We start from the raw sequence: 221,627 nt of genomic DNA on the forward strand, positions 1-221,627 counted from the left end.
GTTGTGCGCTTTCGAACCAGCAAGCCCAGAAAGATGATGCACACCGATGTCGTGATCGTCGGCGCGGGGCCGGCGGGCTTGTGTCTGGCGAACGCGCTGGGCGGCGCGGGGCTGTCGATCGCGCTCGTCGAGCAGCAAAGCCGCGAGGCGCTGTGTGAGCCTGCTTTCGATGGACGCGAGATCGCGCTCACGCAGAAGTCCGTCGCGTTTCTGAAGACGCTCGGCGTGTGGGCGCGCATCGATGCGCACGCGAAGTCGCAGCTCGCCGATGCGCGCATCTTCAACGGAACCTCGCCGTTCGCGCTGAAGATCGGTCATGCGCTTTCCGGTCATGCCGAGCTCGGCTGGCTCGCGTCGAATCATCTGATCCGGCGCGCGGCGTTCGAAGCGGTCGAGCATCTTCGCGCGTCGGGCGCGGATATTCGCGTGATGGCGTCGGAGCGCGTGATCGACGTCGATACCGACGCCACCGGCGCGCGCGTGCGCCTCGAAAGCGGCGAGACGCTCATGGCGCAACTCGTCGTGGCGGCGGACAGCCGTTACTCCGCGACGCGCCGCATGATGGGCATCGCCGCCGCGATGCACGACTTCGGCAAGTCGATGCTGGTGTGCTGCATGACGCACGACGGTCCGCACGATCACGCGGCGTGGGAATGGTTCGGGCATCGGCAGACGCTCGCGCTCCTGCCGATGAATCCGGATCCGGAGAGCGGCGCGTATCGGTCGTCGGTCGTCGTGACGCTTGCGGCGCGCGACATCGAGCGCCTGAGCCGGCTCGATGCCGATGCGTTCAATCGCGAGATCGAACGCCGCTTCGAGCAGCGGCTCGGCGGGATGGCGCTGCGCTCCACTCGGCATGTGTATCCGCTAGTGTCGGTTTATCCGAAGCGATTTGTCGCGAAGCGGTTCGCGACCGTGGGCGATGCGGCGGTCGGCATGCATCCGGTGACGGCGCATGGGTTCAACTTCGGATTGGACGGAATCGAGACGCTCGCGCGGGCGATTCTCGATGCACATGCGGCGCGGCTCGATATCGCAGGCGATGCGCTGCTGGCGCGCTATGAGCAGAAGCATCGGCAGGCAACGCGGCCGCTTTATATGATCACGCGGCTGATCACCGAGATTTATACGCGCGATTCGTTGCCGGCGCTGATCGTTCGCGATGCGATGTTGCGCATCGGCGAGCGGTTGACGCCGTTCAAGCGTGCGGTGGCGATGTCGTTGGCGGGGCGGTGATGCTTTCGTCCGAAACTGCCGGACTATGTCGTCTGGATGACTAGTTAGGGATGCTGACTCAGGTACAGTCGAGCTATTCGCAATTTCGACTCGGAGTGAGCATGTTGAAAATCATTCGATCCCCGTTGCCGCCAAACATCGACCCGGAATGGCTTCGGCAGGTTCAAGAGCGTGCCGCGCGGCGGCGCAAGATCGAGGCCGAAGTCCGCCGGCAGATGGGAGAGCCAGAAGATGATCCGAGAGGGTTCATCGAGCACGTCCTGAATTTTCCTGTCGACATCGACCTCGAGGCTTTGCTTCGCGAGGTAGGCAGAGGAGATTCAGATGTTTCTGGCTGACACGAACGTCATCAGCGAGATTTACAGGCGCGACCGGGGGAATCAGGGTGTCCGCAAGTTTTTTCGTCAGGCAGAGGATGACGAAAACGATGTTCACCTTTCCGTGGTAACGGTCGGAGAACTTCGGCACGGCGTAGAAAACCTTCGTCGTCGAGGCGACACGCCGCAAGCAGCGGGACTCGAAAGCTGGTTGGACGGTGTGCTCCGTCAATACGTGAGCCGAATTCTGCCTGTGGATAAGGAGATAAGCGAATTGTGGGGGCGGCTTCGCGCGACGAATTCGAAACCAGCCCTGGACACGCTTATCGCTGCGACGGCGTTGGTCTACGGCCTGACGGTCGTTACACGCAACGTCAAGGACTTCCATGGAGCAGGCGTCGACTTGTTCAATCCCTTCGAGTAGCAGCGAGACAGGCCCGGCGCGCTGACGCCCCGGGCCGATCCAACGCTCAAACCAGTTCCACCCCCATCGCCGTCGCTTCCCCTCCACCAATACACAAGCTCGCCACCCCGCGCTTCAACCCGCGCGACTTCAGCGCCCCGATCAACGTCACCAGAATCCGCGCCCCCGACGCCCCGATCGGATGCCCGAGCGCACACGCGCCGCCATTCACATTGACCTTGTCGTGCGGCAGATCGTGCTCGCGCATCGCGGCCATCGTCACCACGGCGAACGCTTCGTTGATCTCGTACAGATCGACATCGCCCGCGCGCCAGCCGTTCTTCTCGAAGAGCTTGCTGATCGCGCCGACAGGCGCCGTCGTGAAGAGCGCGGGCTGCTGCGCGAACGTGCTATGCCCGACGACCCGCGCAACCGGCTTCACGCCGAGCCGCTTGGCTGTCGATTCGCGCATCATCACGAGCGCCGCGGCGCCATCCGAAATCGATGACGAGTTCGCCGCCGTCACCGTTCCGTCCTTGGCAAAGGCCGGCTTGAGCGACGGAATCTTCTCGATGTTGGCCTTGAACGGCTGCTCGTCGCGCTCGACGACGGTATCGCCCTTCCTGCCCTGCACCGTCACCGGCGCGATCTCCCACTTGAACGAGCCGTCATCGTTCGCGCGTTGCGCGCGCCGCAGCGATTCGACCGCGAACGCATCCTGCGACTCGCGCGAAAACGCATACGACGAAGCGCATTGCTCCGCGAACGTGCCCATCAGGCGGCCCTTTTCGTACGCGTCCTCGAGTCCGTCGAGGAACATGTGATCGAGCACCTGACCGTGGCCCATGCGCATGCCGCCGCGCGCTTTCGGCAGCAGATACGGCGCGTTCGTCATGCTCTCCATGCCGCCCGCGACGATCACATCGGCCGAGCCCGCGAGCAGCATGTCGTGCGCGAACATCGCGGCGCGCATGCCGGAGCCGCACATCTTGTTGATCGTCGTGCAGCCGGTGGAAAGCGGCAAGCCGGCACCGAGCGCGGCCTGGCGCGCGGGCGCCTGGCCTTGTCCCGCGGGCAGCACACAGCCCATGATGGCTTCGTCGACCTGTTCCGGCGCGAGTCCCGCGCGCTCGACCGCCGCGCGAACCGCCGCCGCGCCGAGTTGTGGCGCCGTCAACGCGGCGAAATCGCCCTGGAACGCCGCCATCGGCGTGCGCGCCGCCGCAACGATGACGACCGGATCGTTCTGTGTCTCACTCATGTTTCAGCTCCTTGATGACGCCTTTGATGACTTCGGGAACATCGCCCATGCGAGCGGCAAGCGCCGCATCGGAGGCGAGGACATCGTTTTCGGCGGAATGGGCGCCGCTGCGGCTCATCGCGGCGATGCACGACTGATACACCGGATCGATCTCGTCCGATGCGCCGATCATCATGCCCATGTTGCGCAAGCGGCCGTCGTGCACGCCGTAGGTCCAGCCGTGCACGGTGAGTTCCTGTCCGCGCGCCCATGCGTCGTTGACGATGGTCGTGCGGCATACGTTGATCGTCTGCTCGATCGTGTTCAGTTCCACGAGCCGGCGATGCCGCGCGTCGCCGATCGGCCAGTCTTCGAGCAGCGCGGCGTGCTTCTCGCGCACGTCTTCGACATGGCGCAGCCAGTTATCGGCGAGGCCGACACGCCGCCCGACGAGCGCCGCGCCCACGCCCGAGCAGCCGTAATGGCCGACGACCATGATGTGCTTCACCTTCAACAGATCGACGGCGAACTGGATCACGGACAAACAGTTGAGATCCGAGTGCACGACCACGTTGGCGATGTTTCTGTGCACGAACACTTCGCCCGGCGGCAAGCCGATGATCTGGTTCGCCGGCACGCGCGAATCCGAGCAGCCAATCCACAGATATTCGGGCGCCTGCTGATGCGCGAGGCGCTGGAAGAACTCGGCGTCTTCGGCCAGCTTGCGCTCGACCCAGCTCTGGTTGTTCGCGAAGAGATGGGCGAGGGGATTGGCGGTTTCGTTGTTGTCGTCAGTGTGATTCATGATCGATGGTCAAAGCAGGACGCGCGCGCGTCAGGCGGCACGCGCATCCGGTCGGCCGGGCTTCGCGAACCGCTCCGGATAGCGGATGCAGAATCGGACGTCCCGGTCATAGGGAAAGAAATCGGCGAGTTCGCCGCGCAGCAGTTGTTCCTTGTGATGCTGCCAGAGCGCGGGATCGAAGAAGTCCGCGTGATGGCGCATGAACGCCTCGCGCACGCGCGGATCGCCGAGCAGAAATGTGCCGTACGTTTCAGGAAAGATATCGTGCGGCCCGACGGTATACCACGGTTCGCCCGACAACTCGTCTTCTTCGTAGCGCGGCGGCGGCACGCGGCGCACGTTGCAATCGGTCAGATACTCGATTTCATCGTAGTCGTAGAACACAACGCGACCGTGCCGCGTCACGCCGAAGTTCTTGTACAGCATGTCGCCGGGGAAGATGTTGGCCTGGATCAATTGTTTGATCGCATCGCCATATTCCTTGATGCCGCGATCGATTTCGTCGGCGCTCGCGTTCTGCAAGAAGAGATTGAGCGGCACCATGCGGCGCTCGATATACACGTGCTTGATGACGAGATTGTCGCCTTCGTACTCGATCATGGAAGGCGCTTCCTTTTCCAGCTCGCGGATGAGCGCGTCGTCGAGGCGCCCGACGGGCAGCGCGACGCTCGAATATTCGAGCGTATCGGCCATGCGGCCGAGCCGGTCGTGACGCTTCACGAGCAGATACTTGTCCTGGATCTTCTGCCGCGTGGTTTCCTTCGGCGGCGGGAACGCGTCCTTGATGAGCTTGAACACGTACGGAAACGAAGGCAGCGTGAAGACGATCATCACGAGCCCCTTGATTCCCGGCGCGACGATGAACTTGTCGCTCGAATGCGACAAATGGTGCAGCAGGTCGCGATAGAAATCGTTCTTGCCCTGCTTCTGCAGGCCGACCGACGTATAGATTTCCGCCTTCGGCTTGCGCGGCATGATGGTGCGAAGAAATTGCACGTACGCCGACGGCACTTCCATGTCGACCAGAAAATACGAGTGCGAGAAGCTGAAGATGATGAGCACTTGCTCGCGCGAGAGCAGCACGGTGTCGAGCGCGAGCAGGCGCGGCAACGTGTGCCGCACCGCGATGGCGAAGGGCAGCAGCGCGTCGCCGTTGATGATGCGCCCGACGATATACGCCGCCTTGTTCCGGAAGAACAGCGAAGAAAGCACGTGAATCTGGAAGTTCGGCGCGGGCGTGAGATCGCCGAAGGCATCGCGCAGCGACTCCATCACGCATTGCACGTCGCGCGGCAGGTCCTCGAACGGCGGCTCCAACTGAAAGTTCGTGACGATGCGCTCGAGCGTCGCGGCGAGACCGTCTCTCTCCGGGTAATACGCGCGATACGTGGGCTTCGCGGCGGGCTCGTCGTTCTCGATGTACTCGGTCGAGATGGCCGGCCGCACGAAGATGAAATCGTTGTTGAAGTACGAGCGATGCAGGATCTTGCAGCACACCGAGTTGAAGAACGTTTCGGCGCATTCCGGCTGCCGGTGCGTCGTCAGCAGGCCGATGTAATGCAGCTTGATCTGCTGCCACACGTCGTCGTCGATATTCTCGGCGTCGTATTCGTCTTCGAGCTGCGCCACGCATTCCGAGACGCGATCGTCATACGAAGCGATGCGGTCGCGCGCGAGCTGCTGCTGCGCGAGCCATTCGCCGCGCTCGAACAGATCCTTCGCCCTGATCGCGGCCTCGCGAAACACACGGTAATGATGCTCGAAGCCTTCGAGTATCGTCTTGGCGACGTCGAAGCCGATTTGCGACGAGAGCAGCTTGGGGAAATGATTCATGTCGGCCCTGCGCTTCGTGTGTGGACGTCACGTCATGCCGCTTTGGGTTTGCGCGCGCGCTTTTCCATTCCCGCCGAGAGCAGCGCCCGGCCCTGTTCCTCATACGCGGCGAGTTCGGCGAGCGTCGTGTCCAGATCTTCCCGTTGACGCTCGAGCACTTCGCGATGCGCGGCGATCGTATCGATGAAAGCCTGCAGTTGCGTGGCCGTGCCGGTGGGCGAATCATAGAGATCGAGCAGCGTGCGGATTTCCGACAGCGTAAAGCCGAGCCGCTTGCCGCGCAGCGTGAGCTTCAGCCGCGTGCGGTCGCGCGGCGAATACACGCGCCGCAGGCCGTTCGCGCCTTCGCGCTTCGGCGCGAGCAGGCCCTGGTCTTCGTAGAAGCGAATGGCGCGCGGCGTGATGTCGAACTCGCGCGCCAGTTCGGTGATCGTGTAATGCGTCGGTTGAGTCATCGCGGGCCGGCAGCGCAAATGCGCGCGCAACGTTAGAATGGACGTTTACGTTATCGTCAACTTCGCCAAATTGCAACGCGGCGCAAACCCGGAGGCAGGGACCGAATGAACGCACTCGAACACCAGCTCGACTATGTTTTCGCGGATGCATTGCCGGAATCGGGCGGCGTCAAGGAAGTGGCGCCGGGCGTCTTCTGGCTGCGCATGCCGTTGCCGTTTGCGCTCGATCACATCAATCTCTGGCTGCTGCGCGACGAAATCGACGGCGTGAAGGGCTGGAGCATCGTCGATTGCGGCATTTCGAGCGACACGATCCGCGCGAACTGGGAGCGCGTGTTCGATACCATGCTCGACGGCCTGCCGGTGCTGCGCGTGATCGTCACGCATTGCCACCCGGATCATCTGGGCCTGGCCGACTGGCTCTGCAAGGGCGGCGACAAGCACCGCTGGAACGTGCGCCTGTGGATTTCGCTCGGCGAATACGCGATGGGCCGCGTGATGGCCGCCGGCGACGGCTCCAATGCGGGCGGCGAGCGCGCGGCGGCGCATTTCGCGGCGCACGGCCTGACCGACGAAGCCTCGCTCGACGCGCTGCGCAAGCGCGACAGCTATTACCCGACGCTCGTGCCTTCGATTCCCGCCGAATATCGCCGTATCCGCAATGGGGATGTCGTCCGTATTGGCGGACGCGATTGGGAAGTGGTGTCGGGCTATGGCCATTCGCCGGAACATAGCGCGCTTTTCTGCGCCGCCGACAAGCTGCTCATCTCCGGCGACATGGTGTTGCCGCGCATCTCGACGAACGTATCCGTGTTCGCGGTCGAGCCGGAGGGCAATCCGCTCGCGTTGTATCTGGAATCGCTCGGCCGCTATGAGTCGATGCCCGCCGATACCCTCGCGTTCCCTTCGCACGGCAAGCCTTTTCGCGGCGTGCAGACGCGCATCGGGCAATTGCGGGAGCATCATCGCGCGCGGCTGGCGGAAGTGCGCGACGCATGCGCGCAAAAGCCATGCAGCGCCGCCGATATCGTGCCGATCATGTTCAAGCGCAAGCTCGACATCCATCAGATGACGTTCGCGCTCGGCGAAGCGCTCGCGCACCTGAATCTGCTTTGGCTCGATGGCACGTTGAAGCGTCAGACCGGCGATGACGGCGTGATCCGCTTCACGCCAGCCTGACTTGACTCACTGAACGGAAACAGCGCCGAAGTTCACGCGCCCGAACGGGCTCACGTTGTAACCGCTGACGTTCGCGCGCGTCAGCGCGGCGGCCGTCGGATACACGAGCGGAATCCACAGCGCCTGATCGTGGATGATCTTCTGCGCATCGACATACGCCTTCGTGCGTTTCGCGACATCGGCGGTCGATTTGCCATCGGCGATGAGCTTGTCGAGCTGGCTGTCGCAGTAGCGCGCGAAGTTGATGCCCGACTTCACCGCATTGCAGCTGAAGAGCGGCGACATGTAGTTGTCCGGGTCGCCGTTATCGCCGGCCCAGCCCATGAACAGCATGTCGTGCTGGCCTTGCTTGGCTGACCGGATCAGCTCGCCCCATTCGATCACTTTCACCTGCGCCTTCACGCCGATCTTCGCGAGGTCGGCCTGCAGCAACTCGGCGCCGGCCTTCGGATTGGGATTCAGCACACTGCCGTTCGGACGCACCCAGATCGTCGTGTCGAAGCCATTCGGGAAGCCCGCATCGGCGAGCAGCTTCTTCGCATCCGCCGATGAGTACTTGTAAGCCGCGATGTTCCTGTCATAGCTCCACGTATTCGGCGGATACGGATTCACGGCGGGCGTGCCGGTGTTGTCGAACACGGTCTTCATGTACGTCGTGCGATCGAACGCCATGTTGATCGCCTGACGCACCTTCGGATTGTCGAGCGGCTTCTTCTGCGTGTTGAGCGCGACGAACGCGGTCATGAACGCGGGCGCTTCGCTCACTTTCAGCGACTTGTCCTTCTTCGCGTCGAGCACGTCCTGCGGCTTCGGCGACAGCGCGATCTGGCATTCGCCCGCCTTGATCTTCTGCGCGCGCACGGAGGCGTCCGGCGTGATCGCATAAATCAGGCGATCGATTTTCGGCTTCGCGCCCCAGTACGACGGATTGACGTCGTAGCGGATCACCGAATCCTTCGTGTAGCTCTTCAGCACGAACGGACCGGTGCCAACCGGCTTGCTGTTCAGATCGGTTTGCTGGTTGGCTTTCAGCAGCTTGTCCGCGTATTCCGACGAATAGATAGACGCGAAGCCCATCGTGAGAATCGGCACGAAGGTCGCGTTCGGCTCGTTGAGCTCGAATTTCACGGTATGGTCATCGACTTTCGAGACGGCTTTGATGAGCTTCACGAGGCCCATCGACTGCGCGTGCGGAAAGCCGCTCGCGCCCGCGACCTTGTGCCACGGATTGCTGTCGTCGAGCATGCGCGAGAACGTGAACACGACGTCGTCGGCATTGAGCGGGCGCGTCGGCTTGAAGTAGTCGGTCGTCTGGAACTGAACGTTCGGACGCAGACGGAACGTGTAGGTGAGGCCATCGCCGCTCACGTCCCACTTTTCCGCGAGCGAGGGTGCGACCTTCTTCGCGGCCTCGTCGTAGGAGACGAGCGTGTTGAAGATCACGTCCGCGGACGCGTTCGTCGTCACGAGCGAATTGAACTGGACGACATCGAAGCCGTCCGGGCTCGATTCGGTGCAGACTGTGAGCGGCTTGGACATCGCGAGCGTCGGCGCGGCGAGCATTGCAGCTGCCGCAGCGGCGGCGAAGAATTTCAGGCGCATGAGATCTCCCGTGACCTTGCGGTCACACAGCGTTTGGTTCTTGTTTCGGTCTCGTCGGATCGCTTGGGCACGCGAAGCAAGCGGCGCGCCCGGCGCGGCTAGATTAGCGAATGCCTCTATCGCCGACAACGATTCGATCGGCATACGCTTATTCGCGGCTTGCTGAAACGGTGTGCATCAGGCTAAACTTGCGCCGTCTTTGGGGAGTAGCCTTCCTTCGCGTGCGAAGGAGAACGCGTCAACATCCTCGGCCCTGCTGCCGTGGCGCGTTCGACCGGAACGGTTTGGCGAGACCATCGATGCGTTATGTCGTTCTTGGTCGGACGGCGCGTGGCGCATCGTGGTTCGCTCGACGTCCGGCCGTGGAATCATCGTGTCCCCACAATCACAATATCCCCGTCGTTCGTGCACGCCTGCGCGCCTGCCGCATTCTTCGATGCGAGGTGCCGCATGACGATGCTCTTTGTCGAACTCGCGCTGATGCTCGCGATCATTCTGATCGCGTCGGAGCTATTCACGAACGCGCTCGAACACCTCGGCGAGCGGCTCGGCATCTCCGAGGGCGTGACCGGTTCGCTGTTCGCGGCGGTCGGCACCGCGTTGCCGGAAACGACGGTGCCGATCATCGCGTTGCTCGGCGGCACGTCTAGCCGTGCGGTCAACGAGGAGATCGGCGTCGGCGCGATTCTCGGCGCGCCGCTGATGCTCGCGACGCTGTCGACTTGCCTGATGACGGTCGCGATTCTCAAGTCGCGCGGCTTGCGCGGCCGGATCATGCCGGAGCACAGCGGGTTCGTGCGCGATCTCAACTTCTTTCTGTTCGCGTTCCTGATCGCGTGCGCGGCCATGTTCGTGCCGCATCATGCGTGGCCGGTGCGGGCCGTGTTCGCGGTGGGGCTCGTCGGACTCTATGTCGTCTATGTGATTTCGACGTTCAGGGCTTCGGCGGAGCTCGTCGAGAGCGGGCACGGGACGGAAGCGCCCGAGCCGTTGTTTGCTTCGCGTGTCGGTTTGCGGACTTCGCTCGGCTCCATCATGTTGCAGTTTCTCGTCGGCATCGTGCTGCTCGTCGGCGGGGCGAAGGGCTTCATTCACGGCGTCGAGGGCGTGTCGCATGCGCTCGGGATTTCTGCGTTGCTGCTGTCGCTCATCATCATCCCGATCGCGACTGAACTGCCCGAGAAGGTGAACAGCATTCTTTGGGCACGCCGGGGGAAGGACACGCTGGCGTTCGGCAATATCACTGGAGCGATGGTGTTTCAGGGGACGTTACTGCCGGCGATCGGCATCATGCTGACGCCCTGGGAACCGCGGATCGAGGTGCTGACCGGCGTGCTGATCACGCTCGCGGCGGCGGCGTGGTTGCGCTTGAATGCGAAGGCGAATGGCATCGTGCTTTGGGCGTTGCTCGGGAATGGCGTGTTGTACGTGACTTATCTCGTGCTGACGCTTGGACGGTGAGGCGGGCGCTGCAAATAAAAATGCCCGCCGGAAGGCGGGCATCGAAGAGCGAAGCAGCGCGCCGGCGAACCGGCGCGTCGTTCTTGTTGTTCTTGAGATTGTTATCGGCGTGAGAAGAAAAAACTTTAGAGCTGCGCCGCCTGATGATATCGGCTGACGGCCCTGGCGCCGTCCATCGAGCGGCGATAGGCCGCAGCAAGCGATGCCTGCGCGGCCGCCGAGCGTGCGGCCACGGCATCGATGCTCGCCTGAATCTTGCGGATGAGCGCGAGCGCATCGGCGGGCTGTTCCGCCTGCAACGCCATCACGAGCGGCGCGCGCGCTTCCGTGAGCTCGGCCGCACGCACCCAGTCTTCCTTGCCGACCGCTTCTTCGATTGCCTCGGTCAATGTCCAGGCGTTCTGAATCAGTTCAATCTGGTTCATGATGCGTCGATCCTTCGGCGATTACTTCTTGGCGTCAGACATCGCACCAGCGCTGTTCGAACCGCCGAAGAGCGCCGTCAGATAGCTGGATTGCTGCGTCATCGACGACATCAGCGTGTTCAGCGCCGTGAACTGCTGGTTATATGACGTCGTCAATTGCTGCGTATAAGCGGTGAGCTGCGTCTGCTGATCGGCGATGTTCTTCAGATCAGTGTTCAGCGCGGTGGTGCGCGTGTCGATGATGCCGCCTGTCTGCAGGAACGAAGTCAGACTCTTGTTCAACTGCGCGGCGACGCCGTTGGTCGAGTTGAAGAGCGATGCAATCGTGCCGCTCTTGTTCGTGAGCGCATCGGTGAGCGCGTCCTCGTCGGTCTTGAGCGAGCCGTCGGGCTGCAGCGCGATGCCGATGGAAGCGAGATTGACCTGATCCTTGCCCGTCCCGATCGCGCGGCTGATCGTGCTCGAGATGGTGTTCTTGATCGAGTTCATCATCGAGTCGCCGAGCAGCGCGCCGCCTTGCGAACCGGCTGCCTGAGTCGAGTCGAACGACGTCAGCGATGACGCCGTGCTGATGAAGTTGTTGTACGCGGTGACGAACGCTTCGATCGTCGTTTTCTGGCCGCTGACATCCTGGCCGATCGTGAGCGTCTGCGTCGTGCCGACCGAGTCCGACGCGAGCGTCATCGAGACGCCCGTGATCGCGTCCTTGATCGTATTGCTCGAGCTCGATACGGCCGTGCCCGCGACCGTCAGATTCGCGTCCTGGCCGGCCGTATTCTGGTTCCAGCCGCCCGTGCTGTCGATCGACGTGTGCGCGGGCGTCGTGATGGTCTTGGTCGGATCGTTGGGATCGGGGGCCGTGCTCGCGGCGACAGTCGTCGTCTTGACCGCGAGCTTGTTGAGCGGCGACGTGCTGTCGTCCGCATCGACCGTGATATTGATGCCGTTGGACAGGCCCGTCGACGAGGAGCGCAACACGAGGTGCGCGCCGTCCGTGCCGTTGACGATGGTCGCCGTGACGCCCGGATTGTCGGACGCCGAATTGATCGCCGAAGCGATGCCCGAGAGCGTGTTGTTGCTGCTGTCGATCTTGATCGTGCTGGACTTGCCGTTGACGTTGATCGTCATCGAGCCGGTGCCGAGCGTGTCGGTCGACTTGAACGCGCCCGATGTGATCGACTGCGACGTCGCGATGTTCTGCACGTTCACCGAATAGCTGCCCGCGACCGCGCCGCTGCCCGCGGTGGCCGTGAGACCCTTGCCGTCAGCGGCGGCGGTGAAGGCGGAAAGCGTGGTGCCGTTCGCGAGGTTGGTGATCGAGCTCTGCAGCAGCGAGAGCACCGACTTCAGCGTGCCGATCGCGGTGAGCTGCGTGTTGTCGGCCGTCTTCTTGTTGTTGAGCGCGTCGGTCTGTCCCGCGACCTTCGCGTTGACGATCGCGCTGACGAGCGAATTCACGTCCATCGTGGAGTTCGTGGAACCGCTGATGATCGACTGTGCGGCCTGCTGTACGGCGCTTGTCGGATCGACAGTGGAACCCGTTGTCGTGGAAACGGTGGTCATGAGTGCTCCGGTCGTATTGCTTCGCGATCGCTTGAAATTGAGCGGGAGTCGTCATCTCCCGAAAACGCGCACAGGGAGACGAGCTCCCGGTGCGCTGACTGCTTCGATGCTTTGTTACATCCGGCGCGCATTGTACTTGCCGATGCGCGCCGGCTACAGCTTAGGCGTTGTTGCTTAGCCGAGGAGCTTCAGAACTTGCTGCGGCATCGAGTTCGCTTGAGCCAGCACCGAGATGCCAGCTTGTTGCAGCACTTGAGCTTTCGACAGGTTCGCGGTTTCCTGCGCGAAGTTCGCGTCGGTGATTTGCGACTGTGCCGACGACAGGTTGGTCGACTGTTGCGTCTGCGTCGAAGCGATCGACGTGAAGCGGTTTTGCGCAGCGCCGAGGTTTGCTTGCAGCGAGTTGACCGTGTTCAGCGCGTTGTCGATCGAAAGGATCGCGGCGTTGGCGCCACCCGTCGAGCTGATGTCGATGTTCGCGAGGCTCGGAGCAGCGTTCAGCGTGCTGGCCGCGTCGACTGCGGTGTTGGCCGATACGTTCGCGGCCGACGTGAGCGAGAAAGTCGTCGGAGTCGTCGTTGCGCCTGCGGTCACCGTCAGGAACGACTTCGCAACCGAGCCGGCGGCAATGCCGTCACCGAGGCTCTTGCCGTCTTGGTCGAAGAACGTGACACCGCCTGCGCCGTCGGCCTTCGCCGTCACGGAGGTGATGAACGACGTCGTGGAAGAGGTTGCGTCCTTGCCCGTTGCCGCGTCGATGTTCAGGTTCGACACCGTGCCGATGACCGTGCCTGACTGCGCAGGAGCGCTCGGCGTATTCGCGGCGTTCGCCGTGCTCAGCGCTGCGAACTGGCTGCTCGGCGCGAGCGCGCCGCCGGCCTTGGCCGTGATCGTGCTCGGTGCGCCGGCCACGCTCGAAGTGACCGTGAACAGCGCGTCGCTGGCGGTCTTGTCGATGGCCTGGTTGTTCTGGTCCGTGAACGTGTAGCCGCCCTTGCCGTCAGCAAGGATGTTGATCGACGTGATGGCGGGCGTGGTGCCCGATCCCGCCACGGTGCCGTCGCTCTTCAGGCTGAGGCCGCTGACCGTGCCGAGCACCGAGCCCTTGCTTGCCGAGCCGCCGCCGAGCGAAGCCGCCGACACGCCCTGCGAGAAATCGACCGAGATCGATTGGCCGACGTTCGCGCCGATCTGGAAGCTCACCTTGCCGGCGGTGCCGTCGAGCACGTTCGAGCCGTTGTACGTGGTTTGCGAAGCGATACGGTTCACTTCAGCGATACGCTGGGCCACTTCCTTTTGCAGAGCAGCCTGGTCGGTCGAGGAGAGCGAGCCCGTCGCCGATTGCACCGCGAGCTGGCGGATACGCTGCAGGTTGTCGGAGATCTGGCTCAAACCGCTCGATGCGGTTTGCGTCATCGAGACCGCGTCGTTCGAGTTCGACACGCCTTGGTTCAAACCGTTGATCTGCGACGTCATGCGCGACGCGATTGCCTGACCAGCAGCATCGTCAGCAGCGCTGTTGATGCGCTTGCCCGACGACAGGCGGGTGATGGCCGAAGACAGCGCGCTCTGGGTGCTGTTGAGGTTCTGCTGTGCAACCAGCGAGTTGATGTTGCTATTGATACCGATCATTTGTTCTCTCCTGGGAGACTGTATCTGGCTTTGGCTTTGGCACCGAGTGTTGCCTTGGCGGTCCTGCGCTCGGTGATAGCCGGCCGCCTACTTGTGGTTATCGGGCCCCTCGAAAAAAACTTAAGCCCCGCGCAAACGATTTGCGTAACGAATTCCTTCGTAAGCCTCCAACGCGTCTCCCGGCAAGGCTCCCGTTTCGCGCGTATGCTTTTTCGTCCGTTCCCCCTCGCATCCGGAGCACTCAATGCAACAACGCATCGGCACATCGGACCTGCAAGTCGCACCGCTCGTCTTCGGCGGCAACGTCTTCGGCTGGACCGCCGACGAGCGCACGTCGTTCTCGATCCTCGACGCGTTCATCGATCACGGCCTGAATTTCATCGACACTGCCGACGTCTATTCCGCCTGGGCCGACGGACACCAGGGCGGCGAATCGGAGACGATCATCGGCAAGTGGTTCAGGGAAAGCGGCAAGCGTCATCAGGTGGTGCTCGCGACGAAAGTCGGCAAGCTAAGCACGCGCGCCGGCCTGAGCGCGGCGAACATCGCGGCGGCCGTGGACGACTCCCTGCGGCGGCTCAAGACCGATTACATCGACGTCTACTTCTCCCATTTCGACGATGACGAAACGCCGCTCGGCGAAACGCTCGACGCGTATCAGAAGCTCATCAAGGCGGGGAAGGTCCGAGTGATCGGCGCGTCGAACTACACGGGCGAGCGGCTCGAAGAGGCGTTGAAAGTCGCGAAGGATTCCGGCCTGCCCGCCTATCAGATCCTTCAGCCCGAATACAACCTCTACGACCGCGAAGGCTACGAAACCGGTCTCGAACCGGTGGCCGAACGGCACAAGATCGCGGTCGTGCCTTACTACGGGCTCGCGAGCGGGTTTCTGTCGGGGAAGTACCGGTCGAAGGCAGACACGCAGCACAAGGCGCGCGGCGCGCGCGTCGAAAAGTATCTGAATCCGCGCGGCTTCAGGATTCTCGACGCACTCGACGAAGTGGCGAAGCGCAACGAAACCACGCCCGCGACGGTCGCGCTCGCGTGGATGATCGCGCGGCCGAGCGTAACCGCGCCGATCGCGAGCGCGACATCGGTGAAGCAACTGGAAAGCCTCGCCGCCGCGACGCGTCTTAAGCTCGCCGGCGAAGACATCGCGCTGCTCGACGAAGCCGGTGCCTGGGAGAAGTGAAGGCAGAAATAAATCTGTTGCATCAATGGGTTGGGCCGCTCGAGGTGGTTGGCAGGGGCGCGGCGTTCTGGTAACATCGCGCCCGAATCGAGAAATGTGCCCGATTTCCTGCCTTCGCCGCTGAAAAAAGCAACGTCAATACAACGTTAATGAGCAGCGGCGAACGGCTCCGAAACGCGCCTTCGTGTGGTTCTTTCGAAAGCGCATGCCGCTTCCGCGGTTGAATCTCAACTCTCTCTTTTCCGGCCTCCGTGGCCGCTTTGCTCGTGTCCGCCGCCCATTTTCATGTCGGCGGACGATCGGAGTGCCGGGGCGCGGCGGCTTTTATCGTCGCGCGCTTAGAAATACGTTTAGCAAAACAGGATTTACATGACCACTATCGTCCTCAAAGAAAACGAGCCGTTCGATGTCGCGATTCGGCGTTTCCGCCGCACCATCGAGCGCAATGGCCTGATCGCCGAACTGCGCGAGCGCCAGTCGTACGAAAAGCCGACCACCGAGCGCAAGCGCAAGAAGGCAGCTGCCGTCGCGCGTCTGCGCAAGCGCCTGCGCAGCCAGATGCTGCCGAAGAAGATGCACTGAGCATCCTGTTCGGGCGAGGATCGAATCCTTGCCCTGAACGGCAAAACGGCGGTGCGACCCGTAAGGGCGCACCGCCGTTTCGTTTGCGGCTCCGGCTTAGAGCCTGCGCGCTCAGACGAACGCGTGACGCTTGCCGAGCGCCGCGAGCAGTTGCGGCCACTCTTCGACATCGGCGTAGTCGTGAACTTCCTCGAGCTCGATCAGCAGATCGACGATGCTCGGGTCGTACGCGTTCACGTTCGACGCGTAGAGCGCCTGCAATAGCTTGCCGTCCTGCGCATGCCGATAGTAGGAAATGCCGACGCCTTCGAGGTCCGGGTCGTACAGTTCGTCGCTCACGAGCGAGCCGATCGCGCACTTGCGGCCTTCGGGACTTCGCAGCCGGCACGAACCGTTGTCGTCTTCCGAGACCGCGCGCTGCGCCAGTAAATGCGTGCTGACGCGCTCGTAGATCTCTTTCGCGTTCAACATCGTGATAGGGCTCAACATCACAGCACCCGCAATATCAAGCAGCCGTTTTCAGAAGCTCGGCGGACAGCCCGAACTGACGCGCGATCGACGTGAGCCGCTCGCGCCATTCCCATTTGCCGAAGACGTCATGCACGTTCTGCAGACACGAGAGCAATTCGACGGTATTGGGATCGAACACGTTGATGCGCGAACGCAGAAGCGCGCGCCTGAGCGCCGCGACGCCGACATCCATGTAGGTTGGAATCTGCTCGGGCGGCTTCGCGATGTAGCGGATGGGCACGCCTTCCATCGCGCTGACATAGTCGCGCGGCTTGATGAAGCTGCCGACGGGGCAGCCGCCGCAGTATCCGCGATAGGCGCCGCCGCCGTGAGGCAGCAACGCCGCTTGCCCTTGCACGAAGAGATGCTGTACTGCGCTGTTGAAAATCTCCTGATGGGTCAGGAAGTTCAAGCTTTTCATGATCTTCTCCCCTGCGCCCCTGCGCAGCGGCCATGCGTTGGATATTCGAGAACCTGCACCTGCTGCACCGGAGCTGCGGCATCGTTGCGAATATGGCGCAACCTGAATCGACGCTTAGCCGCCCGGACACTGCTTCGAGCACGACGGATTTCCCGGCCTGGGCGTGCGGTTTCACAGCGCCCTGTATTGTGCTCGCGTCGGATTTCTACACTCAGTGAACGATCCGTACCCCGTCAGTTATAACGGTTCGGCCCGGTAAAAAGGTGCGCCAGCGCACGCGAAAACGCCATTTTTACACGGACCGCACGCTCGTGCAGTGCGGAAAACCCGGCCGAGAGCCTTGTCATACGCGGCTCCGGACGTGCTTCACTGCAAAAAAAGTGGCTTCTATCGGGATTTACCCTAGGTTTCCGGATTTGCGCTCAAGGATGTTGCCAAAAAGCAAAAATTCCCCCCATTTGGATGGCTTCAATGTGAGGATTTGGCCACGGTTTTGCGTTTTGTCTTAGCTTTTCCTCGCGACAGGCACGTGGCGGCGTGATCGTTGACCATGCCCGTCGCCTGCATGAAGGCGTAGCAAATGGTTGTGCCGACGAACTTGCAGCCGTACTTTTTGAGCGCCTTGCTCAGTGCGTCGGATTCGGGCGTGGACGCGGGCGTGGGATTTTTCGCGTCGCGTGGCGTATCGATGGGCGCATCGCCGACGAACGACCAGACGAAGTTCGCAAACGAGCCGTGCTCCTGCTGGATCTGCTGCACGGCGCGCGCATTGAGCACGGCGGACGCGACCTTCGCCCGGTTGCGGACGATTCGCGCGTCCAGCACGATCCGCTCGATATCCTTTTCGGTGAAGCGCGCCACTTTGCCGATGTCGAAGTCCGCGAAGAGTGCGCGATAGCCCTCGCGCTTGTTCAGGATCGTCGACCATGAGAGGCCGGCCTGCGCGCCCTCCAGCACGAGCATCTCGAACAGATGCTGGTCGTCGCGCGACGGCACGCCCCATTCATCGTCGTGGTACTGGATCATCGCTTCGGTGGTGGCCCACGCGCAGCGGGTTTGTTCGGTGTCTGCCATTGCGAGTCCTCATTATTCTGAATCGCGTCAGCATAGCGGAACGCCCGCGCCGTGCCATCTATGCCATTCGGCCAATTGGCGGGCGCCTCGGCCACCGGTAAGCTTGCGCCCATGAATACATTCTCCAACTCGGCATCTCAAGGCTTTCTGCTCGGCGTAGACGGCGGCGGAAGCGGCACGCGCGTGATTCTCGCGGACGCGCAGGGCATCGAACTCGCGCGCGCGAGCGGCGGACCATCGGGGCTCGGGCTCGGTGTCGAGCGCGCGTGGCAATCGATCGGCGACGCATGCCGGCGCGCATTCGAAGCCGCCGCGCTGCCTTTCGACTGGCGCAACTGCTCGCTCGGCTGCGGGCTCGCGGGCGTCAACAACGCAGGCTGGCTCTCGGCTTTTCTCTCGACGGCGCCTGAAGTGCGCGCGCTGAGCGTCGAGAGCGATGCCTACACAACGGTGCTCGGCGCGCACGGCGGCGAACCCGGCGTGATCGTCGCGCTGGGTACGGGCAGCATCGCGGCGTCGCTGGACGAGGCGGGCGTTTGCCGCATCGCGGGCGGCTACGGTTTCCCGAGCGGCGATGAAGCAAGCGGCGCGTGGCTCGGCTTGCGCGCCGTCGTTCATCTGCAGCGCGTGCTGGACGGCCGCGCGCCGGAAGATGGCTGGTCGCGGGCGCTGCTCGCGCAAACCGGCGCGACGGATCGCGACAGTCTCGTTGTGTGGCTCTGCGCCGCGAATCAGACTGCGTACGCGACGCTCGCGCCCACTGTGTTCGCGTTCCACGACCATCCGGTCGCCTCGCGCCTGCTCAAGCGCGCCGGGCTCGAAATAGAGCGGCTGGTCGCAGCGCTCGACTCCGCGGGCGCGTTGCCCATTGCGCTGTGCGGCGGCCTGGCGGCGTCTTACGAGCCGTTCGTACCGGCCGCGTTGCGCGAGCGCGTGCGGGCGCCGCGTGCCGATTCTGCAGCGGGCGCGCTGGAACTGGCGCGTCGCGCAGCGTGCGCGTCGAAGGCCAGCGGCGGCGCGGCGCGATAAAATACCGACCTTCGCGGCACCACAAAGGCAGTCATGTACTCGGTCATCGCCACTGATCTCGACGGTACGCTCCTCAACAGCGACCACCAGCTCGATCCCTTCACCGCCGAAACCGTGCGCACGCTGGCCGCGCGCGGCGTACCCATCATCATCGCGACGGGCCGGCATTATTGCGACGTCGCCGGCATCCGCGATCTGCTCGGCGTCGACGCCTATCTGATCACGTCGAACGGCGCGCGCGTCCATGCGCCCGGCGACGAGCGCATCTATTCGCGCGACCTCGATCCCGCCGCCGTGCGCCGCCTGGTGCAGCCGGATCTCGCGGGCAGCGAGCGCGTCATCGTCAATCTTTTCGCCGACGACGCCTGGCTCATCGATCGTCACGCGCCCGAACTGCTGGTCTTCCACCAGGATTCGGGCTTCAAGTACGAGGTGATGGATCTGCGCGAGCATGACGGCGAGAACATCGCAAAAGTGCTGTATATCGGTGAGCCGGCCGATCTGAAGGAAACCGCCGCGAATCTCGAGCGCGAGTTCGGCGACTCGCTTTACGTCACGTATTCGCTGCCGGACTGTCTGGAAGTGATGACGTCGGACGTCTCGAAGGGGCGGGCGCTGCGCTTCGTGCTGGAGCGGCTCGAGCTCGAAACCGCGCAATGCGTCGCGTTCGGCGACAACATGAACGACATCGACCTGCTTGAAACCGCCGGGCATCCGTTCATGATGAACAACGCCAATCCCGATCTCATCAAGCGTCTGCCGAATGTGCCGCATGTCGGGAACAACTTCGAGGCGGGCGTCGCACACCAGTTGCGCAAGCTGTTCGGCATTCGCGACGAACTGGCGTCGCCGGGACAGACGCCCGACTGAGCGTCCGTCGCGGCGTGCCGCCGGTGTTCGCTGGCGGCACGCGTCGCTTAGCCGCGATGCCCCCAGTTGTTGCCATAGCCGCCGTGGTTCCAGCCCGCGCGGTTCCAGCGGCCGTTGTCGTGGCCGTAGCCGCCGTGCCAGCGCGGCGCTTCGTGGCGATAGTACGGCGCGCCGTAGGCCGGCATCGCCGGGCGCACATACACCGGAGCCGGGGCCACGTAAGCAGGCGCGCCGACAGAAACGCCGATGTGCAGATCGCTGTGAGCCTGAGCCGCTCCCACGGCACCGATCACGAGGCCGGTCGCGACGAGCATTTGGGTGACGATGCGCTTCATTGTGTTTCTCCTTTAAGGCGACGTGTGTCGCATGAGTCCAATGTAAGCGGCCGCCGTCTTACACGCTTCGACGACTTGTTACGGTATGCAAGGGCGGCGTAAGGCATGGAGACAGCCCGTGCCGATTGGCGCGATCGCCGGAAGCCTTATCCGGCGGGCCTCACGCGCGATGCCGGTGTTCCGTCGAATCCGTCTCGCAACAATTCATAAGCATGCTGCGTAATTCGGCATTACATTTGTCGCGCCCTTTTAATCATTCGGATGCGAGGCGTTGCCCAAAAACAAAAACGGGCGCATGGCGCGCCCGTTTTGCTTACCGCTGATGCGTCCGCCGACGCTTACTTCTGACGCGTCAACGACGGATAAAGCAGGCCCGCGATAATCGCGCCGACGATCGGCGCAATCCAGAACAGCCACAGTTGATCGAGCGCCCAGCCGCCTACGAAGAACGCCTGGCTCGTCGAGCGCGCCGGATTCACCGACGTATTGGTGACCGGAATCGAGATCAGGTGGATGAGTGTCAGGCACAGGCCGATCGCGAGCGGGGCGAAGCCCTTCGGCGCGCGGTCATCGGTGGCGCCGAGAATCACGAACAGGAAGAAGAAGGTCATCGCGACTTCGCAGACCAGGCCCGCGATCATCGAGAAGTGACCCGGCGAATGTTCGCCGAAGCCGTTCGCGGCGAAACTGCTCGACGCGAAATCGAAGTTGGGGTTGCCCGTCGCGATCAGATAGATGATCCATGCGCCGAGCGTCGCGCCGATCACCTGAGCGGCGATATACGGCACGAGATCGCGGACCGGGAAGCGGCCAGCGGTCGCGAGACCGATGCTCACGGCCGGGTTGAGGTGGCAGCCGGAAACGTGACCGATGGCATAGGCCATGGTCAGCACGGTGAGACCGAACGCCAGCGACACACCGGCGAAGCCGATGCCGAGTTGAGGGAAGGCCGCGGCGAGCACGGCGCTTCCGCAGCCGCCCAGCACGAGCCAGAAAGTACCGAAAAGTTCAGCGCCGAGACGCTTCGACAAATGCATGATTCTGCCTTCGTGAAAGAGAGATAAACCGTTGATTCGAGACAAGAACGCGTGACGCGCTTGCGCAGCGGAGTTTAAGCGCGGTCCGTTCTGCGAACTGTCAAAAATGGTTGATCTGCTCTTGATTCACGGGCATCGGACTGAAGTTCGGATTGTCCTCAAACAAAAGCCTTAGCGTGCGGACAAAAAAAATGCCGCCCGATATTCGGGCGGCATCCGTACAGCTTGAATCCGGCGTTCGTGAGCGCGCTTTAGCCCACCGCGACTTGACGCAGCACCGGGCGCTTCGCGGCCTGGAGCATGGCGGCGTAGCTCTCGACGTAGTTCTGGGCCATCGTCCGCGAGCTGAAGCGGCGCTCGAACTGCGCGCGGATTTCCGTGCGCGACAGTTCATCCAGACGATGCAGCGCGCCCACCGCACCCTGCACGTCCTCGCAGATGAAGCCCGTCACGCCGTGGTCGATCACTTCCGGCACCGAGCCGCGGTTGAACGCGATCACCGGCGTGCCGCAGGCCATCGCTTCGATCATCACGAGGCCGAACGGCTCGTTCCAGTCGATCGGAAAGAGCAGCGCCTTCGCGCCCGACAGAAACTCGGGCTTCTGTGCCTCGTTGATCTCGCCGATGAATTCGACATGCGCCTGCGAGAGCAGAGGCTCGATCGTCGACTTGAAGTATTCCTGGTCGACCTTGTCCACCTTGGCGGCGATCTTCAGCGGCAGACCGCTTTGCGCAGCGATCTTGATGGCGAGATCGGCGCGCTTTTCCGGACAGATGCGGCCGAGGAAAGCCAGGTATTCCGGCTTCTTGTGCGGTTGCGGCGCGAGCAGCTCGTTCGGCAGGCCGTGATACACGGTGTTCAGCCAGTTCGCCTGCGGCAGCGGCCCGCGCTGGTTGTCCGAGATCGAGATGACGTTCGCCTTCGTGAACGTGTCGAAGATCGGCTGCAGTTCCGGCAGGTCGAGACGGCCGTGCAGCGTCGTCACGAACGGCGTGTCCATCTGCGTGAACAGCGGGAACGGCATGTAGTCGAGGTGGAAGTGCAGCACGTCGAACTCGTGCGCGCGCTGGCGGACGGTTTCGAGCAGCAGCATGTGCGGCGCGAGCGCATCGCGCACGGTGGGGTCGAGACGCAACGCGCGCGGCCACACCGCTTCGAGCGTCGCCTTGGTTTGCGAATCGCCGCTTGCGAACAAGGTTACATCGTGGCCGAGGTCGACGAGCGCGTCGGTGAGATACGACACCACGCGTTCAGTGCCGCCGTAAAACTTCGGAGGAACTGCTTCGTGCAACGGTGCAATTTGTGCGATTCGCATAACGTGACTCTCCTATGTCGATCGAAGCTGGCGCTTTCGCTCCTTGCTCGATCCCATGCCTGTCGAGGCGGAAGGTTGAGGCAGTGCAGTCACGCTCCGGTCGAGCGTTCAACATGCCATTCGGGCGGGCCGCGTAGTCGTGAGACGCCGCCCGAGATCGGCCCGGAGATGAAAAAACATCGCGACCGGGTTATCCCTTAATGCCCATTATCGGGATCGGTGGCGGCATTTCACTTCATTTTTCAATCGCTTATCGTTGTTACAGCGCGAAACATGTGCTGTTACGAAGTCAGAAATTGCACCGAAGAGGATGATGTAGACGGATTTAACGTATGGCAGCGGACCGCGAGACCCTCACAGCAATTTACGGACCCACGGCCGGATGCGGCGCTCACACCCGCAGCCGGGCGACGAAGGCCGAAAATATTCAGTAAGCCATTAAGTCAGATCAATAGCTGCCGATATCCAAGATTGCCGACCGGCAATCGAAGCGTGCCGGCGTGTAAGAAATATTCCTACATGAAGATTCGCGAAACTCCGTCGCTGCGTCGGAAGCTTTGTCCGACAGGCGCGGCCGCGGGCATCGGCGACAATCGAATCGAAACCAGACAACACGGGCGGGGCCGGATTCGCTGTCCTTTGCGAATTCGAGCAAACGTTCCCGCCGGGCCTGACCAGCCACGTATCGATTCGGGGAAACAGATGACGGCCAGCAATCCGAGCGCGCTCGCGGAAATCCGCGAGGTGAATCTTTCGTACTTGCTCCTCGCGCAGCGGCTCCTGCAGGAAGACCGCGTTTCGGCGATGTACCGCCTCGGACTTTCCGAGCAGGTTGCACAGGTGTTGGCCTCGCTGACGCTCGCGCAGGTGGTGAAAGTGGCGTCGTCGAGCCACTTGCTGTGCCGCTTTCGTTTCGACGACCACGCGATCCTTTCGTCGCTCGCCGACAAGGACAAGAGCGCAGCGCTCGCGCACGCCCACGCGGCGATCCTGCTGGCGGACAGTCCCGTCGAGCAGATCGGCTAAGGCACGTCCGTCACGCCAATGGCGACGAAAAGCGTAGTCGCGGAAGTCCGCGAGATCACCCTGGCGATCGAGCTGATCGAGCTCGGCGCACGCCTGCAACTGCTCGAAGCGGAGACGAGCCTGTCGCGCGACCGGCTCATCAAGCTCTACAAGGAGCTGAAGGGCGCGTCGCCGCCCAAGGGCATGTTGCCGTTCTCGACCGACTGGTTCATGACGTGGCAGCCGAACATCCATTCGTCGCTGTTTCACGGCATCTACCGTTTCATCGACGAGCACGGCGGCGCCCACGGCGCGCAAAGCACGATCCAGGCGATCGTGAAAAGCTACCGCCTCTATCTCGAGCACGCGGCGCTCCACGGCGACGAACCCGTGCTTTCCCTCACGCGCGCGTGGACGCTCGTGCGCTACTTCGAATCCGGCATGTTGCAGACGAACACGTGCACGCGCTGCGGCGGGCGCTTCGTCGCGCATGCGTATGACCTGCGCGCAGGCTACGTCTGCGGCTTGTGCCAGCCGCCGTCGCGCGCGGGCAAGACGCGCAAGGCGGCGCCTCGAAGCGCAACGGAGCGCGCCCCGCGCATCGCGGCCTGATGCCGCACCCCCGTCGCCACGCGGGGTTTACCGTTTGCCGCCCCGCGGAATCAACCTCAAAGTTTTTCAGCCGGTTGCCGTAAACCACTTAACGGCGGTCTTACCGCATTGAAACGTGAGGACTCGACTGTGCTGATTTTCGTTGGAACGCTCGTGACATTGCTGTCCGTCTTCGGCGGTTATGCGCTCGAAGGCGGCCATCTTGGCGCGCTCGTGCAGCCGGTCGAAATTCTGATGATCGCGGGTGCGGGCGTCGGTGCATTCATCCTCGGCAATAACGTCAAGACCATCAAGGCGACCGTTCTCGTCATTCCGACGCTCTTCAAGGGCGCGAAATACGACAAGGGCATGTACATGGAGCTGATGGGCCTGCTCTACGTGCTGCTCGCGAAGGCGCGCAAGGAAGGCACGCTCGCGCTCGAAGCGGATATCGAAGATCCCTCGAAGAGCCCGGTCTTCAGCCAGTATCCGAAGATTCTCGCGGACCACCATATCGTGGAATTCCTGACGGATTATCTGCGGCTCATGGTCAGCGGCAACATGAACGCGTTCGAGATCGAAAGCCTCATGGACGAGGAGATCGAGACGCATCACGTCGAAGGCGAGGCGCCCGCGCACGCGCTGTCGAAGGTCGGCGACGCGATGCCCGCGTTCGGCATCGTCGCGGCGGTGATGGGCGTCGTGCATACGATGGCTTCCGCCGATCAGCCGCCCGCGATTCTCGGCGAGATGATCGCGCAGGCGCTCGTCGGCACCTTCCTCGGCATTCTCCTTTCCTATGGCTTCATCGGGCCGCTCGCGAACGTCGCGGAGCAGCGCGTCGCGGAGCAGACCAAGATGTTCCAGTGCATCAAGGTGACGATCCTCGCGAGCCTGAACGGCTACGCGCCCGCGATCGCGGTGGAGTTCGGCCGCAAGGTGCTGTTCTCGACGGAGCGCCCGTCGTTCTCCGAACTGGAAGAACACGTGCGCCGGGTCAAGGCGAAGTGATTTCCGCACTGATCGAGACACAGCCATGAGCAACGAAAGCGGGCGCCCGATATTCATCAAGCGCGTCGTCGGGAAGGGCGCGAAGGGGCATCACGGCGGCGCGTGGAAGCTCGCCTACGCGGACTTCATGACCGCGATGATGGCGTTCTTCCTGCTGATGTGGCTGCTTTCGTCGACGTCGCCGGTGCAGCGGCGCGGCATCGCCGAGTACTTCAACATGCCGCTCAAGGCCGCGATGGTCGGCGGCAAGACCGTCGGCATGGACAACAGCATCATCACCGGCGGCGGGCGCGATATTTCCAGCAGCGAGGCGGGCGCCGCGCGCAGGACCAACGGCAGCACGCAGCTCGCGCAGCGCGCATCGTCGGACACCGACGAGGAGCTGCTCAAGTCCGCGCAAGGCGAGCTCGAGCGGCGCGAGCAGGTGCGCCTGCACGATCTTCAAGTCAAGCTGATGGCCGCGATCGAAGCCAATCCGACGCTGCGCCAGTTCAGGCAGCAGATTCGTATCGAATCGACGCAGCAGGGCTTGCGCATCGAGATCGTCGATACGCAGAAGCGCCCGATGTTCGCGCTGTCCAGCAACACCGTGCAGCCATACATGCGCGACATCCTGCGCGAGATCGGCAAGAGCCTGAACGACGTGCCGAACCGCATCGTCGTGCAGGGACACACCGACGCCGTGAAGTACGCGGGCGGCGAGAAGGGCTATAGCAACTGGGAACTGTCGGCGGACCGCGCGAACGCGTCACGGCGCGAGCTCGTCGCGGGTGGCATGGACGAAGCGAAGGTGCTGCGCGTGCTCGGCCTCGCGTCGACGCAAAACCTGAACAGGCAGGACCCGCTCGATCCGGAGAACCGGCGCATCAGCGTCATCGTGCTGAACCGGAAAGCGGAAATGTCGATGCTGCGCGACGATGGCTCGCCGGGCGCCACGCTCGACAACGGCACGGACGCGAACGGCGCGCCATCGGCGGCGCTCGGCCAGCTGATTCCCGGCATCGCGCCCAGGTCCGCCGCGCACTGAGCAGATTCCCCAAAAAACACGCTCAAGACCCGACACGTTTCGACCGTCATCACGGCAAGAGACAAACATGATCAAACACATTCTGGCAATCGACGATTCCGCCGCCATGCGGCAAATCCTCTCGGCGACGCTCACGACGGCGGGTTACGAAGTGACCGTCGCGTCGGACGGCGACGAAGGCCTGGAGTGGGCGCTCGCCGAGCGCTTCGATCTCGTTCTGACCGATCAGCACATGCCGGGCAGAAGCGGGCTCGATCTGATCGTGGCGCTGCGCGGGAACCCCGCATACAGGGCGACGCCGATTCTCGTGCTGACGACCGAAGACGGCGAGCCGTTCAAGGACGCGGCGCGCTCGGCGGGCGCGACGGGCTGGATCGAGAAGCCGCTCGATCCGGACCTGCTGACCGAGCTGGTCGCCGCGCTCTCGGAAGACACGCAGCACTGAAGCCACAAGCAAAAGACAACCCGCGCACGCACGCGCCGATGGTGACTCAAGCATGACACTCGACATTACCCAGTTCTATCAAACCTTCTTCGACGAAGCGGATGAACTGCTCGCGCAGATGGAGCAACTGCTGCTCGTTCTGGACATCGCGAATCCGGATCCGGAAGACCTCGCGGCGATCTTCCGCGCGGCGCACTCGATCAAGGGCGGCGCGGCGACGTTCGGCTTCACGGCGCTGACCGAAACGACGCACATCCTCGAATCGCTGCTGGATCGCGCGCGCAATAACGAGCTCGTCCTGCGCCGCGACATGATCGACACCTTCCTCGCGACGAAGGACGTGCTCTCCGACCAGCTCGCCGCGTATCGCGCGAGCACGGAGCCGGATTCGGCCGCCGCTAGCGCGATCTGCGCGAAGCTGGAGCGCCTGAAGAACGAGAACGCCGATGGCGCCGCTTCCGGCCAGATCGAGCCGCCCGCGCTGCCGGGCACGCAACACGATGCGGCGAACGTGAATGTCGCGCCGGCGTACGCAGGCCCGAACTCGCCGCCCGCGCACGTGCTCGCGCAGGCGATGGACGCCATCGAGGACGACGGCAACTGGGACGGCGCATTCGAACTCGCCGATGGAACGCATGCAGGAACCGCCGCCGATGCAACGCCGGGACACACCGGCGCGCCGGCGGCGGAAGTTGGACCCCACCTGAAAATTACGCTACGGGGGGTGGGCGAGAAGGACCTGGCGACTCTGATCGAGGAGCTGGGAAATCTGGGAAGCATCGTCGGAGAAAAGAAGACGGACGCCGAGTACGTGGTTTGGCTCGACTCGGACGTCCCGGCCGACGATATCGTCGCCGTGTGCTGCTTCGTGATCGATGAAACGCAGATCACGATCGGCCGTGGCGATGCAGCGGCGCAATCGGCGCAATCGGCGCAATCCATGCAGGCGCAGCCGGCGTTGGCGGTGCAACCCACGCTACACCAAGAGCCGAAGCAATCGCGGGCGAATGAAGCGCCCGCATCCGCGGCAGGCAACGACGCAGTAAAACAAGAAGCGGTGCCGGCGGCGGCGAGTTTACAAAACGCGCCCGCCGCCCAGCCGTCCAAAGCCGCATCGAGCGACGCCGACAAGAAAGCGCGCCCGCAGGCGGCGGCATCGGCGGAAGGCAGTTCGATTCGCGTCGGCGTGGAAAAGGTCGATCAGCTCATCAACCTGGTGGGCGAGCTCGTCATCACGCAGGCGATGCTCGCGGAAACCACGAGCACGTTCGATCCCGCATTGCACGACCGTCTTTTCAACGGCATGGCGCAGCTCGAGCGCAACGCGCGCGACCTGCAGGAAGCCGTCATGTCCATCCGCATGATGCCGATGGATTACGTATTCAGCCGCTTCCCGCGCCTCGTGCGCGACATTGCCGGCAAGCTCGGCAAGGACGTGGAGCTCGTCACGTTCGGTCAGGCGACCGAGCTCGACAAGAGCCTGATCGAGCGCATCATCGATCCGCTCACGCACCTCGTGCGCAACTCGCTCGATCACGGCATCGAAACCGTGGAAGCACGCCGCGCCGCGGGCAAGCCGACGACCGGCCAGCTCGTGCTGTCGGCGGCGCATCACGGCGGCAACATCGTGATCGAAGTGAGCGACGACGGCGCTGGCCTGCGCCGCGACAAGATTCTCGCCAAGGCGCAGAAGCAGGGCATGCAGGTTTCCGAATCGATGAGCGATGAAGAAGTCTGGCAGCTCATCTTCATGCCGGGCTTCTCGACCGCCGAGCAGGTCACCGATATCTCCGGCCGCGGCGTGGGCATGGACGTGGTGAAGCGCAACATCCAGTCGATGGGCGGCCACGTCGAAATCATGTCGCGTCAGGGCGCGGGCACGACGACGAAGATCGTGCTGCCGCTCACGCTCGCGATCCTCGACGGCATGTCGGTCAAGGTCGGCAACGAGATCTTCATTCTGCCGCTGAACTTCGTGATGGAGTCGCTGCAGCCGGTGGCCGAAGACATCTACACGGTCGCGAACGGCGAGCGCGTCGTGCGCGTGCGCGGCGAATATCTGCCGCTCGTCGCGCTGCACGGCGTGTTCGATGTCGAAGGCGCGCGCACCGATCCGACGCAGGGCATCGTCACGATCATGCAGACGGAAGGACGCCGCTTCGCCATGTTGATCGACGAGCTCGTCGGCCAGCAGCAGGTGGTCGTGAAGAACCTCGAAACGAATTACCGCAAGGTGCACGGCATTTCCGCCGCGACCATCCTGGGCGACGGCAGTGTCGCGCTGATCGTCGACGTGGCCGCGCTCAACCGCGAATCGCGCGCACAGCACGGCGCGCACTCTCACTGATACCGAAGGAGCCTTCATGGCAGACGTTCAATCGATTCATACCGCTGCGCCTTCGCGACGTGACGCGCAGCACGCGGAAGCTGCCGGACAGGAGTTTCTGGTGTTCACGCTCGGCGCCGAGGAGTACGGCATCGACATTCTGAAGGTGCAGGAAATTCGCGGCTACGACAACGTTACACGCATCGCGAACGCGCCTCTGTTCATCAAGGGCGTGATCAATCTGCGCGGCATCATCGTGCCGATCGTCGATATGCGCATCAAGTTCAATCTCGGCCGCGTCGAGTACGACAACCAGACGGTCGTGATCATCCTGAACGTCGCGCATCGCGTGGTCGGCATGGTGGTGGATGGCGTGTCGGACGTGCTCACGCTCACGCAGGAACAGGTGATGCCCGCGCCCGAATTTGGCGGCACGCTCGCGACCGAGTATCTGACGGGCCTCGGCACCGTGGACGGCCGCATGCTGATCCTGATGGACATCGAAAAGCTCATGACGAGCCGCGAGATGGAGTTGATCGACTCCGTCGCCGCATAAAGCAAACAAGCACTTGGAAATACACGCAGGAACGAAGCCATGCTGAAGAAGTTGTCGATCCGCACGACGCTCACGCTCGTCGGCCTGTTGTTCACCGGATGCGCGGCGCTGATCGGCGCGCTCGCGCTCGTCGGGCTCAACTCCGCCGGTGCGTCGCTTACCTCCCTCGCGCAGGAAGACATGGTCGCGATGCGCGCGCTTTCCGAAACGTCGTCGTATCTGCTGCGCGCGCGCGTGACGCTGGACAAGGTGCGCTCGCTCGCCGAATCGGGCAGCGAGGAGGACGCGAAGAAGGCGCTCGATCGCGGCCAGTATCTGCTCGACAAGAGCAACGAGAACTGGAAGGTCTATCTCGACACGCCGAAGCCGACGCTGCCGAAGGAAACGCTCGACGCGCTCGTCGCGCAACGCGAGTCGCTCCTGAAGACAGGCGTGGAGCCGGAGTTCGCCGCGATCCGCGCGAGCGACATGGCCGCGTATCACGCGATCGCCGACACGAAGATCAGCCCGATGTTCGTTTCGTTCGATCAGGCCGTGACCGCCGCTGTCGCGTCGCACCAGGAGCACGCGGAGAAATCGCGCGTGAATACGTCCTCGCATATCGCCGCGCTCAACATGACGATCGGCGCGGTGCTCGTGTTCGCGGTGCTGATGCTCATCGGCACGCGCATGGCGCTCGCGAGCCTGATCGTGAAGCCGATCAACGATGCCGTCGATCACTTCGACCGCATCTCGCGCGGCGATCTCACGCAGCGCGCGCACACCGACAAGTCCAACGAGATCGGCCGCCTTTTCGCGGGCATCGAGCGCATGCGCGGCAATCTGACCGCGATGGTCGGCGCGGTGCATCGCGGCGCGGAATCGATCGATGTCGGCGCGCATGAAATCGCGAGCGGCAACACGGATCTGTCGCAGCGCACGGAAGAGCAGGCGGCGTCGCTGCAGGAAACCGCGTCGAGCATGGAAGAGCTGACGAGCACGGTGAAGCAGAACGCCGACAACGCGCGCCAGGCGAGCCAGCTCGCGGTGAATGCGTCGGATATCGCGTCGCGCGGCGGTGAAGTCGTCGAGCAGGTCGTCGAGACGATGCACGCGATCGCGTCGAGCTCGAACAAGGTCGTCGACATCATCGGCGTGATCGAGGGCATCGCGTTTCAGACCAACATTCTCGCGTTGAACGCAGCCGTCGAAGCGGCGCGCGCCGGCGAGGAAGGCCGCGGTTTCGCGGTGGTCGCGGGCGAAGTGCGCTCGCTCGCGCAGCGCAGCGCGGCGGCGGCGAAGGAAATCAAGGCGCTGATCGGCGATTCGGCCGCGAAGGTCGACAGCGGCACGGAGCTCGTCGCGCGCGCCGGCCAGACGATGGGCGAGATCGTGCAGGCCGTGCGCCGCGTGACCGACATCATGGGCGAGATCAGCGCGGCGTCGGAAGAGCAGTCGGACGGCATCGAGCAGGTCAATCGCGCCGTCACGCAGATGGACAGCGTGACGCAGCAGAACGCCGCGCTCGTCGAGCAGGCGGCGGCCGCCGCGGCATCGCTCGAAGAGCAGACGCGTCAGCTGAAGGACGTGGTCGGGCAATGGTGCGTGGAAAGCGCGGCGGCGCCGGTGCGCACGAGCGCATCGGCGGCGGCGGCGCGTCTCGCTCCGGCGGCGCGCGTCGAGCCTTCGGCACCTGTCGTTGCGTCGAAAGCGAAGTCCGTCGAGACGCCAAAAGTTGCGCCGGAAGCGGCCGTTATCAAGGAAGCAGGCAACGAAGCGGTGAAGCCCGCAAGCAAGCCGGCGGCCAAGCCGGCGAGCGCCGCGAAGCCCGCGCCGCGCGCCAAGGCGACGACCGCCGACGACGGCGACTGGGAAACCTTTTAACCGGGTCTGAGACGAGACGGCCATGCAGGCATCGCGCTACACGATCGATAGCCGGCGTTTCATCGAAACGCACGGGACACGCGAGTCCGCATGGTCGAGCGCGAGGCATACGCCACATCGGGCGCCGACGAGCGCGCCAAGGAAGCACGAAACATCATGATGGCAACGCGCAACGCGCGCGTCGACTTGCCGGCCAATGTGCGCGGCCCGGAAGTCGAGCGCGATTTCGAATTCACGGCGGCGGACTTCGCCCGCATTCGCGAGCTGATTCATCGGCGCGCGGGCATCTCGCTGTCGGACCATAAACGCGACATGGCGTATAGCCGTCTCGCGCGGCGTCTGCGCGCCTGCGGCATCGATACGTTCAGGCAGTATCTCGACCGCCTCGAAACCAACGATGACAACGCCGAGTGGGAAGCGTTCGTCAACGCGCTCACCACGAATCTCACGGCGTTCTTCCGCGAGTCGCATCACTTTCCGATTCTCGCGGAGTTCGTGAAGCGCAGGCAGCAGCCGTTCTCGGTGTGGTGCTCGGCGGCTTCGACCGGCGAGGAGCCGTATTCCATCGCGATGACGCTCGTCGAGGCTTTGGGCGATCACGCGGCGCGCCAGTGCACCGTGTTCGCGAGCGACATCGACAGCCAGGTGCTCGCGAAGGCCGAAGCGGGCGTGTACTCGATCGATCAGGTGAAGGCGTTGCCGGTCGAGCGCCTGAAGCGCTTCTTCCTGAAGGGCACGGGCTCGCACGCGGGTCTCGTCAAAGTGCGCCCGGAACTGCGCGCGATGGTGAACTTCGGCCGCGTGAATCTCACCGATGCCCGCTACGACGTAAAAGGCCCGTTCGACGCGATCTTCTGCCGCAACGTGATGATCTACTTCGACAAGCCGACGCAGGCGCAAGTCCTCACGCGCTTCGAGCCGCTGATGAAGCCGGGCGCGCTCTTGTTCGCGGGGCATTCGGAGAACTTCACGTATGTGTCGCAGGCGTTCAGGCTGCGTGGGCAGACCGTGTATGAACTGAGTCGCGACACGAAGCCGGCGGCCACGCCGAAAGCGCCGCGCGCGCTCGCGGGAGAGACGGCATGAGCGGACTCCCGATGGCGTCGAACCTCTACTTCGACAACCATTTCCAGAAGCCGGGCGTGAAGCTCCTGCCGAACGAGTTCTACATGACAAGCGACGACATGGTGCTCGTCACCGTGCTCGGCTCGTGCGTCGCGGCGTGCATCCACGACCGCACGGCGGGCATCGGCGGGATGAATCATTTCATGCTGCCCGATGACGGCTCCGACGCATCGCACGCAACGTCCGATTCGATGCGCTACGGCGCGTACGCGATGGAAGTGCTCATCAACGAGCTCATCAAGCGCGGCGGACGGCGCGAGCGTTTCGAAGCAAAGGTGTTCGGCGGCGGCGCGGTGCTCGCGGGCATGACGACCATCAACATCGGCGACCGGAACTCGGAGTTCGTGCGGCGCTATCTCGCGCTGGAAAAGATTCGCATCGTCGCCGAGGACTTGCAGGGCATGCATCCGCGCAAGGTCGCGTTCATGCCGCGCTCGGGCCAGGCAATGGTCAAAAAGCTCAAGACGCAGCACGATCCGGTCGTGGTCGAGCGCGAGCAGGCGCTCGTGCAGCGCACGCCGGAAGAGCGCGCGGAGCGGCTCGCGAAGGCGCGTGCGCGCGTCGAGCTGTTCCAGTCGAACGCGGCGGGCGCCAAGCCGCGCGCCGAACTGTTCACCACGCAGGCGAAACCGCGCGTCGAGTTGTTCAGCAACGTGGCACGCACGTTGCGCGGCGCCAGAGCGGCGGAGGAAGCATGACACTCACTCACACGATCAACACGAAGGCGCAGGCCGCGTCGAAGATCAAGGTGCTGTGCGTCGACGATTCGGCGCTCGTGCGCAGCCTGATGACCGAGATCATCAACTCGCAGCCCGACATGCACGTGTGCGCGACCGCGCCCGATCCGCTTGTCGCGCGCGAACTGATCAAGCTGCATAACCCCGATGTGCTGACGCTCGACGTCGAAATGCCGCGCATGGACGGCCTCGACTTCCTCGAAAAGCTGATGCGCCTGCGGCCGATGCCGGTCGTGATGGTCTCGTCGCTGACGGAGCGCGGCAACGAAATCACGCTGCGGGCGCTGGAGCTCGGCGCGGTCGATTTCGTCACGAAGCCGAAGGTGGGCATTCGCGACGGCATGCTCGACTATGCGGAAAAGCTCGCCGACAAGGTGCGCGCCGCATCGCGGGCACGCGTGAAGCAAACGCCGCATGCAGCGAGCGCGGCCGTGAGCGCAGCGGCGCACAAGCCCGCGCCGCACTTCAACAACCCGCTGGTTTCGACGGAGAAGCTCGTGATCGTCGGCGCATCGACGGGCGGCACCGAAGCGATTCGCGAAGTGCTCACGCCGCTGCCGCCCGATGCGCCCGCGGTGCTGATCGCGCAGCACATGCCGCCGGGTTTCACGAAGTCGTTCGCGCAGCGCCTGAACGGGCTGTGCCGCATCACGGTGAAGGAAGCGGAGCACGGCGAACGCGTGTTGCCGGGTCATGCGTATATCGCGCCGGGCCACGCGCATCTGGTGCTCGCGAGGAGCGGCGCGAACTACGTCGCGCATCTGTCGGATGCGCCGCCGGTGAACCGGCACCGGCCTTCGGTCGACGTGCTGTTCCGCTCGGCGGCGCAGCACGCGGGCAAGAACGCGATCGGCGTGATCCTGACCGGCATGGGCCGCGACGGCGCCGCCGGTCTGCTGGAAATGCAGCAGGCGGGCGCGTACACGCTCGCGCAGGACGAAGCGAGTTGCGTGGTGTTCGGCATGCCGCGCGAAGCGATTGCAATGGGCGGTGCGAGCGAGATCGCGCCGCTCTCTGAAATGAGCCGGCGCGTGATGGCGCGGCTTGCCTCGATGGGCGAACGCGTGCAGCGCGTCTGAATCATCTGGATTGAATACGCGGCGCCGCCGCATTGAGAACTCAAGGGAGTAGTGATGGACAAGAACATGAAGATCCTCGTCGTCGACGATTTTCCGACGATGCGCCGTATCGTGCGTAACCTGCTCAAGGAACTGGGCTATGGCAACGTCGACGAAGCCGAAGACGGCGCGGCGGGTCTTGCGCGTCTGCGCGGCGGCGGTTTCGACTTCGTGATCACCGACTGGAACATGCCGAACCTCGACGGCCTCTCGATGCTGCAGCAGATCCGCGCGGACGCGGCGCTCTCGCATCTGCCGGTGCTGATGGTGACGGCGGAGTCGAAGAAGGAGAACATCATCGCGGCGGCGCAGGCGGGCGCGAACGGTTACGTGGTGAAGCCCTTCACGGCCGCCACGCTCGACGAGAAGCTCACCAAGATTCTCGAGAAGATGGCCAAAGCCGGGAGCTGATCGTGAACGATCTGACCACTGAATTCGCAGCCGCGGTTGCCGAGAGTGAAAGCAGCGAGGGCGGGCTGTCGAGCGACCGCATTCTCGCGCGCATCGGCCAGCTGACGCGCACGCTGCGCGACTCGATGCGCGAACTCGGCCTCGACAAGCAGCTCGAAGCCGCGGCGCAAGCCGTGCCTGATGCGCGCGACCGCCTGAAATATGTCGCGACGATGACCGAGCAGGCCGCCGAGCGCGCGCTCAACGCGATCGAGCTCGCGAAGCCCATGCAGGAAGCGATGCAGACCGAAGCGCAGGCGCTCGACGCGCGCTGGGCCAAATGGTACGACGCGCCGCTCGCTCAGGGCGAAGCGGGCGCGCTGCTAGGCGAAACGCGCACGTTTCTGAAAAGCGTGCCGGAACGGACTCAGGCGACCAACGCGCAACTGCTGGAAATCATGCTCGCGCAGGACTTCCAGGATCTGACCGGCCAGGTGATCAAGAAGATCACGGACGTCGTGTATCTGATCGAACAGCAATTGCTGGGCGTGCTGCTCGAAAACATCGCGCCCGAACGGCGCGAGCAGTTCGCGGCATCGGCGGCGGCGCTGATGTCATCGGCGAGCGGCAGTCCGGAGGGCTTGCTCAACGGGCCGCAGATCAATCCCGAAGGCCGCAGCGACGTCGTGCAGGATCAGTCGCAGGTGGACGATCTGCTCGCCAGCCTCGGCTTCTGAGGGAGCCCGAAGTAGTCGCCGATTCGACATATTCAGCGGTTAAAAACAACGCGAAGCGCATACCATTGCGCTTCGCGTTTTTTCTTGTGTGCGCTTGCGAACGTTAGGGCTATTCCTCGTGACTGGCATACTGATGGTATTCGCACTGAAGAAAAGGGCGCGAAGAGCGGTGGCGCATCTGTCACTCAATCGTCAAGGGCCGGCCGTGAGCAGAGGGCGCGCGGACGGCCGATAACCGATAGGAGGCCCAGTGAAGGCACCGAAGCAATCCCCTCATGGGCATCTCATAAGCGTGCTGGCGTTCGTCGCCGGCGCGCTCGGCGTGTGCGCGGCTGCGCCCGCCTACGCAGTGCTCGGCGGCGAGCCGATGACCGCGCCGCAAGGCGCCACGTCCGCGAAGGCCGTCGCGCGCTCGGCTGTCGCAAGCGGCGCGTCGGGCGCATCGGCGGCATCGGCATCGAATTACACCGTTCGCTCGACCACGCTCGCGAGCGGCACCGTCGTCAATGAATATCTTTCCGATGCGGGCGTCGTATTCGGGATCGCATGGCATGGCCCGCGCGTGCCCGATCTCGCAGGCCTGCTCGGCACCTACTTTCCGCAGTATCAGCAGGGCCTGAAGGCGCAGCGCGCCGCACGCGGCGGCCGTGGGCCGGTGAGCGTGCAGGATTCCGGGCTCGTCGTGGAATCGGGCGGCCACATGGGCGCGTTCGGGGGCAGCGCATATCTGCCGCAATCGTTGCCGGCCGGCGTGTCCGCCAGCGATATCCAGTAAGCGAGGGGAGAATCCAGTATGCATAGAACCACACACGGCCTTCCCGCCATCTCCTCCCTTCGACGCGGCGGCCTGGTCCGCTGGCTCGGCGTGCTTTGTCTTTCCGTCATGCTCGCTGCTTGCGGCGGCGGCGGCGACGACAGCTCCAGTTCCAGCGGCGGTTCGTCGGGCGGCGGCTCCGGCGGAGGCGGCTCGGGCGGCAGCTCGAACACCAGCACCGCGACCGCGCAGCCGATCGCGCCCAACGGCACGAACGCGGTGCCCATCAACGTGAACTCCGGCGTCGCGGGCTTCGTCAACATTCCGAACGTGTCGGTGACGGTGTGCGCGCCGGGCTCGTCGGCGTGTCAGACCATCGACAATATTCAGGTCGATACCGCTTCGTTCGGTCTGCGCATTCTCGGCTCGGCGGCGCAATCCGTGCTCGGCAGCCTGCCCGGCACGCGCGCGTCGAACGGCGGCCAGCTCGCCGAGTGCGCGGGCTTCGCCGACGGCTACACGTGGGGCACCGTGCGCACGGCCGACGTGAAGATGGGCACCCAGGTGGCGTCGGGCGTGCCGGTCCAGATCATCGGCGACCTGGACGCATCGGCGGCGCCGACCGGCTCCAACGGCTGCCCGTCCGGCAACGATGAGAACACGGTCGGCGACATCGGCGCGAACGGCATCCTCGGCATCGGCCCGCAGACGTACGACTGCGGCAGCGGATGCGTGAGCACGTCGCTCAACGCGATGTACTTCTCGTGCGTCAACGGCGCGAATTGCACGGGCGTCGCCGTGCCGCTCGCACAGCAGGTCGCCAATCCCGTCGCGAAGTTCGCGGCCAACAACAACGGCGTGATCGTGCAGTTGCCGCCGGTTCCCGACAACGGTGCGGCGAGCGCGACCGGCGTGCTGATATTCGGCATCGGCACGCAGAGCAATAACGGGCTTTCCGGCGTCACGAAATACGGCACGGACCCATACGGCGATCTGAGCGGCACCTACAAGGGCAAGAGCTACCAGACGTTCTTCGATTCCGGATCGAATGGCAACTTCTTCCAGGACAACTTCCCGTTGTGTTCGAGCACGAGCGCGTTCTATTGCCCGAGCTCGGAGCAGTCGTTGTCGGCGACGATCCGCGGCAGCGAAGGCAACAGCGCCGCCGTGCCGTTCCAGCTCGTCAGCGCGCGCACCCTGACGCAGGGCGGCGGCAAGTTCGCGTTCAACAGCCTGGGCGGCCAGTTGGGCATGACCAACTTCTTCGACTTCGGCTTGCCGTTCTTCTTCGGGCGGCACGTGTATGTCGGATTCGAGTTGCCGAACAGCCCGGCTTACGTGGCGTTCTGATATTCGCGTGACCGGGCACGTCCCGGTCACGCGGTTGCCAGATAAAAAAACCGGCTGCGCTTTCGCGCAGCCGGTTTTTTTTGTGTCACTCGCTTGCGCGTGGCTTGCGCGGCGCGCGTTCGAAGATCGCGTCGTAGAGCCAGCGCGGCAGCGCATGCATCAGCATGCCCGCGATGCGCATCTGCCATGGAAAGGTCGCATAGCGCACCTTGCGTTCGATGGCATCGGCGGTTTTCGCGGCGAAGCGGTCGGCGTCCATGAGGAACGGCATCCGATAGGGATTGTGCGCGGTCATCTCCGAGCGCACATAGCCCGGCGCGATCGTAACGACGGCCACGCCGAGCGGCCGCATCTCGACGCGCAACGCTTCCAGATACTTCGCCACCGCCGATTTCGACGCGCTGTACGCGCCGCCGCCCGGCAGCCCGCGCACGCCCGCGACGCTCGCGATGCCGACGAGCGTGCCGCGCCGCGCGGACGTCATCGACTGGACGAATGGTTCGAAGGTCGCAACCATGCCGAAGTAGTTGGTGTCCATCACGGCGCGGAAGGTGTCGAGATCGCCGTGGCCCGTCAGCGCGCCACGGCTGATGCCCGCATTGGCGATGACGATATCCGCCGCGCCGTGCTCCGCGATGAAGCGGCGCGCGGCATCGGCGAGCGCGTCGGCGTCGCGCACGTCGGCGGGATAGATCGAAACGGAGCTTTGGGGATGGCGGGCCGCGAAGGCCACGAGGGAATCGACACGGCGGGCGACGAGGCCGAGGACGGCCCCGCGCTTCACGTATTCCTCGGCGAGTGCGAGGCCGATGCCGCTCGATGCGCCGGTGATGAAGACCTTCAGGCGAACTGCTTCCATGCCGGCGCGGGAGGTCTTACAGCTTCTTGTCGCGGACTTGCTGGACGAGGAAGTCCATCACCTGCGTCGTACCCGGCAGGCTGTTGGTCATCGCCGGGCCGGTTTCGTACTTGCCCTGCACGATGACAGTCGGCACGCCGTCGATCTTGTAGTCCTGCAGGAGCTTGGTGTCGCGCTGCACGGCGCTTTGCGTCGAGAACGAGTTATAGGCGTCCATGTACTTCTTCGGATCGACGCCCTGCGTCTTGAGGAAGTCCGCCTGCGCCTGCGGCGTCAGCAGATAGTTCTTCTTCACGTGGATCTCGTTGAAGACGGCCGGCGTGACCTTCTCGGCGACGCCGAGCGCGTCGAGCGCGTGGTACATCTTCGAGTGCGGAATGAAGTCGTCGCGGAACGCCACCGGCACGCGTTTGAACACGACGTCCGGCCCCTGCTTCTTCGCCCATGCCTCGAGGTACGGCTCGAACTCGTTGCAGTGCGGGCAGCCATACCAGAAAAATTCGATGACTTCGACTTTGCCAGCGGGCGCGGCGACCGGCTGCGCCGCCTGCAGCACGGTGTAGTCTTTGCCGGCGGTGGGCGCGGCCGTCGCCGAACCGGCGACGCTCAACGAAGCGGCTGCGATGCCAACGGAAAGAGCCAACGCGCTAAACAGTTTTTTCATGATTGGAGAGAGTACGCAATGGGTACGCAAGAACGACATAAGCAGGCCCGTTAGTGGGACATACGACGCTTAAGCCACGCTTAAATGCCTGGGCGTTTGCGCCTGCGCCGCCGTCTTGCGCAAGCGCGGGCGCGTCGACTTCGATTGCTGCCTTATTGCTTCGAGAAGCGGATCACGGCGGTATCGACGCCGGCGTCGGACAGACGCTGACGCGCGGTGTTCATCTCCTCGAACTTCGCGAACGGACCGATGCGCACGCGATAGTACGTCACGCCACCCGCATCGCGCTGCGTGACCCTCGACTCGAAGCCCTGGAAGCCGAGGCGCGCGCGCTGCTGTTCGGCATCCGCCTGCGTCTTGTACGCGCCCACTTGCAGGAAGTAGCCGGTGTTGGGCTCGCCCGGCGCGGGCGGCGTGGTCTTGGCGGTCGCGGGCGCCGAGCCGCCCTTCGGCGGCGTGGCGTTGGCGTTGCTCGTCGCGTTCGGTGCGGCCGGCGCGGTCTCGGGCTTCTTCGCGATGGACGGGCTGGCGGTCTTCGGCGCGGAAGCGGTCGCGCCCGAGGGCGGCACTTCGACGATCTGCGGTTCGTCGAGCATGCCCGACGACTGCGTCTGATTGTTGCTCTGACCCGGCGCGGTGTTCGGCGGCGTGGGCTGCGCGGCCTGCGGCACCGGCTGGCCCGGCGTCTTGCCTTGCAGCGGACGATTCGGATCGTAGGGTTGCGCGGCGGACGGCGCGGAGTTGGCTTCGGAAGGCGGCGGCGCGACCTTCGCCACGAACGGCGTGGGCGCGCGCGTGATGTATAGCGCGACGATCACGGCGATCGCGAGGCCGACGATCAGCCCCAGCACGATGCCGAGAAAGGTTCCCCCGGTTTGCTTCGACTGCTTCGATGTGCGGCGTGGTTTTGCCATCGTATGGATCACCTGCGAGAAAGTCTTCTGATTGGGCGACGATTATAGCCGTGGACCAAGACACACCTGCGCCACGCTCCCGTCCGCACGCGCCGGAATAATCCGATTTCGGTGCGCGTGCGGCGAGGGGCCGCCGACGATTACATCTTTTGGGGAGCGGATACGCCGATGGTCGCGAGACCGTTTGCGAGGACCTGACGTGTCGCGGCGAGCAGTGCGATGCGCGCGGTGCGCACTTTCTCTTCGTCCACGAGCACGCGCTCCGCATTGTAGAACGAGTGAAATTCGCCAGCGAGATCGCGCAGATAGAACGCGACCGCGTGCGGCGCGAGTTCCTCGGCGGCGTGCGCGAGCATCTCGGGGAACTCGGCGAGCTTGTTGAGCAGCGCCATCGCGCGGTCGCTCGACAAGGGCGAGAGATCGGCCTTCGCGGCTTGCGCGAGATCGCCGGCGTGGCGCTCCTTCCAGTCGCCCAAGATCGTGCAGATGCGTGCGTGAGCGTATTGCACGTAGTAGACCGGGTTCTCGTCGTTCTGCTTGAGCGCGAGGTCGATGTCGAACACGAACTCCGTATCGGCCTTGCGCGAGATGAGGAAGAAGCGCACGGCGTCGCGGCCGCGGCGGATGGTGTCTGGGTCGATCTGATCGGGCGCGGTCTCGTGGCCCGGCGCGAGGCCGCCCGACCATTCGATGAGATCGCGCACCGTCACGTAGCTGCCCGCGCGCTTGGAGATTTTCACTTCCTGGCCGTCGCGCATGACGGTCACCATCTTGTGCAGCACGTAGTCGGGATAGCCTTTCGGAATGCCGATGCCGAGTCCTTGCAGACCGGCGCGCACGCGCGCGATCGTGCCGTGATGGTCCGAGCCCTGGATGTTGATGACCTTGGTGAAGCCGCGCTCCCACTTCGTCACGTGATACGCGACGTCCGGCACGAAGTACGTGTACGTGCCGTCGGACTTCTTCATGACGCGGTCCTTGTCGTCGCCGTCGTCGGTGGTGCGCAGCCACAGCGCGCCGTCCTGCTCGTAAGTCTTGCCCGCATCGACGAGTTCAGCGACCGTCTTCTCGACGCGCCCTTCCTTGTACAGCGACGACTCCAGATAGAACTGGTCGAACTTCACGCCGAACGCGGTCAGGTCCATGTCCTGCTCGTGGCGCAGATAGGCGACGGCGAAATGACGGATGGCTTCGAGATCGTCGACGTCGCCCTTGCCCTTCACGGGCTCGCCATCTTTCGCCGCGACGGTTTCGCCCGCCATGTAGTCATGCGCGATATCGGCGATGTACTCGCCGTTGTACGCGGCTTCCGGCCATTGCGCATCGCCCGGCTTGAAGCCGCGCGCGCGAGCCTGAGTGGAGATCGCGAGGTTGTTGATCTGCACGCCCGCGTCGTTGTAGTAGAACTCGCGATGCACGTCGTAGCCCTGCGTTTCGAGCAGGTTCGAGAGCGCATCGCCGAGCGCGGCCTGACGGCCGTGGCCGACGTGCAGCGGACCCGTGGGATTCGCCGACACGAATTCGACGAGCACGTGCCTGCCCGCGTCGCGCGTCGAGCGGCCGAACGCGGCGCCTTCGCCCAGCACGGCCGGGATCACGTCTTGCTTCGCGGTGGCGGCAAGACGCAGATTGATGAAGCCGGGACCGGCCACTTCCGCGCTTTCGACGAGACCCTTCGCCGCCGGGAGAGCGAGCAGCGCATCGACGATTTGCTGCGCGAGCTGGCGCGGATTCGCGCGCAGCGGCTTGGCGAGTTGCATGGCGACATTCGATGCCACGTCGCCGTGCGCCGCCACCTTCGGCCGTTCGAGGACGATCGCGGGCGTGACGAAGGCGGCTTCGCTGGCGCCTTGAGTGGCTTGCGCGACCTGCTTGACCGCGTCGGTGAGGAGCGTTTCGAGAGTGTGTTTATGTGCGGGCAGCATGCTGAATGTGATCCAGTGGAGCGAGTCCGGAGCGTTGATGCCGGTATGGCGATGGATTGCGCTTGGCGCGCTTGCGGCGCGAAGGAAACGCCGCTCGCCATATCTGCGAGGCCTCGCAGATATATAACGGACTGAGGCCCGGTTATATACCTACAAAGTGGGGATTTTAGCAGGTGCTAATATGTCGAATCAGGGTGTCGTCATGTTGTCAGGGAGACCGGCTCGTCTGCGTGTTTCGCTTGCGTACCGCCAATAACCCAACATAAGCAAAAGGACCATGCCATGCTGATCACATTCAAAAGCCCCGCCGCGCCGGACGTCATCATGATGGAGGATCTCGCGGAGTACCTGCTCGGGATCGTCGGCAAACCGCTCACCGCGCGGGGCGTCATCACGCACGAAGACATCCCTTCGGCCATCCAGAAACTCGAAACCGCCGTCGCCACCGACAAGAAAGAGCGCGCCGAGCACGAGGGCCATTTTCACGAAGGCGAGGAAGGCCACCATCCGCATGAGCATGCAGTCGGACTCGCGCAGCGCGCCTTTCCGTTCATCGACATGCTGCGGCTCGCGCAAAAGCACAACGCGGATATTCTCTGGGGCGTCTGATTCGCCCGCCGTCCATGGCGTCGACAAAGAAAAACCCGCATCCGTGACGATGCGGGTTTTTTTCTTCCGATGAAACGTCTGACGGCTTCGGTCGCGCCTTTGGGCGTTACTTCGACTGGCCGCTTTCCGCACCTGCCGGTTGCGCGGGCGTGGGCGGTTTCTTCGGCTTCTTCGGTTTCTTCTTATGCTCCGACTGCGGCGGCGAATACGAGGACGCCTGAGTGCTGCTCGCCTGCGCGAACGCAGCGGAACTCGAAGCTGCGAGCAAAGCCGCGGCGATTGCTACGGTTACGGCGGACGTCATCTTCTTCATGCGACTTTCTCCGTTGACGAAAAGAGTGCGATGGCCGTCGTTGCCGGCGGCTCGTCGCGCTGACAAGTCTACGGAAACCAAAAACTTTCCGCCGGCTTCCTGCGCATTCCCGCTATACCGCGCGCGATATGTCGTGCTTTCGGGCCTTCAACGCTGCGGCGCGAGCGCGCGCTCCGCGTCCGACGTGGACATCGCCATGCGTTCGGCATAGCTCGCCAGTTGGTCGTCGCCGATCTTGCCCACCGAGAAGTACGTGCTGTCCGGATGCGCGATATAAAAGCCCGAGACGCTCGCGGCGGGCAGCATCGCGAGCGATTCGGTCACGCTCATGCCGATTTCATCCGCCTGAAGCACTTCGAACATGTCGCGCTTGACCAGATGATCCGGGCACGCCGGATAGCCCGGCGCCGGACGAATGCCGGCGTACTTCTCCGCGATCAGCGCGTCGTTGTCGAGTGTTTCGTTCGGCGCGTAGCCCCACAGCTCGCGACGCACGCGCGCGTGCAGCGCTTCGGCGAAGGCTTCGGCGAAGCGGTCGGCCAGGGCCTTGAGCATGATCGCGCTGTAGTCGTCGTTATCGGCCTCGAACTGTCGTTCCTTTTTATCGACGCCGAGACCCGCCGTCACCGCGAAGATGCCGATGTAGTCCTTCACGCCCGACTCCTTCGGCGCGATGAAATCCGCGAGCGAGCGGTTCGGGCGCATCACGCCGTCGACGACGGGACGCACGCTCTGCTGACGCAGATTGCGCCATGTCATCGCGACCTGCGAGCGCGATTCGTCCGTGTAGATCTCGATGTCGTCGTCGTTCACGGTGTTCGCGGGCAAGAGCATGATGACGCCGTTCGCCGTCAGCCAGCGGCCCTGAATGACGCGCGAGAGCATCGACTTGCCGTCGGAGAACACGCGCCGCGCCGATTCGCCGACGATCTCGTCATTGAGAATCGCGGGATAGGGACCGGCGAGATCCCACGTCTGGAAGAACGGACCCCAGTCGATGTAATTCGCCAGTTCCGCGAGATCGTAATTCTTGAACACGCGACGCCCGATGAAGCTCGGCTTCTTCGGCGTGTACGCGTTCCAGTCGATCTTCGTCTTGTTGGCGCGCGCCTCGCCGTAGGTGACCATCGGCAGCGCCTTCTTGTTGGCGTGCTGCGTGCGGATGCGGTCGTACTCGCTCTTGAGTTCGCCGAGATACTTCGCCGCGCCTTCGTCCGACAACAGGCTCGACGCCACCGACACCGAGCGCGACGCATCCGGCACATACACGACCGGCCCTTCGTAATGCGGCGCGATCTTCACGGCCGTGTGCACGCGCGAAGTCGTCGCGCCGCCAATCAGCAGCGGCGTCTGCTTGCCGCGGAAGTATTCGTCGCGCTGCATTTCGGAGGCGACGTAAGCCATTTCTTCGAGGCTCGGCGTAATCAGCCCCGACAAGCCGATGATGTCCGCGCCTTCTTCCTTCGCCTTTTGCAGAATGGTCGCGCAGGGCACCATCACGCCCATGTTGACCACTTCGAAGTTGTTGCACTGAAGCACGACCGACACGATGTTCTTGCCGATGTCGTGCACATCGCCCTTCACGGTCGCGATGACGATCTTGCCCTTCGGCCGCACGTCGGCGCCCGCATCGGCGAGACGCTTCTTCTCTTCCTCGATGAACGGGATCAGATGCGCGACCGCCTGCTTCATCACGCGCGCCGATTTCACCACTTGCGGCAGGAACATCTTGCCCGCGCCGAACAGGTCGCCGACGATGTTCATGCCGTCCATCAGCGGCCCTTCGATCACGTTGATCGGGCGGCCGCCGGCCTTTTCGATCTTCTGACGAACTTCCTCGGTATCCTCGACGATGAAGTTCGTGATGCCATGCACGAGCGCATGCGACAACCGCGCCTCGACCGGCTGGTTGCGCCACTCGAGGTTCTCTTCCTTCTTCGCGGCGCCGGTCTTGAACTTGTCGGCGATTTCGAGCAGGCGGTCCGTGGCGTCGTCGCGGCGATTGAGCACGACGTCTTCCACGTTGTCACGCAGCGCGGCGTCGAGATCGGCATACACGCCGAGCTGACCCGCGTTGACGATGCCCATGTCCATGCCCGCCTGAATCGCGTGATACAGGAACACGGTGTGAATGGCTTCGCGCACCGGGTCATTGCCGCGGAACGAGAACGACACGTTCGACACGCCGCCGCTCACCTTCGCGTGCGGCAGGTTCTGCTTGATCCAGCGCGTCGCTTCGATGAAATCGACCGCGTAATTGTTGTGCTCCTCGATGCCCGTCGCGATTGCGAAGATGTTCGGATCGAAGATGATGTCTTCCGGCTCGAAGCCCACTTCGTTCACGAGAATGTCGTAGGAGCGCTTGCAGATTTCCGTCTTGCGCTGGAAGGTATCGGCCTGGCCTTGCTCGTCGAACGCCATCACGACCGATGCCGCGCCGTAGCGGCGGATCAGCTTCGCGTGGTGTTTGAACGCGTCCTCGCCTTCCTTGAGCGAGATCGAGTTGACGATCGCCTTGCCCTGCACGCACTTCAGGCCGGCCTCGATCACCTCCCACTTCGACGAGTCGATCATGATCGGCACGCGCGCGATATCCGGCTCCGATGCGATCAGATTCAGAAAGCGCACCATCGCGGCTTTCGAATCCAGCATGGCTTCGTCCATGTTGATGTCGATGACCTGCGCGCCGTTCTCGACCTGCTGGCGCGCGACGGCGAGGGCTTCGTCGAACTGGCCGTTCAGGATCATGCGCGCGAAGGCCTTCGAGCCGGTCACGTTCGTGCGCTCGCCGACGTTGATGAAGAGCGAGCCGTCGGTGACGTTGAACGGCTCGAGGCCGGAGAGGCGCATCGTGTGATCGGTCATTTCTGTTATCTCTTTCTGATGTCAGGCTGCGTCGCGGTACTGCGACGGGAACGCGCGCGGCTTCACTTCGGCGAGCGCCTTCGCAATCTCCGCGATGTGCTCCGGCGTCGTGCCGCAGCACCCGCCCGCGAGGTTCACGAGACCCGCCGTCGCGAATTCCTTCAGCAATCCAGACGTTACATCCGGCGTCTCGTCGAAGCCGGTATCGCTCATCGGATTCGGCAGGCCCGCGTTCGGATAGCAGGACACGTAGGTGTCGCACAGCTTCGCCAGCTCGGCGATGTACGGACGCATCAGCGCCGCGCCCAGCGCGCAGTTCAGGCCGAAAGTCAGCGGCTTCGCGTGACGAAGCGAGTTCCAGAACGCCTCGACCGTTTGCCCCGACAGAATGCGGCCCGATGCATCGGTGACGGTGCCCGAGATCATGATCGGCACGAGCTCGCCGGTGTCGTCGAACAGTTGATCGAGCGCGAAGAGCGCCGCTTTCGCGTTCAGCGTGTCGAAGATCGTTTCGACGAGAAACAGATCGCAGCCCGCGTCGAGCAGCGCCTTCGCCTGCTCGTAGTACGCATCGCGAAGTTCGTCGAAGGTCACGTTGCGCGCGCCCGGATCGTTCACGTCCGGCGAGATGCTCGCGGTCTTCGGCGTCGGCCCGATCGCGCCCGCGACGAAGCGCGGCTTGCCCGGTGTCGAGTATTTGTCGCAGGCTTCGCGGGCGAGCTTCGCCGACTCGATGTTCATCTCGGCCGCGAGGTCTTCCATGCCGTAGTCGGCCTGCGCGACGCGCGTCGCACCGAACGTATTCGTCTCGATGATGTCCGCGCCCGCCGCCAGATATTGCTCGTGAATCTCGCGGATGACCTGCGGCTGCGTGATCGACAGCAGTTCGTTGTTGCCCTTGATGTCGCGGCCATAGTCCTTGAAGCGCTCGCCGCGATACGCGGCTTCGTCGAGCTTGTAGCGCTGGATCATCGTGCCCATCGCGCCATCGAGGATCAGGATGCGCTTTTGCAATAGCGCGGGCAACGCGGCGCCGCGCGTGTAGGCACGCGCGGAGGCTTTCGGAATGGCGTTCTGGGTCATGACGGACGAGGCCTGCACCAAATGTGAAATAGCCTGACATTGTAGCCGTAGCGCGGAGCGGTCGCTTCCGGCTGAAGAGGCGTGAAGCAGGGGCGTTCAGCGCAAAAAAGAACCCCGCCGGTTGCCGGGCGGGGTCTTTGGGAAAGTGGCGAGTGTCGCCTGGGCCGCGGATCCGTGCGGCGGCGGGCGCTGGACGGCGGCAGGCCGCCAGCGCAGTGGGCGCGTCAGTGAAGCACGACCGGCTGATTCATCAAGATATCGAACTGGCCGAGGAATTCATCGACATCCTCGAGCGACGGCTCTTCCGCGATCAGTTGCTGCACGTGCTCGCGAAACTTCGCGGCCAGTGCGCCGTCGATGAAGATCTCCCGTTGCGTGTTCTTGTCGACGATCTCGTAGCCGCCCGCCTTCATGGCGAGATGGTTGTCTTGCGGCGGAAATTCGACGACGCAATAGTTGGGGCTGTTGTAGATCATTTGCATGGCGACACTCCTTATTCCTTGTTTGCTCCTGGCAATCCTGAACCGTAGTTGGAGCGATTGGGTTGGAATTCAAGGGGTGGCCTCGAAGTGATGCCGGTAGTATCGAGGCTTTCTTTTTCAGCAAAAAACAGGACGAATCAAGCGGAATCGCGTAAGAAGTCCCCAAGTAACGCGCTGAAGCGCTGCGATTCCTCGACCGGTGACAGGTGCGCCGCGTTGAGTAGTTCGAATCTCGCGCCCGGAACCGTGTCCGCGATCACCTTTGAAGCAGCATGCGGTGTGCCAACGTCGTGCTCGCCCGCCACCACGAGTGTGCGTTTGTTCACAGAGGCGAGTTTGTCCCGCGCATCGAAACGGCTGACCGCTTCCGCCGCGCGCGCAAACCCCTCGGCGGGCGTGCGTGCGATCGTTTCCCCGATCTGCTCGACAACTTCGGGATGCGCCTTGCGAAAGTCAGGCGTGAGCCAGCGCTCGAGCGTTGGTTCCACGATACTCGCAGTCCCGTTTTCGCGCACGGCCGCTGCTCGTTGCGCGAAGGTCGGGCGTGCATCCTCGGGGATGAAGGCCGGCGCGCCGACGACAGTCAGCGATTCCACCTTGTCCGAATGGTTGATGGCGAACTTCTGCGCGACCATGCCGCCGATCGACAGCCCCACCACATGCGCGGAGGGCGCGCCGAGCTGGTCGAGCAACTGCGCGAGATCGTCGGCGAGATCGTCGATGGTGAAACTGGCCGGCGATACGGTCGTGTCGCCGTGTCCGCGCAGGTCGTAGCGCAGCACGGTGAAATCGTCGCGGAAATAGCCGGCCATCTGGTCCCAGACCGACAGATCACCCGCCAGCTGGTGAATGAAGACGAGCCAGGGTCCGCCGCCTTCGTTGTCGAGAACGTAACGTGTATCGATGCGATTGATCGTCAACTGCATATCGGCTCCGTGAAGAGTGCGGTTTGCGATGCTGTTTCCGATTGACTGCTCGCGATGCCATACGCTTCCCGCAATGCGAATGCCACGCAGTGTGACGGGTGCGTTACGGCCTGTCCGGCTCTGGCGCGGCCGGTGCGCTTTCATCAGACACATCCGGCGTGCCTGCGGTTCCGCTGGCGGTCGCCGCGGCGGACGGCGCGAGCTTGCCCGCCCAGAGCAGTTCGATTTGCATTCCGTTCGGCTCGGTTTGCAAAATCCGCACGGGCAGCCAGCCGATCGACGGCGCGAGCCAGATGTCGAGCCTGCGGCGGTCGCCTTCCTTGCGCGGCAGGCGGGTGAAGTGCCGCGCGGTCGTGAAGCCGCCGCGCGCCTGCACGTTTTCATCGCCGACGGTTTCGATCGGCCAGATTTCGTTGCTGTCGTTGTCCGCGACGCTGAATTGCCGCGTCACGCCCGGCTTGTACTTGTCCGGCGCGCCGCGCACGAGGCTCGCGAGCTGCATCACGACGCTGAAGCGGTCCTGCGCGCCGTCCGCGAGCGGCTGGGCTTGCGGCGTCTTCGTATAGACGATCTGTTTCGTTTCGCGATTGAAGATGGCGATATCGGCGGCGCGGCGGCCGCGCTGCTCGGAATATTGTTCCGGCGCGATGCCGAATCCGTCGATATGACCCTTGCTCGAATACACATACGGACCGACGAAAGGCAGCGGAATCGAGACGACCATTTCGTAATGCTGGCCGTCGTTGACCCAGTGAATCGTGCCGGTCTGGTTCATCATGCCGTTCACGAGCGTGTCATAACGTAGCTCGCCCGTGGGCGGAACGTCGAATTTGTCGCCCGATGCGGCCGCGGGTTGAGATGCGGGCGAAGGCGCTGCGGCTTGCGCGGAACCGGACGCGGGTCCGGCGGATGCCGCCGCCGGCGCGGATGCCGCCTCGCCCGATGCCGCGGCGGGCGCGTCCGGTTGCGGCGTCGCTGCGCTCAGTACGGGCGCGGCTGCCGGCTTCGGCGCGGGCGCGGCGGGCTTCGGCGGCGCGGGCGGCGTCGGCGCGGCCGGCTTGGGGGGCGCGATCGGCTTGGGCGTCAGCAATTGCACTTCGACGGGCGGATTTTCCGGCGGCGCGTTCGCCGGCAGCCTACTGCGCTCGATCCACCGCATCGCGCTCCAGTGCAAGCCGGCGACGATCAACGCGGCCATTACCCAGCGCACCCAGCGTCGCGGCGTGGGGGAGGCTGAGGCGGCATGGAGCGGCTCGCCCGACGCGGGGCGATGATGGCGAGATTCGAACAGTGACATCGTGCAGGAGGTAAAGACGGGTGTCGCAGGTAAGGCGAAACGCATAAGACACGCGCGGTGGAAACGATGTTCCTGACGCTTGCGCCAATCGCTGCGAGCCGTCGAGTCAGCGCTCGTCCGCCTTGTACCCCAGTTCGTACGACAATCCGCGCGCGCATTCGCGCAACGCGGAGTCGATTTCGCCGCCCCAGCGCGTGTCGAACGTGCCTTCGTGCCCGAGCGCGATCAGCCCCAGCGCGAGTTCGCCGGTGGAGTCGAAGACCGGCGTGCAGAACGCGTGAATCGTCGGCAGGAGCATGCCTTCGACGCGCGCCGCGCCGTGCTCGCGCACTTCGGCGAGATGCGGCTCGACATCGGCCATGGTCTGCTGCATCGCGGCGAGTTCGCGGTCGAGCATCGGCTGCGTCTTGCTACGCGGCAGATACGCCGCGAACAGCAGCCCGGTCGCGGACGTGAGCAGCGGCATCACATCGCCCAGCTTGAGCGATGCCTTCGCCGGATGACTCGACTCCATCCAGTGCACGACGGTCGGCCCCTGATTGCCCCACACCGCGATGCCGACAGTCTGGTCCAGCCGGTCGCGCAGTTCGGCGAGCGCGATGCGCGCAAGCCTCACGCCATCGACGCGCGCGAGCCGCGCGAGACCCATCTGCAATGCGAAGCCGCCGAGCTCATAGCGCCCGGAAACCGGATCCTGCGACGCAACGCCGAGCCGTAAAAAGCTCACGAGATAACGATGTGCCTTCGCCGGGCTCATGCCCGCGCGCTGCGCGAGGTCGCGCAGCATCATCGCGCGCGGCTCGTTGGTGAGCACGTCGAGCAGGCGGAAGCCAACTTCGATCGATTGAATGCCGGAGCGCGTTTTCTCTTCGGCGGCGTCGACGATGTCTTCGTCGTCGGTGAGGGAGGTGGATTGCATGTGCGAAAAGGCCTATGCCGTTCGGCCGAGTGCCGGCGAGGGATTCACCATCGTAAAATAGATTTCCCTTAACGTCACCTCAAGTCACCGGCACCCGCTCCATGAAACTCGCAACATTGAAGGACGGCACGCGCGACGGCCAGCTCGTGGTCGTATCGCGCGATCTGCGCACGGCCGCGATTGCCGATGGAATCGTGTCGACGCTGCAACGCGCGCTCGACGACTGGACCTTCTACGCGCCGCAACTCATGGAAGTCTATGAAGCGCTGAATCGCGGCCGCGCGCGCAACACGTTCGCGTTCGATCCGAAGGCCTGCATGGCGCCGCTGCCGCGCGCGTTCCAGTGGGCGGACGGCTCGTCATACGTGAATCACGTCGAGCTCGTGCGGCGTGCGCGCGGCGCCGAAATGCCGCCCGAATTCTGGACCGATCCGCTGATGTACCAGGGCGGCAGCGACGACTTCATCGGCCCGACGGACGACATCGTGTGCGCGACGGAATCGTATGGCATCGACTTCGAGGCCGAAGTCGCCGTCATCACGTCCGATGTCCACATGGCCGCGATGCCCGACGAAGCGCTGCGCGGCGTGCGCCTTCTGATGCTCGTGAACGATGTCTCGCTGCGCAATCTCATTCCCGCCGAGCTCGCGAAGGGCTTCGGCTTCTTCCAGAGCAAGCCCGCCACCGCATTCTCGCCGGTCGCCGTCACGCCCGACGAACTCGGCGGCGCATGGCGCGAAGGCCGCGTGCATCGTCCGATGATCGTGCACTGGAACGGCAAGAAGGTCGGGCAGCCGGATTGCGGCACGGACATGGTGTTCCACTTCGGCCAGCTGATCTCCCACGCCGCGAAGACGCGCAACCTGCGTGCGGGTTCCATCGTCGGCTCGGGCACGATCTCGAACAAGGACGCGAAGCGCGGTTACTGCTGCATCGCCGAGAAGCGGTGTCTCGAAACGATCGAGCACGGCGCGCCGCAAACGAGCTTCATGAAGTTCGGCGACAGCGTGAAGATCGAGATGTTCGACGAAGAGGGCAAGTCGATCTTCGGCGCGATCGATCAGGCGGTGGTGCAGCCGGAACACTGAAGCCGCGCCGGGTCTTCCGCTGCGCAACGGGTTTAGCCCGATGCGGTGCGCGTGAGGCACGCCTTACACTTTGCCGGGCTGCTTTCGTGCAGCAAAAACTATCAAAATAAGGAGACTTTCGATGGCGGCAGGCAAGTGGAAATTCCTGGCGGGCGCGGCGTTCGCGCTCGCCGCGACGACAGCGGCACTCGCGCAGCAGGCGCAGCACGTGAAGATCGGCCTCGTGCTCTCGCTCACGGGGCCGGCCGCGTCGCTCGGCATTCCGGCGCGCGATACCGTCGCGCTGTTGCCGAAGGAAATGGGCGGCAAGCCCGTCGATTACATCGTGCTCGACGACGCTTCCGACACCACGCAAGCCGTGCAGACGACGAAGAAGCTCATCAGCGAGGATCAGGTGGATGCGATCATCGGCTCGTCGATCACGCCGAACTCGCTCGCGATGATCGACGTCGTCGCGCAAGGGCAAACGCCGATGATCTCGCTGGCGTCGTCGTCGAAGATCATCGAGCCTGTCGACGACAAGCGCCGCTGGGTCTTCAAGACGCCTCAAACCGACGCGATGATGGCCTCCGCCATTGCCGAGCACGCGAGCAATCACGGCGTGAAGACGCTGGCGTACATCGGTCAGGCAGACGCGCTCGGCGAAACCTTCTATGCCGAAGTCGCGAAGTTCGCGCAGCTTCACAAGATCGAAGTGGTCGCCAATGAGCGCTTCAACCGCACCGATCCGAGCGTGACCGGGCAGATCCTGAAGATTCTCGCGGCGAAGCCGGATGCCGTGGTCGTCGGCGCGGCCGGCACGCCCGCCGCCTTGCCGCCGAAGACGCTCGCGCAGCGCGGCTACAAAGGCAAGGTCTATCACAATCATGGCGTGGGCAACCGCGACTTCCTGCGCGTGTGCGGCGCGGATTGCAATGGCACCTTCCTGCCCGCGAGCCCGGTGCTCGTCGCGGCGCAATTGCCCGACGATCATCCGGCCAAGCGGCTCGCGCTCGAATACATCAAACTGTATGAGGCGAAGCAGGGCGCGGGCACCGTGTCGGCGTTCGGCTCGTATGCGTGGGACGCGGGCATGCTGCTCAACCGCGCGGTGCCCATCGCGATGAAGGCGGGCGCGCCCGGCACGCCCGCGTTCCGCGCCGCGCTGCGCGATGCGCTCGAAGGCACGAAGAATTTCGCCGACACCAACGGGCAGGTGAACATGACGCCCAACGATCACATCGGCCTCGACCAGCGCGCGCGCGTGATGGTCGAGATCCGCGACGGCAAGTGGATCTATCAGCCGCGCTAACACTGAGTCTGAAGACATGAGCGATCTTTCCTTCTACGCGAACTACAAGTCGCTCGAGCTGCGCCGCCATCCGCACGGCGTGCTCGAAGTGGTGATGCCCGGCGCGGGCGCGAACAAAAGCGGCTTGGCCACCGCCGACGCCGGCATGCACCGCGAGCTCGCGGAGATCTGGCGCGACATCGATCGCGATCCGGAAACGCGCGTCGCGCTCATTCGCGGCGAAGGCAAGGGCTTTTCGGCGGGCGGCGATCTCGGCCTCGTTGAGGAGATGGCCAACGACTTCGACGTGCGCGCGCGCGTCTGGCGCGAGGCGCGCGATCTCGTCTATAACGTGATCAACTGCGGCAAGCCGATCGTCTCCGCGATGCACGGCCCGGCGGTCGGTGCGGGGCTCGTCGCGGGCCTGCTCGCCGATATCTCGATCGCGTCGAAGTCGGCGCGCATCATCGACGGGCACACGCGGCTCGGCGTCGCGGCGGGCGATCACGCGGCGATCGTCTGGCCGCTGCTGTGCGGCATGGCGAAGGCCAAGTACTATCTGCTGCTGTGCGAGCCGGTGAGCGGCGAGGAAGCGGAGCGCATCGGGCTGGTGTCGCTCGCGGTCGACGAGAACGAACTGATGCCGAAGGCGATCGAAATCGCGAACCGTCTCGCGCAGGGCTCGCAGACCGCGATCCGCTGGACGAAGTACGCGCTCAACAACTGGCTGCGCTCGGCGGGGCCGGCCTTCGATACGTCGCTCGCGCTGGAATTCATGGGCTTCGCGGGGCCGGACGTGCATGAAGGCGTGCGGTCTCTGCGCGAGCGGCGCGCGCCGGATTTTCCGGGCGGCGCGCCGTTCTGAGCGAAGCGAATCAACCCCAGAAAACAAGGAGAGTCGAATGACCGATAACGCTGGCGGTACGCCGCCCTACACGATTCCCGGTTTTTCCGGATTCGGCCAGGCCGACATGATGGGCAAGATGTGGGAGCTGATGCGCCTGAATCCGTTCGCCGCCGCGATGCCGGGCGGCGGGCAGGGCGTGGGTCCCTCTCTCTCGATGATGTCGGACATGCTTGCGCCGCTCACCAACATCGAAGAACTCGACAAGCGCGTGACGGACATGCGCGCCGTCGAGCAGTGGCTGAAGCTCAATCTCAACATGCTGCAATCGGCGATTCAGGCGCTCGAAGTGCAGCGCGCGACGCTGGCGACGCTGCGCTCGTTCGGCGCGTTCGCGCAGTCGTCGGTGGAAAGTGCGCAGAACGCGGCGGCGGAGAAGGCGAAGTCCGCGGCCTCCGGCTGGCCGATGGGCGGCGCGGCGAAGCAGGAGGCGAGCGCCCAGGCAAAGCCTGCTGAGGAACCCGCGGAAGGCGACGAAGCCGGCGCCAAAGCGTCCGCGCCGCCGCCGGGTTTCGATCCGACAGGCTGGTGGAACGTGCTGCAATCGCAATTCAACCAGCTTGCGCATCTCGCGATGCTCCAGCCCGGCATGACCGGCCCGCTCAACGCGATGGGCGGGGCGGGCGAGCAGCCGGCCGCCGGCGCTGGCGAAACGAACGCCGGGCAGCCCGCACACGGCGCCGAGGAAAAAACCGACGCCGCCGCGGCCGCGAAGAAGGCTGCCGCGCGCAAGACCGCGCCGCGCAAGAAGACTGTCTGAGTTTCCCGTCGTCGGGCTGCTTGCGCTGAACTCAGCGCACGGCGGGGCGCAACGCTCCGCCGTGCACGCCGAACCCTTCGATGCGAAATCGCATCGCACCGCGTCCCCGTCTTCGGCATTCGCTTGTCGCGCCATCATGTATGAACAAGCGCGCGGAAACGAATCTCACCAGCGTCGTATGTTTCGATTTTGTCTATGATGAAACATCGACGGCACGGAAATTTGTCCAGCACGAAAGTCGGGCATGCAACCTGCGTCGTAGTGACAGTCAACGTTTCCATCGATTTGTCCATGACAAACTCATCAGAACAAGACTTCGATTCGGAACCGGCCTCGGATGGCGGCGAACTTCCGGAGCCCGCGCCACGGCGCAATGCGGCATCGGGCGTGACGGGAATCGGCATTGGCGCGATCGCTCAGGAGATTGGTCTGACGAAGGACACGCTGCGCGTGTGGGAGCGCCGCTATGGCTTTCCGCAGCCGATGCGCTCGCCCGGCGGCGAAAGGCTGTACCCGCAGGAGCAGGTGACGAAGCTGAGGCTCGTCAAGCGCTTGCTCGACGCGGGGCATCGTCCGAGCAAGGTGCTCGCGCAACCGATCGACGTGTTGCAGCAACTCGCCGAGAGTTCCGGCGTCGGACAGGACGCGCCGGACGCCGAGCTCGACAACCTGATTTCTCTGCTGCGCGCGAGCGCCTTCGAGGAGTTCCGCTTCGGCCTGCTGAAACGGGCGACGCGCGACGGGCTCGAGCGCTTCGTGATTGACGTCGCGGCACCGTTGTCGGCGCGCGTCGGCAATGCCTGGGCGGCGGGCACGCTGCAGGTCTATCACGAGCATCTGTTCAGCGAGGCGATCCAGACGACGATGCGCTCGCTGATGCGTCCGCTCTCTGACGCGGTGCGCGGGCGCGGCGGCCGTCCGCGCTTGCTGCTCACGACGCTTTCGGGCGAAGGCCACGGCCTCGGGATTCTGATGGCCGAGGCGATGTTCACGCTCTCCGACTGCGAATGCATCCAGCTGGGGCTGCAGACGCCGCTGCACGATATCGTCGATGCGGTGACGGCGCATAAGGTCGATATCGTCGCGCTGTCGTTCACGGCGGTACTGCCCGCGCAGGCCATCGCGAACGGCCTCGCCGATCTGCGCAACCTGCTGCCGCCGCACGTGCTCATCTGGGTCGGCGGAAGCAGTCCGGCGCTGCGCCGCAAATTTCAGGACGGCGTGCATCACATCGCGGGACTGACTCCGATCGACGAAACTGTCGCGGATTGGCGTCAATCGGCCGTGCTATGATCAAAGACGCTCGCCGCGGCGAGCATGGGCGCTGAAGCGCGTGACTTGCGCATCGCAAGGCTGTCACACGAACACGCCATACTGCGCGCCGGCGCGGTTTCAGCGGCAGGCACGGCGCCACTTGAACATACCTCAGGCACAGGTTTCGCTCCTCACCCACGGTAGAACAAGACGCACAACACGTAACATCTGCACGGGAAGTGCAGTGTTTTTGCGGGACGCGAGGCGTTGCCGCAGCGCCATATTTGCGCGCTCGTTGTCGCTTTTCGTCTTTGGCCGACCGAATCCCGCGTAAAATTGAAAGCTTGGCTGCTCGCGCGCAAGCATTTCGGCGCGCGCGTGGGCCGAAAGTCTATAGATATAACGTCGCATAAGTGGCATCAGGGGTGGACTATGAACACCATGCTTTATCCGGAACTTTATAAATCGCTGGAATCCGTCCGATGGGATATGGAGAAGGACATTCCCTGGGACAAGTTCGATGCTTCCCTGCTCACCGACGAGCAGGCCAAGACCATCAAGATGAACGCGATCACCGAATGGTCCGCTCTTCCCGCAACCGAAATGTTCCTGCGTGACAACCACCATGACAGCGATTTCTCCGCTTTCATGAGCGTGTGGTTTTTCGAGGAGCAGAAGCATTCGCTCGTGCTGATGGAATACCTGCGGCGCTTCAAGCCCGACATGGTGCCGACCGAAGAGGAACTGCACGCGGTGCGCTTCGAGTTCGATCCGGCGCCGCCGCTCGAAACGCTGATGCTGCACTTCTGCGGCGAGATCCGCCTCAATCACTGGTATCGCCGCGCGGCCGAATGGCACACGGAGCCGGTCATCAAGCACATCTACGAAACCATCTCCCGCGACGAAGCCCGTCATGGCGGCGCGTATCTGCGCTACATGAAGAAGGCGCTCGCGACCGCGGGCGACACCGCGCGCGCCGCGTTCGCGAAGATCGGCGTGTTGATGGCATCTGCGCGCCGCACGGAAAAACCGCTGCATCCGACGAATCTGCACGTGAATCAGGCGCTCTTCCCGCGCGACACTGTGCAGTCGCGCCTGCCGGATCCGGAATGGCTCGAGCGCTGGCTGGACGATCAAATCCGCTTCGACGACAGCTGGGAGAAGAAGGTCGTCGAGCGCATCTTGCATAACCTGTCGATTCTGTTCGAGCGTTCGTTCGTGACCGCGCAGGAATTGAACCGCTATCGCAAGGAAGTGACGCAGCGTCTGCAAGCCGCGCCGGGCGGAGCGGCCGAGCAGCCGGCCTGAGCGCCCGCTCCTTGAGCCTTTGAAGACCAGACGGCCCGCCGGGTAGAACCGGCGGGCCGTTTTGCTTTTCGGTCCACATTGAAACGGGTTCGCGCCGGGCGGCGTGGCACAATGCGCGCTTTCAGACATTGGAGCGAGCGCCGCCATGCCCGCCATTTTCGAACGCAAGATGATTACGCGCGAAGCGCTCGCCGCGCGCCGTCCCACGCTCGCCGGTCCTGTGGTCTTCACGAACGGCGTCTTCGACATTCTGCATCGCGGCCACGTCACCTATCTCGCCGATGCGAAGGCGCTGGGCGCGACGCTCATCGTCGGCGTGAACAGCGATGCCTCCGTGCGCACGCTCGGCAAGGGCGACGATCGCCCGATCAATCGCGAGGACGATCGCATGGCGCTGCTCGCGGCGCTGGAAAGCGTCGATTGGGTCGTGAAATTCGAGGAATCGACGCCGCTTGAGCTGATCGAGGCCGTGCGCCCCGACGTGCTCGTGAAGGGCGGCGACTACGACATGGACAAGCTCGCCGAATCGGCGCTCGTGCGCGGATGGGGCGGCAAGGCGCTCGCGATCGCGTTCGAACACGACCGATCGACCACCGCGCTCCTCAAGAAGGTCCGCGCGCAGTCCTGAGCCCGCGTAGCCGCATCATTGGCCGAGCGGCACGGTCTGCACGTTGGCCGCGGGCGCCGGTCCGCCGACACGCGGCTGATCGAACGCTTCCTCGGGATGCAGCGGGCGCGTCGCGAGCGCCTCGGGATGAACCTGCTGCAACAGATGATGCGGCTCGCGCGCGCCGGCCGCGGGAAGCGGACCGAACAGGCCGCGCATGACCGCGAACATCAGCAGGTTGGCGAGAATCAGAAGGGCGATCAGCCAGCGCAGCATTCTTGGGCTCCGTCCGTCAATCAAATCAGCAAATCAGGATGAATGGCGCGCCGTCGCGTCGCGCGCGATGAGCGCGAGGCCGGACAGCACGAGGGAATCGTGTCGGGTATGCGGGACGTTGAGCGCGCCCGCGATTTCATTTGCCGCGCCGCCGCCGAGCACGAGGCGGACGTCGGCTTGCCAGTCCGCTTTCAGGTCGTGCCACGCGCGCTCGATCAGGCTCGCCTGCGCGAGCAGGCATCCGGCCGAAAGCGCGGCGGCGGTGTCGGTGGCGAAGAGGCTGCGCGTCTGATTCAGCGCCTCGCGTGCCGAGGAGGCATCGAGCGTCGGCAGTTGCGCGGTGTGGCTGCCGAGCGATTCCATCATCAGCGACCATCCCGGCGCGATCAGGCCGCCCGTGAAAACGCCGTCGGCGCGCAATGCTTCGAGCGTCGTCGCGGTGCCGAAGGTCGCGACGAGCAGATGCTCGCCGGGATAGGCCGCGCGCGCCGCGATCATGCCGGCCCAACGGTCGCTGCCAAGACGCGTCGGATCGGCATAACTATTGACGACGCCGCACTGCGCCGCACGGGCGCGCACGACGGTGCGTGGCAGCGTCGGCCAGCGCGCGTCGATCAGACGCTGGATGCGGTTCTGCACCGGCATCCCGGCAACATTCGAAATCCATGCGCTCTCCGGCGCGGGCAGGTCGACCCAGGTGTCGAGCGCGGCGTCGTCGGCGATCGTCGAGTGATGCGCGTGTTCGAACGCGCCGTTCACGAGCGACGCGCCGTCCTGATCGACGAGCGACCACTTGATGCGGCTGTTGCCCGCGTCGATGAGCAGATACGGCGCCTCGCTCGCGGATGCGTTCACGGACGCTCCTTCGTGAGGCGTAGCGTGAGTTCGCCGGTCGTGACCGCGCGCGGACCTTCGGGTGTGTCGATCAGCAACTGGCCGCTGTCATCGACGCCCGACGCGATGCCGCGCGTGACTTCCATGCCTTGATCGATCAGGGCGACTTCGCGCCCGGCCCACGCGTGCACGTCGAGCCAGCGTTGGCGGAACGGCCGGAAGCCTTCTGCTTCGAAGCGCGGCAGTGCCGTGTCGAGCGCGTTGAGGAGCGCGGCGAGGGTATCGGTGAGATTGGCGTCGGGCCATGCGCGCGCGAGCGCGGCGGGCGCGGTGCCCAGCACGGACGACGCGGCGAGGCGGCTCGCATCGTCGACTTGCGCGGCGAGCTGCTCCGCGCCGTGCAGGTTCATGCCGACGCCGATCACGACCGCCGTCGCATCCGGCGTACTCCAAGCGGTCTCGATGAGAATGCCGGCGAGCTTGCCGTCGTCGAGCAGGACATCGTTCGGCCATTTCAGCGCGGGGCGCGCGGATGGCGTGAGCGGCAGGCGCGCGAGCGCATCGAGCACGGCGGTGCCGATGGCGAGACTCAGGCCCGACAGCCCTTCGATCGGACGCTCGATCACGCAGCCGACCGACATCAGGAGCGCATTGCCCGGTTCCGCGAGCCACGCGCGGCCGCGCCGCCCGCGCCCGGCGGTTTGCGAATACGCGATGCGGACGATCGGCGCGGGCGCGCTGTCATGCCGCGAGGCGCGCATCTGCTCCATCAGGTCGGCGTTCGTGGAGCCCGTCTCGTCGACGATGTCGATGGTCCAGTCGCGAGCGGGCCGCTCGGCGAGCGCCGCGAGCCGGGTGCGGTCGATGCGCCAGGGCGCGTCGGGGGCGAAGGGGGGTGGGTTCATGGCGGGTATTGTAGCGGCGCGAGGGGGGATTTTTCGCGTCAAATGGCGGCGTCACCTACGTCCGCAAGGCGCTCAGACCAACGAAATCCGCAGGGTCTTACCGCACGCCGCCACATATTTGCGCAGTGTCGCCAGGGACGGCGAGTGTTTTTCACTAATGAGCGATGCCTCGAGTCGCGCAACCGCCGAAGCCGTCGTGCCCATGCGCTCCGCGATCTGCCTTTGCGTAAGACCTCCGTCCTTGCGGGCCCGAAGCAGCGCTTCCAGTTCCGCGTACCGGGGTTCGAGCGCGTCGTATGCCGCCTTCACTTTGGGATTGGAGAGCAGCCGGGCGGTGTCTTCCCTGGTATGGGGTACCGGGTCGTAGTGCCTTTCCATTTCTCGCTGCATCCGGGTCTTAGCCATTTTGTTGAACTTCCTTCAGGCGTTTGCGCGCAACGCGCAGGTCTTTGAGTGGTGTCCGCTGCGTCTTCTTGATGAACGCATGCAGCACGACGATTCGCTTTCCCTTGAGCGTGCAGTAAAGCACGCGGCCAGCGCCTTCCTTACCGCTTAGCCGCAACTCGAAGAGCTTATGGCTCATGGCTCTCGAATGCGGCATTCCCAAGTTCGCACCAAAGACTTCCATCATGTCGACCAGGCGCAGATAGTCGGAAAGAATGTCTTCAGGAAAGCGCTCGATGTCTCGGCGCAGAAGGTCGTCGTAGTAAGCAATGGTCCAGCCGCTGGATTGGGAGATTAGCATATTTGCTAAGTTGACAAAGTGATGTGCTGATCTCCAGTGTTCGCTGCGCGAGAGCCGCGGTGAATTCATCCGTTCGGCATAAGCTGCACCATCCCCCGCCCCCACCACGCACTTCGCTACAATGTCCTCTCCCCTTTAACCGCGTCTCATCGCGCCATCCATCCTTGGACTTCGACACGCCGCCACGCCTGAGAGTGGAAGCCGGTCAGCAGGGCAAGGTGGTCCGGCTCTCGGGCCAGTGGACCGCGCTGGCGCTCGCCCGCGATCGCGCGAAGAGCGGCGTCACGCGGCGGCTGCGCGCCATCGGGCGCGAGGCGATCGGCCAGTGGGATCTGCTTTCTGTGGAGCGGCTCGATCACGTGGGCGGGCAGGCGCTCTGGCGCGTCTGGGGCCGCAAGATGCCCGCGACCATCGCGCTTTCGGATACGCAGCGCGAAATCTTCGAGCGCGTCGCGCTGCTCGACGCCGAGCGCGAGGAGCCCGAACCCGTCGATCGCGTCGATCCCGTCACGCGGCTCGGCCAGCTCATCTTCGCTTTCTTCGATCACCTCCACGGCGGCCTTACGATGTTCGGCGGCTTCGTGCTCGATCTCGTCGGGCTCGTTCGGCGTCCGCAGCGAATTCCGTGGACCGAGATTTCCGCCAATATCTACAGCGCCGGCGCGCAGGCGCTCGCGATCACCGCGCTCGTCGCGTTCCTGATCGGCATCGTGCTGAGCTATCTGTCCGCGCAGCAATTGCAGGCGTTCGGCGCGAACCAGTACATCGTGAACATCCTCGGGCTTTCGGTGATCCGCGAGCTCGGGCCGGTGCTCTCGGCGATTCTCGTCGCCGGGCGCTCGGGCTCCGCGATCACCGCGCAGATCGGCGTGATGCGCGTCACCGAGGAGCTCGACGCGATGCAGGTCATGGGCATCCCGCACGGACTGCGGCTCGTGCTGCCGCGCGTGATCGCGCTCGGCATCGCGATGCCGCTGCTCGTCATGTGGACCAACATCATCGCGTTGACGGGCGGCGCGCTCGCGGCCAAGCTCGTGCTGTCCATCGACATCAACTTCTTCATCCGCTCGCTGCCGTCCGTCGTGCCGATCGCGAATCTGTGGATCGGGCTCGGCAAGGGCGTCGTGTTCGGCATGCTGATCGCGCTCGCCGCGTGTCACTTCGGCTTTCGCATCAAGGCGAATTCGCAGAGCCTCGGCGAAGGCACGACGACATCCGTGGTGACGTCGATCACCATCGTGATTCTCGCGGACGCCGTGTTCGCGATCCTGTTCCAGAACGTAGGACTGTAATGTCGACCACGCTCGCCACCGCCGTTCGCCATCAGCCGCCGCCCGTCATCGCGGAGCCGGTGATCGAAGTGCGCGACGTGACGAAGCGCTACGGACGCACGGTGATTCACGAGCATCTGAATCTCGACGTGCGGCGCGGCGAGATCGTCGCGTTGCTGGGCGGCTCCGGCTCGGGCAAGACCACGCTCGTGCGGCAGATTCTCGGGCTCGAATCGCCGACTTCGGGCACCATTCGCGTGCTCGGCGAGGAATGGGCGCGCATGGACGACGAAACCGCGAAGATGCTGCGCACGCGCTCCGGGATGATGTTCCAGCAGGGCGCGCTGTTCTCGTCGCTGACCGTGTATGACAACATCGCGCAGCCGTTTCGCGAGCTCGGCAAGATTCCCGAGGATCTGATCCGCGAGTTCGTGATGCTGAAGCTCGAAATGGTCGGCCTGTCGTGCAAGCACGCGAGCAAGATGCCGTCGGCGCTGTCGGGCGGGATGGTGAAGCGCGTGGGCATCGCGCGGGCGATCGCGCTCGAACCCGAGCTGCTCTTTCTCGACGAACCCACGGCCGGCCTCGATCCGAAGGCATCGGACGAGTTCGTCGATCTGATCGCCACGCTGCACCGCGCGCTCGGGCTGACTGTCGTGATGGTCACGCACGATCTCGATACGATGGTCGCGCTCTCCACGCGCGTCGCCGTGCTCGCGGACCGGCGCGTGCTCGTCGCGGCGCCGGTGGAAGAAGCGTGCGCGGTGGATCATCCGTTCATCCGCGAGTATTTTCTGGGGCGGCGCGGGCGCCGCGCGCTGCAGGCCTTGCCGCCCGAGCGCCGCGCGAAGCTGCCCCCGGCCGCGCTCGAGGACGCCCCGATTGCCGTCAACAAGTAGCCGCATGACGCGTCCGGAACAGGCCGACGCCGCCGGGAAGCCAAAGGAACCTGCCGATGGAAAACAAATCACATGCGTTCTGGACCGGGCTCTTCACGATCGTTCTCGTGCTGGCCATCGCGTTCGCCGTGTTCTTCTTCAATGTGGATCGCACGGTGCGCGTGCCGTACGACCTGATCGCGCGCACCAATGTCACCGGGCTTTTCACGGACGCGGCCGTGCGTTATCGCGGTCTCGGCGTCGGCAAGGTTCAATCGATCCGCTTCGACCGCGCGCATCCGGGGCAGATCCGCATCCGCATTCTCGTCGACAAGAACGCGCCGATGACACACTCCACGTTTGCGACGCTCGGATTTCAGGGCGTGACCGGCATCGCGTTCGTGCAGCTCGATGACACCGGCACCGATCCGACCGCGCTGGCTTCATCACCGCAGCACGTCGCCGAAGTGCCGATGCGCCCGGGCCTGTTCGAGCAGTTGCAGCAGCGCGGCGACGTGATCCTGAAGAAGTTCGAGCGCCTCGCGGATGACGCCGACAAGTTCCTCTCCGACGACGTGCGCAACCAGCTCATGGCCACGACGAAGAGCCTGCAAGGCGCGGCCGACGGCATCGCGACGCTCGCGAGCCAGGTCCAGCCCGCGACGGCGCAGTTGCCGCAAACCCTGAAGCAGGTCAACACCACGCTCGCCTCGACCAATCAGTTCGTGCAGAACCTGAATCGCCCGGATGGCCCATTCGTCACGAATCTGAACAAGGCGGGCAAGGCCGCGGAGGATGCGAGTGCGGCGCTCGCGGACATGAACGAGTCGCTGCGCTTCGTGACGGCGCGCGTCGGCTTCGAGGCGCTGCCGCGCCTTTACTCCTTCAGCGACGACGTGAGCGCGGCCGCACGCTCGGTCGATCGAGCCGCCGACGCGTTCAGCACCAATCCGCGCAGCGTGCTGTTCGGCGCGCCGCGGCAGGCGCCGGGGCCGGGCGAGCCCGGTTTCACGTGGCCTGCGCAGCCGGCTCATTGATCGACGAATAGATCGACGAATTGATCGAGACACGACATGTCAGATATCGACCTCAAAAGAGCGGCTGCGGCCTTTGCCCTTGCCTGCGTCGCGATGCTCGCGGGCTGCGGATCGACGTCGACCGCGATGCCCGAAGCGCGCTACGACCTCGGCGCGATAGCCACCGCGAACGCGGCGGCGAAGGCCGCGCCTATGCCGCCGGTGAAGGTGCTCGCCGTCAGCGCGCCGCGCAATCTGGAAACCGACGCGTTCGCGTATCGCCTGAGCTACGTCGATGCCCAGCGCACTGGCAACTATTCCACGAGCCACTGGACGATGCCGCCCGCGCAGCTTTTGACGCAGCGTCTGCGCGAGGCGCTCGCGGCGCGCGGCCCGATCCTGACGGGCGCCGATCCGGTGCGCGCCGTGCCGCTGCTCGAAGTCGAACTGACGGGCTTCGAGCAGGTCTTCGACGCGCCCGAGCAAAGCCGCGGCCTCGTCTCCGTGCGCGCGACGCTCACGCAGCAGGGCCGCGTGGTCAGCCAGCGCAGCTTCGCCGCGAGCGCGCCCGCATCGAGCGCCGATGCATCGGGCGGCGCGCGCGCGCTCGCGGCCGCATCGGACGATGTGATCGCCCAGATTTCCGCGTGGCTCGCCGCGCAACCCCTTTCCGCCTCACGATGACATTCGGCAGTTTCACCATCCGCCCAGCACGGAGGCGTCCGGGCGGCTCATGACCATCAAGCAATGGCAGCGCCGCCCGTCGGCGTTTTCCCGGCAGGCGCTCGCCGCATACGCGGCGCTCGTCGTCTATGGCTCGCTCTATCCGTTCTCCGGCTGGCGCTCGCTCGGTCTCGGGCCGCTCGCGTATCTCGCCGATCCGCTGCCGCAATATCTGACGGCCTTCGATGTCGTCACCAACGTGCTCGGCTACATGCCGCTCGGCGCGCTGATCGTGCTCGCGCTCTATCCGCGTGTTCGCGGCACGCTCGCCGTGGGCGCCGCGCTTCTCGGCGGCGCGTTCCTGTCCGGCACGATGGAGGCGATCCAGACGTACCTGCCAACGCGCGTCGCCTCGAATCTCGATCTCGCCGCGAATGCGTTCGGCGCGCTCGTCGGCGGCGTGCTGATCGCGCCCGCGACGAGCGCGCTGCTCGATCGCGGATTGCTCCGGCGCATCCGCTTCACGTGGTTCGAGCGCGACGCGGCGTACGTGATCGGCCTCACGGCATTGTGGCCGTTCGCGGCGATGTTCCCCGCGCCGTATCTCTTCGGCGGCGGCGACCTGCCGCGCGTGCTGTGGGACGAGCTCGACCCGGCGATGCAGGACGCCGTCCTCGCGTGGACGCCCGCCGCGTGGGACGTCGAAAGCTGGCCGGACCGGCTCGGCGCGCTTCTGCCCGACGATCTGTGGGAAGCGCTGATCACGTCGACGAGCCTGTTCGCCGCGCTCGTGCTCGCGACGCTGCTCACGCGCAAGCGCGCGCCGCGTATCCGGCTGATGCTCTTCCTGATCGCGATGACGCTCTTCGCGAAAGCCGGCGCGGCATTCCTGCAATCGCGCGCGGGCCTGACCTTCGACTGGGCGACGGACGGCGCGCTCGAAGGCATCGCCGTCGCGGCGATGGCGGGCGTGCTGTCGGTGTCGCTGCCGCGCGGCTTCAGGGCGGCGCTTGCGGGCGCCGCGCTCGTCGTCTCGCTCGCGCTCGTCAATCTGCTGCCGGTGAATCCGTACTTCGACATCGTGCTCGCGGACTGGCGGCAGGGGCGCTATCTGCATTTCAACGGGCTCGCGCACTGGCTCGCGTGGGTGTGGCCGTATGCGGCGCTCGGCTGGCTCGCATCGGCGGCGGAGCGCGCATGGCTCGCGCGGCGGCGCGCGCGGCGCGCCGCTTGAGAAGAGGGCGAGCGCCCGTGCGTCAGCTCCGGCCGACAGGGCGGGCATGAACATCGCTCGCTATAATCGACCGACACTCTCACCGCACCACGCTCATGGATTCCTTCTACAAGTACCACGTGTTCTTCTGCCTGAATCAGCGCGACGCCGACGCGCCGCGCCCGAGCTGCGCGAACTGCAACGCGCAGGCCATGCAGGAGCACGCGAAAAAACGCGTGAAGCAACTGGGCCTCGCGGGCGAAGGCAAGGTGCGCATCAACAAGGCGGGATGTCTCGACCGCTGCGAGCTCGGGCCGGTCGTCGTCGTGTATCCGGAAGGCACGTGGTACACGTATGTCGATGAAACCGATATCGATGAAATCGTGGATTCGCATCTCGTCAACGGCAAAATCGTCGAACGTCTTCTCATCGATCAACCGGCATGAACGCGCAAACAGAAAAATTCCTCATCGACGGGCCCGTCGGCAAGATCGAATGCGCGCTCGATAAAACCGATGCCGCGCCGCGCGGCATTGCGCTCGTCGCGCATCCGCATCCGCTATTCGGCGGGACGATGGACAACAAGGTTGCGCAGACGCTCGCGCGCACCATGGTCCAGCTCGGTTACGTGACTTACCGCTCGAACTTCCGCGGCGTCGGGCAGACGGGCGGCGAGCACGACAACGGCATTGGCGAGCAGGACGACTTGCTCGCGGTAATAGACCACATGCGCGCGCAGCCGGGCCAGGCCGACGTGCCGATCGTGCTCGCGGGCTTTTCGTTCGGCACCTTCGTGCTGTCGCATGTCGCGAAGCGCATGCTGGAAGCGGGCAAGGATATCGAGCGCATGGTGTTCGTCGGCACGGCGGCGAGCCGCTGGGAGGTCGCGCCCGTGCCCGACACGACGCTCGTGATCCACGGCGAAGTGGACGACACCGTGCCTATTCAATCCGTCTACGACTGGGCGCGGCCGCAGGAGCTGCCGGTCGTCGTGATTCCCGGCGGCGAGCACTTCTTCCACCGCAAGCTGCACATTCTCAAGCGCGTGATCGTCGACGCATGGCGTTGAGCGGTCACGTATGCGCGAACCGCGCAAGCTCTTTGAAGGGCTTCGCGCGCGCATCGTATCTTGATCGGTAAAAGCGGCTAAGCGCAGCCTGAAAAACGTTAAAACGAGCGGCAACCGCGCAGATTCGAAGGAAACCGGCTGCGGCCCGCGCGTATAATGGCGCAGAATTTTTTCGCTGTTTCCGGCCGCTTCTTTCGAAACCCCGGCTTCCGAGAACCGTTTTCGCGTCCGTCTGTCGAACGAGCGCTTCTTCGCCGCGGCGCCGCGCGCGCCGCTGTCATGGCGAGAAGCCCGACGGCAGCGACGGTCTGCCTGTTCAACCCGTGCTTCGCCGATCCTCCGATCCCCGATCGCCATCGTCGTAGCGTGTTTTTTCCGCCGATCGATCCTATGCGCTTTGTCCCTTCCGGCCTGTCTGTTTCTTCTGTTTCCATTTCCGTCAAAACCGCTTTCGTGTTGCCCGCCGTGCTGGCGGCAGCAAGCGCTTTCGCACAAGTTCCGCCGCCCGATGTGACCGCGCGCTCGTGGGTGCTCGTCGATGCCACCAGCAATCAGGTGCTCGCATCGGGCAATCCGGATGAACGCGTCGAGCCGGCGTCGCTCACGAAGCTGATGACCGCGTATCTCGTCTTCGACGCGCTGAAGTCGAAGAAGATCAACATGGATCAGACCGTCATGCCGAGCGAGGCCGTGCGCCGCGTGCGGACCGACGAGTCGCGCATGTTCATCGAGGCGAACAAGCCTGTCACCGTGCACGATCTCGTGTACGGCATGATCGTCCAGTCGGGCAACGACGCGGCCATCGCGCTCGCGGAGCTCGTCGGCGGCAGCGAAGGCAACTTCGTGACGCTGATGAACGCGGCGGCGAAGCGCATCGGCATGACGCACACGAATTTCGCCGATGTGAACGGCATGCCCGATCCGCAGCACTACACCACCGCGGGCGACCTCGCCGTGCTGTCCACGCGCCTGATCCGCGACTTCCCCGAGTACTACAGCATCTTCTCGGTGCGGGACTTCACGTACAACAAGATCAAGCAGCCGAACCGCAACCGCCTGCTGTGGCTCGATCCGACCGTCGATGGCCTCAAGACCGGCCACACGAAGGCCGCGGGCTATTGCCTGATCGCGACCTCGAAGCGTTCGCTGGTGGGCGTGCCCGACGCGAGCCGCCGGCTCGTCGCCGTCATGATGGGCGAGCCGAAAGAGCACAACCGCGTGCAGGACAGCCTGAAGATGCTGAACTACGGCTATACCGCGTACGACGCGCTGCGCCTCTACAAGGCGAATCAGGTGATCGAATCGCCGCGCGTGTACAAGGGCGCGACGGACAACGTGCAGGCCGGCGTCACGACCGACCAGTACATCACCGTGCCGAAGGGGCTGGGCGACAAGGTCAAGCCGGCGGTCTCGCGCAACGATCTGATCGTCGCGCCGATCAAGAAGGGCCAGCAGATCGGCACCGTCAAGATGATGGCGGACGGCAAGGAAGTCGCGCAGTTCCCGCTCGTCGCGCTGCAGGACGTGCCGGAGGCAGGCATCTTCGGCCGCCTGTGGGATTCGGCCCTGCTGTGGTGGCAAAGGCGTAAATAATCGATAGTCGAAAGAGGAGCGGTCCCGATGAGCCAGCCTGAAGTGTTCGATCCGACGGTCTATCTGAACGGCGAGTGGGGGCCGCTTTCCGAAGCGCGCATTCCCGTGCTCGACCGCGGGTTCATCTTCGGCGACGGCGTGTATGAAGTCGTGCCGCTCTACGCGCAAGCCGATGGCGCGCGTCTGCCTTTCCGGCTGAAGCAGCATCTCGCGCGGCTGAATCGCAGTCTCGGCAAGATCCGCATCGACAATCCGTTCGATGACGCCGGCTGGCGCGCGCTCATCGACCGCGTGATTCAGGAGAACGCCGGCAACGGCGATGCGCTCGTCTATATTCAGGTGACGCGCGGCGTCGCGAAGCGTCGCGGGCATGCGTTTCCGGCGGGCATCACGCCGACCGTGTTCATCATGCTCGGCCAGCTCGTTTTCCCGAGCATGGAGGATCGCGCGCGCGGCGCCGTGGCCGTGACCGCCGAAGACAAGCGCTGGCTGCATTGCGACATCAAGTCGATCTCGCTGCTCGGCAATGTGCTGATGGCGCAGCACGCCGCCGAAAACGACGCGCTCGAAACCATCCAGTTGCGCGATGGCTTGCTTACCGAAGGTTCGTCCTCAAATGTGTGGATCGTGAAGGGCGGCACGCTGCTGGGCGCGCCGCGCGGACCGCGCATACTCGAAGGCATCCGTTATGGGCTCATCGAGGAACTGGCGCGCGAGGCGGGCATCCCGTTCGAGGAGCGCGACATCACCGAAGCGGAATTGCGCTCGGCCGATGAAATCATGATCAGCTCCGCGACCAAGGAAGTCATGCCGATCACCACGCTCGACGAAAAGAGCGTCGGCGAGGGCCGCCCCGGTCCGGTCTATGCTGCACTCTACGATGCCTACCAGCGGGCCAAAGCGCGCGAATTCGCGGAAGAGGTGAAACGCGCGAAGTGAAGGAGAAAACCATGTCCGATTCCAAACCCGACTCGAAGCCCCAATCCGCCGATCCGACCGATTCCGCCGCGCACAGCGCCGACGAACTGTTCGACTTTCCCTGCGATTTCCCGATCAAAGTGATGGGCAAGACGCATCCGGAATTCCACGACACGATCGTCAATGTGCTCAAGGCGTTCGACAGCGAGTTCGATGCATCGCGCGTCGAGGCGCGGCCGTCTTCCGGCGGCAATTACACGGGCCTCACCTGCACCGTGCGCGCGCAGAATCGCGCCCATCTCGACGATATCTATCGCGCGCTCACCGGGCATCCGATGGTCAAGGTAGTGCTCTGATCTTGCCCGCGGGCGCATCGCACACCGCCGGCGTGCGCTCGTAGAGCAGCCTGAACTGCTCGGCTTCATCGAAAATCCATTCCCTGAATGCCTGCACGCGCTTCGTCTGAAGGAGCGCGGCCGGGCACACGAAGTAGTACTTCCACGGGCTCGGGCCGTCGACGTTGAAAAGCCGGACGAGCCGCCCCGCGATGATTTCCTGCATCGCCAGCGAGCGGCGCACGAGCGCGATTCCCTGCCCGTCGATGGCCGCCTGCAGCAGATTCGACGAATCTTCATATAAAACACCGCGTTTGGGCTCCGGAAGATCCGCGAGTCCGGCGGCGTCGAACCATGGACGCCACAGTTCCTCGTCCGAGCGCAGGAGCGTCATGGTCGCCAGATCGCGCGGCACGCGCGGCAACTCGCCGCCCCGGAAATTCGGCGAGCAGGCCGGAAAGAACACTTCGTCGAGCAATTCTTCGGTGTGCAGGCCCGCGTACTTGCCGTAGCCGAAGCGGATCGCGACGTCCACGTCGTCGCGATTGAAGTCGGTGAGCGCGTTCGTCGACAGCAATTCGAGGTCGACTTCCGGATGCTTCTCGATGAACCGCCCGACGCGCGGCGTCAGCCATCGCGCCGAGAACGACGACAGCATGGACACGATCAGCCGACGGTCCCGATCGCCCGAACGGATGCGGCGCGTGGCTTCCGCCAGCGAGACGAGCGCCGCGCGCACCTCGGCGGCGTACTGCCGGCCGCGATCGGTCAGGCGCACGCGCTTGCCGTCCCGCGCGAACAGCGACACGCCCAACTCCGCTTCCAGCGCGCGAATCTGATGACTGACCGCGCCGTGCGTGACGAAAAGTTCGTCGGCGGCGCGGGAGAAACTTTCGTGACGGGCGGCGGCCTCGAAGGCGCGCAACGCGTTCAGGGCGGGAAGCTGGCGGAGGTCCATGTGGATTGTCGGCGTTGTCGTTGTCAATACGGCTCACATAGCGGTGAAAATTGATCGTTTTGTCTGAGGCCTTGCCACGCCTAGGATTGTAGTCATCGAAACGTTCCCTTGGCGGAGTGGATCATGCGAGAAATATCAACAAGCGTCACCTTCGAAATCAAGCCCGGCGAAACCGTGCCGATGCGCATTGCGCGCGGCACGCGCCTCACGGTGCAGGGCAATCCCGTCTGGGCGACGCGCAGCAACGACATCGAGGATTACTGGCTCGCGCCCGGCGACAACCTCAAGCTGCGCGAACGTGAGCGGCTCTGGCTGTCCGTCGAGGGCGACCGTCCGGCGCATGTCGTCTTCACGATCCTGCCGCGTTGCGACGAACGCGCGATGCACTGGCTCTCGACCAGCATCGAGCGTCTTGCGCAGCGGTTCCGTTCGGGCTGGCGCACTGTCTGACATCAACTATTCAAAAATGCCATCGAAGGCATGCGAATTCACCATCGGCGGGCATGGGTCGATTTCGGTAAACTACCGGCACCATGTCCGCCACACCGCTCGCACTTCCACAAGAATTTCCCGACGCGTCCGACACCGTGCTCAGTTCCGGTGACTATTCGGCCGCGTTGCGCTGGCGTGGCGTCGAGCCGTACCAGCAAAGCTTCGATGCGATGCGCGCGTTCACCGACGCCCGCACGCCGGAAACCCAGGACGAAATCTGGCTCGTCGAGCATCCGCCGGTCTTCACGCTCGGCCTCGCGGGCGATCCGGCGCATCTTCTCCTCGCCGGGAGCGGCATTCCGCTCGTCAAGGTGGATCGCGGTGGACAGATCACGTATCACGGGCCGGGCCAGATCGTCGCTTATCTGCTGATCGATTTGCGCCGCCGCAAGCTGATGGTGCGCGAGCTGGTGCGGCGCATCGAAGAGGCCGTGATCGAAACCCTCGCGACGTATAATCTCGCCACAGACCGCAAGGCCGGCGCGCCAGGCATTTATGTCGCCGCGCCCTCCGTGGCGCAGGCGGATCGAGGTGCGAACGTTCGTTTGCATCGACTGCATGAAGGCGCGAAGATCGCCGCGCTCGGACTCAAGATTCGCAACGGCTGCAGCTATCACGGCGTGAGCCTGAATGTGCAGATGGACCTGCAGCCGTTCCTCGCCATCAACCCGTGCGGCTACGCGGGGCTCGAAACAGTCGACATGGCGACGCTCGGCGTCGCTGCCGGCTGGCGCGACGTAGCCTTCGTGCTCGCCGAACGGCTGGCACATCAAATCGGCGGCCACCCCGCAATTGCCGCTGCAACAACCGGATCGACCGAATGACTGACGCAACCGCAAACCTGGCTGGCGATACCGCCGCTTCTGCTTCGTCGCCCACCGCTTACGACGCCACTGCCAAGCAGAAGGCACAAGCGAAGACGTCGCGCATTCCGATCAAGGTCATCCCGATCGAAAAGCTGAAGAAGCCGGAGTGGATCCGCGTGCGTACCGCGACGGGCAATTCGCGCTTCAACGAGATCAAGAAGATTCTGCGCGAGCACAGCCTGCATACGGTGTGCGAAGAGGCGAGCTGCCCGAACATCGGCGAATGCTTCGGCAAGGGCACCGCGACCTTCATGATCATGGGCGACAAGTGCACGCGCCGTTGCCCGTTCTGCGACGTCGGCCATGGCCGTCCCGATCCGCTCGATCAGGACGAGCCGCTGAATCTCGCGCGCACGATCGGCGCGCTGAAGCTGAAATACGTGGTGATCACCTCCGTGGATCGCGACGATCTGCGCGATGGCGGCGCGGCGCACTTCGTCGAGTGCATCCGGCAGGTGCGCGAGCATTCGCCGGAAACGCGCATCGAGATTTTGACGCCGGACTTCCGCGGCCGGCTGGATCGCGCGATCAACATCCTGACCGCTGCTCCGCCCGATGTGATGAACCACAATCTCGAAACGGTGCCGCGTCTCTACAAGGAAGCGCGTCCGGGTTCGGACTATCACCATTCGCTGAAGCTGCTGAAGGACTTCAAGGCGCTGCATCCGGAAGTCGCGACGAAGTCGGGTCTGATGGTCGGCCTCGGCGAGACGGAAGAGGAGATTCTCCAGGTGATGCGCGATCTGCGCGCGCACGACGTGGACATGCTGACGATCGGTCAGTATTTGCAACCGTCGGAGCATCATTTGCCGGTGCGGGCTTACGTGCATCCGGATACGTTCAAGATGTACGAGGAAGAGGCGTACAAGATGGGCTTCACGCACGCGGCCGTCGGCGCGATGGTGCGGTCGAGCTATCACGCGGACGTGCAGGCGCACGGCGCGGGTGTGGTTTGAGGGCCCGCGGCTTGCGCTGCGAATGAGAAAACCCACGGGCGACCGTGGGTTTTTTTTCGAGCGTGCGTCGGTAATTTGAAGCGTCAGGGCGCCGGCGTCTTCCAGAACCCCGGACGCCCGGTTTTCGGATTTCCGGAAACTCGGATTCCGTTGAAATGATGCCGAACAAAAAACAATAAAAATCAAAGACTTAAAAAGATAAAAAACTGGCATCACCCTTGCAATATAAGCGCCACGGCCTTTGAGCCGCCCATAAAAGTCAAGGAGACAAGCCGATGACCCCTCTCGCATCCAAACGTCCCTGAATCCGTCGACGAAGCGGCTATCGCTTACGCGACTCGATTCGGCGTGCGCATCCCACAGATTCACCGTGCACGACAGAAACGCTTCCGCGCGTCACGCTCGCCGCTGGCTGACCTTTCCGCCAACTGCTTGTTATTGCCTGGAACCATCGTGAAAAAACCCATTTATAAAGTCCTGTACGTGCAGGTGATCGTTGCCATCATCATCGGCATCGCGCTCGGGCACTTCTATCCCACTCTCGCCACGGACATGAAGCCGCTCGGCGACGGGTTCATCAAACTCATCAAGATGGTGATCGGGCCGATCATCTTCTGTACCGTCGTGACCGGCATTGCCGGCATGGAGGACATGAAGAAGGTCGGGCGCGTCGGCGGCAAGGCGCTCCTGTACTTCGAAATCGTGTCGACGTTCGCGCTGATCCTCGGCCTCGCGGCGACGCACATCCTGAAGCCGGGCGTCGGCTTCAACGTCGATCCGGCCACGCTCGACCACAAGGCCGTCGACTCCTTCGCGACGAAGGCGCACGGCCAGAGCACGGTCGACTTCTTCATGCACCTGATCCCGGACACGCTGGTGTCGGCGTTCGCGCAGGGTGAAATCCTGCAGATCCTGCTGATCGCGCTCCTGTTCGGCGCGGTGCTGACGCACGTCGGCGAGCGCGGCAAGGTCGTGACGAACTTCATCGAAGGCCTGTCGAGCATCCTGTTCGGCATGGTTGGCATCATCACGAAGCTCGCGCCGATCGGTGCGTTCGGCGCGATGGCGTTCACTATCGGCAAGTACGGCATCGGCTCGCTCGTGCCGATGCTGAAGCTCATCGGCACGTTCTATCTGACGTCGATCATCTTCGTCGTCGTCGTGCTCGGCGCGATCGCGCGCATGGTCGGCTTCTCGGTGCTGAAGTTCGTCGCGTACATCAAGGAAGAAATGCTGATCGTGCTCGGCACGAGCTCGTCGGAAGCCGCGCTGCCGCAACTGATGCTCAAGCTCGAAAAGCTCGGCTGCTCGCGCTCGGTCGTGGGTCTCGTCGTGCCGACCGGCTACTCGTTCAACCTCGACGGCACCAACATCTACATGACGATGGCCGTGCTGTTCATCGCGCAGGCGACCAACACGGATCTCACGTGGGGCCAGCAATTGACGCTGCTCGCGGTGACGATGCTCACGTCGAAGGGCGCGAGCGGCGTGACCGGCGCGGGCTTCATCACACTGGCTGCGACGCTCGCCGTCGTGCCGACGATTCCGCTCGCGGGCATGGTGCTGATTCTCGGTATCGACCGCTTCATGTCGGAATGCCGCGCGCTGACGAACATCGTCGGTAACGGCGTGGCGACGGTCGTCGTGTCGGCATGGGAGAAAGAGCTCGACCGCAGCAAGCTGAAGGCGGCCCTGTCACGCGATGTTGACGTGACCGACACCGAAGAAGTGAAGTCCGTCTAAGCACGTTCGGCAACAACCTCGGACGACGCGATCATGCAAGCGGCGAAGCCTCAATCTGCGAGCGCTTCGCCGCAGTCGCATCCGGCGTCCGCCGGGCCTTATCCCGAAGGCGCGTATGCCACAATGACAGATCCTCAACCGCGAGAATCTGCTCACGTGACGCGCCGCATCCTCGTGTTCCTAGCGCTCTTCGCCGCGCTCGTGGCGTGTTGCGCGCTCACGTGGCATCTCGCGTGGCAAAGCGGTATCGACGAGCTCCGGCTCAACGCCGCCGCGCGTGTCGATCGCACGACGAACACGCTCAAGAGCACGCTCGATCGCTACGAATATCTGCCGTATCTGCTGTCGCGGCATCCGGTTGTGCAAAACGCGCTCGATCATCCGGATCAAGCGAACGTCGAACGCGCGAACCGCTATCTCGAAGATCTCAACGCGCGTGCGCACGCCACCGTCACCTATCTGATCCGCGCGAACGGCACCTGCGTCGCGGCGAGCAACTGGAACGGCGCGGATAGCTTCGTCGGCGTGGACTACAGCTTCCGGCCATATTTCATCGATGCCGTGAAAAGCGGCGTCGGCCGGTTCTTCGGCATCGGCACCATTTCGATCGAACCGGGGTATTACATCTCGCAGCCCGTCTACCGCGAGGGCACGAAAGAGATCATCGGCGTCGCGGTCGTGAAGCTCAATCTCGAATGGCTGCAAGGCGCCGACGCATCCGAGCCGCTCATCGTCACCGACGATCACGGCGTGATCTTTCTTTCGTCGGTGCCGGCGTGGAAATATCACACGGTGCGGCCGCTGCCGCAGAACATCGAAGCGTCCGTCTACGCGACGCGCCAGTACGCGCAGCAAGCCATCACGCCGCTGCCGATGACCATCGTGAAGACGCTCGAAGGCGGTGCGCAGATCGTGCGCGTCGGCGGCGGGATGAACGGACGCCGTGCGCCGGCGTATCTCGCGACGCATCGCTCGATCGGTGAGCCGGACTGGCAACTGATCACGATGGCGGCGCTCGATCCCGTCGAAAGCGCCGCGCAGACCGCGGTCGTCGTCACGGCGCTCGTGTTCGTGTCGCTCTGTTCGCTCGCGTTCTACTGGCGCATGCGGCGCGCGCGCGTGCGCGAGATGATCCGCAGCCGCGAGCTTCTGCAGACCGCCTATGCCGAACTGAATCAGCGCGTCGCGGAGCGCACGGCTGATCTCTCAGAAGCCAACGAGCAGCTCATGCGGGAAGTGAACGAGCGCACGCGCGCCGAACAGGATTTGCGCGCCGCGCATGACGAGCTCATTCAGGCGAGCAAGCTCGCCGCGCTCGGCCAGATGGCGGCCGGTATCACCCACGAACTGAATCAGCCGCTCGCCGCGTTGCGCAGCTTCTCCGACAACACGCGCGTTTTGATCGACCGCGGCGATCAGGCGGCGGCGCGCGAGAATCTCGAAGCGATCGCGTCGCTGACCGAGCGCATGGGCAACATCACGAACCAGCTGAAGCTCTTCGTCACGAAGGCGCGGCCGAAGAACGCGCGCGCGGACGTGGCGCGGGCGCTGCGCAATGTCTTCTCGATGCTCCGTCCGCGCATGAAGAACGTGGTCATCGATGTCGCGCCGGCGCTCGCGGAGGGTGCCGCGTCGGTCTTCGTGCGCTGCGAGGACTTGCGGCTGGAGCAGGTGTTCATCAACCTGATCGGCAATGCGCTCGATGCGGTCGCGTCGTGCGACAGGCCGCGCATCGTCGTCGAGCTGGACGCGCGCGAGGACGCGATCGAGATCATCGTGCGCGACAACGGGCCGGGCATTCCCGCCGACGCGCTGCCGCGTCTTTTCGAGCCGTTCTTCACGACGAAGGAAATGGGGCAGGGCTTAGGCCTCGGGCTCGCGATTTCATCGGCGATCGCGCGCGATTACGGCGGCACGCTCACCGCGCGAAATCGCGTCGCGCCGATCGTCGCGGACGGTCCCGAAGGCGGCACGCAGGCCGACGCGGACGGCTCCTACGGCGCAGAATTCGTACTGACGCTGCGACGCGCGTAACACTTTGCAGAGGCAAGACATGAGCACCGGTTTGCAGGTGATCTTCATCGAAGACGACGAACTCGTGCGGCGCGCGAGCGTCCAGAGCCTTCAGCTCGCGGGCTTCGACGTAACGGGCCACGGCAGCGTCGAATCGGCCGCGCGCGCCATCGACGCGAGTTTTCCGGGCGTGATCGTCAGCGATATTCGTTTGCCCGGCGCGAGCGGCCTCGATCTGCTCGCGCAATGCCGCGAGCGCGCGCCCGAAGTGCCGGTGATTCTCGTTACCGGCCACGGCGATATCTCGATGGCCGTGCAGGCCATGCGCGACGGCGCCTACGACTTCATCGAGAAGCCGTTCGCGTCCGAACGCCTGATCGAAGCGGTGCGCCGCGCGCTCGAGCGCAGGTCGCTGGTCCTCGAAAACCAGGCGCTGCGGCGCGAACTCGCGGGGGCGGGGCAGAGCCGCATCATCGGGCGCAGTCCGGCGATCGAGCAGGTGCGGCGGCTGATCTCGAACGTCGCGCCGACGGATGCCTCCGTGCTCATCAACGGCGATACCGGCGCCGGCAAGGAACTGATCGCGCGCAGCCTGCACGAGATGTCGCCGCGCCGCGACAAGCCGTTCATCGCGGTGAATTGCGGCGGGCTGCCGGAGCAGATGTTCGAATCGGAGATGTTCGGCTACGAGGCGGGCGCGTTCACCGGCGCGCAGAAGCGGCGCGTCGGCAAGCTGGAGCATGCGTCGGGCGGCACGCTCTTTCTCGATGAAATCGAGAGCATGCCGCTTTCGTTGCAGGTGAAGCTGCTGCGCGTCTTGCAGGACGGCGTGCTGGAGCGGCTCGGCTCGAATCAGCCGGTGCGCGCGAATCTGCGCGTTGTCGCGGCGGCGAAGGGCGACATGAACGAGCACGTCGCCGATGGCACGTTCCGGCGCGACCTGCTGTACAGGCTGAACGTGGTCACGATCACGCTGCCGCCGCTCAACGAGCGCCGCGAGGATATCGTGCCGCTCTTCGAGCACTTTCTGCTCGACGCCGCCGTGCGCTACGAGCGGCCCGCGCCGCTCATCACGGACCGTCAGCGCGCGGAGCTGATGCAGCGCGACTGGCCCGGCAACGTGCGCGAGCTGCGCAACGCGGCGGATCGCATGGTGCTCGGCATTCTCGACGATGGCGCCGCGGCATCGCTCGATACCTCGACGCAATCGCTCAAGGAGCGCACCGAGCAGTTCGAGCGGGCGGTGATCGCAGAAGCGCTGGAGCAGTGCGGCGGCGCGGTCGCGGTGGCGGCGGACCGGCTGCAGTTGGGCAAGGCGACGCTGTACGAGAAGATCAAGCGCTACGGCATCGTCGTGAAGGGCGATTCGTCGGAGCGATAAAAAAAAACCCGCTGGTTGTCGCCAGCGGGCTTTTCGTTTTTCGCTTGGTCGTTCGACAGCGCGTCAGGCCGCGCCGAGCGCCTTGTCGAGCAGTTGATCGAGCTCTGCGAACGTCGGCTCGCCGACATAGCGCTTCAGGATCTTGCCGTTCTTGTCGATGACGAAGGTCGTCGGCGTCAACTGCACGTTGCCGAACTGCTTCGCCGCGCTGCCGTCGTCCATCGCGACCTTGAACGGCAGGTTGCGCGTCTGCGCGTAGTTGCTCACGTACATTGGCGCGTCGTAGTTCATCGCGACCGCGACGAACTCCAGGCCGCGGCCCTTGAACTTGTTGTACGTGTCGATCATCTGCGGCATTTCCTTCATGCAGGTCTCGCAGCTCGTCGCCCAGAAGTTGACGAGATAGACCTTGCCCTTGAGATCGCCCGACGTCGAAATTTTCTGTCCCGAGAGCAGCGTGAACGTCGCGTCCGGCACCTTCTGCTGGCCGCCGAAGGCGAAATACCCGGTGCAGGCGATCACGCCCGCGACGAGCGCCATCACGATATAGCGCAGCGGGCTCTTGGCGCGCGTGGGTGTGTCTTGCGTGGCTTGGGACATGAGAAACCTCGAATTCCTCTCCGGCGAACGGGCGGACGCGGCCGCCATGGAGACTGCCGCATATTTTAGCGCCAATTTCGAGATGGGTTCGTGACGCGCCGATAAGCCCGGCATTGCAGCGTGATAATGATGGTTTTCACGCATCCACTCATCATGAAACGAGTTGTGTCTCTGAATTCTTCCCGTTTTCAGCGAGCTGTAGAACGCTTTCTTCCGAACATTTCCTCCGTGAACCGGCTGGTGTGCGCATCGATCGCATGCGGCGCGCTGCTCGCCTGTTCGCCCGCGTACGACTGGCGCACGGTCACCAACAACGACGACGGCTACGAAGTGACGCTGCCGGCGAAGCCGCGCGCGGATGAGCGCAAGATCGAGATCGCCGGCCAGCCGCTGACGATGCGCATGCAGACCGCCGAAGCGGGCGACGCGGTGTTCGCCGTCGGAACGGTCGTGCTGCCCAGCGACGACCCGGCCCTGCAGCGCGCGACGCTCGACTTCCTCCAGCAAGGCCTGGCGCGCAATGTGAACGCGAAGCCGGAGGCGCGCACGACGCAGATCGATCTGGCGGCGGGCGGCCGCGTGGCGGGCAGCGAGATCGAAGTGAAAGGGGAAAGCGGAGAGAAAAGAGAGTCGCGGACGATTCGCGCGCGGTTCGTCGCGCGCGGCGCGCATGTTTATCAACTTGCGATTGTGTCAGACAAATCGCCGCCCACGGAGCAGGCCGACCAGTTCTTTATGTCCTTCAAACTCTTTTAGAGGAACCCTTCGAATTCTGCGACTACTGACTTAAGAAGCGTCTTAGGCTCCCTCAGACAGCCAAAGTTCCTTCGTAAGTTTACGCGCTAATTCACGGATTTGTATGGACTTTTTCCGCTATCCACAATGTCTGTGGATAACTTTGTGGAAAACAATGTGCGGTAACGCGCAAAAGCCCAGTTCATGCGGTTTACGTTACTTTGCCTCCGTTCGCGGCAAGTTAAATAATTCAATAAAATCAAAGGTCTGCGAAATTGGTGTGAATCGGGGGTTTGATCGGATGAAACAATGGCCAGGATCGCTACAGTGTGCATAAGTCAAGTCTTGACAAGCATCTTTCCACTTAGCAGAGCTTGGGCCAACCCCTTCCGGCACTGGTTTCAGGCGACGGATAGCACCCGCCGATACTGCACCGCCTCCGCGACATGGGATGAGTCGGGCATTTCAGCGCCGGCGAGATCGGCGATCGTCCGCACGACCTTCAGCACCCGGTAGTGCGCGCGCGCCGACCAGCCGAAGCGCTCGCCCGCTGCGCGCAGCAGTGCCTCGCCGGCGGAATCGGGGCGGCAGACATCGTCGGCTTCGCGGCCGTCGAGTTCGCGATTGGTCTTGCCCTGACGACGCGACTGTATGACGCGGGCCGCCGCGACGCGTGCCGCGACCACTAAGCTCGATTCGCCGCGCTCGGAACCGCGCACCGACAGCTCCGCCGGCGAGAGCGCCGGCAGCTCGATCTGAATGTCGATGCGATCCATCAGCGGGCCCGACAACTTGCGCAGATAGCGCGTGGCGACATCGGGCGAGCAGCGGCATCGCCCGCTCGGGTCGCCGCGCCAGCCGCACGGGCACGGATTCATCGCGGCGACGAGCTGGCACGCGGCCGGAAAGTCCGCTTGCTGCGCGGCGCGCGATATCGTGATTTGCCCGACTTCGAGCGGCTCGCGCAGGGTTTCGAGCACTTTTCGGTCGAATTCGGGGAGCTCGTCGAGAAACAGGACGCCGAGATGCGCGAGCGTGATCTCGCCCGGCTGCGGCGGATTGCGCCCGCCGACCAGCGCCGCCGAACTCGAAGAATGATGCGGCGCGCGAAACGGCCGGCGGCGCCAATGCTCGGGCGCGAAACCGATCGAACTCGCCGAAAGGATCGCGGCGGAAGTGAGCGCTTCGTCGTCGCTCATCGGCGGCAGCAGGCCCGGCAGACGCGCGGCCAGCATCGATTTGCCCGCGCCTGGCGGCCCGACCATCAGCAGATGATGCCCGCCCGCCGCCGCCACTTCGAGCGCGCGGCGCGCGGCGGGATGGCCGATCACGTCGGCGAGATCGGCGCGAGGCGCGGTTGTCGGGGCAAGCGTGACGGCTTGCACCGGCCGCAGGCGTGCATCGGGCACGCCATTGAGGTGCGCGCAGAGCGTCGGCAGATCGGCGGCGCCGAAAACTTCGATGCCCGGCACGAGCGCCGCCTCCGCCGCGCTGGCCAGCGGCACATAGATCTCGGGGATGCGCGCACCGGCATCGCGCATGGATGTGTAATGGCGCGCCGCGCCGCAGACCATCGCGAAGGCGCCGCGCATCGGACGCAGCGCGCCGGTCAGCGACAACTCACCCGCGAACTCGCGATGCTCGAGCGATTCGGCCGGAATCTGCCCGCTCGCGGCGAGAATGCCGAGCGCGATGGGCAGATCGAAGCGGCCGGACTCTTTCGGGAGATCGGCGGGCGCAAGATTGACGGTGATGCGGCGAACGGGAAAGTCGAAGCCGCAGTTCTGGAGTGCGGCGCGCACGCGCTCGCGGCTTTCGCGGACTTCGAGATCGGGCAGGCCGACGATGGAAAACGACGGCAACCCGTTGGCGAGATGAACTTCGACGACGACTTCGGGCGCGCGCCCAGGGGCGGGCGCGCGGCTGCGTACCACGGCAAGCGACATGATTTCACCTGAAACGGCGCTTCGATCGCGCCGGCAACAAAACTAGAAACTCACGGCTCGCTAGCCGAGGTATGCGAACAAACGCTTCGGGCGCTTAGTCCTGTGCGCTGGTGCTGCCTCCCGCGAGGCGCTGCTCCAGTTGCGCGACGCGCTTTTCGAGTTCTTCCAGACGGGCGCGCGTGCGTACGAGCACCTGGGTCTGCGTGTCGAATTCCTCGCGCGTGACGAGATCGAGCTTCGAAAAGCCCTGCGACAACATCGCCTTCATGTTCCGTTCGACGTCTTTCGCGGGCGAGTTCTTGAAGAGGTCGCTCATCTTCTGCTGTAGATCGTTGAAAACGTCGTTGGGCTGCTTCATCGTTTCTCCCTTCTTGCACAAAAAAAGTGCATTCATTGTTAGGTCAGTGCCCCGATTTATCGAATGTTCGAAGTTGGTGCGCGCAGCCATGAATGCCTGCCCACCTCGAAGCACCTTTGAGGCGCCGCGATTTTAGCGCTGCCGCGCCCTCGCGTTTTCCGCCCATGCCCCTTTTTGCGGGACCTCGAGACCACTCTAGCAACGAACCCACCCCGGCGCCAGCACGCCCGGCGCACGTTGGCCGTTTGGCCGACCCCTCGGACGCGGGTTTCCCTAAATCGCGCAAACCCGCATGAATACTCGCATGGCACACGAGTTGCATAACTGGCGCGACCTTTTCTGCACGCGTCTCTGAGCGGCCCGGCAGGGCGGACGTGGCGGTAACACCCAGCGCATCCCGCTTCAGAAGGCATCGAAGGATCAGCACACCACAGTGAGGGATACATGAAGCTCATTACCGCAATCATCAAGCCGTTCAAGCTGGACGAAGCGCGCGAAGCGCTGTCGGCCATCGGCGTCTCGGGCATCACCGTGACCGAGGTGAAAGGCTTCGGCCGACAGAAGGGGCACACCGAGCTTTATCGGGGCGCGGAGTATGTCGTCGATTTCCTGCCGAAAGTGAAGATCGAGGCGGCCGTCTCGGACGACATCGTCGATCAGGCGATCGAAGCCGTCGAACGCGCCGCGCGCACGGGAAAGATCGGCGACGGAAAGATCTTCGTCACCGCGATCGAGCAGGTCATTCGCATCCGCACCGGCGAGACCGGCGCCGACGCGCTCTAACAAGAAACAGGCGATAAGAGGAACCAGAAGAATGCGTAACTTTTTGATGTCACTGTTGGTGGCGGGCGCGCTGATCGGCGCCAATGTCGGCACCGCTCTCGCCCAGGATGCGTCCGCGCCGGCCGCTGCCTCGGCACCCGCGTCGTCCGACACCGCCGCAAGTGCACCGGCTTCCGCCAACACGGCGACGGCGTCGTCGGCTGAAGCCGCGGCGGCGGCATCGGGCGCATCGGAGGCCGCGCCCGCCGCGCCGACCGAGCCGTTCATGGTCGATTCGTCGAAGATCGCCGCTGGCGACACCGCGTGGATGCTCACCTCCGTCGCGCTCGTGCTGTTCATGACGGTTCCCGGCCTCGCGCTTTTCTACGCGGGCATGGTTCGCAAGAAGAACGTGCTCGCCACGGCGATGCAGAGTTTCGCGATCTGCTGTCTCGTGACGATCCTGTGGACGGTGGTCGGCTACAGCATCTCGTTCACGCCGGGCAACTCGTTCATCGGCGGCTTCTCGCGCGTGTTCCTGCACGGCATGGCCTACATCAAGGGCGACAAGGCGACGACGCTCACCGTGAGCCACCTCGCCTCGACGATTCCGGAATCGGTCTACTTCGCGTTCCAGCTGACTTTCGCGATCATCACGCCGGCGCTCATTACCGGCGCGTTCGCGGACCGCATGAAGTTCTCGGCGATGCTCGTGTTCATGACGCTGTGGTCGCTGATCGTCTACTCGCCGGTCGCGCACATGGTCTGGGAACCGACCGGCTGGCTGGCATCGGCGGGCGTGCTCGACTTCGCGGGCGGCACGGTGGTTCACATCAACGCCGGTATCGCGGGCCTGATGTGCTGTCTCGTGCTCGGCAAGCGCGTCGGCTATGGCCGCGAAGTGATGGCGCCGCACAACCTCGTGCTCTCGCTGATCGGCGCCTCGATGCTGTGGGTGGGCTGGTTCGGCTTCAACGCGGGTTCGGCGGTGGCGGCTGACGGCCGCGCCGGCTTCGCGATGCTCACGACGCAGATCGCCACCGCGTTCGCCGCGTTCGGCTGGATGTTCGCGGAGTGGATCACGAAGGGCAAGCCGTCGGTCCTCGGCATCATTTCGGGCGCAGTGGCCGGTCTGGTGGCGGTGACGCCGGCTTCGGGCTTCGTCGGCGTGACGGGCGCGATCGTGATCGGCATCGTCGCGGGCGTGGTCTGCTTCTGGTCGGCGACGTGGCTCAAGCACAAGTTCAACTACGACGACTCGCTCGACGCGTTCGGCGTGCACGGCGTGGGCGGGATCATCGGCGCGCTCTTGACGGGCGTGTTCGCGGTGAAGGATATCGGCGGCTTCGACGGCAGCCTGCTCGTGCAGGCGAAAGGCGTGGCCGTCACGCTGATCTACAGCGGCGTGGTGAGCTTCATCCTGCTCAAGATCATCGACATGACCATGGGCCTGCGCGTCACGGAAGAACAGGAGCGCGAAGGTCTCGACGTCACGCTGCACGGCGAGCACGTCGAATAAGTTTCACGCCGCAGCCGGGGCGCCGCGAGAGGCGCTCCGGTTCGCGCGCGACAGAACGAGCGCAGCGACTTTGCCCGCCTTCGAGGCGGGCATTTTTTTGGCTGATGGATTGCCGTAGCGGTTTCGTTCAGCGCGGCGCGACATTTATCGGACCGATAGGGAGAAACTCGCGGAAAGGCCGTGCCGCAAGGCCGGGAAACCTTGTCAATTGGCGGTTCATACCCAATTAGGCAAAGCAATTGCTCTACAATCTTTCCTCTCCTGTTCGCGAGTAATACATGGTTCCGCACCTTGTTACGGCGTTAAGTGGCCCGCTGCTCGACCTCGAGCGGAAAATTCTCGAGGCCATGCCGTCCATCGAGCGGTGGTTCCGGCTTGAATGGCAAGAGCACACGCCACCGTTTTACTGTTCCGTCGATCTGCGCAACGCAGGGTTCAAGCTTGCGCCTGTCGATACCAATCTCTTCCCCGGCGGCTTCAACAATCTGCCGCAGGAAGTGCTGCCGCTCGCGGTGCAGGCCGCGATGGCGTCCATCGAGAAAATCTGTCCGGACGCGAAGAATCTGCTCGTCATTCCGGAGCGCCATACGCGCAACGCGTTCTATCTCGAGAACGTCGCGCGGCTCGCGCTGATCATGCGCCAGGCGGGGCTGAACATCCGCTTCGGCACGCTCGACGAGAACATCCACGGGCCGGTGACCATCGCGCTCGCGGATGGACAAAAGATCGTGCTGGAACCGCTCGAGCGCACGCCGCGGCGTCTCGGACTCAAGAATTTCGATCCCTGCTCGATCCTGCTCAACAACGATCTTTCCGCCGGCATTCCGCCCGTGCTGGAAAATCTGCACGAGCAGTATCTGCTGCCGCCGCTGCACGCGGGCTGGGCGGTGCGCCGCAAGTCGACGCACTTCTCCTGCTACGACGATGTCGCGAAGAAATTCTCGAAGCTCGTCGAGATCGATCCGTGGATGGTGAATCCGTACTTCGCGCATGTCGAAGGCGTCGACTATGAAGCCCGCACCGGCGAGGAAGCGCTCGCAGAAGCCATCGACGGCGTGCTCAAGAAGATCGCGAAGAAATATCGCGAGTACGGCATCAGCGAGCGCCCGTATGTCGTCATCAAGGCGGACGCCGGCACCTACGGCAAGGGCGTGATGACCGTGCACGACGCGAGCGAGGTCGCCGCGCTGACCAAGCGCGAGCGCACGAAGATGAACGACGCGAAGGAAGGCCTGCAAGTCCACGATGTCATCGTGCAGGAAGGCGTGCATACCTTCGAGCGCGTCGAGAATGCGGTCGCGGAGCCGGTGGTGTATATGATCGACCGGTACGTGGTCGGCGGTTTCTATCGCGTGCACGAGTCGCGCGAGCGCGATCAGAACCTCAACGCGCCCGGCATGCATTTCGTGCCGCTCGGCTTCGAGCACACCGCGCTGCCGGACACGCATGCGAAACCCGGCGCGGCGCCGCCGAACCGCTTCTACATGTATGGCGTGGTCGCGCGGCTCGGGCTGCTGGCCGCATCGGTCGAACTCGAAAAGACCGATCCGGAAGCCATTCAGGTGTGAACACGGTGAGAAGCAGCGGGTTGCGGTAAGCTCGCAGGCCGCGCACCGAACTAGCGAATTCTCATGAACATCCTCTTTATCGCCGACCCGCTCGATCGCTTCAAGATCTACAAGGACACGACCTACGCGATGATGGCGGAAGCCGCGCGGCGCGGTCACGTGCTCTACGCGAGCGAGCCGCATCATCTCGCGTGGACGGGCAGCAACGTCGAGGCGGGCGTGAGGCGCATCGCGATCGTCGGCGACGAGGCGAACAGCGATCGCTGGCCGTGGTACGCGGCCGAGCAGGCGGAGCATCTGCCGCTCACGCATTTCGATGCCGTGCTGATGCGCAAGGACCCGCCGTTCGATCTGGAGTATGTGAACGCCACCTGGCTGCTGGAGATCGCCGAGCGCAACGGCGCGCGCGTCTTCAACAAGCCGCAGGCGATTCGCGATCATTCGGAGAAGCTCGCCATCGCGGAATGGCCGCAGTTCGTCACGCCAACGCTCGTCACGCGCGACGCCGCGCGCCTGCGCGCGTTCCACGCCGAGCACGGCGACGTCATCCTCAAGCCGCTCGACGGCATGGGCGGCATGGGCGTGTTCCGCGTGAAGGAGGACGGCATGAACCTCGGCTCCATCGTCGAGATGCTTTCGGAAGACGGCGCGCGCACGGTGATGGCGCAGAAGTTCATCCCCGAGATCAAGGATGGCGACAAGCGCATTCTCGTGATCGGCGGCCAGCCCGTGCCGTATTCGCTCGCGCGCATTCCGCAGGGCAGCGAAGTGCGCGGCAACCTCGCGGCGGGCGGCCTCGGCCGCGCGCAGCCGCTGTCGGCGCGCGATCGTGAAATCGCCGAGACGCTCGGGCCGGTGCTGCAGGCGCGCGGTCTGTTGCTCGCCGGGCTGGATGCGATCGGCGACTATCTCACCGAAGTCAACGTCACGAGCCCCACCTGTTTCCGCGAAATCATGGATCAGACCGGCTTCGACGTCGCGGGCATGTTCATCGACGCCCTCGAGCGCGCGGTCCACTGAGTCTGCCGACGAACGGGGCGCGGCCGCGCATCCCGCCAAACTCACCTCGGCGGGACTGATAGAATTGATTTCCCAATGCCTGCGCATTTGGGGCGCAATCGCGTCTTAAAGCAGGGTTAAGCATCGGAGCGCAGGCTAGGGGTAATGGAGTTGGAAGGCGGTTGATTTCCGCCTGTCCGGCGCCCACCTTAGAGTGGGTTCCGCGCCGCTCGCGCGCTTTCGAGCGAACTCTAACGTTTTCGTCTGATTTTTGTCGCTAGGACAATATCCTGACATGGCTGGCATCCTGATCATCGCGCACGCACCTTTCGCCACCGCGCTACGCGAGTGCGTGGCTCATATCTACGGCGGTCTGCCGGCGCGCATCGGCGTCATCGACGTAATGCCCGACTGCGATCCGGTCGAAGTCCGCGCGTTCGCGCGCTCGGAAATCGATCGTCTGAAGGAAGAGAACGGCGCGATCGTTTTGACCGACGTGTTCGGCGCCACGCCCGCGAATATCGCGGCGAGCCTGCATGACACCGATGTGCGCGTGCTCGCGGGCTGCAATCTGCCGATGCTGGTGCGCGCCGTCTGTTACCGCGCGACGCCGCTCGACACGCTCACCGAAAAAATTCTGCAAGGCGGCTCGAAGGGCATCCAGGAACTGGATTCGTCCACGCCGCTCAACCCGTGCGCGCTCGCGACAAAAGCCGCCGGCTCGCCCGATCCGGCATGCTCGGCGAGCGCCGATCTCGTCAGCGCCAAGGCCGCGAGTCACTGACGCCGCTATCTCATTCAACTTGCGCTTCGGAGCATCATGCTGCAACAAGAAACAACAATCGTGAACAAGCTGGGGCTCCACGCACGCGCTTCGGCCAAGCTCACACAACTGGCGGGCAACTTTCAATGCGAGATCTGGATGAGCCGCAACGGCCGCCGGATCAACGCGAAAAGCATCATGGGGGTGATGATGCTGGCGGCGGGCATCGGCAGCACGGTGACGATCGAAACCGAAGGCGCCGACGAAACCGAAGCGATGCAGGCAATTCTCGCCCTGATCGCCGACAAATTCGGGGAAGGGCAGTAAGCGCTTCGCCGTTTCGGATTCACTGAAAAGCCGCGCATCGACGCGGCTTTTTCATATCCGCGCGGTGAAATGGCTTGATTCGGCGCAACCGTGCCGGCCCTTATGCCTCCGTGTGTTCAGGGACTTACCACGACATTCGAATTTATAATGGACGCGCGGTTTGCGCCCGCCGAGGGGGCTTGAGCGGCCGCGACAATCAAAATTAGAGGAGGTGCGCGTGTCTTTCACGCTGCATGGAATTCCCGTCTCACGCGGCATCGCCATTGGGCGCGCTTACCTGATCGCGCCGGCAGCGCTCGACGTAGACCATTATCTGATCGAACCCGATCAGATCGACGCGGAAATCGCCCGGTTTCACGCGGCGCAGGCGGGCGTCCTCGCCGAACTCGAAGCACTGCGGGACGACCTCGCCGCCGACGCGCCCAGCGAAATGGGCGCGTTCATCAATGTCCATACGATGATCCTGAACGATGCCATGCTCGTGCAGGAAACCATCGATCTCATCCGCACGCGCCGCTATAACGTCGAGTGGGCGCTTACCGAACAGCTGGAAATCCTCGGTGGCTATTTCGACGAGATCGAGGACGAATACCTGCGCGAGCGCAAGGCGGACGTCGAGCAGGTCGTCGAGCGTCTGCTGAAGGCGCTCGCGGGCGCGCCCACCGCCGCGTCGCTCGTCGTGCACACGGCCGCGAGCAACGGCCACAACGAGATGATCGTCGTGGCGCACGATATCGCGCCCGCCGACATGCTGCAGTTCAAGACGCAGGCCTTCAAGGGCTTCGTCACCGATCTCGGCGGGCGCACGTCGCACACGGCGATCGTCGCGCGCAGTCTCGGCATTCCGGCCTCGGTCGGCGTGCAGCAGGCGAGCGTGCTGATTCGCCAGAACGATCTCATCATCGTCGACGGCGATCATGGCATCGTGATCGTGGATCCGGCGCCGATCGTGCTCGAAGAGTATTCGTACCGGCAAAGCGAGAAAGTGCTGGAACAGCGCAAGCTCCAGCGCCTCAAGTTTTCGCCGACGCAAACGCTCTGCGGCACGAAGATCGAGCTGTGCGCGAACATCGAGCTGCCGGAAGACGCGCAAGTCGCGGTCGAAGCGGGCGCGATGGGCGTCGGCCTGTTCCGCACCGAATTCCTCTTCATGAATCACAAGGACCAGTTGCCGGAGGAAGAGGAGCAGTTCGAGGCGTACAAGCGCGCCGTCGAGCTGATGAACGGCAAGCCTGTGACGATCCGCACAATCGACGTAGGCGCCGACAAGCCGCTCGATTCGATGGGCGGCGGCGACGGCTACGAGACCGCGCCGAATCCCGCGCTCGGTCTGCGCGCGATCCGCTGGAGCCTGTCCGAGCCGCAGATGTTCATCACGCAGTTGCGCGCGATCCTGCGCGCGTCCGCGTTCGGCCCGACCAAGATCCTGATTCCGATGCTCGCGCATGCGCAGGAAATCGATCAGACGCTCGATCTGATCCGCGAGGCGAAGCGTCAGCTGGACGAGGAAGGCGTGGCGTACGACCGCCAGATTCAGGTCGGCGCGATGATCGAGATTCCCGCCGCGGCTATCGCAGTGCGGCTGTTCCTGAGCCGGCTCGACTTTCTCTCGATCGGCACGAACGACCTGATCCAGTACACGCTCGCGATCGATCGCGCGGATAACGCCGTCGCGCATCTGTACGATCCGCTGCATCCGGCGGTGCTGAACCTGATCGCGTTCACGCTGCGTGAGGCAAAGCGCGCGGGCGTGCCGGTTTCGGTGTGCGGGGAAATGGCGGGCGATCCTGCCGTCACGCGCCTGTTGCTCGGGCTCGGGCTCACCGAGTTCTCGATGCATCCGAGCCAGTTGCTCGTCGTGAAGCAGGAAATCCTGCGCTCGAATTTGAAGGCTTTCGAAAAGCCCGTCGCCGACGTGCTCGCCGCTTACGAGCCCGCCGAGTTGCAGGCCGCGCTCACGGCCTTGCAGAAGATCTGAGTCAGCTCACATGACGCGCGCCGCAGACCGGGCAATCCGGCTGCCGCGCGATCTTCATCGTGTTCCATTCCATGCGCAGCGAGTCGAGCATCATCAGGCGGCCCGCGAGCGTCTCGCCGAAGCCGCCGATCACGCGTAGCGCCTCCGCCGCCTGCATCGCCCCGATGATGCCGACGGTCGGCGCGAACACGCCCATCGTCGCGCACGCGACTTCCTCGAAGGGCTGATCCGGCGGAAACACGCACGCATAGCAGGGCGAGTCCGGCGCGCGGAAATCGAACGTGCTGATCTGGCCGTCGAAGCGCAAGGCCGCGCCGGACACGAGCGGCACACCATGCGCAACGCACGCCGCGTTGATCGCGTGGCGGGTCGCGAAGTTGTCGCTGCAATCGAGCACGACGGATTTTCCGGGCACGTTGGTGTCGAGCCATCCGGCATCGGCGCGCGTGTTCACGGCGATGATTTCGATATCCGGATTCAGCGCGTTCAACGTCTCACGCGCCGATTCCACCTTGAGCGCGCCGACCGATCTCGTCATGTGCACGATCTGCCGCTGGAGGTTCGTGAGATCGACGGTATCGGCGTCGACCAGCGTGATCTTTCCGACGCCCGCCGCCGCGAGATACATGGCGGCGGGCGCGCCGAGACCGCCCGCGCCGACGATGATCGCGTGGGCATCGAGAAAGCGCTGCTGCGCCTCGATGCCGATTTCATCGACGAGGATATGGCGGGAATAGCGAAGGAGTTGATCGTCGTTCATCGCGGAAAGAATCGGCTTGCTCGAACGAAGCATTCTAAGCGCGCAAAAGAGAAAAGGCTTCGCAGCGTTATGCTGCGAAGCCTTTGCAGGACTACATGGCGATTATTTGGATTGCTGCTGCGCGGTCGGCGACGAAGCCGGCTGCGCGCCCGACGCCGGCGACGAGCCCGGCGTGGCCGGCAGCGCCGGAGGTGCGACGACCGGAGCCGATGCCGAGCGCGGCGGCTTGTTCTGCGCGAGCTTGCGCTCGCTGTAGGACTTCGACTCGACGACCTGCTTGCCTTCGAGCTTGTTCAGACCCTGCTGGAGCATGAAGTCTTCCGAGCTGCCGAATTCGACAGGCTTGCGCTCGCGGTCCTTGCGGCGCTGCTCGGGCGTCTTCTTGTCGTTCTGCTCTTCCAGAATGCGCAGTTGCTCGAGGCGGTCCTGCTCGCGCTGCTCCTGTTCCTTCTTCTCGTTCGGATCCTGCGTGTTCGCGAGGTGGTTCGAGTAGTCCACTTCGCGCGTGACGAGCGCGTCGTCCGGATCGCCGTCCGCGTATTGATCGACCGGCACGTCCGGGCGCACGCCCTGGTTCTGGATCGATTTGCCGCTCGGCGTGTAGTAGTAGGCCGTCGTCAGGCGCAGCGCGGTGTCGGCGGTCATCGGGCGGACAGTTTGCACCGAGCCCTTGCCGAACGTGGTCTTGCCGACGATCAGCGCGCGATGATGATCCTGCAGCGCGCCCGCGACGATCTCCGAGGCGGAGGCCGAGTACGCGTTGGTCAGCACGACCATCGGCACCTTCTTGAAGATCTCCGGCACGCTCTTCAGCGGATCGGAATCGAAGGACGGCAGGCGGTAGTTGTCGTAGGTGTCGCGGAAAGTCTGCTTCGCGTCCGCGATCTGTCCGTTGGTCGACACGACGACCGCGTTATCCGGCAGGAACGCGCCCGCGACGCCGACCGCGCTCTGCAAGAGGCCGCCGCCGTTGTTGCGCAGGTCGAGCACGAGGCCCTTCAGGTTCGGCTGCTGGCGCGCGAGATCCTGAAGCTTCGCGGCGAGATCCGGCACCGTGCGCTCCTGGAAGCTCGTGATGCGGATGTAGCCGTAACCCGGCTCCGGCACTTTCATCTTCACCGACTGCACACGGATCACGGCGCGCGTGACGGTGAGCGGGAAGGTGCGGTCGTCGCTCTTGCGGAAGATCGTGAGCGTGACCTTCGTGCCCGGCTCGCCGCGCATCTGCTTCACGGCTTTATCGAGCGTCATGCCGCGCACCGGCTTGTCGTTGATGCGCGTGATGAGGTCGCCCGGACGAATGCCGGCGCGGAACGCGGGCGTGTCTTCGATCGGCGAGATGACCTTGATGAGCCCGTCTTCCGATGAAATTTCGATGCCGAGGCCCGCGAAACGGCCCTTGGTCTGTTCCTGCAGTTCTTCGTAATCGGTCTTGTCGAGGTAGGACGAGTGCGGATCGAGGCTCGACACCATGCCCTTGATGGCGGCGGTGAGGAGCTTTTTATCGTCGACCGGTTCGACGTATTCGTGCTTGATTTGCCCGAAGACTTCGGCGAACAGCCGCAATTGTTCCAGCGGCAGAGGCGTTGATGCGGCTTGCTGTGCGGATGCGGAAATCTGCAAGGTTGCCAGAGCGCCGGCAGTAACGCCGACGGCGATCAGGCCGAAGTTTTTCAGGTTCTTTCGCATAGAGGAGTGCGGTCGGAATCGAATGGGCTGCATCGTAGGTGACGGGCCAGTATACCTTCTCACCTTGATTGACGACTTAAACGCAACTTAAATGCCTGAGGTTTCAATCCCTCTGAGCGTAGGCTTGCGCACGTTTCAATGCGTTTCTGTCGATGCTGCCGGAGGGCCGTCAGCCGCGCGTCACATGCGGCGAGGGCGCCTCGTCCGGCGCCCTCGTCAGGCAAATCAACGCTTCGCGGACCGGATACCGCCCGGCCCGCGCGGGGACATCAGCCCGCCTTGCCCTGCTTGGCGACAGCGGCCTGAGCCGCCGCGATGGCTTCCGGATCGCCCAGATAGTAGTGCTTGATGGGCTTCAGGTTTTCATCGAGCTCGTACACGAGCGGCACGCCGTTCGGGATGTTCAGCCCGACGATGTCTTCATCGGAAATATTGTCCAGGTACTTCACGAGCGCGCGGATCGAATTGCCATGCGCGGAGATCACGACCTGCTTGCCCGACTTGATGGCCGGCGCGATCGATTCGTTCCAGACGGGCAGCACGCGCGCGACGGTGTCTTTCAGGCACTCGGTGAGCGGCAACTGCTCACGCGGCACCTTCGCGTAGCGCGGATCGTTGTACGACGCGCGCTCGTCGCCCGGCTCGAGCGCGGGCGGCGGCGTGTCGTAGCTGCGGCGCCAGACGAGCACCTGGTCGTCGCCGTACTTTTTCGCGGTCTCGGCCTTGTTCAGGCCCGCGAGCGCGCCGTAGTGACGCTCGTTCAGGCGCCACGAATGCACGACCGGGATATACATCTGGTCCATTTCGTCCTGCACGTGCCACAGCGTGCGGATCGCGCGCTTCAGCACCGACGTGTAGGCGATATCGAACTTGTAGCCGGCTTCCTTCAGCAACACGCCGGCCTGGCGCGCCTCGCGGTTGCCCTGTTCGGTCAGGTCGACATCGACCCAGCCGGTGAAGCGGTTTTCCTTGTTCCACGTCGATTCGCCGTGGCGGATGAGCACTAGCTTGTACATGATTTCGGTCGGTCAGTTGAAAAAGCGGGTGCGCCGATCGCGTCCCCGTCATCCTGCCTGCGCGCGCGGGGCGCCGCCATCGGCCGGACGGCGGAGGCCATCGCGGGAAACGGTTATTTTATAATGCCCCGATTGCCCTCATTTCCCTTTCTTCCTTTCCTTCTACATTTCGGCGGCCCTCGACGTGAAGTTTTTCACTGAATACCAGAACATCGCACTCATCGTCATCGCGCTCGTTTCCGGCGCGCTGCTCCTGTGGCCCGCCATCACGCGGCGCGGGCGCGGCGGAATTTCCGCTGCCGAGGCCACCACGCTCATCAACCGCCGCAACGCCGTGGTCGTGGATCTGCGGCCTGCCGCGGAATTCGCGAAGGGACATCTGCCGTCGGCGCGCAATGTCGAACTGACGGAGCTCCAAGCAAAAATTGGCCAGATCGCGAAGAATAAGAGCAATCCAGTCGTGCTGGTTTGCCAAACTGGTCAAGAATCGCAGCGTGCTAGCCGCACCGTGTCCGAGGCGGGTTATGCCGAGGTCCACGTTTTGCAAGGCGGAGTGGACGCCTGGCAAAAAGCCGGCATGCCGGTGGTGAAACAAGGAGCAGTCAAGTGAAGAAAGTCGTGATGTACAGCACCGTCGTGTGCCCGTATTGCCAGATGGCCGAACGTCTTTTAAAGTCCCGCGGGGTCGAAGCGATCGAGAAGATCCTGATCGACCGTGAACCGGGCCGGCGCGAGGAAATGATGACGCGCACGGGCCGGCGCACCGTGCCGCAGGTGTATATCGGCGATACGCATGTCGGCGGCTACGACGATCTGTCCGCACTCGACCGCAAGGGCGGCCTCGTGCCGCTGCTCGAAACCGCCTGAAGGCACACGCGCGGCGCGCGATTCAATCCGAATACGCGCGGCGCATATCGATTTACCTAGGGAATTACCATGTCCGACGAAAACAACCAGCCATTCTTCAACATCCAGCGCATCTACCTGAAGGACATGTCGCTCGAGCAGCCGAATTCGCCCGCCATCTTCCTCGAGCAGGACATGCCGTCGGTGGAAGTCGAAGTCGACGTGAAGGCCGACCGCCTCGCCGAAAGCGTCTTCGAAGTGCTGGTCACGGGCACCGTCACGGCGAAGGTCGCAAGCAAGGTCGCGTTCCTGATCGAAGCGAAGCAGGCTGGCATTTTCGATATCCGCAACATTCCGGCTGAGCAGATCGATCCGCTCGTCGGCATCGCGTGCCCGACCATCCTGTTCCCGTATCTGCGCTCGAACATCGCCGACGCGATCACGCGCGCCGGTTTCCCGCCGATCCACCTCGCGGAAATCAACTTCCAGGCGCTGTACGAGCAACGTGTGTCCCAGCTCGCGGGCGCGCAGGAAGGCGCGGGCAACGGCGCGACGCACTAACCTCTCTGACTCTGCCGACCGGAGCCGAGCATGAAAGCAGCCGTTCTCGGCGCCGGCGCGTGGGGCACCGCACTTGCGGGCCACCTCGCGACCCGGCACGACACGAAGCTCTGGGCGCGCGACGCCGCGCTCATCGAATCTCTTTCCCGCACGCACGAAAACACGCGCTATCTCGAAGGCGTGACCTTGCCGCATGCGCTTCAATTCGAGGCGGATTTCGACGCGGCGCTCGCGCACGCGGCGGCGGACGACGCGCTGTGTGTCGTGGCTACGCCCGTCGCCGGCTTGCGCGCGCTGTGCCGTTCGATGCGGCAGTCCGGCATCGTGCCGGCGCATATCGTCTGGCTTTGCAAGGGCTTCGAGGCCGACACGCAATGCCTGCCCAATGAAGTCGTCGCGGCCGAACTGCCCGAGCATCGCAGCAACGGCACGCTGTCCGGCCCGAGCTTCGCGCGCGAAGTGGGGCAGGGCTTGCCGGTCGCGCTGACGGTGGCGAGCGCGTCGGCGGAACTGGCCGCGCGCACGGTCGCCGCGTTCCATCACGGCGCGATGCGCATCTATACCGGCGACGACGTGATCGGCGTCGAAGTGGGCGGTGCGGTGAAAAACGTGCTCGCCATCGCGACAGGCATCTCCGACGGCCTCGGCCTCGGCCTGAACGCGCGTGCGGCGCTGATCACGCGGGGGCTCGCGGAGATGTCGCGTCTGGGCGTCGCGCTCGGCGGCCGCGCCGAGACGTTCACCGGCCTCACCGGTCTGGGCGACCTCATCCTTACCGCAACGGGCGATCTGTCGCGCAACCGCACCGTCGGCAAGCAGCTCGCGACGGGGCGCACGCTCGACGAGATTCTCGCGGCGCTCGGGCATGTCGCGGAGGGGGTGCGTTGCGCGCGCGCCGTGCTCGGCATCGCGCAAACGCACGGCATCGAGATGCCGATCACGCAGGCGGTATGCCGCGTGCTCTTCGATAACGTGGCGCCGCGCGATGCCGTGCACGCGCTGCTCAGCCGCGACTCGAAGGCCGAGTAGCCGCATCGTCGAATCCGCGTGGCCGAATCGGAGGTGTGCGATGGTTCAGCTCGAAGCTCAGGTCGTCGACATCACCACGCTGAACGTCGACGCTGTCGTCAATGCGGCGAACAAATCGCTGCTCGGCGGCGGTGGCGTCGACGGCGCGATCCATCGCAAGGCGGGCAAAGCACTGCTGCGCGAGTGCGAGGCGCTCGGCGGCTGCGAAACCGGCGATGCGAAGATCACCGGCGGCTACGGCCTTCCGGCGAAGCACGTGATTCACGCGGTCGGTCCGCGCTGGAGCGGCGGCACGAAGAACGAGCCTGAATTGCTCGCGAGTTGTTATCGGCGCTCGCTCGAACTCGCCGACGAAGCGCGCTGCGAGTCGATCGCGTTCCCCGCGATCAGTTGCGGCATCTATCACTTTCCGCCCGAGCAGGCCGTGCAGATCGCCGTGCGCACGGTCATCGAAACCTTGCCTTCCACGCCGGCCCTGAAGCACGTCATCTTTGCGTGCTTTCAGGACGACATGCTCGCGCTCTATCGCTCCGAGCTCGACGCGATCAAACCTTAAGCGCCGCCTTCGAAGCCGGTCTGCCGCCACGCCTCGAACGTCACGATCGCCACCGTATTGGACAGATTCAGGCTGCGATTGCCCGGCCGCATCGGCAGGCGCACGCGCTGTTCGGTCGGAAAGCGCTCCAGCAGTTCGGGCGCGAGGCCGCGCGTCTCGGCGCCGAACACGAACCAGTCGCCGGGTTTGAACGCGTGATCGAAGAAAGGCGTCGAGCCGCGCGTCGTGAAGGCGAACATCCGCGTGGTATCCGGCGCTTCCTTCGCGATGAAGGCATTCCAGTTCGCATGCACGTTCATTTCGGCGTACTCGTGATAGTCGAGGCCGGCGCGGCGCATCTTCGCATCGTCGAGCGGAAAGCCGAGCGGCTCGATCAGATGCAGCCGCGCGCCCGTGTTCGCGCAAAGGCGGATCACGTTGCCTGTGTTCGGCGGAATTTCGGGTTCGACGAGTACGACGTTGAACATGGATTGCTTGTAAAAAAGGGGATTAATCTTTCGGCGTACGCAGCGCCACGAAGTTGGTGACGCGGCGCGCGCCGGCAAGCTTGAGCGTGCGGGCGAGGGCGTCGAGGGTCGCGCCAGAGGTCATCACGTCATCGACGACGCCGATATGCCTGCCGCGCACATCGCCCGATACGGCGAAAGCGCTCGCGACGTTGCGGCGGCGCGTTTCCTGATCGAGCCGCGATTGCGCCGACGTATGCCGCACCCGCGCGACGATCGATGCATCGCTGCGCACACGCATCAGCCGCGCGAGCGGGCGCGCGATGACCCACGCCTGGTTGTAGCCGCGCGCGATAAGCCGCGCGCGAGAAAGCGGCACCGGCACGATCAGGTCGGGCGCGGGCAGATCGCTGTCCTCGAACAGCGCATGCAAATGCCGCGCGAATGCTTCGCCCGCCGCGAGCCGCGCGCGAAACTTCAGCTCGACGGCGAGCGCATCGAGCGGCGCGCGATAGTCGGCGAGCGCGAGTGTATCGTTGAAAGCGGGCGGCGATTCGAGGCAGCCGGCGCAGTGGGCGCGCGTGTCGTCGCGATCGCGTCTCAGGTACGACGCGGCCAGCGGCAGCGCGCACGTGGCGCAGCGCAGGCGCGGTTCGTTCCAGTACTGCGCATCGCAGCCGTCGCACAGCAGTCCTTGCGACAAATTGCCGCATAACGCGCACTGGCCCGGCAGCGCGGACGCGGCGAGGTGTTTTGCCGCCGCCGCGAATCCGCGAACGCGCGCGGCCACGGGTGTTCGGAACGGAAAACGAATGCTGTCGGCTTTCATGACGGCGGGATCGGGAAACTGACGGCTCGAAGCGCTAAACATACGCACTTGTTGCGCCTCACGACGCGTTTATGCCTCGTATCAGCACTTCGCATGGGTTGTTTTCAAGACGACCGAGTATACTTCGCACTCTTCGCAAAAAGATCGCCATGTCGCCGACATCCCCTAAAACTAGCCGTCCGGCCTATGATCCGCGCCGTTTGCGCGAGATCTTCGACGAACGCGCCGCCGCCTTCGACGAAGTCGCGTTCCTCCCGCGCGAAATCGCCGGGCGCATGCGCGAGCGGCTCGAATACATCAAGGTCGCGCCGGTGCGCGTCCTCGATGCGGCGTGCGGCGCCGGGGCCGACTTGGGCGGTCTGCGGGAGCGCTTTGCCGAGGCGTCGGTGACCGGCGTCGATATCTCGTCCGCGATGCTCGCGCGCGCCCGCGCCGCCGAATCCGCGGACGCTGACGGCGTGGGCTGGCGCCGTTTTCTTCCGTCGACGCTCGCGAAGGCGTTCGGCGCACGCGGCCCGCAACTCGCGCAGGCGGATTTTTCCGCGCTGCCGTTCGCATCGGGCGCGTTCGAATTGCTGTGGTCGAACCTCGCGTTGCACTGGCATGCGCGTCCCGACCTCGTTTTCCCTGAATGGCAGCGCGTGCTGAAAGGTAAACGGGCTTCTGATGTTCAGCACGTTCGGCCCCGATACCTTGCGCGAGCTCAGAGCCGCGTACCGCGAAGCCGAGCGCACGCTCGGGCTCGCGCCCGCGCCGCACGCGATCGATTTCGTCGACATGCACGATCTCGGCGACATGCTGGTGGAAAGCGGCTTCGAAATTCCGGTGATGGATCAGGAAGTTCTCACCATCACATACAAATCGCCCGAATCGCTGTTCGCCGACGTGACGCGCTGGGGCGCGTATCCGTTCGGGCGCGCGTTCGAGGCGGGCCGCGCGGACCAGAAAGCCTTGCGCAGCGCGGTGCACGGCGCGCTCGAAGCCTTGCGCCGCGAGGACGGCACGATTCCGCTGACGTTCGAAGTGATCTACGGCCACGCATGGAAGGCGGTGCCGCGCACCACGGCCGAAGGGCACGGCATCGTGCGGCTGGAAGATATCGGACGAGGCTCCAAACCGAAACGATGACGCGGTAAAGAGGGCGCCCGTTATGTCTGAAATTTGCGTGGAAAAAGCGCGCAAAAAGGTGCGTCAAAAAGGCGCAGAAGCTTGTGGCGCTTGGCTTTGCGAGGTTACGACCCTTGCTTGTGGATGCCGTTTAAGACGCCTATAATGCGTCAGTTTGTCGCCCGGACTGACACAAATTTGGGCGAAATCCGAGCAAATGTATGTGATTGCGTGCGGATTGATGGAGGCAGCGATGCAGGCCAGCCATACGCTGACGGAGTCCGAGCCGGTCATCAAGGACTGGCTGATGAAGCGAAACTGTTCGGTCTCGCCGCGTCAGTTCATGGGCTTCTATCTGTCGCTTGCGCTGTTTTCGCTGGCAATCGCAACGCCGCTGTTTCTGAACGGCGCCTGGCTGGTGCTGCCGTTCACCGGAGTCGAGTTGGCGGTCGTGGGCATCGCGTTCGTGATTTATGCGCGCCATGCCGTCGACTACGAACGAATCCGGCTGTATCAAAACCGGTTGTTGATCGAACAGATGAACGCCGAAGTGCTGACGCAGTTCGAATTCAACCCGCGCTGGGTGCGGGTCGAAGCGGGCGCGACGCCGAGAGAGCCGCTCACGATCGTATCGCGCGGTCAATCGGTGAAAATCGGACAACACCTTGCACAGCATCGCCGGGAGCAATTCGCAGCCGAGTTACAGGCGTCGCTGAGACGTCTTTGAGAGGAGCCGGCAGCCGCGCGATGTAACGGGGGGTCGAGGGTTTGAATGGAAAATTTGGGTAAGGATGCTATGAAAACAATCAAGCGAGCCCTCTCGGGCGTGCTGGCGGCAGGCGCACTGCTCAACGCCGGCGTAGCCCTGGCGGTCACCGACAGTCCTGGCGGTCCTCGTGTGAACGAGATCAACTTCCAGCAGCCTGTGACGAAGATCGCCGAGGAGCTCTACGGCCTCCATATCTTCATGCTCATCATCTGTACCGTCATTTTCATCGGCGTGTTCGGGGTGATGTTCTATTCGCTCTTCAAGCATCGCAAGTCGAAGGGCTTCAAGCCGGCCAACTTCCACGAAAGCACCACGGTCGAAATCATCTGGACGATCGTGCCGTTCATCATCGTCATTCTGATGGCGCTGCCGGCCACCAAGGCCGTCGTCGCGATGAAGGACACGTCCAACGCCGACCTCACCGTCAAGGTCACCGGCTATCAGTGGAAGTGGGGCTACGACTACGTGAAGGGGCCGGGCGAAGGCATCAGCTTCCTGTCGACGCTCTCCACGCCGCGTAGCGAAGTGAACGGCCAGAAGCCGATCTCCAACCTGTATCTCCAGGAAGTCGACAACCCGCTCGTCGTGCCCGTCGACAAGAAGATCCGCGTCATCACCACGGCGAACGACGTCGTGCACTCGTGGTACATCCCGGCGTTCGGCGTGAAGCAGGACGCGATTCCGGGCTTCGTGCGCGATACCTGGTTCAAGGCGGAGAAGGTCGGCACGTATCGCGGCTTCTGTACGGAACTGTGCGGCAAGGAGCACGCGTACATGCCGGTGGTCGTCGAAGTGCTGTCGGCTGACGACTACGCGAAGTGGGTCGACGCGCAAAAGAAGAAGATGGCCGCAGGCGCCGACGATCCCCTCAAGACATACACGAAGGACGAACTGATGGCGCGTGGCCAGCAGGTCTACACGTCGAACTGCGCGGTCTGCCACCAGCCGACCGGCAAGGGCGCGGGCCAGTTCCCGGCCATCGACGGCTCGAAGATCGCGAACGGCTCGATCGCCGAGCATCTGAACATCGTGCTGCACGGCAAGGGCGCGATGCCGCCGTGGCAGGGCGTGCTGAACGATGTCGAGGTCGCATCGGTCGTCACGTTCGAACGTAACAACTGGAGCAACCACACCGGCGACCTGCTGCAACCGAAGCAGGTGATCGACGCCAAAGCGGGCAAGATGCCCGAAGGCGGCGGCCAGAAGGCGGCGGCATCGGCGCCCGAGGCAGCGAGCGCCGCGCCCGGCGCAGCGGAAGCGAGCGCGCCGCAAGCGGCCGGCCTGCCCGCCAGCATCTATTTCGAGACGGGCAAGGACACGCTGCCCGCCGACGCGAAAACCGCGGTGGACGCAGCAGCGGCCTACGCGAAGGCGCATCCGGACGCGAAGCTCGCGCTGTCAGGCTTCACGGATGCGACCGGCGGCGCCGACCTGAACGCCGAGCTCGCCAAGAAGCGCGCGCAAGCGGTTCGCGACGCGTTGAAGGCCGCGGGCGTGTCGGAAGACCGCATCGTGTTGAAGAAACCGGAATCCATCACGGGCGGCGCCGACAACAAGGAAGCCCGCCGCGTTGAAATCAGTCCGGCTGCTTGACGTGCCTGGCGTGCGCTTTCCTTCGCCTCGATAGCAACGGAAAGCCACGCGTCATTGCCAAGTGCCCCGAGTATTCGCTTTAGGAGATGATTGTCATGTCTAGCATCGGACACGATGTAGGCGCAGGTCACGACCACGCGCACGACCATGCGCACGAGACGCCGCATGGCTGGCGCCGGTGGCTCTTCGCCACCAACCACAAGGACATCGGTACGCTGTACCTGTTGTTCTCCTTCATCATGTTCCTCTCCGGAGGCGTGATGGCGCTCGGCATCCGTGCCGAGCTGTTCGAGCCGGGCCTGCAGATCATGCGCCCCGAGTTCTTCAATCAGCTGACCACCATGCACGGCCTCATCATGGTGTTCGGCGCGATCATGCCGGCCTTCGTCGGTTTCGCGAACTGGATGGTGCCGCTGCAGATCGGCGCATCGGACATGGCGTTCGCGCGGATGAACAACTTCAGCTTCTGGCTACTGCCGGTCGCAGCTGTGCTGCTCGTCGGCTCGTTCTTCGTGCCGGGCGGCGCAACCGCCGCGGGCTGGACGCTCTACGCGCCGCTTTCCACGCAGATGGGCCCGGGCATGGACTTCGCGATCTTCGCGGTCCACATCATGGGTGCGTCGTCGATCATGGGCGGCATCAACATCGTCGTGACGATTCTGAACATGCGCGCGCCTGGCATGACGCTCATGAAGATGCCGATGTTCGCATGGACGTGGCTCATTACCGCGTACCTGCTGATCGCCGTGATGCCGGTTCTGGCGGGCGCGATCACGATGGTGCTGTTCGACCGTCACTTCGGCACGTCGTTCTTCAACGCGGCGGGCGGCGGCGATCCGGTCATGTACCAGCACATCTTCTGGTTCTTCGGTCACCCCGAGGTGTACATCATGATCTTGCCGGCGTTCGGGATCGTGTCGCAGGTGATTCCGGCGTTCTCGCGCAAGCCGCTGTTCGGCTATAGCTCGATGGTGTACGCAACCGCATCGATCGCGATTCTGTCCTTCATGGTGTGGGCGCACCACATGTTCGCGACCGGCATGCCGGTGACGGGCCAGCTGTTCTTCATGTACGCGACCATGCTGATCGCGGTGCCTACTGGCGTGAAGGTGTTCAACTGGGTGGCGACGATGTGGCGCGGCGCGCTGACGTTCGAAACCCCGATGCTCTTCGCGATCGGCTTCCTGTTCGTGTTCACGATGGGCGGCTTCACGGGCCTGATCCTCTCGATGGCGCCGCTCGACATCCAGATGCACGGCACGTACTACGTGGTGGCGCACTTCCACTACGTGCTGGTGGCGGGCTCGCTCTTCGCGCTGTTCGCGGGCTGGTACTACTGGTCGCCGAAGTGGACCGGCTGGATGTACAACGAAATGCGCGGGAAGATCCACTTCTGGGCGTCGATGATCACCTTCAACGTCACGTTCTTCCCGATGCACTTCCTGGGTCTCGCGGGCATGCCGCGCCGTTATGCGGACTACCCGGCGCAGTTCACCGACTTCAACCAGATCGCGACGATCGGCGCGTTCGGCTTCGGCCTCTCGCAGGTGTACTTCCTGTTCGCGGTCGCGCTGCCGGCCTATCGCGGCGGCGGCGAGCTCGAGAAGGCCGGCGACAAGCCGTGGGATGGCGCGGAAGGCCTCGAATGGACCGTGCCGAGCCCGGCGCCGTTCCATACGTTCGAAAATCCGCCGACGGTTGAGTAATTAGTTCGATGGCGCTGCGAGGCTTCGGAAGCCGAAGCCTCGCAGCCCCGCATCACAGACAAAGCATGGCCCCGAATCCACAAAAAAGACGCACGTCCGAGGAAATCCGCGCGGGCAACAAGCGGCTCGGAATCATCATGGTGTTGATTGCCGCCGTCTTCTTTCTGGGTATCGTCGTCAGGCAATACCTTTTGTCGCGAGGGTAGGAAAGACAAGTGTCCACTCAGCAGGAAAATTCGCATGTCGACCGGTCGTTCAACCGGTCGATGCTGGTGAAGCTCTTCGTCGTGGCCGCGCTTATGTTCGGCTTCGGCTTTGCGCTCGTGCCGATGTACCGTGCGATCTGCCAGATCACCGGCATCAACAACCTCGTGCAGCGCGATGTCGGCGCGCGCGAGGCGAAGAACACGCAGGTCGACATGAGCCGCACGATTTCGATCGAATTCGATGCGAACGCGCGCGGCCCGCTCCAGTTCAAGCCGGAGCAGAACACGCTGGATATTCACCCCGGCGAAGTGATGACGGTGATGTACGACGTGACCAACGAGCAGAATCGCACGGTGAACGCGCAGGCGATCCCGAGCTACGCGCCGAAGCAGGCCACCGAGTACTTCAAGAAGATCGAATGCTTCTGTTTTACCCAGCAGACGCTTGCGCCGAACGAAACCAAGCGCATGCCGGTGGTGTTCGTCGTCGACCCGAAGCTGCCGAAGGATGTGAAGACGATCACGCTGTCGTACACGTTCTTCGAATTGAACGCGCCGAAGTCGGTGGCGAAGGGATCATGACGGCCATGAACGCGGACACGTCGAACAAGGGCGGTTTCCTGAAGCTCCTGAAGGCGGTGTTCTGGTCGTTTTTCGGCGTGCGCCGCCGCGCGGACCTGGAAAGCGATGCGGCGCAGCTGAACCCGCTGCATCTGATCGCGGCGGGCGTCATCGGCGCGGTGCTGTTCATCGTGGTGTTGCTGCTGGTCGTGCGCGCGGTAGTGGGATAGACGGAAACGCCGGGCGAGTCGAGGGTCGAACGCGCGGCGTCAAAAGAAAATTCAAGCAACTGGATCGAAGTGGAGAATCAACAATGAGCGGTCAAAACGAGAGCCCGTACTATTTCGTGCCGCATCCGTCGCGGCATCCGGTGATGGCTGCAACCGGCCTGCTGGTCATGCTGGCTTCGCTGGCGTCGTGGGTGAACGGCCATAGCTTCGGGCCGGCCGGCACGTTCATCGGCCTCCTGTTCGTGCTGTTCGTGCTGTGGCACTGGTTCGGCGACGCGATCTCCGAATCCGAAGGCGGCATGTACGGCAAGCGCGTCGATGTGTCGTACCGCTGGAGCATGAGCTGGTTCATCTTCTCCGAAGTGATGTTCTTCGGTGCATTCTTCGGCGCGCTGTTTTACGCGCGCGCCATCGCCATGCACCAGCTCGGCAGCCTCGACTACAAGCTGATCTGGCCGGACTTCACCGCTGTTTGGCCGAACAACGGTCCCGCCGCGCTCGTGCCGCATTTCCGCGCGATGGTGCCGTGGCCCCTGCCGACCATCAACACGGCGCTGCTGCTCTCGTCCGGCGCGACGCTGACGGTGGCGCACCACGCGCTGCGTGAAGATCATCGCAAGAAGGCGATCATCTGGCTGGGCGCGACCGTGCTCCTCGGCATCATCTTCCTGTTCTGCCAGGGCTACGAGTATTTCCACGCGTACAACGAACTGAACCTCACCCTCGCTTCCGGCGTGTACGGCTCGACGTTCTTCCTGCTGACCGGCTTCCACGGCTTCCACGTGTTCCTGGGCGGCACGATGCTGGCCGTCGTGATGGTTCGCCTGATACGCGGGCACTTCACCGCGGATCACCACTTCGCGTTCGAGGGCGCCGCGTGGTACTGGCACTTCGTCGACGTGGTGTGGCTGGGTCTGTACGTCGTCGTCTACTGGCTGTAAGCAACAAACGCAAGCGGGCGGCCGAGGCGTCGTCCGCGATGCAAGACCGGCGGCGACGCCGGTCCGAGAGCAAAGAAGCAGTGATCAACACGCCGCCCTCGATGTTTCCAGGGGCGGCGTTGTCGTTTCGAGGGACGGTTTTCGAAGCTGCGGAAGTGCCGCGGCGCGACAATACGTCTCGTAGGGAAGAACCCGCGTCGCGGGTTATCGTCCGATAGGAATGCCCGTCGATTGAATCCAGCCCATCCAGTGCGCGAACAGGATGAAGAGGAACAGGGAAATGGACAGCCCGACGCGCGCGGCGAGCGACCACACCATCCGCTTCGTCCTGCCCCGGTCGGTCATCATGAAGTAGAGCGCCGAACCCAGGCTGCCGATGATAAGGATGAATGCGATAGCAACGATGATGTGCATGAAACCAGCCAGCGATTTTGCTCAGGTAACGCAGCGAGCAGTATGAAATTGGATCATCTCATTATCTCACCCGATCGATTGTGCCGTGCAGCGCCCAGGCGGATGCCGGCGTGGATACCGGCGATAAGGTTCGCAGCATGAAGATTCGTTTCTGGCCCGCGCTTCTGATTCTGATCGTCGTCGCCGTGACCGTGCGTCTCGGCTTCTGGCAGCGCGATCGCGCGCATCAGAAGGAATCGCTCAACGCGCGGATCGTCGCGTTCGAAAACGCGCCCGCGCAGCAGGTCGGCGTGGAGCCGTTGCCGCTCAAGTCCATCGAGTTTCATCGCGTCGAGGCGCGCGGGGAGTTCATGCCGGAGCGCGTCGTGTATCTGGACAATCGTCCGTATAACGACCAGCCAGGCTTTTATGTCGTGATGCCGCTTAAACTCGAGGGCGGCGGCTACGTGCTCGTGAATCGCGGATGGCTGCCGCGCAACCTGGCGGACCGCACGGGCATCGTGCCGTACGAGACGCCGAAGGGCGTCGTCGACGTGAAGGGCATCGCGCGCGCCAATGCGTCGCAGGCGTTCGAACTGGGGCAGGGCGGATCGGCGGCGCACAAGGAGATCCGGCAGAACCTCGATATCAACGCGTACGCGGCCGAAACCGGGCTCGCGTTCCAGCCGTTCGTGATCCAGCAGACGAGCGATACCGGCGACCGGCTCGTACGCGACTGGCCCGCGCCGACGCTCGGCGTCGAGCGCAACTACGGCTACATGCTCCAGTGGTGGGGCATGGCGGCCGCGGCGGTCGTCTTCGGCCTGTACGCCGCGCGGCGCGCCGCGAAGAAAATCGAAGCGCGCGACGATGAAGCAGAGAACCACGCCTGAAGCACCAAAACGCGCACGCCGCGCGTGATCGAACCGAACAGAGATACGTTTTTACCGATGCAACCACAACGCTCCAACACCGCCGACGCCGACAAGACGCGCACGCGGCAACGAACGGCCTCGAAAGGCTCCTGGATCAGCGGCCGCTGGATGCTGCTCCTGCTTGCGCTCGTGTGCGCCGCGCCCGTCATCGCATCGTATTTGATGTATTACGTGTTCAAGCCGGCGGGCGGCACGTCGAGCTATGGCAAGCTGATCGATCCGCAGCGGCCGATTCCGGCGCAACTCGTCGTCACCGATGAGAAAGGGCAGAGCCTGCCGTTCAAGTCGCTCGAAGGCAAGTGGCTGATGATCACGGTCAACGGCAGCGACTGCGACGAGCAATGCGCAACGCGGCTCTACTTCATGCGCCAGGTGCGCGTGCTGCAATCGGGCGAGCGCGATCGTGTCGTGAACGTCTGGCTGCGGACGGACGACAAGCCGGTTTCCGACGTCATCAAGACCGCGTATCCGCAGCCCGACACGCGCATGCTCGTCGCAAACGAGAAGGAGATCGCCGCGTGGTTGCCCGTCGATGACGCCACGAAGCTGACGGATCACATCTTTCTTGTCGATCCGAACGGGAACCTGATGATGCGCTTCCCGAAAAACCCCGATCCGAAGAAGATCAACGCGGATCTGGCGAAGCTGCTGAAGTGGTCGCGCATCGGCTAACGAGCCAGTCGAAGGTAAGAGAACATGTTTCTATTGCAGTTGGGTCTGATCGGCATCTGCATCGCGCTGCTGCCGCTCTCATATGTCTGGGTCAAGGCCGATGACAACAAGTTCAGGAAGCTCGTCTGGCTGACGACCTTCCTGACGCTCGACCTCATCATGTTCGGCGGCTTCACGCGCCTGACCGATTCCGGCCTCGGCTGCCCGGACTGGCCCGGTTGCTACGGCACGTCGTCGCCGTTCATCGCGCATGCGCAGATCGCGGCCGCCTATCAGGCGTTGCCCACCGGCCCCGTCAGCATGGTGAAGGCGTGGATCGAGATGCTGCACCGCTATTTCGCCATGGCGATCGGCGTGCTGATCATCGCGCAGGTGATCATCGCGTGGACGGCGCGCGTGAAGAAGCGCCCGTTGCACGTCTCGCCGTGGTGGCCGACGGGCATTCTGCTGCTCATCCTGGTGCAAGGCGCGTTCGGCGCATGGACGGTCACGCTGAAGCTGCAGCCGGTGATCGTCACCACGCACCTGCTGCTCGGGCTGGCGCTGCTCGGCGTGCTCGGCTGGCTCGCCGCGCGCATGACGCCGATTCCATCGCTCGATTCCGCCGCCGCGCGCTGGATGCCCGCCGCAGCATTCGGATTGCTGCTGCTCGTCGTGCAGATCGCGCTCGGGGGCTGGGTCAGCACGAACTACGCGGTGCTCGCGTGCACGGACTTTCCGCTGTGCAACGGCCAATGGGTCCCGCCGATGAACTTCGAGCACGGTTTTCACCTGTGGCGCGCGCTCGGCATGACCGGTGACGGCGACATGATCTCGCAGGACGCGCTCGTTGCGATCCACTGGACGCACCGCATGTTCGCGGTCGTTGTCGTGCTGTATCTGCTGTGGCTCGCCTCGCGGCTGCGACGTTTCGAATCTCTGCGAAAGCCGGCAAACGGGGTATTGTTGATGATCGTGATCCAGTTCCTGACGGGCATGTCGAACATCGTGCTGCAATGGCCGCTGCCGGTGGCGGTGGCGCACAACGGCGGTGCCGCGATCCTGTTGCTGCTGCTCGTTATGCTAAACTTTCGAATCTCTTCCAGCCGTCCCGGCCGCGCCGCAGTTCCCGCGCGCGACGTCGTTTCAGCGTGACTCCACATTCCCATGGATAGCACGACACTTCATTCCCCCCTTGGCAGCCGTGTCTCGCAATATCTTGCGTTGACGAAGCCGCGCGTCACGCAACTCGCCGTGTTCTGTGCGGTCATCGGCATGTTCCTTTCCACGCCCGGCATGGTGCCGTGGGACAAGCTGATCGGCGGCGCCGTCGGCATCTGGTTGCTGGCCGGCGCGGCTTTCGCCATCAACTGCCTCGTCGAGCAGAAAGTCGATGCGAAGATGCGCCGCACCGCGTGGCGTCCATCGGCGCGCGGGCAGATCACGCCGACGCAGATTTTGATCTTCTCGGCGGTGCTCGGCGGCATCGGCATGTGGACGCTCTACACGTTCACGAATCCGCTCACGATGTGGCTCACCATCGCCACGTTCGTCGGCTATGCGGTGGTCTACACGCTGCTGCTCAAGCCCTATACGCCTCAGAACATCGTGATCGGCGGCGCGTCCGGCGCGATGCCGCCCGCGCTCGGCTGGGCCGCCGTCACGGGCGCGGTTCCCGGCGACGCATGGATTCTCGTGCTGATCATCTTCGTGTGGACGCCGCCGCATTTCTGGGCGCTCGCGCTGTATCGCCGCAAGGACTACGAAAACGCCGGCCTGCCGATGCTGCCTATCACCCACGGCGAAAAGTACACGCTGCTCAACATCTTCCTGTACACGCTCGTTCTGTTCGCGGTCACGCTGATGCCGTACATCTCCGGCATGAGCGGCGTGGTGTATCTGGCCAGTGCGATCGCGCTCGGCGGCGGTTTCATCGGCTACGCGTGGAAGATGTATCGCGACTATTCCGATGCCCTCGCGCGCAAGACCTTCCGTTATTCGATCGTGTATCTCTCGCTGCTGTTCGGTGCGCTGCTCGTCGATCATTACGTGCGCACGGTGATCGGCGCATGATGGCCGTCCTTCGTCGCGTACTGGCGCTGCTGGCGCTTTTGTCCACCTGTGCGGCGCTGCTTTCGGCGTGCGAGAAGGCGCCCAATTTCAAGAATCTCGACATCACCGGCAACAAGCAGTTCGGCAGCGATTTCTCTTTGCCCGACACGCACGGCAAGACGCGCACGCTCGCGGACTTCAAGGGCAAGGCGGTCGTGCTGTTCTTCGGCTACACGCATTGCCCGGATGTCTGCCCGACGACGCTCGCCGAGCTCTCCCAGGCCATGCAGCAACTCGGCGACAAGTCGAAGGATGTTCAAGTGCTGATGGTGACTGTCGATCCCGCGCGCGACACGCCGGATCTGCTCGGTCAGTACGTGGCGGCATTCAACGCGTCGTATATCGGCTTGCGGCCGGCAAACGACGCGCAGCTCGCACAGCTCGCCAAGGACTTTCGCGTGTACTACGCGAAGTCGGCGGGCAAGACGCCCGACGATTACACGATGGATCACACGGCCGCGAGCTACGTGTTCGACAAGGACGGCAAGCTGCGCCTCTTCGCGCGCGACGGGCAGGGCGTCGAACCGTGGGTTCACGACCTGAAGTTGTTGATCGACTGATCGCGAAAGTGGCCCGGGCGGGCCACTTTTCATTTCAGCTATCCAGCGAAGGTTCGGGCAGATTCAAACCGGGCGCGAGCCGCGTCGCCTTGAACTCGATAATGTCGTAGTGCGCGAGTCCGTGCACGGCGAACGGATCTTCCGCGATGATCGCATCGAGCCGCTCGCGCTCGATGCCCGAGGCGAGGATGACACCGCCTTCGCGCGGAACTTTCGGTCCCGCGATCACGAAGACACCCGCCGCGAAATAGCGTTCGAGATAGACGCGATGCGCATCGAGCGCGTCATCGATCTCGGCGAGCGCGCCGGTATATCGCAGGTTGATCACGTACATGATGTTGCTTGCCTCCGCGGAAGTGTGTGTGACGTCGTGCAGCGATTCTATCCGCGCCATGCCGTGGTGATATGCACATGAGCATTCTGTATTTCCCTGCCGCACCAGAGCTGTGCGAAGATCGTCATCCCGGTTTGTATGATCGACCGGAAAGAATCAGGCAACTCCAGCAAGAACGCATCGAAACAGGAACACCATGCAGCGCAGAAATTTGCTCAAAGCCCTAACCGCCGTCGCGGCGTCCGCCGCATTCCTCACGAGCTTCGCCGCTCACGCCGATGACAAAGTGATCAAGGTCGGCACGATCAGCGGTCCCGACGCGCAGATCTGGCAGGTCGTGCAGAAGGTCGCGAAGCGCGAAGGCCTCAACGTGAAAGTGATCGAGTTCAACGATTACGTTCAGCCGAACGCGGCGCTCGACGCCGGCGATCTCGATGCGAACAGCTTTCAGCATCAACCGTATCTCGACAGCCAGATCAAGCAGCGCGGCTACAAGATCGTGAACGCCGGTCTGACCTATATCTCGCCGCTCGGCGTCTATTCGAAGAAGTTGAAGTCGCTGAAGGACCTGTCGCAAGGCGCGAAGGTCGCGGTGCCGAACGATCCTTCGAATGAGAATCGCGCGCTCCTGCTGCTGCAAGCCCAGGGCGTGATCAAGCTGAAGGCCGGCGCGGGCACGAACGGCAACAACGCGACGGCGCTCGATGTGGCTGAAAATCCGAAGAAGATCAAGCTGGTCGAGCTCGACGCCGCGCAACTGCCGCGCACGCTCGCCGACGTCGACGCCGCCGCGATCAACACGAACTTCGCGCTCGCGGCCGGACTGCAACCGACCAAGGACGCGATTGCGCTCGAGGACGTGCACAGCCCGTACGCGAACCTGATCGCGGTGCGCGCGAAGGACAAGGACCAGCCGTGGGTGAAGAAGCTGGTCGCGGCGTATCAGTCCGAAGACGTGCGCCAGTTCCTCAAGAGTGAGTTCAAAGGCTCGGTGGTGCCGTCGTTCTGAGAGCGATTGCTCGGGTATCCGAAACGGCGTCCTGCGGGACGCCGTTTTTTTCGCGCGCTCAATCTACGCAGATTTGTTCCAGCTCTCGCTGCCACACGATGCCCGTGCCATCTTGCACGGCCGTGAAACCGGTTCGCAGGAGAAGCGCGCAAAGGTCTTCCTGAGGCTCGCTCATGCGGCAGATGATCTGCTCGTAACGAGCGCCGTGAGCGAAGTTCACACAAGCCGAGACGAACTGCTCGCCCAGCCCGCGCCGGCGCGCGCCAGGCTCGACGAACAGCAGTTCGATACGGGCCTGACTTTGAGACTCCGAAGTAAGGATCGCCGCACCGACGCGTGTGGCCTGGCCTTGTTCCGCGATCCAGCAGGCGATGCGCGGCGTATTCGCTTGCATTGCGGCGAGGAAGCTCGAAATCATTTTCGCCGCGCACGCCTCGTTGAAAAGCTTGGGCTTGTCGCCCCCGCAAAGATGCGCCTGGCGCTCGATCATCCAGCCGAAGTCTCCACCGCGCGGCACGCGCAGCCGTGTTTCGCCCTCCGCGTATACCGGCGACAGCAGCCTCTCGACGTCTGCCATGGCCATGCATAGCTGATCGATCTCGGCGGTCGTCAGCCGTTTGAGCAGTATGGCGGTCTCGGCGGAAACGTGCAGGTCGATCTCATCGACTTGCGCTTTCGCCTCGGGCGTGATGCGCAACAGATGCGCGCGGCCATCCGACTCGTTCTTTCGTCGGACCACGAGGCCGAGTTTCTGGAAGTTGTTGATCAACCGGCTCAGATAACCGGTATCCAACCCGAGGTTGCGTGACAAGTCGGCGGCCGTGCTGGCGCGCTCCTGCGCCAGTTCGTGCAGGATCCGGACTTCGGTCAGGGAAAAGTGGCTCTTGTGAAGCCGCTCGTGCAGGGCGCCGGTATGGCGTGCATAGAAACGATTAAAGCGGCGCACCGCGGCAACGGCCCGGCTCGGATCAGGACAGTCCATCGTATCAGTCTCTCAGTTGGTCTTGTTGAAATTAATTGTGATTCCGAATTAATGGATGCATTGTGCCAAAGAAGAACGACCGTGCGAATACGCAAATGCCCGAAAAGTGATTTATTAGGCAAATAAAGAACCAATTCGGCAAGTGGACTGCAGATGCGGGTAAGTCCTGATGATCAAAATGTTTCAAATTACTTCATCAAATACCGTTTAAGCCATTGATTAGTATAAGAATTATTAAATTTCTTGTGGATCGATGGTTGTAATTGACTGGTATTATGTTGGTTATATAATGGGCTCTTCCATGTAGCTGAGACCCGTCTGACGGCGCATCGCCGGGCGAGATCTGACGCCCGACGCGCAGCGCTTTCTCGCTTGACGGGGTGCAGCGAAATGCTCGAACGAAAGTTGCAGGCAGCAAACCGCGGTTGCTCCGGCTACGTCGCGGACAAGCATCGATCAGCGCCGGCCCGGGCGCACCTGACGTAACAAAGCATCATCAGGGCAAACAAGAGAACAAGAGAACGAGAGGACCCAAGGAAGCCGTCCGCTTCTTTCGAAACGAAAGCCTGCTCGCAGCATGGCGCGGACGACACTGAACCTCAATCAGGCATCGCGTACTTCCAGAGACACTCATGCTGAAAGGAAACATACTCACGACCGAAGGCTGGATCCACGGTTCCGTTCGTTTCGAGAACGGCCGCGTGACGGCCCTCGAAGGCCATATCGCCGATCCGCTCGTCAACGACGCGCCGTATATCCTGCCCGGCTTCATCGATCTGCACGTGCATGGCGGCGGCGGGCGCGACATCATGGAAGGCGGCGACGCAGCGGACACCGTCGCGCGCCAGCACGCGCAGCACGGTACGACGAGCCTGCTCGCCACCACGATGACCGCGCCGCGCGATGAACTCATGCAGGTCGTCGCGGGCTTGGGCGAACAGGCGAGACGCCGCGCGGAAGACGGCGCGCGCATGCTCGGCGTGCATCTCGAAGGTCCGTACATCAATCCCGGCAAGCTCGGCGCGCAGCCCGACGCGGCCGCCGTCGCGGTGCGCGACGAAGTGCTGAAATACCTCGAACTCGCGCCGATCCGCGTCGTCACGATCGCGCCGGAAATCTCGGGGCATCTGGACATCATTTCCGAAATGGCGTCGCGCGGCGTGCGCGTGCAGCTCGGCCATTCGCTCGGCACCTACGACGACGCCGTCAATGCGCTCAAGCACGGCGCGCGCGGCTTCACGCATCTGTTCAACGCGATGTCGCCGCTGCATCACCGCGACCCCGGCATGGTCGGCGCCGCGCTCGCGCATGCCGAATACGCCGAGTTGATCCCCGATCTGCTGCACGTGCATCCGGGCGCCATTCGCGCCGCGATGCGCGCGATTCCGCGTCTCTACGTCGTGACCGACAGCACGTCGGCCGCCGGCATGCCCGACGGCGAATATCGCCTCGGCAGCCAGCACGTGACCAAATGCATGGGCGGCGTGCGTCTCGCGGACGGCACGCTCGCCGGAAGCACCCTGACGATGGATCAGGCGCTGCGCAATCTCGTCTCGCTGGGCATTCCGCTCGCGGACGTCTCGAATCGCCTGTCGCGTTTCCCCGCCGACTATCTCGGGCTCGAAGACCGCGGCCGCATCGCGCGCGGCGCATGGGCCGATCTCGTCGTGCTCGACCGGGAACACCAGCTGACCGCCACGTATGTCGAAGGAGAATCAATTGTCGAATATGCTTAATGAAGCGCTGGAGTCCGCGGATGTCGTCGCGGCCCAGCTTGCCGATACCTCGCGCATCGAAGCGCTCGCGGACAAGCTCAAGGAGCAGCCGCGCAATGTCGCACTGACGGTCGCGCGCGGCAGTTCCGACCACGCCGCCAGTTATTTCGCAAGCCTGACGATGAGCCGCATCGGCGTGCCGGTCGCGTCGCTGCCGATGTCCGTGGCCACGTTGCAGCAGGCGCCGCTGCGGGTCTCGGGCCAGCTCGCCGTCGCGTTCTCGCAGTCGGGCAAGAGCCCCGATCTCGTCGGCACGATGCAGGCGCTGCGCGATGCGGGCGCGTTCACGGTCGCGGCCGTCAACGTCACCGGGTCGCCGCTCGAAAGCGCGTGCGAATACTTCCTGCCGCTCCTCGCCGGTCCCGAGCTTTCGGTCGCCGCGACCAAGAGCTATATCGCGATGCTGTCGCTGTCGGCGATCGTGATCGCGCACGTTCAGCGCGACGTCGAACTGCTCAACGCGCTGAAGTCGCTGCCGGATGCGCTGCGCGCCGCGGGCAAGCTCGACTGGACGCGCGCCGTCGACGAACTAAAGGGCGTCGACCGCATGATCGTGATCGGCCGCGGCCTTGGCCTTGCCATCGCGCAGGAAGCCGCGCTCAAGCTGAAGGAAACCTCCGGCATCCAGGCCGAAGCGTTCTCCAGCGCGGAAGTGCGCCACGGCCCGATGGAAATCATCGACAAGGACTATCCGCTGCTCGTGTTCGCGCCGCGCGGGCCGGAGCAGGCGGGCCTCGTCCAGCTTGCCGCCGACATGCGCGCTCGCGGCGCGCGCGTGCTGCTCGCCGCGCCGTCCGACGTCGCACAAGCGGAGTTGCCGCTCGTCGCGACCGATCATCCGGCGCTCGATCCGATCGCCGCAATCCTTTCGTTCTATGTGATGGCCGCGAATCTGGCCGCCGCGCGCGGGCGCAATCCCGACGCGCCGCGTCACCTGAACAAGGTCACCGAAACCCATTGAGTGAGATAGCCGATGCGCCGTGCCGAGGAGTCCCTGTTGAACCAATCCACTGATAACCCGAACGACGTCGTGCTGCTCGCGCCGTTCACCGGCCCCGTCGTGCCGCTCGCCGACGTGCCCGATCCCGTGTTCGCCGAGGGCATGTTCGGCGACGGCATCGGCATCGATCCGCTCAATAACGTGCTCATCTCGCCTTGCGACGGCACCATCACGCATCTCGCGCGCACGCATCACGCCGTGACGCTGCGCACGAAGGAAGGCGCGGAGATTCTGGTGCATATCGGCATCGACACGGTCGAGCTGGGCGGCAAGGGCTTCACGCCGGCGGTTCAGCAAGGCGCGACGGTGCGCGCGGGCGAGCCGCTCATCGAATTCGACGCGGATTTCGTCGCGCAGAACGCGCCGAGCCTCGTTTCGGTGATCGCGGTCGCGAACGGCGATGCCTTCGACGTGGTCGATCGCGCCGGACGCGGCGTGTTGAAGGCGGGTTCGCGCATGCTGATTCTGCGCGCGAAGCAAGGCGAAAAGGCCGAGACCGCGCGCAACGGCGCGGTCGTGCTCGAGGAAGCGCGCCGCAAGCTCACGCTGGCGCATGCGGGCGGCTTGCATGCCCGTCCGGCGGCGCGGGCGCGCGAAGCGGCGCGCGGCTTCGACGCGAAGGTCGAAGTGCGCTACGAGGGCAAGAAGGCGCCGGTGGAAAGCGTCGTCGGTCTGCTCGGCCTCGGCGCGGGCGACGGCGCAACCATCGAACTGGTCGGTATCGGCGCGCAGGCGCAACAGGCCGTCGATGCGGTCGCCGCCGAACTGCTGCGCGCGGCGCTGGGCGAAGTCGAGGAGACGCCGGCGCGCGCGAAGTCGCCCGCGCCGGTTGCGCAAGCCGTCCGATCGGGCGAGCCGCTTGCGCCAAACACGCTCGCGGGCGTGTGCGCGGCGCCGGGCATCGCGGTCGGAAAGCTCGTGCGCTGGGACGATCAGGACATCGTGCCGCCAGAACAGGCGAGCAGTTCGTCGGCGGCGGAAAGCCGTGCGCTCGACAAAGCCATCGCGCAGGTCGACACGGAGCTCGGCGAAACCGTGCGCACTGCGTCGCAGCGCGGCGCGGTTGGCGAAGCGGGCATCTTCGCGGTGCATCGCGTGCTGCTCGAAGACCCGACGCTCGTCGATGCCGCGCGCGATCTCATCAGCCTCGGCAAGAGCGCGGGCTTCGCGTGGCGCGAGGCGATCCGCGCGCAGATCGCGCTGCTTTCGAACGTGCAGGACGATCTGCTCGCCGAACGCGCGGCCGATCTGCGCGATATCGAAAAGCGCGTGCTGCGCGCGCTCGGTCTCAGCAACACGGCGGCGCGCGAGCTGCCGCAGGAAGCCGTGCTCGCGGCCACCGAATTCACGCCGTCCGATCTGTCGTCGATCGACCGCACGCGCGTCACCGCGCTCGTGATGGCGCGCGGCGGCGCGACCTCGCACGCGGCGATCATCGCGCGGCAGGTGGGCATTCCGGCGCTCGTCGCGATCGGCGATGCGCTGCACGCGATTCCCGAAGGCACGCAAGTGGTCGTCGACGCATCGGCGGGCCGTATCGAGCATGCGCCGACCGCGCTCGACGTCGAACGCGCGCGCAACGAACGCGACCGGCTCGCGGGTGTGCGCGAGGCGAATCGCAAGCTGTCGCAGGAGGCTGCATCGACGAAGGATGGCCGTCATATCGAAGTCGCCGCGAACATCGCGACGCTCGACGACGCGAAGGCCGCCGTCGAAAACGGCGCCGATGCGGTCGGCCTGCTGCGCACGGAACTGCTGTTCATCCATCGCCAGTCGGCGCCGACGGTCGCGGAGCACGCCGAAAGCTATCAGGGCATCGTCGATGCCTTGCAGGGCCGCACCGCGATCATCCGCACGCTCGATGTCGGCGCGGACAAGGAAGTGGACTATCTGACGCTGCCGCCCGAAGAAAACCCCGCGCTCGGCCTGCGCGGCATCCGTCTCGCGCAAGTGCGCCCGGACCTGCTCGACGACCAGTTGCGCGGCCTGCTCGCCGTGAAACCTCTCGGCGCGGTTCGAATCCTTCTGCCGATGGTCACCGATTCCGGCGAACTTCAACGCCTGCGCGCACGCATCGACGAACTTGCGCGCGAAGCCGGCCGCACCGAGCCGGTCGAAGTGGGCGTGATGATCGAAGTGCCTTCGGCGGCGCTGCTTGCCGATCAACTCGCGAAGCACGCCGATTTCCTCTCGATCGGCACCAACGATCTCACGCAGTACACGCTCGCGATGGACCGCTGCCAGCCCGATCTCGCCGCGCAGTCCGACGGTCTGCATCCGGCCGTGCTGCGTCTCATCAAGGCAGCGGTGCAGGGCGCTGAGAAGCACGGCAAGTGGGTTGGCGTGTGCGGCGCGCTCGGCGGCGATCCGGTCGCGGCGCCCTTGCTCGTCGGGCTCGGCGTGACCGAATTGTCGGTCGATCCGGTGTCCGTGCCCGGCATCAAGGCGCGCGTGCGCAATCTCGATTACCAACTGTGCCGTCAGCGCGCCGAGGATTGCCTCGCGCTCGAATCGGCACAGGCAGTAAGAGCGGCAAGCCGCGAAATCTGGCCGCAGGACTGACGTCCGTTCCGCACCCAGCGTCGGCAAGCTTTTTCAGCAATCCCCGAAGCAGTAACGACAAGACTTATATTTTTGGAGAACCCGATGGACGCCAACCCGTTTGCAAAAATGCAGCGACTAGGCCGCGCGCTGATGCTGCCGATCGCCGTGCTACCGGTGGCCGGCCTGCTATTGCGCCTCGGCCAGCCCGATGTTTTCAACATCAAAATGATCGCCGACGCCGGCGATGCGATCTTCACCAACCTGCCGCTCCTGTTCGCCATCGGCGTGGCGGTGGGTTTTGCGAAGGACAACAATGGCACGGCGGGTCTCGCCGGCGCGATCGGCTATCTCATCGAGGTGGCCGTGATGAAGGACATCAACGCCAAGCTCAACATGGGCGTGCTGTCGGGGATCATCGCCGGCATGCTCGCCGGTTATCTCTATAACAAGTACAAGGACATCAAGCTGCCCGAGTATCTCGCGTTCTTCGGCGGCAAGCGCTTCGTGCCGATCATCACGGGCGTCGCGTGTCTGATACTCGGCATCATCTTCGGCTACGTGTGGCAGCCGGTGCAGGCGGCCATCGACGGCGCGGGCAACTGGCTCACCACGGCCGGCGCGCTCGGCACCTTCGTGTTCGGCGTGCTGAACCGCATTCTGCTCGTCACGGGCCTGCATCACATCATCAACTCGCTCGCATGGTTCGTGTTCGGCTCGTTCACGCCGCCGGGCGGCGGCGCGGTGGTGCACGGCGACCTGCATCGCTTCTTCGCGGGCGATCCGACCGCGGGCGGCTTCATGACCGGCTTCTTCCCGATCATGATGTTCGGCCTGCCTGCCGCCTGCCTCGCGATGTTCCATGAGGCGCCGAAGGAGCGCCGCGCGGTCGTCGGCGGCCTGCTGTTCTCGATGGCGCTGACCGCGTTCCTGACGGGCGTGACCGAGCCGATCGAATACAGCTTCATGTTCCTGGCTCCCGTTCTGTACGCGATCCACGCGGTGCTGACGGGCCTGTCGCTCGCGATCTGCTCGGCGCTCGGTGTCCATCTCGGCTTCACGTTCTCGGCGGGCGCGATCGACTACGTGCTGAACTACGGTTTGTCGCAGCGCGGCTGGATGGCAATTCCGATCGGCATCGTGTACTTCATCATCTACTACGGCCTGTTCCGCTTCTTCATCCGCAAGTTCAACATGGCGACGCCGGGCCGCGAGCCCGCCACGACCGACGCCGAAACCGACGCGCAAACCACGGTCGATGGCGGCCTGATCCCGCCGGTGCCAGGTGCTGCAGCGGTGTCCGCATCGGGCACGCGCGCGGCGAAGTACATCGCGGCGCTGGGCGGTGCGTCCAACCTGACGCTCGTCGATGCCTGCACGACGCGTCTGCGTCTGTCGGTGGCCGACTCGGAAAAAGTGTCGGAAGCGCAGTTGAAGACCATCGGCGCGCGCGGCGTGCTGAAACGCGGTGCGACCAACGTGCAGGTGATCATCGGGCCCGAAGCGGACCTGATCGCCGATGAAATCCGCACCGAGCTGGAGCACTCGTCGACGCGCGGCGCGACGCCCGCATCGTCTACGTCGGCGCAACCGGCGGCGGCTGTCGCTAGCGCTGATCAGACGCCCGGCCCGCTCGATCCGGACCCGGCACGCTGGTTCGCGGTGTTCGGCGGCGCGACCAATGTCGTCTCGCTCGACGCGGTCGCTCAGACGCGCCTGCGCGTGGTCGTGCGCGATCCGTCGTCGGTGGATCGTCAGCGTTTGTCGTCGCTGGACGTGGCGTGGGTGTCGGCGGATACGTTCCACATCGTCGTGGGCGCGGCGGCGCAGCGTTATGCCGCACAACTGTCGACGCGCCTGTCGGGCAACGGCGGCGGCACGGCTCCGATGCCGGCGTGATGCGCTAGCCGATGCATGAAAGCAAACGGCACCTGCGGGTGCCGTTTGCTTTTCAGCGCACGATCAAAGAAAAAGCCCGCTGTCTCATCGACGGCGGGCTTCGCAATTTCTGCCAAAGCACAGTCAGGTATTACGCATAGTCGTGCAACGCCGAGCGCATTTTCTTCATCGCGCTCGCCTCGATCTGGCGAATGCGCTCCGCGGACACGCCGAACTCGTCGGCCAGCTCGTGCAGCGTCTTGCCGCCCGAGCCGTCGTCCTGCACGTCGAGCCAGCGCGCCTTGATGATGCGGCGGCTGCGCTCATCGAGCGATTCCAGCGCTTCGGCGAGGCCATCGCTTTGCAGCTTGTCGAACTGGCGCGCCGCGATGACATTGGTTGGCTCGTTGTGCGAGTCCGCCAGATAGGCGATGGGCGCGAACGCTTCCTCGCCGTCCTCGACCTGACCCTCGAGCGCGATATCGCCGCCCGACAGACGCGTTTCCATCTCCGCGACTTCCTCGCGCTTCACGTTCAGCTCGTTCGCGAGACCGTCGATCTCATCCGGCGTGAACGCCGAATGACTCGTCTTGTGGCTGCGCAGGTTGAAGAACAGCTTGCGCTGCGCCTTGGTCGTCGCGACCTTCACCGTGCGCCAGTTGCGCAGGATGTACTCGTGGATCTCGGCCTTGATCCAGTGCATCGCGTACGACACCAGGCGCACGTTTTGCTCCGGGTCGAAGCGCTTCACGGCCTTCATCAGACCGATGTTGCCTTCCTGGATCAGGTCCGCATGCGGCAAGCCGTAGCCCAGATAGTTGCGGGCGATCGACACGACGAGGCGCAGGTGCGAAAGCACGAGCTGCCGCGCCGCGTTCAGGTTGCCGTGTTCGCGGAATTCGGTGGCGTACTGACGTTCCTCTGCCGGCGACAGCATTGGAATGCGGTTCACTGCTTGTATGTATGAATCGATGTTGCCGATCTGGCCGGTCAGCATCGACGACTGTGCGTACGTCAGCGCGCCTGCCGATGCCTTGGCAGGTGCCGAGTTCAGTACATTCGGAAGGGTCATCGCATTGGTCACGCTCATAAGCTCCTTATCAACAATTCGCTCGCCGCTTAACACCAGCGACAAGTCAGACACGATATTAGCACTCCCGTTTGCCGAGTGCTAAGTGTTAGAGCAGGAAGGAATGTGGGAGTTCCCACAAAAACTATCGAATTTGCGGGATCAATAGGACAGTCCGTTGCGCGGCAAGTGGTATAGGTTACCGGGTAACACATCGATTTCGAATCGATTACCGGTCTTGTGCGCTGCGGCGAAAGAAAATTCAACAAAACGGCGCGAGCTGCTGTGATTCCTGCAAATGCTGTAGAACGTCATTAGAATCGCCAGACGGCTCCGTTGCAGAAAACACGCCCGTCATCCGAGCAAATGGGGTGCTAATGCATAAAAACAAGACTTCCCGGCATCGTTCGATGTGTCATCTCGCCGTCTGCGCCGCGCTCGGCTTCGCGTCGGCGGCGGCGCATGCGGACCGCTTCGGCGTGCAGGTCGCCGCCGGCCTGGCCGACCGAGACATCAAAAAGGCGGATCTCGGGCTGTCCTGGGATCCGGGCCTCACCTGGTGGGAGATCGGCGGGTTCCACTTCACGTTCGTCGGCGAAGGTCACGTGTCCTATTGGCATTCGAAGGAAGATAACGCGGTCAACCCGAACATCTGGGAATTCGGCATCACGCCGGTGGTGCGTTTCGTGAAGAGTTCGGGCTATTTCCGGCCGTTCATCGAGGCGGGCGTGGGCGTGCGGCTGCTCTCGCACGCGCGCATCACGCAGGATTTCACCGTGTCGACGGCGTTCCAGTTCGCGGACGTGATCGGCGTCGGGATGATCTTCGGTCAGAAACAAAGCTATCAGGCCGGCTTTCGCTTCCAGCATCTGTCGAACGCGGGTATCAAAGAGCCGAATCCTGGTATAAATTTCAGCCAGCTATATCTGCAATACAACTTCTGACGAGGCGCCGGCGCATCGGTTCCTCGACACAAGGGGAATCGACAGATGCCGGCAAAAACCATTGAGGCCATACGCGGCCTCGAGCGCGATCGCTTCCGTGCGATGGTCGAGGGCGACGGCCCGGCGCTGGACGCGCTGCTGGCCGAAAACGTCAGCTACGTCCACACGAACGGCAAGCGCGAAACGAAACGCCAGTTCATCGACGCCATCACCGCTGGACGCCGCCGCTATCGTCAGATCGAGATCCAGTCGCAGGACGTGCTTCCAGCCGGCCGCGACACCTGTCTCGTGTCGGGCCGCGCGCTGGTCGAAATGGAGTCGAAGAACGGCGCGCTGCTTTTTCCGATTGCCTATACCGCGGTTCACGTCCAGACGGAAGGGCAGTGGCAATTGCTCGCGCTGCAGGCGACGCGCGTCGCTCTCGAATAGAGCCGCGCGCCGCCTCGGCTGCGCGTTACGCCGCGGCCTCCATCGGCTCGTCCTGCAGGTCCTCCTGCGTGACGCCCTCCGAACGGTTCACCGCGCTCACGACCGCATCGGCGACCGCGAGCGCCGGGTTCGCATGCACCGCGACGCCGAAGCGCGTCTGGCCTTCGCCGACGCGGCAGCCGACGAACACGGCCGTGTCGCCGTTCGCTGTGACGGCCGTTTCGAACCAGTTCACGCTCGCATCCACGCCGAGCGCCGCGGCGACCGTCTGCGCGTGAGCGTCGTCGCTTGCGGCGCCTGCCGCCGGCGCCACCGCGACGCGCCGTCCGAACACCGACAGCGTCGACGCATCGACGCGAGAAACCGGGCCGCCCGCGTCGAAATATTCGCGCTTGAAGAGTTCGCAGATCGCGTCGCCGCTGATTTCGACGCCGGACGTATCGGTCACCTTCTGGACGGCGTGGCTGAATTCGATCTGCACGCGGCGCGGCGGTGTGAAGCCGAGACCGCGTTCGAGCAGATAGGTCGCGCCGCCCTTGCCGGACTGGCTGTTCACGCGGATGACGGCGTCGTAGCTGCGTCCGAGATCGGCCGGATCGATCGGCAAGTAGGGCACTTCCCACACGGTGCCCGGCACGCGCTGCGAGAAGCCCTTGCGGATCGCGTCCTGATGCGAACCCGAAAACGCGGTGAACACGAGATCGCCCGCATATGGATGGCGCGGATGCACCGGAATCTGGTTGCAGCGCTCGACCACGCGGCGCACGGCGTCGATGTCGGAGAAATCGAGGCTCGGATCGATGCCTTGCGTATAGAGATTCATCGCGAGCGTGACGAGATCGACATTGCCGGTCCGCTCGCCGTTGCCGAAGAGGCACCCTTCGATGCGATCCGCGCCCGCGAGCACCGCCATTTCCGCCGCCGCGACCGCCGTGCCGCGATCGTTATGCGGATGCACCGAGAGGACGATGCTGTCGCGAAAACCCATGTTGCGGTCCATCCACTCGACCTGATCCGCGAAGACGTTGGGCATCGCGGCCTCGACGGTCGCGGGCAGGTTCACGATCATCTTGTGGCCGGGCGTCGGACGCCAGGTCTGCGCAACCGCGTCGCACACTTCGCGCGCGAACGGGAGCTCCGTCATGCTGAAGGTCTCGGGCGAGTATTGGTAGACCCAGTGCGTGTCAGGCCGCGCCGCCGCGCATTCCTTGATGATGCGCGTGCCTTCCACGGCCAGCGCCTTCACTTCATCCTTCGACTGATTGAAGACGATCTTGCGGAACGACGGCGCGATCGCGTTGTAGAGATGCACGATCACCTTGCTCGCGCCTTCGACGGCTTCGAACGTGCGCTCGATCAGTTCGCGGCGCGACTGCACGAGCACTTCGATGGTCACGTCGTCCGGGATGCGCTTTTCGTCGATCAGTTTGCGCACGAAGTCGAAATCGGTTTGCGATGCCGACGGGAACCCCACCTCGATTTCCTTGAACCCGATTTTCACCAGCATCTCGAAGAACTCGAGCTTTGCCGCGATGCTCATCGGCTCGATGAGCGACTGGTTGCCATCGCGCAGATCGGTGCTCATCCAGATGGGCGCCTTCTCGATCGTGCGGTTCGGCCAGCGGCGGCCATTCAGACGGACTTGCGGAAACGGGCGGTATTTCTCGGCGGGGTTCGGCATCATGATCGTCGATCTCTCTTCGGACGGTTTGCGTAGCGCCTGCGAGAGAGGCTGTGTCCGGCGGCTGGCCGGGCTTGGCGGGATGCACGTAATACCGGACCGCGCGCGCGTGTCCCGGGATCACCAGTGACGGTGACGCCTGCGACCAACGTGAACGTGCGCGAAGCAGCGTGCATTTGACCCTCGCGTTTCCGTTTCGCGGGATGCGCGAACGAAAAGCTGACGACTACAGGTGGTAAGAAAAGGAACTACAGGGGACTTCTGGCAGGACCGCGCTTGCTCGGAAAACCCGGCGACGCGCGGCGCTACGTCTGGCGACTTACGCTAGACGTAGCGATAGGGGCCGCGCTAGGCGGCCCGAAATAATTCGGAGGGAGGAGGGCTGGGTGAAGCTCATGCGTTCGACTTTAAACCAGCGTTGAATACCGTGTCAAATCGGGGTTGCTACGGGTTCGCATGATTCGTGACGGGTTTGCGCACGACATCGGCGATGGCTTCGACCTGGCGCGCGACCGCGGACGGCACCGGCACATCGCCGCGCAGCACGCATTCGATCCAGCGCGCGGTGGTCGCGGCGTCGAGTGCTTCGGGCAGATCGACGTGCGGCGCATGCGGCTGCGAATGCTCCGGCGAGATCAGCGTTTCGACGTGGCCGTCGTGGAACCAGTCGACCTGCACCTGGCGGCGCGTATCCGCGACGGCTTCGCCTTCGGTGCCGCGCGCGAGCAGTGCGCCGCCCACTGCCGCGTCCGGATGCTCGGTGAAAAGCCCCGTCAAGCTCTCGCGATACTCCGGATGCGTGTAATTGACGAGCCTGAGCCCCGGCTCCGCGAACGGCTGAAGGATCTTCACGAGCGTATGCGTCGAATTGCGCACGCCCATGCGGCGCCGGAGCGCGAGCAGCCGCGCGAGCTTCGGCGCGAGCACGCTGATCGGCGCGAATGCGAGCCGGCGCGATGCGAGGCTGTCCTCGATTTCGTCGTGCGAAGCCGCGTGCGCGATGCCCAGTTCGGCGAAGATCTCGGCGCTCGTCACGCGGCCCGGATCCGCGGTGACGCCATGCACCAGCACGGGCACGCCTTCGCGTGCGAGCAGAAGCGATAGCAGCGGCACCAGGTTCGGCGTCTTGCGCGCGCCGTTGTAGCTCGGAATCGAGACAGGCCGCGCATGCTCGCGTCCATCCTGAACGTGCAGCGGCTCGAACGAGCGATGCGCGGCGGATAGCATCGCGGCAAGCTCGGCGGCGGATTCTCCCTTCACGCGGTAGGCGAGCAGCACCGCGCCGAGTTCGAGTTCGGAGACTCGGTTCTCGAGCATCGCTTCGTAGAGCGCGTAGGTATCGTCGCGAGACAGGGCGCGCGCGCCGTTCGGCCCGCGGCCGATTTCCTTGATGTAACGTGCGCAGGCGAAAGTAGGGGCAGCAGAGTCGGTCATCGGAAAGATACGCGGAGCGGGCGCTCTTTTTCGATACTGTGAGCGATGCCGTCGCGCGTTTCAAAGGTGCAGGAATGTTATTCAGTATCGCATTTAAAGCGCGCTGGCAAGCTGCGGCGGCCGAAGGTTTCGCGCGGATTTCGCTCCACGCGGCTTCGCGATGAACGTGCGGCGAGCTTCCCGAAGGCTCGTCGAAAGCTCGGAAACGCACGCCTGACAAGCTTCGCCACGATTTGCGCGCGCACGTTAAACTCCCTTTTCTCGCCGGCCGTTCGCGCCAGGCATTCGCCCATGAATCTGCACATCAAAAACAGCAACAGGAGAGCGGGATGAGTTACGTGTTTCCTCCGGCGCCGGCAGCAGCGGTGCCCGTCGACGGTTCGAACGAGCAGTTTCCGGTGCGCCGCATCTATTGCGTCGGTCGCAACTACGAAGCCCACGCGCGCGAAATGGGCCACGATCCGGACCGCGAGCCGCCGTTCTTCTTCAGCAAGCCCGCCGATGCCGTGCTGTACGTCGCGCCAGGTTCGACGGGCGAGTTTCCGTATCCGTCGCAGACGAAGAACCTGCACTTCGAGATGGAACTGGTCGCCGCGATCGGCAAGCAGGGCAAGGACATTCCCGCCGATAAAGGGCTCGATTATGTCTACGGCTACGCGCTCGGTCTCGACATGACGCGCCGCGATCTGCAGGCCGAAGCGAAGAAGCTCGGCCGTCCGTGGGACACCGCCAAGGGCTTCGACCGTTCCGCGCCGATCGGCCCGATCCATCCGGTCTCGAAGGCCGGGCATCTGGAGAAGAGCGCGATCTGGCTGACCGTCAACGGCGAGGAGAAGCAGCGCTCGGATATTTCGCAACTGATCTGGTCGGTGGGCGAGACGGTCGCGTACCTGTCGACGCTCTTCGAGCTCTTCCCCGGCGATCTCATTTTCACCGGCACGCCCGAAGGCGTCGGCGCAGTGGTGAAGGGCGATCTGCTCAAGGGCGGCGTGGATGGAATCGGCGAATTTTCGGTGCGCATCGTATGAAGCTCTATAGCTATTTCCGCAGCTCGGCGGCGTATCGCGTGCGCATCGCGCTGAATCTGAAAGGGCTCGACTATGAGTACGCCGGCGTGCATCTGCTGCGCGACGGCGGCGAGCAGCTCAAGCCCGAATATCGCGCGGTGAATCCGGACGGCATCGTGCCGTCGCTCGTCGATGGCGACGATGTGCTCACGCAGTCGCTCGCGATCATCGAGTATCTGGAGGAGACGCATCCGGAGCCGCCGCTCCTGCCGAAGAACCCGGCGGATCGCGCGTTCGTGCGTGCGGTCGCGATGCAGGTCGCGTGCGAGATTCATCCGCTCGACAATCTGCGCGTGCTCAAGTACCTGAAGCATCAGGTGAAAGTGCCGGATGAGGTGAAGGACGCGTGGTATAGGCATTGGGTCGAGACGGGTTTCGATTCGCTCGAAAAGCGCTTGGCGAACGACAAGCGCGTCGGCGCGCTGACCTTCGGCGACACGCCCACCGTCGCCGATCTGTGCCTCGTGCCGCAAGTGTTCAATGCGCGGCGCTTCGGCATCGACGTGAGTGTTTATCCGACGATCGAACGCATCGCCGACCACGCCGCCAGCATCGACGCGTTCGCTAAGGCCGCGCCGGCGCAACAGCCGGACGCCGAATGACGGCTGCGGTTTCTGCGGGAACGCTGTCGAGTTTTCTGTCGGGCGCGGGGCTGGGCGCGAGCCTGATCGTCGCGATCGGCGCGCAAAACGCGTTCGTGCTGCGGCAAGGGTTGAAGCGCAGGCACGTGGGCATCGTCGTGTCGATCTGCGCGTTCATCGACGTATTGTTGATTGCCCTCGGCGTCGGCGGAATGGGCGCGCTGATCGCGCGTGCGCCCTTTCTGCTCGACGTGATCCGCTGGGCCGGCGCTATCTTCGTGTTTCTGTACGGATTGCGCGCGTTCATCGCGGCATGGCGCGGGCCGGGGCATCTGAACGCGTCGGACGGCGAATCGCAGACGGCGATCGGCGCGGCATCCACCGTGCTCGCGCTGTCGCTGCTCAATCCGCACGTCTATCTCGATACGGTGGTGCTGCTCGGCGGCATCGGCGCGCGGCGCGGCTGGCCGGGCAGCGGCTGGTTCGCGGCGGGCGCGATGTGCGCGTCGATCATCTGGTTCACGGCGCTCGGCTACGGCGCGCGTTTGCTCGAGCCGTGGTTCGAGAAAGACATGTCGTGGCGCGTGCTCGATGTGATCGTCGGCTGCGTGATGTGGTGGATCGCGGCGTCTCTGGTCTTCGCGCGATGAAAAAAGGGCGTCCACGCGGACGCCCTTTTCATTTTCAGGCGAGCAGTGCGTCGGCGAATTCTTCGGCGCTGAACGGCTGCAAATCCTCGACCTTCTCGCCCACGCCGATGAAATACACCGGAACGGGCCGCTGGCGCGCGATCGCGGCGAGAATGCCGCCCTTCGCGGTGCCGTCGAGCTTCGTGACGACGAGACCGGTGAGGCCCAGCGCATCGTCGAACGCCTTCACCTGCGCGAGCGCGTTCTGACCCGTGTTCGCGTCGATCACGAGCAGCACTTCGTGCGGCGCGTCGGGCATCGCCTTCGCGATCACGCGGCGCACCTTGCGCAACTCGTCCATCAGATGCAGCTGCGTGGGCAGACGGCCGGCGGTATCGGCCATCATCACGTCGATCTTGCGCGCGCGTGCCGCGCCGACCGCGTCGTAGATCACGGCGGCGGCGTCGCCGCTTTCCTGCGCGATCACCATCACATTGTTGCGCTCGCCCCAGACGGTCAGCTGCTCGCGCGCGGCGGCGCGGAAGGTGTCGCCGGCGGCGAGCAGCACCGACTGGTTGAAGCGCTGCAAATGCTTCGCCAGCTTGCCGATGCTCGTCGTCTTGCCGACGCCGTTCACGCCCGCGATCATGATGACAAGCGGCTGCGCGCGGCCGAGCATCAGCGATTTTTCGAGCGGTTGCAGCAGATCGATCAGCAACTCGCGCAACGCGGCCTTCACTTGCGCCGCCTCGGTCAAACGCTCGGCGCGTACTTTCTCGCGCAGCGACTCGAGCAGGAACTCGGTCGCGTCGACACCGGCGTCGGACATCAGGAGCGCGGTTTCGAGCTCTTCGTACAGGTCTTCGTCGATCTTCGCGCTGACGAAAATGCCGGTCAGGTTGGAGCTGGTCTTCGAAAGTCCGTGACGCAGACGCGTCATCCAGGACCTTTTCGCGACGGGATCGGGTTCCGGCGGCGGCACCACCTCTTCGCTGGCCTGGTCGGTTTCCGGACCGCGCGACCATCGCGACTGCGTGCCGCCTTGCCAGTATTCCTTCGACTCCCCCGCGTGCGGCGCGGCAGGCGATGCGGAAGCGGCCGGAGCAACGGGTGCTGGCGCGACGGGCTCGGCTGGCCGCGTCGGTTCCTCGCTCACCTCCGGCTGCGCTTCCTCTGGCTGTGCCTCAGCGGCAAGCGCCTGCCGTTCCAGTTCGGCGTCGGAGATTTCCTCGTCCTCGGCCGCCTCGACGGATTCTTCCTGAGGTGCGTCGAGCGGCGCGTCTGCCGGCTTTTTGAATTTCTTGAAGAAGCTGAACATGGATGTGTGACGATGATGCGCGCATGCTTCGACGGCCTCGTGCGCGATTTCGAGTCGCTTCGCGCGAGGCCCGCGCAAAATGAGATAGAAGCCGCGTATTTTATCAGGCGCGGCCCTCCGCGCCCGTGCGGACTCCGGCACGACGCGCGCGTGTGGTAACGTTGACTTTCATTGCCCGCGCCGGCCGATCTTCAAACAAAAATGCCCCCGGCACGCCCGACTCCGACAATCTTTTTATGTCCCGCTCGTCCGCCACACGTTCCTCCTTGCCCAGCCACACGCCCTCGCGCGGAGGCAAACCCCACACGATCCGCATCATCGGCGGAGACTGGAAGCGCACGCCGCTGCCCGTGCTCGATCTCGACGGGCTCAGACCCACGCCGGATCGTGTGCGCGAGACGCTCTTCAACTGGCTCGGCCAGGATCTCACGGGACAGAATTGTCTCGATCTGTTCGCCGGCAGCGGCGCGCTCGGCTTCGAGGCGGCGTCGCGCGGCGCTGCGCGCGTGCTGATGGTCGAGAAAAGTGCGAAGGCCGCGGCGCAGATCCGGGCGAATCAGGCGAAACTCGGCGCACGCAACATCGAGATCGCGGAAGCCGATGCCTTGCGCCTCGCCGCGAGCCTCGCGCCCGGTTCGTTCGATGTGATCTTCCTCGATCCGCCGTTCGGCGATGACGCGCTGCTTACGCGCGCGCTGGAACTGACGGCACCGCTCGCCGCGCCCGATGGCGCGATCTACGTCGAATGCGGCGATCGTCTCGACACCGCGAGCATCGATGCGCTCGCCGGCTGGACGGTCGTGCGCGAGGGCAAGGCGGGCGCGGTCCGCTATCATTTGCTGCGCCGCGAAAATGAGGAATAATGCGCGTTCCCGATTTCGGTGCGCGCGAGGCGTAGACCCGACGCGCACTTCGGGCGCATCACGAGAAACCGAGGCGAACGGGTCGTCGCAGCCACGCGGCTCAATGTAAATAGAAGAGGAGAAAGCTCATGGTTGTCGCCGTGTATCCGGGTACGTTCGACCCGCTCACCCGCGGGCATGAAGACATCGTCCGGCGCGCATCGAGCATTTTCGATCAGCTCGTCGTCGGCGTCGCGGACAGCCGCGCGAAAAAGCCGTTTTTCTCGCTGCAGGAGCGGCTCGATATCGCGCATGATGTGCTCGGGCATTATCCCAACGTGCACGTGAGCAGCTTTACCGGGCTATTGAAGGATTTCGTGCGCACCAACAATGCGCGCGTGATCGTGCGCGGGCTGCGTGCCGTGTCAGATTTCGAGTATGAGTTCCAGATGGCCGGCATGAACCGCTATCTGCTGCCCGATGTCGAGACGATGTTCATGACGCCGTCCGATCAGTACCAGTTCATCTCCGGCACCATCGTGCGCGAGATCGCGCAACTCGGCGGCGACGTCAGCAAGTTCGTGTTCCCGTCGGTGGAAAAGCGGCTGATGGACAAAGTCGGTATGCTGTCGCAGAAGGATCCTGCGGCGCCGTGAGCGCCGGGCCCGCGCGCCGGAGCCTCATCTGATATCGCGCGCGGGCGTCATGCCGGCTTCGAAGCCGGCGCAAGAGAGTGAAGCATGTCTTTGATCATTACCGACGAGTGCATCAACTGCGACGTTTGCGAGCCCGAGTGCCCGAACGACGCCATTTCGATGGGTCCGGACATCTACGTGATCGACCCGAACAAATGCACGGAGTGCGTCGGCCATTTCGACGAGCCGCAGTGCCAGCAAGTGTGTCCCGTGGAATGCATTCCGCGCGATCCGGCGCACGTCGAAACGCCTGAGCAGTTGATGGCCAAATATCACGCGCTGATGGCCGCGAAGGGCCCGTGAGCCCTTCGCGTTCCGCGCTTCATTAGCCGATCAGTTCGGTCAAAGCCGCGACGAGCGCATCGCATTCATCGGGCGTGCCGATCGAAATGCGCAGGTGTTGATCGATGCGCGGCAACTTGAAGTGGCGCACGAAAATCTCTTTCGCCTTGAGCGCGGCGGCGAGCGTCGCCGCATCGTGCGCGGGATGCTTCGCGAACACGAAGTTCGCCGCGGACGGCACGACATCGAAACCCAGCGTCTGTAACTGCGCCGTCAGCCGGTCCCGGCTCGCCACCACCTTCGCGCAGCTTTCAGCGAACCACGCCTGATCTTCGTACGACGCGAGCGCCGCCGCTTGCGCGAGGCGATCGAGCGGATACGAGTTGAAGCTGTCCTTCACGCGCGTGAGCGCGTCGATCAATTCCGGATCGCCGAACGCGAAGCCCACGCGCATGCCCGCCAGCGAACGCGCTTTCGACGTCGTCTGCACGACGAGCAGGTTCGGATACGCATCGATCAGATTGACGGCCGATTCCGCGCCGAAATCGACATACGCTTCATCGATGATGACCGGTGCATTCGGATTCGCGTTCAGCAGCACTTCGATTTCCGACAGCGGCAGGGCGCGGCCCGTCGGCGCGTTCGGATTCGGCAGCAGCACGCCGCCGTTCGGTGCGCGGTAGTCGTCGACATCGATCGCGAAATCCGCGTTCAGCGGAATCGTCTCGTACTCGACGCCGTACAACTGCGCATAGACCGGATAGAAGCTGTACGTGATGTCGGGAAAGCGGATCGGCTTGTCGTGCTTGAGCAGCGCCTGGAATGCGTGCGCGAGCACCTCATCGGAGCCGTTGCCCGCAAACACCTGCTCGATGCGCAGACCGTGATGCTTCGCCACGGCCTCACGAAGCGCGCGCGCGGTCGGGTCGGGGTATTTGCGCAGCGACGCGCCATCCTCGCCGAGCTCGCGCCGAATCGCCTCGACGACGCGCGGCGACGGCGGATACGGGTTCTCGTTGGTGTTGAGCTTGACGGGATGCGTCAGCGCAGGTTGCTCGCCCGGCACATACGGCGTCAGACGATGGACGATATCGCTCCAGAAACGGCTCACGGTCGGCTCCAAATCAGGAATTGCGGTGCAGGTTCATCATTGCGCGCTCGGTTTCGCCCGCGACGACGAAGGGCATCACGGCAAGCGCGCGCTCGATCGACTGATCGATCTCATCCTGTTCCTCGCGGCGCGGCGGCTTGAGCACGAAATTCGCGACATCGGGCTTCGCGCCCGCGCGCGCGCCTTCGGGAATCAGATCGCGCGGATGCCCGATGCCGATGCGCAGCCGCCAGTATTGCTGCGACGAAAGATGCGCGGAAATGTCTTTCAGGCCGTTGTGTCCGCCGCTGCCGCCGCCAAGTTTCATTTTGACGGTGCCGGGCGGCAGATCGAGTTCGTCGTGCGCGACGAGAATCTCGTCCGGCAAGATCTTGAAGAACTGCGCGAGCGCGACCACCGATTGTCCCGAACGGTTCATGAACGTCTGCGGTTCGAGCAGATGCACTTCGTGGCCGTGCAGGCGTCCCTTGCCATAGAAGCCGTGGAAACGGCGTTCTTCGCGCAGCGTCGCGCCGGCGTCGCGTGCGAACTGGTCCACGAACCAGAAGCCCGCGTTATGCCGGGTCGCAGTGTATTCGGCGCCCGGATTGCCCAGGCCGACGATCAGCTTGATCATGTCGAATCTTGTAGAACGAAAAAAAACCCGCCGGGGCTTGCGCGCCGGCGGGTCACGTCGACCGTCCTTGCGAACGGATCGAGAGGATAGCGGTGTTCCGCGTGCTTACTCGGCCGCCGGCTTTTCGCCTTCAGCAGCTTCGCCAGCCGTATCCGACACGACTGCAGCCGGAACCGTCGCCGATGCGACCACCGGGTTTTCCGCCGCCACGGCAACCGTCAGGCTCACGCCCTTCGGCAGCGGGATGTCCTTTGCGTGCATCGTCTGACCGGCTTCGATCTTCGCCAGATCGATTTCCAGGAACTCAGGCAGGTCTGCCGGCAGGCATTCCACTTCCAGTTCCGTCACGACGTGCGAGATCACCGCGCCCGACAGCTTCACGGCCGGGTTGGTTTCCTGGTTCATGAAGTGCAGCGGCACCTTGGTGTGCAGCTTCTTCTTCGGGTCGACGCGCTGGAAGTCCACGTGCAGCACGAGCTGCTTGAACGGGTGGTATTGCACGTCGCGCAGCAGAACTTGTTGCGACTTGCCGGCCAGTTCCAGATCGAGAATCGACGAGTGGAAAACTTCTTTCTTCAGGGCGTGCCACAGGGCGTTGTGATCGAGTTCGACCAGTTCAACGTCCTTCTCACCACCGTACACGATACCCGGGGTCTTGCCCGAGTTGCGCAGGCGGCGGCTCGCACCCGTACCTTGCTTGCTACGCTCAAAAGCGACGACTTTCATGTTTGACTCCTATATCTGCCCGCGACCAGGCAGGGAAACCGGGATCATCGAAAATATGCGATCCCACAACAAGCGACGCGAACCTTCGTCCGTTCGCGCCGATCATGCAAAAACGCGAAGCGTGTGCTTCGCGTTCCTTGCTCAATTTTGTTTAACCTTCGGCGAAGAGCGACATCACCGAGTCGCCGCGCCGGATTCGGGAGAACGTCTCCGCGAGCAGACCCGCGCTCGACAGCGGACGGATCTTCGGGCACGCCAGCGATTCGGCGGACAGCGGAATGGTATCCGTGACGACGAGCTCATCCAGCTCCGACGCCGTGATGCGCTCAGCCGCGCCACCCGAAAGCACCGGGTGCGTGGCGTACGCGAACACCTGCTTCGCGCCGCGCGCCTTCAGAACTTGCGCGGCCTTGCACAGCGTGCCGGCGGTATCGACCATGTCGTCCATGATCACGCAAGTGCGGCCTTCCACTTCACCGATGATGTTCATCACCTCGGCGACATTCGCCTTCGGACGGCGCTTGTCGATAATCGCGAGGTCCGTGTTCAACTGCTTGGCGAGTGCACGCGCGCGCACCACGCCGCCGACGTCCGGCGACACGACCAGCAGATGGTCATGGTTCTGCTTGCGCAGGTCGCCGAGAAGAACCGGGGTAGCGTAGATATTGTCGACGGGGATGTCGAAGAAGCCTTGAATCTGGTCGGCGTGAAGGTCCATGGTGATCACGCGATCGACGCCGGCAATTTCCAGCATGTTCGCGACGACCTTCGCCGAGATGGCCACTCGCGCGGAACGCGGACGGCGGTCCTGGCGCGCATAGCCGAAGTAGGGGATGGCTGCGGTGATCCGGCCAGCGGATGCGCGCTTTAGCGCATCGACCATGATCATCAGTTCCATCAGGTTGTCGTTCGTGGGAGCGCAGGTGGACTGCAGAACGAATACGTCTTTGCCCCGAACGTTTTCCTGAATCTCGACCATGATCTCGCCGTCTGAGAAGCGGCTGACCATTGCTTTGCCGAGAGGGATTCCAAGGATTTTGACGACTTCCTGTGCAAGCGCGGGATTTGCGTTGCCAGTAAAAACCATCAGGCCGTCACTGCTCATCGTGCACCTGTCTGCGGCTGGGGGCGAGAAGATAACTGCTAGAAAGAATGGCAGGGGAGGAAGGACTCGAACCCTCGCATGCCGGAATCAAAATCCGGTGCCTTGACCAACTTGGCGACTCCCCTACACTAACTCTGAGTTTTGCCGGAAGCGTAGGACATACCGACAAAACAAAACTTTATGACGCGAAAGCAAAGAGAGGATGCGAATCCAGACTTGCCGTTACCACACTTTTCCAACTTGCCGGCAGCTTGGCTTGCGCCATTTCTGCTTCGGCCCGACTAGAAAAAGCGGCAAACACGCTTGCTCCAGATCCGGTCATTCGCGCCGGTGCGAGATTGGAAAACCACTCGAGCACCTTAGCAACTTCCGCGTACTTTCCTGCAACCACAGCTTGCATGTCGTTTCGACCGAAGCTGTCTGGCCAGTTAGTGTCTGACCTTTGCTGTGCAAGAAAGTCCATCATTGTGACGACTTTCGTATCCCGTGTCAAGCTTTTTTCGGAGAAAATCGCCGCGGTCGGAACGTGAACATTGGGCGTTACGACCAGGAAGAAACGTTTCGGCAGTTTGACTGCCTGGAGCGCTTCACCCACACCCTCTGCGAATGCATTTTGCCCGAAGACAAAAAACGGCACGTCCGCGCCGAGTTGCAGGCCGAGATTCTGCAGAATCTCACGCGAAAGATCAACACCCCAGAGACGATTTAACGCAAAAAGAGTTGTCGCAGCGTCGGAACTGCCTCCGCCGAGACCCGCGCCCATGGGCAGACGCTTGTCGATCTCGATCTCCACGCCGAACTTCGTGCCCGTGTGCCGCTGAAGCAAACGCGCGGCCCGCACGATGAGGTCATCGGCTTCGGCCACGCCCGGCACGTCCGTCTTGCGTGTGACGATGCCGTCGTCGCGACGCGTGAAGTGCAGCCGATCACCCCAGTCGAGCAACTGGAAGACGGTCTGCAGCGAGTGATAGCCATCCGGACGGCGGCCCGTGATGTGCAGGAAAAGGTTCAGCTTCGCGGGCGCGAGGCAGTCACGGAGCGAATCGTTGGATGCTGACATGCGTAATGCAACGGCGAAGTTATTGATCGAGCACGAGCTTGATGTCGAGCGGCGGTTCGTTGCGCACGAGATTCACGCGCTTCACGCCGACGGCGGGCGCGTCGGCATAGGCCAGATAGTCGATTGTCCATCCGTCCTGTTTGATTTCCTTCGGACGGCCATTGTTCGATTCGGGATCGAGCGTGGTCTGCGCGCGCGAAGTCGGTGCCGCCGACGGCTGCAGCCAATAACGCAGCCCTTCGACCGGCAGCGCGAAGCCGAGCGTGGTCTGCATGAGCTGGGACACGTTGTCGGCGCTCACCGGCTGGCGATTCGGCAACTCGAGCGTGGCGAGCGACGGCGATGAAGTCACGATCGCCATCGTCTGGCCGAGCGGATTGCGCAACTGCAGCGTGACCGTGTCGCCCGTTTCCTGCCAGTCGAAGTTGCCGTACGCGTTGCGTTGCACGCCGTTCTGGTCGTTGTACTGCACGGCGAAACGTCCGTGATACGCGCGGCTCGTCTGCGTCGCAAGCGATGTGGTTGCGTTCGTCGTCGTCGGTACGCGCGGCTGGACCGCGCAACCCGACAGCACCAGCGCGGCGGCTGCCGCAAGTCCGAGCGCGCCGCGTCGCAGATGCATGCGGGGCGCGCCGGCGATGAAATCGAATACCATCAAAGATCGTTTACCTGGAGTCGTTTTAGCGTTTTGACGAGCGTGTCGTTATCCGGTTCGAGCTTTTGCGCCTGACGCCACGTGGCGCGCGCCTGATCCTGCTGTCCCGATTTCCACTGGACTTCGCCAAGGTGGGCGCCGATTTCGGCATTCGGCTGAAGGTTGTAAGCGTTCTTGAGAATCTTCTCCGCTTCGGCCGAATTGCCCTGGCGGAAGCGCGCCCAGCCGAGACTGTCCATGATGAACGCGTCGTTCGGCGCGAGCGAGACCGCTTTTTCGATCAGCTTCACGGCTTCGTCGAGCCGCTGATTGCGATCGACGAGCGAATAGCCGAGCGCGTTGTACGCCTGCGGATTGTTCGGCTGCGTGCGCATCAGCGTGCGCAGCTGCGTCTCCATGACGTCGTAATGGCCGTTCTTTTCGGCGGCCATTGCGTAGTCGTAGACGAGATCGGGATCGTCGGGGAACGCCGCCACCGCTTTCGCGAGATTCGCTTCCGCTTCCTTGTAGCGATGCGCTTCGAAAAGAATGGCCGAGTCCGTGCGCGCGAGCAGCGCGAGATCGCGCGGATCGGAGCTTTGCAGGTTGCCGATGAGCGCCCGCGCGTCGTCGACCTTGCCTTGCTTCGCGAGCAGTTGCGCGCGCGTGATCTGCGCGGGCAGATATTGCTGGCTGGTGCGCGGAATCTTGTCGAGCCACTGGCTCGCGACGGCATCGTTCTTCTGTTCCAGCGCCAGTTGCGCGAGATAGATGTACGCCTGGCCCGGATCCGCGCCCGGCGTGCTCTCCGCGGTCTTCGCGTAGAGGTTCAGAAATTCCTGTGCCTTGTCGAACTGCTTCTTCTGGATGTTGATGAGCGCGAGCGCCATTAACGGCGTCAGGTCTTTCGGATCATTCTTGCGCATGATCTCGAACTGCTTCTGCGCATCGTCGAGCCTGTCCGCCGACAAATACAACTGCGCGAGCGCGAGCCGTGCATCATGCGATTTCGGATTCTTGTCGAGATATCTCTCGAACGAGGCGATGCCTTCCTTGCGCTCCTCCGGGCTCATGCGCGCGAGCGTCAGCGCGGCCGGCAGATAATCCGGCTTGAGTTGCAGCGCCTTTTCGAGCGAGGCTTTCGCGCCCGGCGGATCGTCGGCGACCAATTGCTGGCGTGCGAGCGCGAGGTGCGCCTCGGGCCGGTCCTGATCGTTTTTCGTCAGATCTTTGAGTACGTTGAGGCCGCCGATGCGGTTCGGTCCGCGCGCGAGCAAGCTCTGCAAGGAAAGGAGGGCCTCGCCGCGCTGCTCCGGCGCTACCTTCGCAAGCTCGCGCTCGAGCGTGGGCTTCGCGTCTTCCGGCTTGCCGGCGACGATCAAAAGCGATGCGCTCAACTGCGCCGCGCGATCCGAATGCGGCGCGAACTGCTGCCAGAGTTGCGCCGAGGTGAGCGCATCGTTCGGGCTTTGCGCCGCGATCGCGATTTCGGTGGCGCGCTGCGCAAAGCGCGGGTCGTGCGTGTCGCGGGCGAGGGCCAGATACGTCTGAAATGCAGGCGCGGGCTGGCCGCGCTGCAATGCGACTTCAGCCGCCAGAACCTGGAACACGATCTGGCTGGACATTGCCACGTTCGGCAAATCCTGCGATTCCGCGCCGCTCACCGGGGCTGTCAGCAGGTCCGCTGCGCTCTGCGCGTCCGATTGATCGTCGGCGCTTGGAACGGGCGTCGCGTTAGGCTGCTGAGCATGCGCGGGAGCAAACGTGAGCGCGGCCATCGCGAGCGCGACAGCGCCGGCGATTCGCGACATTGGCATGGCGAACGAATGCGCCGAGCAGGTCTGACGCTTCGCAAACAGCTTCATGACGAACGAGTTCATGGAAATCCAGACGATGTTTCAGTCGATTGTAACGCGGTCGCTAAAATACCGGCACACTGGCCTTAGCAAGTCTCTTTCCAGAAAAATGCCCGAACTGCCGGAAGTCGAAGTCACCCGCAGGGGAATCGAACCCTACGTCGCCGGACGGCGCGTCGAGCACGTCGACGTGCGCACGCCGGCGTTGCGCTGGCCCATCCCGCCGCATCTTCCGAAGACGCTCGGACATCTGAAGATCGAGAAAGTCGAGCGGCGCGGCAAGTATCTGCTGTTCGAAACGGCCGAGGGCTGGCTGATCGTTCATCTCGGCATGACGGGCACGCTGCGCGTGTTGCGGCACGTGCCGAGACCGCCCGAGGCGGCGAAGCACGATCACGTCGATATCGTGTTCGACGATTTCATCCTGCGCTTTCGCGATCCGCGCCGCTTCGGCGCGATCCTCTGGCATCCGCGCGCCGACGGCGACGTGCTCGACCATCCGCTGCTCGCGAGTCTCGGCGTCGAGCCGTTTTCGCCGGAGTTTTCCGGCGCACTGCTGTTTCGCGAGACGCGCGGGCGCAAGGTGTCGGTGAAGCAGGCGCTGCTCGCGGGCGGAATCGTCGTGGGTGTGGGGAACATCTATGCGTCGGAGAGTCTGTTTCGCGCGGGCATCCGGCCGACCACCGCGGCCGGGCGCATCTCGCTCGTGCGCTACGACCTGCTCGCGGACGCGGTGCGCGTAACGCTCGCCGCCGCCATCGACAAGGGCGGCAGCACGCTGCGGGATTTCGTCGGCAGCAACGGCGAGTCGGGCTACTTCCAGCTCGACTATTTCGTCTATGATCGCGCGGGCTTGCCGTGCCACGTCTGCGGGACGGCGATCAGGCAAATCGTTCAAGGGCAGCGCTCGACATACTTTTGTCCGCGCTGCCAACGCTAATTTCCGATGCTCGCTCTTACTGAATTTTCGTCGCGCCTCATCGCGTGGCAACGCATCCACGGCCGCCACGACCTGCCGTGGCAGAACACGCGCGATGCGTATCGCATCTGGCTGTCGGAGATCATGCTGCAGCAGACGCAGGTCTCGACCGTCATCCCGTACTACGCGCGCTTTCTCGAGCGCTTTCCGACCGTGACGTCACTCGCCGATGCACCCATCGACGACGTCATGGCGCTGTGGGCCGGGCTCGGCTACTACTCGCGCGCGCGCAATCTGCATCGCTGCGCGCAGGTTGTCGCGCATGAACACGGCGGCGCGTTTCCGCGGACGGTCGATGAACTCGCCGAGCTGCCGGGCATCGGACGCTCGACGGCGGCGGCGATCGCGTCGTTCGCGTTCGGCGCGCGCGCGACGATTCTCGACGGCAATGTGAAGCGCGTGCTCGCGCGCGTGTTCGGCATCGAGGGATTCCCGGGCGAGAAGCGCGTCGAGAACGCGATGTGGACGCTCGCGGAATCGCTGTTGCCCGATGCCGCGAACAAGGACGAAGTGACCGCGTACACGCAAGGTCTGATGGACCTCGGCGCGACGCTCTGCGTGCGCGGCAAGCCGGATTGCGCGCGCTGTCCGTTCGCATCGGATTGCGTGGCGAAGGTCGAGGGGCGCCAGCGCGAGTTCCCGGCGGCGCGCCCGAAGAAAGCCGTGCCGACGCGCAAGACATGGATGCTGGTGCTGAAACACGGCGATTCGATCCTGCTGCAGAAGCGTCCGTCGACCGGCATATGGGGCGGCCTGTGGAGCCTTCCCGAAGCGGCCGACGAAGCCGCGTTGGCGGAAGTCGCGCAAAGCCTGGGCGCCGGCGCGCAGCTTCAGCGTCTCGCGCCGCTATCGCACGCGTTCACGCACTTCAAGCTGGACATCGAACCGCGTCTGGGCGAAGCGCGCAATGCGCCGCGTGAGTTGATGGACGGCGAAACCGTCTGGGCGCCGCTCGCTCGCATCGATTCCTACGGCGTGCCCGCGCCCGTGCGCAAGCTGATCGACGCGTTGACCGGCTCGCTCATCTAAAGCAACTGATGGTGCTGCATGTAGTGATGCACCACGTCGATGCGCGCGCCGGCGTCCATCAGTTCCATGAGCTTCTGGCGGGCGCGCATCGGGATCGGCAGGATTTCGGCGAGGCGGTTGGACACCCAGGTGGGATCGTCGTAGAGAAACGGCTCGACGAACGGAAGGTTCTGCGGCTCGCGTTCCTTGATCGTATCGATGATGCGCTCGAGCACTTCGGCGCATGCGCCGAACTTCGCGAGCGCTTCGGTGCCCTGAAGCGGCCGATCCTCGCCCAGCAATTCCGCCGTCCCGACGAGCAGGTTGCTCGGCTCGACGCGGTGATCCGTCAGCCGGAAGCGCTCGGTGCCGCGTGCCTGAACGAGCAGGAGCCCGAAGGTATCGACATCGCATTCCGATATCTCGGCCAGACAGCCGATGTTCTCCGGCACCGACGGATCGCCCGGTGACGCGACCTCGTGTCCGCTCTTCAGCAGGCACACGCCGAACGGCGTTTGCTCACGCAGACATTCGCGCGCCATGTCCAGATAGCGCGCCTCGAATATCTTGAGCGGCAGCAGGCCGCCCGGAAACAGCACGGTGTGCAGCGGGAACAGCGGCAAGTCGGCCAAAACAGGATTCGCGGACATCGCGCTCCTCCAGAGTGGACCGCCGGCGCGGCGATCGGGTTCGCGTGTGGGTCGCGCTGTCACCCGGCGGGGATGGGCGCGTCACGATGCCGCACGATCACATTTGCCTTCTCGCAAAAGCGCGCGGCGAGCGCCTCCGCGATGAACACCGAGCGATGCTGGCCGCCCGTGCAGCCGATCGCGACGGTGAGATAGCTGCGGTTGTCGTCGCGAAAACGCGGCAGCCATTTGCCGACGAACGCGCCGATGTCGCCGATCATCTCGCCGACCAGCGGCTGCGCCGAGAGAAAGTCGATGATCGGCTGATCGAGACCGGTGAAGGGACGAAGCTCGCGGTCGTAATAGGGATTCGGCAACGCACGCACGTCGAACATGAGATCGGCGTCGAGCGGCACGCCGCGCTTGAAGCCGAACGATTCGAACATCAGCGTGAGGTCGGCTGCGTCCGTCTCGACGAAGCGCTTGACCCAGGCGCGCAGCACGTTCGCGCGAAGGTTGCTCGTGTCGATCTGATGGCCGTACTCGGCGAGCCCTGCAACGAGCTCGCGTTCGCGCTCGATCGCTTCGGCGAGCGAGTTCAGCACGCCGACATCGGCTTCGCGCATCGGCGGGCCGGAGAGCGGATGGCGCCGGCGGGTCTCGGAAAAGCGCTGGATGAGCGACTGCGTGCTCGCGTTGAGGAACAGCACGCGCAGGTCGTAATCGCTCGAGAGCTTGTTGATAATGCTCGGCACTTCATCGAGCGAGAGGCTCGAGCGCGCGTCGATCGCGACGGCGAGGCGCGCCTGGCCTTCCTTCGCGAGATAGGCGGCGAGCTCGGGGAGAAAACGCGGCGGCAGATTGTCGACGCAATAGTAGCCCACGTCTTCCAGGGCGTTCAGCGCGACGGACTTGCCGGAACCGGAGATGCCGGTGATCAGGATGATACGCATGGGTCTCGAGGGGGTCGCTTTCCCTAAGCTTAGCACCTGCGCCCGATTCGTTTCGGCACGCGCGACGTTGAAAAACGTGCGTTCAGATCAGCTTGCCGGGAAATTGGCTGTCGGGATCCTGCATGGCGAGCCGCTGACGATCCATGAAGTCGCGCAAGGTATCGATGCCGCGCAGTTGCAGAATCGTGTTGCGCACGGCGGCCTCGACCAGCACGGCGAGGTTTCGGCCGGCGGCCACTTGAATCGTCACCTTGCTGATTGGCAGGCCGAGGACATCGACGGTCTGGCTTTCGAGCGGCAGACGCTGGAATTCCCCGTCCGGCCGGCGCACGAGCTGCACGATCAGCTTGAGCTTCATCTTCCGGCGCACGGCGGTTTCGCCGAAGATCGTCTTGATGTCGAGCAGGCCCAGGCCGCGCACTTCGAGCAGGTTCTGCAGGAGCGGCGGGCAGCGGCCTTCGACGAAATCTGGACCGAGGCGCACGAAATCGACGGCGTCATCGGCTACCAGACCATGGCCGCGGCTGATGAGTTCCAGTCCGAGCTCGCTCTTGCCGAGACCGGAGTCGCCGGTGAGCAGCACGCCCATTCCGAGGATATCGATGAACACGCCGTGCAGCGTCGCGCGCGGTGCGAGGATGCGCGACATGTACGCGCGCAGGCTGTCGATCACCGCGGCCGCCGACATGCGCGTGGTAAAGAGCGGCGTCGATGAGCGCGTGCAGCGCAGAACCAGTTCCGGCGGCGCGCCGACTTCCCCCGCAACGACCAGAAACGGCGGCTCGAGCGCGATCAGCTCGGCCATGTGGCGCGAGCGGTCTTCGTCGGACTGGCGCTGGTAGTAGTTGATCTCGGCGTCGCCGAGCACCTGGATACGGTTCGGGTGAATCAGGTTCAGGTGGCCGACGAGATCGGCGCTCGATGTCGCATTCGCGACCGTCTCGCTCGAGAAACCGCGCTCCCAGCCTTCATGCCCGGTGAGCCAGCTGAGCTTCAAAGTGGCGGCGTTGTCGTCGAAAATGCTTTGGGCGTTGATGCTGGACGTATCCATGAGGCCGGAACTCCGTTGGAAGCCGGGAGCAGCCTTCGCGGAACGTCGAAACGGATCGCTTCGATACGCCGCATGGCGCTGCGTTTGACCGATTGTGCCCTAGAAGCTTCGCGTAAGCGAGGCGCCCCTGGGCGCGCGAGCGGCGCGGGGCGGGCTACAGACGCGATTCGCTATGTTTGCGCGGGTATTACGGTTGCCATTGCGTGAGCACTTGATAAAGCGCGTCACGATCTTCTTCCTTGTGCAGACGCTCGCGCGCCTCGCTGTCGGAGAGCAGTTGCGCGATCTCCGAGAGAATTTCCAGATGCTGTTGTGTTGCCTGCTCGGGCACGAGCAGGAAGATCAGCAGCGAGACCGGCTGGCCGTCGGGCGATTCGAACGCGACGGGTTCGGCGAGACGCACGAAAGCGGCGAGCGGTTGCTTCAGCCCCTTGATGCGGCCGTGCGGAATGGCGACGCCTTCGCCGAGGCCGGTCGAGCCGAGGCGCTCACGAGCGAAGAGATTGTCGGTGACGGTGCTGCGGGCGATGCCGTTCTGGTTCTCGAAGATCAGGCCCGCTTGCTCGAATACGCGTTTCTTGCTGGTAACGGACAGTCCGAGAACCACGTTCTCGATGGGAAGAAATTTGGCTAAACGATTCATGTTGGCAGGCTGATGCGTGGCCTGATAGCTCCTCATCGTGGCCGCTGTCTGAAAGCGCTCACGGCGATAATGAAACGAAAGTGCGCTGGCGGCGTTCCCTACAGCGTTCCTTGACGTGTTACCCGAAATTAACCGGACCATTATAGAACAGGCCACAGCCCGATGGTGCGCCGCGCCATGGCACTGCTTTCGATCCAAATGTGCAGGACAAAGCCCCGAAAATCAATGGCTTGTGACTCTCCACGGCGAAAATCCAACAAAAAAGCCGCCAGTCGGGGCGGCTTCGCTTCTGTGCATGCCCGGATCGATCGGTTCCGGATATTCGAGGACTTCCTCCAATCAAGCCCGCCGTCCTGTGGCGGCGGGATTCGCTGTCATCCGTGATCGGTGGCGGGCACGCGCGCGGTCGGCGTTCAGGGCGACGGCGCTTCCACTTCGTGCGGCTCACCGCGGTACTTCACGGACTCGTGGGCGTGGCCCTGAATCTTGTCCTTGTGCTTGATGACTTGACGGTCCAGTTTGTCGACCATCAGGTCGATGGCCGCGTACATATCAGCGTCACAACTCTCGATAAAAATGTCCTTGCCCTTGAGATGCAGGTTGATTTCTGCCTTCTGCCGCTTTTCCTTTTCCCTATGATTGTCGACCGAGAGGACAACGTTGCCGTCAATCACTTGATCGAAATGACGGAGCACCCTGTCCAGCTTCGTGATCACGTACTCGCGCAACGCAGGCGTCAATTCGAGGTGGTGTCCACTGATCTTCAGATTCATAGTTGCTCTCCAAGCTAATGGCCGTGAGATCACGTCGGCTCGTCCGATACCGGTCGGCTGTGCGTCCCGTCAGCGCGTCATCGTGGCGCGCTTGAAAGATGGATCGCATCGGCCGGCTCGTCCGCGCTTTCGCGATGCGGCCGGTAAACGCCCATCGCAACACGCGATGGACTACAGAGACGGGTCATAGAGACTTGCGCAGATTCACTGCGGGGATCTTGAGGGCTTCGCGGTATTTGGCTACTGTGCGCCGCGCGACCACGAATCCTTGTTCCGCCAGCAGTTCGGCGATGCGGCTGTCTGAAAGAGGAGTTTTGGGGTCTTCCGCTCCTATCAGTTGCTTGATGAGGGCCCGGATCGCCGTTGACGATGCCGCGCCTCCTGTGTCGGTCGAAACGTGCGATCCAAAGAAGTACTTAAATTCAAGCGTCCCGAATGGGGTGAGCATGTACTTGCCTGTGGTCACACGAGAAACCGTCGATTCGTGTAGCCCCAGCGTATCAGCAATCTCCCGCAAAACCAAGGGCCGCATGGCGATTTCGCCATGTGCAAAAAAGTTCTTCTGACGCTCGACGATCGCCTGTGCGACACGAAGAATCGTCTCAAACCTCTGCTGAATATTCTTGATGAGCCAGCGTGCTTCCTGAAGCTGCTGACGCAGTGAGCCGCTGCCCGGATCGCCGCGATTGTTGCGCAGGATGTTCGCGTACAAATGGTTGATGCGCAGCCGCGGCACGATCTCAGGATTCAACTCCGCCGTCCATCCGCTCGCGGTTTTCCTGACGAGGATGTCCGGCACCACATAGTCCGCTTCGCTCTTGCCGTACGCCGCGCCCGGGAAAGGCTCCAGCGACTTGATCAGCAGATGCGCGTCCCGGAGGGCGTCGTCACTTGCCTTGAGTTGCTTGCGCAGACGCGTGAAGTCGCGCGCCGCGAGCAGTTCCAGATGGTTCGTGACGATTTCGAGCGCGAGCGTGCGCGTAGGCGAGCCATCGAGCCGCAGCAGTTGCAGCTTCAGGCATTCCGACGCGGAGCGCCCGCCCACACCCGGCGGATCGAAACTCTGCAGCAAGGCGAGTGCGGCGCTCAGTTCCTCGATCTCGACTTCGAGCTCTTCCGGCAGATCGGTCTGGACTTCATCGAGCGATGAGGTCAGATACCCATCCTCGTCCAGCGATTCGATCAGAAACGTGACGAGCGCGCGATCGCGCTGATTTGCCGCGGTCATGCGCAACTGCGCGGTCAGATGGTCGCGCAGCGTCGTGGTCGATTCGTGGATTTGCAGCGGCGGGAGATCGTCGTCGTCGGACGCGTTGTTCGAGCGGCCATAGTCTTCCAGATTCCACGAACTGGAATCCGTGCTGCTGTCGGAACCTAGGCCGTTGTATTCATCGACGCCTTGCGGCTCGCTGCTTTCCGAACGTTCGGAACTGGAGGTGCCCGATGCCGAGCCGTTGTTCATCATTGGCTCGGACGGCGCGCTCGTCGCCGCCGGCGATGCGATCAGCGAGCCGTCCGCGGCGACGCGCAGCGGGCTCGCGATCCAGTCGTCCTCGTTCTCCAGTAACGGATTCTGGGCGATGGCCATCGCGACTTCCTGCTGCAGTTCGAGCGTCGACAACTGCAGCAGCCGGATCGACTGCTGAAGTTGCGGGGTCAGCGCAAGATGCTGCGAGAGGCGGAGTTGGAGGCTGGCTTTCATGGCAAAGTTTTAATCATTGTAGAGAGTTTGCCACGCGCGCGAAACCTCGCGGCGACTCCAAAAAAGCGCGTGCCGCCCAAGAGGGCGGCACGTAATTTTTGCGGCTCTGGCTTGTTGCGGCGCACTATTTGCGCCGTTCATGCGCCTGCCTGCCTCACATGCGGAAATGCTCGCCGAGATAGACGCGCCGCACGCTTTCATTCTCGATGATCTCGCTCGGAGCGCCCGCCGCGAGCACGGAGCCGTCGCTGATGATGTACGCGTGATCGCAGATGCCGAGCGTCTCGCGCACGTTGTGGTCGGTGATCAAGACGCCGATGTTGCGCTGCTTCAAAAACTTCACGATCTTCTGGATTTCCAGCACCGCGATCGGGTCGACGCCCGCGAACGGTTCGTCGAGCAGAATGAAGCTCGGATTGGTTGCGAGCGCGCGCGCGATCTCGACGCGACGGCGCTCGCCGCCCGACAGCGACAGCGCCGGATTCTCGCGCAGATGCGCGATCTGCAGTTCGTCGAGCAAGGCTTCCGCACGCTCGGTTATGGCGTCTTTGGACAGGCGCTTTCCCGATTCGTCCGTCTGCAATTCCAAAACCGCGCGGATGTTCTGCTCGACCGTGAGCTTGCGGAACACCGAGGCTTCCTGCGGCAGATACGACAAGCCGAGGTGCGCGCGCTGGTGGATTGGCAGAAGGCTGATCGAATTGCCGTCGAGATCGATCTCGCCGGCATCGAGCGGCACGAGGCCGACGATCATATAGAACGACGTGGTCTTGCCCGCGCCGTTCGGGCCGAGCAGGCCGACCACCTCGCCGCTCTTCACGTCGAGCGAGACGTCCTTCACCACGGTGCGCGACCCGTAACGCTTCTTCAGATTGCGGACGACGAGCGAACTCGACTGGCCTTCCGGCTTGCGGTGGGGCATGGCGGGCGAATTCACTGCGGCGGCGTTCCTTGAATGGTGTTCGACGGAGAAAGCGTGGCGGGCGACCCGTTCAGCGGCGCGGCGCCGCCCGAGCGCGGAGCGAGCATCGCGCGCACCCGGCCGCTCGGATTCCCGGGACCGGCCTGGTCCTTGCCGGCGCTCGCCGTGTAGAAGTCCTTCTGGCCGTCGTAGGTGATCACGCTGCCGTGCACTTCGTCCTGCACTTTTGTGAGGCCTTGCAGGCGGCGCACGACGGCGCGCGTCGTGAGTTTGGTGAAGTCGTTCTTGCCGTCGTAGTCGATGCGCACGGCGTTGCCGTCGATGTATTCGTCCACGCCATCGCGCTTCTGACGGAAGTACGAGAGGTTGTTGCCGCTCGACGTGCCCGTCGCGTACTGATAACCCTGCGGGTCCTGCGTCACTTCCACGCGGTCCGCCTTGATGACGATCGTGCCTTTGGTCGCGACCACGTGGCCGGTGAAGATGTTCTTCTGGTTGAGATCGTCGTAAGACATGTTGTCCGCTTCGATATTGAGCGGCTTGTCGCGGTCGGCCTTCTCGGCGTGCGCGGGCAGCGCGGCCAGCGCCACGGCGATGGTCAGGGCGGCAGCGAGCCCGGCCCGCGCGGCGTGCTTGGCGCGGCGCGCGGACGTTGCGCGCGCATGGCCGCCATCGGGACGAGGGAACCTTTCGTTCATGCAGTCACAATTTGGATGGGAGTGCCGGGATTACTTGGACGAGCCGCCGTTGATATCCGTGGCGGCGATCGCACCGCGCACGTTACCGAAGAGCTTCATTACCCGGGTCACGTTGTTGTAGTTCATGCCATCGGCCGTCATCACGGACGGGCCGCGCTGAAGTCTAACCGGTTTTTCCGTTTCGATGACATCGTCGTTCACCAGCACGCGAAAATGCTGGGAATCAGCCTGCATCTGCGGATCTCCGTAGCCGGCCGCGCGCAGGATGCGCGCGTCGTCGTAGAGATCGACGATCGAGACGTCGCCGTTGACCGTGCCGCGCTGGGCGGTGGCCGTGACGGTCGGCTTCTGCGGCTGGAACATGCGCATCGCGGGCAGCGTCAGATCGCTGATTTCGTCGTCTTCGTAATGCACCATCGACTTGGCCGTCAGACGATATTGTGTCGTGCCGGTGGCGTCGAGCTCGGAAACGGAAAAGCTGTTCGCGAAGTAATCGGGCGTGTGGCGCTTCTCCGGCTTCGGCGCCTGCTGGGCCGGAGGCAGCGTGGCCTGCAACAGCCAGTAGGTGCCGCCGGCGAGCGCCGCCACGGCGACGAGCGGCAACAGCGAGGCGAGCTTTCCGGGGCGCTGCATGGGTTCAGCCTCCGAGCGCCGCCGCGAGCAGTTCGTCGTAGCGATGCTGCGCGCGCAGGACTGCGTCGCAGACTTCGCGCACGGCGCCGTGACCGCCGCGGGCTTCCGCGACCCAATGCACGCGCTGGATCACTTCGGGATGCGCGTTCGCGGGCGCTGCCGCGAAGCCGCAGCGGCGCATCACCGCGAGGTCCGGCCAGTCGTCGCCCATGTAGCCGCATTCGTCGGCTGCAATGCCGGTCGCTTCGAGCAGCTCGGCGAGCGCGACGGTTTTGTCGGCGACGCCCTGATACAGATGCGTGATGCCCAGCTCGCGCGCGCGCGCCGCGACGATCCCGGATTGCCGCCCCGTGATGATCGCCGTCTGCACACCGACGGACTGCAGCATTTTCACGCCGTGGCCGTCGAGCGAGTTGAACGACTTCATCGTGTCGCCGTCGGCGGTGAAGTAGAGGCTGCCGTCGGTGAAAACGCCGTCGACGTCGAACACCATTAGTTTGATCCGGCTCGCGCGCTCGGCGGCGGTGGGAGGCTTCTGCGCCATCAGATCACCTTCTTCGAGAATAGGTCGTGCATGTTCAGTGCGCCGATCAACGTCGCATCGGCGTCCACGACCAGCATCTGATTGATGCGATGGCGCTCCATCAGTTCCACGGCTTCGACCGCGAGATGGTCCGGCGCGATCGTGCGCGGATTACGCGTCATGACATCGGCGATCTTGAGCGCGCGGAAATCGCCGTCGCGCTGCAGGATGCGGCGCAGGTCGCCGTCCGTGAAGATGCCGTGGACGTGACGGTTCTCGTCGATGACGGCCGTCATGCCCATGCGCTTGTCGGTGATCTGGAAGAGGGCGTCCGAAACGGTTGCGTCGAGCGACACGACCGGCACTTCGTCGCCCACGCGCATCACGTCGCGCACGTACGTGAGCAGGCGCCGGCCGAGCGCGCCGCCGGGATGCGAGCGCGCGAAGTCGTCGGGGCCGAAGCCGCGCGCATCGAGCACGGCGACGGCGAGCGCGTCGCCGAGCGCCATCGCGGCGGTCGTGCTGGCCGTGGGCGCGAGGTTCAGCGGGCACGCTTCCTTTTCGACGCGTGCGTTCAGGTGCATGTCCGCCAATTGCGCGAGACTGGATTCGGGACGGCCGGTGATTGCGATCAGCTTTGCCCCGAGCCGCTTGATGAGCGGCAAAATGGCAACGAGCTCCTCGGTTTCGCCCGAGTTGGACAGAGCGATGAAAATGTCGTCGGCGGTAACCATGCCGAGGTCGCCATGGCTCGCTTCGGCCGGATGCACGAAGAACGCGGGCGTGCCCGTGCTCGCGAGCGTCGCGGCGAACTTGCGCGCGACATGGCCCGATTTGCCGATGCCGGACACGACCACACGGCCGCGGCAGCCGAGCAGCGTTTCGACCGCGTTCGTGAAGTTTTCGTCGAGGAGTTCGGAAAGCCCGCGAACGGCGTCGGCTTCGATCTCAATTACGTTGCGAGCCAGCGCCAGCGCCCGGTCGCCATTGATTTTCGCTATCATTCGCGGAGTATAGCAAAGGCGATTCCGAGCCGCCCCGCCGGGGCTTGGCGCGCCGCCGCCTATCCGCCCCCGCAGGCCCTGTCGTCAGGGGCTTATTGAGATGCCGGAGCGCCCTGAAGCACGCGCCTCGGAACGCTGACGAACGAGGACGCTAGACGGATGACCTCTCCGCTCGAAATGACGCTGTTGCTGCTGCTCTGCTCCGTGGCAGGCGTCGTTGTATTTCGCTATTTCAATCTGCCGCCGATGCTCGGCTATCTGACGGTCGGCATCATCGTGGGGCCGCACGCAGCGGGCATCGCGTCGGATGCGGACCGCGCGCAGCATCTCGCCGAATTCGGCGTCGTTTTCCTGATGTTCTCCATCGGGCTCGAGTTCTCGCTGTCGAAGCTGCGCTCGATGCGGCGCATCGTGTTCGGTCTTGGCGCGAGCCAGGTCGGCGCGACCATCGCGCTCGCGCTGATCTTCGGCTGGATCGCCAGTTTCTGGATGCACATGTCGTGGCAGGCGAGCTTCGCGCTCGGCGGCGCGATGTCGATGTCCTCCACCGCCATCGTGAGCAAGCTGCTGGCCGAGCGTCTCGAACTCGAATCGGAGCACGGCCGCAACATCTTCGGCGTGCTGCTGTTCCAGGATCTGGCCGTCGTGCCGCTGCTCATCATCATCGCGGCCTTCGGCAACGGCCAATCGTCGCAGCTCGCGATGTGGCTCGGCATCGCGGCGGTGAAAATCGTCGTCGCGTTGACGGTGCTGCTGTTTATCGGCCAGAAATTCATGACGCGCTGGTTCGATCTCGTCGCGCGGCGCCGCTCGCAAGAGCTGTTCATGCTGAACCTGCTGCTCGTGACGCTGGGCGCCGCGTTCATCACCGATAAATTCGGGCTGTCGCTCGCGCTCGGCGCGTTCATCGCGGGCATGTTGATTGCCGAGACGCCGTACCGGCATCAGGTGGAAGAGGACATCAAGCCGTTTCGCGACGTGCTGCTCGGTCTCTTCTTCGTGACCACCGGCATGCTGCTGAATCCGCGCGTGATCTGGGAGCATCCGTTTCTGGTGCTCGGCTTTTTCGTCGTGCCGATCCTGCTCAAGGCCGTGATGATCACCGGTCTCTCACGGCTTTTCGGCGCGACGCCGGGCGTCGCGATGCGCACGGGCCTCGGGCTCGCGCAGGCGGGCGAATTCGGCTTCGTGCTGCTGAACCTGATTCTGGATTCGCATCTGGTCGATCCGACCGTCCTGCAGGCGCTGCTCGCCGCGATGCTCCTTTCCATGCTCGCCGCGCCGTTCATCATCCAGAACGCGGACCGGATCGTGCTGCGGCTTTCGTCGACGGAATGGATGCTGCAATCGCTGCAGATGACGAAGATCGCGACGCAGAGCCTGAAGCAGAGCGGTCACGTGATCATCTGCGGCTACGGCCGCGCGGGGCAGAACCTCGCGCGCATGCTGGAGCAGGAAGGCATTTCCTACGTCGCGCTCGACCTGGACCCGGACCGCGTCGCGGCGGCGGCGGCGGCGGGCGAATCGGTCGTGTTCGGCGATGCCGGGCGGCGCGAGTCGCTGCTCGCGGCGGGCCTGCACCGCGCGGCGACGGTCGCGATCACCTACGCGAACACGCCTTCCGCGATGCGCGTGCTGCACAACATCCACGAGCTCGCGCCCACTTTGCCCGTGATCGTGCGCACCGTCGACGACGCCGATCTCGAAAAGCTCACCGCCGCGGGCGCGACGGAAGTGATTCCGGAGATCGTCGAGGGCAGCCTGATGCTCGCGTCGCACACGCTCGTGCTGATGGGCGTGCCCATGCGGCGCGTCGTGCGGCGCGTCGAGGAGATGCGCGATGCGCGCTACAGCCTGCTGCGCGGATACTTCCACGGCGCCGACGACGTCGACGACGACGATGGCCACGAGCAGGTGCGGCTACAATCCGTACCGATCGACGCGAACTCCGAGGCGGTCGGGCATTCGCTCGACGATCTCGGGCTCGTCGGCAATGGTGTCGAGGTGACCGCGATCCGGCGCCACGGCATCCGGGGCGTCGCACCCGACCCCGAAACCAAGCTGCGCGCGAACGACATCGTCGTGCTGCGCGGCCTGCCCGAAGTGCTGGCGCAAGCCGAGGAACGGCTCTCGCGCAATCGCCGGGCGGCGTAACCTACCTCTTTTGTCACCAAGGCGAACGCGCGGCCTCGCGGCGCGGACTCCGGAGAAGTCATGTCCATTACCCCATCGAACGCCCAGCTCGACGCCGCGCGTTTCATCAAGGAGCGCGTGCGCACCGTCGAAAACTGGCCGCAGCCCGGCGTGCAGTTCCGCGATATCACGACCATCCTGCAAGACCGCCGCGCGCTGCGCATGCTGATCGACCTGTTCGTGCAGCGCTATATCGACGAGAACGTCAACGTGATCGCCGGGATGGATGCGCGCGGTTTCATCATCGGGCCGATTCTGGCGTACGAGCTGAGCCTCGGCTTCGTGCCGATCCGCAAGAAGGGCAAGCTGCCGTACAAGACGCTCGAACAGTCGTACGAGCTGGAATACGGCCGCGCGACCGTCGAAATCCACGAGGACGCGTGCAAGCCGGGCGACCGCGTGGTGATCGTCGACGATCTGGTCGCCACCGGCGGCACGATGATGGCCGGCAAGATCCTGCTCGAGCGGCTCGGCGCGAAAGTGGTGGAGGCGGCGGCGATCATCGATCTGCCGGATCTCGGCGGCTCGAAGCTGCTGCGCGAAAACGGCGTGCCGCTCTATACCGTGTGCGAATTCTCCGGACATTGATATGCCCAATTTCCTGCTCTTTCTCGCTGCGTCCGTCGCGATCACCGTCGCGCCCGGTCCGGACAACCTTCAGGTGCTCGCGCGCGGCATCTCGCAAGGGCGGCTCGCGGGCGTCGTCGCGGCGCTCGGCTTCGCGTTCGGCGTGATCTTTCATACGACGCTCGCCGCGCTCGGCATCGCGGCGCTGCTGCGCTCGTCGCCGATGGCGTTTCAGGCGGTGAAGCTCGCGGGCGCGGCGTACCTCGTGTGGATCGGCATCAAGGCCTTGCGCAGCCACGGTCTCGCGACGGCGCACGCGCGTCCGAGCCAGCCGCTTTCGACCGTGTTCCGCCAGAGCGTGATCGGCAACATGCTGAATCCGAAGGTCACGCTGTTCTTCATCGTGTTCCTGCCGCAGTTCGTCGATCCGCACGGCGCGCAGAGCGTGATGCTGCAGATGTTCGAACTCGGCGGCCTGTTCATGCTGCAGACGGTCGTCGTGTTTTCGCTGTTCGGCATCGGCGCGGGGATGATCGGCGTATGGCTGAAGCGCCGTCCGCGCGTCGGCGTGTGGCTGGACAGGCTCGCGGGCGTGACGTTCATCGCGCTGGGCATTCGCGTCGCGTTGCGCGACTGAGGTTTTGCGCATGACTCTGCCCGCCATCCTTTCCGCGCGCCGCTTCGACGCCGCCGCGCACGCGCCGTTTTTTATCGGCGATGAACGCGTCGGCTGGATTCGCCGCACCGACGTGGACGCGCTGCGCCGCTGGCCGGACGTCTTCGACATCGACGCCGCATCGGTGCGCCTGAACGCCTCGCTCGCCGATGTGAACACGCGCAGCGCCGCGCTCGGCGCGGTCATCGGCGCGCTCTACGCCGAAGGCAAAATCCCCGGCTGGCGCGACGAAACCTATGCGATCCGCAACGACTTCGACGCGGCGCCGCTCGCGTTCATCGAGCGCGCGGCGTCGCGCTTCTTCGGCACGATGACCTACGCGGTGCATCTGAACGGCATCGTAAAATATCGGGATAAGGCGCCGCAGTTGTGGATTGCGCGCCGCAGCGACACCAAGGCGACCGATCCCGGCATGCTGGACAACATCGTCGCGGGCGGCATCGGCTGGGGCTTCGAGCTCATGCCGACGCTCGTCAAGGAATGCTGGGAAGAGGCGGGCATGAGCGCTGAGCTCGCGCGGACCGCCGAGCGCGGCCACACCTTCCATGTGCTGCAATCCTTGCCCGAAGGCACGCAGGCCGAGCAGATTTTCGTCTATGACGTCTTTCTGCCGCCCGACTTCGCGCCGCGCAATCAGGACGGCGAAGTCGGCGAGCATCGCCTCGCGCGCATCGAAGACGTGGCGCGCTGGATCGAGGAGGGCCGGCTCACCGTCGACGCCAGTCTCGCGACGCTCGATTGCATGCTGCGCCACCAGTGGATCGATGAGGACGCGTGCGAAGGCATCGCCGCGCTTTATGATCCGCCGCGGGTCTGAATATCAGGAATCAAACGAACGAGGAAAGGTCATGTCGACCGAACATAGTTTCTATTTGAAGTTGTCGTGCCCGGATCGCCCGGGAATCGTGCATGCCGTGTCGGGCTTCCTGTTCAACCTCGGCGCCAATATTCTCGACTCCGCGCAGTTCGGCGACAGCCGCACCGGCGAGTTTTTCATGCGCGTGCATTTTCAGGAGGTCGGCGGCGATCCCGGCATCGACGCATTGCGCAAGTCTTTCACCGATCTCGCCGATGACTTCGGCATGCGCTGGGAACTGCACGACGCTTCGGTGAAGCCGCGCGTCGTCATCATGGTGTCGAAGATCGGCCACTGCCTGAACGATCTCCTGTTCCGCTATCGCACCGGGCAATTGCAGATCGAGATTCCGGCGATCATCTCGAATCACAAGGATTTCTATCAGCTCGCCGCGAGCTACGACATTCCGTTCCATCATCTGCCGCTGCTCAAGGCCACGCCGGAAGCGAAGGCCGCGCAGGAAGCGCGCGTGATGGAAATCGTCGATCAGCACGACACCGATCTCGTCGTGCTCGCGCGCTACATGCAGATTCTGTCGCCGGAACTGTGCGCGAAGCTTTCCGGCCGCGCGATCAACATCCATCACTCGTTCCTGCCGAGCTTCAAGGGCGCGAAGCCGTACTATCAGGCGTTCGACCGCGGCGTGAAGCTGATCGGCGCGACGGCGCACTATGTGACGTCGGATCTCGACGAAGGCCCGATCATCGAGCAGGAAGTGGAGCGCGTCGACCACAACATGACGCCGGATCAGCTGACGGCGATCGGCCGCGACGTCGAGTGCGTGACGCTCGCGCGCGCCGTGAAATGGCATGCGGAGCATCGCATTCTGCTGAACGGGCACAAGACGGTGGTGTTCCGCTGAGCGTTCGCCAGACGCAAAAACGCCCGCAGATTTTTTGCGGGCGTTTTTGTTGGTGCCGGCGGAATCAGACCAGCCGCAGATAAATCAGCTCGCGTTTGATATACGCATAGAAAATCGGCGCGGCGATCACGCCCGGAATGCCGAACGCGGCTTCCATCGCGAGCATCGCGAGGAGCAGTTCCCACGCGCGCGCCTCGATCTGCCCGCCGATGATGCGCGCGTTCAGGAAGTATTCGAGCTTGTGGATGATGATCAGGAACGCAAGCGACGCGACCGCCGTGCCGAACGACACCGACAGCGAAATCCCGACGATGATCGTGTTCGAGATCAGATTCCCGATCACCGGCATCAATCCGACGATGAACGTGACGAGCACGAGCGTCTTCGAGAGCGGCAGCTTTTCGTGGAAGAGCGGCAGCGCGACGAGCAGATAAAGCGCCGTGAAGACGGCGTTGATCGCGGAAATCTTGATCTGCGCGAACACGATGCGGCGAAACGCGTCCGAGAAGCGCGACACGCGCGCGATGAGCGCCGTGGAGAGCGGCAGGCGGTGATGCGTCTGCTTGGGCGCGCTGACCGCGATGATCGCGCCGATGACCATGCCGATCACGATATGCCCGAAGCCGCGCGCCATCTCCTTGCCGCCTTGCTGAAGCATCTCGGCGTGCTTGTGCATCAGTTCGGTGGCTTTGTCCTTCATCTGGCCGGCATCGACCGGCAGATAGTTCGCGATCCAGTCCGGCACGCGCAGACGCGCGCTCGACGTGATGCTCATCAGCTGGTCGAGCAGCTTTTGCACGCTCGGGACATCGTGCTCGAAATGCTCGATCGTGGCGACGGTCGCGCCGGTGAGCCCGCCGATGATGATCGCGGAGATCAGCCCGACCGCGATCAGCCGCGCGCCTTTGCTCACGACATGGCGCTCGATGGCCGGGGAAATCATGTGCACGAGCTGGAACACCAGCATGCCGGCGAGCAGCCCGCCGAGCAGTTTCAGTTCGAGCACCAGCCACATCGCGAAGAACGCGAGGAGGTAGCTGCCGATTTCCACCGCCGACAGCTTCGGCAAGCTCATGTCGCTCGTCAGCCTGACGTGGCGGGTGGGCAAGTCCCGTACACGCCCCTCCTCGTTGGCCGCTTCGTTGCGCTTCGCCATGACTGCGTTCCTTTTCCCCAACTGCGTACGACGATTATTCGTGCCGCGGCGCACGCCGCGCATTCGATCGGCCCGGCTGGCGGCGCCCGGCGGCGAGGCCCGGCGCCGTGGCTCAGGCCGCCGATTTGGCCCGTTGCAGCAAGGGTGCCAGATATCTGCCGGTAAAACTCGCCTTCGATTTCGCAACCTGCTCCGGCGTCCCCTGGGCGATGATCTGCCCGCCGCCCGCGCCGCCTTCCGGACCGAGGTCGATGACCCAGTCGGCGGTTTTGATTACGTCGAGATTATGCTCGATGATTACGACAGTATTACCCTGATCTCGCAATCGATGGATCACTTCGAGCAAAAGCGCGATGTCGTGGAAGTGCAGACCGGTCGTCGGCTCGTCGAGGATATACAGCGTCCGACCGGTATCGCGCTTGCTCAGTTCCAGCGAAAGCTTGACGCGCTGGGCTTCGCCGCCCGATAGCGTGGTCGCGGACTGGCCGAGGCGAATATAGCCGAGACCGACGTCGAGGAGCGTTTTCAGCTTGCGCGCGACCACCGGCACCGCCTTGAAGAACTCGTGCGCGGCTTCGACGGTGAGATCCAGCACCTCGCTGATGTTCTTGCCCTTGTACTGGACTTCGAGCGTTTCGCGGTTGTAGCGCTTGCCGTGGCACACGTCGCAAGGCACGTAGACGTCGGGCAGGAAGTGCATTTCCACTTTCAGCACGCCGTCGCCCTGGCACGCTTCGCAGCGTCCGCCCTTCACGTTGAACGAGAATCGGCCGGGATCGTAGCCGCGCTCCTTCGCCGCCGGGACGCCCGCGAAAAGCTCGCGGATCGGCGTGAAGAGGCCGGTGTAGGTGGCCGGATTCGAGCGCGGCGTGCGGCCGATCGGGGATTGATCGACGGCGATCACCTTGTCGAAGTGCTCCAGACCTTCTATCGACTCGTACGGCGCGGGCTCCGTCGCCGAGCCGTACAGATGTTGCGCGACCGCATGCTGCAGCGTGTCGTTGATGAGCGTCGACTTGCCCGAACCGGAGACGCCCGTCACGCAGGTCAACAGTCCGACGGGCAGATCCAGCGTCACGCGCTTCAGATTGTTGCCGTGCGCCTCGACGATGCGCAGCATGCGCTCGTCCGGCGCGGTGCGCTCGGCGGGATAGCTGATCGTCCGCTTGCCGGACAGATACTGGCCGGTGATCGAGTTCGTGTCTTTCTGCACCTGGACCGGCGTGCCTTGCGCGACGATCACGCCGCCGTGCTCGCCCGCGCCCGGCCCCATGTCGACGACGTAATCCGCCATACGGATCATGTCCTCGTCGTGCTCGACGACGATCACCGAGTTGCCGATATCGCGCAGATGCTTGAGCGTGTTGATGAGCCGGTCGTTGTCGCGCTGATGCAACCCGATGGACGGCTCGTCGAGCACGTACATCACGCCGGTCAGCCCGGAGCCGATCTGCGATGCGAGCCGGATGCGCTGCGCCTCGCCGCCGGAGAGCGTTTCCGCGCTGCGTTCCAGCGAAAGATAGTCCAGCCCGACGTTATTCAGGAACGACAGCCGCGCGACGATTTCCTTGATCACCTTGTCGGCAATTTCGCCTTTCGCGCCTTCGAGGCGCAGCGTCTGGAAATAGCCGAGCGCGTCGCGCAGCGGCCAGCCGCTGATTTCGTAGATGCCGCGCGCCTGATCTTCCGCGCCGACCTTCACGAAGCGCGCCTCGCGCCGCAGACGCGTGCCGTCGCACGCCGGGCACGGTTGATTGTTCTGGTATTTCGCGAGCTCTTCGCGCACGGCGGCGGAATCCGTCTCGCGATAGCGCCGCTCCAGATTCGGAATGATCCCTTCGAACGCATGCTCGCGCACCGACGCGCGCCCGCGCTCGTTGATGTACGAGAAAGGAATTGCCTGCTTGCCGGAGCCGTACAGCAGGATCTTGCGCACTTTCTCGGGCAGGTCTTCGAACGGCGCGTCGATTTCGAACTCGTAGAACGCCGCGAGACTCTGCAGCATCTGGAAATAAAACTGGTTGCGCCGGTCCCAGCCTTTCACCGCGCCCGCCGCGAGCGACAGCGACGGATGCGCGACCACGCGCTTCGGATCGAAGAACGTGATCTGGCCGAGGCCGTCGCACTCGGGGCACGCGCCCATCGGATTGTTGAACGAGAAGAGGCGCGGCTCCAGTTCCGGCAGCGAATACGAGCAGATCGGGCACGCGAACTTCGAGCTGAAGAGCTTTTCCTTCTCCGTATCCATTTCCAGCGCGATCGCGCGGCCGTCAGCCAGACGCAGCGCCGTTTCGAACGATTCGGCGAGGCGCTGCTTCACGTCCGGCCGCACTTTCAGACGGTCGATGACGACGTCGATCGTGTGCTTGTCGTTCTTTTTCAGCTTGGGCAGCGAATCGACTTCATAGATTTTCGCGACGCCTTCGTTCGCCGTTCCGCCGCCCGAGCGGATGCGAAAGCGTATGAAACCCTGCGCCTGCATTTCCTCGAATAATTCGACATGTTCGCCCTTGCGATCCGCGACGACGGGCGCGAGGATCATCAGCTTGGTTTCCTCGGGCAGCGCGAGCGCGGCGTCGACCATTTGCGAGACGCTTTGCGCCTCGAGCGGAATCAGGTGATCCGGGCAATACGGCGTGCCGACGCGTGCGTACAAAAGACGCAAATAGTCGTGGATTTCCGTGACGGTTCCGACGGTCGAGCGCGGGTTATGCGAAGTGGCCTTTTGCTCGATGGAAATGGCGGGCGACAAACCCTCGATCAAATCGACGTCCGGCTTTTCCATCAACTGCAAAAATTGCCGCGCATACGCCGAAAGGCTTTCCACGTAACGCCGCTGCCCTTCGGCATAAAGCGTGTCGAAGGCGAGCGACGACTTGCCCGACCCGGACAGCCCCGTGATCACGATCAGCTTGTGGCGCGGCAAGTCGAGATTGACGTTCTTCAGATTGTGGGTGCGAGCCCCACGAATGCGAATTTCTTCCACGAGTTGGTTCCGGCGAGTTTGTTCCGGGATTTTCGGATGTTTTCAGCGGCGCTTTCATCTGCTCCGACGGGCCATGTTGCCTGCGCCGGGCGGAAAGAGAGGGGGCCAAACCTGCTACTATAGCGACTTTTAAAGGGCGCAGCGCCCGGGCCCGAAGGGCCGGATGCGCGTCGATCGGCCGGCGCGGGGGCTTGCTGGCCTTGGGCGGGGGCGCGCTGGCCGGACGAGCGGCGCGTTCATGCCGTGCGTTCCATATAGTGCCGTTTCGAGCAAGAACAAGGCGGCCGCGCCTGGCTGCGCCGCGCGCCAGGCCGGACGCGACCCTCATCCTTTTCCCGTTTCTGATGTCCAATCCGTCTGCCACGTCCACACGTCTCTCCGCGCCGGAGCTGCGCGCGACCGTGTCGCTCGCCGCCATCTTCGCGCTGCGCATGCTCGGGCTCTTCATGATCATGCCGGTGTTCTCCATCTACGCGAAAACCATCCCCGGCGGCGACAACGTTCTGCTGGTCGGCATCGCGCTCGGCGCCTACGGCGTCACGCAGTCGATGCTCTATATCTTCTACGGATGGATCTCCGACAAGTTCGGCCGCAAACCGGTCATCGCGTTCGGCCTGCTCGTGTTCGCGCTCGGCAGCTTCGTCGCGGCCGTCGGACACTCGATGGCGTGGATCATCGCCGGGCGTGTGATTCAGGGTATGGGCGCGGTGTCGTCGGCGGTGATCGCGTTCATCGCGGACCTGACGCGCGAGGAAAACCGTACCAAGGCGATGGCGATGGTCGGCGGCAGCATCGGCGTGTCGTTCGCGGTGGCGATCGTCGGCGCGCCGATCGTGTTTCACTGGGTCGGCATGAGCGGGCTTTTCACGGTGATCGGCGTGCTGTCGATTCTCGCGGTCGGCGTCGTATTCTGGATCGTGCCCGATCCGCCCGCGCATCCGGTCCACGTCAAGGCGCCGTTCGCCGAAGTCCTGCACAACGTCGAGTTGCTGCGCTTGAACTTCGGCGTGCTCGTGCTGCATGCCACGCAAACGGCGCTGTTTCTCGTCGTGCCGCGCATTCTGGAGGCGGGCGGGCTGCCGGTCGCATCGCACTGGAAGATTTACCTGCCCGTGATGGCGCTGGCGTTCGTCATGATGGTTCCGGCCATCATCGCCGCCGAGAAACGTGGAAAAATGAAGAGCGTCATGCTGAGTGCGATCGGGCTTATCCTGATCGGCCAGTTGTTATTGGGCGCCGCTCCCCATACGCTGTGGTCCGTGGCCGCCATTCTGTTCGTGTACTTTCTCGGCTTCAACGTGCTGGAGGCGTCGCAGCCGTCCCTGGTGTCGAAGCTCGCGCCGGGCACGAGAAAGGGCGCGGCGGCGGGCGTGTACAACACGACGCAGTCAATCGGCCTTGCGCTCGGCGGGGTGATCGGCGGCTGGCTGCTGAAGCTCGACGGGCCGAGCGCGGTCTTCTTCGCGTGTTCGGCGCTGGTGCTTGCCTGGCTCGTCGTCGCCGCCGGAATGAAACCGCCGCCGCGCAGAAGCGGGCACGCGGCCTGAGAAACTTTTTGAATCATCGAATCGAGCCGGCACGGTACGACTCAATCCGCGTCTGAAAGACGGGATTATCGAAGTCGCCCCGTGCGGCTGTCAGCTAGCAAGGAATCTACCGGAGAAATCATGGCATCAGTCAACAAGGTCATTCTCGTGGGCAATCTGGGCGCCGACCCGGAAACCCGCTATCTCCCGAGCGGCGACGCCGTGGCCAACATCCGTCTCGCAACGACGGACCGTTATAAGGACAAGGCTTCCGGCGAATTCAAGGAACTCACGGAGTGGCATCGCGTGGCATTCTTCGGACGGCTCGCGGAGATCGTCAACGAATATCTGAAGAAGGGCTCGTCGGTCTATATCGAAGGGCGGATCCGCACGCGTAAATGGACCGATCAATCGGGCCAGGAGCGTTATTCGACGGAAATCGTCGCCGATCAAATGCAGATGCTCGGTGGCCGCAGCGGCCCGGGCGGCGGCGGGGATGACGGCGGCTACAGCCGCAGCGCTCCGATGGAACGTTCCGGCGGCGGTGGACGCGCGCCAGCGGCGGGCGGACGCGCGAGCGGCGGTGGCGCGGGCGGCGGTTCGAGCCGTCCGAGTGCGCCGGCGGGCGGCGGTTTCGACGACATGGACGACGATATCCCGTTCTGAGATTTCGCAACCTTAGAATGTTTAGATCAACCCCGCCTTTGTGCGGGGTTTTTTATCTGTAAGGGTCTGCGGGGAAGTTGACAGTCTGCAGCGTTGAATGAAGGGGGGGCTGCGGCGCAACCTCTTTGTCGCAGCAAGCACCCTGGCGTTCGAGTCGATGTCGTCGCGAAGTGCATCATGCGGCACCTGGGGTGCGTGATCTCAGCGTTACCGGTCGATTCGCCTGAGATCACGGACATCCCCTCGAGACTGGCCCTCACGCAGCGTCGTTTTGCCACGCTCCCTCAAGCAGGGCGACCGCCCGCCGAGCATGCAGCGCCGTCATCGGTTCAACAACTGGAAAGGCTTGTCCGACTGCCTCACGAATCGCTACAGCGAGCGCAAGGAAGCACATCCGGAGCAGACGAGCTCTCGGCGTCAAAGGTCTGCAGCAGTGGCTCAGCCTCGAGCTTCAGAAAGCAACTGTATGACGTCGGGCGCAGCGAACCGTACAACAACAAGATCCGGGGTGCGTGCGTGGAGACCGATGGGGGCTGCAGCTTCTCGCTGTCGGGAATGTCGACCTGAACAGCGCTGAAATTGGGGAGATTCGGAGGATCCCGCAACAAATTCGCACATCGCGCGATGGGCCTCCGGCTATGATAGCCCGAAGCCCTTCTTTTGTTCCGGCAAGGCGCTTTCTGAATTATGGCGCGCGCCAACCCTTTTTTCACGGGCGCATATTAATCTCTTGGATCGCAAGGATGATCCGCTCCGCTTCGATTCGAGGAAAGACCCCTCTAAAACCAATCGGATTTTTCTTATGGTCTGCTAAGTATTAGCATTCTACTTTCTACGTAATCATTCAAGATAATAAAAGGCAGTATTCATTTGCTTGATGTCAATAAGGTGGCATTTTCCCCGGCGAATTGGCTCCTGGATTCTCGGTAGCAAAAATTCGGGAAGGTAACTCGCTTTCGAACGTCGACCAGGATTAATTCGTCGAGCGCCCTTGATCTTCAAACAAATTCAACAAGACAAAACAATATAACTGGGAGTCCTCGTGAAGCTTAGAATAGTACTGGCCGACGATCATCCCTTCGTTCTACTTGGAATGAAGGCGCTCTTTGCGGCTGACGACGGAATGGAAGTCGTCGGCGAGGCGAATAACGCTAGCGCCTTGTTGGCCGAGCTCGCCATCAAGCCTTGCGATATCCTCGTAACGGACTTCGCCATGCCCGAGCCGGGCATCGATGCGAATGACGGGCTCCGTCTCATCCGCAAGGTACGTCAGGAGTTCTCTGATATCAGCATCGTCGTGCTCACCAGCGTGAGCAACGTCGCGATCCTGCGCTCGATTCTGAACGCCGGCGCAATGAGCCTCGTCAACAAGGCAGAGCCGATCGAACTGGTGGGTACAGCCGTGCGTCATGCAAGTGTCGGCCGGCGCTTCGTGAGTGCGTCGTTTCTCGCCGCGCTCGCCGAAGCAGGCACCGAGGCGGATTTCTCCGCAGAAGAGCCACGCCTCTCTCCCCGGGAAATCGAAGTCGTCCGATTGTTTGCCAAGGGTCATTCGATCACGGAGATCGCGAGGGAACTCGACCGAGACGTCCGCACGATCAGCCGCCAGAAGCGCGATGCAATGAATAAGCTCGGTGTGAAGAACGATCCTGGGCTGTTCGCATTTGTGCGCGCCCGCGGACTAGGTTGACTAATTCAGCTTTGCTATTTCATTTCGGATGCATCTTATGTATCTCGGTGTTTCGGTATCCGATGCTTGTGAATCATTTTTTGGGTGCGGATTCAGGTCCGCTAGACGTGAAGGGGTTTGAGTCAATGGAGTTCGGGAACGGGAGCCAAGTGTTCTCGCACGCAAAGCGCATAAGGCTGGGGATAGCGGATGATCATCCCCTCGTCATCCTCGCGATCGAGAGGCTTGCGGGGAATTTTCCCAATGTCGAGGTGGTGAGTCGAAGCGCGAATTCGACGCAACTTGAGGAGTCGCTCGCGAGGGACGAGTGCGACGTCGCGATCATCGATTTCTTCATGCCGGGCGGGCGCTACGGCGACGGCATCGAGTTGATCCAGCATCTGGCAACCCATTATCCCCATGTCCGCATCGTCGTCCTGACCCGCAGCGGCGACGCGTTACTCGTCAAGCAGGCGTTGGAAGCGGGAGCGCACGCGTTTCTCAGCAAAGAGGACCGTCTCGATCTGATCTACGTGGCCATTGTCTCGGTGATCGCGAACGAGACCTACCTCGGGCCTGCAATACGGCGCACGCTGGCACTCGCGGACGCCGAAAGTCACGTGCGGTTCATTCGCCAGAGACTCACGAGCCGCGAACTCGACGTCATCGAGCGCTTTGCACGAGGCGCAAACGTCACGGAGATCGCAAAGGGGCTGCAGCGTAGCGTGAAAACAATCAGCGCGCAAAAGTGCGCCGCCATGCGAAAGCTGGATCTGTCGACCGATGCCGACTTGTACCGATTCATCGCGGATAGCGGCCTGATCTAGATGTCATAAAAAGCCCGGCGCGGGGACAGCGCTCAGTCGACCTGCGACTGAAGCGTCGGGGAAATCTCAACAAAACACATAAGAAGAATGAGAATAAAAACGCCGTTACGAGCGATCGTCGCGGACGACCATCCAGTCGTCGTCAAAGGAGTTAAAAGCTTTCTGGAGCGCGACGGGTCCATGCGAGTCGTCGCGACAGCGCGGAATACATTGGAACTCGCCGAGGCGGTCGATGCCACGCCGTGCGATTTCGTCTTTTCGGACATCGGCATGCGCGGCATCGATGGCGAGAGCAGTTCGATCGCATTTCTAAAGCGCCTGTCCTGGCAGGAGCGCCGGCCAAAAGTCATCGTGCTCACGATGATCTCTCAGACGCGCATGCTCGCCGGTCTCGTCCAACTCGGCGTGGAAGGCGTGATCGACAAGCGCGACGGGCTCGAATACCTGAGCAACGCGATATCCGTGGCTGAAGCGGGCGGCTGCTTTCTTTCGCCGTCAGTCGAGGAGGCGGTCAGTCATCTGCCCGCTACCTCGCCCGCCCGCGCTGGCGTGCTGAGCCCGCGCGAATGGGAAGTGTTCCAGCTCTATGCCAGGGGTCTTCTCGTTCAGGAGATTGCGGATCACTTCGGGCGCAGTCGCAAGACGATCGCCACGCAAAAGCGCAGCGGGATGCGCAAGCTGGGACTCGAAAGCGAATCGGAGCTGGTTGCTTATCTGCAGCAGGTCGGATTGATCTGAACCAGCGTGGCCCGTTAGCCCTGCCTAATTTCAGAGCAATTTGGGAGCGCTCCGATTCGATTCCGAAGCGTTGCGGATCAGACTCAACACATTTGCTCGACAGGCAAGCATGAAGCGCAGGACGTCCAGCCGTCACGAGCGGTAATTCGGCGTCCTCGCGGCCTTGCTTAGCCGGCGATGCAACTGTCGTTGCAAGCGTCGGCCCGCATCCGAGGGCTTCGAATTGAGATCACTGTTCGCGCGTTGGCTGATTCTTCTATGCCTGATCGCGCCACCGCTCAGCCAGGCGGCCGAGCCGGACATTCACTCCGGCGCTCCGCATTCAACCGCTAACGTCCACGCCGATACGAACGACGCAGCAGCCGCATTCAAGCTCGATGAATCGGAGCGCAGTTACCTGCGCACGTTGAAGCCGATCGTGGTAGGCGTGCTCCGCGCGTCCGGCGATGCCTCGCTGGAGCCGCCGGAAGTGGCGTTTGCGAGAATCGAGAGGTCGCTCGGTGTCACGTTCGTACCCAAGCGCTTCAACGATTGGGCGAGGGCGGCTGCGGCGTTTCAGCGTGGCGAGATCGACATGATCGTGGCCCCGAGCGCGCCGGGACGACTGAATTACGATATGCACGCCGAACTCCAGCCGCTCGATCTGCTGATCCGGCGGGCGGTCGCGCAAGCGGGGGAGGCTCGGTCGCCCGTTACTCCAGCCTGGAACGTCACTCCGTTGCGCCTGCTGCCGGTGCTCATCGGCATTGCCGCTGTGTTGTTCGTGACGATTCGTGCATTTATACGATTGCAACAGGAGATGACGCGTCGAATGGAGACGGAGCAGCGCCTTGGCACTCAGCTCAGTTTTCAGCAGACGATGATGGAAGTGGTGCCGTACCCGCTCGTCGCAAAGGACATGGAAAACCGTTATATCGCGGTGAACCGTGCTTTCGAGGACGCGCTCGGCGTTCGACGCGACGACATTCTTGGCCATACGAGTCTCGAAGTGGCGGCGTGGGGCGTGGAGCGCAGCCGCGTGCTCCACGACCTGGCAAGCGCGACCCTGAGCACCGGCGAGCGGCAGGAGGTCGAAGCGGAATTCCTCGACAACCAGAATCGCTCGCGCCACGGCCTTTTCTGGACGGGCGCGTTCACGGCGTCGAATGGCGAGCGGGCGGGCGTGGTCGGCACGATGATCGACATCACCGATATTCGCGATGCCGAAACTCGCGCGCGACAGACCGAGCGCCGCCTTCACGACGTCACGCGCTCGCTGCCGGCGGTCGTGTTCCAGCTGCGCCGCGCGAACGACGGCACATACAGTCTTCCCTATATCGATGGCGATACTCGACAGTTGCTCGGTCTGGATGTAGTCGCGCTGGCTGACCATCCGATTCATGCACTGACGCACGTCCACGCCGAGGACAGCCCTCGTCTGCTCGTGGAGATCGAGACGTCGGCGCGCACGCTCGAGCCGTTGCATACGGAGTTCCGCTCGACCATCGAAGGCGTGACTCGCTGGATTCGTGCGGATCTCGTCGCGCACCGCGAACACGACGGCGCCGTGGTTTGGAGCGGCTACTGGGCCGACGCCAGCGTGGAGCATGCCCGCGCGGAAGAGCTTGCCCGTGCGCGCGATACCGCCGAGGCCGCGTCGCGTGCGAAAGACAACTTCCTGGCAATGATGAGCCACGAAATCCGCACGCCGATGAACGGCGTCCTGGGGCTCGTCGAAGTGCTCGAGAACACGCCGCTCAATCCCGATCAATCGCAGATGCTCGGCATGATTCAGGACTCCGCGGGCGCGCTTCTGCAGATTCTCGATGATCTCCTCGACTATTCGAAGATCGAAGCCGGCCGGTTGGCGATCGAGAATACATCGATCGAGCTTCGCGAACTCGTGGATAGCGCCGTCGGCCTGCTCGCCGGACGCGCGCATGAAAAGGGCCTGCGCGTGCGCGTCGACGTGGCGCCGGAAGTGGCGGCGATCGTCAGAGGCGACAGCGTGCGCCTCAGGCAGATTCTCTTCAACCTGATGAGCAACGCGATCAAGTTCACAATCAAGGGCGAGGTCATGCTGCATGTGCGCGCGGTCGAGCAACGCAAGTCGGTGCAGGTGATCGAACTGTGCGTGGAGGATACCGGCATCGGCATCGCGCCCGAGGCTCAGCAGAGTTTGTTCGAGCCGTTCGTGCAAGCGGAGACGTCGACGACGCGCCGCTTCGGCGGCACGGGGCTCGGGTTGACGATCTGCAATCGCCTGGTCGAATTGATGGGCGGCTCGATGAGTCTCAGGAGCGCGATCGGCGTCGGAACGGCCATGACCGTGCGCCTGACGATGCCCGTCGAGACATTCCACTATCAGATCGAGGGGCTGCGAGGCAAGCGAGGCATCGTCGCAATCGACGACGACCGTGTGGCGGCGGCGCTCATGCACTATGGCGAAGCGCTTGGTCTCGAATTACAGCGCTTTGCGCCCGACGAACTTACGCAGTCGGCGCCAGAAATGCTGGAGGATATCGACATCGTCTTCCTGAGCGATGCGCACAAGCGCGCCTTGCCGGCGGGCTCGTGTGTGATCCATCTGACCGAGAAGCCCAAGCCGACCGGATACCGCATTCTGGAAGACGACATCCGCGTGAGCGTCAATCCGATCTCATGGCACGGACTCATGGCGGCGTGCGTTGCTGCACTGACCGGCATGCCGCAGATCGCATCGGGCGTCGCGCTGCCGCACGAGACGAAGATGGCGGCGCCGGACCGCGAAGACGCGCTGCGCAGCGGCAATCTCGTGCTCGTGGCGGAAGATCATCCGGTCAACCAGGAGCTGATCCGTCATCAGCTTTCGCTGCTCGGATTCGCCTGCGACGTCGTGCACGATGGCGCCGAGGCGCTCGCGGCGCTCGCGGATACACGATACGGCTTCCTGATCACCGACTGCCACATGCCGCACGTCACCGGGTACGAGCTCGCCCGCCGTATACGGGCCGACGAAGCCGGCACGGCGCGTCGTCTGCCGATTCTCGGCATCACGGCCAGCACCGCCCCCGACGAGTTGCGCAAGTGCCGCGAGGCGGGCATGGACGACTGTCTCGTGAAACCCACCCGGCTAGCCATGTTGCGCGAGCATCTGAACCGCTGGTGGGTGGACGCTAACGCGGTATCCGATCTCGACGCGCATTCGCAGCAAGTCATCGCCGCGCAGCCACGCGACGATGATGAACTCGATCTGAACGCCATGGCGCAACTGTGGGGCAACGAAGCCACCGTGAAGGCGCTGCTGGATGCGTTCGTATCGTCGTTTCGCGAGGATCTCGTGGCGCTTAGGCGTTTGCTCGATCGCGGCACCGTCGATGATCTGCGGGAATGGCATCATCGTGTCGTCGGAGCCGCGAGCGTGTTGCAGTATCGACCGCTGCTCACCGTGCTTGAGCAGTTCCGACGCGACCTGCATGTCAAGACCCGGGAAGCGCGCCGCCGCGAAGGGCTTGCGCTGATCGAGCGCTGCGAGCGGCTTGTCGAGCGCATCGACGCGCAAGGCGCCACGCTTGTTTGATTAACGCGGCGCGGCCGCGTTTATTCGGGCAATACTGCGAGGTTCGCGTCGACGAGCTCGCGTTCACGGAAATAGGCCAGCGCGAAATCCACGAAGGAGCGCGTCTTGGCCGAGACGTGTCGGCGTCCGGGGTACACGATCGACACTTCCTTGTCGGCGTCCTTCAGCGTATATCCCGGCAGCAAGCGCACCAGTGATCCGGAATCGATGTCCTGCGCCACGTAGCTCAGCGGCAGCACCGCGATTCCCATTCCGGAAAGAACCGCCTGCCGCAGCATGTGCGAGCTGTTCACGCTGTATGCGGGATCGAGGGCGACACTTTCCAGCACGCCAGAAGGCCCGATGAAGGACCACGTCGATCCGTGTATGTCCGCGGACGGCGCGAGAAATTCATGTGCTGTCAGGGAGGCGGGGCGAGCCGGCGTGCCGCGCCGCGAGACATACGAGGGCGATGCGACGAGCACCGGCTCGACCCTGACCAGCGGTCGGTTGATCAGCATGCCGCTGTTGACGAGATGCGGCACGACGATGCCGACGTCGAAGCCTTCCGCGACGAGATCGACCGGACGATGCAGCAGCGTGAGGCGCAGCTTCACGTTCGGATAGCGAGTGCGAAACGCGCACAGCATCGGCGTGAGTCCGAGCAATGAAAACGACGCCGATGCCACGAGCTTGAGCGTGCCCGACGGATCCACCGAACTGTTCACCACCGATGCTTCGATGGTCTCGACTTGCTCGATGACCGCGCGGCAGCCTTCGGCATAGGCGCGTCCGGCTTCAGTCAGTGAGACGCTGCGCGTCGTCCGGTTCAATAGGCGCGTGTTGAGATGCGCCTCCAGCAACGAGACGTATCGCGTCACCACGGCGTTGGAGAGATCGAGCGCGGCGGCGGCACGGCCGAACGAGCCGGTTTCCGCCACCTTCAGGAAGACGCGCATCGCCTGGAGTTGATTCATGGATAGAGCGATGTGAGAAGCGCTCGTTGAACGCTCCGTGTATACGAATCGGCGCGAGCGGCTGGAGCGCCGTCTCGCGTGCGCGATCTTAGAACGCGAGACGGCGCTCAGGAATAAGAGCGTTCTGATCCAGGGCGGATGTCTCAATGTGACCACTGTCGCATGCGCGCAACTCTAGTGTTTCGACTCGGTTGGCCAGCGTGAACAAGGTGCTCTGTAAGTCCACGCTGGCTAAGCGTTTACGCATATTGAAATTCCATTTTTTGAATTATTCGAAAAGGTTTTTGTGGTTTCCTTTTCCGTTTCTCAAAAAGACCGGGCCATAAACTTCGACATGCCGAATATCGGTGCCGAGCCAAGCGAGCAAAGAGGAAAGTCTGCGCTTGACGGACGTTCGGCCTGAAGCAACCCATCGAGTCTGATGACTCTAAAAGGAATACGCATGAAAAAGAATCTGATCGTAACGGCCATCGCAGCTTTGGCCGCATCGTTCGCAACCGCTGCGAGCGCACAGAGCAGCGTCACGCTGTATGGCTTGGTCGACGCAGGCCTGACGTACGTCAACAACGTACAGAACCATACCGGTGACGGTGAGAAGGCAAGCTCGTGGGGCGTGACGGGCGGCAACGTAAACATGAGCCGTTGGGGCCTGCGCGGTGCTGAAGACCTCGGCGGCGGCATGAAGACGATCTTCACGTTGGAGAACGGCTTCAACGTGGCAAACGGCCAGTCGCTGACCGGTTCGGGCTTTGGTCGCCAGGCTTTCGTCGGTCTCTCGACCGCTGGCGGCACCGTGACCCTCGGCCGTCAGACCGATTCCGTGACCGATTACCTCGGCCCGCTGAGCGCCACCGGCACGTGGGGCGGCCGCGCGTTCGCACACCCGGGTGATATCGACAACCTCGACGGCAACGATTTCCGTATCAACAACTCGATCAAGTTCCAGAGCGCCAACTACGCCGGCTTCTCGTTCAGCGGTCTGTATGGCTTCTCGAATGCGGCAGGCAGCTTCGCAGCTAACCGCGCATACAGCATCGGCGCAGGTTACACGAACGCTGGCCTGAAACTCGGCGCCGCATACATGCAAGGCAACGGCGTCGGCAGCAACAACGTTGGCGCGATCACGGACTTCGCGTACACCGGCATCAACGACAACGTCCTCACGGACGTCCGTCAGCGTACGTTCGGTGCAGGCGCGAGCTACGCGGTCGGCGCTGCAACGTTCGGCGCACTGTGGACGCAGACCCGTCTGGACCGTAACACGGTCGGCGGTTCGCTCATCACCAACAACTACGAAGTCAATGGTCGTTACGCTATGACGCCGGCTCTGTCGCTGGGTGCTGCGTACACGTTCACGAACGCGAAGGTCAGCGGCAACGATACGCCGCGCGTCCGCTACCACCAGTTCGGCCTGCAGGCTGACTACGCTCTGTCGAAGCGCACGGACTTCTACGCTGAAGGCGTTGTGCAAATCGCCAGCGGCGGCGCGGAAGGTGAATACCCGGTTGCTGGCATCAACGGCGCGGGCGACGTGTCGTCGAGCAGCCGTCAGGTCCTCCTGACGACGGGTATCCGTCACCGCTTCTAAAGCGGCCTGAGCAGTACCAGGCTGTCGTAGCTAGCTAGAAAAGGGCGCCGCAAGGCGCCCTTTTCGCATTGGCGCTCGACTTTGGCGAAGCAAAATGCGGCCCGCATTCCGATGCTCTACCATGGCGATGCGGCCGTCGCCTCGAAGAGCGCTGTCCGCCAAACAGGAGAGCAACGATGATCTCGACATGCAGACCACATGTCCGCTGGATGACTGTTCTGACGCTCACGCTTCTCGCATCGGTGGCAGCGCACGCCGATACCGTCGCGCTGAAGGCGAACCTCCAGCCTTCGAGCGAAGTGCCGCCGCGCGTGAGCAAGGGCCACGGCACACTCGACGCGACCTTCGACACCGACACCAAAATCTTCAGCTGGACCGCCTCCTACGATGAGTTGTCCGGCCCGGTAACGATGGCTCATTTCCATGGTCCCGCGCCGGTCGGTCAGAACGGGAAGGTGCAACTGCCTGTCGACAAGAAAGCGCTCGCGAGCCCGATCAAAGGACAAGCGACGCTGACCGATCAGCAGGTGACCGACCTCATGGCAGGGCAGTGGTATTTCAACATCCACACGCAGGAGAATCCGACCGGCGAAATACGCGGTCAGGTGATGCCGGCGAATTGAGACGGGCGACGAGATCGATCGGCGATGAGCTGGCAAAGTGCTCTGGCGTGCTGGGCCGTGCGCAAGCGCGTGCGTCCGCACTCCGCGAAGCCCGAACTCGATGTCGCGTTGGCGCGCGCCTATACGTCTCGCCGTATCTGGTCGCCGGGCGTGCCGAGAGGCTGGCGACTCGATGTACTCGATTCGGGTGACGAATGGCTCGCGCCCGACACCGCGCCGCGCGCGACCATCCTCTATCTTCATGGCGGCGGCTATTACTTCTGTTCGCCGCGCAGTCATCGGGCGATCACGTTCGGGCTGGCCACTCGAGCGCACGCGCGCGTTTTCTCGCTCGACTACCGTCTGGCGCCGGAACATCGGTTTCCGGCGGCGCTGGAGGATAGCGTCGCGGCATACCGGCGGCTTCTCGAGAACGGCGTACCCGCGCAATCGATCGTCATCGCGGGCGATTCATCCGGCGGCGGCCTCGCGCTCGCGACGCTTCTCGCATTACGCGACGCCGGCGATCCGCTGCCCGCCGCCGCAGTCCTGTTCTCGCCATGGAGCGATCTGACCTGCAGCGGCGACTCGATGCGAACCAACGACGGCCGCGATCCGATGTATCACGCGTCGGTATTTCCTCGCGTGGCCGCGCAGTACCTCGGCGCAGCGGATGCGCGCAATCCGGGCGCGTCGCCGCTATTCGGCAAGTTCGAAGGCTTGCCGCCGCTTCTGATCCAGGTCGGCGACACGGAACTGCTGCTCGACGATTCGACTCGCGTGGCGACGAAGGCGCGCGCGGCGGGCGTTCGCGTCGAACTGGAGATCTGGCGCAACGTGCCGCACATCTTCCAGGTCTGGGCGCCGTTCATGCCCGAAGCGCGCCAGGCGCTCGCGCGCGCCGCGGCGTTCGTCGAAGTGTCGACATCCGCGGCGCGGACTCACCTTCCGCCCATCACCTCGATCGTCTGATAAGCGCGCTCAACCGCCGACGCGCCATAGCGCCGTTCGAGCCTGCGCACGGTGAAATGGCCGTGCGCCATCTGCTGAAAGTGATCGATGAACACCGTGTTGACCATCGCGCCGAGCACCGCGCCGATCGCGGGAATCGACTTCGCGGCCACTTGCTCGCTGACCTGCACCGAGAACCGCGAAGCGATGGTCTGCAAGAACTTGAGCAGCGCCGCCGATCCATGACTGCCCAGCCCTTTCGCGGCAATGTCGTGGGTTGCGCGCGAAACCGACTGCGCGAGCGCGCCGCGCACGATGAAGTAGCCGAGATCGGCGTTGTCGTCGCTGGCATTGGTGCCGCCCATGCCGAGCACCATCATGCATTGCAACTGCGTCTCCACGCGATGCACGTCCTCGCCCTCGCTGCGTGCGATGTCGCAGATCGAGCGGAACATCAGTGTCGTCGTGACGGGCAATTCCACCGGCAACGCGAAAAGTCCGAACGCGCCGCCCGCCGCGCCGGTCGTCGCGACGGCGAGCTTGTGCATCAGGTTGTGCGGCTTGTCGGGCGGCGGCGCGAGCAGCGAATCAGAAGGCGCGCTCTTGCCGAGCGTGCGCAGCGCGACCTGGAGGCATTTCTTCAGCGCGAGTTGCGTCGCCTCGTCGACTTTCTCTTGAGCTGCGGCCGGCATGCGGTTCATCAGCTTCTCGATGGGCGCGCCGACGACGCTCGCGAGCTTCATCGTCAGTGACGGACTCTCCAGCGCTTCCTTCGCGCGGGCGAGGGCCGCGAAATCTTCGGTTGTGAGCGGCGAGGTGATGATCGGCGTCGGTTCCATGCGATGTTTTCAGTCCGGGAAAAGGGTGAGTTGCCACGCAGATTAGAGTGTGCGACCGTGCTATGATTCCATTTCCGTTGACTAGTCAATCATTGCGCTTACAAAAGATGGCCGTTCACACAGCCGCGCACCATTCCAGCGGACAGGTTCTGCCTTTCCGCGAATCCCTCATGGCGATGCTGGGCGTCTCGTTCGTGACGATGCTCGTCGCGCTCGATCAGACCGTGGTTGGCACCGCTCTGCCGACGATCGTCGCCGAACTCAAGGGCTTCGACCTCTACGCCTGGGTCGCCACTTCGTATCTTCTGACTTCGGTTATCACCGTGCCGATTTTCGGGCGGCTCGGCGATTACTACGGACGCAAGCCATTCGTGATCGCGTCGATCGTCGTGTTCACGGTCGCCTCCGTGCTGTGCGGGCTCGCCAACAGCATGATGTTCCTCGTGCTCGCGCGCGGGTTGCAGGGCATTGGCGGCGGGATGCTCGTCGGCACCGCGTTCGCGTGCATCGCCGACCTCTTTCCGGATAACGTCGTGCGCCTGCGCTGGCAAGTGCTGATGAGCTCCGCGTTCGGCATCGCCAATGCGGTCGGGCCGTCGCTCGGGGGCTTTCTCACGCAATACTACGGCTGGCGCTCGGTGTTCTACGTCAACTTGCCGGTGGGCATCGTCTCGCTCTTCTTCGTCTGGCGCTTTCTGCCGCACCTGCGCCATGTCGCGCACGAAGGCAAGATGCGTCTCGACTGGCCCGGCGCCGCGCTGATCGCTGTCGCGCTCGGGGCGCTGCAATTGTTCGTCGAAATGCTGCCGAAGCACGGCGTCAGCGTCGAAAACGCCGCGCTGCTCGCGATGAGCGTCGCCGCCGGCTTCGCGCTGTGGAAGTGGGAAAAGCGCTGCGATTACGCGATCCTGCCCGTCGACATGTTCCGCAACAAGGCGCTCGCCGCGCTCTTCACGCTGGCGATTCGCGGCGGCTTCACGATGTTCTCGCTGCTCTTCTACGCGCCGCTGCTGTTCCAGGGCGGCTTCGGCATGTCGCCGAAGGACGCGGGCATGATGATCACGCCGCTCGTCGTGTTCATCACGATCGGGAGTATCGTGAACGGGCGTATCGTGACGCGGTTGAAGAATGCCAATCTGATGCTGTATGTCGGCTTCGCGCTGCTCGCGGTGTCGTGCCTGGGCGTCGTCGTCGCCACGCACAACATGCCGCGCGCGCTGCTGCTCGTGGTCATGCTGCTCGGCGGACTCGGCCTCGGCTTCGTCATGCCGAACCTCACCGTGTTCGCGCAGCAGACGGCGGGACGCGCGCATCTGGGCATCGCGACCGCGTTGCTGCAATCGCTGCGCATGATCGGCGGGATGATCGGCACGGCGCTCACCGGCACGCTCGTGAGCCACCTGTACGCGAGCGGCGTGAATCTGGCGCTCGAAAAGGATCACGCAATGCATTGGTCCGGCGATCTCTCCGATCCGCAAATCCTCATCAACCGTGAAGGACAGCAGGCGCTGCTCTCGCAACTGACGGCCGCGGGCCACGACGGTGCGATGCTGCTCGAAGCGGCGCGCGAGGCGCTCGTCGCCGCGATTCATATCGGCCTTGCGCTGGCGGCGTTGGTCGCGGTGGTGTCGTTGTGGCAGTCGCGCCGTGTGCCGCCCGTGCGGCTCAAAGGACCGCAAGAGCCGGTCGTCCTCGCCGAATGATTACGGGAATCGAAAGCATGAATGAACAGGACCGTATCGCCGTCGTGCAGCAGTTCGGGCGCACGTATCGCGCGTTCATGTCGGCGTTCGAGACGGCCGTCGGACAGCCGATGCCGCGCTGGCGCATCCTGCTCGCGTTGCACGAGCATGCGGGCGTGCTGTCGCAGAAGAAGCTCGTCGAACGTTTGAAGGTCGATCCGGGCGCGCTGACGCGGCAATTGAAGACGCTGGAAGGTCTCGGCTGGATCGTGCGCAGCGTCGATGCGCGCGACAACCGCGTATCGAATGTCGCGCTGACGGCGCAAGGGCGCGCCATGGCCGAAGACGGCCTGCCGCGGCGCAATGCGTTCTTGCACGACACGATGGCCTCGCTGCCCGACGAGGCCATCGAAGCCTTGTCGAGCGCGCTTCACATGTTCGAGGGACGCATTCAGGAAGTCGCGGCCGCCAATGCCGCGCAAGCGGCCGCCATCGAAGAAAAGGCTTAGAAGAACGTTTCGATCACTTCGGTGACGCGATACTTCGGATCGACGACGAGAATCTGACGCCACTTGTCGAACGTGAGACAAGGGTGCGAAATGTCGAACGCGATCATGTCGCCGACCTTCACGTCGTCACCTGGCTTGATGCGCAGATACGCGTGCTGATCCATCAGGCCGAAAATCTCCCAGCCTTCGTCCGGCGAGACATCGCGCGGCGCTTCGTTGCCCGGACGATAATGCTTCGCCGGCTCCGGCATGCCCGCATCGAATGCGGAATCGCGCTTGCCGAGCCCGATGATCGCGCGGTCTGGTTCCGGAATGGACTGCACGTACGCCCACAATTGCAGCGCCGGCTTCAGGCCCTGGCCCATCTTCTTCGCGATCGGATTGCGCGCGAAGATCTCGTTCTGCGCCTTCTTGTAGATGCCCACGTCATGCGTCAGATAGCAGCCCGGACGCAGCACGACTTCGATCGCGTCGCTGTTGGCCTTCGCGAATTCATCGGCGACGACGTCATACCACGCCGATCCCGCGCCGGAGAGAATCGCCGGCTTGCGCGCGATCTTGCCTTCGGCGATCAGCTTCCGCGTAATATCCACCGCGCTCTGCAGGAACGCACGAACCTTCGTTTCGTCCTGCAGCACGCCTTCGTACAGTTCGATGCCGGCAAGCTCGATCGTGCCCTGCCAGCGCGCGATCGCGGCGAGCACGGCGTCGCGCTGCGCGTCGTCGCGCACGCCGGTGCGTCCGCCCGGAACGCCCAGTTCGATCAGCACATTCAGCTTCTTGCGAACCGAGCTGAAAAACTCGCCGAGCTGATCGACGCCATCGGCTGAATCCACCAGGCAGAAGAACTCGAAGTTCGGATCAGTGAGCAGTTCGGCGATCATGCCCATGTTGCGTTTGCCGACGAGCTGATTGGCCATCAGGATCCGATGCACGCCGCCGCGATACGCCGCGCGCACCTGATGCGCGGTCGCGAGCGTGATGCCCCACGCGCCGGTGTCGAGCTGACGGCGAAAGAGTTGCGGCGCCATGGTCGTTTTGCCGTGCGGCGCGAGCTTCACGCCGTATTCGCCGACGAACGCTTGCATCCACTTCAGATTGTGTTCGATGCGATCGGAATAGAGCACGGCGGCGGGCAGGCTCACGTCCTCTTCGAGCAGATTCCATTGCAGGCGCGAAGCGTCGTTCAACTGGATGCTCGTGCCCGGCACCATGCCGAGACCCTTGCCGAACGGGTCGATCGTCGCGTTCTGATAGTTTGTAACTTTCATGTGCTGCTACTCCATCGTCCGTTTAAATAAACCCCGTGCACGATCCGATGCGCATCAAGGTTGACGGTGCTATGTTAACCAAAGTAGCATCCGTGATGGAAATGTTATTTAGTAACACAGGCATCTCGTAAACCCGCACATCGACCATGAACGGCCACGCCGACTCGCTCAGCTTCGACATCGTCGCGCGCATCGCGGAGCGCGCGCCGGAATTGCGCAGCGCCGAACGCAAGGTTGCCGCGCTCATTCTCGACGACCTGACGGGCGCGTCGCGCGCGAGCATCGGCGCGCTCGCGGAAAAGGCAGACGTGAGTGTCGCCACCGTCACGCGTTTCGCGAAAGCGGTCGGCTGCGAGGACGTGCGTGAACTGAAGCTGCGGCTCGCTCAGGCGGCGGCTGTCGGGCAGCGTTTTCTGACGCGCCGTCCGGACGATGGCGACGCGGCGCCCGATTCGCTCGCCGCGCGCATCTTCGACGAAGTGCAGACCACGCTCGCGCAGAATCAGGGCGCGCTCGCCGCCGCGCCGATCGCCGAGGCCGCCGATGCGCTCGCCGCCGCGTCGATGATCTACGTGTTCGGCATGGGCGGCGGCTCGACCGCGCTCGCCGATGAAATGCGCTTTCGCCTCGTGCGGCTCGGCCGGCCCGTCGCGTCGTATCAGGACGGGCTGTTGCAGCGCATGGTGGCTTCGACGTTGTCGAAGGAGCAGGTCGTTGTCGCGCTGTCGGTGACAGGGCAGACGCCCGAGATCGTCGAGAGCTGCCGGATCGCGAGGCAGTATGGCGCGCGCGTGATCGCGCTGACCGCACCGGCATCGCCGCTCGGCGCGCTCGCGGACTGGCTGATTCCGGTCATCGCGATCGAAACGGACTTTATCTACAAACCGTCGTCGTCGCGCTACGCGATGATGATGGCGCTCGATTTGCTCGTCACCGAACTGGCCGTCAAGCAGGCCGATCACAGCCGCGAACTGTTGCGCCGCATGAAGCACGCGCTCGATTCGCATCGCGGCGGCGGCGAGCGTCAACCCCTGGGAGACTGAACATGGAAAAAGCCGACACCCTGATCATCGGCGCGCGCGTGATCGATGGCACGGGTGCGCCCGCCGTCGAGCGTGATGTCGCGGTGCGGGACGGGCGCATCGTCGCGATCGTCGCGCCCGGCGGTCTCGCTGACTGGACCGCCGACGACGTGTTCGAAGCGCAAGGGAAAGTGCTCGCGCCCGGTTTCATCGATGTCCACACGCACGACGACACTCACGTGATCCGCTCGCCGCAGATGATGCCGAAGATCACGCAAGGCGTGACGACGGTGATCGTCGGCAATTGCGGGATCAGCGCGTCGCCGGTGACACTCAAGGGCGATCCGCCCGACCCGATGAACCTGCTCGGCGACGCCGCCGCGTTCAAATATCCGACCTTCGCCGCTTATGTCGATGCGGTGAACGAGGCGCGGCCGACGGTGAATGTCGGCGCGCTGATCGGCCATACGGCGTTGCGCAACAATCACATGGATCGGCTCGACCGTGCCGCTTCCGGCGATGAAGTCGCCGCCATGCGCGCGCAGCTCGAAGAAGCGCTGGATAACGGCGCGCTTGGGCTTTCGAGCGGGCTCGCGTACGGATCGGCGTTCAACGCGCCGCCGGAAGAAGTGCAGGCGCTCGCCGAGCCGCTCGCGAAAGCGGGCGCGCTCTACACGACGCACATGCGCACCGAGTTCGACGCGATCCTCGACGCGATGGACGAGGCGTATCGCGTCGGCCGGCACGCGCGTGTGCCGGTGGTGATTTCGCATCTGAAGTGCGCGGGGCCGTCGAACTGGGGGCGCAGCACGGAAGTGCTGAAGTCGATCGAAGCAACGCGCGATGGCCAGCCGGTCGGATGCGATTGCTACCCGTACAACCGCAGCTCGTCGACGCTGGACTTGAAGCAGGTGACGGGCGATATCGACATCACGATCACCTGGTCGACGCCGCATCCGGAAATGGCGGGCAAGCTGATCCGCGAAGTCGCCGACGAATGGAAAGTGACGCAGCAGGAAGCGGCGAAGCGCCTGCAGCCGGCGGGCGCGGTGTATCACAACATGTCGGAAGACGACGTGCGGCGCATCCTGTCGCATCCCGCGACGATGGTCGGCTCCGATGGCTTGCCGAACGATCCGCTGCCGCATCCGCGCTTGTGGGGCGCGTTTCCGCGCGTGCTCGGCCACTATGCGCGCGACACGGCGCTGATCCCGCTCGAAGAAGCGGTGCGCAAGATGACGAGCCTGTCGGCGCGGCGCTTCGGGCTGACGGAGCGCGGCGAGGTGAAGGTGGGCTATCACGCGGATCTGGTCGTGTTCGATCCGGAGCGCGTGCGCGATGCCGCGACGTTCGCTCAGCCGCAGCAAGCGGCGGACGGCATCGACGCGGTGTGGGTGAATGGCGTTTTGACGTATCGCGAGCAGGCCGTGACCGGCGCGCGCGCGGGACGTTTCGTGGCGCGCGGGTCTGCATCGAAGCTCGATGCGCAGGGCGCGTTTTGAGAACCGATTTGTTTGACGGAAAAGGAGTCGAAAAGATGAAGCGTTATGGCGTGGAAGGTGGCAAGGGGCAGGGCGGCGCGCATATGCCGTTCGCACGCGCGGTCGAGGCCGATGGCTGGCTGTTCGTGTCTGGCCAGACGCCGATGGAAGACGGCGAGGTGATCAACGGCGGTATCGTCGAGCAAACGCACAAGGCGATTCAGAACGTGATCGCGATTTTGAAGGAAGCGGGCTACGGCACGGAACACGTCGTGCGCTGCGGCGTGTGGCTGGACGATCCGCGCGATTTTGCTTCGTTCAACAAGGTGTTCAAGGAGTACTTCGGCGCGAATCCGCCGGCGCGCGCGTGTGTCGTGTCGTCGATGGTGATCGACTGCAAGGTCGAGGTGGATTGCGTGGCGTATAAGAAGCCTTCCGCCTGATGATGCTCGCGGCTTCGCTTGCCCGAAGCGAAGCCGCATCGTGATTCACTGCCGCGCCAGCCTTGCGTTATCCGGCATCGGCAGATTGAAGTTCGTGCGGAACGGGTTGATATCGAGCCCGCCGCGCCGCGTATACCGCGCATACACCGCGAGCCGCTCCGGTTTGCACTCCCGCATGATGTCCATGAAGATGCGTTCGACGCATTGCTCATGAAATCCGGTATGTCCGCGAAAGCTCACGATATACCGCAGCAACCCCGCGTGATCGATCTGCCCGCCGTAATAGCGGATCTGCACGCTGCCCCAGTCCGGCTGGCCCGTCACCGGGCAATTCGACTTCAACAGATTCGAGAACAGCGTCTCATCGACAGGCGCTTCGTCGTGCGTCGCCTTCAATAACGAAGGATCGGGCGAGAACACCTCGCAGTCGAGATCGAGGCGGTCCAGAGAAAGCCCGTCGAATTCTTCCATCTGAAGCTTCTGGAAATCCACGGGCGCGGCCAACTGCACCGAAACCGTCGCGCCGCAAACCGCCGACACATCGCGCTTGATCGCGGCGCGCACATCGTCGATCGAATCGAACTGCGTCTGCGCGAACGAGCCGAGATACAGCTTGAACGACTTCGATTCGACGATGTTCGGCGAATCCGCCGGCACGAAGAACGTCGCGACCGCAATCTGCGGCTTGCCGCGCCGGTTCAGCCATGAAAGCTCGTAGGCGTTCCAGATATCGGTGCCGAAGAACGGCAGCCGCGCGGGCACGGCGATCGCGTCGCGCGCGCGCTTGCGGTCGATCGGGAACAGCAGCGATGCATCGTACTGTTCGGTGTAGTGGACGGGCTTGCCGAGCGGAGATTGATCGGGTGTCATGATGCGTAGTTCGCTATGCCGCTGAGAACGTGCCCCGTCGGGCTGATGCCGCGAGCCGATTCGCAGTGGCGAATTTGATCGTCGAAGAAAAAATCGGGCTCGAATTCGCGGAGGAATTCGCCCTTGTCGAGGCCGCCGAGGAACATCGCTTCGTCGATTTCGATGTCCCACGCCATCAGCGTCCGGATCGCGCGCTCGTGCGCGGGCGCGGAGCGCGCGGTGACGAGCGCGGTGCGGATATGCATCGGCTTGTTGTCGTGGTCGTCCGCGATGCGTTGCAGTTTGTTGAGCGCGGCCAGCAGCGGCTTCAAGGGACCGCCGGGAAGCGGCTCTTCGCGCTTGTCGGTTTCGTGGCCGACGAACGCGGAAAGTCCATCGCTCTGAAACACGCGCTCGGCTTCGTCGGAGAAGAGCACGGCGTCGCCATCGAACGCGATGCGGATCTCGTCAGCATACCGGCTCGCGGCGCGCGGCGTTTCCGGCAGCACGCGCGCGGCGGGAAAGCCGGCGGCGAGCGCGGCGCGCACATCGTCCGGATTCGCGGACAAAAACAGCGACGCGTGCAGCGGTTTCAGGTACGCGAAGGGCGAGCGGCCGCGCGTGAACACGCCGCGCTCGATCGCGAGGCCGTGCTCGCGGCACGAATGGAACGCGCGCAGGCCGCTGATCGGATCGCTGCGCGACAGGATCACCACTTCGACGCGCTGCTCGCCCGCATTCAACGCGAGCAGCTTGCGGATCAGCCCGAACGCGACGCCCGGCTTCGCGGGCTGGTCGAGCCGCGAGCGTTGCAGCGCTTCGTATTGCGCGAGGTCGCCGGTCTCGAAGACGCGATTTTCTTCCTCGAAGTCGAAGAGCGCGCGCGACGAAATCGCGACGACGAGCTTGTCTTCGAGCGTGAACTTCGGCATCTAGACCACTCAGGCGAGGAACAGCTTGTAGACCGGATTCGCGCCTTCGTCCCACCACGGATAGCCGAGCGTCGCGAGGAAGCGCTCGAATTCCGCGTTGTCCGACTGCGGCACCTGAATGCCGACGAGAATCGAGCTGTAGTCCGCGCCCTGATTCCGATAGTGGAACAGGCTGATATTCCATTCCGGCGCCATCGACGAGAGGAACTTCATGAGTGCGCCCGGGCGCTCCGGGAACTCGAAGCGCAACAGACGCTCGTCCCGCGCGAGCGGCGAATGGCCGCCGACCATATAACGGATGTGCTGCTTCGAAAGTTCATCGTGCGAGAGATCGACCGTCGCGAAACCATGCTCGATGAACGCCGACATCATCTGCGCCGTTTCCTTGCGCGACTTGATCTGCACGCCGACGAAGATATGCGCGGCCTTTTCATCCGCGATGCGATAGTTGAACTCGGTCACGCTGCGTGTGCCGACCAATTCGCAGAAGCGCCTGAAGCTGCCGCGCTCTTCCGGAATCGTCACGGCGAACACGGCCTCGCGCGCCTCGCCGACTTCCGCGCGCTCCGCGACGAAGCGCATGCGGTCGAAGTTCATGTTCGCGCCCGACGTTACCGCGATCAGCGTCTTGCCTTCGATGCCCTCACGCTCCGCGTAAAGCTTCGCGCCCGCGACGGCCAGCGAGCCGGCGGGTTCGAGCACCGAACGCGTGTCCTGAAACACGTCCTTGATCGCGGCGCAGAGCGCGTCGGTATCGACGGTGACGACTTCATCGAGCAATTCGTTGCACAGCCGGAACGTCTCTTCGCCGACGAGCTTCACCGCCGTGCCGTCCGAGAACAGACCGACTTCGCTCAAGGTCACGCGCTCGCCCGCCTTGATCGATTGCGCCATCGCGCAGGAATCCTCGGTCTGCACGCCGATCACCTTGATCTCCGGCCGAACCGCCTTGATGTACGCCGCGACGCCCGCCGCGAGCCCGCCGCCGCCGATCGGGCAGAAGATCGCGTGAATCGGGCCCTGATGCTGGCGCAGGATTTCCATCGCGACCGTGCCCTGGCCCGCGATCACGTCGGGATCGTCGAACGGATGGACGAAGGTCAGGCCGCGCTCTTCCTGAAGCTGCACGGCGCGCGCGTAGGCGTCGCTGTACGACTCGCCCGCGAGCACCACTTCGACCGTCGGGCCGCCGTGCGCGCGGATCGCGTCGATCTTCACTTGCGGCGTCGTCGTCGGCACCGCGATGACCGCGCGGCAGCCGAGCCGCGCCGCCGACAGCGCCACGCCCTGCGCGTGATTCCCCGCCGACGCCGTGATCACGCCGCGCGCGAGCACGTCGGCGGGCAGGTTCGCCATCTTGTTGTAGGCGCCCCGAATCTTGAACGAGAAAACCGGCTGGTTGTCCTCGCGCTTGAGGAACACGGAGTTGCGCAGGCGCGCCGACAGGTTGCGCGCGGGTTCGAGCTCGCTTTCGCGCGCGACGTCATACACGCGCGCGGTCAGCACTTTTTTCAGGTAGTCGGGATGTGTCATGCGAGGAATCGTCACGCGTCGACGGTGCGCGCGGGTTTTGAGGGCGAAAGCATCAATGATAGCGCCATCCGCGCGTCATCCGGGCGCGCCATGTGCTTCTACCGTCCGGACGGTCGTGCAAAACAGCGTCGAAAATGCCGAAAACGTGTCGCGAATATGCACGCAAAAGCCCCTTCTGCCTGCTAGCGCACGCGAACGCGGGCCACCGCGATGGGTTAGAATTTCCTTTTACGAATCAGCAATCAGGATCGGCAGATGCACCGGCAGCTTCGGATCGATTTTCTGGCGCATGTCTCCCGCGAGTCGCATCCCGCGGCGGAAAAGCATGCGCGCCACGCGCGATCGTGGCGTTGATCCCGGGCACACCGAAGGCGTCGTGATGATTTCCGCCTCGCAGAGTTTCGCGCAGAGCGGTCCGGCGGCCTTCGCCAAGATAAGTCTCATTCGAAAATTTGCGCCCCCACGCGCATCGTCGGCGTTTCCGCTTTCATAGCGCACCCGCCGGCACACCGAACCGTCGAACATGAACGCACCTCAAGCCTTCGATCCGAACGGCGCCCATGCCGCCTTGGCGCTCGATACCGAGCCCCGTCTGCGCGAAATTCCCTATAACTACACGTCGTTCTCCGATCGTGAAATCGTCATGCGGCTCCTTGGCGACGAAGCCTGGGCCGTGCTCGACGAACTGCGCAACGAGCGCCGCACCGGCCGCTCGGCGCGCATGCTGTATGAAGTGCTCGGCGATATCTGGGTCGTGCGCCGCAATCCGTATCTGCAGGACGACCTGCTCGACAATCCGAAGCGCCGCGCGCTTCTGGTGGAAGCGCTGAATCACCGTCTCACGGAAATCGAAAAACGCCGCAGCGCCGATCTCTCCGCGCACAGCGCCGAAGCCGGCAGCCGTGAGCGCGCCGAGCGCGTGCAACTGCTGATCACCGCCGCGCGCCGCGCCGTCGATGATTTCGCCGCCGAGTTCGGCCGCATGGCCGACCTGCGCCGCCGCGCATCGCGCGTGCTCGGCAAAGAGACGCAGAAGGACAACATCAAGTTCGACGGCCTGTCGCGCGTTTCGCACGTCACCGACGCGACCGACTGGCGCGTCGAATATCCGTTCGTCGTGCTGACGCCGGATAGCGAAGCCGAGATCGCCGGCCTGATCAAGGCGTGCTTCGAACTCGGCCTCACCGTGATTCCGCGCGGAGGCGGCACCGGCTATACCGGCGGCGCCATTCCGCTCACGCCGTTCTCCGCCGTCATCAATACGGAAAAGCTGGAGCAGCTCGGCCCGGTCGAGATGACGGATCTGCCGGGCGTCGATCATAAAGTCGCGACGATCTTCTCCGGAGCGGGCGTTGTCACGCGGCGCGTGACCGAAGCGGCGGAACAGGCGGGCTTCGTCTTCGCCGTCGATCCGACTTCGCTCGACGCATCGTGCGTCGGCGGCAATGTCGCGATGAACGCGGGCGGCAAGAAAGCGGTGTTGTGGGGCACGGCGCTCGACAATCTCGCGTGGTGGCGCATGGTCGATCCCGAAGGCAACTGGCTCGAAGTCACGCGTCTCGATCACAACTGCGGCAAGATTCACGATGTCGAAGTGGCGCGTTTCCGCCTCGACTGGTTCGACGGCAACCGCGCGCCCGGCGAAAAGCTGATCCGCTCGGAAAACCTCGACATCACCGGCCGCACGTTCCGCAAGGAAGGGCTCGGCAAGGACGTCACCGATAAATTCCTCGCCGGCCTGCCCGGCGTGCAGAAGGAAGGCTGCGACGGTCTCATCACGTCGGCGCGCTGGATTCTGCACAAGATGCCCGCGCACACGCGCACCGTCTGCCTCGAATTCTTCGGCCAGGCGCGCGACGCGATTCCGAGCATCGTCGAGATCAAGGACTATCTGTTCGAAACGTCGAAGCAGGGCGGCGCGATTCTCGCCGGCCTCGAACATCTCGATGAACGTTATCTGCGCGCGGTCGGCTACGCGACCAAGAGCAAGCGCAACGCGTTCCCGAAGATGGTGCTGATCGGCGATATCGTCGGCAATGACGCCGATGCCGTCGCTTCCGCCGCATCCGAAGTCGTGCGCATGGCGAACGGCAAGAGCGGCGAAGGCTTCGTCGCGGTGAACGCCGAGGCGCGCAAGCGCTTCTGGCTCGACCGCTCGCGCACCGCAGCGATCGCGAAGCACACGAACGCGTTCAAGATCAACGAAGACGTCGTGATTCCGCTCAATCGCATGGGCGAGTACACGGACGGCATCGAGCGCATCAACATCGAGCTTTCGATCAAGAACAAGCTGCAACTCGTCGATGCGCTCGAAGCGTTCTTCCGCACCGGCAAGCTGCCGCTCGGAAAGACCGACGACGCCAACGAAATCCCCAGCGCCGAGCTGCTCGAAGATCGCGTGCAGCAGGCGCTCGATCTGTTGAAACGCGTGCGCGAGCGCTGGACCTTCGTCGGCGACAAGCTCGACATGTCCTTGCGCGAGGCGCAGCACTATCTCGTCAATCTCGGCTACGAAGCGCTTGCGGAGAAGTTCGCGGATCGCGTCGACATTCAGCCGGACGCCAACGTGTTCCACGTCGCGCAAGACCGCACGGTGCGTATTTCGTGGAAGCAGGAGATTCGCGCGGAACTGCGCCAGATCTTCAACGGCGGCGAGTTCAAGCCGATCCTCGACGAAGCGCAGGCGATCCACAAGCAAGTGCTGCGCGGGCGCGTGTTCGTCGCGCTGCACATGCACGCGGGCGATGGCAACGTGCACACGAACATCCCCGTCAACTCCGATAACTACGAGATGCTGCAGGACGCGCATCACGCCGTCGCGCGCATCATGAAGCTCGCGCGTTCGCTCGATGGCGTGATCTCGGGCGAGCATGGCATCGGCATTACGAAGCTGGAGTTCCTGACCGAAGACGAAATCGGCGATTTCCGCGCGTACAAGCAGCGCGTCGATCCGCACGGGCGCTTCAACAAGGGCAAGCTGTTCGAAGGCGCCGACCTGCGCAATGCGTACACGCCGTCGTTCGGGCTGATGGGTTACGAGTCGATCATCATGCAGCAGTCGGATATCGGCGCGATTTCCGATTCCATCAAGGACTGCCTGCGCTGCGGCAAGTGCAAGCCGGTCTGCGCGACGCACGTGCCGCGCGCGAACCTGCTGTACAGCCCGCGCAACAAGATTCTGGCCACGTCGCTTCTGGTCGAAGCGTTCCTGTACGAAGAGCAGACGCGCCGCGGCGTGTCGATCAAGCACTGGGACGAATTCAACGATGTCGCCGATCACTGCACCGTCTGTCACAAGTGCGTGACGCCGTGCCCGGTGAAGATCGATTTCGGCGATGTGTCGATGAACATGCGCAACCTCCTGCGCAAGATGGGCAAGAAGAAGTTCAACGCGGGCAATGCGGCGGGCATGTTCTTCCTGAACGCGACGAATCCGCAGACGATCAATCTCGCGCGCAACGTGATGATGGACTTCGGCTACAAGGCCCAGCGTTTCGGCAACGATATGCTGAAGAAAATCGTCAAGAAGCAGACGGCCCAGCCGCCCGCGACGGTCGGCAAGCCGCCGGTCGTGACGCAGGTGATCCACTTCGTCAACAAGAAGATGCCGGGTAATCTGCCGAAGAAGACGGCGCGCGCGCTGCTGGACATCGAGGACAACAAGATCGTTCCGATCATCCGCAATCCGGCGACGACCACCGTCGATTCGGAAGCGGTGTTCTACTTCCCCGGCTGCGGCTCCGAGCGCCTGTTCTCGCAGGTTGGACTCGCGACGCAAGCCATGCTTTGGGAAGCGGGCGTGCAGACCGTGCTGCCGCCGGGCTATCTGTGCTGCGGCTATCCGCAGCGCGGCTCCGGCCAGTATGACAAGGCCGAGCAGATCGTCACGGACAATCGCGTGCTGTTCCATCGCGTCGCGAATACGCTGAACTATCTCGATATCAAGACCGTGGTCGTGTCGTGCGGCACCTGCTACGACCAGCTCGCGGGCTATGAATTCGAGAAGATCTTCCCGGGCTGCCGGATCATCGACATTCACGAGTTCCTGCTCGAGAAGAACATCAGGCTCGACGGCGTGAAGGGCACGCGCTACATGTATCACGACCCTTGCCACTCGCCGATCAAGACGATGGACCCGGTCAAGCTCGTCAACGAGCTGATGGGTTCGGAACGCGACGGCTACAAGATCGAAAAGAACGATCGATGCTGCGGCGAATCGGGCACGCTCGCGGTCACGCGTCCGGACATCTCCACGCAGGTGCGTTTCCGCAAGGAAGAGGAAATCCGCAAGGGTGCGGCAAAGCTGCGCGGCATTCCGCTCGTCGCGGAAGCGGGCGCGAACGCCATCAACATGGCGAACGCGGCGGCCGGCGCGGCGGGCGCGCAGCCCGGCTCGGTGCTCAAGGCCGGCGACGGTCCTCAGCCCAATGGCGCGGACGTGAAGATCCTCACGAGCTGCCCGTCCTGCCTGCAAGGCCTTTCGCGCTACAACGAGGACGCCAACATCGAGGCGGACTATATCGTCGTGGAAATCGCGCGCAAGGTGCTCGGCGAAAACTGGATGGAACAGTACGTCGAACGCGCGAACAATGGCGGTATCGAGCGCGTGCTGGTGTAATAGCGAAATCGAGGTTTGATTCGCTAGAGGTATGAGATGGACTGTGTGTTTTGCCGTGAAGACGGCGGCGATGTGCTGTGGTCGGACGACGCGTTGCGCGTCGTCCTCGCCGATGAGCCCGACTGGCCGGGTCTGTGCCGTGTGGTCTGGGGCGCGCACGTCGCCGAAATGTCCGATTTGTCGGACGGCGACCGCGCGCGCGTGATGACCGCCGTCAACGGCGTCGAGCGCGCGATGCGCCGCGTGCTCGTGCCCGAGAAGATCAATCTGGCGAGCCTCGGCAATCAGGTGCCGCACGTGCATTGGCACATCATTCCACGCTTTTCCAACGACTCCCGCTTTCCGCTGCCGATCTGGGCGCCGCGCCAGCGCACGGTCTCCGAATCGCAGCTTTCCAAGCGCCGCGCGCAGGCGACGCTCCTGCGCGAACAAGTGCGCAACGAGTTGAACCAGGCGTTCGGCCATCAATAAGACGACATCATGAGCGGACTCACATCAACGACGCCGATTCCCACCGGCGTCGTCGTGCATTCGAAATCCCGCGTGCTCGAACTGCAATACGGCGACACGTCGTATCGCGTGCCGTTCGAGTTACTGCGCGTGTATTCGCCTTCCGCCGAAGTGCAGGGGCACGGGCCGGGGCAGGAAACGCTGCAGACCGGCAAGCGCGAGGTGACGATCATCGGGATCGAACCGGTCGGACATTACGCGCTGCAACTGAATTTTTCGGACGGCCACAATACCGGCATCTACTCGTGGGACATCCTGCACGACCTGGCGACGCGTCAGGACGAGCTGTGGCGCGAGTATCTGGGGAAACTGCAAGCGGCGGGCGTGGACCGCGATACGCCGATGGCGGCCAAACCCTCCGGGGGCGGGCACTGCCATTGAGGCCGCCGAGCAATACGGATGCGGCATAACGCCGCATATCCGGCGCGACAATTGCGCGGACATAGAACGAACAACAGGCGAGGAAAGAGCGCGATGAGCAAGACCCACTTCGGATACGAAACGGTCGAAGAGCAGGACAAGGCGAAGAAGGTGGCGGGCGTGTTCCACTCCGTCGCAAGCAACTACGACTTGATGAACGACCTGATGTCCGGCGGACTGCATCGGATCTGGAAGCATTTCACGATCGGGCAGGCCAAGGTGCGGGCGGGCTACAAGGTGCTGGACATCGCGGGCGGCACGGGCGATCTCGCGATGGCGTTCGCCAAGCAGGCAGGCGAGACGGGCGAGGTCTGGCACACGGACATCAACGAATCGATGCTGCGCGTCGGCCGCGACAGGCTGATCGACAAGGGCGTGCTGACACCCACGCTGCTTTGCGATGCAGAGAAGATCCCGTTCCCGGACAATTATTTCAATGTGGTTACGGTGGCTTTCGGTTTGCGTAATATGACGCATAAAGACCGTGCGCTGGCCGAAATGCAGCGCGTGATCAAGCCGGGCGGTCGCTTGCTCGTGCTGGAATTCTCGAAAGTGTGGGAACCGCTGAAGAAGCCGTACGATATCTACAGTTTCAAGATTTTGCCGTGGCTTGGCGAAAAAGTGGCCAAAGATGCGGAGAGCTACCGGTACCTGGCCGAGTCCATCCGCATGCACCCGGACCAGGAAACACTGAAAACAATGATGGAACAAGCGGGCCTGGATCGAGTCGAATATTACAATTTGTCAGGTGGCGTGGTAGCGTTACACGTCGGGACCAAATTTTAGTGTTCCACTCTCTTAAGGATTCGATATGTTCGATTCGCGCACACCCCAATCCCGGGGTTTCCTGAACCTCTTCTTCAGGAAGGCCGGAATCTTGGCGCTGGCTGGCGTTATTGCGGCTGGCGCGATCTTCGCGGAAACGGCGGAAGCCAAGCGCATGGGCGGCGGCCGCAGCATGGGCCGTCAGTCGGCCACGGCGACGCAGCAGCATCAGGCCACGCCGCCGTCGCAATCGCAATCGATGCAGCAGGGCCAGCAGCCGGGGCAGGCCGCTCAGGCGAACCGCGCGCAGCCCGCGCCGGCCACGCCGCCCGCGGCGCAACCCGCGCGCAACCGCTGGCTCGGGCCGATCGCCGGTTTGGCGGCGGGTCTGGGCATCGCGGCGCTGCTGTCGCACTTCGGGCTGGGTGAAGCGTTCGCCGGCGCGATGGCCAACATGATCATGATCGCGTTGATCGTGCTGGCGGCCGTCATGCTGTTCCGCTTCATCATGCGCAAGCGTCAGGGCAACAACACGCCCGCGTACGCCGGCGCGGGCTCGGCTTCGGGCTCGCCGTACGGCGCGAGCGCGCGCACGAGCCTGAACCAGGACCCGCCGCAAGTGCCGCAGCAGCCGACCGGCTTCGGCGCGAACTACATCGAGTCTCCGGCGACGCAACAGGCCGTGCAGGCGAACGTGCCGGCGGGCTTCGATACCGAAGCGTTCGTGCGTAACGCGAAGGTCTACTTCGTGCGTCTGCAGGACGCGTGGGACCGCGGCAACGTCAACGACATCCGCGAATTCACGACGCCCGAGATGTTCGCCGAAGTGAAGCTCGATGTCGACGCGCGCGGCAGCGCGCCGAATCGCACGGACGTGGTGCAGCTCAACGCCGATGTCCTCGGCGTCGAGGACCGCCCGACCGAATATCTGGCGAGCGTGCGTTTCCACGGCCTCATCCGCGAGTCGGAAGGCGCGGCGGCGGAGCCGTTCGTCGAGGTGTGGAATCTGTCGAAGCAGAAGGCGGGCAACGAAGGCTGGCTGCTGGCAGGAATTCAGCAGGTCAGTTGAGCGTGACGGTGCCGGGGCGCGACGCCTTGGCGCCTTCGCGTGCGAGAGAAGCGCGGCGCAGTACCGGAAAGCCGCGCGAACGTCTCGCACGGATTTAACCCGTAGAATAGAACCCGCGTGAGCTACCGCTCGCGCGGGTTTTTTTATCTCACACTCGATGACGAACGCAGACGAATCCGCCCGTCCCGCAGCAAATCCCGCCTTGAAGACCGCGTCCAGTGGGTTCGCGGCCGCCGTGAATCATCTGCTCGTGCGTGAGCCCTGGGCTCGCGAGCGCGTGAAGCCCTACGCCGGCAAGCGCGTGAAGCTGTCGTGCACGCCGGTTTCGATCGCACTGGTGGTGCAACCGGACGGTCTCTTCGCGGCAACCACCGAGGCGGAGGCCGGCGCGTTCGACGTAACGATCGCCGTGCCGCTCGATGCATTGCCGGCATTTCTGCAAGGCGGCCAGGCGGCGGTGATGAAGCACGTGCGCATCGAAGGCGACGCGGAATTCGCGACGACGCTCGCCAAGCTCGCGGAGCATCTGCGCTGGGATCCGGAAGAGGATCTCGCACGCGTGATCGGCGATGCGCCGGCGCATCGCGCCGGGCTCATCGCGCGGGCGGTGCATGAACAGGCGCAGCGCACCGGACGGAATCTGCTGGACACCTTCACCGAATATTTCCTCGACGAACGCCCGCAGCTCGTCCGCAAGAGCGCGCTCGACGCGTTCAACGCCGAGCTTTCGAAGACGCGCGATGCGCTCGCGCGCGTCGAGAAGCGCATTGAAAGAATCGAACGCCAAAGCGATCAACGACACCCGGCTAGCGGCGCTTCAACGCGAACCGGCGGCGAGTCCGTGCGCGACTCGCGCGAATAACGAGCTGAAGCGAAACTGAACCATGCGTTTTCTGCGTTTCCTCAAGATTTTTTTCACGATCGTCCGCTTCGGGCTCGATGAACTCGTTATGAGCGGCATCGACGATCGTCGTGTGCGCTATCTCATGCGCATCACGACCTTTGGCCGCCGGTTCAACATCGAGCGGGGCATCCGGCTGCGGCTCGCGCTGGAAAGCCTCGGACCCATCTTCGTGAAGTTCGGCCAGGTGCTGTCGACGCGGCGCGACCTGTTGCCCGTCGATATCGCCGACGAGCTCGCGAAGCTTCAGGACCGCGTGCCGCCGTTCGATTCGGCGGTGGCGGTGTCGATCATCGAGAAGTCGCTCGGCGCGCCGATCGACCAATTGTTCGACGATTTCGAGCGCGTGCCGGTGGCGAGCGCGTCGATCGCGCAGGTGCACTTCGCCAAGATCAGGAACGGCGAGCACGCGGGCAAGGCCGTCGCGGTGAAGGTGTTGCGCCCGGGCATGTTGCCCGTGATCGACTCCGATCTCGCGCTCCTGCGCGACATCGCGACATGGGCCGAGCGCCTGTGGGCGGACGGCCGGCGCCTGAAGCCGCGCGAAGTGGTGGCCGAATTCGATAAATATCTGCACGACGAGCTCGACCTGATGCGCGAGGCCGCCAACGGCAGCCAGTTGCGCCGCAACTTCCAGGGGCTCGATCTGCTGCTCGTGCCGGAGATGTACTGGGATCTGTCCGCGCCGACGGTGCTCGTCATGGAGCGCATGGTCGGTGTGCCGATCAGCCAGGTCGATACCCTGCGCGCGGCGGGCGTCGATATTCCGAAGCTGGCGCGCGAAGGCGTCGAGATTTTCTTCACGCAGGTGTTCCGCGACGGCTTCTTCCACGCCGACATGCATCCCGGCAATATTCAGGTGAGCCTCGATCCGGCTACCTTCGGGCGTTATATCGCGCTGGATTTCGGCATCGTCGGGGCGCTGTCGGACTTCGACAAGAACTACCTCGCGCAGAACTTCCTGGCATTCTTCAAGCGCGACTATCATCGCGTCGCCACGCTGCACCTCGAATCCGGCTGGGTGCCGCCGAGCACGCGCGTCGAGGAGCTGGAAAGCTCCATTCGCGCCGTCTGCGAGCCGTATTTCGATCGCGCGCTGAAGGACATTTCGCTCGGTCAGGTGCTGATGCGCCTCTTTTCGACGTCGCGCCGTTTCAACGTCGAGATCCAGCCGCAGCTCGTGCTGCTGCAAAAGACGATGCTCAACGTGGAAGGCCTCGGACGCTCGCTCGATCCCGAGCTCGATCTGTGGAAGACGGCCAAGCCGTATCTCGAGCGCTGGATGAACGAGCAGATCGGCTGGCGCGGCTGGTACGAACGCCTGCAGATGGAAGCGCCGCAGTGGAGCAAGACCATTCCGCAATTGCCGCGGCTGATTCACCATATTCTGGCGGAGCACCACGACGCCCCGAAGAGCGGCAGCGATGAAATCATGCGGATGCTTCTCGCCGAGCAGAAGCGCACGAACCGCCTGCTGGTGACGCTGCTCGTCGCCGGTCTGATCGTGACGGCGGGCGCGGGCGTGGTGATCGCGAAACTGTGGCTCGGCCATCCCTGAAGGCGACGACATGAGCGATCCGACGAATCCAGACGTTCCCAATTTCGAAAATCGCGACCCGAATTCGCCCGGTTTCTGGGACGAGCGCTTCGGCCAGCATTACACGCCGTGGGATCAGGCGGGCGTGCCGGAGATGTTCAAGCGCTTCGTCGCGTCGCGGCAAGCGCAGAACGTTCTGATTCCCGGCTGCGGCAGCGCGTACGAGGCGCTCTATCTCGCGGAACGCGGCTGGCCGGTGCGGGCGATCGATTTCGCGCCGGGCGCCGTCGAGGCTGCGCGCGCGCAACTGGGCGCGCATGCGGGGCTCGTCGAAGAGGCAGATTTTTTCGCTTACGAGCCGCCTTTTTCGCCCGGATGGGTGTACGAGCGCGCCTTTCTCTGCGCGCTGCCTAAGGACCGCTGGCAGGACTACGCCGACCGGATGGCCGCGCTGCTCGAACCGGGCGCGGTGCTGGCAGGCTTCTTTTTCATCGGATCGACGCCGAAAGGGCCGCCGTTCGGCATCGAGCGCGGCGAGCTGGACGCGCTGTTGTCCGCGCGCTTCGAATTGATCGAAGACCGCGAGGTGGCCGACTCGATTCCCGTCTTCGCCGGCCGCGAACGCTGGATGACCTGGCGGCGCGTGTGAGCCGGCAGGCTTGAAATCTGTCGACGGCGCCCTGAAATATTGCCCGGTTAATCTTGTGCCGGCGATCCCGAAAATCACGGGTCAATATTCGTTTGCGGCTATAATTCAAGGCTTTGCAAGCGTCGACAGATAATTGTAGGAAGAGTGCCATGCCGATTTACGCGTACCGCTGCGCAGACTGCGGCCACGAAAAAGACGTGCTTCAGAAACTGAGCGATGCGCCGCTCACGCAATGTCCTGCCTGCGGAAAGGACGCTTTTTCGAAGCAAGTGACCGCCGCCGGCTTCCAGTTGAAAGGCTCCGGCTGGTATGTCACCGATTTCCGTGGCGGCAATACCGGTTCGAACAGCGGCGCGCCGAGCGCGCCAGCGGCGAAAGCGGATGACGCATCCGGCAGTTCGGGCAGCTCGAATTCCAGCGATGGCGCGAGCGCCGCAACGGTGTCGTCGTCCGATACTGCCAAGCCCGCTGCGGATTCCTCCGCTTCGTCGAGCGCCGCCTGAAGCGCAAGACGGCACAGCCGGGCGCCCGGCGCGCCCCGCAGATGATCTCGCCGACCGCGCTCAACCGGGCGCGGCCCGCCTGCCAAGCCGAATCTCCAACGTTTATGGGAGCCGGCGCAGCCTTCGCCCCGTGTAAATGACGACGAAAAAGACTACGCTGAAAACCGTGTTCCTCACCGGCCTGCTCGTGCTGGTGCCGCTCGCCATCACCCTGTGGGTGCTGGGGCTCGTGATCGGAACCATGGACCAGACGTTGCTCCTGCTGCCGCAGTCGTGGCAGCCCGAGCGCGTCGTGGGCTTTCACCTGCCGGGCGTGGGCGCGGTGCTGACGCTCGCGTTCATCTTCATCGTCGGCTTGCTGACGCAGAACTTCGTCGGCCAGAAGCTCGTCGGATGGTGGGACGCGATCCTGCGCCATATTCCGGTGGTCGGTCCGCTCTACACGAGCGTGAAGCAGGTGTCGGACACGCTGCTCTCGTCGAGTGGCAACGCGTTCCGCAAGGCGCTTCTGATCGAATATCCGCGCAAGGGCTCGTACACCATCGGCTTTCTGACGGGCATTCCGGGCGGCGACGTGCTGAATCACCTGGACGAAGACCACGTGAGCGTCTACGTGCCGACGACGCCGAACCCGACGTCCGGCTTCTTCCTGATGATGCCGAAAAGCGAAGTCGTCGAACTGGATATGACCGTCGACGCCGCACTGAAGTACATCGTCTCGATGGGCGTGGTGGCCCCAGCGCCGAGCGCGCCGGCACCGGTCGCGCCAGCCCGCCGCCCCACCGAGCCGCCGATGTAATGCCGGCGCGCGCCGCGAGAGTCAGCCGAGAGAAGAGCATGACCCGGAGCGCGAGCCGTTGATCAACGAACAACGAAAGACACAACATCATGTCGATGCGATCTGAATACTGCGGTCTGGTGACCGAGGCCCGACTGGGCCAAACCGTCTCGCTGTGCGGCTGGGTGCATCGCCGCCGCGATCACGGTGGCGTTATCTTCATTGACCTGCGCGATCGTGAAGGCCTGGTTCAGGTCGTCTGCGACCCGGACCGCGCCGAGATGTTCAAGGTGGCCGAAGGCGTTCGCAACGAGTTCTGCGTGCAGGTCAAAGGCGTCGTGCGCAACCGTCCCGAAGGCACGGTCAACGCGAACCTCACGAGCGGCAAGATCGAAGTGCTGTGCCACGAGCTGACCGTGCTGAACGCGTCCGTCACGCCGCCGTTCCAGCTCGACGACGACAACCTCTCCGAAACCACGCGCCTCACGCACCGCGTGCTCGACCTGCGCCGCCCGCAGATGCAGAAGAATCTGCGCCTGCGCTATCGCGTCGCGATGGAAGTGCGCAAGTATCTCGACGCGCAAGGCTTCATCGACATCGAAACGCCGATGCTGACGAAGAGCACGCCCGAAGGGGCGCGCGATTACCTCGTGCCGTCGCGCGTGAACGCGGGCCAGTTCTTCGCGCTGCCGCAATCGCCGCAGCTCTTCAAGCAGCTGTTGATGGTCGCGAACTTCGACCGTTACTACCAGATCACGAAGTGCTTCCGCGACGAAGACCTGCGCGCCGACCGTCAGCCGGAATTCACGCAGATCGACTGCGAAACCTCGTTCCTGAACGAGCAGGAAATCCGCGATCTGTTCGAAGAGATGATCCGCCACGTCTTCAAGGAGACGATGGACGTCGCGCTGCCCGGGAAATTCCCGGTCATGCTGTACTCGGAAGCGATGCGCCGCTTCGGTTCGGACAAGCCCGACCTGCGCGTGAAGCTCGAATTCGCGGATCTCACCGACGCGGTGAAGGACGTCGACTTCAAGGTGTTCAGCATGCCGGCGAACTCGAAGGATGGCCGCGTTGCGGCGCTGCGCGTGCCGAAGGGCGGCGAGTTGTCGCGCGGCGATATCGACGGCTACACGGAATTCGTGCGCATCTACGGCGCGAAGGGTCTCGCGTGGATCAAGATCAACGACAAGACCAAGGGCCGCGACGGCCTGCAAAGCCCGATCGTGAAGAATCTGCATGACGCGGCGATCGCGGCGATCCTCGAGCGCACGGCGGCGGAAGACGGCGACATCATCTTCTTCGCGGCGGATCGCGCGAAGGTCGTGAACGACAGCCTCGGCGCGCTGCGCCTGAAGATCGGCCATTCGGAATTCGGCAAGGCGAACGGCCTGCTCGAAACCGGCTGGAAGCCGCTGTGGGTCACCGACTTCCCGATGTTCGAGTACGACGAGGAAGAAAACCGCTACGTGGCCGCGCATCACCCGTTCACGAGCCCGAAGGACGAGCACCTCGAATACCTCGAAACCGATCCGGGCCGATGCCTCGCCAAGGCGTATGACATGGTGCTGAACGGCTGGGAAATCGGCGGCGGTTCGGTGCGTATCTTCCAGGAAGACGTGCAGAGCAAGGTGTTCCGCGCGCTGAAGATCGGCGCGGAAGAAGCTCGCCTGAAGTTCGGCTTCCTGCTCGACGCGCTCCAGTACGGCGCGCCGCCGCACGGTGGCATCGCATTCGGTCTGGACCGCATCGTTACGCTGATGTCCGGCGCGGATTCGATTCGCGACACGATCGCGTTCCCGAAGACGCAGCGCGCGCAAGACCTGCTCACGCAGGCGCCGAGCGAAGTGGACGAGCGCCAGTTGCGCGAGTTGCACATCCGCTTGCGTCAGCCGGAACAGAAGACGCATTGAGATTCCAGTTGTCGTTGTAACGAAAAAGGCGCCGAGTGCGCCTTTTTCGTTTTTTGCGTTACAGTCTTTTTCCAGAAGACAGACAATGAAACGTGCGTTCACAACGTCATGCTCAAGCCGCCGAAGATTCCCGAATCAGTCCTGGTCGTCATTCACACGCCGGAGCTCGATGTGCTCATCATCGAACGCGCGGACCACAAGGGCTTCTGGCAGTCGGTGACGGGCTCGAAGGATCACATCGACGAGCCGCTCTGCGAAACCGCCGCGCGCGAAGTGCAGGAAGAGACGGGCATCGTGATCGGCAGCGCGCTCGTGCCGCCGAACGCGCTGCTCGACTGGCATCACAGCATTCAATACGAGATCTATCCGCAGTGGCGGCATCGCTATGCGGAAGGCGTCATGCGCAACACGGAGCATCAGTTCAGCCTGCTCGTGCCGCATTGCCTCGAAGTCACGCTCGCGCCGCGCGAGCACACCGCGCATCTGTGGCTGCCGTTTCGCGAAGCCGCCGACCGATGCTTCTCGTGGTCGAACCGGGAAGCGATCCTGCAATTGCCCGAGCGCCTCGCGGCGCATAACCGATGATCGGTATGCGCCCGCGGCGCAGTTTCAAGCGGCTGCGGCAGGCGCTGTTCTCCGGCCGTCGCCCGCCGCGCCTTTGCTTCACATCCGGCAATGAGGTTCGGCTCTTCAAGAGCGGCGTGCAGTTCTTCCCGGCGTTGATCGAGCGGATCGACAATGCGCACAAGTCGGTGTCGCTCGAAACCTACATCTTCGCCAACGACGACATCGGCCGCGCGGTCTCCGACGCGCTCGTTCGCGCCGCCGAGCGCGGCGTCGAGGTGCGCGTGATCACGGATGGCATCGGCACGCAAAGCAATCTGCCGATGTTCAAGCTCTGGCAGGAACGCGGCGTCGAGCATCGCATCTACAACCCGCATCTTTTGTTCGGACCGCAAGGCTGGTCGCGCACGCATCGCAAGCTTGCGATGATCGACGAGACGTACGCGTTTTGCGGCGGTATCAATATCGTCGACGACTACGATCAGAACGGCACGCGCCTCGAGCGGCCGCGCTGGGATTTCGCGATGGAGGCACAAGGGCCCGTCGTGAAGGACGTGCGCGAAGCGTTCGACCTGCAATGGCAGCGCATCCGCCTCGGCGTGAAGCCGCGTCAGCCGTCGCAGCCGGGCTGCGAACCGCAAGAGAGCGACAGGCTCCCCGGCCGATGGAACGCCCGCCGCGCGATGCTCGCCCGCAGGCGCGCGCGGCTTGGTGAGATTCACGCGGTGGATCGGCCGTGCGTCGCGTTCGTCGCGCGCGACAACCTGCTCAATCGCCGCGCGATCGAAAAGGCGTATCTGCGCGCAATTGCTCACGCCGAGCGTGAAGTGCTGCTCGCGAATCCCTACTTCATGCCGGGGCGCAAGCTGCGGCGCGCGCTCGTCAACGCGGCGGAGCGCGGGGTGCGCGTGTCGCTCGTCATCGGTCGCAAGGAGTTCGTCGCGCTGGATTACGCGACGCCGTTCCTCTACGGCAATCTGCTCAAGCATGGCGTGAGGATCTCGGAGTACGAGAAGACGATGCTCCACGGCAAGGTGGCGGTCGTGGATGCGGACTGGGCGACGATCGGCTCATCGAATCTGGACGCGCTCTCGCTCGTGCTCAATAACGAGGCCAACATGGTGCTCGTGAATCATCCCGAAATTGCCGGGTTGCACGACGCTCTGCTTCAGGCGTTCGACGAAGGCCGCCCAATCGACGAAAAACATTATGCGTCGCGGCCAATTACGGAGCGGGCGCTTAATTGGCTCGCATACAACACATATCGTCTGATGATGAAAATGATCACAATCGGTCAGTACGATTAACATGCCATTCGGCAACTAATGAGTAAAAATATTAGACAGTGAGCAAGCACGAATAAAACCTCCCACCAACTGGGAACTCGGGCAGTCACTTACAGGCAGTCCGTATATAAAACGCGACAATGGGCGCGGACATTGTTGAGATTTATCCTATAGACAAGGTCCTTGCGTTTTAGAAACGCGTTTCTAAAAAATTGCTTGTATCACCAGCGTTCGGCCACAATAATAGAACGGCCGTTCGATTTTACGGGTCACATAAGAACGGTAGGGACATCATGCGAAAAGGCGAACAGACGCGGGCCGCGATTCTCGACGCAGCGCTGGAGTTGGCAAGTCGGGACGGGCTGGAAGGGCTGACGATCGGCCTGCTGGCCGAGCGGATGCAGATGAGCAAAAGCGGTGTGTTTGCGCATTTCGGATCGCGCGAGGACTTGCAGGTGGAAGTGGTGCGCGAGTACCACCGGCGCTTCGAAGATGAAGTGTTCTTTCCGAGCCTGCGCGAAGCACGCGGCTTGCCGCGATTGCGCGCGATGATGAATCGCTGGATGGAGAAGCGCATCCAGGAAGTGACCACGGGTTGTATCTATATCAGCGGAGCGGTCGAGTATGACGACCGTGCCGCGAGCGCGGTGCGCGAGCAGTTGGTGCACAGCGTGAGCATGTGGCGCGAGGCGCTGTTGCGCGCGATCCGCCAGTCGAAGGACGAAGGGCATCTGAAGGCGGAGACGGACCCGCATCTGATGCTTTTCGAGCTGTACAGCTTCACGCTCGGCCTGCATCACGACGCGCGCTTCCTGCATCTGCCGGAAGCGGTGCAACTGACGCGGGACGCGCTGGAGAAGACGATCGTGTCGTATCAGACGTCGAATGCGGGCGCCGCCAACGGGAGCGCCCCTCAACCGGCTCCGAGCGCGACCGCGAATCTGACTTCGCAACATACCGACAGCCGTTAGCGGCGCCGTTCGAATCGCAAGGTGGTTCGGCGGCGCGCAACCAGACGTTTGAAGAAACTGGAGAGACTCATGGGACAGTACGCCGCCCCCCTTCGCGACATGCAGTTCGTGCTGCACGAAGTGCTGAAGGTTGAAGCTGAATTGAAGAGCATGCCGAAGCATGCCGACCTCGACGCCGACACCATCAATCAGGTGCTCGAGGAAGCCGGCAAGTTCTGCTCCGAAGTCGTGTTCCCGCTCAACCAGAGCGGCGACCGCGAAGGCTGCACTTACGAGGGCGACGGTGTCGTGAAGACGCCGGCCGGTTTCAAGGAGGCTTACCGCCAGTACATCGATGCGGGCTGGCCCGCGCTCGGCTGCGATCCCGAGTACGGCGGGCAGGGTTTGCCCGCGTTCGTGAACAACGCCGTCTACGAAATGCTCAACTCGGCGAATCAGGCCTGGACGATGTATCCGGGCCTGTCACACGGCGCCTACGAATGCCTGCACGCGCACGGCACGCCGGAGCAGAAATCCACGTATCTGCCGAAGCTCGTCTCGGGCGAGTGGACCGGCACGATGTGCCTCACGGAACCGCATTGCGGAACGGACCTCGGCATTTTGCGCACGAAGGCCGAACCGAACCCCGACGGCTCCTACGCGCTGACCGGCACGAAGATCTTCATTTCGAGCGGCGAGCACGACATGGCGGAGAACATCATCCACCTGGTGCTCGCGCGTCTGCCGGGCGCGCCGATCGGAACGAAAGGCATTTCGCTCTTCATCGTGCCGAAGTTCGTGCCCGGCGCAAGCGGCGCAATCGGCGCGCGCAACGACATCAAGTGCGGTTCGATCGAGCACAAGATGGGCATCCACGGCAATGCGACCTGCGTGATGAATCTCGATGGCGCGAAGGGCTGGCTCGTCGGTGAAGCGAACAAGGGCTTGAACGCCATGTTCGTGATGATGAACGCGGCGCGTCTGGGCGTTGGCATGCAGGGTCTCGGCCTCACGGAAGCCGCGTATCAGAACTCGCTCGTGTATGCGAAAGAGCGTTTGCAGATGCGCTCGCTTACCGGTCCGAAAGCGCCGGAGAAGCCCGCCGATCCGATCATCGTGCATCCGGACGTGCGCCGCATGCTGCTCACGCAGAAGGCGTATGCCGAAGCGGGCCGCGCGTTCACGTACTGGGCCGCTTTGAATATCGACAAGGAGTTGTCGCACGCGGATGAAGCCGTGCGCGCCGAGGCCGCCGATTTCGTCGCGCTGCTCACGCCGGTTATCAAGGCCTTCCTGACGGACAACGCGTTCGAAGGCACCAACATGGGGATGCAGATCTACGGCGGCCACGGCTTCATCTCCGAATGGGGCATGGAGCAGTACGTCCGCGATGCGCGCATCAACATGATCTACGAGGGCACGAACTCCATTCAGGCGCTCGATCTGCTGGGCCGCAAGATCATCGGCGACATGGGCGCAAAGCTGAAGCGCTTCGGCAAGCTCGTGACGGATTTCGTCGAGGAAGAGGGCGTGAAGCCGGAGATGCAGGAGTTCATCAACCCGCTCGCGGATATCGGCGAGAAGGTGCAGAAGCTCACGATGGAGATTGGCATGAAGGCCATGCAGAATCCCGATGAGGTCGGCGCTGCGGCCGTGCCTTATTTGCGGACTGTCGGGCATCTCGTGTTTTCTTATTTCTGGGCGCGGATGGCGCGGGTTGCCCTGGATAACGCCGCTTCGGGCGATGCCTTCTACAAGGCCAAGCTCGGCACCGCCCGCTTCTATTTCGCCAAGCTTCTGCCGGAGACCGCTTCGACTATTCGGGCCGCTCGCGCCGGTGCCAAGCCAATGATGGATTTCGACGAAGCGTTGTTCTAAGGATTGCTTTTGGGGCTTCGCTTTCGCCGGATCCCGGTTTCGTGCCGGTCTATTAGCGTCGCCCCTATGCGGGGCGGCAGTCACTTTCTTTGCTGCTGCAAAGAAAGTAACCAAAGAAACAGCTTGTCCCATCCAAAGTGCTTCAAGCCGGCCCCGGCACAGAACTTCGCACGTGGTCCGGCAATAGCGAGTGCCCTCACAAAACTCACCGGGCTTGGATCGCGCACGGTCTGACTAGCTAGCAATTTAAGGGCGCTGGTTCAGCACCAAATAGCTCCGGCACAGCGCTACGCGCTGCCGTTGGGTATGCAAAGGAAACCAACGAACCGCAGATGCAGTGAGGTGGCGGCGTCGGCAAGGAAGCACACGCAGACCGGATCAACCGGTCGGCCGCGAAGCGGGCCGGAGCTATTTCGCGCCTTACCAGTCAGTTGAGCGGCGCGATGTGGCAGACCGTGCGCGATCCAAGCCCGGTTAGGCTTGTGAGGGCACTCGCTATTGCCGGACCACGAGACTTCTTCTGTGCCGGGGCCGGCATGAAGTACTTTGGATGGGGATAGCTGTTTCTTTGGTTACTTTCTTTGCAGCAGCAAAGAAAGTGACTGCCGCCCCGCATAGGGGCAGAGCAAACAGACCGACGCGAACACAGGATTCCATAGAAGCCCAAGCAAACAAACCAAACCCGAACCACAGCAACAAACGGAGGCTTAACCCGTGAGCACCCTGAAAATCCGCAAAGTCGCCGTGCTCGGCGCAGGCGTGATGGGCGCGCAGATCGCCGCGCACCTGATCAACGCCCGCGTGCCCGTCCTGCTCTTCGACCTTCCCGCGAAGGAAGGCCCGAAGAACGGCATTGCGCTGAAGGCCATCGAGAATCTGAAGAAGCTGTCGCCCGCACCGTTCGGCGTCAAGGACGACGCGCAATACATCGAGCCCGCGAACTACGAAGACGACATCGAGCAACTGAAAGATTGCGATCTCGTGATCGAGGCCATCGCCGAGCGCATGGACTGGAAGCACGATCTCTACAAGAAGGTGTCGCCGCATATCGCGCCGCATGCGATCTTCGCGAGCAACACATCGGGTCTGTCGATCACGGTACTGTCGAACGGCTTTTCCGATGAACTCAAATCGCGCTTCTGCGGCGTGCACTTCTTCAATCCGCCGCGCTACATGCATCTGGTGGAGCTGATTCCGACCGCAGCGACGAAGCCCGAAATTCTCGATCAACTCGAGACCTTCCTGACGAGCGTGATCGGCAAGGGCGTCGTGCGCGCGAAGGACACGCCGAACTTCATCGCGAACCGCGTGGGCATATTCTCGATTCTCGCGGTGATCGCGGAAGCGGAGAAATTCGGCCTGCGCTTCGACGAAGTCGACGATCTCACCGGCTCGCGCCTCGGCCGCGCGAAGTCCGCGACCTTCCGCACGGCAGATGTCGTCGGTCTCGACACGATGGCCCACGTCATCAAGACGATGCAGGACAACCTGTCCGACGATCCGTTTTTCTCCGTCTACAAGACGCCGCCGGTGCTCGAAGCGCTGGTGAAGAGCGGCGCGCTGGGCCAGAAGACAGGCGCCGGTTTTTATCGCAAGGAAGGCCGTGCGATCAAGGTCCTCGATGCGAAGACCGCGCAGTACGTCGATGGCGGCGCGAAGGCCGACGAGCTCATCGGCCGCATTCTGAAGCGCCCGCCCGCCGAGCGCTTCAAGCTCTTGCGCGAAACGGACAACAAGCAGGCGCAGTTCCTCTGGGCCATTTTCCGCGACGTGTTCCACTACATCGCGGTGCATCTCGAATCGATCGCGGACAACGCGCGCGATGTCGATCTCGCCATCCGCTGGGGCTTCGGCTGGAATCAGGGGCCGTTCGAAAGCTGGCAGGCCGCGGGCTGGCAGCAGGTCGCGACGTGGGTGCAGGAAGATATCGATGCAGGCAAGGCGCTCTCGAACGCGCCGCTGCCCGCGTGGGTGTTCGACGGTCCCGTCGCCGAGAAAGGCGTGCACACGAACGAAGGCTCGTGGTCGCCGAAGTCGAAGCGCTTCGAGCCGCGTTCGACACTTCCGGTGTACGAGAAGCAGGTGTTCCGCGCGCCGCTCGTCGGTGAGACGGGCGCCGATCCGAAAACCTACGGCAAGACGCTCTTCGAAACCGAGAACGTGCGCGCCTGGCTCGACGCCGAGCAGAGCGATGTCGTGATCGTCTCGTTCAAGACGAAGATGAACACCATCGGCCCGGGCGTGATCGACGGCCTCACGCAAGCCATCGAACTCGCCGAGAAAGAATATCGCGGTGTCGTGATCTGGCAGCCCACTTCGCTGCAGCTCGGCGCGCCGGGCGGCCCGTTCTCGGCGGGCGCGAACCTCGAAGAAGCAATGCCCGCGTTCATGATGGGCGGCGCGAAAGGTATAGAGCCGTTCGTGAAGAAATTCCAGCAGGGCATGATGCGCGTGAAGTACGCGAACGTGCCGGTGGTGTCGGCGGTGTCGGGCATTGCACTCGGCGGCGGCTGCGAACTGCTGTTGCATTCGGCAAAGCGCGTCGCGCATGTCGAGAGTTATATCGGTCTCGTCGAAGTGGGCGTCGGGCTCGTGCCGGCGGGCGGCGGTCTGAAGGAAGCGGCGTTGCGCGCGGCGGAAGCGGCAGGTGCGGTGAACGCGACCAGCGATCTGCTCAAGTTCCTGCAAAAGCCCTTCGAAAACGCGGCGATGGCGAAGGTCTCGTCGTCCGCGTTCGATGCCCGCGCGATGGGCTATCTGAAGCCTTCAGACACGATCGTCTTCAACGTACACGAACTGCTCGACATCGCGAAGCAGGAAGTGCGCGCGTTGAGCGCATCGGGTTATCGGCCGCCGTTGCGCGTGAAGCAGATGCCGGTCGCGGGGCGCTCGGCGATCTCGACGATCAAGGCGTCGCTCGTGAACATGCGCGACGGGCGCTTCATCAGCGATCACGATTTCCTGATCGCGAGCCGCATCGCGGAAGCGGTGTGCGGCGGCGATGTCGAAGCGGGCAGTCTCGTCGACGAGGAATGGTTGCTGGCGCTCGAGCGCCGCGCGTTCGTCGAACTGCTCGGCACGCAGAAAACGCAGGAACGGATCATGGGCATGCTGCAAACGGGCAAACCGGTGCGCAACTGAGGGAGCTTCAAATGACAAAGCAATTGCAGGACGCATACATCGTCGCCGCGAGCCGCACGCCGATCGGCAAGGCACCGCGCGGCGTGTTCAGAAACACGCGCCCGGACGAACTGCTCGTCCACGCTATCAAGTCGGCCGTCGCGCAGGTGCCGGGGCTCGACACGAGCGTGATCGAGGACGCGATCGTCGGCTGCGCGATTCCCGAAGCCGAGCAAGGGCTGAACGTCGCGCGCATGGGCGCGCTGCTGTCGGGCTTGCCGAACACGGTCGGCGGCGTGACAGTGAACCGCTTCTGCGCGTCGGGCCTCACGGCGCTTGCGATGGCGGCGGACCGCATCCGCGTCGGTGAAGCCGATGCGATGATCGCGGGCGGCTGCGAATCGATGAGCATGGTGCCGATGATGGGCAACAAGCCGTCGCTGTCGCCGCATATCTTCGATCGCAACGAAGACGTCGGCATCGCGTATGGCATGGGTCTGACGGCGGAGAAGGTCGCGGAACGCTGGAAGGTGAGCCGCGAGGCGCAGGACGCGTTCGCGGTGGAGTCACATCGCAAGGCGCTGGCGGCGCAGCAGGCAGGCGAGTTCGCCGATGAAATCGCTGCCTACACGCTCAACGAGCGCTTCCCCGATCTCGCATCCGGCGAAGTGCGCGTGAACGCGCGCGAGATCGCGCTGGACGAAGGCCCGCGTGCCGATACGTCCGTCGAAGGTCTGGGAAAACTGCGTCCCGTGTTCGCGAACAAGGGCTCGGTCACGGCCGGCAACAGCTCGCAGACGTCGGACGGCGCGGGCGCGCTGATCGTCGTCTCGGAAAAGATGCTGAAGCAATTCAACCTGACGCCGCTCGCGCGCTTCGTGAGCTTCGCGGTGCGCGGCGTGCCGCCCGAGATCATGGGCATCGGGCCGAAGGAAGCGATTCCGGCCGCGCTGAAGGCAGCGGGCCTCAGGCAGGACGACATCGACTGGATCGAACTCAACGAAGCTTTCGCGGCGCAGGCGCTCGCGGTGATAGGCGACCTCGGTCTCGATGCTTCGAAGGTCAATCCGCTCGGCGGCGCGATCGCGCTCGGCCATCCGCTCGGCGCGACGGGCGCGATCCGCGCATCGACGGTCGTGCACGGCCTGCGCCGGCGCAACCTGAAGTACGGCATGGTGACGATGTGCGTCGGCACTGGCATGGGCGCGGCGGGCATCATCGAGCGGCTGTGACGCATACCGGTCCACGCGCCGGCGGGCGCGTGGACCGGGAAACAAGGAGACAGCGCATGGAAATTCAGATCGAACGTGCGGACGGCGTGCTGAGCATCGTGCTCAATCGTCCGGAGAAGAAGAACGCGATCACCGCGTCGATGTATCAGGAAATGGCCGATGGCCTCTACGAAGCCGAGATGGACCCGACCGTGCGCGCGGTGCTGATTCGCGGCAACGGCAGCACGTTCAGCGCGGGCAACGATCTCGACGACTTCCTGAACGATCCGCCCAAGGGCCTCGACGCGCCCGTGTTCCAGTTTTTGCGGCGCCTCTCCGGCTTTCCGAAGCCGATCGTCGCGGCGGTGGCGGGCACGGCGGTGGGCATCGGCACGACGATGCTCCTGCATTGCGACATCGTCTACGCCAGCCCGAACGCGAAGTTTTCGCTGCCGTTTTCGCAGCTGGGTCTATGCCCGGAAGCGGCATCGAGTCTGCTGCTACCGCGCACGGCGGGCTATCAGCGCGCGGCGGAAAAGCTCTTGCTGGGCGAAGCGTTCGACGTGAACGAAGCGATCGGCATGGGCTTCGTGAACGGCGCCATCGAGGCGGGTGAACTCGACGCCTACGCGTTCGACAAGGCGAAACGGCTGGCGCTGCTGCCGGCGTCGTCGCTGCGCGTGACGAAGTCGCTGATGAAGGGCGCGCAGGCGCATGAAATGACCGCGCGCATGGAGGACGAAGCCGCGCACTTCGCGCGGATGCTGGTCGCGCCCGAAGCGCGCGAGGCGTTTCAGGCGTTCTTCGAGAAGCGCAAGCCGGACTTCAGCAAGTTCGAATAAGCCGCTTCGGCTTCATTCCACGTCGTATTCGACGAAGCTGTTTTCGCGCGCGAAGCTGACGAGCCGCAAGCCCGCCTGCTTCGCGATCGCGATGGCGAGCGAGGTCGGCGCGGATATCGTCGCGACCATCGGCACGCCGACGCGCGCCGACTTGCGCACGAGCTCGTAGCTCGCGCGGCTCGACAGGAACACGAAGCCTTGCGTCGTGTCCTCGCGCTTCAGGATCAACTGGCCGATGAGCTTGTCGAGCGCGTTATGCCGCCCGACGTCTTCGAAGGCATGACGTATCGCGCCGGTTTCATCGCACCAGGCGGCGGCGTGCAGGCCGCCGGTCAGCTTCGTCAATTGCTGATGCGCGGGCAGCTCGCGCGCGGCGCGCTCGATCGCATCGGGCGCGAGCCGCGCGAGAAAGCCGGTGTCGGGCACCTGCTCGGCCTGGAGATCGAGCAGCTCGATGCTTTCGATGCCGCACACGCCGCAACCTGTGCGCCCGGCGAGTGCGCGGCGCTTGTCTTTCAGCGATACGAACGCCTGCTGCACGACTTGCAGATGCACTTCGGCATGCGGCAATACGACGCCGTCGTCGCGAAAATAAACCTCGATATCGTGGATGTCGCTGCCGCGTTCGACGATGCCCTCGGTGAGCGAGAAGCCCACGGCGAACGCTTCGAGATCACGCGGCGTGCACATCATCACCGCGTGCGAGATACCGTTGAACACGAGCGCGACGGGCCATTCCTGGCTGACGTTATCCGCCGCGACCGCGCTGTCGTTTCTGCGATGCCTGCGCACCTGGCGCTCGACGAAGCCGGGTTGGTCGTCGGTTTCGGGTTGATTCACTTCACTGCTCCTGACCGCGCACTTCGAGTAAAGTCGGGTATGTGACTTGCTGCCTATCGTTGCTGTTCGCACGCACCGCGATGCGCACAGCGGCTAGATTGCAATGGTTCCAGCCAGATCCAAGGCCCTACAATAACTTAAGCGGGCGATGCGCGTCGCGCACCCCGCTCAATCCAACGAGGCTTCGCCATGGGACTTTACGACGCCGCTCGTCTCTTCGGATTCGAAGTCGAATCCTCTGACAATCTTCGCTTCATTCCGCTTGCCGTGCGCTTCAATCTGGACCGCTTCGGCATGCGCATCTCGCTCGATCAGTGGCAGCAGTTGCCCTACGAAGACCGCGCACTGCTCGCGCGCTTCCCGATCGAAGAAGAGGCCGAGCTCGAAAAGAACTTCGATCTCGCGCTCGAAGAGATGATGAAGACGCACGCGAACGCCGCGCCCGAGAAGATCGAGCGCGACCCCGATCCCGTGTGGATGCACGCCGATGCCGTGCCCGAAACCGTGATCCGGCAGAGCAGCCTCTCCGGCGTAAGCGCGCCGAGCCTCGATCGCTGGGGACAGCTCGACCGCTTCCAGCGCTATGCGCTCGCGAAACTTTCGCGCAACACCGACAAGGTCAATCACGACTTCCTGCCCGCGATGAAAGAATTCGGGCTCGCGGAGTGACGGCGAAGCCCGCAAACGTTAAGCAGGCGCTTTAGTCGGATTATTTAAAGCACGGCCCTAAACTACGGGCCGTCGCTGCCGTTATTGGGCGTTATCCATTAAGCGGGCGTGGAGCCGTTCCACGCCGCGCACTGTTTTCGATGCGTGTTTAACTCGCATCAAAGGGATAAGCCCGCTGCTCATGACTCGATTCCTCTCCCGAGGTTTGCTCGTCAACATTGCCGTGGTCCTGGCCGCGCTCGGCGCGAATGCGTTCGTCGCCTGCGAGCGGATCGGCGGACTGCGCGAAAGCGACGCGCGCACGCTGCGCTCGATGAGCCTCATGCGCGATCTCGCGGCCTGGCGCGGCACGCTCGGCGAATCGCTCACGCAACTGAGCCGCTTCGAAGCCACCGGCATCGCCGAAACCGACGCGCGCCATCAGGAACGCGAGGCGCATCTCGATGCGCTCGAAAGCGGCCTGCGAGCGCAGATCACGACCGAGCCCGGCATGACGGGCGCTTTCGATGCGCTGGCCGCGCGCGCCGCCGTGATGCGCCGCGACGCCAATTTCGCGTTCGAGCGCGCGAAGAACGCCGACCCCGGAGAATCCCGCGCCTGGGCCGATGCGGCGTTTGTCACGCTCGGCGAAGATCAGCAAGCCGTCGACGAGGAACTCGCCTTCGTGCGCTCGCGCATCGACTCCGCGACCATCGCCGCGCTCGATCAATCCGCGCAGGCCTCGAGCGGGGCAATGCTGCTGCTCGTCTTCACGATGCTCGCCGGCAGCGGCGTGCTGATCTACCTGTTCGCGAGCCACGAGCGCCAGTCCCGCGAGAAGCTCGGCGTCGTGCGCGCGAGACAGCGCAGCAACGAGCGCTTTCGCGGCATGTTCGAGGCGCATCCCGTGCCGATGTGGATCGTCGATCGCGAGACGATGCGCTTCGTCGCCGTGAATCAGGCCGCGATCGAGCACTTCGGCTTCGACGAGCCGGAGTTCATGACCATGACGCTGCGCGACCTGCATCACGCCGACGACTTCGATAGCTTCGCCGCGCGGCTCGCGCGCAGCGGCGGCGAAGCGGGCGATCGGTCGACGTCGGGTCAGGGCTCGGCGGGCGTGTGGCGCTATCGATGCAAGGACGGATCGATCGTCAGCGCGGATGTTTCGCATCACACGCTCGCGTATTCGAACCGGCCGGGCATCTTCATGCTGGCGAACGACGTGACCGACCGCATCAACGCGGAAGCCGAGGCGCGGCGGTCGAACGAGATGCTCGAAGCGGTCATCGACAACATTCCGCAGCGCGTGTTCTGGAAAGACCGCGAGCTTCGTTATCTCGGCTGCAACAACGCGTTCGCGCATGACGCAGGGCTTGCGTACAACGAGCAGGTCATCGGCAAGACGGATTACGACCTGCCGTGGAGCACAGTCGCGGATATCGTGCGCGCGGACGACGCGGAAGTCATCGTCACGACGGTGCCGAAGATGCATTACGAGCGCGATATCGTGATGGGCGAGCAACTGCGCACCGTGGTCACGAGCAAGCTGCCGCTGCTCGACGGCGAAGGGCAGACAATCGGCGTGCTCGGTTCGTATCACGACGTCACCGATCGCAAGCGCGCCGAACTCGCGTTGCGTCTGCAAAGCCGCGCGCTCGATGCGAGCGTGAACGCGATTCTGATCACGGGCGTGGTCGACGGCGCGAACGTCATCGAGTATGCGAATCCGGCGTTCAAGCGCATCACGGGCTACGACCCGAGCGAGGTGATCGGCCAGGACTGCCGCTTCCTGCACGGCCCCGACGGCGACCAGGAAGGACTCGTCGCGATCCGCCGCGCGCTCGCCGCGAACATGGAAGCGAGCGTCGTGGTGCGCAACTATCGCAAGGACGGCGCGCTCTTCCTGAACCAGCTTTTCGTCGCGCCGGTGCCGAATGCGCAGGGCATGACGACGCATCACATCGGCATCATCAACGACGTGACCGATCTGATGCGCTATCAGGAAGAGCTCGAATATCAGGCCAACTACGACACGCTCACGCGCCTGCCGAACCGCAATCTGCTGCGCGACCGGCTCCAACATGCGATCGAGCAGGCGCGGCGGCGCGAGACGAAGATCGCCGTGGTGTTCATGGATCTCGACGGCTTCAAGAACGTCAACGATAGTCTGGGCCATAGCGTCGGCGACCGGCTGCTCGCGGTGATCGCGGAACGGCTCGCGCGTTCGGCGCGTTCGAGCGATACGGTCGCGCGTCATGGCGGCGACGAGTTCGTGATCGTGCTGCCCGATCTCACCGACGAAGCCGGCCTGATCACGTGGATGGAACGCACGCGCGCGGCGATCTCGGAGCCGGTGTGGCTCGACGATACGGAGTTGTACGTCGGCTGCAGCATGGGCGCGAGCCTCTATCCGCAGGACGGCGACGACGCCGAAACCGTCATGAAGAAGGCCGATCTCGCGATGTACCGCGCGAAGGACATGGGCCGCAACACGTATCAGTTCTATCAGCCGGAGATGAACGCGAGCGTCGGCGCGCGCATGAATCTCGAACGCCGCTTGCGGCGCGCGCTGCGCGACGGCGAATTCCTGCTGCACTATCAGCCGCAAGTCGATATGACGACGCGCGCGATCGTCGGCATCGAGGCGCTCGTGCGCTGGCACGATCCGGAACAAGGGCTCGTGTCGCCGGCGTCGTTCATCCCGGTCGCGGAAGAGAGCGGGCTGATCGGGCCGCTGTCGGAGTGGGTGTTGCGCGAAGCGTGCCGGCAGAACAAGGCGTGGCAGGATGCGGGGCTGCCGCCGGCGCGCGTGTCGGTGAATCTGTCGGCGCGGCATTTCCAGCAGCGCGATATCGCGCGGCTCGTGACGTCCGTGCTCGAAGAAACCGGGCTGGAGCCGCGCTATCTCGAACTCGAACTCACCGAGAGCGCGATCATGCGCAACGCCGAGGAAGCTGTGATGATGCTCTCGGAGCTATCGGCGCTGGGCATCGGCATTGCGATCGATGACTTCGGCACCGGCTATTCGAGCTTGTCGTATCTCAAGCGCTTTCCGGTGCATCGGCTGAAGATCGATCGCTCGTTCGTTGCGGATATCGGCTCGTCGGGCGACGATGAAACCATTACTTCGGCGATCATCGCGCTCGCGCATTCGCTGGAATTGCAGGTGATCGCGGAGGGCGTGGAAACGCACGCGCAGCACGACTTCCTGCGCGAGCGCGATTGCGACGAGATGCAGGGCTATCTGTTCTCGCGCCCGATGCCGCACGATGCGATTCCGGGCCTCCTGCAGCAGGGCGTGCTGCCCCACTGATACCGCTTTTTCAGTCGATCGACGGCAGCACGCGCGGACGGCGATCGCGGTCGGTCGCGACATAGGTGAGCGTCGCTTCCGTCACCTTGACGACCTCTTCCGCGAGGTTCATGCGCTGCGCCCATACCTCGACCGACACCGTGACCGAGGTATTGCCCGTCTTGACGATATCGGCGTAGAAGCTCAGCAGATCGCCGACGAACACCGGATGCTTGAACAGGAACGAATTCACCGCGACGGTCGCGACGCGGCCATTGGCGCGGCGGCTCGCCGGAATGGAGCCGGCGATATCGACCTGCGCCATGATCCATCCGCCGAAGACGTCGCCGTGGACGTTGGCGTCGGCGGGCTGCGGCACGACGCGCAGCGCGACATGCTTTTCGGGAAGGCTGGGATGGTCGGTCATGGAAGCTGTTCCGGTTTGCAAGGCGGCTGAAGGCTGGCCGGCGCGAGCGGCCCCTTGAACCTTCTGCGACAATGCATATTTATGAATGAGCCCTTCCGCGCGAGGCCGCGACCTCGATTCCGCCGGGGGCGTGCAGTAAATTGTACGGGAAAGCATGCGCGAGACGTGCTCCCGCTTCGACGATAAAAGCGTCCCCGGCGCCGCGCCCGAGCGCGGCGCGCTTGCACAATACGACTCATGCGCCGCTATTCCAACAGCGAGCCCGGGCCCGCGCCTCTGGGCCCGCGCAACGACTGGCAGACGATCCGCTCGCTGCTGCCTTACCTCACCACGTACAAATGGCGCGTCGCGTTCGCGCTGACTTGCCTGATCGGCGCGAAGGTCGCGAACCTGGGCGTGCCGATCGTGATGAAGCGCATCGTCGATGGTCTCGCGTCGGTGCAGCATCTCACCGCGCTTGGACGCGCGAGCGACTCGCCGGGCATCGTGCTGATCGGCGGCATCGGGCTACTGGTCGTCGCGTATGCGGCCGCTCGCCTGTCCACGTCGCTCTTCACCGAATTGCGCGAGCTGCTCTTCGCGAAGGTCACCGAAAGCGCCGTGCGGCAACTCGCGCTCAAGGTGTTCCGCCATCTGCATTCGCTGTCGCTGCGGTTTCATCTGGAGCGGCAGACGGGCGGCATGTCGCGGGACATCGAACGCGGCACGCGCGGCATCCAGCAGCTCGTTTCCTATTCGCTCTACAGCATTCTGCCGACGCTCGTCGAGGTCGGGCTCGTGCTCGCGTTCTTCGTGGCGAAATACGAGGCGTATTACGCGATCGTCACGGGCATCGCGCTTCTCACGTATATCGTGTTCACGGTGAAGGTGACCGAGTGGCGCACGCATTTCCGCCGCACCATGAACGATCTCGATTCGAAGGCGAACTCGCGCGCCATCGATTCGCTGCTCAACTACGAGACCGTGAAGTACTTCGGCAACGAAGAGTGGGAAACGCGTCGTTACGATGAAAATCTGCAGCGCTATCGCGCGGCGGCGATCAAGTCGCAGCGCTCGCTGTCGATGCTGAACTTCGGGCAGCAGACGATCATCGGCGTCGGGCTCGTGTTCATTCTGTGGCGCGCGACGCAAGGCGTGATGGCGGGGCGCCTCACGCTCGGCGATCTCGTGCTCATCAACACGTTCATGCTGCAGCTTTATATTCCGCTGAACTTCCTTGGCGTGGTGTATCGCGAGCTGAAGCAGGCGCTGACCGACATGGACCGCATGTTCACGCTGCTCGCCGCGGGCCGCGAGGTGCCCGATGCGCCGAACGCGCAGCCGCTCGCCGTGCGCGGCGGGGAAGTGCGTTTCGAGAACGTGAGCTTTGCGTACGAGAAGGCGCGGCAGATTCTGCATGGCGTCGATTTCGCGATTCCCGCGGGCACGACGACAGCAGTGGTCGGCCACAGCGGCTCGGGCAAGTCGACGCTCGGGCGGCTGCTGTTCCGCTTCTATGACCTCGACCGCACGCAGGGCGGAGGCATCAGCATCGACGGGCAGGACATCCGCGACGTGACGCAGGATTCATTGCGCGCGGCGATCGGCATCGTGCCGCAGGACACCGTGCTCTTCAACGATTCGATCTACTACAACATCGCATATGGGCGGCCTTCGGCGAGCCGCGAGGAAGTGATCGCGGCGGCGCGTGCGGCGCATATCCACGAGTTCATCGAGGCATTGCCGGCGGGATATGACACGGCCGTCGGCGAGCGCGGGCTGAAGCTGTCGGGCGGCGAGAAGCAGCGCGTCGCGATCGCGCGGACGTTGCTCAAGAACCCGCCGATCCTTATTTTCGATGAAGCCACGTCCGCGCTCGATTCGAAGTCGGAACGCGCGATTCAGCGCGAGCTCGATTCGATCGCGCGGGAGCGGACGACGCTCATCATCGCGCATCGGCTGTCGACGGTCGTGCATGCGCAGCAGATCATCGTGATGGATCACGGACGCATCGTGGAGCGCGGCACGCACGCAGAATTGCTGCGCGCGGGTGGGCTGTTCGCGCAGATGTGGGCGTTGCAGCAGCAGCGGGCGGAAGAAGCGGCGGAGAATCAGCGCGATACATCGACGATCGGCGAATAGGGCGGCGCGGGAAACGCCGCCCGGCCGCGCGTCATTCCATCGCGTGCGCGCCGCCCATCGCGACACCCTCGCGCCCTTGCGAAGCCGTCGACGACCAGCTCAGCCACTGTCCGCGCAGCAGGAACAGCGCGCCGAACGCGCAGGTCGCGAGCACGCCGAAGGTCGCGAAGCCCATCTGATAGCTGCCCGTGCTTTCCTTCGCGATGCCCATGACCACCGGCAGATAAAAGCCGCCGATACCGCCTGCCGCGCCCACGATCCCCGACAGCAATCCGGTTTTGCCCTTCCAGCGATGCGGCACGAGCTGGAACGTCGAGCCGTTGCCGAGACCGAATGCGATATACAGGCAGATCAGGATCGCGAGACCGCCGGCGACGGGCGGCATCCAGATCGCGAACGCGAAATCGCCGACTGCAATGGCCGCAAGCAGCACGAGCAGCGCGCGCACGCCGGTCACGCGATCGGCGACATAGCCGCCGAACGGCCGCACGATCGCGCCGAGGAACGCGAGCAGCGACATGAAGAGGCCGGCTTCGAGCTTCGGCATCTGATAGAGCGACGTGAGCAGCAGCGTCACATACGACGACATGCCGACGAACCCGCCGAACGTGATGCTGTAGATCAGCATGATGACCCACGTGTCGCGCTCGCCGAGCACCGAGCGATAACGGCCCGGCAGCACCGCAATCGCGATGAGCGCGCCGATCACCGGCAGGAGCAGCACGCCCGCCTTGCCGCCGCCGAACACGCCCGCATTCACCGCGAGCACGAGCACGATCAGGCTGACCAGCGTCACGAGGAAGCTGGAGAGCGCGCGCATCGTGCTGCCGGTCTTCTCGCCCGCATCCGATGCCCACGCGAAGAGCGCGACCGCCGTGATCGCGAGCAGCGGCAGCGCGGCCGCCGTCGACATCTGCCAGCCGAAGGCATCGGCGAGATGGGGGAACAGAAAACCGTCGAGCACCGCGCCGATGTTGCCCGCGGCGGCCAATCCCAGCACGAGCCCCTGCACCTTCGGCGGATAGTTGCTGCCGGCCATCGGCAGCGCGACGGCGAAGCTCGCGCCGCCCATGCCGAGAAACACGCCGAGCACGAGCAGCAGCGCATACGAAGGCACGCCGGGCAAGAGCGGCAGCACGATCGACGGAATCGACGAGAGCACGACGCCCATCAGCGCGACGCGGCGTCCATCGGTCGACTGATAGAGGTTGCCGAGCGTCACGCGCAGAATGGCCGCGGCCAGCACCGGCACCGCGACGAGAAAGCCCTGCTGCGCGGCGGACATCGTCACGTCGCGGCCGATGAACGGCGCGAGCGGCCCGTACAGCACCCAGACGGTGAATCCCGTGTCGAAGTAAAGGAAGCAGGCGAGGAGCGAGCGCCAGTTGCCGCTCTTGAGCGATGCGATCAGATTGGACATTGCGGGGTTCCGTGTATGCGCGTGCTACTGGACGAGCACACGCCGACCGGGAAAACTGCAAGCATCATGCCAATGGAATGCCTGTTTGATCGGCGCATCGCGCCGAGCGAGTGCCGGCGCGGATTTCGGGTGCGTGCACGTGCGCCTTTGACGTTCGAATCCAGGGCACCGCGTCCGTGCGCGGCCGCATGCGATTGGTGCGCCGCGCCTTCGCGCGGTTCATGCGCCCGCTAGAATGCGTTCTTTGCTGAACAAGCGCCCCGGCGCCCCCGACACGCATGGAACTGAAATGGCTGGAAGACTTCGTCTCGCTCGCGGAGACGCGCAGCTTCAGTCGCTCCGCTGAACTGAGACACATCACGCAGCCCGCGTTTTCGCGGCGCATCCAGGCGCTCGAAGCGTGGCTCGGCACCGAGCTCATCGACCGGTCCGTGTATCCGACGCGCCTCACGCAGGCCGGCAACGTGTTCTACGAACAGGCGCTCGCGATGCTCTCGCAGTTCCACGAGGCGCGCACGCTTTTGCGCGGGCAGGGCGGCGTGCCCTCGGCGACCATCGAATTCGCGGTGCCGCACACGCTTTCGCTCACGTATTTTCCGCGCTGGCTGGAACATATCGAGGCGCGGCTCGGGCGCATTCGCACGCGGCTGCGCGCGCTCAACGTGCACGACGCGGTGCTCTCGCTCGTCGAAGGCGGCTGCGATCTTGTGATGGGCTATCACCATCCGAGTCATCCGGTCGCGCTCGATCCCGCGCGCTACGACATGCTCACGCTCGGCGTCGAGCCGATCAGCCCGTTCTCCGCCGTCACGAAAGGCGGACGCGCGCGCTTCACGCTGCCCGCGACGGCCGAGTCGCCAGTGCCTTATCTGTCGTACACGCCGAACGCGTACCTCGGGCGCATGACGGAAGTGATCATCGCGACCGCGCCCGCGCGGCTCTATCTCGACAAGGTCTATGAAACCGACATGGCCGAGGGCCTGAAAGCGATGGCGATCGCCGGCCACGGCGTCGCGTTCCTGCCGCACAGCGCCGTCGAGGATGCGGTTGAGGAAGGCCGGCTCATTCGCCTCGACCGGGGAACGCGCGGCACGCCCGCGGGTCAGTTCACGCTGACGATGGAAATCCGCCTCTATCGCGACAAGCTCGCGGCGCAAGGTGAGGAGCCGCGTCAGGCCTTGATGCGCGCGCTCTGGGACGCAGTGGGTGAAGAATTGTTGAAAGTATCGCCGGGAAAGCCCGCCGCGTAAGGCGCCGCGACGTTATGCAGGAATTGCATGACGGGATAAGGAAACGGCATTGGATTTGGAAACGCGGTTTTTCGACAATGGGCGCATTCCTTCACCGCTGGAGCATCAATGTCTGCCTCGAAGCAACCTGTGCAAGCGCCGGACGCAAAACACGCTATCCCGTCGTATCTCCACGCCGACGATCTCGGCCCTTGGGGAAACTATCTGCAGCAGGTCGATCGCGTTGCGCCGTATCTCGGTCCTCTCTCGCGCTGGCTCGAAACCCTCAAGCGCCCGAAGCGCATTCTCGTCGTCGACTGCCCGATCGAACTCGATAACGGCACCGTCGCGCACTTCGAAGGCTATCGCGTACAGCACAACACGTCGCGCGGTCCCGGCAAGGGTGGCGTGCGTTACCACCAGGATGTAACGCTCTCCGAAGTGATGGCGCTCTCCGCGTGGATGTCGGTGAAGAACGCGGCGGTGAACGTACCGTACGGCGGCGCGAAGGGCGGCATTCGTGTCGATCCGCGCACGCTGTCGCGCGGCGAGCTCGAGCGCGTGACGCGTCGCTATACCAGCGAGATCGGCATCATCATCGGGCCGAACACGGATATCCCCGCGCCGGACGTGAACACCAACGAGCAGATCATGGCGTGGATGATGGACACCTACTCCATGAACCAGGGGCAGACGGCGACGGGCGTGGTGACCGGCAAGCCGATCTCGCTCGGCGGCTCGCTCGGCCGCAAGGAAGCGACCGGCCGCGGCGTGTTCGTCGTCGCGACGGAAGCGGCGCGGCGCATCGGCATGGAGATCGAAGGCGCGCGCATCGCGGTGCAGGGCTTCGGCAACGTGGGCGGCATCGCGGCCAAGCTGTTCCAGGAAGCGGGCGCGCGCGTGATCGCCGTGCAGGATCACACGGGCACGATTCATAACTCCAAAGGCATCGATACCGCCGCGCTGCTCGATCACGTCGCAAAGAACGGCGGCGTTGGCGGCTTCACGGGCGCGGACCCGGTGCAGCCGGAAGAGTTCTGGATGATCGAAAGCGACATCCTGATCCCGGCCGCGCTGGAAAACCAGATCACCGAGAAGAACGCGTCGAAGATTCGCACGAAGATCATCGTCGAAGGCGCGAACGGCCCGACCACGACCGCGGCGGACGACATCCTGAACGACAAGGGCATCCTCGTGATCCCGGACGTGATCGCGAACGCGGGCGGCGTGACCGTCTCGTACTTCGAATGGGTGCAGGACTTCTCGAGCTTCTTCTGGACCGAGGACGAGATCAACCAGCGCCTCGAACGCGTGATGCGCGAAGCGTTCGCCGGCGTGTGGCAGGTTGCGAGCGAGCACAAGGTATCGGTGCGCACGGCGGCGTTCATCGTCGCGTGTACGCGGATCCTGCAGGCGCGTGAAATGCGCGGCCTGTATCCCTGATCCGATGCGTTTGCGCGTTCGTTGGAACGGGCATCGGGCGGGCGGCTCGCGAAAGGCGGGCCGCGTCTTCGCCCATTGAACGATGCGGGCGGCATTCCTCGGAATGCCGCCCGCATTTGCATTAAAACTACAAGTCAGCGAACTAGATGAATTCCGTCAAGCATCAGTGCTAAAACGTCAGTAATATGCGCGGTCGCACCAGGTTGCACCTCACCGTGCATCGCCGTCTCACAAATAAGACGGCGTGGGTTAACAATCATTCTTTCAGAATAATTACCCTGCTAAACTTGCCCCGTTTTTCGCCACAGGAGATCGAACAAATGAAGGTTAAAAAGGCTGCGCTGCTCGTCGCCGCGCTCGGGCTCATCGCAACGAGCGCTTACGCTCAGGACGCCGGCACGCTCAAGAAAATCAAGGACACGGGTGTGATCTCGCTGGGGCATCGCGAATCCTCCATCCCGTTTTCCTACTATGACGACAAGCAGAATGTCGTCGGCTACTCGCACGAGTTCGCGCTGAAGGTCGTCGAGGCCGTCAAGCAGAAGCTGGGCATGCAGGATCTGAAGGTGAAGCTCACGCCGATCACCTCGCAGAACCGCATTCCGCTCGTGCAGAACGGCACCGTGGATATCGAGTGCGGCTCGACCACGAACAACGCCGAGCGTCAGCAGCAGGTTTCCTTCTCGAACACGATCTTCGTGATCGGCACGCGCCTCATGACCAAGAAGGATTCGGGCGTGAAGGACTGGGCCGACCTGAAGGGCAAGACCGTCGTGACGACCGCCGGCACCACGTCCGAGCGCCTGCTTCGCAAGATGAATCAGGACAAGAACATGGGCATGAACATCATCAGCGCGAAGGACCACGGCGAGTCGTTCCTGACGCTGTCGACGGGCCGCGCCGTCGCGTTCATGATGGACGACGCGCTGCTCGCCGGCGAGCGCGCGAAGTCGAACAACCCGAACGATTTCGTGATCGTCGGCGCGCCGCAATCGCATGAAGCGTACGGCTGCATGATCCGCAAGAACGATCCGGAGTTCAAGAAGGTCGTCGACGATGCGATCGCCAAGGTCGAAACGTCGGGCGAAGCGGCGAAAATCTACAAGAAGTGGTTCGAAAGCCCGATCCCGCCGAAGGGTCTCAACCTCAACTTCCCTGAAAGTGATGACATGAAGGCTCTCTACAAGAGCCCGAATGACAAGGCAATCGACTAACCGGTTCGGATAATCGAACAGACGAAACGGAAGGAGCTTGCTTCTTCCGTTTCTTTTTGGAGTGAGTCCATGTCTTATCACTGGAACTGGGGCATATTGCTGAGTCCGGTTTCGACCGGCGAGCCCACCACCTATCTCGGCTGGCTGATCTCCGGCTTCTGGGTGACGATCACCGTGTCGCTCGCGGCCTGGGTGATCGCGCTCGTGGTCGGCTCGTTGTTCGGCATCTTGCGCACGGTCCCGAATCGCACGCTGGCGGGCATTGGCACCGTCTATGTCGCGATCTTCCGCAACATTCCGCTGATCGTGCAGTTCTTCGTCTGGTATCTCGTGATACCGGAGCTGCTGCCGCCTTCCATCGGCAACTGGTTCAAGCAACTGCCGCCCACGGCGCAGTTCTTCTCGTCGTCGATCATCTGTCTCGGGCTCTTTACCGGTGCGCGCGTGTGCGAGCAGGTGCGCTCGGGCATCAACGCGCTGCCGCGCGGACAGCGCAACGCGGGTCTCGCAATGGGCTTCACGCAATGGCAGACGTATCGTTACGTGCTGATGCCGGTCGCGTACCGCATCATCGTGCCGCCGCTCACGTCGGAGTTCCTCAACGTGTTCAAGAACTCGGCGGTCGCATCGACCATCGGCCTGCTGGATCTGTCCGCGCAGGCTCGCCAGCTCGTCGACTACACGGCGCAGACGTATGAATCGTTCATCGCGGTGACGCTCGCGTACATGCTCATCAACCTCGTCGTGATGTTGTTGATGCGCTGGCTCGAGGCGAAAACCCGGCTGCCTGGCTACATCGGAGGCAAGTGATGCATCAGTTCAACTGGAGTGACGTTCTTACGCAGTGGCCCACGCTGCTGGTCGGCGCCAAGATCACGCTGCAGATCACCTTGCTCGCCATCGTGGTCGGCATCGTCTGGGGTACGGTGCTCGCGCTGTTCCGCCTTTCGGGCGTGAAGCCGCTGCAATGGTTCGCGGGCGCGTACGTCACGCTGTTCCGCTCGATCCCGCTCGTGATGGTGCTCCTGTGGTTCTTCCTGATCGTGCCGCAGGTGTTGCAGAACGTGCTCGGGCTTTCGGCGGACATCGACATTCGTCTCGCCTCGGCGATGGTCGCGTTCTCGCTGTTCGAAGCCGCGTACTATTCGGAAATCATCCGCGCCGGCATTCAGGCGGTGCCGCGCGGGCAGGTGAACGCGGCGTTCGCGCTCGGCATGACCTACGGCCAGGCGATGAAGCTCGTCGTGCTCCCGCAGGCGTTCCGCGCGATGGTGCCGCTCTTGCTCACGCAGGCCATCGTCCTGTTTCAGGATACGTCGCTCGTCTACGTCATCAGTCTCGCGGACTTCTTCCGCACGGCGACGAATATCGGCGACCGCGACGGCACGTCCGTCGAAATGGTCCTGTTCGCGGGCGCGTGCTATTTCGTGATCTGCGTGGTGGCGTCGGCCCTCGTCAAAAGTCTTCAGAAAAAGGTCGCAAGATGATCTCTATCAAGAATGTTTCCAAGTGGTACGGGCAGTTCCAGGTGTTGACGGACTGCACGACCGAAGTGAAGAAGGGTGAGGTCGTCGTGGTGTGCGGCCCGTCGGGCTCCGGCAAGTCGACGCTCATCAAGACCGTCAACGGCCTCGAGCCGTTCCAGAAAGGTGAGATCAGCATCAACGGCCAGTCGCTGACCGACAAGAAGACGAATCTGTCGAAGCTGCGCTCCAAGGTCGGCATGGTGTTCCAGCACTTCGAGCTATTCCCGCATCTGACGATCACGCAGAACCTGACGCTCGCGCAGATCAAGGTGCTCGGCCGCTCGAACGACGAAGCGACGCAGAAGGGCATGAAGCTGCTGGACCGCGTCGGCCTGCGCGCGCACGCGGACAAGTTTCCGGGCCAGCTTTCGGGCGGTCAGCAGCAGCGCGTGGCGATCGCGCGCGCGTTGTCGATGGACCCGATCGCGATGCTCTTCGACGAACCGACGTCCGCGCTCGACCCCGAGATGATCAACGAAGTGCTCGACGTGATGGTCGAGCTCGCGCAGGAAGGCATGACCATGATGTGCGTGACGCACGAAATGGGCTTTGCCAAGAAGGTGGCGAACCGCGTGATCTTCATGGATCGCGGGCTCATCGTGGAGGACGATCAGAAGGAAGCGTTCTTTGCGAATCCGAAGTCGGATCGCGCGAAGGATTTTCTGGCGAAGATCCTGCACTGATCCCTGCCTGACAAGAAAAACGGCGCTTCCGAAAAGAAGCGCCGTTTTTTTATTCGATGCCCAGTTCGCTTGCCACTGCGGCCGTCGTGCGAATCTCTTCCACTTTCAGCGCCGACCCGACGCACGCCTTCGCGAGCGGCTCGGCCGCCTTCTTCGCGATTTCCTCCGGCACCGGAATATTCACCGTGCGCGCGAGATCGCCCTTCTGGAACATCGCGAGATCGCCGGGCGCGAAGCGCGTCCAGATTTCGTTGTCGGTGAGCGGCGAGGTCGCGATGACGGCCACGCGGTCTTCCGGCGTCGTGTACTTGGCGAAATCGATCGACATGTCCGCGTCGATCAGATGCGCCGTCGAGAACGGCCAGCTGCGCACCAGGTAGTACAAATGCGTCGAGCAGTGCGAGAAGAGCGCTTGCCCGTTCGACATGAGGAAATTGAAGACGCCGTATTGCGTGATGTCGCGGGTAAGCACGGCGAGCGCGTCGAAGAGTTCGTCGAGCGGCGGCTGCGAGCACGGAAACGCGCGGCGCAGGCCTTGCAACAGCGCACAGAATGCGAGTTCGCTGTCGGTGGTGCCGACCGGCTGATACACGCCGGTCATCTCGGGCGCGTGACCCTTCAGATCGCCGTTGTGCGCGAAAATCCAGTGTCGGCCCCACAGCTCGCGCATGAACGGGTGGCAGTTCTCGAGCAGGATGTGCCCCTGCGTCGCCTTGCGGATATGCGCGATCGTGTTCTTCGACTTGATCGGATAACGCTTCACCATGTCCGCGAGCGGCGAGCTGGCGGACGACTGATGGTCGATGAAGAGCCGGCAGGCCTTGTCTTCGAAGAACGCGATGCCCCAGCCGTCGCCGTGATGATCGGTGACGCCGCCGCGCGCCGCGAAGCCGGTGAACGAGAACGTCACGTCGGTCGGTTCGGCGCAATTCATTCCAAGAAGTTGGCACATGATGCTGGGGCGGCGGCCTGTGGCCTCGTTGTTACAATACGTCCGACAAGCATATCACCGAGGTCGGGCCGAAAAAATCGCGCGACTGCTCGCCAGCGCGCACGTTGTGGAATTTCCACGACGAATTTTTCCTGCCTCGCGTGGACTTGCGCCATTCCAACGTTCCCCGTCATCACGCCATGTCCGCTACCTCATCCTCGCCCAACTCGCTCACGATCGCGCGCCCCGACGACTGGCATCTGCACGTGCGCGACGGCGCGACGCTCGCCGCCATCATGCCGCACACGGCGCGGCAGTTCGGCCGCGCAATCATCATGCCGAACCTGAAGCCGCCCGTTACGACGACAGAGATGGCCGGCGCATACCGCGAGCGCATCCTGGCCGCGCTGCCGAAAGAGGGCGCCAGTGCGCGCTTCGAGCCGCTGATGACGCTGTATTTGACCGACAACATGCCGCCCGACGAGATCCGCCGCGCAAAAGACAGCGGCTTCGTGCATGGCGTGAAGCTGTATCCGGCGGGCGCCACGACCAATTCCGACGCGGGCGTGACCGATCTCGCGAAATGCGCGAAGACGCTGGAAGCGATGCAGGAAACGGGCATGCCGCTGCTGGTCCACGGCGAAGTCACCGACGGCGACATCGACGTGTTCGACCGCGAAAAGGTGTTCATCGACCGCGTGATGACGCCGCTGCGCCGCGATTTTCCCGCGCTGAAGGTGGTGTTCGAGCACATCACGACAAAGGACGCCGCCGATTACGTGCGCGAAGCCGACGGCCCCATCGGTGCGACGATCACCGCACATCATCTGCTCTTCAACCGCAACATCATGCTGGTCGGCGGCATGCGGCCGCACTATTACTGCCTGCCTGTGTTGAAGCGCGAGACGCATCGCGTGGCGCTCGTCGAAGCGGCCACGTCGGGCAATCCGCGCTATTTCCTCGGCACGGACAGCGCGCCGCATCCGAAGGGCCTGAAGGAACACGCCTGCGGCTGCGCGGGCTGCTACACGGCGCTGCATGCGCTCGAGCTCTATGCCGAGACCTTCGACAAGGCCGGCGCGCTCGACAAGCTCGAAGGTTTCGCGAGCTTTTACGGCGCGGACTTCTACGGCCTGCCGCGCAGCACGGAAACAGTGACGCTGGAGCGCGCATCGTGGACCTTGCCCGCCGAATTCACCGCCGGCGACGCGACGATCGTGCCGCTGCGCGGCGGCGAATCGATCGGCTGGCGTTTCTCGGACGCGCATTGACATCGCGGACGTGAGCGCGGGCTTCGCCGATATCGACTGGTCGCGGCCCTGGCTTGCCTCGATCGAGGCGCGCGGAAGGCGCTGGCAGGCGGCGGCGCTCGCCGGTTACGCGGAGTATCTCGCGGTCTTGAACGAAGACGCGGCGTCGGCTGCGCTTTCCACCGGCCGTGGCGAGCTGCTCGCGTTCATCGCGCAGGATGAACTGCCGGCGGGGGCTTCCTACGAAGGCCACATCGCGCTGACGGGCTGCGTGCCG

At 63.7% G+C, this 221,627-nt stretch carries 213 protein-coding genes, 1 tRNA gene, 1 pseudogene and 1 riboswitch (1 of these 216 only partly in view); of the genes and pseudogenes, 137 read left to right on the plus strand and 78 right to left on the minus strand.

What is annotated here, in order from left to right; genetic code table 11:
- Positions 1–33: 33 nt before the first annotated feature.
- From ubiM to AC1Z32_RS14245, 3 genes are all read left to right on the plus strand, one after another.
- A complete protein-coding gene (ubiM, locus tag AC1Z32_RS14235; RefSeq protein WP_483479260.1) occupies positions 34–1,236 on the plus strand; it encodes a 5-demethoxyubiquinol-8 5-hydroxylase UbiM in 1,203 nt (400 codons plus the stop codon).
- Between the two features lie 101 nt (positions 1,237–1,337).
- Positions 1,338–1,574 carry a hypothetical protein gene (locus AC1Z32_RS14240; protein WP_483479261.1) on the plus strand — a complete coding sequence of 79 codons (237 nt, stop codon included), beginning with the start codon at positions 1,338–1,340 and terminating at the stop codon, positions 1,572–1,574.
- The gene (locus AC1Z32_RS14245) at positions 1,561–1,977 is read left to right on the plus strand and encodes a PIN domain-containing protein (protein WP_483479262.1); all 417 of its coding nucleotides are present in this window, start codon (positions 1,561–1,563) and stop codon (positions 1,975–1,977) included. Before AC1Z32_RS14240 ends, AC1Z32_RS14245 begins: the two co-directional genes overlap by 14 nt.
- A gap of 46 nt (positions 1,978–2,023) precedes the next feature.
- Here the strand turns inward: AC1Z32_RS14245 and AC1Z32_RS14250 are convergent, their stop codons facing one another.
- From AC1Z32_RS14250 to AC1Z32_RS14265, 4 genes are read right to left on the minus strand one after another with little or no spacing between them, the layout of a single operon-like run.
- Positions 2,024–3,217 carry an acetyl-CoA C-acetyltransferase gene (locus tag AC1Z32_RS14250; RefSeq protein ID WP_483479263.1) on the minus strand — a complete coding sequence of 398 codons (1,194 nt, stop codon included), beginning with the start codon at positions 3,215–3,217 and terminating at the stop codon, positions 2,024–2,026.
- Positions 3,210–4,001 (minus strand): carbonate dehydratase, encoded by a 792-nt coding sequence (gene can, locus AC1Z32_RS14255; protein WP_483479264.1) that lies wholly within the window; start codon positions 3,999–4,001, stop codon positions 3,210–3,212. The genes AC1Z32_RS14250 and can overlap by 8 nt, the downstream gene beginning before the upstream one ends.
- A gap of 30 nt (positions 4,002–4,031) precedes the next feature.
- Positions 4,032–5,834 (minus strand): bifunctional isocitrate dehydrogenase kinase/phosphatase, encoded by a 1,803-nt coding sequence (gene aceK, locus AC1Z32_RS14260; RefSeq protein WP_483479265.1) that lies wholly within the window; start codon positions 5,832–5,834, stop codon positions 4,032–4,034.
- Between the two features lie 32 nt (positions 5,835–5,866).
- A complete protein-coding gene (locus AC1Z32_RS14265) occupies positions 5,867–6,289 on the minus strand; it encodes a MerR family transcriptional regulator (RefSeq protein ID WP_483479266.1) in 423 nt (140 codons plus the stop codon).
- 105 nt (positions 6,290–6,394) lie between these two features.
- On the opposite strand from AC1Z32_RS14265, the gene AC1Z32_RS14270 reads away from it, so the two are divergent.
- On the plus strand, positions 6,395–7,468 hold the full coding sequence (locus AC1Z32_RS14270) for an MBL fold metallo-hydrolase (RefSeq protein WP_483479267.1): 1,074 nt from the start codon (positions 6,395–6,397) through the stop codon (positions 7,466–7,468).
- A gap of 6 nt (positions 7,469–7,474) precedes the next feature.
- Here AC1Z32_RS14270 and AC1Z32_RS14275 read toward each other — a convergent pair whose 3' ends face one another.
- Complete coding sequence (locus AC1Z32_RS14275; RefSeq protein WP_483479268.1) at positions 7,475–9,070, minus strand: ABC transporter substrate-binding protein; 1,596 nt, start codon at positions 9,068–9,070, stop codon at positions 7,475–7,477.
- A 186-nt stretch (positions 9,071–9,256) separates the two neighbouring features.
- A riboswitch (yybP-ykoY riboswitch) is annotated at positions 9,257–9,432 on the plus strand.
- An 88-nt stretch (positions 9,433–9,520) separates the two neighbouring features.
- Between AC1Z32_RS14275 and AC1Z32_RS14280 the strand changes: the two genes are divergently transcribed.
- On the plus strand, positions 9,521–10,531 hold the full coding sequence (locus tag AC1Z32_RS14280; protein WP_483479269.1) for a sodium:calcium antiporter: 1,011 nt from the start codon (positions 9,521–9,523) through the stop codon (positions 10,529–10,531).
- 125 nt (positions 10,532–10,656) lie between these two features.
- Here the strand turns inward: AC1Z32_RS14280 and AC1Z32_RS14285 are convergent, their stop codons facing one another.
- The 3 genes from AC1Z32_RS14285 to AC1Z32_RS14295 all read right to left on the minus strand — a co-directional run bounded on the left by AC1Z32_RS14285 (position 10,657) and on the right by AC1Z32_RS14295 (position 14,151).
- Positions 10,657–10,956, minus strand: coding sequence for a flagellar protein FliT (locus AC1Z32_RS14285; protein ID WP_483479270.1), 300 nt, complete (start codon positions 10,954–10,956; stop codon positions 10,657–10,659).
- A 21-nt stretch (positions 10,957–10,977) separates the two neighbouring features.
- Complete coding sequence (gene fliD / locus AC1Z32_RS14290; protein WP_483479271.1) at positions 10,978–12,519, minus strand: flagellar filament capping protein FliD; 1,542 nt, start codon at positions 12,517–12,519, stop codon at positions 10,978–10,980.
- 174 nt (positions 12,520–12,693) lie between these two features.
- Complete coding sequence (locus AC1Z32_RS14295; RefSeq protein WP_483479272.1) at positions 12,694–14,151, minus strand: flagellin N-terminal helical domain-containing protein; 1,458 nt, start codon at positions 14,149–14,151, stop codon at positions 12,694–12,696.
- A gap of 244 nt (positions 14,152–14,395) precedes the next feature.
- On the opposite strand from AC1Z32_RS14295, the gene AC1Z32_RS14300 reads away from it, so the two are divergent.
- Both AC1Z32_RS14300 and rpsU read left to right on the plus strand, forming a co-directional pair.
- Positions 14,396–15,343 (plus strand): aldo/keto reductase, encoded by a 948-nt coding sequence (locus AC1Z32_RS14300; RefSeq protein WP_483479273.1) that lies wholly within the window; start codon positions 14,396–14,398, stop codon positions 15,341–15,343.
- 369 nt (positions 15,344–15,712) lie between these two features.
- Entirely contained in the window at positions 15,713–15,925 is a 213-nt protein-coding gene (gene rpsU, locus AC1Z32_RS14305) for a 30S ribosomal protein S21 (protein ID WP_008351904.1), read from the plus strand.
- Positions 15,926–16,036: 111 nt separating this feature from the next.
- Here rpsU and AC1Z32_RS14310 read toward each other — a convergent pair whose 3' ends face one another.
- From AC1Z32_RS14310 to AC1Z32_RS14320, 3 genes are all read right to left on the minus strand, one after another.
- Positions 16,037–16,396 (minus strand): phospholipase D-like domain-containing protein, encoded by a 360-nt coding sequence (locus AC1Z32_RS14310; protein WP_483479274.1) that lies wholly within the window; start codon positions 16,394–16,396, stop codon positions 16,037–16,039.
- A 34-nt stretch (positions 16,397–16,430) separates the two neighbouring features.
- Positions 16,431–16,856 (minus strand): hypothetical protein, encoded by a 426-nt coding sequence (locus AC1Z32_RS14315; protein WP_483479275.1) that lies wholly within the window; start codon positions 16,854–16,856, stop codon positions 16,431–16,433.
- A 468-nt stretch (positions 16,857–17,324) separates the two neighbouring features.
- Positions 17,325–17,930 (minus strand): DNA-3-methyladenine glycosylase I, encoded by a 606-nt coding sequence (locus AC1Z32_RS14320; RefSeq protein WP_483479276.1) that lies wholly within the window; start codon positions 17,928–17,930, stop codon positions 17,325–17,327.
- Between the two features lie 111 nt (positions 17,931–18,041).
- On the opposite strand from AC1Z32_RS14320, the gene AC1Z32_RS14325 reads away from it, so the two are divergent.
- On the plus strand, positions 18,042–18,959 hold the full coding sequence (locus AC1Z32_RS14325) for a glucosamine kinase nucleotide-binding domain-containing protein (protein ID WP_483479277.1): 918 nt from the start codon (positions 18,042–18,044) through the stop codon (positions 18,957–18,959).
- 33 nt (positions 18,960–18,992) lie between these two features.
- A complete protein-coding gene (locus tag AC1Z32_RS14330; RefSeq protein WP_483479278.1) occupies positions 18,993–19,829 on the plus strand; it encodes a Cof-type HAD-IIB family hydrolase in 837 nt (278 codons plus the stop codon).
- Positions 19,830–19,876: 47 nt separating this feature from the next.
- Here the strand turns inward: AC1Z32_RS14330 and AC1Z32_RS14335 are convergent, their stop codons facing one another.
- The 3 genes from AC1Z32_RS14335 to AC1Z32_RS14345 form a co-directional block, all read right to left on the minus strand.
- Complete coding sequence (locus AC1Z32_RS14335) at positions 19,877–20,164, minus strand: hypothetical protein (RefSeq protein WP_483479279.1); 288 nt, start codon at positions 20,162–20,164, stop codon at positions 19,877–19,879.
- A gap of 338 nt (positions 20,165–20,502) precedes the next feature.
- The gene (aqpZ, locus tag AC1Z32_RS14340; protein ID WP_483479280.1) at positions 20,503–21,201 is read right to left on the minus strand and encodes an aquaporin Z; all 699 of its coding nucleotides are present in this window, start codon (positions 21,199–21,201) and stop codon (positions 20,503–20,505) included.
- A gap of 251 nt (positions 21,202–21,452) precedes the next feature.
- A complete protein-coding gene (locus AC1Z32_RS14345) occupies positions 21,453–22,517 on the minus strand; it encodes a glycosyltransferase family 4 protein (RefSeq protein ID WP_483479281.1) in 1,065 nt (354 codons plus the stop codon).
- A gap of 702 nt (positions 22,518–23,219) precedes the next feature.
- On the opposite strand from AC1Z32_RS14345, the gene flhD reads away from it, so the two are divergent.
- From flhD to AC1Z32_RS14420, 15 genes are all read left to right on the plus strand, one after another.
- Positions 23,220–23,543, plus strand: coding sequence for a flagellar transcriptional regulator FlhD (gene flhD, locus AC1Z32_RS14350; protein WP_483479282.1), 324 nt, complete (start codon positions 23,220–23,222; stop codon positions 23,541–23,543).
- 18 nt (positions 23,544–23,561) lie between these two features.
- The gene (gene flhC / locus AC1Z32_RS14355; protein ID WP_483479283.1) at positions 23,562–24,134 is read left to right on the plus strand and encodes a flagellar transcriptional regulator FlhC; all 573 of its coding nucleotides are present in this window, start codon (positions 23,562–23,564) and stop codon (positions 24,132–24,134) included.
- A gap of 129 nt (positions 24,135–24,263) precedes the next feature.
- Positions 24,264–25,124: a flagellar motor stator protein MotA gene (gene motA / locus AC1Z32_RS14360; protein ID WP_483479284.1), complete on the plus strand. Its 861-nt coding sequence runs from the start codon at positions 24,264–24,266 to the stop codon at positions 25,122–25,124.
- A 25-nt stretch (positions 25,125–25,149) separates the two neighbouring features.
- Entirely contained in the window at positions 25,150–26,151 is a 1,002-nt protein-coding gene (gene motB / locus AC1Z32_RS14365) for a flagellar motor protein MotB (RefSeq protein ID WP_483479285.1), read from the plus strand.
- A 67-nt stretch (positions 26,152–26,218) separates the two neighbouring features.
- Complete coding sequence (locus tag AC1Z32_RS14370) at positions 26,219–26,596, plus strand: response regulator (RefSeq protein ID WP_483479286.1); 378 nt, start codon at positions 26,219–26,221, stop codon at positions 26,594–26,596.
- 52 nt (positions 26,597–26,648) lie between these two features.
- Entirely contained in the window at positions 26,649–28,943 is a 2,295-nt protein-coding gene (cheA, locus tag AC1Z32_RS14375; protein ID WP_483479287.1) for a chemotaxis protein CheA, read from the plus strand.
- A 16-nt stretch (positions 28,944–28,959) separates the two neighbouring features.
- Positions 28,960–29,478, plus strand: a complete 519-nt coding sequence (gene cheW, locus AC1Z32_RS14380; RefSeq protein ID WP_483479288.1) for a chemotaxis protein CheW — start codon at positions 28,960–28,962, stop codon at positions 29,476–29,478.
- Positions 29,479–29,517: 39 nt separating this feature from the next.
- Positions 29,518–31,341 (plus strand): methyl-accepting chemotaxis protein, encoded by a 1,824-nt coding sequence (locus AC1Z32_RS14385; protein ID WP_483479289.1) that lies wholly within the window; start codon positions 29,518–29,520, stop codon positions 31,339–31,341.
- 156 nt (positions 31,342–31,497) lie between these two features.
- Positions 31,498–32,427 carry a CheR family methyltransferase gene (locus AC1Z32_RS14390; protein WP_483481630.1) on the plus strand — a complete coding sequence of 310 codons (930 nt, stop codon included), beginning with the start codon at positions 31,498–31,500 and terminating at the stop codon, positions 32,425–32,427.
- Positions 32,424–33,164, plus strand: coding sequence for a chemoreceptor glutamine deamidase CheD (gene cheD / locus AC1Z32_RS14395; RefSeq protein WP_483479290.1), 741 nt, complete (start codon positions 32,424–32,426; stop codon positions 33,162–33,164). The genes AC1Z32_RS14390 and cheD overlap by 4 nt, the downstream gene beginning before the upstream one ends.
- On the plus strand, positions 33,161–34,282 hold the full coding sequence (locus AC1Z32_RS14400; protein ID WP_483479291.1) for a protein-glutamate methylesterase/protein-glutamine glutaminase: 1,122 nt from the start codon (positions 33,161–33,163) through the stop codon (positions 34,280–34,282). The genes cheD and AC1Z32_RS14400 overlap by 4 nt, the downstream gene beginning before the upstream one ends.
- A 54-nt stretch (positions 34,283–34,336) precedes the next feature.
- The gene (gene cheY / locus AC1Z32_RS14405; protein ID WP_187608782.1) at positions 34,337–34,732 is read left to right on the plus strand and encodes a chemotaxis response regulator CheY; all 396 of its coding nucleotides are present in this window, start codon (positions 34,337–34,339) and stop codon (positions 34,730–34,732) included.
- Positions 34,733–34,743: 11 nt separating this feature from the next.
- On the plus strand, positions 34,744–35,448 hold the full coding sequence (gene cheZ, locus AC1Z32_RS14410; RefSeq protein ID WP_483481631.1) for a protein phosphatase CheZ: 705 nt from the start codon (positions 34,744–34,746) through the stop codon (positions 35,446–35,448).
- A 250-nt stretch (positions 35,449–35,698) separates the two neighbouring features.
- Positions 35,699–36,223 (plus strand): DUF2844 domain-containing protein, encoded by a 525-nt coding sequence (locus tag AC1Z32_RS14415; protein ID WP_483479292.1) that lies wholly within the window; start codon positions 35,699–35,701, stop codon positions 36,221–36,223.
- Between the two features lie 18 nt (positions 36,224–36,241).
- On the plus strand, positions 36,242–37,552 hold the full coding sequence (locus AC1Z32_RS14420; RefSeq protein WP_483479293.1) for a DUF3443 domain-containing protein: 1,311 nt from the start codon (positions 36,242–36,244) through the stop codon (positions 37,550–37,552).
- 85 nt (positions 37,553–37,637) lie between these two features.
- Here AC1Z32_RS14420 and AC1Z32_RS14425 read toward each other — a convergent pair whose 3' ends face one another.
- The 4 genes from AC1Z32_RS14425 to argS form a co-directional block, all read right to left on the minus strand.
- The gene (locus AC1Z32_RS14425) at positions 37,638–38,411 is read right to left on the minus strand and encodes an SDR family oxidoreductase (protein ID WP_483479294.1); all 774 of its coding nucleotides are present in this window, start codon (positions 38,409–38,411) and stop codon (positions 37,638–37,640) included.
- A gap of 16 nt (positions 38,412–38,427) precedes the next feature.
- The gene (locus AC1Z32_RS14430) at positions 38,428–39,075 is read right to left on the minus strand and encodes a thiol:disulfide interchange protein DsbA/DsbL (RefSeq protein WP_483479295.1); all 648 of its coding nucleotides are present in this window, start codon (positions 39,073–39,075) and stop codon (positions 38,428–38,430) included.
- Positions 39,076–39,227: 152 nt separating this feature from the next.
- Positions 39,228–39,989 carry an SPOR domain-containing protein gene (locus tag AC1Z32_RS14435; protein ID WP_483479296.1) on the minus strand — a complete coding sequence of 254 codons (762 nt, stop codon included), beginning with the start codon at positions 39,987–39,989 and terminating at the stop codon, positions 39,228–39,230.
- A 140-nt stretch (positions 39,990–40,129) separates the two neighbouring features.
- Positions 40,130–41,914 (minus strand): arginine--tRNA ligase, encoded by a 1,785-nt coding sequence (gene argS / locus AC1Z32_RS14440; protein WP_483479297.1) that lies wholly within the window; start codon positions 41,912–41,914, stop codon positions 40,130–40,132.
- Positions 41,915–42,196: 282 nt separating this feature from the next.
- Here argS and AC1Z32_RS14445 point away from each other — a divergent pair, with 282 nt between their 5' ends.
- Entirely contained in the window at positions 42,197–42,523 is a 327-nt protein-coding gene (locus AC1Z32_RS14445; protein ID WP_483479298.1) for a DUF1840 domain-containing protein, read from the plus strand.
- A 106-nt stretch (positions 42,524–42,629) separates the two neighbouring features.
- Here AC1Z32_RS14445 and AC1Z32_RS14450 read toward each other — a convergent pair whose 3' ends face one another.
- The 7 genes from AC1Z32_RS14450 to AC1Z32_RS14480 form a co-directional block, all read right to left on the minus strand.
- Positions 42,630–42,836 (minus strand): hypothetical protein, encoded by a 207-nt coding sequence (locus tag AC1Z32_RS14450; RefSeq protein ID WP_483479299.1) that lies wholly within the window; start codon positions 42,834–42,836, stop codon positions 42,630–42,632.
- A gap of 147 nt (positions 42,837–42,983) precedes the next feature.
- The gene (gene metH / locus AC1Z32_RS14455) at positions 42,984–45,701 is read right to left on the minus strand and encodes a methionine synthase (RefSeq protein ID WP_483479300.1); all 2,718 of its coding nucleotides are present in this window, start codon (positions 45,699–45,701) and stop codon (positions 42,984–42,986) included.
- Between the two features lie 21 nt (positions 45,702–45,722).
- Complete coding sequence (locus tag AC1Z32_RS14460) at positions 45,723–46,784, minus strand: homocysteine S-methyltransferase family protein (RefSeq protein ID WP_483479301.1); 1,062 nt, start codon at positions 46,782–46,784, stop codon at positions 45,723–45,725.
- 224 nt (positions 46,785–47,008) lie between these two features.
- The gene (locus tag AC1Z32_RS14465) at positions 47,009–47,266 is read right to left on the minus strand and encodes a BTH_I0359 family protein (RefSeq protein ID WP_008351849.1); all 258 of its coding nucleotides are present in this window, start codon (positions 47,264–47,266) and stop codon (positions 47,009–47,011) included.
- A 137-nt stretch (positions 47,267–47,403) separates the two neighbouring features.
- Positions 47,404–48,192, minus strand: coding sequence for an alpha/beta fold hydrolase (locus AC1Z32_RS14470; RefSeq protein WP_483479302.1), 789 nt, complete (start codon positions 48,190–48,192; stop codon positions 47,404–47,406).
- Between the two features lie 103 nt (positions 48,193–48,295).
- Positions 48,296–49,489 (minus strand): DUF3108 domain-containing protein, encoded by a 1,194-nt coding sequence (locus tag AC1Z32_RS14475; RefSeq protein ID WP_483479303.1) that lies wholly within the window; start codon positions 49,487–49,489, stop codon positions 48,296–48,298.
- A gap of 106 nt (positions 49,490–49,595) precedes the next feature.
- Positions 49,596–50,408 (minus strand): IclR family transcriptional regulator, encoded by an 813-nt coding sequence (locus AC1Z32_RS14480; RefSeq protein ID WP_483479304.1) that lies wholly within the window; start codon positions 50,406–50,408, stop codon positions 49,596–49,598.
- A gap of 101 nt (positions 50,409–50,509) precedes the next feature.
- Here AC1Z32_RS14480 and AC1Z32_RS14485 point away from each other — a divergent pair, with 101 nt between their 5' ends.
- The 7 genes from AC1Z32_RS14485 to rfaE2 all read left to right on the plus strand — a co-directional run bounded on the left by AC1Z32_RS14485 (position 50,510) and on the right by rfaE2 (position 57,620).
- Entirely contained in the window at positions 50,510–51,496 is a 987-nt protein-coding gene (locus AC1Z32_RS14485; RefSeq protein WP_483479305.1) for a fumarylacetoacetate hydrolase family protein, read from the plus strand.
- A gap of 121 nt (positions 51,497–51,617) precedes the next feature.
- A complete protein-coding gene (locus AC1Z32_RS14490) occupies positions 51,618–52,787 on the plus strand; it encodes an ABC transporter substrate-binding protein (protein WP_483479306.1) in 1,170 nt (389 codons plus the stop codon).
- A 16-nt stretch (positions 52,788–52,803) separates the two neighbouring features.
- A complete protein-coding gene (locus AC1Z32_RS14495) occupies positions 52,804–53,631 on the plus strand; it encodes an enoyl-CoA hydratase/isomerase family protein (RefSeq protein ID WP_483479307.1) in 828 nt (275 codons plus the stop codon).
- Positions 53,632–53,668: 37 nt separating this feature from the next.
- A complete protein-coding gene (locus AC1Z32_RS14500; RefSeq protein WP_483479308.1) occupies positions 53,669–54,430 on the plus strand; it encodes a PhaM family polyhydroxyalkanoate granule multifunctional regulatory protein in 762 nt (253 codons plus the stop codon).
- 291 nt (positions 54,431–54,721) lie between these two features.
- Positions 54,722–55,723 carry a MerR family transcriptional regulator gene (locus tag AC1Z32_RS14505; protein ID WP_483479309.1) on the plus strand — a complete coding sequence of 334 codons (1,002 nt, stop codon included), beginning with the start codon at positions 54,722–54,724 and terminating at the stop codon, positions 55,721–55,723.
- A gap of 393 nt (positions 55,724–56,116) precedes the next feature.
- Complete coding sequence (locus AC1Z32_RS14510) at positions 56,117–56,992, plus strand: ferritin family protein (RefSeq protein WP_483479310.1); 876 nt, start codon at positions 56,117–56,119, stop codon at positions 56,990–56,992.
- Positions 56,993–57,137: 145 nt separating this feature from the next.
- On the plus strand, positions 57,138–57,620 hold the full coding sequence (rfaE2, locus tag AC1Z32_RS14515; RefSeq protein ID WP_483479311.1) for a D-glycero-beta-D-manno-heptose 1-phosphate adenylyltransferase: 483 nt from the start codon (positions 57,138–57,140) through the stop codon (positions 57,618–57,620).
- Positions 57,621–57,635: 15 nt separating this feature from the next.
- On the opposite strand, the gene AC1Z32_RS14520 is transcribed toward rfaE2, so the two are convergent.
- From AC1Z32_RS14520 to AC1Z32_RS14540, 5 genes are all read right to left on the minus strand, one after another.
- Positions 57,636–57,875, minus strand: coding sequence for a hypothetical protein (locus AC1Z32_RS14520; RefSeq protein ID WP_062609082.1), 240 nt, complete (start codon positions 57,873–57,875; stop codon positions 57,636–57,638).
- Between the two features lie 33 nt (positions 57,876–57,908).
- A complete protein-coding gene (locus AC1Z32_RS14525) occupies positions 57,909–58,730 on the minus strand; it encodes a type III pantothenate kinase (protein WP_483479312.1) in 822 nt (273 codons plus the stop codon).
- Positions 58,727–59,614 (minus strand): biotin--[acetyl-CoA-carboxylase] ligase, encoded by an 888-nt coding sequence (locus AC1Z32_RS14530; RefSeq protein WP_483479313.1) that lies wholly within the window; start codon positions 59,612–59,614, stop codon positions 58,727–58,729. The genes AC1Z32_RS14525 and AC1Z32_RS14530 overlap by 4 nt, the downstream gene beginning before the upstream one ends.
- Before the next feature lie 72 nt (positions 59,615–59,686).
- Positions 59,687–60,004 (minus strand): helix-turn-helix domain-containing protein, encoded by a 318-nt coding sequence (locus AC1Z32_RS14535; RefSeq protein WP_483481632.1) that lies wholly within the window; start codon positions 60,002–60,004, stop codon positions 59,687–59,689.
- Between the two features lie 7 nt (positions 60,005–60,011).
- Positions 60,012–60,464 carry a type II toxin-antitoxin system RelE/ParE family toxin gene (locus AC1Z32_RS14540; protein WP_483479314.1) on the minus strand — a complete coding sequence of 151 codons (453 nt, stop codon included), beginning with the start codon at positions 60,462–60,464 and terminating at the stop codon, positions 60,012–60,014.
- Positions 60,465–60,523: 59 nt separating this feature from the next.
- Here AC1Z32_RS14540 and AC1Z32_RS14545 point away from each other — a divergent pair, with 59 nt between their 5' ends.
- The 10 genes from AC1Z32_RS14545 (at position 60,524) to AC1Z32_RS14590 (ending at position 69,336) form a co-directional block, all read left to right on the plus strand.
- The gene (locus AC1Z32_RS14545) at positions 60,524–61,651 is read left to right on the plus strand and encodes an MlaE family ABC transporter permease (protein WP_483479315.1); all 1,128 of its coding nucleotides are present in this window, start codon (positions 60,524–60,526) and stop codon (positions 61,649–61,651) included.
- On the plus strand, positions 61,651–62,529 hold the full coding sequence (locus tag AC1Z32_RS14550; RefSeq protein WP_483479316.1) for an ABC transporter ATP-binding protein: 879 nt from the start codon (positions 61,651–61,653) through the stop codon (positions 62,527–62,529). The genes AC1Z32_RS14545 and AC1Z32_RS14550 overlap by 1 nt, the downstream gene beginning before the upstream one ends.
- A gap of 56 nt (positions 62,530–62,585) precedes the next feature.
- Positions 62,586–63,545, plus strand: a complete 960-nt coding sequence (locus tag AC1Z32_RS14555) for an MlaD family protein (RefSeq protein WP_483479317.1) — start codon at positions 62,586–62,588, stop codon at positions 63,543–63,545.
- Positions 63,546–63,581: 36 nt separating this feature from the next.
- Entirely contained in the window at positions 63,582–64,208 is a 627-nt protein-coding gene (locus AC1Z32_RS14560) for an ABC-type transport auxiliary lipoprotein family protein (RefSeq protein WP_483479318.1), read from the plus strand.
- Between the two features lie 49 nt (positions 64,209–64,257).
- On the plus strand, positions 64,258–65,421 hold the full coding sequence (locus AC1Z32_RS14565) for a VanZ family protein (RefSeq protein WP_483479319.1): 1,164 nt from the start codon (positions 64,258–64,260) through the stop codon (positions 65,419–65,421).
- A gap of 95 nt (positions 65,422–65,516) precedes the next feature.
- The gene (locus tag AC1Z32_RS14570) at positions 65,517–65,846 is read left to right on the plus strand and encodes a (2Fe-2S) ferredoxin domain-containing protein (protein ID WP_483479320.1); all 330 of its coding nucleotides are present in this window, start codon (positions 65,517–65,519) and stop codon (positions 65,844–65,846) included.
- Complete coding sequence (locus AC1Z32_RS14575; protein ID WP_062609072.1) at positions 65,843–66,469, plus strand: alpha/beta hydrolase; 627 nt, start codon at positions 65,843–65,845, stop codon at positions 66,467–66,469. Before AC1Z32_RS14570 ends, AC1Z32_RS14575 begins: the two co-directional genes overlap by 4 nt.
- Positions 66,470–66,859: 390 nt before the next feature.
- The gene (locus tag AC1Z32_RS14580; RefSeq protein ID WP_483479321.1) at positions 66,860–68,062 is read left to right on the plus strand and encodes a D-alanyl-D-alanine carboxypeptidase family protein; all 1,203 of its coding nucleotides are present in this window, start codon (positions 66,860–66,862) and stop codon (positions 68,060–68,062) included.
- A 27-nt stretch (positions 68,063–68,089) separates the two neighbouring features.
- Positions 68,090–69,001 carry a D-amino acid aminotransferase gene (locus AC1Z32_RS14585; protein WP_483479322.1) on the plus strand — a complete coding sequence of 304 codons (912 nt, stop codon included), beginning with the start codon at positions 68,090–68,092 and terminating at the stop codon, positions 68,999–69,001.
- A gap of 11 nt (positions 69,002–69,012) precedes the next feature.
- The gene (locus tag AC1Z32_RS14590; RefSeq protein WP_483479323.1) at positions 69,013–69,336 is read left to right on the plus strand and encodes a DUF493 family protein; all 324 of its coding nucleotides are present in this window, start codon (positions 69,013–69,015) and stop codon (positions 69,334–69,336) included.
- Here AC1Z32_RS14590 and AC1Z32_RS14595 read toward each other — a convergent pair.
- Entirely contained in the window at positions 69,320–70,273 is a 954-nt protein-coding gene (locus AC1Z32_RS14595) for a transcriptional regulator GcvA (protein WP_483479324.1), read from the minus strand. The genes AC1Z32_RS14590 and AC1Z32_RS14595 overlap by 17 nt on opposite strands.
- Before the next feature lie 123 nt (positions 70,274–70,396).
- Here AC1Z32_RS14595 and AC1Z32_RS14600 point away from each other — a divergent pair, with 123 nt between their 5' ends.
- The 6 genes from AC1Z32_RS14600 (at position 70,397) to AC1Z32_RS14625 (ending at position 77,724) form a co-directional block, all read left to right on the plus strand.
- Entirely contained in the window at positions 70,397–70,723 is a 327-nt protein-coding gene (locus tag AC1Z32_RS14600; RefSeq protein ID WP_483479325.1) for a DUF2917 domain-containing protein, read from the plus strand.
- An 83-nt stretch (positions 70,724–70,806) separates the two neighbouring features.
- Positions 70,807–71,589 carry a lipoyl(octanoyl) transferase LipB gene (gene lipB, locus AC1Z32_RS14605; protein WP_483479326.1) on the plus strand — a complete coding sequence of 261 codons (783 nt, stop codon included), beginning with the start codon at positions 70,807–70,809 and terminating at the stop codon, positions 71,587–71,589.
- Positions 71,586–72,587 carry a lipoyl synthase gene (gene lipA, locus AC1Z32_RS14610; protein ID WP_062609066.1) on the plus strand — a complete coding sequence of 334 codons (1,002 nt, stop codon included), beginning with the start codon at positions 71,586–71,588 and terminating at the stop codon, positions 72,585–72,587. The genes lipB and lipA overlap by 4 nt, the downstream gene beginning before the upstream one ends.
- A 453-nt stretch (positions 72,588–73,040) precedes the next feature.
- On the plus strand, positions 73,041–74,330 hold the full coding sequence (locus AC1Z32_RS14615) for a dicarboxylate/amino acid:cation symporter (RefSeq protein WP_483479327.1): 1,290 nt from the start codon (positions 73,041–73,043) through the stop codon (positions 74,328–74,330).
- A 33-nt stretch (positions 74,331–74,363) separates the two neighbouring features.
- Positions 74,364–76,364, plus strand: coding sequence for a sensor histidine kinase (locus AC1Z32_RS14620; protein WP_483479328.1), 2,001 nt, complete (start codon positions 74,364–74,366; stop codon positions 76,362–76,364).
- Positions 76,365–76,383: 19 nt separating this feature from the next.
- Entirely contained in the window at positions 76,384–77,724 is a 1,341-nt protein-coding gene (locus tag AC1Z32_RS14625) for a sigma-54-dependent transcriptional regulator (RefSeq protein WP_483479329.1), read from the plus strand.
- Positions 77,725–77,787: 63 nt separating this feature from the next.
- Here AC1Z32_RS14625 and AC1Z32_RS14630 read toward each other — a convergent pair whose 3' ends face one another.
- On the minus strand, positions 77,788–78,324 hold the full coding sequence (locus AC1Z32_RS14630) for a peroxiredoxin family protein (protein ID WP_483479330.1): 537 nt from the start codon (positions 78,322–78,324) through the stop codon (positions 77,788–77,790).
- 228 nt (positions 78,325–78,552) lie between these two features.
- On the opposite strand from AC1Z32_RS14630, the gene AC1Z32_RS14635 reads away from it, so the two are divergent.
- Complete coding sequence (locus tag AC1Z32_RS14635) at positions 78,553–79,080, plus strand: hypothetical protein (protein WP_483479331.1); 528 nt, start codon at positions 78,553–78,555, stop codon at positions 79,078–79,080.
- A gap of 380 nt (positions 79,081–79,460) precedes the next feature.
- On the opposite strand, the gene AC1Z32_RS14640 is transcribed toward AC1Z32_RS14635, so the two are convergent.
- Together AC1Z32_RS14640 and AC1Z32_RS14645 are read right to left on the minus strand one after the other, a co-directional pair.
- A complete protein-coding gene (locus tag AC1Z32_RS14640; protein WP_483479332.1) occupies positions 79,461–81,005 on the minus strand; it encodes a YifB family Mg chelatase-like AAA ATPase in 1,545 nt (514 codons plus the stop codon).
- A gap of 94 nt (positions 81,006–81,099) precedes the next feature.
- Positions 81,100–81,363 (minus strand): accessory factor UbiK family protein, encoded by a 264-nt coding sequence (locus AC1Z32_RS14645; protein WP_483479333.1) that lies wholly within the window; start codon positions 81,361–81,363, stop codon positions 81,100–81,102.
- A gap of 444 nt (positions 81,364–81,807) precedes the next feature.
- Between AC1Z32_RS14645 and AC1Z32_RS14650 the strand changes: the two genes are divergently transcribed.
- The 7 genes from AC1Z32_RS14650 (at position 81,808) to ptsP (AC1Z32_RS14680) (ending at position 89,279) form a co-directional block, all read left to right on the plus strand.
- Positions 81,808–82,146, plus strand: a complete 339-nt coding sequence (locus AC1Z32_RS14650) for a P-II family nitrogen regulator (protein WP_014190273.1) — start codon at positions 81,808–81,810, stop codon at positions 82,144–82,146.
- A gap of 31 nt (positions 82,147–82,177) precedes the next feature.
- The gene (locus tag AC1Z32_RS14655) at positions 82,178–83,644 is read left to right on the plus strand and encodes an ammonium transporter (RefSeq protein ID WP_483479334.1); all 1,467 of its coding nucleotides are present in this window, start codon (positions 82,178–82,180) and stop codon (positions 83,642–83,644) included.
- Between the two features lie 278 nt (positions 83,645–83,922).
- Positions 83,923–85,212, plus strand: a complete 1,290-nt coding sequence (gene gshA, locus AC1Z32_RS14660) for a glutamate--cysteine ligase (RefSeq protein WP_483479335.1) — start codon at positions 83,923–83,925, stop codon at positions 85,210–85,212.
- A gap of 63 nt (positions 85,213–85,275) precedes the next feature.
- Positions 85,276–86,232: a glutathione synthase gene (gene gshB, locus AC1Z32_RS14665; protein ID WP_483479336.1), complete on the plus strand. Its 957-nt coding sequence runs from the start codon at positions 85,276–85,278 to the stop codon at positions 86,230–86,232.
- Between the two features lie 274 nt (positions 86,233–86,506).
- Entirely contained in the window at positions 86,507–86,995 is a 489-nt protein-coding gene (locus tag AC1Z32_RS14670) for a PTS sugar transporter subunit IIA (RefSeq protein ID WP_061165597.1), read from the plus strand.
- A gap of 36 nt (positions 86,996–87,031) precedes the next feature.
- Positions 87,032–87,301, plus strand: coding sequence for an HPr family phosphocarrier protein (locus AC1Z32_RS14675; protein WP_086966002.1), 270 nt, complete (start codon positions 87,032–87,034; stop codon positions 87,299–87,301).
- Positions 87,302–87,518: 217 nt separating this feature from the next.
- On the plus strand, positions 87,519–89,279 hold the full coding sequence (gene ptsP / locus AC1Z32_RS14680; RefSeq protein WP_483479337.1) for a phosphoenolpyruvate--protein phosphotransferase: 1,761 nt from the start codon (positions 87,519–87,521) through the stop codon (positions 89,277–89,279).
- A 1-nt stretch (position 89,280) separates the two neighbouring features.
- Here ptsP (AC1Z32_RS14680) and AC1Z32_RS14685 read toward each other — a convergent pair whose 3' ends face one another.
- From AC1Z32_RS14685 to gpmA, 3 genes are all read right to left on the minus strand, one after another.
- Positions 89,281–90,039, minus strand: a complete 759-nt coding sequence (locus AC1Z32_RS14685) for a HesA/MoeB/ThiF family protein (protein WP_483479338.1) — start codon at positions 90,037–90,039, stop codon at positions 89,281–89,283.
- 102 nt (positions 90,040–90,141) lie between these two features.
- Positions 90,142–91,728, minus strand: a complete 1,587-nt coding sequence (locus AC1Z32_RS14690) for a S41 family peptidase (RefSeq protein WP_483479339.1) — start codon at positions 91,726–91,728, stop codon at positions 90,142–90,144.
- 269 nt (positions 91,729–91,997) lie between these two features.
- The gene (gpmA, locus tag AC1Z32_RS14695) at positions 91,998–92,744 is read right to left on the minus strand and encodes a 2,3-diphosphoglycerate-dependent phosphoglycerate mutase (protein WP_483479340.1); all 747 of its coding nucleotides are present in this window, start codon (positions 92,742–92,744) and stop codon (positions 91,998–92,000) included.
- A 184-nt stretch (positions 92,745–92,928) separates the two neighbouring features.
- Here gpmA and AC1Z32_RS14700 point away from each other — a divergent pair, with 184 nt between their 5' ends.
- From AC1Z32_RS14700 to AC1Z32_RS14720, 5 genes are all read left to right on the plus strand, one after another.
- Positions 92,929–93,354, plus strand: coding sequence for a rhodanese-like domain-containing protein (locus AC1Z32_RS14700; protein WP_483479341.1), 426 nt, complete (start codon positions 92,929–92,931; stop codon positions 93,352–93,354).
- A complete protein-coding gene (gene grxC, locus AC1Z32_RS14705; RefSeq protein ID WP_483479342.1) occupies positions 93,351–93,611 on the plus strand; it encodes a glutaredoxin 3 in 261 nt (86 codons plus the stop codon). Before AC1Z32_RS14700 ends, grxC begins: the two co-directional genes overlap by 4 nt.
- A 69-nt stretch (positions 93,612–93,680) precedes the next feature.
- Positions 93,681–94,151 carry a protein-export chaperone SecB gene (secB, locus tag AC1Z32_RS14710; protein ID WP_483479343.1) on the plus strand — a complete coding sequence of 157 codons (471 nt, stop codon included), beginning with the start codon at positions 93,681–93,683 and terminating at the stop codon, positions 94,149–94,151.
- 30 nt (positions 94,152–94,181) lie between these two features.
- Positions 94,182–95,180 (plus strand): NAD(P)H-dependent glycerol-3-phosphate dehydrogenase, encoded by a 999-nt coding sequence (locus tag AC1Z32_RS14715; RefSeq protein ID WP_483479344.1) that lies wholly within the window; start codon positions 94,182–94,184, stop codon positions 95,178–95,180.
- Positions 95,181–95,220: 40 nt separating this feature from the next.
- On the plus strand, positions 95,221–95,736 hold the full coding sequence (locus tag AC1Z32_RS14720; protein ID WP_483479345.1) for an O-acetyl-ADP-ribose deacetylase: 516 nt from the start codon (positions 95,221–95,223) through the stop codon (positions 95,734–95,736).
- Here the strand turns inward: AC1Z32_RS14720 and trmL are convergent.
- Both trmL and AC1Z32_RS14730 read right to left on the minus strand, forming a co-directional pair.
- On the minus strand, positions 95,733–96,203 hold the full coding sequence (gene trmL / locus AC1Z32_RS14725) for a tRNA (uridine(34)/cytosine(34)/5-carboxymethylaminomethyluridine(34)-2'-O)-methyltransferase TrmL (protein WP_483479346.1): 471 nt from the start codon (positions 96,201–96,203) through the stop codon (positions 95,733–95,735). The two genes, AC1Z32_RS14720 and trmL, sit on opposite strands and share 4 nt — an antisense overlap.
- Before the next feature lie 22 nt (positions 96,204–96,225).
- The gene (locus tag AC1Z32_RS14730) at positions 96,226–97,011 is read right to left on the minus strand and encodes a ComF family protein (RefSeq protein ID WP_483481633.1); all 786 of its coding nucleotides are present in this window, start codon (positions 97,009–97,011) and stop codon (positions 96,226–96,228) included.
- A gap of 149 nt (positions 97,012–97,160) precedes the next feature.
- On the opposite strand from AC1Z32_RS14730, the pseudogene AC1Z32_RS14735 reads away from it, so the two are divergent.
- From AC1Z32_RS14735 to AC1Z32_RS14770, 8 genes and pseudogenes are all read left to right on the plus strand, one after another.
- A pseudogene (locus AC1Z32_RS14735) lies at positions 97,161–98,139 on the plus strand (methyltransferase domain-containing protein).
- 232 nt (positions 98,140–98,371) lie between these two features.
- Positions 98,372–98,845 (plus strand): DUF2244 domain-containing protein, encoded by a 474-nt coding sequence (locus AC1Z32_RS14740; RefSeq protein ID WP_483481634.1) that lies wholly within the window; start codon positions 98,372–98,374, stop codon positions 98,843–98,845.
- Positions 98,846–98,890: 45 nt separating this feature from the next.
- Entirely contained in the window at positions 98,891–100,480 is a 1,590-nt protein-coding gene (coxB, locus tag AC1Z32_RS14745) for a cytochrome c oxidase subunit II (RefSeq protein WP_483479347.1), read from the plus strand.
- A gap of 95 nt (positions 100,481–100,575) precedes the next feature.
- Complete coding sequence (ctaD, locus tag AC1Z32_RS14750; RefSeq protein WP_062606580.1) at positions 100,576–102,186, plus strand: cytochrome c oxidase subunit I; 1,611 nt, start codon at positions 100,576–100,578, stop codon at positions 102,184–102,186.
- Between the two features lie 65 nt (positions 102,187–102,251).
- Entirely contained in the window at positions 102,252–102,392 is a 141-nt protein-coding gene (locus tag AC1Z32_RS14755) for a cytochrome oxidase small assembly protein (RefSeq protein ID WP_483479348.1), read from the plus strand.
- Positions 102,393–102,401: 9 nt separating this feature from the next.
- Positions 102,402–102,974 (plus strand): cytochrome c oxidase assembly protein, encoded by a 573-nt coding sequence (locus AC1Z32_RS14760; RefSeq protein ID WP_483479349.1) that lies wholly within the window; start codon positions 102,402–102,404, stop codon positions 102,972–102,974.
- 5 nt (positions 102,975–102,979) lie between these two features.
- Positions 102,980–103,183, plus strand: coding sequence for a DUF2970 domain-containing protein (locus tag AC1Z32_RS14765; protein WP_483481635.1), 204 nt, complete (start codon positions 102,980–102,982; stop codon positions 103,181–103,183).
- 83 nt (positions 103,184–103,266) lie between these two features.
- Positions 103,267–104,124 (plus strand): cytochrome c oxidase subunit 3, encoded by an 858-nt coding sequence (locus AC1Z32_RS14770; protein ID WP_483479350.1) that lies wholly within the window; start codon positions 103,267–103,269, stop codon positions 104,122–104,124.
- Positions 104,125–104,328: 204 nt separating this feature from the next.
- On the opposite strand, the gene AC1Z32_RS14775 is transcribed toward AC1Z32_RS14770, so the two are convergent.
- Positions 104,329–104,538, minus strand: coding sequence for a twin transmembrane helix small protein (locus tag AC1Z32_RS14775; RefSeq protein WP_062606502.1), 210 nt, complete (start codon positions 104,536–104,538; stop codon positions 104,329–104,331).
- A gap of 137 nt (positions 104,539–104,675) precedes the next feature.
- On the opposite strand from AC1Z32_RS14775, the gene AC1Z32_RS14780 reads away from it, so the two are divergent.
- The 5 genes from AC1Z32_RS14780 to AC1Z32_RS14800 are packed head-to-tail and all read left to right on the plus strand — an operon-like array spanning position 104,676 to position 108,775.
- On the plus strand, positions 104,676–105,410 hold the full coding sequence (locus AC1Z32_RS14780) for an SURF1 family protein (RefSeq protein WP_483479351.1): 735 nt from the start codon (positions 104,676–104,678) through the stop codon (positions 105,408–105,410).
- Between the two features lie 57 nt (positions 105,411–105,467).
- Positions 105,468–106,124: an SCO family protein gene (locus AC1Z32_RS14785; RefSeq protein WP_483479352.1), complete on the plus strand. Its 657-nt coding sequence runs from the start codon at positions 105,468–105,470 to the stop codon at positions 106,122–106,124.
- Positions 106,125–106,148: 24 nt separating this feature from the next.
- A complete protein-coding gene (locus tag AC1Z32_RS14790; protein WP_483479353.1) occupies positions 106,149–107,258 on the plus strand; it encodes a COX15/CtaA family protein in 1,110 nt (369 codons plus the stop codon).
- Between the two features lie 12 nt (positions 107,259–107,270).
- Positions 107,271–108,176, plus strand: coding sequence for a heme o synthase (cyoE, locus tag AC1Z32_RS14795; protein WP_483479354.1), 906 nt, complete (start codon positions 107,271–107,273; stop codon positions 108,174–108,176).
- Positions 108,173–108,775, plus strand: a complete 603-nt coding sequence (locus tag AC1Z32_RS14800; RefSeq protein ID WP_483479355.1) for an SCO family protein — start codon at positions 108,173–108,175, stop codon at positions 108,773–108,775. The genes cyoE and AC1Z32_RS14800 overlap by 4 nt, the downstream gene beginning before the upstream one ends.
- A 34-nt stretch (positions 108,776–108,809) precedes the next feature.
- Here AC1Z32_RS14800 and AC1Z32_RS14805 read toward each other — a convergent pair whose 3' ends face one another.
- Positions 108,810–109,109, minus strand: coding sequence for a YciI family protein (locus AC1Z32_RS14805; RefSeq protein ID WP_483479356.1), 300 nt, complete (start codon positions 109,107–109,109; stop codon positions 108,810–108,812).
- 196 nt (positions 109,110–109,305) lie between these two features.
- Here AC1Z32_RS14805 and AC1Z32_RS14810 point away from each other — a divergent pair, with 196 nt between their 5' ends.
- Positions 109,306–110,118 carry a MetQ/NlpA family ABC transporter substrate-binding protein gene (locus AC1Z32_RS14810; RefSeq protein WP_483479357.1) on the plus strand — a complete coding sequence of 271 codons (813 nt, stop codon included), beginning with the start codon at positions 109,306–109,308 and terminating at the stop codon, positions 110,116–110,118.
- A 58-nt stretch (positions 110,119–110,176) separates the two neighbouring features.
- On the opposite strand, the gene AC1Z32_RS14815 is transcribed toward AC1Z32_RS14810, so the two are convergent.
- The gene (locus AC1Z32_RS14815) at positions 110,177–111,100 is read right to left on the minus strand and encodes a GNAT family N-acetyltransferase (RefSeq protein ID WP_483479358.1); all 924 of its coding nucleotides are present in this window, start codon (positions 111,098–111,100) and stop codon (positions 110,177–110,179) included.
- A gap of 632 nt (positions 111,101–111,732) precedes the next feature.
- Between AC1Z32_RS14815 and nagA the strand changes: the two genes are divergently transcribed.
- From nagA to nagE, 4 genes are all read left to right on the plus strand, one after another.
- Complete coding sequence (gene nagA, locus AC1Z32_RS14820; protein WP_483479359.1) at positions 111,733–112,836, plus strand: N-acetylglucosamine-6-phosphate deacetylase; 1,104 nt, start codon at positions 111,733–111,735, stop codon at positions 112,834–112,836.
- Positions 112,829–113,836, plus strand: a complete 1,008-nt coding sequence (locus tag AC1Z32_RS14825) for an SIS domain-containing protein (protein ID WP_483481636.1) — start codon at positions 112,829–112,831, stop codon at positions 113,834–113,836. The genes nagA and AC1Z32_RS14825 overlap by 8 nt, the downstream gene beginning before the upstream one ends.
- Before the next feature lie 12 nt (positions 113,837–113,848).
- The gene (gene ptsP / locus AC1Z32_RS14830) at positions 113,849–116,437 is read left to right on the plus strand and encodes a phosphoenolpyruvate--protein phosphotransferase (RefSeq protein WP_483479360.1); all 2,589 of its coding nucleotides are present in this window, start codon (positions 113,849–113,851) and stop codon (positions 116,435–116,437) included.
- Between the two features lie 84 nt (positions 116,438–116,521).
- Positions 116,522–118,315, plus strand: coding sequence for an N-acetylglucosamine-specific PTS transporter subunit IIBC (nagE, locus tag AC1Z32_RS14835; RefSeq protein WP_483479361.1), 1,794 nt, complete (start codon positions 116,522–116,524; stop codon positions 118,313–118,315).
- A 130-nt stretch (positions 118,316–118,445) separates the two neighbouring features.
- On the opposite strand, the gene rpoH is transcribed toward nagE, so the two are convergent.
- A complete protein-coding gene (gene rpoH, locus AC1Z32_RS14840; protein ID WP_483481637.1) occupies positions 118,446–119,378 on the minus strand; it encodes an RNA polymerase sigma factor RpoH in 933 nt (310 codons plus the stop codon).
- 395 nt (positions 119,379–119,773) lie between these two features.
- Here rpoH and AC1Z32_RS14845 point away from each other — a divergent pair, with 395 nt between their 5' ends.
- Both AC1Z32_RS14845 and AC1Z32_RS14850 read left to right on the plus strand, forming a co-directional pair.
- On the plus strand, positions 119,774–120,307 hold the full coding sequence (locus tag AC1Z32_RS14845) for an acyloxyacyl hydrolase (RefSeq protein WP_483479362.1): 534 nt from the start codon (positions 119,774–119,776) through the stop codon (positions 120,305–120,307).
- 45 nt (positions 120,308–120,352) lie between these two features.
- Positions 120,353–120,736, plus strand: coding sequence for a nuclear transport factor 2 family protein (locus tag AC1Z32_RS14850; RefSeq protein ID WP_483479363.1), 384 nt, complete (start codon positions 120,353–120,355; stop codon positions 120,734–120,736).
- Between the two features lie 25 nt (positions 120,737–120,761).
- Here the strand turns inward: AC1Z32_RS14850 and leuA are convergent, their stop codons facing one another.
- A complete protein-coding gene (gene leuA, locus AC1Z32_RS14855; protein ID WP_483479364.1) occupies positions 120,762–122,420 on the minus strand; it encodes a 2-isopropylmalate synthase in 1,659 nt (552 codons plus the stop codon).
- 441 nt (positions 122,421–122,861) lie between these two features.
- Complete coding sequence (gene ybiB, locus AC1Z32_RS14860) at positions 122,862–123,851, minus strand: DNA-binding protein YbiB (protein WP_483479365.1); 990 nt, start codon at positions 123,849–123,851, stop codon at positions 122,862–122,864.
- Positions 123,852–124,180: 329 nt separating this feature from the next.
- Between ybiB and AC1Z32_RS14865 the strand changes: the two genes are divergently transcribed.
- Genes AC1Z32_RS14865 through AC1Z32_RS14875 form a run of 3 tightly spaced genes read left to right on the plus strand, consistent with a single transcriptional unit; the run spans position 124,181 to position 126,149 of the window.
- Positions 124,181–124,879, plus strand: coding sequence for a fumarylacetoacetate hydrolase family protein (locus AC1Z32_RS14865; protein WP_483479366.1), 699 nt, complete (start codon positions 124,181–124,183; stop codon positions 124,877–124,879).
- The gene (gene maiA / locus AC1Z32_RS14870; protein ID WP_483479367.1) at positions 124,876–125,520 is read left to right on the plus strand and encodes a maleylacetoacetate isomerase; all 645 of its coding nucleotides are present in this window, start codon (positions 124,876–124,878) and stop codon (positions 125,518–125,520) included. The genes AC1Z32_RS14865 and maiA overlap by 4 nt, the downstream gene beginning before the upstream one ends.
- Complete coding sequence (locus tag AC1Z32_RS14875) at positions 125,517–126,149, plus strand: LysE/ArgO family amino acid transporter (protein ID WP_483479368.1); 633 nt, start codon at positions 125,517–125,519, stop codon at positions 126,147–126,149. Before maiA ends, AC1Z32_RS14875 begins: the two co-directional genes overlap by 4 nt.
- Positions 126,150–126,183: 34 nt before the next feature.
- Here AC1Z32_RS14875 and ftsY read toward each other — a convergent pair whose 3' ends face one another.
- A complete protein-coding gene (ftsY, locus tag AC1Z32_RS14880; protein WP_483479369.1) occupies positions 126,184–127,446 on the minus strand; it encodes a signal recognition particle-docking protein FtsY in 1,263 nt (420 codons plus the stop codon).
- Between the two features lie 236 nt (positions 127,447–127,682).
- Here ftsY and rsmD point away from each other — a divergent pair, with 236 nt between their 5' ends.
- The 3 genes from rsmD to AC1Z32_RS14895 all read left to right on the plus strand — a co-directional run bounded on the left by rsmD (position 127,683) and on the right by AC1Z32_RS14895 (position 129,286).
- Positions 127,683–128,309, plus strand: coding sequence for a 16S rRNA (guanine(966)-N(2))-methyltransferase RsmD (gene rsmD / locus AC1Z32_RS14885; RefSeq protein WP_483479370.1), 627 nt, complete (start codon positions 127,683–127,685; stop codon positions 128,307–128,309).
- A 128-nt stretch (positions 128,310–128,437) separates the two neighbouring features.
- Entirely contained in the window at positions 128,438–128,944 is a 507-nt protein-coding gene (gene coaD / locus AC1Z32_RS14890; protein WP_483479371.1) for a pantetheine-phosphate adenylyltransferase, read from the plus strand.
- 84 nt (positions 128,945–129,028) lie between these two features.
- Positions 129,029–129,286: a YfhL family 4Fe-4S dicluster ferredoxin gene (locus AC1Z32_RS14895; RefSeq protein WP_483479372.1), complete on the plus strand. Its 258-nt coding sequence runs from the start codon at positions 129,029–129,031 to the stop codon at positions 129,284–129,286.
- A 22-nt stretch (positions 129,287–129,308) separates the two neighbouring features.
- Here AC1Z32_RS14895 and hisC read toward each other — a convergent pair whose 3' ends face one another.
- The 8 genes from hisC to AC1Z32_RS14935 all read right to left on the minus strand — a co-directional run bounded on the left by hisC (position 129,309) and on the right by AC1Z32_RS14935 (position 136,397).
- The gene (gene hisC / locus AC1Z32_RS14900; RefSeq protein WP_483479373.1) at positions 129,309–130,376 is read right to left on the minus strand and encodes a histidinol-phosphate transaminase; all 1,068 of its coding nucleotides are present in this window, start codon (positions 130,374–130,376) and stop codon (positions 129,309–129,311) included.
- 13 nt (positions 130,377–130,389) lie between these two features.
- Complete coding sequence (pth, locus tag AC1Z32_RS14905) at positions 130,390–130,992, minus strand: aminoacyl-tRNA hydrolase (protein ID WP_483479374.1); 603 nt, start codon at positions 130,990–130,992, stop codon at positions 130,390–130,392.
- 105 nt (positions 130,993–131,097) lie between these two features.
- Complete coding sequence (locus AC1Z32_RS14910; RefSeq protein ID WP_483479375.1) at positions 131,098–131,718, minus strand: 50S ribosomal protein L25/general stress protein Ctc; 621 nt, start codon at positions 131,716–131,718, stop codon at positions 131,098–131,100.
- Positions 131,719–131,869: 151 nt separating this feature from the next.
- Positions 131,870–132,823 (minus strand): ribose-phosphate pyrophosphokinase, encoded by a 954-nt coding sequence (locus AC1Z32_RS14915; protein ID WP_062606439.1) that lies wholly within the window; start codon positions 132,821–132,823, stop codon positions 131,870–131,872.
- Positions 132,824–132,871: 48 nt separating this feature from the next.
- Positions 132,872–132,948 (minus strand) — tRNA-Gln (locus AC1Z32_RS14920).
- A gap of 53 nt (positions 132,949–133,001) precedes the next feature.
- Complete coding sequence (ispE, locus tag AC1Z32_RS14925; RefSeq protein ID WP_483479376.1) at positions 133,002–133,883, minus strand: 4-(cytidine 5'-diphospho)-2-C-methyl-D-erythritol kinase; 882 nt, start codon at positions 133,881–133,883, stop codon at positions 133,002–133,004.
- Positions 133,884–133,902: 19 nt separating this feature from the next.
- Positions 133,903–134,538, minus strand: a complete 636-nt coding sequence (gene lolB / locus AC1Z32_RS14930) for a lipoprotein insertase outer membrane protein LolB (RefSeq protein ID WP_483479377.1) — start codon at positions 134,536–134,538, stop codon at positions 133,903–133,905.
- Entirely contained in the window at positions 134,538–136,397 is a 1,860-nt protein-coding gene (locus AC1Z32_RS14935) for a tetratricopeptide repeat protein (RefSeq protein WP_483479378.1), read from the minus strand. The genes lolB and AC1Z32_RS14935 overlap by 1 nt, the downstream gene beginning before the upstream one ends.
- Positions 136,398–136,482: 85 nt before the next feature.
- Here AC1Z32_RS14935 and mutM point away from each other — a divergent pair, with 85 nt between their 5' ends.
- Both mutM and mutY read left to right on the plus strand, forming a co-directional pair.
- Complete coding sequence (gene mutM / locus AC1Z32_RS14940) at positions 136,483–137,313, plus strand: bifunctional DNA-formamidopyrimidine glycosylase/DNA-(apurinic or apyrimidinic site) lyase (RefSeq protein ID WP_483479379.1); 831 nt, start codon at positions 136,483–136,485, stop codon at positions 137,311–137,313.
- Between the two features lie 6 nt (positions 137,314–137,319).
- On the plus strand, positions 137,320–138,381 hold the full coding sequence (gene mutY, locus AC1Z32_RS14945; RefSeq protein ID WP_483479380.1) for an A/G-specific adenine glycosylase: 1,062 nt from the start codon (positions 137,320–137,322) through the stop codon (positions 138,379–138,381).
- Here the strand turns inward: mutY and AC1Z32_RS14950 are convergent.
- The 11 genes from AC1Z32_RS14950 to kdsD form a co-directional block, all read right to left on the minus strand.
- Positions 138,378–139,010 carry an LON peptidase substrate-binding domain-containing protein gene (locus tag AC1Z32_RS14950; protein WP_062606429.1) on the minus strand — a complete coding sequence of 211 codons (633 nt, stop codon included), beginning with the start codon at positions 139,008–139,010 and terminating at the stop codon, positions 138,378–138,380. The genes mutY and AC1Z32_RS14950 overlap by 4 nt on opposite strands.
- 59 nt (positions 139,011–139,069) lie before the next feature.
- Positions 139,070–139,942 (minus strand): RNase adapter RapZ, encoded by an 873-nt coding sequence (gene rapZ, locus AC1Z32_RS14955; RefSeq protein WP_483479381.1) that lies wholly within the window; start codon positions 139,940–139,942, stop codon positions 139,070–139,072.
- A gap of 82 nt (positions 139,943–140,024) precedes the next feature.
- A complete protein-coding gene (hprK, locus tag AC1Z32_RS14960; RefSeq protein WP_061172712.1) occupies positions 140,025–140,993 on the minus strand; it encodes an HPr(Ser) kinase/phosphatase in 969 nt (322 codons plus the stop codon).
- A gap of 187 nt (positions 140,994–141,180) precedes the next feature.
- Positions 141,181–141,636: a PTS IIA-like nitrogen regulatory protein PtsN gene (gene ptsN, locus AC1Z32_RS14965; RefSeq protein WP_061158932.1), complete on the minus strand. Its 456-nt coding sequence runs from the start codon at positions 141,634–141,636 to the stop codon at positions 141,181–141,183.
- A gap of 413 nt (positions 141,637–142,049) precedes the next feature.
- Positions 142,050–142,409, minus strand: a complete 360-nt coding sequence (hpf, locus tag AC1Z32_RS14970) for a ribosome hibernation-promoting factor, HPF/YfiA family (RefSeq protein WP_061147280.1) — start codon at positions 142,407–142,409, stop codon at positions 142,050–142,052.
- 184 nt (positions 142,410–142,593) lie between these two features.
- Complete coding sequence (locus AC1Z32_RS14975) at positions 142,594–144,111, minus strand: RNA polymerase factor sigma-54 (protein WP_483479382.1); 1,518 nt, start codon at positions 144,109–144,111, stop codon at positions 142,594–142,596.
- Positions 144,112–144,265: 154 nt separating this feature from the next.
- Positions 144,266–145,033: an LPS export ABC transporter ATP-binding protein gene (gene lptB / locus AC1Z32_RS14980; protein WP_483481638.1), complete on the minus strand. Its 768-nt coding sequence runs from the start codon at positions 145,031–145,033 to the stop codon at positions 144,266–144,268.
- 11 nt (positions 145,034–145,044) lie between these two features.
- Positions 145,045–145,731 (minus strand): lipopolysaccharide transport periplasmic protein LptA, encoded by a 687-nt coding sequence (lptA, locus tag AC1Z32_RS14985; RefSeq protein WP_483479383.1) that lies wholly within the window; start codon positions 145,729–145,731, stop codon positions 145,045–145,047.
- Positions 145,732–145,761: 30 nt separating this feature from the next.
- Positions 145,762–146,364, minus strand: a complete 603-nt coding sequence (lptC, locus tag AC1Z32_RS14990) for an LPS export ABC transporter periplasmic protein LptC (RefSeq protein ID WP_483479384.1) — start codon at positions 146,362–146,364, stop codon at positions 145,762–145,764.
- Between the two features lie 4 nt (positions 146,365–146,368).
- Positions 146,369–146,908 (minus strand): KdsC family phosphatase, encoded by a 540-nt coding sequence (locus tag AC1Z32_RS14995; protein ID WP_062606415.1) that lies wholly within the window; start codon positions 146,906–146,908, stop codon positions 146,369–146,371.
- Positions 146,908–147,891, minus strand: a complete 984-nt coding sequence (kdsD, locus tag AC1Z32_RS15000; protein ID WP_483479385.1) for an arabinose 5-phosphate isomerase KdsD — start codon at positions 147,889–147,891, stop codon at positions 146,908–146,910. Before kdsD ends, AC1Z32_RS14995 begins: the two co-directional genes overlap by 1 nt.
- 159 nt (positions 147,892–148,050) lie before the next feature.
- Between kdsD and AC1Z32_RS15005 the strand changes: the two genes are divergently transcribed.
- From AC1Z32_RS15005 to purU, 5 genes are read left to right on the plus strand one after another with little or no spacing between them, the layout of a single operon-like run.
- Entirely contained in the window at positions 148,051–150,045 is a 1,995-nt protein-coding gene (locus AC1Z32_RS15005; RefSeq protein WP_483479386.1) for a monovalent cation:proton antiporter family protein, read from the plus strand.
- A 60-nt stretch (positions 150,046–150,105) separates the two neighbouring features.
- Positions 150,106–150,672 carry an adenine phosphoribosyltransferase gene (locus AC1Z32_RS15010; protein ID WP_483479387.1) on the plus strand — a complete coding sequence of 189 codons (567 nt, stop codon included), beginning with the start codon at positions 150,106–150,108 and terminating at the stop codon, positions 150,670–150,672.
- A 1-nt stretch (position 150,673) separates the two neighbouring features.
- Entirely contained in the window at positions 150,674–151,288 is a 615-nt protein-coding gene (locus AC1Z32_RS15015) for a LysE family translocator (RefSeq protein WP_483479388.1), read from the plus strand.
- A 10-nt stretch (positions 151,289–151,298) separates the two neighbouring features.
- On the plus strand, positions 151,299–152,144 hold the full coding sequence (locus AC1Z32_RS15020; RefSeq protein WP_483479389.1) for an NUDIX hydrolase: 846 nt from the start codon (positions 151,299–151,301) through the stop codon (positions 152,142–152,144).
- A 31-nt stretch (positions 152,145–152,175) separates the two neighbouring features.
- Positions 152,176–153,045, plus strand: coding sequence for a formyltetrahydrofolate deformylase (purU, locus tag AC1Z32_RS15025; protein WP_483479390.1), 870 nt, complete (start codon positions 152,176–152,178; stop codon positions 153,043–153,045).
- Between the two features lie 64 nt (positions 153,046–153,109).
- On the opposite strand, the gene AC1Z32_RS15030 is transcribed toward purU, so the two are convergent.
- Both AC1Z32_RS15030 and uvrA read right to left on the minus strand, forming a co-directional pair.
- On the minus strand, positions 153,110–154,201 hold the full coding sequence (locus tag AC1Z32_RS15030) for an AI-2E family transporter (protein WP_483479391.1): 1,092 nt from the start codon (positions 154,199–154,201) through the stop codon (positions 153,110–153,112).
- 112 nt (positions 154,202–154,313) lie between these two features.
- Positions 154,314–157,187: an excinuclease ABC subunit UvrA gene (gene uvrA, locus AC1Z32_RS15035; RefSeq protein ID WP_483479392.1), complete on the minus strand. Its 2,874-nt coding sequence runs from the start codon at positions 157,185–157,187 to the stop codon at positions 154,314–154,316.
- A gap of 344 nt (positions 157,188–157,531) precedes the next feature.
- On the opposite strand from uvrA, the gene AC1Z32_RS15040 reads away from it, so the two are divergent.
- The 6 genes from AC1Z32_RS15040 (at position 157,532) to AC1Z32_RS15065 (ending at position 166,151) form a co-directional block, all read left to right on the plus strand.
- A complete protein-coding gene (locus tag AC1Z32_RS15040; RefSeq protein ID WP_483479393.1) occupies positions 157,532–158,734 on the plus strand; it encodes an MFS transporter in 1,203 nt (400 codons plus the stop codon).
- Positions 158,735–158,854: 120 nt separating this feature from the next.
- Complete coding sequence (locus tag AC1Z32_RS15045) at positions 158,855–159,379, plus strand: single-stranded DNA-binding protein (protein ID WP_483479394.1); 525 nt, start codon at positions 158,855–158,857, stop codon at positions 159,377–159,379.
- A gap of 1,042 nt (positions 159,380–160,421) precedes the next feature.
- Entirely contained in the window at positions 160,422–161,069 is a 648-nt protein-coding gene (locus AC1Z32_RS15050; RefSeq protein ID WP_483479395.1) for a response regulator, read from the plus strand.
- 149 nt (positions 161,070–161,218) lie between these two features.
- A complete protein-coding gene (locus tag AC1Z32_RS15055; protein ID WP_483479396.1) occupies positions 161,219–161,875 on the plus strand; it encodes a response regulator in 657 nt (218 codons plus the stop codon).
- Positions 161,876–161,962: 87 nt separating this feature from the next.
- Positions 161,963–162,613, plus strand: a complete 651-nt coding sequence (locus AC1Z32_RS15060; protein WP_483479397.1) for a response regulator — start codon at positions 161,963–161,965, stop codon at positions 162,611–162,613.
- 223 nt (positions 162,614–162,836) lie between these two features.
- Positions 162,837–166,151, plus strand: coding sequence for an ATP-binding protein (locus tag AC1Z32_RS15065; protein ID WP_483479398.1), 3,315 nt, complete (start codon positions 162,837–162,839; stop codon positions 166,149–166,151).
- Between the two features lie 20 nt (positions 166,152–166,171).
- Here the strand turns inward: AC1Z32_RS15065 and AC1Z32_RS15070 are convergent, their stop codons facing one another.
- Positions 166,172–167,107 carry a LysR family transcriptional regulator gene (locus tag AC1Z32_RS15070; protein WP_483479399.1) on the minus strand — a complete coding sequence of 312 codons (936 nt, stop codon included), beginning with the start codon at positions 167,105–167,107 and terminating at the stop codon, positions 166,172–166,174.
- 442 nt (positions 167,108–167,549) lie between these two features.
- On the opposite strand from AC1Z32_RS15070, the gene AC1Z32_RS15075 reads away from it, so the two are divergent.
- The 3 genes from AC1Z32_RS15075 (at position 167,550) to AC1Z32_RS15085 (ending at position 170,269) form a co-directional block, all read left to right on the plus strand.
- Entirely contained in the window at positions 167,550–168,695 is a 1,146-nt protein-coding gene (locus AC1Z32_RS15075) for a porin (RefSeq protein ID WP_483479400.1), read from the plus strand.
- A 209-nt stretch (positions 168,696–168,904) separates the two neighbouring features.
- Entirely contained in the window at positions 168,905–169,318 is a 414-nt protein-coding gene (locus AC1Z32_RS15080; protein WP_483479401.1) for a CHRD domain-containing protein, read from the plus strand.
- A 24-nt stretch (positions 169,319–169,342) separates the two neighbouring features.
- On the plus strand, positions 169,343–170,269 hold the full coding sequence (locus AC1Z32_RS15085) for an alpha/beta hydrolase (RefSeq protein WP_483479402.1): 927 nt from the start codon (positions 169,343–169,345) through the stop codon (positions 170,267–170,269).
- On the opposite strand, the gene AC1Z32_RS15090 is transcribed toward AC1Z32_RS15085, so the two are convergent.
- A complete protein-coding gene (locus AC1Z32_RS15090) occupies positions 170,239–171,087 on the minus strand; it encodes an EcsC family protein (RefSeq protein ID WP_483479403.1) in 849 nt (282 codons plus the stop codon). The genes AC1Z32_RS15085 and AC1Z32_RS15090 overlap by 31 nt on opposite strands.
- 107 nt (positions 171,088–171,194) lie before the next feature.
- On the opposite strand from AC1Z32_RS15090, the gene AC1Z32_RS15095 reads away from it, so the two are divergent.
- On the plus strand, positions 171,195–172,790 hold the full coding sequence (locus AC1Z32_RS15095; RefSeq protein ID WP_483479404.1) for an MFS transporter: 1,596 nt from the start codon (positions 171,195–171,197) through the stop codon (positions 172,788–172,790).
- Between the two features lie 17 nt (positions 172,791–172,807).
- The gene (locus AC1Z32_RS15100; protein WP_483479405.1) at positions 172,808–173,278 is read left to right on the plus strand and encodes a MarR family winged helix-turn-helix transcriptional regulator; all 471 of its coding nucleotides are present in this window, start codon (positions 172,808–172,810) and stop codon (positions 173,276–173,278) included.
- Here AC1Z32_RS15100 and AC1Z32_RS15105 read toward each other — a convergent pair.
- Positions 173,275–174,549, minus strand: a complete 1,275-nt coding sequence (locus AC1Z32_RS15105) for an amino acid deaminase (RefSeq protein ID WP_483479406.1) — start codon at positions 174,547–174,549, stop codon at positions 173,275–173,277. The genes AC1Z32_RS15100 and AC1Z32_RS15105 overlap by 4 nt on opposite strands.
- Positions 174,550–174,695: 146 nt before the next feature.
- On the opposite strand from AC1Z32_RS15105, the gene AC1Z32_RS15110 reads away from it, so the two are divergent.
- From AC1Z32_RS15110 to AC1Z32_RS15120, 3 genes are read left to right on the plus strand one after another with little or no spacing between them, the layout of a single operon-like run.
- Positions 174,696–175,592: a MurR/RpiR family transcriptional regulator gene (locus tag AC1Z32_RS15110; protein ID WP_483479407.1), complete on the plus strand. Its 897-nt coding sequence runs from the start codon at positions 174,696–174,698 to the stop codon at positions 175,590–175,592.
- A 2-nt stretch (positions 175,593–175,594) separates the two neighbouring features.
- Positions 175,595–177,073, plus strand: a complete 1,479-nt coding sequence (locus AC1Z32_RS15115) for an N-acyl-D-amino-acid deacylase family protein (RefSeq protein WP_483479408.1) — start codon at positions 175,595–175,597, stop codon at positions 177,071–177,073.
- A gap of 35 nt (positions 177,074–177,108) precedes the next feature.
- Positions 177,109–177,495: a RidA family protein gene (locus AC1Z32_RS15120; protein WP_483479409.1), complete on the plus strand. Its 387-nt coding sequence runs from the start codon at positions 177,109–177,111 to the stop codon at positions 177,493–177,495.
- 45 nt (positions 177,496–177,540) lie between these two features.
- Here AC1Z32_RS15120 and queF read toward each other — a convergent pair whose 3' ends face one another.
- The 4 genes from queF to AC1Z32_RS15140 all read right to left on the minus strand — a co-directional run bounded on the left by queF (position 177,541) and on the right by AC1Z32_RS15140 (position 181,334).
- Positions 177,541–178,365, minus strand: a complete 825-nt coding sequence (gene queF, locus AC1Z32_RS15125) for an NADPH-dependent 7-cyano-7-deazaguanine reductase QueF (RefSeq protein WP_483479410.1) — start codon at positions 178,363–178,365, stop codon at positions 177,541–177,543.
- Positions 178,362–179,276, minus strand: coding sequence for a 5'-nucleotidase (locus AC1Z32_RS15130; protein WP_483479411.1), 915 nt, complete (start codon positions 179,274–179,276; stop codon positions 178,362–178,364). The genes queF and AC1Z32_RS15130 overlap by 4 nt, the downstream gene beginning before the upstream one ends.
- Before the next feature lie 9 nt (positions 179,277–179,285).
- A complete protein-coding gene (gene ilvA / locus AC1Z32_RS15135; protein WP_483479412.1) occupies positions 179,286–180,824 on the minus strand; it encodes a threonine ammonia-lyase, biosynthetic in 1,539 nt (512 codons plus the stop codon).
- A gap of 213 nt (positions 180,825–181,037) precedes the next feature.
- Positions 181,038–181,334 (minus strand): hypothetical protein, encoded by a 297-nt coding sequence (locus tag AC1Z32_RS15140; RefSeq protein WP_483479413.1) that lies wholly within the window; start codon positions 181,332–181,334, stop codon positions 181,038–181,040.
- Here AC1Z32_RS15140 and AC1Z32_RS15145 point away from each other — a divergent pair.
- From AC1Z32_RS15145 to AC1Z32_RS15230, 18 genes are all read left to right on the plus strand, one after another.
- Positions 181,333–185,427 (plus strand): DUF3683 domain-containing protein, encoded by a 4,095-nt coding sequence (locus tag AC1Z32_RS15145; protein ID WP_483479414.1) that lies wholly within the window; start codon positions 181,333–181,335, stop codon positions 185,425–185,427. The two genes, AC1Z32_RS15140 and AC1Z32_RS15145, sit on opposite strands and share 2 nt — an antisense overlap.
- Positions 185,428–185,463: 36 nt before the next feature.
- Complete coding sequence (locus AC1Z32_RS15150; protein ID WP_062606360.1) at positions 185,464–185,898, plus strand: HIT family protein; 435 nt, start codon at positions 185,464–185,466, stop codon at positions 185,896–185,898.
- A 9-nt stretch (positions 185,899–185,907) separates the two neighbouring features.
- On the plus strand, positions 185,908–186,318 hold the full coding sequence (locus AC1Z32_RS15155; RefSeq protein WP_483479415.1) for a gamma-butyrobetaine hydroxylase family protein: 411 nt from the start codon (positions 185,908–185,910) through the stop codon (positions 186,316–186,318).
- A 93-nt stretch (positions 186,319–186,411) separates the two neighbouring features.
- Entirely contained in the window at positions 186,412–187,143 is a 732-nt protein-coding gene (gene ubiE, locus AC1Z32_RS15160; RefSeq protein WP_483479416.1) for a bifunctional demethylmenaquinone methyltransferase/2-methoxy-6-polyprenyl-1,4-benzoquinol methylase UbiE, read from the plus strand.
- 25 nt (positions 187,144–187,168) lie between these two features.
- Positions 187,169–188,191: a Tim44 domain-containing protein gene (locus AC1Z32_RS15165; protein ID WP_483479417.1), complete on the plus strand. Its 1,023-nt coding sequence runs from the start codon at positions 187,169–187,171 to the stop codon at positions 188,189–188,191.
- A gap of 157 nt (positions 188,192–188,348) precedes the next feature.
- Entirely contained in the window at positions 188,349–189,053 is a 705-nt protein-coding gene (locus tag AC1Z32_RS15170) for a ubiquinone biosynthesis accessory factor UbiJ (protein ID WP_483479418.1), read from the plus strand.
- A 22-nt stretch (positions 189,054–189,075) separates the two neighbouring features.
- Entirely contained in the window at positions 189,076–190,650 is a 1,575-nt protein-coding gene (ubiB, locus tag AC1Z32_RS15175; RefSeq protein WP_483479419.1) for a ubiquinone biosynthesis regulatory protein kinase UbiB, read from the plus strand.
- Between the two features lie 10 nt (positions 190,651–190,660).
- Positions 190,661–191,278: a class I SAM-dependent methyltransferase gene (locus tag AC1Z32_RS15180; protein WP_483479420.1), complete on the plus strand. Its 618-nt coding sequence runs from the start codon at positions 190,661–190,663 to the stop codon at positions 191,276–191,278.
- 149 nt (positions 191,279–191,427) lie between these two features.
- Positions 191,428–191,781, plus strand: coding sequence for an FmdB family zinc ribbon protein (locus tag AC1Z32_RS15185; protein ID WP_483479421.1), 354 nt, complete (start codon positions 191,428–191,430; stop codon positions 191,779–191,781).
- Positions 191,782–191,917: 136 nt separating this feature from the next.
- Positions 191,918–192,580, plus strand: a complete 663-nt coding sequence (locus tag AC1Z32_RS15190) for a DUF502 domain-containing protein (RefSeq protein ID WP_483479422.1) — start codon at positions 191,918–191,920, stop codon at positions 192,578–192,580.
- A gap of 89 nt (positions 192,581–192,669) precedes the next feature.
- Positions 192,670–194,472 carry an aspartate--tRNA ligase gene (gene aspS / locus AC1Z32_RS15195; RefSeq protein WP_483479423.1) on the plus strand — a complete coding sequence of 601 codons (1,803 nt, stop codon included), beginning with the start codon at positions 192,670–192,672 and terminating at the stop codon, positions 194,470–194,472.
- Positions 194,473–194,580: 108 nt separating this feature from the next.
- On the plus strand, positions 194,581–195,057 hold the full coding sequence (nudB, locus tag AC1Z32_RS15200) for a dihydroneopterin triphosphate diphosphatase (protein WP_483479424.1): 477 nt from the start codon (positions 194,581–194,583) through the stop codon (positions 195,055–195,057).
- A complete protein-coding gene (locus tag AC1Z32_RS15205; protein WP_483481639.1) occupies positions 195,057–196,343 on the plus strand; it encodes a phospholipase D-like domain-containing protein in 1,287 nt (428 codons plus the stop codon). Before nudB ends, AC1Z32_RS15205 begins: the two co-directional genes overlap by 1 nt.
- Before the next feature lie 272 nt (positions 196,344–196,615).
- Positions 196,616–197,293 (plus strand): TetR/AcrR family transcriptional regulator, encoded by a 678-nt coding sequence (locus AC1Z32_RS15210; protein WP_483479425.1) that lies wholly within the window; start codon positions 196,616–196,618, stop codon positions 197,291–197,293.
- 69 nt (positions 197,294–197,362) lie between these two features.
- A complete protein-coding gene (locus AC1Z32_RS15215; RefSeq protein ID WP_483479426.1) occupies positions 197,363–199,150 on the plus strand; it encodes an acyl-CoA dehydrogenase C-terminal domain-containing protein in 1,788 nt (595 codons plus the stop codon).
- 714 nt (positions 199,151–199,864) lie between these two features.
- The gene (locus tag AC1Z32_RS15220; RefSeq protein ID WP_483479427.1) at positions 199,865–202,291 is read left to right on the plus strand and encodes a 3-hydroxyacyl-CoA dehydrogenase/enoyl-CoA hydratase family protein; all 2,427 of its coding nucleotides are present in this window, start codon (positions 199,865–199,867) and stop codon (positions 202,289–202,291) included.
- An 11-nt stretch (positions 202,292–202,302) separates the two neighbouring features.
- Positions 202,303–203,502, plus strand: a complete 1,200-nt coding sequence (locus tag AC1Z32_RS15225) for an acetyl-CoA C-acyltransferase (protein WP_483479428.1) — start codon at positions 202,303–202,305, stop codon at positions 203,500–203,502.
- Between the two features lie 56 nt (positions 203,503–203,558).
- Positions 203,559–204,323, plus strand: a complete 765-nt coding sequence (locus AC1Z32_RS15230; RefSeq protein ID WP_483479429.1) for an enoyl-CoA hydratase — start codon at positions 203,559–203,561, stop codon at positions 204,321–204,323.
- Positions 204,324–204,335: 12 nt separating this feature from the next.
- On the opposite strand, the gene fdhD is transcribed toward AC1Z32_RS15230, so the two are convergent.
- Positions 204,336–205,163, minus strand: coding sequence for a formate dehydrogenase accessory sulfurtransferase FdhD (gene fdhD, locus AC1Z32_RS15235; protein WP_483479430.1), 828 nt, complete (start codon positions 205,161–205,163; stop codon positions 204,336–204,338).
- A gap of 189 nt (positions 205,164–205,352) precedes the next feature.
- Between fdhD and AC1Z32_RS15240 the strand changes: the two genes are divergently transcribed.
- Together AC1Z32_RS15240 and AC1Z32_RS15245 are read left to right on the plus strand one after the other, a co-directional pair.
- Complete coding sequence (locus tag AC1Z32_RS15240; protein WP_062606324.1) at positions 205,353–205,832, plus strand: nitrate reductase associated protein; 480 nt, start codon at positions 205,353–205,355, stop codon at positions 205,830–205,832.
- Between the two features lie 181 nt (positions 205,833–206,013).
- Entirely contained in the window at positions 206,014–209,127 is a 3,114-nt protein-coding gene (locus AC1Z32_RS15245) for a sensor domain-containing protein (protein WP_483479431.1), read from the plus strand.
- Positions 209,128–209,137: 10 nt separating this feature from the next.
- Here AC1Z32_RS15245 and AC1Z32_RS15250 read toward each other — a convergent pair whose 3' ends face one another.
- Positions 209,138–209,533 carry an acyl-CoA thioesterase gene (locus tag AC1Z32_RS15250; RefSeq protein WP_483479432.1) on the minus strand — a complete coding sequence of 132 codons (396 nt, stop codon included), beginning with the start codon at positions 209,531–209,533 and terminating at the stop codon, positions 209,138–209,140.
- 237 nt (positions 209,534–209,770) lie between these two features.
- Here AC1Z32_RS15250 and AC1Z32_RS15255 point away from each other — a divergent pair, with 237 nt between their 5' ends.
- Entirely contained in the window at positions 209,771–211,654 is a 1,884-nt protein-coding gene (locus tag AC1Z32_RS15255; protein WP_483479433.1) for an ABCB family ABC transporter ATP-binding protein/permease, read from the plus strand.
- A 31-nt stretch (positions 211,655–211,685) separates the two neighbouring features.
- On the opposite strand, the gene AC1Z32_RS15260 is transcribed toward AC1Z32_RS15255, so the two are convergent.
- The gene (locus tag AC1Z32_RS15260; protein WP_483479434.1) at positions 211,686–213,074 is read right to left on the minus strand and encodes an MFS transporter; all 1,389 of its coding nucleotides are present in this window, start codon (positions 213,072–213,074) and stop codon (positions 211,686–211,688) included.
- 278 nt (positions 213,075–213,352) lie between these two features.
- Between AC1Z32_RS15260 and AC1Z32_RS15265 the strand changes: the two genes are divergently transcribed.
- The 6 genes from AC1Z32_RS15265 to AC1Z32_RS15290 all read left to right on the plus strand — a co-directional run bounded on the left by AC1Z32_RS15265 (position 213,353) and on the right by AC1Z32_RS15290 (position 219,169).
- A complete protein-coding gene (locus AC1Z32_RS15265) occupies positions 213,353–214,324 on the plus strand; it encodes a LysR family transcriptional regulator (protein WP_483479435.1) in 972 nt (323 codons plus the stop codon).
- 108 nt (positions 214,325–214,432) lie between these two features.
- The gene (locus tag AC1Z32_RS15270; RefSeq protein WP_483479436.1) at positions 214,433–215,746 is read left to right on the plus strand and encodes a Glu/Leu/Phe/Val family dehydrogenase; all 1,314 of its coding nucleotides are present in this window, start codon (positions 214,433–214,435) and stop codon (positions 215,744–215,746) included.
- A gap of 320 nt (positions 215,747–216,066) precedes the next feature.
- Complete coding sequence (locus AC1Z32_RS15275; protein WP_483479437.1) at positions 216,067–216,960, plus strand: glutamate/aspartate ABC transporter substrate-binding protein; 894 nt, start codon at positions 216,067–216,069, stop codon at positions 216,958–216,960.
- A gap of 69 nt (positions 216,961–217,029) precedes the next feature.
- Entirely contained in the window at positions 217,030–217,770 is a 741-nt protein-coding gene (locus AC1Z32_RS15280) for an amino acid ABC transporter permease (RefSeq protein ID WP_062606304.1), read from the plus strand.
- Positions 217,770–218,447, plus strand: a complete 678-nt coding sequence (gene gltK, locus AC1Z32_RS15285; protein ID WP_062606302.1) for a glutamate/aspartate ABC transporter permease GltK — start codon at positions 217,770–217,772, stop codon at positions 218,445–218,447. Before AC1Z32_RS15280 ends, gltK begins: the two co-directional genes overlap by 1 nt.
- Complete coding sequence (locus AC1Z32_RS15290) at positions 218,444–219,169, plus strand: amino acid ABC transporter ATP-binding protein (RefSeq protein ID WP_483479438.1); 726 nt, start codon at positions 218,444–218,446, stop codon at positions 219,167–219,169. Before gltK ends, AC1Z32_RS15290 begins: the two co-directional genes overlap by 4 nt.
- Positions 219,170–219,218: 49 nt before the next feature.
- Here the strand turns inward: AC1Z32_RS15290 and AC1Z32_RS15295 are convergent, their stop codons facing one another.
- Complete coding sequence (locus AC1Z32_RS15295) at positions 219,219–220,121, minus strand: class II glutamine amidotransferase (protein WP_483479439.1); 903 nt, start codon at positions 220,119–220,121, stop codon at positions 219,219–219,221.
- Between the two features lie 179 nt (positions 220,122–220,300).
- Here AC1Z32_RS15295 and pyrC point away from each other — a divergent pair, with 179 nt between their 5' ends.
- Both pyrC and AC1Z32_RS15305 read left to right on the plus strand, forming a co-directional pair.
- Positions 220,301–221,371 (plus strand): dihydroorotase, encoded by a 1,071-nt coding sequence (gene pyrC, locus AC1Z32_RS15300; RefSeq protein WP_483479440.1) that lies wholly within the window; start codon positions 220,301–220,303, stop codon positions 221,369–221,371.
- A 10-nt stretch (positions 221,372–221,381) separates the two neighbouring features.
- A protein-coding gene (locus AC1Z32_RS15305) for a DUF3025 domain-containing protein (RefSeq protein ID WP_483479441.1) crosses the window boundary here: on the plus strand, positions 221,382–221,627 show its 5' end (the start). 567 nt of this gene lie beyond the right edge of the window; 246 of the gene's 813 nt are visible here — the first part of the coding sequence; the start codon lies at positions 221,382–221,384; its stop codon lies beyond the right edge, outside the window.

The organism is Caballeronia sp. 11_S32, assembly GCF_056930355.1.

What these genes read in the sequence shown, in the direction of transcription:
- AC1Z32_RS14320 (WP_483479276.1), bottom strand. Translation starts at nt 17,930, where the DNA reads ATGGCAGACACCGAACAAACCCGCTGCGCGTGGGCCACCACCGAAGCG.
- AC1Z32_RS15005 (WP_483479386.1), top strand. Translation starts at nt 148,051, where the DNA reads ATGACCTCTCCGCTCGAAATGACGCTGTTGCTGCTGCTCTGCTCCGTG.
- AC1Z32_RS14550 (WP_483479316.1), top strand. Translation starts at nt 61,651, where the DNA reads ATGTCGACCACGCTCGCCACCGCCGTTCGCCATCAGCCGCCGCCCGTC.
- AC1Z32_RS14430 (WP_483479295.1), bottom strand. Translation starts at nt 39,075, where the DNA reads ATGAAAAAACTGTTTAGCGCGTTGGCTCTTTCCGTTGGCATCGCAGCC.
- flhC (WP_483479283.1), top strand. Translation starts at nt 23,562, where the DNA reads ATGGCGACGAAAAGCGTAGTCGCGGAAGTCCGCGAGATCACCCTGGCG.
- AC1Z32_RS15140 (WP_483479413.1), bottom strand. Translation starts at nt 181,334, where the DNA reads ATGTTCGACGGTTCGGTGTGCCGGCGGGTGCGCTATGAAAGCGGAAAC.
- AC1Z32_RS15190 (WP_483479422.1), top strand. Translation starts at nt 191,918, where the DNA reads ATGACGACGAAAAAGACTACGCTGAAAACCGTGTTCCTCACCGGCCTG.
- ubiM (WP_483479260.1), top strand. Translation starts at nt 34, where the DNA reads ATGATGCACACCGATGTCGTGATCGTCGGCGCGGGGCCGGCGGGCTTG.
- AC1Z32_RS14490 (WP_483479306.1), top strand. Translation starts at nt 51,618, where the DNA reads ATGGCGGCAGGCAAGTGGAAATTCCTGGCGGGCGCGGCGTTCGCGCTC.
- trmL (WP_483479346.1), bottom strand. Translation starts at nt 96,203, where the DNA reads ATGTTCAACGTCGTACTCGTCGAACCCGAAATTCCGCCGAACACAGGC.
- AC1Z32_RS14910 (WP_483479375.1), bottom strand. Translation starts at nt 131,718, where the DNA reads ATGAAAGTCGTCGCTTTTGAGCGTAGCAAGCAAGGTACGGGTGCGAGC.
- cyoE (WP_483479354.1), top strand. Translation starts at nt 107,271, where the DNA reads ATGGATAGCACGACACTTCATTCCCCCCTTGGCAGCCGTGTCTCGCAA.
- AC1Z32_RS15080 (WP_483479401.1), top strand. Translation starts at nt 168,905, where the DNA reads ATGACTGTTCTGACGCTCACGCTTCTCGCATCGGTGGCAGCGCACGCC.
- AC1Z32_RS15250 (WP_483479432.1), bottom strand. Translation starts at nt 209,533, where the DNA reads ATGACCGACCATCCCAGCCTTCCCGAAAAGCATGTCGCGCTGCGCGTC.
- AC1Z32_RS14390 (WP_483481630.1), top strand. Translation starts at nt 31,498, where the DNA reads ATGATGGCAACGCGCAACGCGCGCGTCGACTTGCCGGCCAATGTGCGC.
- AC1Z32_RS14590 (WP_483479323.1), top strand. Translation starts at nt 69,013, where the DNA reads ATGTCCGATTCCAAACCCGACTCGAAGCCCCAATCCGCCGATCCGACC.
- pyrC (WP_483479440.1), top strand. Translation starts at nt 220,301, where the DNA reads ATGTCCGCTACCTCATCCTCGCCCAACTCGCTCACGATCGCGCGCCCC.
- argS (WP_483479297.1), bottom strand. Translation starts at nt 41,914, where the DNA reads ATGCTGCCCGCACATAAACACACTCTCGAAACGCTCCTCACCGACGCG.
- rapZ (WP_483479381.1), bottom strand. Translation starts at nt 139,942, where the DNA reads ATGCGTATCATCCTGATCACCGGCATCTCCGGTTCCGGCAAGTCCGTC.
- AC1Z32_RS14675 (WP_086966002.1), top strand. Translation starts at nt 87,032, where the DNA reads ATGCTGCAACAAGAAACAACAATCGTGAACAAGCTGGGGCTCCACGCA.
- AC1Z32_RS14330 (WP_483479278.1), top strand. Translation starts at nt 18,993, where the DNA reads ATGTACTCGGTCATCGCCACTGATCTCGACGGTACGCTCCTCAACAGC.
- AC1Z32_RS15210 (WP_483479425.1), top strand. Translation starts at nt 196,616, where the DNA reads ATGCGAAAAGGCGAACAGACGCGGGCCGCGATTCTCGACGCAGCGCTG.
- AC1Z32_RS14535 (WP_483481632.1), bottom strand. Translation starts at nt 60,004, where the DNA reads ATGCAGCGAGAAATGGAAAGGCACTACGACCCGGTACCCCATACCAGG.
- AC1Z32_RS14785 (WP_483479352.1), top strand. Translation starts at nt 105,468, where the DNA reads ATGCAACCACAACGCTCCAACACCGCCGACGCCGACAAGACGCGCACG.
- aqpZ (WP_483479280.1), bottom strand. Translation starts at nt 21,201, where the DNA reads ATGCATTTGTCGAAGCGTCTCGGCGCTGAACTTTTCGGTACTTTCTGG.
- secB (WP_483479343.1), top strand. Translation starts at nt 93,681, where the DNA reads ATGTCCGACGAAAACAACCAGCCATTCTTCAACATCCAGCGCATCTAC.
- rfaE2 (WP_483479311.1), top strand. Translation starts at nt 57,138, where the DNA reads ATGCCCGCCATTTTCGAACGCAAGATGATTACGCGCGAAGCGCTCGCC.
- AC1Z32_RS14770 (WP_483479350.1), top strand. Translation starts at nt 103,267, where the DNA reads ATGAGCGGTCAAAACGAGAGCCCGTACTATTTCGTGCCGCATCCGTCG.
- AC1Z32_RS14315 (WP_483479275.1), bottom strand. Translation starts at nt 16,856, where the DNA reads ATGAAAAGCTTGAACTTCCTGACCCATCAGGAGATTTTCAACAGCGCA.
- AC1Z32_RS14595 (WP_483479324.1), bottom strand. Translation starts at nt 70,273, where the DNA reads ATGGACCTCCGCCAGCTTCCCGCCCTGAACGCGTTGCGCGCCTTCGAG.
- AC1Z32_RS14755 (WP_483479348.1), top strand. Translation starts at nt 102,252, where the DNA reads ATGGCCCCGAATCCACAAAAAAGACGCACGTCCGAGGAAATCCGCGCG.
- hprK (WP_061172712.1), bottom strand. Translation starts at nt 140,993, where the DNA reads ATGGATACGTCCAGCATCAACGCCCAAAGCATTTTCGACGACAACGCC.
- AC1Z32_RS15215 (WP_483479426.1), top strand. Translation starts at nt 197,363, where the DNA reads ATGGGACAGTACGCCGCCCCCCTTCGCGACATGCAGTTCGTGCTGCAC.
- AC1Z32_RS15260 (WP_483479434.1), bottom strand. Translation starts at nt 213,074, where the DNA reads ATGTCCAATCTGATCGCATCGCTCAAGAGCGGCAACTGGCGCTCGCTC.
- AC1Z32_RS14335 (WP_483479279.1), bottom strand. Translation starts at nt 20,164, where the DNA reads ATGAAGCGCATCGTCACCCAAATGCTCGTCGCGACCGGCCTCGTGATC.
- AC1Z32_RS14740 (WP_483481634.1), top strand. Translation starts at nt 98,372, where the DNA reads ATGCAGGCCAGCCATACGCTGACGGAGTCCGAGCCGGTCATCAAGGAC.
- AC1Z32_RS14775 (WP_062606502.1), bottom strand. Translation starts at nt 104,538, where the DNA reads ATGCACATCATCGTTGCTATCGCATTCATCCTTATCATCGGCAGCCTG.
- mutM (WP_483479379.1), top strand. Translation starts at nt 136,483, where the DNA reads ATGCCCGAACTGCCGGAAGTCGAAGTCACCCGCAGGGGAATCGAACCC.
- AC1Z32_RS14865 (WP_483479366.1), top strand. Translation starts at nt 124,181, where the DNA reads ATGAGTTACGTGTTTCCTCCGGCGCCGGCAGCAGCGGTGCCCGTCGAC.
- AC1Z32_RS14995 (WP_062606415.1), bottom strand. Translation starts at nt 146,908, where the DNA reads ATGGCGCAGAAGCCTCCCACCGCCGCCGAGCGCGCGAGCCGGATCAAA.
- AC1Z32_RS14715 (WP_483479344.1), top strand. Translation starts at nt 94,182, where the DNA reads ATGAAAGCAGCCGTTCTCGGCGCCGGCGCGTGGGGCACCGCACTTGCG.
- AC1Z32_RS14450 (WP_483479299.1), bottom strand. Translation starts at nt 42,836, where the DNA reads ATGAAGAAGATGACGTCCGCCGTAACCGTAGCAATCGCCGCGGCTTTG.
- AC1Z32_RS14620 (WP_483479328.1), top strand. Translation starts at nt 74,364, where the DNA reads ATGCAAGCGGCGAAGCCTCAATCTGCGAGCGCTTCGCCGCAGTCGCAT.
- AC1Z32_RS14670 (WP_061165597.1), top strand. Translation starts at nt 86,507, where the DNA reads ATGGCTGGCATCCTGATCATCGCGCACGCACCTTTCGCCACCGCGCTA.
- motB (WP_483479285.1), top strand. Translation starts at nt 25,150, where the DNA reads ATGAGCAACGAAAGCGGGCGCCCGATATTCATCAAGCGCGTCGTCGGG.
- aceK (WP_483479265.1), bottom strand. Translation starts at nt 5,834, where the DNA reads ATGAATCATTTCCCCAAGCTGCTCTCGTCGCAAATCGGCTTCGACGTC.
- AC1Z32_RS15165 (WP_483479417.1), top strand. Translation starts at nt 187,169, where the DNA reads ATGTTCGATTCGCGCACACCCCAATCCCGGGGTTTCCTGAACCTCTTC.
- AC1Z32_RS15105 (WP_483479406.1), bottom strand. Translation starts at nt 174,549, where the DNA reads ATGAAAGTTACAAACTATCAGAACGCGACGATCGACCCGTTCGGCAAG.
- AC1Z32_RS14935 (WP_483479378.1), bottom strand. Translation starts at nt 136,397, where the DNA reads ATGAACTCGTTCGTCATGAAGCTGTTTGCGAAGCGTCAGACCTGCTCG.
- AC1Z32_RS14895 (WP_483479372.1), top strand. Translation starts at nt 129,029, where the DNA reads ATGTCTTTGATCATTACCGACGAGTGCATCAACTGCGACGTTTGCGAG.
- AC1Z32_RS14240 (WP_483479261.1), top strand. Translation starts at nt 1,338, where the DNA reads ATGTTGAAAATCATTCGATCCCCGTTGCCGCCAAACATCGACCCGGAA.
- ptsN (WP_061158932.1), bottom strand. Translation starts at nt 141,636, where the DNA reads ATGAATCGTTTAGCCAAATTTCTTCCCATCGAGAACGTGGTTCTCGGA.
- aspS (WP_483479423.1), top strand. Translation starts at nt 192,670, where the DNA reads ATGTCGATGCGATCTGAATACTGCGGTCTGGTGACCGAGGCCCGACTG.
- metH (WP_483479300.1), bottom strand. Translation starts at nt 45,701, where the DNA reads ATGACCGATCACACGATGCGCCTCTCCGGCCTCGAGCCGTTCAACGTC.
- queF (WP_483479410.1), bottom strand. Translation starts at nt 178,365, where the DNA reads ATGACACCCGATCAATCTCCGCTCGGCAAGCCCGTCCACTACACCGAA.
- ubiE (WP_483479416.1), top strand. Translation starts at nt 186,412, where the DNA reads ATGAGCAAGACCCACTTCGGATACGAAACGGTCGAAGAGCAGGACAAG.
- AC1Z32_RS14280 (WP_483479269.1), top strand. Translation starts at nt 9,521, where the DNA reads ATGACGATGCTCTTTGTCGAACTCGCGCTGATGCTCGCGATCATTCTG.
- gpmA (WP_483479340.1), bottom strand. Translation starts at nt 92,744, where the DNA reads ATGTACAAGCTAGTGCTCATCCGCCACGGCGAATCGACGTGGAACAAG.
- AC1Z32_RS14445 (WP_483479298.1), top strand. Translation starts at nt 42,197, where the DNA reads ATGCTGATCACATTCAAAAGCCCCGCCGCGCCGGACGTCATCATGATG.
- AC1Z32_RS14530 (WP_483479313.1), bottom strand. Translation starts at nt 59,614, where the DNA reads ATGAACCCACCCCCCTTCGCCCCCGACGCGCCCTGGCGCATCGACCGC.
- AC1Z32_RS14500 (WP_483479308.1), top strand. Translation starts at nt 53,669, where the DNA reads ATGACCGATAACGCTGGCGGTACGCCGCCCTACACGATTCCCGGTTTT.
- AC1Z32_RS14370 (WP_483479286.1), top strand. Translation starts at nt 26,219, where the DNA reads ATGATCAAACACATTCTGGCAATCGACGATTCCGCCGCCATGCGGCAA.
- AC1Z32_RS14975 (WP_483479382.1), bottom strand. Translation starts at nt 144,111, where the DNA reads ATGAAAGCCAGCCTCCAACTCCGCCTCTCGCAGCATCTTGCGCTGACC.
- coaD (WP_483479371.1), top strand. Translation starts at nt 128,438, where the DNA reads ATGGTTGTCGCCGTGTATCCGGGTACGTTCGACCCGCTCACCCGCGGG.
- AC1Z32_RS15275 (WP_483479437.1), top strand. Translation starts at nt 216,067, where the DNA reads ATGAAGGTTAAAAAGGCTGCGCTGCTCGTCGCCGCGCTCGGGCTCATC.
- ctaD (WP_062606580.1), top strand. Translation starts at nt 100,576, where the DNA reads ATGTCTAGCATCGGACACGATGTAGGCGCAGGTCACGACCACGCGCAC.
- lipB (WP_483479326.1), top strand. Translation starts at nt 70,807, where the DNA reads ATGTCCGCCACACCGCTCGCACTTCCACAAGAATTTCCCGACGCGTCC.
- AC1Z32_RS14645 (WP_483479333.1), bottom strand. Translation starts at nt 81,363, where the DNA reads ATGAAGCAGCCCAACGACGTTTTCAACGATCTACAGCAGAAGATGAGC.
- ptsP (WP_483479360.1), top strand. Translation starts at nt 113,849, where the DNA reads ATGCGCCGTGCCGAGGAGTCCCTGTTGAACCAATCCACTGATAACCCG.
- AC1Z32_RS14765 (WP_483481635.1), top strand. Translation starts at nt 102,980, where the DNA reads ATGAACGCGGACACGTCGAACAAGGGCGGTTTCCTGAAGCTCCTGAAG.
- AC1Z32_RS14475 (WP_483479303.1), bottom strand. Translation starts at nt 49,489, where the DNA reads ATGTCACTGTTCGAATCTCGCCATCATCGCCCCGCGTCGGGCGAGCCG.
- AC1Z32_RS14685 (WP_483479338.1), bottom strand. Translation starts at nt 90,039, where the DNA reads ATGAACGACGATCAACTCCTTCGCTATTCCCGCCATATCCTCGTCGAT.
- rpsU (WP_008351904.1), top strand. Translation starts at nt 15,713, where the DNA reads ATGACCACTATCGTCCTCAAAGAAAACGAGCCGTTCGATGTCGCGATT.
- AC1Z32_RS15150 (WP_062606360.1), top strand. Translation starts at nt 185,464, where the DNA reads ATGGACTGTGTGTTTTGCCGTGAAGACGGCGGCGATGTGCTGTGGTCG.
- AC1Z32_RS15180 (WP_483479420.1), top strand. Translation starts at nt 190,661, where the DNA reads ATGAGCGATCCGACGAATCCAGACGTTCCCAATTTCGAAAATCGCGAC.
- AC1Z32_RS14480 (WP_483479304.1), bottom strand. Translation starts at nt 50,408, where the DNA reads ATGCAATCCACCTCCCTCACCGACGACGAAGACATCGTCGACGCCGCC.
- nagA (WP_483479359.1), top strand. Translation starts at nt 111,733, where the DNA reads ATGCTGAAAGGAAACATACTCACGACCGAAGGCTGGATCCACGGTTCC.
- AC1Z32_RS15255 (WP_483479433.1), top strand. Translation starts at nt 209,771, where the DNA reads ATGCGCCGCTATTCCAACAGCGAGCCCGGGCCCGCGCCTCTGGGCCCG.
- AC1Z32_RS14730 (WP_483481633.1), bottom strand. Translation starts at nt 97,011, where the DNA reads ATGAAAGCCGACAGCATTCGTTTTCCGTTCCGAACACCCGTGGCCGCG.
- AC1Z32_RS15170 (WP_483479418.1), top strand. Translation starts at nt 188,349, where the DNA reads ATGACGAACGCAGACGAATCCGCCCGTCCCGCAGCAAATCCCGCCTTG.
- AC1Z32_RS15030 (WP_483479391.1), bottom strand. Translation starts at nt 154,201, where the DNA reads ATGGCGAAGCGCAACGAAGCGGCCAACGAGGAGGGGCGTGTACGGGAC.
- AC1Z32_RS15265 (WP_483479435.1), top strand. Translation starts at nt 213,353, where the DNA reads ATGGAACTGAAATGGCTGGAAGACTTCGTCTCGCTCGCGGAGACGCGC.
- lptC (WP_483479384.1), bottom strand. Translation starts at nt 146,364, where the DNA reads ATGCAGCGCCCCGGAAAGCTCGCCTCGCTGTTGCCGCTCGTCGCCGTG.
- nagE (WP_483479361.1), top strand. Translation starts at nt 116,522, where the DNA reads ATGGACGCCAACCCGTTTGCAAAAATGCAGCGACTAGGCCGCGCGCTG.
- AC1Z32_RS14300 (WP_483479273.1), top strand. Translation starts at nt 14,396, where the DNA reads ATGCAACAACGCATCGGCACATCGGACCTGCAAGTCGCACCGCTCGTC.
- AC1Z32_RS15085 (WP_483479402.1), top strand. Translation starts at nt 169,343, where the DNA reads ATGAGCTGGCAAAGTGCTCTGGCGTGCTGGGCCGTGCGCAAGCGCGTG.
- AC1Z32_RS14465 (WP_008351849.1), bottom strand. Translation starts at nt 47,266, where the DNA reads ATGCAAATGATCTACAACAGCCCCAACTATTGCGTCGTCGAATTTCCG.
- ispE (WP_483479376.1), bottom strand. Translation starts at nt 133,883, where the DNA reads ATGTCAGCATCCAACGATTCGCTCCGTGACTGCCTCGCGCCCGCGAAG.
- AC1Z32_RS14625 (WP_483479329.1), top strand. Translation starts at nt 76,384, where the DNA reads ATGAGCACCGGTTTGCAGGTGATCTTCATCGAAGACGACGAACTCGTG.
- can (WP_483479264.1), bottom strand. Translation starts at nt 4,001, where the DNA reads ATGAATCACACTGACGACAACAACGAAACCGCCAATCCCCTCGCCCAT.
- AC1Z32_RS14485 (WP_483479305.1), top strand. Translation starts at nt 50,510, where the DNA reads ATGAAACTCGCAACATTGAAGGACGGCACGCGCGACGGCCAGCTCGTG.
- AC1Z32_RS14570 (WP_483479320.1), top strand. Translation starts at nt 65,517, where the DNA reads ATGGATTCCTTCTACAAGTACCACGTGTTCTTCTGCCTGAATCAGCGC.
- AC1Z32_RS15070 (WP_483479399.1), bottom strand. Translation starts at nt 167,107, where the DNA reads ATGAATCAACTCCAGGCGATGCGCGTCTTCCTGAAGGTGGCGGAAACC.
- AC1Z32_RS14345 (WP_483479281.1), bottom strand. Translation starts at nt 22,517, where the DNA reads ATGCGAATCGCACAAATTGCACCGTTGCACGAAGCAGTTCCTCCGAAG.
- gltK (WP_062606302.1), top strand. Translation starts at nt 217,770, where the DNA reads ATGCATCAGTTCAACTGGAGTGACGTTCTTACGCAGTGGCCCACGCTG.
- AC1Z32_RS15270 (WP_483479436.1), top strand. Translation starts at nt 214,433, where the DNA reads ATGTCTGCCTCGAAGCAACCTGTGCAAGCGCCGGACGCAAAACACGCT.
- AC1Z32_RS15290 (WP_483479438.1), top strand. Translation starts at nt 218,444, where the DNA reads ATGATCTCTATCAAGAATGTTTCCAAGTGGTACGGGCAGTTCCAGGTG.
- AC1Z32_RS14310 (WP_483479274.1), bottom strand. Translation starts at nt 16,396, where the DNA reads ATGTTGAACGCGAAAGAGATCTACGAGCGCGTCAGCACGCATTTACTG.
- AC1Z32_RS14510 (WP_483479310.1), top strand. Translation starts at nt 56,117, where the DNA reads ATGAACACCATGCTTTATCCGGAACTTTATAAATCGCTGGAATCCGTC.
- AC1Z32_RS15010 (WP_483479387.1), top strand. Translation starts at nt 150,106, where the DNA reads ATGTCCATTACCCCATCGAACGCCCAGCTCGACGCCGCGCGTTTCATC.
- AC1Z32_RS15110 (WP_483479407.1), top strand. Translation starts at nt 174,696, where the DNA reads ATGAACGGCCACGCCGACTCGCTCAGCTTCGACATCGTCGCGCGCATC.
- AC1Z32_RS14520 (WP_062609082.1), bottom strand. Translation starts at nt 57,875, where the DNA reads ATGCTGCGCTGGCTGATCGCCCTTCTGATTCTCGCCAACCTGCTGATG.
- lolB (WP_483479377.1), bottom strand. Translation starts at nt 134,538, where the DNA reads ATGGTATTCGATTTCATCGCCGGCGCGCCCCGCATGCATCTGCGACGC.
- AC1Z32_RS14825 (WP_483481636.1), top strand. Translation starts at nt 112,829, where the DNA reads ATGCTTAATGAAGCGCTGGAGTCCGCGGATGTCGTCGCGGCCCAGCTT.
- AC1Z32_RS15155 (WP_483479415.1), top strand. Translation starts at nt 185,908, where the DNA reads ATGAGCGGACTCACATCAACGACGCCGATTCCCACCGGCGTCGTCGTG.
- ybiB (WP_483479365.1), bottom strand. Translation starts at nt 123,851, where the DNA reads ATGACCGACTCTGCTGCCCCTACTTTCGCCTGCGCACGTTACATCAAG.
- AC1Z32_RS14690 (WP_483479339.1), bottom strand. Translation starts at nt 91,728, where the DNA reads ATGCGAAAGAACCTGAAAAACTTCGGCCTGATCGCCGTCGGCGTTACT.
- leuA (WP_483479364.1), bottom strand. Translation starts at nt 122,420, where the DNA reads ATGATGCCGAACCCCGCCGAGAAATACCGCCCGTTTCCGCAAGTCCGT.
- AC1Z32_RS14275 (WP_483479268.1), bottom strand. Translation starts at nt 9,070, where the DNA reads ATGCGCCTGAAATTCTTCGCCGCCGCTGCGGCAGCTGCAATGCTCGCC.
- cheD (WP_483479290.1), top strand. Translation starts at nt 32,424, where the DNA reads ATGAGCGGACTCCCGATGGCGTCGAACCTCTACTTCGACAACCATTTC.
- AC1Z32_RS14875 (WP_483479368.1), top strand. Translation starts at nt 125,517, where the DNA reads ATGACGGCTGCGGTTTCTGCGGGAACGCTGTCGAGTTTTCTGTCGGGC.
- AC1Z32_RS14845 (WP_483479362.1), top strand. Translation starts at nt 119,774, where the DNA reads ATGTGTCATCTCGCCGTCTGCGCCGCGCTCGGCTTCGCGTCGGCGGCG.
- AC1Z32_RS14560 (WP_483479318.1), top strand. Translation starts at nt 63,582, where the DNA reads ATGTCAGATATCGACCTCAAAAGAGCGGCTGCGGCCTTTGCCCTTGCC.
- purU (WP_483479390.1), top strand. Translation starts at nt 152,176, where the DNA reads ATGTCGACCGAACATAGTTTCTATTTGAAGTTGTCGTGCCCGGATCGC.
- AC1Z32_RS14420 (WP_483479293.1), top strand. Translation starts at nt 36,242, where the DNA reads ATGCATAGAACCACACACGGCCTTCCCGCCATCTCCTCCCTTCGACGC.
- AC1Z32_RS15015 (WP_483479388.1), top strand. Translation starts at nt 150,674, where the DNA reads ATGCCCAATTTCCTGCTCTTTCTCGCTGCGTCCGTCGCGATCACCGTC.
- AC1Z32_RS14720 (WP_483479345.1), top strand. Translation starts at nt 95,221, where the DNA reads ATGGTTCAGCTCGAAGCTCAGGTCGTCGACATCACCACGCTGAACGTC.
- lptB (WP_483481638.1), bottom strand. Translation starts at nt 145,033, where the DNA reads ATGCCCCACCGCAAGCCGGAAGGCCAGTCGAGTTCGCTCGTCGTCCGC.
- AC1Z32_RS14385 (WP_483479289.1), top strand. Translation starts at nt 29,518, where the DNA reads ATGCTGAAGAAGTTGTCGATCCGCACGACGCTCACGCTCGTCGGCCTG.
- maiA (WP_483479367.1), top strand. Translation starts at nt 124,876, where the DNA reads ATGAAGCTCTATAGCTATTTCCGCAGCTCGGCGGCGTATCGCGTGCGC.
- ubiB (WP_483479419.1), top strand. Translation starts at nt 189,076, where the DNA reads ATGCGTTTTCTGCGTTTCCTCAAGATTTTTTTCACGATCGTCCGCTTC.
- coxB (WP_483479347.1), top strand. Translation starts at nt 98,891, where the DNA reads ATGGAAAATTTGGGTAAGGATGCTATGAAAACAATCAAGCGAGCCCTC.
- ftsY (WP_483479369.1), bottom strand. Translation starts at nt 127,446, where the DNA reads ATGTTCAGCTTCTTCAAGAAATTCAAAAAGCCGGCAGACGCGCCGCTC.
- AC1Z32_RS15240 (WP_062606324.1), top strand. Translation starts at nt 205,353, where the DNA reads ATGGGACTTTACGACGCCGCTCGTCTCTTCGGATTCGAAGTCGAATCC.
- AC1Z32_RS15120 (WP_483479409.1), top strand. Translation starts at nt 177,109, where the DNA reads ATGAAGCGTTATGGCGTGGAAGGTGGCAAGGGGCAGGGCGGCGCGCAT.
- AC1Z32_RS14270 (WP_483479267.1), top strand. Translation starts at nt 6,395, where the DNA reads ATGAACGCACTCGAACACCAGCTCGACTATGTTTTCGCGGATGCATTG.
- AC1Z32_RS14780 (WP_483479351.1), top strand. Translation starts at nt 104,676, where the DNA reads ATGAAGATTCGTTTCTGGCCCGCGCTTCTGATTCTGATCGTCGTCGCC.
- lipA (WP_062609066.1), top strand. Translation starts at nt 71,586, where the DNA reads ATGACTGACGCAACCGCAAACCTGGCTGGCGATACCGCCGCTTCTGCT.
- mutY (WP_483479380.1), top strand. Translation starts at nt 137,320, where the DNA reads ATGCTCGCTCTTACTGAATTTTCGTCGCGCCTCATCGCGTGGCAACGC.
- AC1Z32_RS14650 (WP_014190273.1), top strand. Translation starts at nt 81,808, where the DNA reads ATGAAGCTCATTACCGCAATCATCAAGCCGTTCAAGCTGGACGAAGCG.
- cheY (WP_187608782.1), top strand. Translation starts at nt 34,337, where the DNA reads ATGGACAAGAACATGAAGATCCTCGTCGTCGACGATTTTCCGACGATG.
- kdsD (WP_483479385.1), bottom strand. Translation starts at nt 147,891, where the DNA reads ATGATAGCGAAAATCAATGGCGACCGGGCGCTGGCGCTGGCTCGCAAC.
- AC1Z32_RS14265 (WP_483479266.1), bottom strand. Translation starts at nt 6,289, where the DNA reads ATGACTCAACCGACGCATTACACGATCACCGAACTGGCGCGCGAGTTC.
- AC1Z32_RS14790 (WP_483479353.1), top strand. Translation starts at nt 106,149, where the DNA reads ATGTTTCTATTGCAGTTGGGTCTGATCGGCATCTGCATCGCGCTGCTG.
- AC1Z32_RS14495 (WP_483479307.1), top strand. Translation starts at nt 52,804, where the DNA reads ATGAGCGATCTTTCCTTCTACGCGAACTACAAGTCGCTCGAGCTGCGC.
- AC1Z32_RS15115 (WP_483479408.1), top strand. Translation starts at nt 175,595, where the DNA reads ATGGAAAAAGCCGACACCCTGATCATCGGCGCGCGCGTGATCGATGGC.
- pth (WP_483479374.1), bottom strand. Translation starts at nt 130,992, where the DNA reads ATGATCAAGCTGATCGTCGGCCTGGGCAATCCGGGCGCCGAATACACT.
- AC1Z32_RS15245 (WP_483479431.1), top strand. Translation starts at nt 206,014, where the DNA reads ATGACTCGATTCCTCTCCCGAGGTTTGCTCGTCAACATTGCCGTGGTC.
- AC1Z32_RS14460 (WP_483479301.1), bottom strand. Translation starts at nt 46,784, where the DNA reads ATGACCCAGAACGCCATTCCGAAAGCCTCCGCGCGTGCCTACACGCGC.
- cheA (WP_483479287.1), top strand. Translation starts at nt 26,649, where the DNA reads ATGACACTCGACATTACCCAGTTCTATCAAACCTTCTTCGACGAAGCG.
- AC1Z32_RS15100 (WP_483479405.1), top strand. Translation starts at nt 172,808, where the DNA reads ATGAATGAACAGGACCGTATCGCCGTCGTGCAGCAGTTCGGGCGCACG.
- flhD (WP_483479282.1), top strand. Translation starts at nt 23,220, where the DNA reads ATGACGGCCAGCAATCCGAGCGCGCTCGCGGAAATCCGCGAGGTGAAT.
- AC1Z32_RS15090 (WP_483479403.1), bottom strand. Translation starts at nt 171,087, where the DNA reads ATGGAACCGACGCCGATCATCACCTCGCCGCTCACAACCGAAGATTTC.
- AC1Z32_RS14435 (WP_483479296.1), bottom strand. Translation starts at nt 39,989, where the DNA reads ATGGCAAAACCACGCCGCACATCGAAGCAGTCGAAGCAAACCGGGGGA.
- AC1Z32_RS14505 (WP_483479309.1), top strand. Translation starts at nt 54,722, where the DNA reads ATGACAAACTCATCAGAACAAGACTTCGATTCGGAACCGGCCTCGGAT.
- AC1Z32_RS14425 (WP_483479294.1), bottom strand. Translation starts at nt 38,411, where the DNA reads ATGGAAGCAGTTCGCCTGAAGGTCTTCATCACCGGCGCATCGAGCGGC.
- AC1Z32_RS15280 (WP_062606304.1), top strand. Translation starts at nt 217,030, where the DNA reads ATGTCTTATCACTGGAACTGGGGCATATTGCTGAGTCCGGTTTCGACC.
- AC1Z32_RS14470 (WP_483479302.1), bottom strand. Translation starts at nt 48,192, where the DNA reads ATGCAGTTGACGATCAATCGCATCGATACACGTTACGTTCTCGACAAC.
- AC1Z32_RS15295 (WP_483479439.1), bottom strand. Translation starts at nt 220,121, where the DNA reads ATGTGCCAACTTCTTGGAATGAATTGCGCCGAACCGACCGACGTGACG.
- AC1Z32_RS14575 (WP_062609072.1), top strand. Translation starts at nt 65,843, where the DNA reads ATGAACGCGCAAACAGAAAAATTCCTCATCGACGGGCCCGTCGGCAAG.
- AC1Z32_RS14630 (WP_483479330.1), bottom strand. Translation starts at nt 78,324, where the DNA reads ATGTCCCAAGCCACGCAAGACACACCCACGCGCGCCAAGAGCCCGCTG.
- AC1Z32_RS14585 (WP_483479322.1), top strand. Translation starts at nt 68,090, where the DNA reads ATGAGCCAGCCTGAAGTGTTCGATCCGACGGTCTATCTGAACGGCGAG.
- AC1Z32_RS14325 (WP_483479277.1), top strand. Translation starts at nt 18,042, where the DNA reads ATGAATACATTCTCCAACTCGGCATCTCAAGGCTTTCTGCTCGGCGTA.
- nudB (WP_483479424.1), top strand. Translation starts at nt 194,581, where the DNA reads ATGCTCAAGCCGCCGAAGATTCCCGAATCAGTCCTGGTCGTCATTCAC.
- AC1Z32_RS15060 (WP_483479397.1), top strand. Translation starts at nt 161,963, where the DNA reads ATGAGAATAAAAACGCCGTTACGAGCGATCGTCGCGGACGACCATCCA.
- cheW (WP_483479288.1), top strand. Translation starts at nt 28,960, where the DNA reads ATGGCAGACGTTCAATCGATTCATACCGCTGCGCCTTCGCGACGTGAC.
- AC1Z32_RS14400 (WP_483479291.1), top strand. Translation starts at nt 33,161, where the DNA reads ATGACACTCACTCACACGATCAACACGAAGGCGCAGGCCGCGTCGAAG.
- AC1Z32_RS14580 (WP_483479321.1), top strand. Translation starts at nt 66,860, where the DNA reads ATGCGCTTTGTCCCTTCCGGCCTGTCTGTTTCTTCTGTTTCCATTTCC.
- AC1Z32_RS14810 (WP_483479357.1), top strand. Translation starts at nt 109,306, where the DNA reads ATGCAGCGCAGAAATTTGCTCAAAGCCCTAACCGCCGTCGCGGCGTCC.
- hpf (WP_061147280.1), bottom strand. Translation starts at nt 142,409, where the DNA reads ATGAATCTGAAGATCAGTGGACACCACCTCGAATTGACGCCTGCGTTG.
- AC1Z32_RS14915 (WP_062606439.1), bottom strand. Translation starts at nt 132,823, where the DNA reads ATGAGCAGTGACGGCCTGATGGTTTTTACTGGCAACGCAAATCCCGCG.
- AC1Z32_RS14805 (WP_483479356.1), bottom strand. Translation starts at nt 109,109, where the DNA reads ATGTACGTGATCAACCTGCGATATACCGGCGCGCTCGCCGAGATCGAT.
- gshB (WP_483479336.1), top strand. Translation starts at nt 85,276, where the DNA reads ATGAACATCCTCTTTATCGCCGACCCGCTCGATCGCTTCAAGATCTAC.
- AC1Z32_RS15230 (WP_483479429.1), top strand. Translation starts at nt 203,559, where the DNA reads ATGGAAATTCAGATCGAACGTGCGGACGGCGTGCTGAGCATCGTGCTC.
- AC1Z32_RS15040 (WP_483479393.1), top strand. Translation starts at nt 157,532, where the DNA reads ATGTCCAATCCGTCTGCCACGTCCACACGTCTCTCCGCGCCGGAGCTG.
- gshA (WP_483479335.1), top strand. Translation starts at nt 83,923, where the DNA reads ATGGTTCCGCACCTTGTTACGGCGTTAAGTGGCCCGCTGCTCGACCTC.
- AC1Z32_RS14245 (WP_483479262.1), top strand. Translation starts at nt 1,561, where the DNA reads ATGTTTCTGGCTGACACGAACGTCATCAGCGAGATTTACAGGCGCGAC.
- AC1Z32_RS14250 (WP_483479263.1), bottom strand. Translation starts at nt 3,217, where the DNA reads ATGAGTGAGACACAGAACGATCCGGTCGTCATCGTTGCGGCGGCGCGC.
- rsmD (WP_483479370.1), top strand. Translation starts at nt 127,683, where the DNA reads ATGTCCCGCTCGTCCGCCACACGTTCCTCCTTGCCCAGCCACACGCCC.
- AC1Z32_RS15020 (WP_483479389.1), top strand. Translation starts at nt 151,299, where the DNA reads ATGACTCTGCCCGCCATCCTTTCCGCGCGCCGCTTCGACGCCGCCGCG.
- AC1Z32_RS15095 (WP_483479404.1), top strand. Translation starts at nt 171,195, where the DNA reads ATGGCCGTTCACACAGCCGCGCACCATTCCAGCGGACAGGTTCTGCCT.
- AC1Z32_RS14555 (WP_483479317.1), top strand. Translation starts at nt 62,586, where the DNA reads ATGGAAAACAAATCACATGCGTTCTGGACCGGGCTCTTCACGATCGTT.
- AC1Z32_RS15225 (WP_483479428.1), top strand. Translation starts at nt 202,303, where the DNA reads ATGACAAAGCAATTGCAGGACGCATACATCGTCGCCGCGAGCCGCACG.
- AC1Z32_RS14600 (WP_483479325.1), top strand. Translation starts at nt 70,397, where the DNA reads ATGCGAGAAATATCAACAAGCGTCACCTTCGAAATCAAGCCCGGCGAA.
- AC1Z32_RS14850 (WP_483479363.1), top strand. Translation starts at nt 120,353, where the DNA reads ATGCCGGCAAAAACCATTGAGGCCATACGCGGCCTCGAGCGCGATCGC.
- AC1Z32_RS14815 (WP_483479358.1), bottom strand. Translation starts at nt 111,100, where the DNA reads ATGGACTGTCCTGATCCGAGCCGGGCCGTTGCCGCGGTGCGCCGCTTT.
- AC1Z32_RS14655 (WP_483479334.1), top strand. Translation starts at nt 82,178, where the DNA reads ATGCGTAACTTTTTGATGTCACTGTTGGTGGCGGGCGCGCTGATCGGC.
- AC1Z32_RS14285 (WP_483479270.1), bottom strand. Translation starts at nt 10,956, where the DNA reads ATGAACCAGATTGAACTGATTCAGAACGCCTGGACATTGACCGAGGCA.
- AC1Z32_RS14640 (WP_483479332.1), bottom strand. Translation starts at nt 81,005, where the DNA reads ATGTCGCTTGCCGTGGTACGCAGCCGCGCGCCCGCCCCTGGGCGCGCG.
- AC1Z32_RS15130 (WP_483479411.1), bottom strand. Translation starts at nt 179,276, where the DNA reads ATGCCGAAGTTCACGCTCGAAGACAAGCTCGTCGTCGCGATTTCGTCG.
- AC1Z32_RS15185 (WP_483479421.1), top strand. Translation starts at nt 191,428, where the DNA reads ATGCCGATTTACGCGTACCGCTGCGCAGACTGCGGCCACGAAAAAGAC.
- lptA (WP_483479383.1), bottom strand. Translation starts at nt 145,731, where the DNA reads ATGAACGAAAGGTTCCCTCGTCCCGATGGCGGCCATGCGCGCGCAACG.
- fliD (WP_483479271.1), bottom strand. Translation starts at nt 12,519, where the DNA reads ATGACCACCGTTTCCACGACAACGGGTTCCACTGTCGATCCGACAAGC.
- AC1Z32_RS15075 (WP_483479400.1), top strand. Translation starts at nt 167,550, where the DNA reads ATGAAAAAGAATCTGATCGTAACGGCCATCGCAGCTTTGGCCGCATCG.
- AC1Z32_RS14800 (WP_483479355.1), top strand. Translation starts at nt 108,173, where the DNA reads ATGATGGCCGTCCTTCGTCGCGTACTGGCGCTGCTGGCGCTTTTGTCC.
- AC1Z32_RS15145 (WP_483479414.1), top strand. Translation starts at nt 181,333, where the DNA reads ATGAACGCACCTCAAGCCTTCGATCCGAACGGCGCCCATGCCGCCTTG.
- AC1Z32_RS14950 (WP_062606429.1), bottom strand. Translation starts at nt 139,010, where the DNA reads ATGTCCGCGAATCCTGTTTTGGCCGACTTGCCGCTGTTCCCGCTGCAC.
- AC1Z32_RS14565 (WP_483479319.1), top strand. Translation starts at nt 64,258, where the DNA reads ATGACCATCAAGCAATGGCAGCGCCGCCCGTCGGCGTTTTCCCGGCAG.
- AC1Z32_RS14295 (WP_483479272.1), bottom strand. Translation starts at nt 14,151, where the DNA reads ATGATCGGTATCAATAGCAACATCAACTCGCTGGTTGCACAGCAGAAC.
- AC1Z32_RS15045 (WP_483479394.1), top strand. Translation starts at nt 158,855, where the DNA reads ATGGCATCAGTCAACAAGGTCATTCTCGTGGGCAATCTGGGCGCCGAC.